Source organism: Deltaproteobacteria bacterium, from assembly GCA_040223695.1.
Lineage (GTDB): Bacteria > Desulfobacterota_D > UBA1144 > Nemesobacterales > UBA2774 > JAVKFU01.
Genome location: JAVKFU010000015.1, coordinates 230,687 through 461,372 on the forward strand (window position 1 = coordinate 230,687; position 230,686 = coordinate 461,372).

General features: G+C 49.2%; 208 protein-coding genes, 1 tRNA gene and 1 pseudogene (1 of these 210 only partly in view). 70 read left to right on the top strand and 140 right to left on the bottom strand.

What is annotated here, in order from left to right:
* Positions 1–95 precede the first annotated feature (95 nt).
* Positions 96–530, top strand: a complete 435-nt coding sequence (locus tag RIG61_05290) for an FKBP-type peptidyl-prolyl cis-trans isomerase (protein ID MEQ9618567.1) — start codon at positions 96–98, stop codon at positions 528–530.
* An 88-nt stretch (positions 531–618) separates the two neighbouring features.
* Entirely contained in the window at positions 619–1,200 is a 582-nt protein-coding gene (locus tag RIG61_05295; GenBank protein ID MEQ9618568.1) for a DUF4126 domain-containing protein, read from the top strand.
* A 30-nt stretch (positions 1,201–1,230) separates the two neighbouring features.
* Here the strand turns inward: RIG61_05295 and hemG are convergent, their stop codons facing one another.
* From hemG to RIG61_05320, 5 genes are all read right to left on the bottom strand, one after another.
* A complete protein-coding gene (gene hemG, locus RIG61_05300; protein ID MEQ9618569.1) occupies positions 1,231–2,655 on the bottom strand; it encodes a protoporphyrinogen oxidase in 1,425 nt (474 codons plus the stop codon).
* Between the two features lie 72 nt (positions 2,656–2,727).
* Positions 2,728–4,083, bottom strand: coding sequence for a sigma-54 dependent transcriptional regulator (locus RIG61_05305; protein MEQ9618570.1), 1,356 nt, complete (start codon positions 4,081–4,083; stop codon positions 2,728–2,730).
* Positions 4,061–5,566, bottom strand: coding sequence for an ATP-binding protein (locus RIG61_05310; protein MEQ9618571.1), 1,506 nt, complete (start codon positions 5,564–5,566; stop codon positions 4,061–4,063). Before RIG61_05310 ends, RIG61_05305 begins: the two co-directional genes overlap by 23 nt.
* 93 nt (positions 5,567–5,659) lie before the next feature.
* Positions 5,660–6,487 carry a prepilin peptidase gene (locus RIG61_05315; GenBank protein ID MEQ9618572.1) on the bottom strand — a complete coding sequence of 276 codons (828 nt, stop codon included), beginning with the start codon at positions 6,485–6,487 and terminating at the stop codon, positions 5,660–5,662.
* A gap of 10 nt (positions 6,488–6,497) precedes the next feature.
* Entirely contained in the window at positions 6,498–8,636 is a 2,139-nt protein-coding gene (locus RIG61_05320) for a CDC48 family AAA ATPase (GenBank protein ID MEQ9618573.1), read from the bottom strand.
* A gap of 129 nt (positions 8,637–8,765) precedes the next feature.
* Here RIG61_05320 and recF point away from each other — a divergent pair, with 129 nt between their 5' ends.
* The 5 genes from recF (at position 8,766) to RIG61_05345 (ending at position 13,921) form a co-directional block, all read left to right on the top strand.
* Positions 8,766–9,866 carry a DNA replication/repair protein RecF gene (recF, locus tag RIG61_05325; GenBank protein ID MEQ9618574.1) on the top strand — a complete coding sequence of 367 codons (1,101 nt, stop codon included), beginning with the start codon at positions 8,766–8,768 and terminating at the stop codon, positions 9,864–9,866.
* Between the two features lie 107 nt (positions 9,867–9,973).
* A complete protein-coding gene (locus RIG61_05330; protein MEQ9618575.1) occupies positions 9,974–10,441 on the top strand; it encodes a PaaI family thioesterase in 468 nt (155 codons plus the stop codon).
* A gap of 70 nt (positions 10,442–10,511) precedes the next feature.
* Positions 10,512–11,378: a protein-disulfide reductase DsbD family protein gene (locus RIG61_05335; GenBank protein MEQ9618576.1), complete on the top strand. Its 867-nt coding sequence runs from the start codon at positions 10,512–10,514 to the stop codon at positions 11,376–11,378.
* A 21-nt stretch (positions 11,379–11,399) separates the two neighbouring features.
* Positions 11,400–11,798 carry a DoxX family protein gene (locus tag RIG61_05340; GenBank protein MEQ9618577.1) on the top strand — a complete coding sequence of 133 codons (399 nt, stop codon included), beginning with the start codon at positions 11,400–11,402 and terminating at the stop codon, positions 11,796–11,798.
* 86 nt (positions 11,799–11,884) lie between these two features.
* Positions 11,885–13,921 carry an FAD-dependent oxidoreductase gene (locus tag RIG61_05345; protein ID MEQ9618578.1) on the top strand — a complete coding sequence of 679 codons (2,037 nt, stop codon included), beginning with the start codon at positions 11,885–11,887 and terminating at the stop codon, positions 13,919–13,921.
* Here the strand turns inward: RIG61_05345 and RIG61_05350 are convergent.
* A pseudogene (locus RIG61_05350) lies at positions 13,918–14,394 on the bottom strand (rubrerythrin). The gene RIG61_05345 and the pseudogene RIG61_05350 overlap by 4 nt on opposite strands.
* Before the next feature lie 191 nt (positions 14,395–14,585).
* On the opposite strand from RIG61_05350, the gene RIG61_05355 reads away from it, so the two are divergent.
* The 3 genes from RIG61_05355 to RIG61_05365 all read left to right on the top strand — a co-directional run bounded on the left by RIG61_05355 (position 14,586) and on the right by RIG61_05365 (position 16,831).
* Complete coding sequence (locus RIG61_05355) at positions 14,586–15,260, top strand: hypothetical protein (protein ID MEQ9618579.1); 675 nt, start codon at positions 14,586–14,588, stop codon at positions 15,258–15,260.
* A 62-nt stretch (positions 15,261–15,322) separates the two neighbouring features.
* On the top strand, positions 15,323–15,697 hold the full coding sequence (locus RIG61_05360; GenBank protein MEQ9618580.1) for a YMGG-like glycine zipper-containing protein: 375 nt from the start codon (positions 15,323–15,325) through the stop codon (positions 15,695–15,697).
* Between the two features lie 15 nt (positions 15,698–15,712).
* Entirely contained in the window at positions 15,713–16,831 is a 1,119-nt protein-coding gene (locus RIG61_05365; protein ID MEQ9618581.1) for a universal stress protein, read from the top strand.
* Between the two features lie 80 nt (positions 16,832–16,911).
* Here the strand turns inward: RIG61_05365 and RIG61_05370 are convergent, their stop codons facing one another.
* Positions 16,912–17,463: a hypothetical protein gene (locus RIG61_05370; GenBank protein MEQ9618582.1), complete on the bottom strand. Its 552-nt coding sequence runs from the start codon at positions 17,461–17,463 to the stop codon at positions 16,912–16,914.
* Between the two features lie 832 nt (positions 17,464–18,295).
* On the opposite strand from RIG61_05370, the gene RIG61_05375 reads away from it, so the two are divergent.
* Positions 18,296–18,667 carry a hypothetical protein gene (locus tag RIG61_05375; protein MEQ9618583.1) on the top strand — a complete coding sequence of 124 codons (372 nt, stop codon included), beginning with the start codon at positions 18,296–18,298 and terminating at the stop codon, positions 18,665–18,667.
* A gap of 14 nt (positions 18,668–18,681) precedes the next feature.
* On the opposite strand, the gene RIG61_05380 is transcribed toward RIG61_05375, so the two are convergent.
* The 3 genes from RIG61_05380 to RIG61_05390 all read right to left on the bottom strand — a co-directional run bounded on the left by RIG61_05380 (position 18,682) and on the right by RIG61_05390 (position 25,509).
* Entirely contained in the window at positions 18,682–21,867 is a 3,186-nt protein-coding gene (locus tag RIG61_05380) for an efflux RND transporter permease subunit (protein MEQ9618584.1), read from the bottom strand.
* 28 nt (positions 21,868–21,895) lie between these two features.
* Entirely contained in the window at positions 21,896–22,975 is a 1,080-nt protein-coding gene (locus RIG61_05385; GenBank protein ID MEQ9618585.1) for an efflux RND transporter periplasmic adaptor subunit, read from the bottom strand.
* Positions 22,976–23,064: 89 nt separating this feature from the next.
* Positions 23,065–25,509, bottom strand: a complete 2,445-nt coding sequence (locus RIG61_05390; protein MEQ9618586.1) for a TolC family protein — start codon at positions 25,507–25,509, stop codon at positions 23,065–23,067.
* 588 nt (positions 25,510–26,097) lie between these two features.
* Between RIG61_05390 and RIG61_05395 the strand changes: the two genes are divergently transcribed.
* Entirely contained in the window at positions 26,098–27,324 is a 1,227-nt protein-coding gene (locus RIG61_05395) for a multidrug effflux MFS transporter (protein ID MEQ9618587.1), read from the top strand.
* 139 nt (positions 27,325–27,463) lie between these two features.
* Here RIG61_05395 and RIG61_05400 read toward each other — a convergent pair whose 3' ends face one another.
* Entirely contained in the window at positions 27,464–28,219 is a 756-nt protein-coding gene (locus tag RIG61_05400) for an SDR family oxidoreductase (protein ID MEQ9618588.1), read from the bottom strand.
* Positions 28,220–28,699: 480 nt separating this feature from the next.
* Between RIG61_05400 and RIG61_05405 the strand changes: the two genes are divergently transcribed.
* Complete coding sequence (locus tag RIG61_05405; protein ID MEQ9618589.1) at positions 28,700–29,521, top strand: CVNH domain-containing protein; 822 nt, start codon at positions 28,700–28,702, stop codon at positions 29,519–29,521.
* Positions 29,522–29,569: 48 nt separating this feature from the next.
* On the opposite strand, the gene RIG61_05410 is transcribed toward RIG61_05405, so the two are convergent.
* From RIG61_05410 to RIG61_05420, 3 genes are all read right to left on the bottom strand, one after another.
* Positions 29,570–30,913 (bottom strand): YihY/virulence factor BrkB family protein, encoded by a 1,344-nt coding sequence (locus tag RIG61_05410; protein MEQ9618590.1) that lies wholly within the window; start codon positions 30,911–30,913, stop codon positions 29,570–29,572.
* A 197-nt stretch (positions 30,914–31,110) separates the two neighbouring features.
* Positions 31,111–32,037 (bottom strand): PD-(D/E)XK nuclease family protein, encoded by a 927-nt coding sequence (locus RIG61_05415; GenBank protein MEQ9618591.1) that lies wholly within the window; start codon positions 32,035–32,037, stop codon positions 31,111–31,113.
* A 12-nt stretch (positions 32,038–32,049) separates the two neighbouring features.
* Entirely contained in the window at positions 32,050–32,655 is a 606-nt protein-coding gene (locus RIG61_05420) for a GNAT family N-acetyltransferase (GenBank protein MEQ9618592.1), read from the bottom strand.
* A 92-nt stretch (positions 32,656–32,747) separates the two neighbouring features.
* Between RIG61_05420 and RIG61_05425 the strand changes: the two genes are divergently transcribed.
* The 4 genes from RIG61_05425 to RIG61_05440 all read left to right on the top strand — a co-directional run bounded on the left by RIG61_05425 (position 32,748) and on the right by RIG61_05440 (position 36,629).
* Positions 32,748–33,032, top strand: coding sequence for a hypothetical protein (locus tag RIG61_05425; protein ID MEQ9618593.1), 285 nt, complete (start codon positions 32,748–32,750; stop codon positions 33,030–33,032).
* A 47-nt stretch (positions 33,033–33,079) separates the two neighbouring features.
* Positions 33,080–34,429: a M23 family metallopeptidase gene (locus RIG61_05430; protein ID MEQ9618594.1), complete on the top strand. Its 1,350-nt coding sequence runs from the start codon at positions 33,080–33,082 to the stop codon at positions 34,427–34,429.
* 18 nt (positions 34,430–34,447) lie between these two features.
* Positions 34,448–35,194, top strand: coding sequence for a 23S rRNA (guanosine(2251)-2'-O)-methyltransferase RlmB (gene rlmB / locus RIG61_05435; protein MEQ9618595.1), 747 nt, complete (start codon positions 34,448–34,450; stop codon positions 35,192–35,194).
* 406 nt (positions 35,195–35,600) lie between these two features.
* Positions 35,601–36,629, top strand: coding sequence for a cupin domain-containing protein (locus RIG61_05440; GenBank protein ID MEQ9618596.1), 1,029 nt, complete (start codon positions 35,601–35,603; stop codon positions 36,627–36,629).
* Positions 36,630–37,009: 380 nt separating this feature from the next.
* On the opposite strand, the gene RIG61_05445 is transcribed toward RIG61_05440, so the two are convergent.
* The 5 genes from RIG61_05445 to polX all read right to left on the bottom strand — a co-directional run bounded on the left by RIG61_05445 (position 37,010) and on the right by polX (position 43,568).
* Positions 37,010–37,888, bottom strand: a complete 879-nt coding sequence (locus RIG61_05445; protein MEQ9618597.1) for an alpha/beta hydrolase — start codon at positions 37,886–37,888, stop codon at positions 37,010–37,012.
* A 63-nt stretch (positions 37,889–37,951) separates the two neighbouring features.
* On the bottom strand, positions 37,952–38,722 hold the full coding sequence (locus tag RIG61_05450) for an alpha/beta fold hydrolase (GenBank protein ID MEQ9618598.1): 771 nt from the start codon (positions 38,720–38,722) through the stop codon (positions 37,952–37,954).
* 85 nt (positions 38,723–38,807) lie between these two features.
* Positions 38,808–39,692 carry an MBL fold metallo-hydrolase gene (locus tag RIG61_05455; protein MEQ9618599.1) on the bottom strand — a complete coding sequence of 295 codons (885 nt, stop codon included), beginning with the start codon at positions 39,690–39,692 and terminating at the stop codon, positions 38,808–38,810.
* Positions 39,693–39,776: 84 nt separating this feature from the next.
* The gene (ligA, locus tag RIG61_05460) at positions 39,777–41,783 is read right to left on the bottom strand and encodes an NAD-dependent DNA ligase LigA (GenBank protein MEQ9618600.1); all 2,007 of its coding nucleotides are present in this window, start codon (positions 41,781–41,783) and stop codon (positions 39,777–39,779) included.
* 63 nt (positions 41,784–41,846) lie between these two features.
* Positions 41,847–43,568, bottom strand: coding sequence for a DNA polymerase/3'-5' exonuclease PolX (polX, locus tag RIG61_05465; protein ID MEQ9618601.1), 1,722 nt, complete (start codon positions 43,566–43,568; stop codon positions 41,847–41,849).
* A 197-nt stretch (positions 43,569–43,765) separates the two neighbouring features.
* On the opposite strand from polX, the gene RIG61_05470 reads away from it, so the two are divergent.
* Both RIG61_05470 and RIG61_05475 read left to right on the top strand, forming a co-directional pair.
* Positions 43,766–44,722 (top strand): ArsA-related P-loop ATPase, encoded by a 957-nt coding sequence (locus tag RIG61_05470; GenBank protein MEQ9618602.1) that lies wholly within the window; start codon positions 43,766–43,768, stop codon positions 44,720–44,722.
* Positions 44,719–45,807, top strand: a complete 1,089-nt coding sequence (locus RIG61_05475) for an ArsA-related P-loop ATPase (GenBank protein MEQ9618603.1) — start codon at positions 44,719–44,721, stop codon at positions 45,805–45,807. Before RIG61_05470 ends, RIG61_05475 begins: the two co-directional genes overlap by 4 nt.
* An 11-nt stretch (positions 45,808–45,818) precedes the next feature.
* Here RIG61_05475 and RIG61_05480 read toward each other — a convergent pair whose 3' ends face one another.
* Entirely contained in the window at positions 45,819–47,522 is a 1,704-nt protein-coding gene (locus RIG61_05480) for an N-acetylmuramoyl-L-alanine amidase (protein MEQ9618604.1), read from the bottom strand.
* Between the two features lie 137 nt (positions 47,523–47,659).
* Here RIG61_05480 and RIG61_05485 point away from each other — a divergent pair, with 137 nt between their 5' ends.
* The 5 genes from RIG61_05485 to RIG61_05505 all read left to right on the top strand — a co-directional run bounded on the left by RIG61_05485 (position 47,660) and on the right by RIG61_05505 (position 51,218).
* Entirely contained in the window at positions 47,660–48,424 is a 765-nt protein-coding gene (locus tag RIG61_05485; protein MEQ9618605.1) for an MBL fold metallo-hydrolase, read from the top strand.
* A 66-nt stretch (positions 48,425–48,490) separates the two neighbouring features.
* Complete coding sequence (locus RIG61_05490) at positions 48,491–49,714, top strand: 2,3-bisphosphoglycerate-independent phosphoglycerate mutase (GenBank protein ID MEQ9618606.1); 1,224 nt, start codon at positions 48,491–48,493, stop codon at positions 49,712–49,714.
* Positions 49,715–49,783: 69 nt separating this feature from the next.
* Positions 49,784–49,868 (top strand) — tRNA-Leu (locus RIG61_05495).
* 92 nt (positions 49,869–49,960) lie between these two features.
* On the top strand, positions 49,961–50,203 hold the full coding sequence (locus RIG61_05500) for a hypothetical protein (GenBank protein MEQ9618607.1): 243 nt from the start codon (positions 49,961–49,963) through the stop codon (positions 50,201–50,203).
* Positions 50,204–50,399: 196 nt separating this feature from the next.
* Positions 50,400–51,218: an ion transporter gene (locus RIG61_05505; protein MEQ9618608.1), complete on the top strand. Its 819-nt coding sequence runs from the start codon at positions 50,400–50,402 to the stop codon at positions 51,216–51,218.
* A 20-nt stretch (positions 51,219–51,238) separates the two neighbouring features.
* On the opposite strand, the gene RIG61_05510 is transcribed toward RIG61_05505, so the two are convergent.
* Both RIG61_05510 and RIG61_05515 read right to left on the bottom strand, forming a co-directional pair.
* Positions 51,239–52,234, bottom strand: coding sequence for a cytochrome d ubiquinol oxidase subunit II (locus tag RIG61_05510; protein ID MEQ9618609.1), 996 nt, complete (start codon positions 52,232–52,234; stop codon positions 51,239–51,241).
* On the bottom strand, positions 52,231–53,523 hold the full coding sequence (locus tag RIG61_05515; protein MEQ9618610.1) for a cytochrome ubiquinol oxidase subunit I: 1,293 nt from the start codon (positions 53,521–53,523) through the stop codon (positions 52,231–52,233). The genes RIG61_05510 and RIG61_05515 overlap by 4 nt, the downstream gene beginning before the upstream one ends.
* A gap of 676 nt (positions 53,524–54,199) precedes the next feature.
* Between RIG61_05515 and RIG61_05520 the strand changes: the two genes are divergently transcribed.
* Entirely contained in the window at positions 54,200–56,368 is a 2,169-nt protein-coding gene (locus RIG61_05520) for a nitrite/sulfite reductase (GenBank protein MEQ9618611.1), read from the top strand.
* Between the two features lie 161 nt (positions 56,369–56,529).
* Entirely contained in the window at positions 56,530–56,736 is a 207-nt protein-coding gene (locus RIG61_05525) for a hypothetical protein (protein MEQ9618612.1), read from the top strand.
* 123 nt (positions 56,737–56,859) lie between these two features.
* Here RIG61_05525 and RIG61_05530 read toward each other — a convergent pair whose 3' ends face one another.
* The gene (locus RIG61_05530; protein ID MEQ9618613.1) at positions 56,860–58,683 is read right to left on the bottom strand and encodes a L,D-transpeptidase family protein; all 1,824 of its coding nucleotides are present in this window, start codon (positions 58,681–58,683) and stop codon (positions 56,860–56,862) included.
* A gap of 384 nt (positions 58,684–59,067) precedes the next feature.
* On the opposite strand from RIG61_05530, the gene RIG61_05535 reads away from it, so the two are divergent.
* A complete protein-coding gene (locus tag RIG61_05535; protein ID MEQ9618614.1) occupies positions 59,068–60,513 on the top strand; it encodes a VWA domain-containing protein in 1,446 nt (481 codons plus the stop codon).
* 150 nt (positions 60,514–60,663) lie between these two features.
* On the opposite strand, the gene RIG61_05540 is transcribed toward RIG61_05535, so the two are convergent.
* From RIG61_05540 to RIG61_05580, 9 genes are all read right to left on the bottom strand, one after another.
* A complete protein-coding gene (locus RIG61_05540) occupies positions 60,664–61,410 on the bottom strand; it encodes an HAD family hydrolase (protein MEQ9618615.1) in 747 nt (248 codons plus the stop codon).
* A gap of 59 nt (positions 61,411–61,469) precedes the next feature.
* Complete coding sequence (locus RIG61_05545) at positions 61,470–61,850, bottom strand: CbiX/SirB N-terminal domain-containing protein (protein MEQ9618616.1); 381 nt, start codon at positions 61,848–61,850, stop codon at positions 61,470–61,472.
* A 65-nt stretch (positions 61,851–61,915) separates the two neighbouring features.
* On the bottom strand, positions 61,916–63,085 hold the full coding sequence (locus tag RIG61_05550) for a M20/M25/M40 family metallo-hydrolase (protein MEQ9618617.1): 1,170 nt from the start codon (positions 63,083–63,085) through the stop codon (positions 61,916–61,918).
* Between the two features lie 186 nt (positions 63,086–63,271).
* Complete coding sequence (locus tag RIG61_05555; protein ID MEQ9618618.1) at positions 63,272–63,532, bottom strand: metalloregulator ArsR/SmtB family transcription factor; 261 nt, start codon at positions 63,530–63,532, stop codon at positions 63,272–63,274.
* A gap of 95 nt (positions 63,533–63,627) precedes the next feature.
* Positions 63,628–64,344, bottom strand: coding sequence for an SDR family NAD(P)-dependent oxidoreductase (locus RIG61_05560; GenBank protein ID MEQ9618619.1), 717 nt, complete (start codon positions 64,342–64,344; stop codon positions 63,628–63,630).
* An 80-nt stretch (positions 64,345–64,424) separates the two neighbouring features.
* Positions 64,425–64,865 (bottom strand): DoxX family protein, encoded by a 441-nt coding sequence (locus RIG61_05565; protein MEQ9618620.1) that lies wholly within the window; start codon positions 64,863–64,865, stop codon positions 64,425–64,427.
* 716 nt (positions 64,866–65,581) lie between these two features.
* The gene (locus RIG61_05570) at positions 65,582–66,094 is read right to left on the bottom strand and encodes an isoprenylcysteine carboxylmethyltransferase family protein (GenBank protein ID MEQ9618621.1); all 513 of its coding nucleotides are present in this window, start codon (positions 66,092–66,094) and stop codon (positions 65,582–65,584) included.
* Positions 66,095–66,102: 8 nt separating this feature from the next.
* Positions 66,103–67,167, bottom strand: a complete 1,065-nt coding sequence (locus RIG61_05575; GenBank protein MEQ9618622.1) for a 3-oxoacyl-[acyl-carrier-protein] synthase III C-terminal domain-containing protein — start codon at positions 67,165–67,167, stop codon at positions 66,103–66,105.
* 167 nt (positions 67,168–67,334) lie between these two features.
* The gene (locus tag RIG61_05580; protein MEQ9618623.1) at positions 67,335–67,616 is read right to left on the bottom strand and encodes a metalloregulator ArsR/SmtB family transcription factor; all 282 of its coding nucleotides are present in this window, start codon (positions 67,614–67,616) and stop codon (positions 67,335–67,337) included.
* A 270-nt stretch (positions 67,617–67,886) separates the two neighbouring features.
* Between RIG61_05580 and RIG61_05585 the strand changes: the two genes are divergently transcribed.
* Both RIG61_05585 and sppA read left to right on the top strand, forming a co-directional pair.
* Positions 67,887–69,362, top strand: coding sequence for a leucyl aminopeptidase (locus tag RIG61_05585; GenBank protein MEQ9618624.1), 1,476 nt, complete (start codon positions 67,887–67,889; stop codon positions 69,360–69,362).
* A 49-nt stretch (positions 69,363–69,411) separates the two neighbouring features.
* Positions 69,412–71,064, top strand: a complete 1,653-nt coding sequence (gene sppA / locus RIG61_05590; protein MEQ9618625.1) for a signal peptide peptidase SppA — start codon at positions 69,412–69,414, stop codon at positions 71,062–71,064.
* 2 nt (positions 71,065–71,066) lie between these two features.
* Here sppA and RIG61_05595 read toward each other — a convergent pair whose 3' ends face one another.
* Positions 71,067–71,519: a metal-dependent hydrolase gene (locus tag RIG61_05595; GenBank protein MEQ9618626.1), complete on the bottom strand. Its 453-nt coding sequence runs from the start codon at positions 71,517–71,519 to the stop codon at positions 71,067–71,069.
* A complete protein-coding gene (locus RIG61_05600) occupies positions 71,506–72,462 on the bottom strand; it encodes a branched-chain amino acid transaminase (GenBank protein ID MEQ9618627.1) in 957 nt (318 codons plus the stop codon). The genes RIG61_05595 and RIG61_05600 overlap by 14 nt, the downstream gene beginning before the upstream one ends.
* Positions 72,463–72,592: 130 nt before the next feature.
* On the opposite strand from RIG61_05600, the gene RIG61_05605 reads away from it, so the two are divergent.
* On the top strand, positions 72,593–73,192 hold the full coding sequence (locus RIG61_05605; protein ID MEQ9618628.1) for a polyhydroxyalkanoate synthesis regulator DNA-binding domain-containing protein: 600 nt from the start codon (positions 72,593–72,595) through the stop codon (positions 73,190–73,192).
* 72 nt (positions 73,193–73,264) lie between these two features.
* Here RIG61_05605 and RIG61_05610 read toward each other — a convergent pair whose 3' ends face one another.
* Positions 73,265–73,936, bottom strand: a complete 672-nt coding sequence (locus RIG61_05610; protein MEQ9618629.1) for a hypothetical protein — start codon at positions 73,934–73,936, stop codon at positions 73,265–73,267.
* A gap of 148 nt (positions 73,937–74,084) precedes the next feature.
* On the opposite strand from RIG61_05610, the gene RIG61_05615 reads away from it, so the two are divergent.
* Positions 74,085–75,329: a glycosyltransferase family 4 protein gene (locus tag RIG61_05615; GenBank protein ID MEQ9618630.1), complete on the top strand. Its 1,245-nt coding sequence runs from the start codon at positions 74,085–74,087 to the stop codon at positions 75,327–75,329.
* A 33-nt stretch (positions 75,330–75,362) separates the two neighbouring features.
* Here RIG61_05615 and der read toward each other — a convergent pair whose 3' ends face one another.
* The 8 genes from der to metK form a co-directional block, all read right to left on the bottom strand.
* Positions 75,363–76,724, bottom strand: coding sequence for a ribosome biogenesis GTPase Der (gene der / locus RIG61_05620; GenBank protein MEQ9618631.1), 1,362 nt, complete (start codon positions 76,722–76,724; stop codon positions 75,363–75,365).
* 654 nt (positions 76,725–77,378) lie between these two features.
* A complete protein-coding gene (locus tag RIG61_05625) occupies positions 77,379–78,131 on the bottom strand; it encodes a hypothetical protein (protein ID MEQ9618632.1) in 753 nt (250 codons plus the stop codon).
* 42 nt (positions 78,132–78,173) lie between these two features.
* Positions 78,174–78,749, bottom strand: a complete 576-nt coding sequence (scpB, locus tag RIG61_05630; GenBank protein ID MEQ9618633.1) for an SMC-Scp complex subunit ScpB — start codon at positions 78,747–78,749, stop codon at positions 78,174–78,176.
* Entirely contained in the window at positions 78,736–79,509 is a 774-nt protein-coding gene (locus RIG61_05635) for a segregation/condensation protein A (GenBank protein MEQ9618634.1), read from the bottom strand. Before RIG61_05635 ends, scpB begins: the two co-directional genes overlap by 14 nt.
* Entirely contained in the window at positions 79,506–80,192 is a 687-nt protein-coding gene (locus RIG61_05640; GenBank protein MEQ9618635.1) for a site-2 protease family protein, read from the bottom strand. Before RIG61_05640 ends, RIG61_05635 begins: the two co-directional genes overlap by 4 nt.
* Positions 80,193–80,246: 54 nt before the next feature.
* Positions 80,247–81,134 carry a site-specific tyrosine recombinase XerD gene (xerD, locus tag RIG61_05645; protein MEQ9618636.1) on the bottom strand — a complete coding sequence of 296 codons (888 nt, stop codon included), beginning with the start codon at positions 81,132–81,134 and terminating at the stop codon, positions 80,247–80,249.
* Positions 81,135–81,153: 19 nt separating this feature from the next.
* Positions 81,154–82,410, bottom strand: a complete 1,257-nt coding sequence (gene ahcY, locus RIG61_05650; protein MEQ9618637.1) for an adenosylhomocysteinase — start codon at positions 82,408–82,410, stop codon at positions 81,154–81,156.
* A 43-nt stretch (positions 82,411–82,453) separates the two neighbouring features.
* Positions 82,454–83,614, bottom strand: coding sequence for a methionine adenosyltransferase (metK, locus tag RIG61_05655; GenBank protein ID MEQ9618638.1), 1,161 nt, complete (start codon positions 83,612–83,614; stop codon positions 82,454–82,456).
* 233 nt (positions 83,615–83,847) lie between these two features.
* Here metK and rpe point away from each other — a divergent pair, with 233 nt between their 5' ends.
* The 3 genes from rpe to RIG61_05670 all read left to right on the top strand — a co-directional run bounded on the left by rpe (position 83,848) and on the right by RIG61_05670 (position 86,097).
* Positions 83,848–84,519 carry a ribulose-phosphate 3-epimerase gene (gene rpe / locus RIG61_05660; GenBank protein ID MEQ9618639.1) on the top strand — a complete coding sequence of 224 codons (672 nt, stop codon included), beginning with the start codon at positions 83,848–83,850 and terminating at the stop codon, positions 84,517–84,519.
* An 89-nt stretch (positions 84,520–84,608) separates the two neighbouring features.
* Positions 84,609–85,259, top strand: coding sequence for a hypothetical protein (locus RIG61_05665; GenBank protein ID MEQ9618640.1), 651 nt, complete (start codon positions 84,609–84,611; stop codon positions 85,257–85,259).
* A 16-nt stretch (positions 85,260–85,275) separates the two neighbouring features.
* Positions 85,276–86,097 carry an ATP-binding protein gene (locus RIG61_05670; protein MEQ9618641.1) on the top strand — a complete coding sequence of 274 codons (822 nt, stop codon included), beginning with the start codon at positions 85,276–85,278 and terminating at the stop codon, positions 86,095–86,097.
* Here RIG61_05670 and RIG61_05675 read toward each other — a convergent pair.
* Positions 86,094–87,128 (bottom strand): histone deacetylase, encoded by a 1,035-nt coding sequence (locus RIG61_05675; GenBank protein ID MEQ9618642.1) that lies wholly within the window; start codon positions 87,126–87,128, stop codon positions 86,094–86,096. The two genes, RIG61_05670 and RIG61_05675, sit on opposite strands and share 4 nt — an antisense overlap.
* 67 nt (positions 87,129–87,195) lie before the next feature.
* The gene (locus RIG61_05680; GenBank protein MEQ9618643.1) at positions 87,196–88,449 is read right to left on the bottom strand and encodes a folylpolyglutamate synthase/dihydrofolate synthase family protein; all 1,254 of its coding nucleotides are present in this window, start codon (positions 88,447–88,449) and stop codon (positions 87,196–87,198) included.
* Between the two features lie 170 nt (positions 88,450–88,619).
* On the opposite strand from RIG61_05680, the gene RIG61_05685 reads away from it, so the two are divergent.
* On the top strand, positions 88,620–89,084 hold the full coding sequence (locus RIG61_05685) for a transcriptional repressor (protein ID MEQ9618644.1): 465 nt from the start codon (positions 88,620–88,622) through the stop codon (positions 89,082–89,084).
* A 64-nt stretch (positions 89,085–89,148) separates the two neighbouring features.
* Here RIG61_05685 and RIG61_05690 read toward each other — a convergent pair whose 3' ends face one another.
* The 8 genes from RIG61_05690 to RIG61_05725 all read right to left on the bottom strand — a co-directional run bounded on the left by RIG61_05690 (position 89,149) and on the right by RIG61_05725 (position 97,396).
* The gene (locus RIG61_05690; protein MEQ9618645.1) at positions 89,149–89,862 is read right to left on the bottom strand and encodes a pyridoxine 5'-phosphate synthase; all 714 of its coding nucleotides are present in this window, start codon (positions 89,860–89,862) and stop codon (positions 89,149–89,151) included.
* Complete coding sequence (gene glmM, locus RIG61_05695; GenBank protein MEQ9618646.1) at positions 89,862–91,241, bottom strand: phosphoglucosamine mutase; 1,380 nt, start codon at positions 91,239–91,241, stop codon at positions 89,862–89,864. Before glmM ends, RIG61_05690 begins: the two co-directional genes overlap by 1 nt.
* A 14-nt stretch (positions 91,242–91,255) precedes the next feature.
* On the bottom strand, positions 91,256–92,236 hold the full coding sequence (locus RIG61_05700; protein ID MEQ9618647.1) for a CdaR family protein: 981 nt from the start codon (positions 92,234–92,236) through the stop codon (positions 91,256–91,258).
* Between the two features lie 8 nt (positions 92,237–92,244).
* Positions 92,245–93,072, bottom strand: a complete 828-nt coding sequence (gene cdaA / locus RIG61_05705) for a diadenylate cyclase CdaA (GenBank protein MEQ9618648.1) — start codon at positions 93,070–93,072, stop codon at positions 92,245–92,247.
* Positions 93,073–93,124: 52 nt separating this feature from the next.
* Positions 93,125–94,045: a dihydropteroate synthase gene (gene folP / locus RIG61_05710; protein ID MEQ9618649.1), complete on the bottom strand. Its 921-nt coding sequence runs from the start codon at positions 94,043–94,045 to the stop codon at positions 93,125–93,127.
* A 129-nt stretch (positions 94,046–94,174) separates the two neighbouring features.
* A complete protein-coding gene (gene ftsH, locus RIG61_05715) occupies positions 94,175–96,043 on the bottom strand; it encodes an ATP-dependent zinc metalloprotease FtsH (protein ID MEQ9618650.1) in 1,869 nt (622 codons plus the stop codon).
* A gap of 152 nt (positions 96,044–96,195) precedes the next feature.
* On the bottom strand, positions 96,196–97,125 hold the full coding sequence (cysK, locus tag RIG61_05720) for a cysteine synthase A (GenBank protein MEQ9618651.1): 930 nt from the start codon (positions 97,123–97,125) through the stop codon (positions 96,196–96,198).
* Between the two features lie 61 nt (positions 97,126–97,186).
* Positions 97,187–97,396, bottom strand: coding sequence for a hypothetical protein (locus tag RIG61_05725; protein MEQ9618652.1), 210 nt, complete (start codon positions 97,394–97,396; stop codon positions 97,187–97,189).
* A 115-nt stretch (positions 97,397–97,511) separates the two neighbouring features.
* Between RIG61_05725 and RIG61_05730 the strand changes: the two genes are divergently transcribed.
* Positions 97,512–100,229, top strand: a complete 2,718-nt coding sequence (locus tag RIG61_05730; GenBank protein MEQ9618653.1) for a PBP1A family penicillin-binding protein — start codon at positions 97,512–97,514, stop codon at positions 100,227–100,229.
* Here the strand turns inward: RIG61_05730 and RIG61_05735 are convergent.
* The 5 genes from RIG61_05735 to RIG61_05755 form a co-directional block, all read right to left on the bottom strand.
* Positions 100,226–100,657 carry a helix-hairpin-helix domain-containing protein gene (locus tag RIG61_05735; protein ID MEQ9618654.1) on the bottom strand — a complete coding sequence of 144 codons (432 nt, stop codon included), beginning with the start codon at positions 100,655–100,657 and terminating at the stop codon, positions 100,226–100,228. The genes RIG61_05730 and RIG61_05735 overlap by 4 nt on opposite strands.
* Positions 100,658–100,773: 116 nt before the next feature.
* Positions 100,774–101,565: an SDR family oxidoreductase gene (locus RIG61_05740; GenBank protein ID MEQ9618655.1), complete on the bottom strand. Its 792-nt coding sequence runs from the start codon at positions 101,563–101,565 to the stop codon at positions 100,774–100,776.
* 82 nt (positions 101,566–101,647) lie between these two features.
* The gene (locus tag RIG61_05745) at positions 101,648–101,995 is read right to left on the bottom strand and encodes a zinc ribbon domain-containing protein (protein MEQ9618656.1); all 348 of its coding nucleotides are present in this window, start codon (positions 101,993–101,995) and stop codon (positions 101,648–101,650) included.
* A gap of 972 nt (positions 101,996–102,967) precedes the next feature.
* Positions 102,968–103,312, bottom strand: coding sequence for a plastocyanin/azurin family copper-binding protein (locus tag RIG61_05750; GenBank protein ID MEQ9618657.1), 345 nt, complete (start codon positions 103,310–103,312; stop codon positions 102,968–102,970).
* 18 nt (positions 103,313–103,330) lie between these two features.
* Positions 103,331–103,897 (bottom strand): DUF4142 domain-containing protein, encoded by a 567-nt coding sequence (locus RIG61_05755; GenBank protein MEQ9618658.1) that lies wholly within the window; start codon positions 103,895–103,897, stop codon positions 103,331–103,333.
* Positions 103,898–104,101: 204 nt separating this feature from the next.
* On the opposite strand from RIG61_05755, the gene RIG61_05760 reads away from it, so the two are divergent.
* Positions 104,102–104,821 (top strand): SDR family NAD(P)-dependent oxidoreductase, encoded by a 720-nt coding sequence (locus tag RIG61_05760; protein MEQ9618659.1) that lies wholly within the window; start codon positions 104,102–104,104, stop codon positions 104,819–104,821.
* A gap of 272 nt (positions 104,822–105,093) precedes the next feature.
* On the opposite strand, the gene RIG61_05765 is transcribed toward RIG61_05760, so the two are convergent.
* Genes RIG61_05765 through RIG61_05775 form a run of 3 tightly spaced genes read right to left on the bottom strand, consistent with a single transcriptional unit; the run spans position 105,094 to position 108,025 of the window.
* Positions 105,094–105,768 (bottom strand): lactate utilization protein, encoded by a 675-nt coding sequence (locus tag RIG61_05765; GenBank protein ID MEQ9618660.1) that lies wholly within the window; start codon positions 105,766–105,768, stop codon positions 105,094–105,096.
* Between the two features lie 53 nt (positions 105,769–105,821).
* Positions 105,822–107,258 carry a LutB/LldF family L-lactate oxidation iron-sulfur protein gene (locus RIG61_05770; protein MEQ9618661.1) on the bottom strand — a complete coding sequence of 479 codons (1,437 nt, stop codon included), beginning with the start codon at positions 107,256–107,258 and terminating at the stop codon, positions 105,822–105,824.
* Between the two features lie 11 nt (positions 107,259–107,269).
* On the bottom strand, positions 107,270–108,025 hold the full coding sequence (locus tag RIG61_05775) for a (Fe-S)-binding protein (GenBank protein MEQ9618662.1): 756 nt from the start codon (positions 108,023–108,025) through the stop codon (positions 107,270–107,272).
* Positions 108,026–108,178: 153 nt separating this feature from the next.
* Here RIG61_05775 and RIG61_05780 point away from each other — a divergent pair, with 153 nt between their 5' ends.
* Both RIG61_05780 and RIG61_05785 read left to right on the top strand, forming a co-directional pair.
* Positions 108,179–109,246 carry an isochorismatase gene (locus RIG61_05780; GenBank protein ID MEQ9618663.1) on the top strand — a complete coding sequence of 356 codons (1,068 nt, stop codon included), beginning with the start codon at positions 108,179–108,181 and terminating at the stop codon, positions 109,244–109,246.
* A 73-nt stretch (positions 109,247–109,319) separates the two neighbouring features.
* The gene (locus RIG61_05785) at positions 109,320–109,661 is read left to right on the top strand and encodes a histidine triad nucleotide-binding protein (protein ID MEQ9618664.1); all 342 of its coding nucleotides are present in this window, start codon (positions 109,320–109,322) and stop codon (positions 109,659–109,661) included.
* A 55-nt stretch (positions 109,662–109,716) separates the two neighbouring features.
* Here the strand turns inward: RIG61_05785 and ileS are convergent, their stop codons facing one another.
* Together ileS and RIG61_05795 are read right to left on the bottom strand one after the other, a co-directional pair.
* The gene (gene ileS, locus RIG61_05790) at positions 109,717–112,572 is read right to left on the bottom strand and encodes an isoleucine--tRNA ligase (protein ID MEQ9618665.1); all 2,856 of its coding nucleotides are present in this window, start codon (positions 112,570–112,572) and stop codon (positions 109,717–109,719) included.
* A 170-nt stretch (positions 112,573–112,742) separates the two neighbouring features.
* Entirely contained in the window at positions 112,743–113,081 is a 339-nt protein-coding gene (locus tag RIG61_05795) for a hypothetical protein (protein ID MEQ9618666.1), read from the bottom strand.
* Between the two features lie 148 nt (positions 113,082–113,229).
* Between RIG61_05795 and RIG61_05800 the strand changes: the two genes are divergently transcribed.
* On the top strand, positions 113,230–113,937 hold the full coding sequence (locus RIG61_05800; GenBank protein MEQ9618667.1) for an SDR family NAD(P)-dependent oxidoreductase: 708 nt from the start codon (positions 113,230–113,232) through the stop codon (positions 113,935–113,937).
* Positions 113,938–114,001: 64 nt separating this feature from the next.
* Here the strand turns inward: RIG61_05800 and RIG61_05805 are convergent, their stop codons facing one another.
* From RIG61_05805 to aceE, 4 genes are all read right to left on the bottom strand, one after another.
* On the bottom strand, positions 114,002–115,510 hold the full coding sequence (locus tag RIG61_05805) for a GNAT family N-acetyltransferase (GenBank protein MEQ9618668.1): 1,509 nt from the start codon (positions 115,508–115,510) through the stop codon (positions 114,002–114,004).
* 14 nt (positions 115,511–115,524) lie between these two features.
* Positions 115,525–116,952, bottom strand: coding sequence for a dihydrolipoyl dehydrogenase (lpdA, locus tag RIG61_05810; GenBank protein ID MEQ9618669.1), 1,428 nt, complete (start codon positions 116,950–116,952; stop codon positions 115,525–115,527).
* Between the two features lie 56 nt (positions 116,953–117,008).
* Positions 117,009–118,586 (bottom strand): dihydrolipoamide acetyltransferase family protein, encoded by a 1,578-nt coding sequence (locus RIG61_05815; protein MEQ9618670.1) that lies wholly within the window; start codon positions 118,584–118,586, stop codon positions 117,009–117,011.
* A gap of 87 nt (positions 118,587–118,673) precedes the next feature.
* Positions 118,674–121,358 (bottom strand): pyruvate dehydrogenase (acetyl-transferring), homodimeric type, encoded by a 2,685-nt coding sequence (gene aceE / locus RIG61_05820; protein MEQ9618671.1) that lies wholly within the window; start codon positions 121,356–121,358, stop codon positions 118,674–118,676.
* A gap of 259 nt (positions 121,359–121,617) precedes the next feature.
* Between aceE and lpdA (RIG61_05825) the strand changes: the two genes are divergently transcribed.
* From lpdA (RIG61_05825) to RIG61_05835, 3 genes are all read left to right on the top strand, one after another.
* The gene (gene lpdA / locus RIG61_05825; GenBank protein ID MEQ9618672.1) at positions 121,618–123,051 is read left to right on the top strand and encodes a dihydrolipoyl dehydrogenase; all 1,434 of its coding nucleotides are present in this window, start codon (positions 121,618–121,620) and stop codon (positions 123,049–123,051) included.
* Positions 123,052–123,127: 76 nt separating this feature from the next.
* Positions 123,128–123,856, top strand: coding sequence for a lipoyl(octanoyl) transferase LipB (lipB, locus tag RIG61_05830; GenBank protein ID MEQ9618673.1), 729 nt, complete (start codon positions 123,128–123,130; stop codon positions 123,854–123,856).
* A gap of 75 nt (positions 123,857–123,931) precedes the next feature.
* Entirely contained in the window at positions 123,932–125,035 is a 1,104-nt protein-coding gene (locus tag RIG61_05835; GenBank protein ID MEQ9618674.1) for a sorbosone dehydrogenase family protein, read from the top strand.
* A gap of 54 nt (positions 125,036–125,089) precedes the next feature.
* On the opposite strand, the gene RIG61_05840 is transcribed toward RIG61_05835, so the two are convergent.
* Together RIG61_05840 and RIG61_05845 are read right to left on the bottom strand one after the other, a co-directional pair.
* On the bottom strand, positions 125,090–125,980 hold the full coding sequence (locus RIG61_05840; protein MEQ9618675.1) for a hypothetical protein: 891 nt from the start codon (positions 125,978–125,980) through the stop codon (positions 125,090–125,092).
* 158 nt (positions 125,981–126,138) lie between these two features.
* On the bottom strand, positions 126,139–126,675 hold the full coding sequence (locus RIG61_05845; protein MEQ9618676.1) for a hypothetical protein: 537 nt from the start codon (positions 126,673–126,675) through the stop codon (positions 126,139–126,141).
* 260 nt (positions 126,676–126,935) lie between these two features.
* Here RIG61_05845 and RIG61_05850 point away from each other — a divergent pair, with 260 nt between their 5' ends.
* Together RIG61_05850 and RIG61_05855 are read left to right on the top strand one after the other, a co-directional pair.
* On the top strand, positions 126,936–127,253 hold the full coding sequence (locus RIG61_05850) for a tetratricopeptide repeat protein (GenBank protein MEQ9618677.1): 318 nt from the start codon (positions 126,936–126,938) through the stop codon (positions 127,251–127,253).
* An 89-nt stretch (positions 127,254–127,342) separates the two neighbouring features.
* Positions 127,343–127,651 carry a non-heme iron oxygenase ferredoxin subunit gene (locus RIG61_05855; protein MEQ9618678.1) on the top strand — a complete coding sequence of 103 codons (309 nt, stop codon included), beginning with the start codon at positions 127,343–127,345 and terminating at the stop codon, positions 127,649–127,651.
* Positions 127,652–127,667: 16 nt separating this feature from the next.
* Here the strand turns inward: RIG61_05855 and RIG61_05860 are convergent, their stop codons facing one another.
* Entirely contained in the window at positions 127,668–128,936 is a 1,269-nt protein-coding gene (locus RIG61_05860) for an FAD-binding oxidoreductase (GenBank protein MEQ9618679.1), read from the bottom strand.
* 73 nt (positions 128,937–129,009) lie between these two features.
* Between RIG61_05860 and RIG61_05865 the strand changes: the two genes are divergently transcribed.
* Positions 129,010–130,272 carry a DNA polymerase gene (locus RIG61_05865; GenBank protein MEQ9618680.1) on the top strand — a complete coding sequence of 421 codons (1,263 nt, stop codon included), beginning with the start codon at positions 129,010–129,012 and terminating at the stop codon, positions 130,270–130,272.
* A 135-nt stretch (positions 130,273–130,407) separates the two neighbouring features.
* On the opposite strand, the gene RIG61_05870 is transcribed toward RIG61_05865, so the two are convergent.
* The gene (locus RIG61_05870) at positions 130,408–130,911 is read right to left on the bottom strand and encodes a hypothetical protein (protein MEQ9618681.1); all 504 of its coding nucleotides are present in this window, start codon (positions 130,909–130,911) and stop codon (positions 130,408–130,410) included.
* A 136-nt stretch (positions 130,912–131,047) separates the two neighbouring features.
* On the opposite strand from RIG61_05870, the gene RIG61_05875 reads away from it, so the two are divergent.
* Positions 131,048–131,920, top strand: a complete 873-nt coding sequence (locus RIG61_05875) for an oxaloacetate decarboxylase (protein ID MEQ9618682.1) — start codon at positions 131,048–131,050, stop codon at positions 131,918–131,920.
* Between the two features lie 35 nt (positions 131,921–131,955).
* On the opposite strand, the gene RIG61_05880 is transcribed toward RIG61_05875, so the two are convergent.
* From RIG61_05880 to RIG61_05900, 5 genes are all read right to left on the bottom strand, one after another.
* A complete protein-coding gene (locus RIG61_05880; protein MEQ9618683.1) occupies positions 131,956–133,389 on the bottom strand; it encodes a YdgA family protein in 1,434 nt (477 codons plus the stop codon).
* A 167-nt stretch (positions 133,390–133,556) separates the two neighbouring features.
* Positions 133,557–134,099 (bottom strand): hypothetical protein, encoded by a 543-nt coding sequence (locus RIG61_05885; GenBank protein ID MEQ9618684.1) that lies wholly within the window; start codon positions 134,097–134,099, stop codon positions 133,557–133,559.
* Between the two features lie 101 nt (positions 134,100–134,200).
* Entirely contained in the window at positions 134,201–135,151 is a 951-nt protein-coding gene (locus RIG61_05890) for an MlaD family protein (GenBank protein MEQ9618685.1), read from the bottom strand.
* Between the two features lie 23 nt (positions 135,152–135,174).
* Complete coding sequence (locus RIG61_05895; protein ID MEQ9618686.1) at positions 135,175–135,951, bottom strand: ATP-binding cassette domain-containing protein; 777 nt, start codon at positions 135,949–135,951, stop codon at positions 135,175–135,177.
* A gap of 1 nt (position 135,952) precedes the next feature.
* Positions 135,953–137,101, bottom strand: a complete 1,149-nt coding sequence (locus RIG61_05900; protein ID MEQ9618687.1) for an ABC transporter permease — start codon at positions 137,099–137,101, stop codon at positions 135,953–135,955.
* Positions 137,102–137,200: 99 nt separating this feature from the next.
* On the opposite strand from RIG61_05900, the gene RIG61_05905 reads away from it, so the two are divergent.
* The gene (locus RIG61_05905; protein MEQ9618688.1) at positions 137,201–138,253 is read left to right on the top strand and encodes a hypothetical protein; all 1,053 of its coding nucleotides are present in this window, start codon (positions 137,201–137,203) and stop codon (positions 138,251–138,253) included.
* Between the two features lie 36 nt (positions 138,254–138,289).
* Here the strand turns inward: RIG61_05905 and RIG61_05910 are convergent, their stop codons facing one another.
* Positions 138,290–139,144 (bottom strand): phosphatidate cytidylyltransferase, encoded by an 855-nt coding sequence (locus RIG61_05910; GenBank protein MEQ9618689.1) that lies wholly within the window; start codon positions 139,142–139,144, stop codon positions 138,290–138,292.
* Between the two features lie 64 nt (positions 139,145–139,208).
* On the opposite strand from RIG61_05910, the gene RIG61_05915 reads away from it, so the two are divergent.
* Entirely contained in the window at positions 139,209–139,988 is a 780-nt protein-coding gene (locus RIG61_05915; GenBank protein MEQ9618690.1) for a formyltransferase family protein, read from the top strand.
* A gap of 36 nt (positions 139,989–140,024) precedes the next feature.
* On the opposite strand, the gene RIG61_05920 is transcribed toward RIG61_05915, so the two are convergent.
* Complete coding sequence (locus RIG61_05920; protein ID MEQ9618691.1) at positions 140,025–141,716, bottom strand: glutamine--tRNA ligase/YqeY domain fusion protein; 1,692 nt, start codon at positions 141,714–141,716, stop codon at positions 140,025–140,027.
* Between the two features lie 134 nt (positions 141,717–141,850).
* On the opposite strand from RIG61_05920, the gene hemB reads away from it, so the two are divergent.
* Both hemB and RIG61_05930 read left to right on the top strand, forming a co-directional pair.
* Positions 141,851–142,834 carry a porphobilinogen synthase gene (gene hemB, locus RIG61_05925; protein ID MEQ9618692.1) on the top strand — a complete coding sequence of 328 codons (984 nt, stop codon included), beginning with the start codon at positions 141,851–141,853 and terminating at the stop codon, positions 142,832–142,834.
* Positions 142,835–142,837: 3 nt separating this feature from the next.
* Positions 142,838–143,041 (top strand): DUF4177 domain-containing protein, encoded by a 204-nt coding sequence (locus tag RIG61_05930; GenBank protein ID MEQ9618693.1) that lies wholly within the window; start codon positions 142,838–142,840, stop codon positions 143,039–143,041.
* Here the strand turns inward: RIG61_05930 and RIG61_05935 are convergent.
* On the bottom strand, positions 143,038–143,475 hold the full coding sequence (locus RIG61_05935) for an EamA family transporter (GenBank protein ID MEQ9618694.1): 438 nt from the start codon (positions 143,473–143,475) through the stop codon (positions 143,038–143,040). The genes RIG61_05930 and RIG61_05935 overlap by 4 nt on opposite strands.
* A 47-nt stretch (positions 143,476–143,522) precedes the next feature.
* Positions 143,523–144,227: an HAD-IA family hydrolase gene (locus tag RIG61_05940; protein ID MEQ9618695.1), complete on the bottom strand. Its 705-nt coding sequence runs from the start codon at positions 144,225–144,227 to the stop codon at positions 143,523–143,525.
* A gap of 64 nt (positions 144,228–144,291) precedes the next feature.
* On the opposite strand from RIG61_05940, the gene RIG61_05945 reads away from it, so the two are divergent.
* Positions 144,292–144,675 (top strand): response regulator, encoded by a 384-nt coding sequence (locus RIG61_05945; GenBank protein ID MEQ9618696.1) that lies wholly within the window; start codon positions 144,292–144,294, stop codon positions 144,673–144,675.
* Between the two features lie 20 nt (positions 144,676–144,695).
* Here the strand turns inward: RIG61_05945 and metH are convergent, their stop codons facing one another.
* Together metH and gloB are read right to left on the bottom strand one after the other, a co-directional pair.
* The gene (metH, locus tag RIG61_05950) at positions 144,696–148,394 is read right to left on the bottom strand and encodes a methionine synthase (protein ID MEQ9618697.1); all 3,699 of its coding nucleotides are present in this window, start codon (positions 148,392–148,394) and stop codon (positions 144,696–144,698) included.
* A 66-nt stretch (positions 148,395–148,460) separates the two neighbouring features.
* On the bottom strand, positions 148,461–149,267 hold the full coding sequence (gloB, locus tag RIG61_05955; protein MEQ9618698.1) for a hydroxyacylglutathione hydrolase: 807 nt from the start codon (positions 149,265–149,267) through the stop codon (positions 148,461–148,463).
* Between the two features lie 159 nt (positions 149,268–149,426).
* On the opposite strand from gloB, the gene RIG61_05960 reads away from it, so the two are divergent.
* The 3 genes from RIG61_05960 (at position 149,427) to RIG61_05970 (ending at position 151,480) form a co-directional block, all read left to right on the top strand.
* Entirely contained in the window at positions 149,427–149,858 is a 432-nt protein-coding gene (locus tag RIG61_05960) for a hypothetical protein (protein MEQ9618699.1), read from the top strand.
* Positions 149,859–149,946: 88 nt separating this feature from the next.
* The gene (thrC, locus tag RIG61_05965) at positions 149,947–151,236 is read left to right on the top strand and encodes a threonine synthase (protein MEQ9618700.1); all 1,290 of its coding nucleotides are present in this window, start codon (positions 149,947–149,949) and stop codon (positions 151,234–151,236) included.
* Positions 151,205–151,480, top strand: a complete 276-nt coding sequence (locus RIG61_05970; protein MEQ9618701.1) for a MoaD/ThiS family protein — start codon at positions 151,205–151,207, stop codon at positions 151,478–151,480. Before thrC ends, RIG61_05970 begins: the two co-directional genes overlap by 32 nt.
* A gap of 47 nt (positions 151,481–151,527) precedes the next feature.
* On the opposite strand, the gene dnaJ is transcribed toward RIG61_05970, so the two are convergent.
* The 28 genes from dnaJ to RIG61_06110 all read right to left on the bottom strand — a co-directional run bounded on the left by dnaJ (position 151,528) and on the right by RIG61_06110 (position 184,241).
* A complete protein-coding gene (gene dnaJ / locus RIG61_05975; protein ID MEQ9618702.1) occupies positions 151,528–152,622 on the bottom strand; it encodes a molecular chaperone DnaJ in 1,095 nt (364 codons plus the stop codon).
* 23 nt (positions 152,623–152,645) lie between these two features.
* Positions 152,646–154,481 (bottom strand): molecular chaperone DnaK, encoded by a 1,836-nt coding sequence (gene dnaK / locus RIG61_05980; GenBank protein MEQ9618703.1) that lies wholly within the window; start codon positions 154,479–154,481, stop codon positions 152,646–152,648.
* Positions 154,482–154,503: 22 nt separating this feature from the next.
* Positions 154,504–155,166 carry a nucleotide exchange factor GrpE gene (grpE, locus tag RIG61_05985; protein MEQ9618704.1) on the bottom strand — a complete coding sequence of 221 codons (663 nt, stop codon included), beginning with the start codon at positions 155,164–155,166 and terminating at the stop codon, positions 154,504–154,506.
* Between the two features lie 217 nt (positions 155,167–155,383).
* Positions 155,384–156,316, bottom strand: a complete 933-nt coding sequence (locus tag RIG61_05990) for a Ppx/GppA phosphatase family protein (protein ID MEQ9618705.1) — start codon at positions 156,314–156,316, stop codon at positions 155,384–155,386.
* A gap of 228 nt (positions 156,317–156,544) precedes the next feature.
* Positions 156,545–158,626: an elongation factor G gene (gene fusA, locus RIG61_05995; protein ID MEQ9618706.1), complete on the bottom strand. Its 2,082-nt coding sequence runs from the start codon at positions 158,624–158,626 to the stop codon at positions 156,545–156,547.
* 120 nt (positions 158,627–158,746) lie between these two features.
* Positions 158,747–158,950 carry a 50S ribosomal protein L31 gene (gene rpmE / locus RIG61_06000; GenBank protein ID MEQ9618707.1) on the bottom strand — a complete coding sequence of 68 codons (204 nt, stop codon included), beginning with the start codon at positions 158,948–158,950 and terminating at the stop codon, positions 158,747–158,749.
* A gap of 205 nt (positions 158,951–159,155) precedes the next feature.
* Positions 159,156–161,108: a molecular chaperone DnaK gene (gene dnaK, locus RIG61_06005; GenBank protein ID MEQ9618708.1), complete on the bottom strand. Its 1,953-nt coding sequence runs from the start codon at positions 161,106–161,108 to the stop codon at positions 159,156–159,158.
* Between the two features lie 20 nt (positions 161,109–161,128).
* Positions 161,129–162,010, bottom strand: coding sequence for an RNA polymerase factor sigma-32 (locus RIG61_06010; protein MEQ9618709.1), 882 nt, complete (start codon positions 162,008–162,010; stop codon positions 161,129–161,131).
* Positions 162,011–162,212: 202 nt separating this feature from the next.
* Positions 162,213–163,376, bottom strand: a complete 1,164-nt coding sequence (gene sucC, locus RIG61_06015) for an ADP-forming succinate--CoA ligase subunit beta (protein MEQ9618710.1) — start codon at positions 163,374–163,376, stop codon at positions 162,213–162,215.
* 36 nt (positions 163,377–163,412) lie between these two features.
* A complete protein-coding gene (locus tag RIG61_06020; GenBank protein MEQ9618711.1) occupies positions 163,413–164,147 on the bottom strand; it encodes a succinate dehydrogenase/fumarate reductase iron-sulfur subunit in 735 nt (244 codons plus the stop codon).
* Complete coding sequence (locus tag RIG61_06025; GenBank protein MEQ9618712.1) at positions 164,148–165,875, bottom strand: succinate dehydrogenase flavoprotein subunit; 1,728 nt, start codon at positions 165,873–165,875, stop codon at positions 164,148–164,150.
* Entirely contained in the window at positions 165,876–166,607 is a 732-nt protein-coding gene (locus RIG61_06030; GenBank protein MEQ9618713.1) for a succinate dehydrogenase, read from the bottom strand.
* Positions 166,608–166,752: 145 nt separating this feature from the next.
* Positions 166,753–167,694: a malate dehydrogenase gene (gene mdh / locus RIG61_06035; GenBank protein MEQ9618714.1), complete on the bottom strand. Its 942-nt coding sequence runs from the start codon at positions 167,692–167,694 to the stop codon at positions 166,753–166,755.
* 85 nt (positions 167,695–167,779) lie between these two features.
* Positions 167,780–169,048: an isocitrate dehydrogenase (NADP(+)) gene (gene icd, locus RIG61_06040; protein MEQ9618715.1), complete on the bottom strand. Its 1,269-nt coding sequence runs from the start codon at positions 169,046–169,048 to the stop codon at positions 167,780–167,782.
* Between the two features lie 167 nt (positions 169,049–169,215).
* A complete protein-coding gene (acnA, locus tag RIG61_06045) occupies positions 169,216–171,912 on the bottom strand; it encodes an aconitate hydratase AcnA (GenBank protein ID MEQ9618716.1) in 2,697 nt (898 codons plus the stop codon).
* Between the two features lie 179 nt (positions 171,913–172,091).
* A complete protein-coding gene (gene fabF, locus RIG61_06050; protein MEQ9618717.1) occupies positions 172,092–173,324 on the bottom strand; it encodes a beta-ketoacyl-ACP synthase II in 1,233 nt (410 codons plus the stop codon).
* On the bottom strand, positions 173,324–173,569 hold the full coding sequence (gene acpP, locus RIG61_06055; protein ID MEQ9618718.1) for an acyl carrier protein: 246 nt from the start codon (positions 173,567–173,569) through the stop codon (positions 173,324–173,326). Before acpP ends, fabF begins: the two co-directional genes overlap by 1 nt.
* A 20-nt stretch (positions 173,570–173,589) precedes the next feature.
* Positions 173,590–174,336 carry a 3-oxoacyl-[acyl-carrier-protein] reductase gene (gene fabG / locus RIG61_06060; protein ID MEQ9618719.1) on the bottom strand — a complete coding sequence of 249 codons (747 nt, stop codon included), beginning with the start codon at positions 174,334–174,336 and terminating at the stop codon, positions 173,590–173,592.
* Positions 174,323–175,255 (bottom strand): ACP S-malonyltransferase, encoded by a 933-nt coding sequence (gene fabD / locus RIG61_06065; GenBank protein MEQ9618720.1) that lies wholly within the window; start codon positions 175,253–175,255, stop codon positions 174,323–174,325. Before fabD ends, fabG begins: the two co-directional genes overlap by 14 nt.
* A gap of 32 nt (positions 175,256–175,287) precedes the next feature.
* A complete protein-coding gene (gene rpmF, locus RIG61_06070) occupies positions 175,288–175,479 on the bottom strand; it encodes a 50S ribosomal protein L32 (protein ID MEQ9618721.1) in 192 nt (63 codons plus the stop codon).
* Positions 175,480–175,501: 22 nt separating this feature from the next.
* Positions 175,502–176,014, bottom strand: a complete 513-nt coding sequence (locus RIG61_06075; protein ID MEQ9618722.1) for a DUF177 domain-containing protein — start codon at positions 176,012–176,014, stop codon at positions 175,502–175,504.
* A gap of 93 nt (positions 176,015–176,107) precedes the next feature.
* Positions 176,108–177,070, bottom strand: a complete 963-nt coding sequence (locus RIG61_06080; GenBank protein ID MEQ9618723.1) for a dipeptide ABC transporter ATP-binding protein — start codon at positions 177,068–177,070, stop codon at positions 176,108–176,110.
* An 8-nt stretch (positions 177,071–177,078) separates the two neighbouring features.
* Positions 177,079–178,062 carry an ABC transporter ATP-binding protein gene (locus RIG61_06085; protein ID MEQ9618724.1) on the bottom strand — a complete coding sequence of 328 codons (984 nt, stop codon included), beginning with the start codon at positions 178,060–178,062 and terminating at the stop codon, positions 177,079–177,081.
* Positions 178,063–178,116: 54 nt separating this feature from the next.
* Entirely contained in the window at positions 178,117–179,121 is a 1,005-nt protein-coding gene (locus tag RIG61_06090) for an ABC transporter permease (GenBank protein MEQ9618725.1), read from the bottom strand.
* Positions 179,118–180,119, bottom strand: coding sequence for an ABC transporter permease (locus RIG61_06095; protein ID MEQ9618726.1), 1,002 nt, complete (start codon positions 180,117–180,119; stop codon positions 179,118–179,120). The genes RIG61_06090 and RIG61_06095 overlap by 4 nt, the downstream gene beginning before the upstream one ends.
* Positions 180,120–180,272: 153 nt before the next feature.
* Positions 180,273–181,949, bottom strand: coding sequence for a peptide-binding protein (locus RIG61_06100; protein ID MEQ9618727.1), 1,677 nt, complete (start codon positions 181,947–181,949; stop codon positions 180,273–180,275).
* A gap of 13 nt (positions 181,950–181,962) precedes the next feature.
* The gene (locus tag RIG61_06105; GenBank protein ID MEQ9618728.1) at positions 181,963–182,724 is read right to left on the bottom strand and encodes a slipin family protein; all 762 of its coding nucleotides are present in this window, start codon (positions 182,722–182,724) and stop codon (positions 181,963–181,965) included.
* 17 nt (positions 182,725–182,741) lie between these two features.
* On the bottom strand, positions 182,742–184,241 hold the full coding sequence (locus tag RIG61_06110) for a nodulation protein NfeD (GenBank protein ID MEQ9618729.1): 1,500 nt from the start codon (positions 184,239–184,241) through the stop codon (positions 182,742–182,744).
* 137 nt (positions 184,242–184,378) lie between these two features.
* Here RIG61_06110 and RIG61_06115 point away from each other — a divergent pair, with 137 nt between their 5' ends.
* Positions 184,379–185,059, top strand: coding sequence for a tetratricopeptide repeat protein (locus RIG61_06115; protein ID MEQ9618730.1), 681 nt, complete (start codon positions 184,379–184,381; stop codon positions 185,057–185,059).
* Positions 185,060–185,439: 380 nt separating this feature from the next.
* Here RIG61_06115 and RIG61_06120 read toward each other — a convergent pair whose 3' ends face one another.
* The 3 genes from RIG61_06120 to RIG61_06130 all read right to left on the bottom strand — a co-directional run bounded on the left by RIG61_06120 (position 185,440) and on the right by RIG61_06130 (position 187,825).
* A complete protein-coding gene (locus tag RIG61_06120) occupies positions 185,440–186,747 on the bottom strand; it encodes an SH3 domain-containing protein (GenBank protein ID MEQ9618731.1) in 1,308 nt (435 codons plus the stop codon).
* A gap of 162 nt (positions 186,748–186,909) precedes the next feature.
* Positions 186,910–187,170, bottom strand: coding sequence for a zf-HC2 domain-containing protein (locus tag RIG61_06125; GenBank protein ID MEQ9618732.1), 261 nt, complete (start codon positions 187,168–187,170; stop codon positions 186,910–186,912).
* Positions 187,154–187,825 carry a sigma-70 family RNA polymerase sigma factor gene (locus RIG61_06130; GenBank protein MEQ9618733.1) on the bottom strand — a complete coding sequence of 224 codons (672 nt, stop codon included), beginning with the start codon at positions 187,823–187,825 and terminating at the stop codon, positions 187,154–187,156. The genes RIG61_06125 and RIG61_06130 overlap by 17 nt, the downstream gene beginning before the upstream one ends.
* Before the next feature lie 353 nt (positions 187,826–188,178).
* Between RIG61_06130 and RIG61_06135 the strand changes: the two genes are divergently transcribed.
* Both RIG61_06135 and RIG61_06140 read left to right on the top strand, forming a co-directional pair.
* Positions 188,179–189,576 (top strand): magnesium chelatase, encoded by a 1,398-nt coding sequence (locus RIG61_06135; protein MEQ9618734.1) that lies wholly within the window; start codon positions 188,179–188,181, stop codon positions 189,574–189,576.
* Positions 189,573–191,177 (top strand): VWA domain-containing protein, encoded by a 1,605-nt coding sequence (locus RIG61_06140; protein MEQ9618735.1) that lies wholly within the window; start codon positions 189,573–189,575, stop codon positions 191,175–191,177. The genes RIG61_06135 and RIG61_06140 overlap by 4 nt, the downstream gene beginning before the upstream one ends.
* Before the next feature lie 15 nt (positions 191,178–191,192).
* Here the strand turns inward: RIG61_06140 and RIG61_06145 are convergent, their stop codons facing one another.
* From RIG61_06145 to RIG61_06195, 11 genes are all read right to left on the bottom strand, one after another.
* The gene (locus tag RIG61_06145) at positions 191,193–192,104 is read right to left on the bottom strand and encodes a metallophosphoesterase (protein ID MEQ9618736.1); all 912 of its coding nucleotides are present in this window, start codon (positions 192,102–192,104) and stop codon (positions 191,193–191,195) included.
* A 21-nt stretch (positions 192,105–192,125) separates the two neighbouring features.
* On the bottom strand, positions 192,126–193,424 hold the full coding sequence (gene mtaB, locus RIG61_06150; GenBank protein MEQ9618737.1) for a tRNA (N(6)-L-threonylcarbamoyladenosine(37)-C(2))-methylthiotransferase MtaB: 1,299 nt from the start codon (positions 193,422–193,424) through the stop codon (positions 192,126–192,128).
* The gene (gene mnmA, locus RIG61_06155; protein MEQ9618738.1) at positions 193,421–194,509 is read right to left on the bottom strand and encodes a tRNA 2-thiouridine(34) synthase MnmA; all 1,089 of its coding nucleotides are present in this window, start codon (positions 194,507–194,509) and stop codon (positions 193,421–193,423) included. The genes mtaB and mnmA overlap by 4 nt, the downstream gene beginning before the upstream one ends.
* Positions 194,510–194,775: 266 nt before the next feature.
* Positions 194,776–196,002, bottom strand: a complete 1,227-nt coding sequence (locus tag RIG61_06160; protein ID MEQ9618739.1) for a hypothetical protein — start codon at positions 196,000–196,002, stop codon at positions 194,776–194,778.
* Between the two features lie 275 nt (positions 196,003–196,277).
* On the bottom strand, positions 196,278–196,541 hold the full coding sequence (gene rpmA, locus RIG61_06165; protein ID MEQ9618740.1) for a 50S ribosomal protein L27: 264 nt from the start codon (positions 196,539–196,541) through the stop codon (positions 196,278–196,280).
* An 11-nt stretch (positions 196,542–196,552) separates the two neighbouring features.
* Positions 196,553–196,867 (bottom strand): 50S ribosomal protein L21, encoded by a 315-nt coding sequence (gene rplU, locus RIG61_06170; GenBank protein MEQ9618741.1) that lies wholly within the window; start codon positions 196,865–196,867, stop codon positions 196,553–196,555.
* 257 nt (positions 196,868–197,124) lie between these two features.
* Entirely contained in the window at positions 197,125–198,150 is a 1,026-nt protein-coding gene (locus RIG61_06175; protein MEQ9618742.1) for a methyltransferase, read from the bottom strand.
* Positions 198,151–198,308: 158 nt separating this feature from the next.
* Entirely contained in the window at positions 198,309–200,183 is a 1,875-nt protein-coding gene (locus RIG61_06180; protein ID MEQ9618743.1) for a radical SAM protein, read from the bottom strand.
* Between the two features lie 180 nt (positions 200,184–200,363).
* Complete coding sequence (gene rraA / locus RIG61_06185) at positions 200,364–200,852, bottom strand: ribonuclease E activity regulator RraA (GenBank protein MEQ9618744.1); 489 nt, start codon at positions 200,850–200,852, stop codon at positions 200,364–200,366.
* Positions 200,853–200,909: 57 nt separating this feature from the next.
* Positions 200,910–201,413 (bottom strand): histidine phosphatase family protein, encoded by a 504-nt coding sequence (locus RIG61_06190; GenBank protein MEQ9618745.1) that lies wholly within the window; start codon positions 201,411–201,413, stop codon positions 200,910–200,912.
* A gap of 61 nt (positions 201,414–201,474) precedes the next feature.
* The gene (locus RIG61_06195; GenBank protein ID MEQ9618746.1) at positions 201,475–201,963 is read right to left on the bottom strand and encodes a GNAT family N-acetyltransferase; all 489 of its coding nucleotides are present in this window, start codon (positions 201,961–201,963) and stop codon (positions 201,475–201,477) included.
* A 229-nt stretch (positions 201,964–202,192) separates the two neighbouring features.
* Between RIG61_06195 and RIG61_06200 the strand changes: the two genes are divergently transcribed.
* The 3 genes from RIG61_06200 to RIG61_06210 all read left to right on the top strand — a co-directional run bounded on the left by RIG61_06200 (position 202,193) and on the right by RIG61_06210 (position 204,620).
* Positions 202,193–203,026 carry a hypothetical protein gene (locus tag RIG61_06200; protein MEQ9618747.1) on the top strand — a complete coding sequence of 278 codons (834 nt, stop codon included), beginning with the start codon at positions 202,193–202,195 and terminating at the stop codon, positions 203,024–203,026.
* Positions 203,027–203,292: 266 nt separating this feature from the next.
* Positions 203,293–203,880, top strand: coding sequence for a hypothetical protein (locus RIG61_06205; protein MEQ9618748.1), 588 nt, complete (start codon positions 203,293–203,295; stop codon positions 203,878–203,880).
* A 125-nt stretch (positions 203,881–204,005) separates the two neighbouring features.
* Positions 204,006–204,620, top strand: a complete 615-nt coding sequence (locus tag RIG61_06210; protein ID MEQ9618749.1) for a YceI family protein — start codon at positions 204,006–204,008, stop codon at positions 204,618–204,620.
* 74 nt (positions 204,621–204,694) lie between these two features.
* Here the strand turns inward: RIG61_06210 and RIG61_06215 are convergent, their stop codons facing one another.
* The 4 genes from RIG61_06215 to RIG61_06230 all read right to left on the bottom strand — a co-directional run bounded on the left by RIG61_06215 (position 204,695) and on the right by RIG61_06230 (position 208,214).
* Complete coding sequence (locus RIG61_06215) at positions 204,695–205,297, bottom strand: hypothetical protein (protein ID MEQ9618750.1); 603 nt, start codon at positions 205,295–205,297, stop codon at positions 204,695–204,697.
* 132 nt (positions 205,298–205,429) lie between these two features.
* Positions 205,430–206,086 (bottom strand): metallophosphoesterase family protein, encoded by a 657-nt coding sequence (locus RIG61_06220; GenBank protein MEQ9618751.1) that lies wholly within the window; start codon positions 206,084–206,086, stop codon positions 205,430–205,432.
* Between the two features lie 26 nt (positions 206,087–206,112).
* Complete coding sequence (locus RIG61_06225; protein MEQ9618752.1) at positions 206,113–206,718, bottom strand: diadenylate cyclase; 606 nt, start codon at positions 206,716–206,718, stop codon at positions 206,113–206,115.
* 122 nt (positions 206,719–206,840) lie between these two features.
* Positions 206,841–208,214, bottom strand: a complete 1,374-nt coding sequence (locus RIG61_06230; protein ID MEQ9618753.1) for an FAD-containing oxidoreductase — start codon at positions 208,212–208,214, stop codon at positions 206,841–206,843.
* Positions 208,215–208,434: 220 nt separating this feature from the next.
* Here RIG61_06230 and RIG61_06235 point away from each other — a divergent pair, with 220 nt between their 5' ends.
* The 5 genes from RIG61_06235 (at position 208,435) to RIG61_06255 (ending at position 213,913) form a co-directional block, all read left to right on the top strand.
* Entirely contained in the window at positions 208,435–210,129 is a 1,695-nt protein-coding gene (locus RIG61_06235) for a thiamine pyrophosphate-binding protein (GenBank protein ID MEQ9618754.1), read from the top strand.
* Between the two features lie 673 nt (positions 210,130–210,802).
* Positions 210,803–211,537, top strand: coding sequence for an SDR family oxidoreductase (locus RIG61_06240; GenBank protein MEQ9618755.1), 735 nt, complete (start codon positions 210,803–210,805; stop codon positions 211,535–211,537).
* Between the two features lie 90 nt (positions 211,538–211,627).
* The gene (locus RIG61_06245) at positions 211,628–212,650 is read left to right on the top strand and encodes a M42 family peptidase (GenBank protein ID MEQ9618756.1); all 1,023 of its coding nucleotides are present in this window, start codon (positions 211,628–211,630) and stop codon (positions 212,648–212,650) included.
* Positions 212,651–212,674: 24 nt separating this feature from the next.
* A complete protein-coding gene (locus RIG61_06250) occupies positions 212,675–213,499 on the top strand; it encodes a hypothetical protein (GenBank protein ID MEQ9618757.1) in 825 nt (274 codons plus the stop codon).
* Between the two features lie 57 nt (positions 213,500–213,556).
* The gene (locus RIG61_06255; GenBank protein MEQ9618758.1) at positions 213,557–213,913 is read left to right on the top strand and encodes a hypothetical protein; all 357 of its coding nucleotides are present in this window, start codon (positions 213,557–213,559) and stop codon (positions 213,911–213,913) included.
* 45 nt (positions 213,914–213,958) lie between these two features.
* Here the strand turns inward: RIG61_06255 and RIG61_06260 are convergent, their stop codons facing one another.
* The 3 genes from RIG61_06260 to ptsP all read right to left on the bottom strand — a co-directional run bounded on the left by RIG61_06260 (position 213,959) and on the right by ptsP (position 218,778).
* Positions 213,959–215,266 carry a citrate synthase gene (locus tag RIG61_06260; protein ID MEQ9618759.1) on the bottom strand — a complete coding sequence of 436 codons (1,308 nt, stop codon included), beginning with the start codon at positions 215,264–215,266 and terminating at the stop codon, positions 213,959–213,961.
* A 242-nt stretch (positions 215,267–215,508) separates the two neighbouring features.
* Positions 215,509–216,411 (bottom strand): site-2 protease family protein, encoded by a 903-nt coding sequence (locus RIG61_06265; protein MEQ9618760.1) that lies wholly within the window; start codon positions 216,409–216,411, stop codon positions 215,509–215,511.
* Between the two features lie 63 nt (positions 216,412–216,474).
* Positions 216,475–218,778, bottom strand: a complete 2,304-nt coding sequence (gene ptsP / locus RIG61_06270; protein MEQ9618761.1) for a phosphoenolpyruvate--protein phosphotransferase — start codon at positions 218,776–218,778, stop codon at positions 216,475–216,477.
* A 334-nt stretch (positions 218,779–219,112) separates the two neighbouring features.
* Here ptsP and RIG61_06275 point away from each other — a divergent pair, with 334 nt between their 5' ends.
* Complete coding sequence (locus tag RIG61_06275) at positions 219,113–220,540, top strand: FAD-dependent oxidoreductase (protein ID MEQ9618762.1); 1,428 nt, start codon at positions 219,113–219,115, stop codon at positions 220,538–220,540.
* 11 nt (positions 220,541–220,551) lie between these two features.
* Here RIG61_06275 and RIG61_06280 read toward each other — a convergent pair whose 3' ends face one another.
* The 5 genes from RIG61_06280 to rph form a co-directional block, all read right to left on the bottom strand.
* Entirely contained in the window at positions 220,552–222,567 is a 2,016-nt protein-coding gene (locus RIG61_06280; protein MEQ9618763.1) for a ribonuclease catalytic domain-containing protein, read from the bottom strand.
* Between the two features lie 150 nt (positions 222,568–222,717).
* Positions 222,718–223,059 carry a DUF5329 family protein gene (locus tag RIG61_06285; protein MEQ9618764.1) on the bottom strand — a complete coding sequence of 114 codons (342 nt, stop codon included), beginning with the start codon at positions 223,057–223,059 and terminating at the stop codon, positions 222,718–222,720.
* 35 nt (positions 223,060–223,094) lie between these two features.
* Positions 223,095–224,708 (bottom strand): CTP synthase, encoded by a 1,614-nt coding sequence (locus tag RIG61_06290; protein ID MEQ9618765.1) that lies wholly within the window; start codon positions 224,706–224,708, stop codon positions 223,095–223,097.
* 170 nt (positions 224,709–224,878) lie between these two features.
* Positions 224,879–225,469 (bottom strand): XTP/dITP diphosphatase, encoded by a 591-nt coding sequence (locus tag RIG61_06295; protein ID MEQ9618766.1) that lies wholly within the window; start codon positions 225,467–225,469, stop codon positions 224,879–224,881.
* A 24-nt stretch (positions 225,470–225,493) separates the two neighbouring features.
* The gene (gene rph, locus RIG61_06300) at positions 225,494–226,210 is read right to left on the bottom strand and encodes a ribonuclease PH (GenBank protein MEQ9618767.1); all 717 of its coding nucleotides are present in this window, start codon (positions 226,208–226,210) and stop codon (positions 225,494–225,496) included.
* Positions 226,211–226,344: 134 nt separating this feature from the next.
* On the opposite strand from rph, the gene RIG61_06305 reads away from it, so the two are divergent.
* Positions 226,345–227,517 carry an NAD(P)-binding domain-containing protein gene (locus tag RIG61_06305; protein ID MEQ9618768.1) on the top strand — a complete coding sequence of 391 codons (1,173 nt, stop codon included), beginning with the start codon at positions 226,345–226,347 and terminating at the stop codon, positions 227,515–227,517.
* A gap of 190 nt (positions 227,518–227,707) precedes the next feature.
* Positions 227,708–228,049, top strand: coding sequence for a hypothetical protein (locus tag RIG61_06310; protein MEQ9618769.1), 342 nt, complete (start codon positions 227,708–227,710; stop codon positions 228,047–228,049).
* Between the two features lie 23 nt (positions 228,050–228,072).
* Here the strand turns inward: RIG61_06310 and RIG61_06315 are convergent, their stop codons facing one another.
* Together RIG61_06315 and RIG61_06320 are read right to left on the bottom strand one after the other, a co-directional pair.
* Positions 228,073–228,489: an SRPBCC domain-containing protein gene (locus tag RIG61_06315; protein MEQ9618770.1), complete on the bottom strand. Its 417-nt coding sequence runs from the start codon at positions 228,487–228,489 to the stop codon at positions 228,073–228,075.
* Complete coding sequence (locus tag RIG61_06320) at positions 228,486–228,815, bottom strand: metalloregulator ArsR/SmtB family transcription factor (protein MEQ9618771.1); 330 nt, start codon at positions 228,813–228,815, stop codon at positions 228,486–228,488. The genes RIG61_06315 and RIG61_06320 overlap by 4 nt, the downstream gene beginning before the upstream one ends.
* A gap of 112 nt (positions 228,816–228,927) precedes the next feature.
* Here RIG61_06320 and RIG61_06325 point away from each other — a divergent pair, with 112 nt between their 5' ends.
* On the top strand, positions 228,928–229,263 hold the full coding sequence (locus RIG61_06325; protein MEQ9618772.1) for a hypothetical protein: 336 nt from the start codon (positions 228,928–228,930) through the stop codon (positions 229,261–229,263).
* 123 nt (positions 229,264–229,386) lie between these two features.
* Here RIG61_06325 and RIG61_06330 read toward each other — a convergent pair whose 3' ends face one another.
* On the bottom strand, positions 229,387–230,337 hold the full coding sequence (locus tag RIG61_06330; GenBank protein ID MEQ9618773.1) for an aldo/keto reductase: 951 nt from the start codon (positions 230,335–230,337) through the stop codon (positions 229,387–229,389).
* A 130-nt stretch (positions 230,338–230,467) separates the two neighbouring features.
* Positions 230,468–230,686, bottom strand: partial view of a hypothetical protein gene (locus RIG61_06335; protein MEQ9618774.1) — the 3' end only. The gene runs 585 nt beyond the window's last position; 219 of the gene's 804 nt are visible here — the last part of the coding sequence; its start codon lies beyond the right edge, outside the window — the gene reads right to left on this strand; its stop codon occupies positions 230,468–230,470.

The following is a 230,686-nucleotide window of genomic DNA, read 5'->3' on the forward strand; positions in this document are numbered from 1 at the left end:
CGTTTGGGCAGCTTATCTAATCAAGATTTAAGTTAGATTCACCCTTTTCCGGGTAAATAACTTTAAGCAGGAATTATTTCATACGGAGGTTCCATATGAGTAAGGGAATCGAGACTGGCGATACCGTTACATTCAATTATGAGGGAAAAATTGAAGACGGCTCCACTTTTCGTACTTTCGATGAAGAGCCGTTTGCCGTCGAAATCGGCTCGGGAAGTCTGGTAAAGGGTCTGGAGGAAGGACTACTGGGGATGGAGGCGGATCAGGAAAAAGAATTCACGGTATCGCCTGAAAATGGATACGGAGTCGAGAATCCGGAGTTGGTGCATACCGTAGAGGCAAAATTGTTCGACGACACGGATATTACCCCTGAAGCGGGAATGATTCTCAAAACGCCTCACGGGAATTGTCACGTCGTTCAGGTGCAGGACGATAAGATTAAAATAAGCTACAACCATCCGCTCGCGGGGCACACGCTTCACTATAAAGTCAAAATAATAAATATAGAGAAAAATAAATCCGGTTCCTGAATCGAAAGCGAGCGGCCCGCCAGGGTTATAAAATAGTGCTTGCTAAGACGTAACCCGCTTCATATACTATAGTTTGGAGGTGCGGGACATGGAAACACTATTGAGCATCTTTGTCGGGGTGGGGCTGAGCGCGGCGTGCGGATTCAGGATTTTCGTTCCCCTTCTCGTAATGAGCATTGCGACACTTTCAGGACAACTTACGCTTGCGCCCGAGTTCGAGTGGATAGGCACTTATCCGGCCCTTGCGGCGTTCGCAATAGGCACCCTGTTCGAGATTGCGGCTTACTATATACCCATAGTGGATAATCTTCTGGACACGATCGCTATCCCTGCGGCTACTGTGGCGGGCACTATAGTTATGGCATCCGCCGTTTCGGAAATGAGCCCTTTCTTGCAGTGGGCGCTTGCGGTAATTGTAGGAGGAGGCGTGGCGGGTACTGTTCAGGGATTCACGAGCATTACGCGTATTGCGTCGACGGCGACAACGGGGGGACTCGGAAATCCCCTGGTTTCGACCGCAGAGGCCGGGGGCTCTCTGGTTATGTCGGTTCTGGCGATTGCCGTCCCGGTTCTTGCGGCTCTGCTGGTAGTTGCGATTCTCTTCTTCGCCGTAAGGAAAATCTACGTCTGGCTTTTCAAAAGAAACCGGCTTCACGCTCAGCATGAATGAGACCCGGAGCTGCCGAACCTGAATCGTTTTTCATAAGCCGGAGTCCCGTTGAATTGTCTCCAGCACTCTTTCAGCGGCGCGCTCCCCGGAGTTGACGCAGTCCGGTATTCCGATTCCTTCGTAAGCGTTGCCCGCTATCTCCAGTCCTCTGTGCTTCGCTAATTCTTCTTTTATGCGGTCGAGAAGCTCCAGATGCCCCACAAGGTATTGCGGCATGGCGTCCGGGTATCTCCTGACAATAGTAAATAAAGGCCTGGAATTTATTCCCAATATAACCCCTAACTCCCTTTCGACCATATCGATCATTTCCGAATCCGATAACAGGAGCTTTTCAGGATTGATCGCTCCTCCGACGAACGCGCGGAGAACAATGTATCCCTCGGGAGCCCGGCCTGAAAATTTCTCGCTGCTGAAAGAGCAGGCTATCAGGCCGCTCCTCTCTATCGTGGGCACCACGAATCCGAACCCGTGGGCGTAATTCGATAAATCCTCTTTCTTATAGGCCAGTATGACAACTGCGGACGAAGCGTATTCGATATCGGATAAGAGAGAGGCGCACGGCTCGTCGAACGCTTTAAGGAGCCGGGCCGCCGCGAAGGAAGGCGTGGCTAGGACTACCCCCGAGGCTTGATAGACCGTCTCTTCTGTCGAGACCTCCCAGCCGCCTTCGACGGGCCGGAGTGAATTAACCGTCTGATTTAACCTGACCGATCCGTCAGGCAGGCTCTTTCCGAGGGCGTCCACGAGAGTACGCATGCCTTCTCTGTAGGACAGAAACAGGCTGTAGCGCGCCCCGCTTTCCCTCTTAACGCCTTCCCCCCTCTTTTTGTAGCTGTGATACATCCCCTTTATAACGCTCCCGTACCTCTCCTCCATTTCAAGGAATTGGGGCATTGTCGCCCTCAGGCTCAGTTTCTCGGGATCAGCCGTATACACCCCGCTTATCATGGGCTGAGCTACGCGCTCTAGCGCCTCTCTGCCCAGACGTCTCCTTACAAAAGAAGCGAGGCTCTCGTCGCTTTGCTGCCTCCTTGCTATAAATAGGTCCATCAGCATACGCGCTTTACCCTTCCAGGAAAAAAGGGGTGTCGTCAGGAAAGGATAGATGCGGGTCGGTGCGAGCATGATGAACCCTTCGGGCAGAGGCGCTAATTTCCCGTCGAGAAGAACGAAGGTGCGTCTCTTCTCGTCGTTCGTTTCGATAATCTCTCCCGCCAGACCGAGCCGGTTGGACAAGTTGAGAGCCCACGGTTTTGTAGTGATGAACGAATCGGGTCCCTCTTCAATCAAAAAGCCGTCTCTCTCAATAGTCGATATAACGCCTCCGAGAACACCGGTCTTTTCAAGCAGCGCTACATCTAGGTCTAAATTTTTCTCGTTGCTTAATTCCGTAAGCCGGTGGGCGGCGCTCAGTCCGGTTATGCCTCCGCCTATGACAACGATACGTTTTTTCATAAGAGTATTTAACCATGATCGCTGTTGGATTTACAGTATGAGCGGTGATTACTCCGAAAGTTAAATCTTCCCTCACGATTCTTCCTTCTGCTTTAGCTTGTACAGGAGCGAGCGTCTGCTGATACCGAGGGTTTTAGCGGCCCTCGTGCGGTTGCCGCCGGTCTCGGAAAGCGCTCTGTCTATAAAGGCGTTTTCGACCATTTGCTTTGCCTCGTCGAATGAGAAATTATTCAGCAATCCCTGAAGCTCTGTGCTGTTTGGGGGTCTGCTTCCGGCCGGTTCGACCTTTTGTATTATATCCGAATCCGAGAGTATCATAGCCCTTTCAATTATGTTCTCCAGTTCCCTCACGTTTCCCGGCCACTCGTAACGGGTGAGCTCCGCCATGGCCTCGGGTGATACATGCCTGATACGGGGATTTATCTGGCGCCTGTATTTGTCTATGAAATGTCCTACCAGAAGTGGAATGTCCTCTTTCCTCTCCCTCAAAGGCGGTATAAAGATTGGAAATACGTTTAGCCTGTAGAAGAGGTCGTCTCTGAATCTTCCGCTTGTGACGTCCTGCCTCAGATCGCGTGAAGTTGCGGTTATAACCCTCACGTCTATATTTATTAATTTGTTATCTCCGAGCCTTCTGATTTCCTCTTCCTGAAGCACTCTCAAGAGCTTCGGCTGGAGGACCTGTGGGAACTCGCCTATCTCATCGAGGAACAACGTCCCCCCGTGCGCTTCCTCGATTAAACCCCTCTTCGAGCTGTTCGCCCCTGTAAAGGCCCCTTTGGCGTACCCGAAAAGCTCGCTTTCCATAAGGGGTTCCGGTATGGCCGCGCAATTTACGGCGACAAAATTAGCATCCTTTCTGTCGCTTTGGTTATGAATCGCCTTTGCGACCAGCTCCTTCCCGGTCCCGCTTTCGCCTGTAATCAAAACCGTTGTTTTGAAACGGGACGCCTTGCTCGAAAGCTCGATCACTTCGTCAATTGCCCTGCTTGAGTGTACGATGTCCGTGAAAGTATTTTCTGTTCCGAGCTCTTTTCTCAGATAGCTGTTTGCCGCCCTCAGCCGGTGTCTCTCCCGGGCCATGTGCATCCTCAGAATCAGTTCTTCGGAGTTAATCGGTTTGTTTATATAATCCGCGGCTCCCCTCTTTATGGCCTCGATGGAGCTTTCTATTGATCCGTAAGCCGAGATCATAATGACGATTGAGTCGATATCCCGGCACTCCGGCTGTTGCAGGAATTCTATTCCGCTCATTCCGGGAAGTTTTATATCGCAGATTATAAAGTCGTACAGTTTTCCCGAAGCGATAAGGTCGATGGCCGCCCTCGCGTCCTCTGCGCTGTCAACTCCATACCCCTCCATCTGAAGTATGAGCGTAAGCGATTCCCTTATTCCTCTCTCGTCGTCAATTACCAAAATTTTCTGCATTTTTATAATCCTTTGCCCTGGGAAAAATAATTTTAAAGGCGGAACCTTGCCCTTCTTTACTGTCTACACTGATTTTGCCGCCGTATGTCTCGACTATTCTCGCTGAAACCGACAGACCGAGACCCGTCCCGTGTCCCGGCTCCTTGGTTGTAAAAAACGGATCGAATATTTTGCTCCTGATCTCCTCCGCTATTCCCGCTCCGTTGTCCGTTATATTGATAAGCACAGTCGAGTCCGGGCGGCTTTGTGTGGAAATCGTTATTTCTCCCGAATCGGCTATAGCGTCCCTGGAGTTCAGAATTAGATTTATTATCACCTGAGACAGCTGATTGGGGTCGGCTTCGATGAGAGGGATATCCTCTTCAAGCTGAAACCTGACTGAAATCCTTTTCAAAACTCCCTGGCTGTTCAATATATCGACTGTGTCCCTTATTACCTGGTTTACGCTTAGCGTTTGAGGCGCCAGTTTCTTGGGACGCGAGTAGTCGAGCAGTGTTCTTATGATCCTGTCCACCCTGTCCACTTCCCTCTTGATCTCGTTCAGAAAATCGGTTTTTTTGTCCTCGTCTGTTCGTGACGACCTTTTCATCACGTCCACATATCCGTTTATGGCCGACAGGGGGTTTCCGATTTCATGCGCAACGCCGGCGGACAGCTGTCCCAGCGAAGCGAGTTTTTCCGCTTCGATAAGCTCTCTCTGGGTTGATCTCAGCTCCGCGTTCGCTTCTTCAAGCTCCTTGATCTTATTCCTGAGCTCTTTTTTCCCGCTCTCTATTTCGTCGTACATATTCCTGAGCGCGGAATGGAGCTGATTTATTTCCCTCACTCTGCCGACGTCGGCGCTCTCGGGGAACTTTCCGGCCCCGATCGACTCGGCGGTTCTGATGAGTTCATGAACCGGCCTGATAATCCTTCTCGAAAGTATGTAAAAACCGAAGAGCGCTATAATAATCAGGAACAGTATTATCCACAGAGCAATGAGCCTCTGCCCCAGAACTATACTCTCCCCGAGTGAGGAAAGAGGCTGGTATATGAGCAGGGCGCCGTCCTTTTTTCCGGATACTCGGATGGGTGCCGCGATTTTAATTCCCCGGTAACTGGAGAATGGAGGTATGTTAACGCCCTCTATATCGAAAACCGCGTGACCCGCTCTCCCGGCCTCAAGAATAAGCGGGTCGCTCCTGCTCTCTTTACCGGCGGCTTCTGATGTGCTGAAGGATAATCTCTCATCTCCGATTGCAACGGCGCCCCAGGCTCCGGGATCCAGCACCTTTTTCAGAAATCCTATTCCTCCGTCTATGTCATTTTTCTCGAGGTAGGAATTCTCTAGCGCCGTGACAATTGACTTGACGCTGTCTATCTTTCCCTGAAGCGCGAATCTTTCAGTCACTTTAAATGCGATTATGCCGATAAGAAACATGGCGACCGCCGTAATAAAAAGAATATTTACAAGTACTTCTGCTCTTAAGCCTGTCTGTCGCATTTTACCCGTATGATACTGCCGGATGTAGAATTAGGGGACGAAAGCGAGTCCGTCTCCTATGTAATTGTAGGTCTTTTTTTTGAGGAGTGGTAACTAAATCCTCAGACTGAAGCCGCCCGTGAAGACAAAAATTACGGCGGCCAGGGACAAAAAGGGGCCGAAGGGCAGGGCGTATCTCAGGTCCCCTTTCTTAAAGGCTATAACGGTCAGTCCGGAAACGGTCCCTATAATCGAGCTCACCAGCATTACGAATATTACGCCTTCCACGCCTAAAAATGCGCCGATCATCGCAAGAAGCTTAACATCGCCCATTCCCATTCCTTCCCTTTTTCTCAGAGCGAGATAGAGGAGGGCTATAATGTAGAGGAGGCCCCCTCCCAGAATTACACCGAATACCGAGTCCAGAAACGGCACTTCGTTCAGTATTCCGAAGAAGTCTCCGAGGTTAAACTCGATAATTTCCATGAGCTGCCGGCTCCTCCGCCAGTCCGTTATGAGACCGTTAAAAATGAGGCCAGCTATGATCCCCGGAATGGTGATAACGTTCGGTATAATCATGTGTTTAAGGTCTATGAAGGCGATCACGATAAGTGCGAATATGAAAATCAGATAGAAGAGGGTTTCGATGGAGATTCCGAATTTCCATAATACGGCAGGAAAAAGCAGTCCCGAGAGAATCTCTACGATCGGATACCGGATGGATATGCGGGATTCGCAGCAGGAGCATTTCCCGCCTAGAAATAAATAGCTCAGTATGGGAATGTTATGATAAAATTTGATCCTTTCACCGCAGGATGTGCAGTGAGACGGGGGGTACGCTATGGATTCCTCGCGCGGCAGTCTGTAAATGCAGACATTGAGAAAACTTCCTGTTACCGCACCCAGTATAAACGAAAAGATGTAGAGGACAGTTTGGTTCACAGGGAATTAGCTATTCCGCGCGCTCGTTTTTAAGTTCTACGTTCGCTATGATTTTGCTTTTTATTTCTTTAAGCGCCTCGGAAAAGTGCCGTTCGGTTATCTTTAATTTTTTCTTCCTGTTGCTCAGGTGTTCCCTTATCGCTATTATAGAGGCCCTCTGACAGAGGAGTTCTATGTCGGCTCCCGAAAGCCCGTCTGTTTCGGAGGCGACCCCCCTCAGCCTTGCGTCTCTTCCCATCGGTTTTCCGCGCGTATGAATCTTGAGTATCTCGTGGCGTTCTTCCTCGTCCGGATAGGGAATGTTGAGTATAAGGTCGAACCTGCCCGAGCGCAGAAGCGCATGGTCAACTATGTCTATCCTGTTCGTAGCCGCCAGCACGAGCACCTCCCTCAGGTCCTCCACTCCGTCCATCTCCGTCAGCAGCTGGCTTACTACCCTCTCCGAAACACGGGTCCCGTCGGTCTCTCTGCGGTGAGGGGCAAGGGCGTCTATTTCATCGAAGAATACTATGCAGGGGGCGACCTGTTTCGCTTTCTTGAACACCTCCCTGACCGCGTGCTCGGATTCACCGACATATTTTGAAAGCAGTTCGGCTCCCTTGACGGAGATAAAGTTCGCTCCGCTCTGGTTTGCGAGCGCCTTGGCCAGAAGTGTTTTCCCCGTGCCCGGCGGGCCGCAAAGAAGTATCCCCGTAGGCGCCTTCGTATCCGTTATCTCAAAAAGGTCCTTGTGAATAAACGGCCATATTACGGCCTCAATGAGCTTGTCCTTTATTTCCTTCAGCCCCCCGATATCATCCCAGGTAACCTTGGAGATCTCGACGAATATCTCCCTTATGGCCGAGGGCTCGACTTCCTTGAGCGCTTCCATGAAGTCGTTCATCTCCACCTTGATCGGTGCGAGGTTCCCGTTGTTTTCAAATATCTCCTCTTCTTCGTCCTCGTAATCGGGAAGGGATTTTCGGAGTGATTTCATGGCGGCTTCACGGCAGAGGTTCTCTATGTCCGCCCCCACGAACCCGTGGGTCAAATCCGCGAGCCGTTCGAGGTCGATGTCCTCTGAAAGAGGCATCCCCCTGCTATGGACCTCGAGTATCTGTAAACGTCCGTTACGGTCGGGCACGTCCAGGCTTACTTCCCTGTCGAACCTCCCCGGCCTTCTGAGCGCGGGGTCGAGCGCGGAGGGGAGATTTGTGGCTCCTATTACGACTATGTTCCCCCTGTGCCTCAGGCCGTCCATTAGCGAGAGCAGCTGGGCTACTATCCTCTTTTCGACATCGCCCGAGACCTTCTCCCGTTTTGGCGCGATAGCGTCGAGCTCATCGAGGAAAATTATAGAAGGCTGGTTTCTGGTCGCAATCTCAAAAATGTCCCTTAGCCTGGCTTCGCTTTCACCGTAAAATTTGTGCATTATCTCGGGGCCGTTTATCACCTGAAAATTCGCATTCGTTTCATGAGCTACGGCTTTAGCCAGAAGGGTTTTACCGCTGCCTGGCGGTCCCACGAGGAGTATACCTCTCGGAGGGTTAATTCCGAGCTTGTCGAACAGCTGAGGGTATCTGAGCGGCAATTCAACAATTTCCTTTACCTTGTTTATCTGGTCCCTCAAGCCGCCTATATCGTCGTAGCTTACCCTCGAGCTGTCGAACTTTCCCTTGGGCCTCTTTCTTATATCGAGCTTTGTTGAAGCCCGGATAATAACCGAGTTTGAGGGGATTACTCCAATGACATTGAAATCTTCGAGCCTCGAGCCCGGGAGCTTGATCCTGATTTTATCGCCTATTGTTATGGGAAATCCGTCCAGCCTGTCAAGCAGGTATTTATTTTCGTTTCCGTTGTAAAGAACGTCGTTGTTCCTGGGCGCCAGCACCACCTTCGTGGCTGATTTGTTGTCTATCTTTTTAACGAATATATGCTCGTCTATATCAACCCGGGCGTTTTCTCTTGTAATTCCGTCCATCTGTATTATGGACTTCTCGGAGAGTGATTTCTCAAGCGGCATAACCCGCACGACCGTTTTTCTCTTTCCGCCTACTTGCACCAAATCCCAGGAACCCACGCCTATCTCGCGCATGTCTTCCGGATTAAGCCTAGCAAAGCCTTTGCCCGAGTCCTTTTTTGCCAGTTCGCATATCTTAAGAGCTATCATATCAGTCCCTAGAAGAGGATACCGCTCACATATTTTTGGGTCAAGGATATTTTAAGTTCGCCGATTTGCGATTGAATAAACCTTTCTTCTTTATTATAATTTTTCAAATCCTTATTTTACAACGCTCTCGTGAAACTTAGATCCCTGACACTTATGAACTACAGGTCGTATACGGCCCAGAACTTTATCTTTCATGACAGAATGAATCTCGTTTACGGTGATAACGCTCAGGGCAAGACCAACCTGCTCGAAGCGATTCACTTTCTTTTGATGTTCAAGCCCTTCAAACAGGTGAGACACGAGGAAATAATCAACTTCGGCGCGGAGCTCTGCAGGATCAAGGGTGAAATCGAATCCGGCTCCGGTCTTGACGAGGTCCATATACTGCTGAGCGGCGAGCGGAAAACGGTAAAGCTGAACGGAAAAATCATTTACAGGACTTCCAGGATACTGGGCAGATACAATGTGGTTTCGTTCCTTCCGTCCGACCTCGAGCTCATAAAAGGAGGGCCGCAGGGGAGAAGAAGATACCTCGACGGCCTCGTCTGCACGCTCGAGCCCGTACACTTGAAGGACCTAAAGCTGTATCACAGATTACTTATGCAAAGAAATGCTATACTGGCGAAGACTTCCGGCCTCACTCCGCAGAAGCTCGAGATATGGGACGAGAAGCTGGCCGAGACGGGCGCGCGGGTTGTATCGAGGAGAATTAATTACATAAAGAAAATCGCCCCTCATTTGAAACGCATATATGCGTCTACTTCCGGTCAGGAATCGGATGTAGGTTTCCACTATGCGGGTTCTTTCGGCGCAGAGAGCGATCCGGAGCGGGAGTTCAGGGAGCAGCTCAGGTCGAGATTTGAAAGGGACAGAAAGCGCGGCCATACAACGGCAGGGCCTCACAGGGATATCCTTGGTTTCAGCATCGGCGGCAGGGACGCGTCTCTCTACGCGTCCCAGGGCGAGGCTAAAAATCTGGCCCTTGCGCTAAAGGCGTCCGAGATCGAGCTCACCAGGGATTCCCTGGGAAAGACACCGATTTTGCTTCTGGACGACGTGACCAGCGAGCTTGACGAAGGGCGGAGAAAGTTCCTGTTCAGGCTCCTTCAGGATTTCACCGGTCAGATTTTCATCACCGGCACAAGCCTGAATGAAATTCTTGGCGGTGGCGAGGCGCGGGTATTCCATATTGAAGGGGGAAAAGCCCGCCACAAACAAATTACCGGATAGATATGTTATTGTATTAATACCGGATTCAAATGGAGCAATACGGCTTGCATCCTGGTTTATATTATAAATAAAAATTTTTCGTAAGACCTACAGGGGAGGAACCGGGCTTGAGCGAAAAGGCGTTTCAGGATTATTGGGAGAAAAACAAATGCTGGGGGTGCGGAAGCTCAAACGAGCACGGACTTCATCTGAAGAGCTACTGGTCCGGGGACGAGTCGGTTTCCGGTTTTATACCGTCACGGCATCATAAGGCCGGTCCCGATCACTATCTGAACGGCGGAATAATAGCCACTGTTATAGATTGTCACTCCATATGCACGGCAATTGCAGACGCCTACCGGGAGGAGAAGAGAGAATTGAACAGCGAGCCGTTTATATGGTACGTCACGGCATCCATGAAAATCGACTATCACAAGCCGGCCCCGATAAACGAGGCTGTTACTCTGAAGGGCAAAATAGTAAACAGGGAGGGCAGGAAGACAGTCGTAGCCTGCGATCTCTATTCCGGAGAGCTCCTGTGCGCCCGGGCGGAGGTACTGGCGGTCCGGGTCTCGCCTGAGAAATGGTTCGATTGAGGGTTAAATCGGTTTTACCGGCCGCATTAAATTGATTCTGGTATTATTCTTTTGTTTTCAGAGGAGTTATATGAAAGATTCGTGCATTGTTTTGTTTTTTATTATCGCGTTCTCGGTTTTAATCTCTCCGCGGCTTTATGCCGGGGATATTCCTTCGCCGGTTGAAGCGAAGTTAATTTCCGATGCTTCCGCTATTAAGCCCGGTTCGTCATTTAGAATGGGTGTTTTACTCGACATCGATCCCCGATGGCACGTGTACTGGAAAAATTCAGGGGATTCGGGGCTGCCCACCAGGGTTAAATTCTCGCTACCGGAGGGGTTTCAGGCAGGCGAGTTAATGTGGCCGCTTCCGACCGTTTTCAGGGCGGAGGGCGGTATTGTCGACTACGGATACGAGGACTCCCTTCTCCTGTTCGCTTATGTAAGCGCCCCCCTTGAGATTTCACCTGACTCGGAGGTGAAACTGGCGGGTGAGGTGTCGTGGGTGAGCTGCAGGGAGATATGCATACCCGGCAGGGCCGAGCTTGAGCTTCTGCTACCCGTGTCACAGGATGTAAAAGAGGTGAATTCTGAATTGTTTAAAGAGTGGAAGGCAAAGTTACCCATCAATGAATTTGACGAAGATATACCTTTTAATATTGAGGTAAACACAGCTAAAAAGGAAAATAATTTAACCGCGGTGAATATTTTGCTGGATGCCGATACCGCGGTGACTGATATTGAGCTCTATCCCGTTCCGGGAAATACGCTCGTTGTCGACAATATCAAGATAACTCCACAGGCGCTTGATGAAAAAACCACGATAACCTTCGACGTTAAACAGTTGCCGGGGCGCGAGTCGTCTCAGACGGAGCTGGATACGCTCATAGTATTTACGGACGGCAGCGGTAAAAGATCGGGGGTGTCGCTCCCGGTGCTGCTGGAAAACACGAACTAGTAATTAAAGGAGGATGACACCTTGAGCTACCTGAACGACTTGGGGCTATTCGTACTGCGCGTCTCGATAAGCGCGACTATGATACTGGCGCACGGCCTGTCGAAGCTCCTGAACCCTGCCCCGTTTATCGAAGGACTTGCGGTAAAGGGTTATCCTGTTCCCGCTGTGCTTGGATACGCGGCAATATCGGCGGAGACTCTCTTTCCTCTGCTCATAATACTGGGCTTATTCACCCGTGTGTCCGCTCTTATTGCGGCCGGAAATATGCTCGTAGCCGGTCTCGTTCACCATGTGGTGCTGGGCGGCGATCCTTTCAACGTATGGGAAAGAGCCCTTCTGTATATGATTGTCTTCCTTACTATCCTGATCACGGGTCCGGGCGGCTGGTCGGTCGGAAGATTATTCGGCGGCAGGCCGTAATCGATAGATGCCCCCGTTCATTCTTGCTGTATCCTTAACGCTGTTTTAGTAATATTTTGATACCCTGTCCCACGGAGTATGCTCCAATGCCTAAAAAACAGATCATAATTGCCGGAGGCGGTTTTGCGGGTGTAAAATGCGCCGGGACGCTTCGCAGGAAGCTTAAACCTGAAGAGGCCGATGTAATTTTGTTTAACAGCGAGAATTATATGGTTTTTCAACCCCTGCTGGCAGAAGTAGTGGGGTCTTCGATCAGTCCGGAGCCTGTCGCCGTGCCGCTCAGGCAAATGCTGCCCGGCGTTTACTGCCGCACGGAGGATATAAGCGGCATCAACATGGATGACAACTATGTGGAATTTACCGGGGACCGGGGCCGTAAGGGCATGATGCACTACGACCACCTGGTAATCGCCTGCGGCTCGGATGTCAATCTGGGGCTGATACCCGGAATGGCCGATCATGCGTTTCCGCTCAAAACGGTCGGCGACGCCATTACGCTGCGCTACCATGTGCTGCAGCAGTTGGAAAACGCGGAAATAGCCGACAACGCGGACCTCAGACGCTGGTATCTCTCTTTTGTCGTTGTGGGAGGAGGGTTCAGCGGCGTAGAGGTGGCGGGCGAGATAAACGACCTTGTTCGGGATACGTATAAGTACTACAGAAATATTCCGAAGGAAGAAATCAGGGTTACGCTCATTCATTCACGCGACCAGATTTTGCCGGAGGTTACCCCGAAGCTCCGCGATTTCGCGAGAATAAAAATGGAGCAGGCGGGGATTAATGTGACGCTCAACCGGCGGGTGTCGTTTGTCAATCCTGAAGGGGTGGGTTTCGGCGACGGGAGCATGATAAACGGCGCCACTATTGTCTGTACGGTCGGCAACGCCCCTTGCGCAATGGTCGGGAAGCTCGATATCCCGATGGAAAAGGGCAGGCTGCTTACCGAGCCCGATATGAGGGTAAAGGGCAGGGATAATCTCTGGGCGATAGGGGACTGCGCCATTATTACAAACGATTACGACAAGGCTCAGAGCCCCCCTACGGGACAGTTTGCCGAGCGCCAGGGCACTCAGGCGGCGAACAATATAGCGCGCGTACTGACGGGAGAAGAGACCAGGCCTTTCAGGTTTAAACCCCTTGGGCAGTTATGCGCGATCGGGGGTCATAACGCAGTGGCGGAGTTTCTGGGCCTCCAGATATCGGGGTTCCTCGCCTGGGTTCTGTGGCGCTCGGTATATCTGTTCAAGCTGCCGACCCTGTCCCACCGCTTAAAGGTGGGATTCGACTGGGCATGGGAGATATTCTATTCACGGGACCTCGCGCACCCGAAAGGGGACACGACCGAAAGGATATCGAAGGCGCATTATCAGCCCGGGGACTATGTGTTCAAAGAAGGAGACCCTTCCAATAACTTCTATATCATCGAGTCGGGCGAAGTCGAGGTCGTTCGGAAGTCTCCCGATAACGGCGGGGAAAGTATCGTGGCCATACTCGGACCGGGGGATTTTTTCGGAGAGATAGCGCTTCTCGAAAACCGTAACCGAAGCTCCGCCGTGCGCGCCAGGTCCGATGTGGAGCTCACGGTCATGGGCAAAAAGGTCTTTCAGCAAATATCCGGCACGCTCGCCCCGTTCAGGGAATTCCTTGCCGATGCGGTGAAGAGGCGAAGCGGCAACTTGTGGCAAAGAATACCCGCTGCGTACGACATACTTCAGGGGCAGCCTCTCAGTACCTTTATAAAACCCCTGCCCGAGACCCTTTCCCCTCATGAAACATTCGAGGATGCTGTGGGGAAATTCAGCGACCTAGATCTCGATTTCTGCTGTGTCGTGGACAACGGCAATAAACTCAAGGGAATTCTGACCCGCACGGATGTATTCAGAGCGGTTGAAAGGGGGGTAAGGCTTGAGACGGAAGTGGCGGATTTTATGAATCAATCCCCGGTTGTAGCCACGCTCGGCGATTCGAGCACGATTGTGGCGTCCATGATGCGGGAGCACGACCTCAAATCGGTCCCCATAGTGGATGACCCGGACAACCTGCATGTGGAGGGATACGTCAGGCGGGACAGGATGATAGGGTTCGTTCTGAAAAAGCTCGGCAGGAAGGAGACCGGGAATTAAAGTTTTCCGATCAGTATTCCGGCTCCGAGCACGATGACTCCCCCTACTATCACCTGAAAGGTGGCCGACAAAAACGGGGTGTCCATATATCTGTTTCTGATGTAGGCGATGGCTATGAGCTCTATCGCTACCACAACGCTCGCGATGATGAGCGCTGTTTCGAATTTCTTTATCAGGAAGGGGAGGGCGTGCCCTATCGCTCCGAGAAATGTCATAAGCCCCTCGACTATTCCCCTTAGCCAGGGGCTTCCTCTCCCGCTGATTTTCCCGTCGTCCGAGAGCGCTTCCGAGAAAGCCATGCTTATACCCGCGCCGACGGCGGTCGCGAGGCCGACTATGAAGGCCGTTTTGCTGTCCTTCGTAGCGAGCGCCGCCGCAAATAGCGGGGCGAGGGACGATACGGTCCCGTCCATAAGTCCGGCGAGCCCCGGTTGAACAATCTGGAGAATGAATCTCCTTCGTTCATCGTCGTTCGGTGCGCCCCCGTCCGGATTCGGTACATTGAGTCCCTGCATTTCGTTTACTATTATACAGCCGTTTTTTCTTTGATCCTCCAAGTCGGTTTTGAGTATTACACTCTTGGAGTTTCGCTTGAATTGGTATATTTTTGTAGTTAGAATGGTTTTTGGGGGAGTGGATTATAAATAAATTTACGGAGGTTATGATGAGAAAGATAGCTCTTACTTTCAGTTTCCTTTTATTGGCGTTCTCCGCGGGCATAAGCCTGCAAGCCGCCGAGCACGGTATAACCATAGGCGAGTTCAGGCAGATGTACGACAGCCTTTTAGCGGGCAAGACGCTGGTCACCGAGACCGAAGAGGACGGGATGTCTGTAAGGACGGAAAGGAATTACGGACAGGCGATAAGCGTCGGAGGGGAAGATTTTGAAGTGCCTGTGCAAAGGGTTATAACCAAGACAAAAGACGGGCAAATGGTACAGAGAGTGACTGTAAGCATCCTGGACAGGGTTAATGACATAGGCGGTCAGCCTATCATATACGAGGAAGCCAGGAAATTGGTGGTTGAAAATCCGGAAGCGGCTCCTCTGGATACTGAGGAAATTGAATTTCTCGGGCTTTTCCGTGTGTCAAAAAATGACAAGGGCGGTTTTGATGTTCATAATTTCGGACTGATTCCAACTGTTATCGTAGAAAATAACACCAATAAAATCAGCGGATCGAACGTTTCATATTCCTGTTATCCGGAAAATAATGCCACAAAGTGCGTATTGACGGTTCGCGATTATCGTCTCGGAGACTACACGCCCCTTATGGGTTATCAGCTTATGGAGCCAATCGGAGGCGATTTCGTAGAGACTGCCGTTGAGGTAAAACAGTAAGATTCTCCACGCGTTCATTTTCGTTATCAACAAATTAAAAGTAAATCAGGGAGGCAAATAAATTGAAAAAAATACTCTTGATTATATCGACAATTGCCGTGCTTGGATGTCAGACTTACACGCCTGTAATAGACCCTGCGAGTGTGCGCAACGACGACGCGTATTACAGGGATCAGGCGGAATGCAGGGCGATTGCCCAGCAGGGAGCGCCTGGCTGGAAAGACACAGCCAAGGACACGGTGGTCGGAGGAGCGGTGGGAACGGGAGCCGGGGCGCTGATAGGCACAATAGCTGGAGATACCGTTAAAGGCCTTGCATACGGGGCTGTAGTCGGCGGGCTTGCGGGCGGAGCCAAGGGGGTATATGATTCCGAGAAGGGGTATGAGGACATTTACAGGAACTGCATGAGAGGCAGGGGCTATAATGTCCTTAACTGACGCTGAATTTCTGTTATGAGCAGACCCAATATCGGGAAATTACTGGAACTCTTTGACCTGGATAGGGATTTCACGGATGAAGAGCTGAGAGTCGCTTACAAAGACCTGGTTCAGGTCTGGCATCCCGATAAATACGCTCATAACGAAAGGTTAAAGACACGCGCGGAAAATAAGATCAAGGAATTAAATGAAGCCTATACCACTCTGCGCAAGGTTCTTAATAATAACCCGGGCTTGAACCCCCGACCGGCGGGCGCTCCGCAGGGCTCGCCGGGCAGCGGTTTTATCAACAGTATTTTTCACCCGACGGATTTCAAGGAAGCGAGTGATATTGCCTTTGCCCATGCGCTCAAGCTTTCGGTGGCCGCGAGGGCGAGACTCGATTTATTCCACGTATCCCCCGAGAGAAATAAGGAATTAATCTCCGAATTCCCCAAGATAAGGGATACGCTTGTCAAGTGGAACGTTCTGCCTGAAAACTCTTCTCAGGAGGACTTCCGGAACCTGGGTTTTTACTATCAGAAAATAATCGGTTTTCACAAGGATACCGTAAGCTCTATTCTTCAATATCTGGATCAGCATCCTTCCGACATGACGGTGCTCGCTACTCGCCAAAAGACCGGAGCCGGGAGTTTGCTCTTCAAATCCGTTGCGGAGAAGGTATCGAGAAAATCAGGGGGAATGACCCTTTTTCTGCAGGATAAGAAAGACGGCTTTGTTACGCTTGACGAGGGGAAGGTGACGCTCAAAAATATCCTGATTCCGGTAGACGACAAGCCCGACCCGATGCTTTCCGTAAACGCCGCTTTTAGAATCGCTCAGCTTCTCGAATGCGGCGAGTGCTATTTCACGCTTCTATACGTGGGCGATGCATCCGGAATGCCTGATTTTAATCCGCCTGCTCACGGTTCGTGGGAATGGAAAAAGCTGACGCTCGGCGGTAATGTAGTCGAAACGATCCTGGGTGTAGCCGGGGATATTTCAGCGGACTTGGTAGTAATGGGCACACAGGGACATCAGGGGTTTCTGGACGCCCTCAGGGGAAACACGACAGAACAGGTGTTAAGACGAGGCGCGAGCCCTCTCCTGGCCGTGCCGGAACGAAGAACTTTAAAAAGAAATGCCTGGAGGTAAAGATAATTAAATCGGTATTCGCAAATCAGGTATAGTCCCTGTCGTCTTGCCGCGGTATATGATTGGGGCAGACTTTAAGCTCAATATTCCGTTTTGTCCGGGGAGTTGTAATAATCCTGCTGATATTTTAAGGGTACATCCCCGATATTGTTTGTTATATGAAGGTTCCCTTCGTCGTCCACCCATTTATAGATCGGATTTCTCGAAGGCGGATTTGAGGCATAATCCGGGCCGTTTCCGGTCTCTTCATAAGGGGACGTAGTGGAAATGGATGGTTCAGGGCTTTCTTCTCCCTCTTCCGTGGTTCCCTCGTCTTTATCCTTCTCCGTCTCGGGCTCTCTACGGGGGTTGATCTCGAGGTTGCTCTTTCGTTCGCTGCTTCGGCCCAGTGTACTGCCGCCTTCCCCGCTCTCCATCGTGGAAAGTCCGAAGTTGTTGAGGTCTTCCTCCGGCCAGTAGTAATACTCGTACGGCTGCTCCTCTATGTTTACGATCGGCTCGGAGGGGTCCGTACCTGTTTGGCTCTCGGTCTGGTTATTGGAAGGCCTGGATTCTCCCGTTTGCGCGGAGGCTTCGTAAGTCAGGAATGTTATCGACATTATAATAAGACAAATAACCGGGACTATTCTCACTTCACTGCTCCTCTTTGTAGTTGTGATAATAATTATAACCCGAAACGCATCTGTAATAGTAAATCCTGGATTAAGACAAACGGTATTCTCCCCGGTTTGATCCATGCACACATTGCGCGCCTCTACGGTTACTGCGCAGAATCTGCGCTCATATTTAATTTCTCCGGACCCCCTGCTTCTCAACAACTGTAGGAGCGGCATCCGGACGCGACGCACACGTAGTGTGATTTTACGATTCCTACTCAACACGTCTGCTGTAGCGAGCATCCTCTCAAGCCGCTTCACTCCCTTATGCCGGCGGATGCCATCCGCCCGCTCATCCCGAGGCGCAGAATCTGCGCTCATATACGATTTTTTTCGGCGCCCACGCATGTCACCGGCATCGGATAAAGAACCCGCTCACCCTGAGCCCAGTCGAAGGGTGATAACCTCCCTCCGTGGCTCCAGCTAACTTGGGCATCGTCATTGCGAGGTTGCGAAGCAACCGCGGCAATCTCGCCTTTCAAACTTTGTCATGCTGAATTTATTTCAGCATCTCGTCTTTTATGCTGAATTCTGAATCATGCATCTTGCTTCGTTTAGCCCGCTCATCCTGAGACAAGTCGAAGGATATAATCTTTTAATTTCCTTCCCCCTTCTAGGGGGAAGGTTAGGATGGGGGTATACCCGACCGTGCTGAGCGCACACAGGATGCAGTCGAAGGAGTCTTTAGTCTAACCATCATTGCGAGCATGTAACGATTTCGAGCGTGTGAGGAATCGGGTCCATTGACAGAAAGCCTGTTTTATTTTGTGTTACATTTTATAGATAAAATCACGTCAGGAGGAAGTAAATGAGGAATACGGCGTTTGCACTAGTAATTGCGGTTCTGGCAGCGGGGCTAATTTCAATGGACGCCTACGCCAGGGAAGGTATAAAAATAGTAAGTGTCGAGTCGGAGCCCGTCGCTGCGGCATCGGGGAAAAGCATCTCGGCCAAAAGTGTATGCCCTGCGGGTACAAGACTCATAAGCGGCGGAGGAGAATGTTACGGGTTCCTCAATACTGAGGGAAGAGCCGCTCTTACGAGAAGCGCTCCTGTGTTGGACGAATCTATATGGGTTGTCGAGTGCACGAACATGAACCGCAATGCCGGGGAACTTCAGGCAAGGGCGTGGGCCATTTGCGCCGATCCCGAAATTCTGGAGATTAAAGGCGGAAAGTAGCTACATATCCCTTGCTATTTTTCGGAAGGGGTCGGTATCTTGAAAAATATGGTGTATAGAACTGGCACTACGACAAGTGTGAGTATGGTCGCGAAAAGGAGTCCGAACATTATCGTAACCGCCATGGATACGAAAAACGCGTCCTGAAGGAGCGGGACCATGCCGAGTATAGTGGTGGCGGCTGCCATCATGACAGGGTTTAAACGGCTTACCCCCGAATCGACTACCGACCTGTACCTGTCCTTACCGCTCCTGATCTCCGTGTCGATCTGGTCGATAAGAACTATCGCGTTTTTAATCAGCATTCCGGACAGGCTCAAGAGTCCGAGCAGCGCCATAAAACCGAATGGCTGCCTGAATAACAGAAGTCCTACCGTAACGCCTATTATAGATAGAGGTACGGTAAGCCATATTATGAGCGGCTGTCTCACGGAATTAAACAGGAATACGACAATAAGCACCATGAGTCCGAAGAATACCGGGAGCTTGGCTTTCAGTCCCGCCTGCGCGCGCGCCGAATCCTCGGCCTCTCCGCCCCAGGCGATATAATAACCCGGCATGTCTTTAATCGGCAGCTGATCGGCGTCACGTATGGGAATGACCTCATTATTGAAGTCCTTAAAAGGGTTATCCCCGGGGCCGAAGTCCTTACCGGTTATTGCGCCGACGTCCACGTTCAGCACTTTTTCTATCCGTGGCTTAACCCTGGCCAGAAGCTCGCTCGGCAGCTCCGTTCTCGGATCGGCGTGTATTTTAATCATCGTCACGCGGTCCCTTCTGCCGATATTCGCGTCCTCCGTTTCAGTGCTAAAACCGGATATAACCTGTCCTGCCGGGATCATCTTTCCCGCGGCCGTGCTCCATATAAGCAGGCTCTGAATGGTGTCAAGATTCTGTCTTTCATAATCGGGAGCTCTTGCGATAATGGGAAGCAGCTGGCCTTCAAAGCTGCTTTTGTCTCTGTACACTCCAGTTTGAGTCCCGGAAAACGACTCTTCAAACGCCCTTGCAACCTCCGGTCTGGAAACCCCTAAAAGGCTAGCCTGGGCTTCTTCGAGCTGGGGCCTTACGACCTTTATCTTCTCCTTCCATTCGTCCCTTACCGCCTTTGCCTGGGGATCGGACCTCAGCACTTCTTTTGCCCTTTCCGCAAGCTCTCTGAGCACCGTCCGGTCGGGCCCGCTTATGCGGAGCTGTACCTTGCCCCCTTCGCCCGGTCCGAGGAGAAATTTTCTTACATTCACGACCGCGTTCGGCAGAAGCCCTTCAAGATCGTTCTGCGTCTTTTGAAAAACCGGATCTATTACGCCGTAATCTTCGACCGAAGCCAGAATTACCCCGTAGCTGGACGAGCTTTTACCCGGCACATAAGTCAATAGAAATCTGGGATCGCCCCCTCCGACCTGCGTTATAACGTCCGTAACGCCTTGTATGTTCGAGAGATACTCTTCGGCCTCCGTCAGGTCTTCCGCCGTATTCTCTATGCGGTATCCCTCAGGGAAGTAGAATTCGACGAAGAACTGCGGCCTCGTGGAATTGGGAAAGAACATAGTCTTCACGAAGCCGAATCCGATTAGCGAGGCAACGAATATTCCGACAACAAGGCCGACCGTAACGTAACGGTTTTTTATCGCCGCTATGAGCAGCTTCTTGTACGCTTGAAAGAATTTCCCCGAGTAGGGTTCTTTTTCTTCGCGCCTGCCTTTACCGGATTTTGCCTTGCCGATCAGGAAATATTTACATAGAAGAGGGGTCACGGTCACGGCTGTGACCCAGCTCAGCATCAGGGAAATCAATATGACCTGAAACAATGATCTGGTGTACTCGCCGGTGCTGTCCTTTGAGGTCCCTATCGCGGCGAACGCGAGCACCGCAACGACTGTTGCGCCCAGGAGGGGGAGAGCAGTCTGTCCCACCACTTCGTTTGCGGCGCCGATTGCGTCCAACCCCTGCTCCATTCTGATTTTCATGCCGTCCACGACAACAATTGCGTTGTCCACGAGCATGCCGAGCGCTATTATGAGCGCGCCGAGCGAAATCCTCTCAAGTGTTATATTCCACATCCCCATAAACAGGAAAGTACCGCATATGGTAAGAAAGAGAATTCCGCCGATAATGAGTCCGCTCCTCAGACCCATGGCGAAAAGAAGCACGACAATCACAATCACAACGGCTTCAAGAAGGTTTATTATAAATCCGTTAATCGCTTTGGTTACCGATTCAGACTGCAGTGATATAACCTCAAGCTCCATCCCCAGAGGGGCGAGTGGCTCAAGCTCTTCGACCTTCTCGTCGATTCCCTCTCCCATGGTTACGACGTTTCCGCCGGGAACTGTTGAAATCGCGAGACCGATTGCGGGTTTGCCGTTATATTTCAGTATGTTTTTCGGAGGGTCTATATAACCGCGTCTTATATCCGCCACGTCCCTCAGATATACCAGGCTGCCGCTCCCGCGGCTGCTTATGAGTAGATTGCCGAACTGTTCCTCCGAGGTGAACTCCCCTGTAGGGCTTATCGGAATTATCTCCGGGCCGACATCGATCCTCCCTGCGTCCACCGGCAGGTTCTTTGCTCTGAGCGCGTTGTATATGTCCTCTTGTGATATTTCGAGCGCGGCCATTTTAGGGCGGGACATTTCGACGTAAATGGCTTCGGTCTGCGCTCCGTAGAGGATTATCTTCTTTACGTCCTTTACGAGGAGCAGTTCGCGTTTAAGCAAGTCGGCGTAATCCTTTAGCTCGGCGTACGTATAACCCTCGCCGGATATTGCCAGATACCCGCCGTAGACATCGCCGAAATCGTCGTTTACAAGTGAGGGACCCGCCCCGGGCGGTAATTGAGTCTGATAATCGTTTACCTTCCTCCTTAGCTCGTCCCAAACCTGGGGCAAGCCGTTCTTGTCGTATTCATCTTTTATTATGGCTTTCACGGTTGAAAGTCCGCGGGAGGACATTGATTCAACGCGCTTTAACTGCCCCAGCTCTTGGGCGGCTTTTTCAATTACGTTTGTAACTTCTTCCTCGACTTCCTCGGCGCTCGCGCCGGGATACGGGGTCAGTATTACGGCTTCCTTAATCGTAAATTCCGGGTCCTCCAGGCGTGGCAGGCTCTGAAAGGACTTTATTCCCACGAACAGCATAACCAGGGTAAGGCTAATCGTTATTACGTTTTTTCTTATGGAAAATTCGGCTATTTTCATCCGGGTCAGACCTTAAAAAGGAGAATTGTCAATCGAGCAGCGTGACTTCCATCCCCTCCTGAAGCTGAGTTATGCCGGCTATGACGACCATATCGCCGGTTTTGAGACCGCTTAGTATTTCAATGTCTTTTTCGCCCGTAACCGCGCCGACCGTTACTTTCCTTTTATGAACCGTTTGATTGTTCTGATCTACGACCCATACGTACTGGTCGGTTCCGGTTCCGGGTATTACGGCGATTGCGGGAATGACGAAGTAACTCCCGTCGTCATTTTGCTCTATCCTCCCCCGGTAATGCACCTGAGCGGTCATGCCCGGAAGAACCACAATCCCCTCGGGCTGATCCATGCTCAGTGTAGCGCGGTAGGTCTGCGTTTGAGGATCGGCCTGCGCGCTCACCTCTTTAACCTCGAGCGGGAACTCCTCTCCGGGCGCCGACTGGAACGTAGCGTAAAGCTTCAGCATCTCGCTCCTGTCTCTCGATCTCGCGATCACATTTTCGGGAAGGTCGATTACGATCTCAACCTCCGTTATGTCCTGGAGGCTCAATATATTGTCAAAGGGCCTCACTTCCTGGAAATTCTCGACGTATTTGGCGCCTATAAAGCCGTCGAACGGGGCTCTTAGGTACGTATAATCGAGGTTCGCCCTGGCGTAATCCAGCCGCGCCTTCGCGGTGTCGCGTTTCGCCCTTCTTACATCCAGATCGGCTACCGGAACCGCGTTTCTCTCGTACAGGTCCTCGTACCTGTTGTAATCCGCGACCGCTTCGATGTATTGAGCGTAAGCCTCGTCGTACGCGATCCTGTAATCCCTCTGGTCGAGCCTCGCGAGGAGATCCCCTTTATTTACCTCGTCTCCCTCGTTCACCGGAAACTCGACGAGAGGCCCCTGGACCCGGAACGATAAATTTACCCTTTGTGACGCCTGCACTTTTCCCGGAAAGCTCCTCCCGATTCCCTGCTCTCCCCCGAGAGTCATCGTCTTTACGGGTCTAATTACCTGCACCGAGGTTTCCTCGCCTTTATCCCCCTTGCACGAAGCGAAGATGAGTATGAAGGCGAATGAAGCGACGATTATCGTTGATAAAAGGTTTTTTAATCTTCTCATATTTTCCTCACTGCCTGGCTCAACAAGATTCTCTATTCTACTTTGTTATTGTTTTCTATTAAAAAAGAATGCAGTTCCGTCTGCCGGATTTATTGTCCGGGTAAGTCATTCGTATTTTTATTCTCGGCTTCTTTCTCCGATCCGCTGCCGGTTCTTTTATTGTAGAATTGATCCAGCTCTTCAAACCACCTGTCCCGATATTCCGGCGTTGTAAAGAAATCGAATTTGCCCGCCGCGCGCTGTACATCCATCAGATCGATAAGGAAATTGTATGTCGCGTTCGCCGCGTTTAGATCCGCCGAGAGAGCGGCGTTCTGCGCGTCGAGGAGATCGATGATTGATACCACTCCCCGCGAGTAGGAATCGGTCACAAGCTCCAGGTTCTTGTGCGCGGCGTCGGCGGCGTCAAGCGAAAACCTTATGCTCGGGTAAGACGCCCCCGCATCGTTTAAAGAGGTTCTTATCTCTTCCTCGACCCTCTCCGCGGTCGAGTCTCTTTCATAGCGCAGTCTGGATAGCTCCTTTCGCGCCTTCCTGTAATCGGCGATCTTACCTCCGCCCCTGAAAAGAGGGAATGAAGCCTGAAGCTGAACTACCCATTCCGTGTCGTCAGGGCTCGTAATATCAAACGGCAGCTGGTTCCCGAAGTCAACGTTGCTCCCCGCGCCGCCCTCATACAGGAAATGCCTTATTTCGCCGAACGCGAGAACGGTGGGGGACCAGAACGCCCTTTTCGTGGAGGTAAGAATTCTGTCCTGAGCCGCGATAAGTGAATCCACGTTCGATATCTCGGGCGACTGCTCCAGACCCTGACTGACCATGAACTCCATAAACAACTTGAATGATTCGGGGTTTTCCACGTATTTGTCGAGTCTGGGGTCGCTCACCAGAAGGGAAGGGTCGTCGAGGCCCGCCTCCACCGTGGTAAACTGCTCGCCCTGGGGTCTGTGAAGGAGCCTGTTGACGAGTATTTCGGTATTTTTTCTTGCGGCCTCCGCATTGACTACTTCTATCCTGTCTGAAGAAATTTCACTTTCCCACCTGAACACCTCGGCGGGGCTTGCCACTCCTATATCCCGTCTCACCTTGGCTATTTCCAGATTGGATTTTGACAGCTTGAGATTGTCTTTCTGTATGTTCTCGATTGTTTTTGCCCTGAGCACGTTCAAGTAGCCAATCGCCGTTGCGGCGATAATGTCGAGCCTGATCTCGTCCCGTGTGAATACCCGCGAGTCCTGTAGTCTCCGCTGTACAGTCACGTTCGACCATGCGGACTCGGAATATATAAGCTGGCTCAAGTTCCCTCCGGCGCTCAGCTCCCGCTGCGGCTGAGTCCCGAGGCTCGCCTCGGCCCTGTCCTTGTCTATATATGTGTTTTCCAGAAAAATATCTGACTGGGGAAGAAGCCGGGACATCGCGAGCTTAATGTCCTGTGCGCCCGCGGCGACGAACTCGTCAGCCGCGAGCAGGTCCAGGTTCGCCTCGACCGACTCCTCCACCGCGTGCTCCAGGGTCAGGATGCGACCTGTCTCGGGCGCGGCGTCGTTTATCAAATCGGCGTCCGTCAATACCTGCCAGGTGGGTGAGAATTTGATACTGCGCGCCGTAGCCATATTTATGATAAGCCTTTCTTCAATGTTGAACTCGACCGGGAAATTTCCGGCGTTATCGCCGAGCAGTATGCTCTGTACAACCAGAGCCGCCCGTCTGGCCTCTCTGGTCAGGTTTAACTCAGGAGTAAGACCCATGAGCGCGCCTTCATCCACTTCGCTTTTCCCCAGCATCGAAAAACTGGGGAGATTCTTTTCGATGATACCGTCGTACAGCTCCGCTTTCTCGGCTTCGGTATAATTCAGGATCGGCGATACATAGACCGCCTGCACGTCCCGGGGGATAGACGCGAGCGTATTCTGGACGCTCCTCGTTACGGGTATGAGCACTATTTCGATACCGTTTTCTCTCGCGATCCTGTTAACTGTATTTTCGATTCCGGGAATTAGGCGGGTTACTACCGGCATGTAGAGTAGCGCCATTCTTTGAAAGCCGGCTATTTCCTTAAATGTTTCTATATCCTTTCCGAGTCTCTGGGGCCTGGAAAGATAATAAAAATTCCTGACGCCGCTCCCCCCGTCCTCTGCTACAGTCAAACCGAGAAGAGAGGGCTCGATGACCCAGGGTGCGATTACCGGTTTCGGGAAGTCGGTTCTTCGGGCAGCCTCGGTTGATCCTATTATTCCGAGCGTGATCAGGATATCCACTCCGGGGTCCGACAGCTGTCTCTCTATAGCTTTACTCACACCTGCTTCGGTCCAGTCCGCCGTGATGACCTTGTCCGCCGGAAAACGTACCGTGAACTCGTCCTTGGTAAGGTCGGTAATCTCTTTCATGTAAGTGTCTAATGTCTTCGAATTTAGGTCGGAGGGTCCGTCGAATATTATACCGATATTGATACCGTATGAGACTTCCGTTGCCGCTGTTAAAAGGAATAAAATAATAGGAATGAGGAAAAGCAGTTTCTTGTCCCTCGACGTCATGAAAGAATCCGCCTGTTTATTGTGGATTTGTCATTATACATGACTGTCCGCCCATAAAAAAGAAATTAACGATTATTAATCATAAACAATGATATAAGACTGATCGGGAATGTGCTTTTTATAAATCCGGACTAAACGTAAGTATAGAGCAAATGTAATGAGGCTCAATAGAGAACGCAGTCGAGAGGGAGAAATTGGGCCTGCTGTCTATGTGGCAATACGGACGGTAACAGCATTAAGTCTGGAATAGTACGGTATTCCTTCCGAGTCCTACACACGTAGTGTGGCCTTACGATTTCCGCTCGACACGTCTGCTGTACCGAGCATTCTCTTAAGCCGCTTCACTCCCTTATGCCGGCGGATACCATCCGCCCGCTCATCCTGAGCCCGGTCGAAGGATGCCCCGTCTTTTTTCCGTAACGGTATCTGTGATAAACTCCTTCCAGCGCCTTATCAAGGGATATAAATTGTGAGTTAAGGCCATGTTTTGTTAAAAAAACCTTATATTGTGGAATACCGGCAACATAATGGGTTTATATGTAAAACGGCTTCTGCGGAACACAAAGCGTTTATTAGAGAATAATTTTTATGAGCAATAAATTTACGAAACGCGAGCAAAAGTGGGTTTTCGGACTCGCATTTGCGGTAATTATATTGAGCTGGATGTCTATTAAGATTTCCATGCCTGCATTGCCAAAGCTGTCGGAGGTTTTCCACAGCGCCCCCGGCGGTGTGAAACTATCGGTTACGATCTTTTTTATTTTCTTTGCCGTTTCTCAGCCGGTTTGGGGTGGAATTACGCAAAAAATAGGGTGCAGGCCGACGTTACTTATCGGCATACTGGTCAGCATAGCCGGTTCTTTGATAGCCATGCTGGCTTTTGATCTGCCGTCCTATATAATCGGACGAGGGTTAGAAGGGCTGGGAATGGGAAGCGCTTCTCCGGTTGCAAGGACTATGCTGACAGATGTTTTCGATCGGAAGTATCTGGCACGATCTATGGGCACGATCAGCGGCACCGCGTCCATCATGCCGGCTTTGGCCCCGATTATCGGAGGTTATCTGCTGACCTGGATCGATTGGCGCGCGATTTTCGGTTTTTTCTTGATTCTATCGGTTCTGTATTTCGCATTAGCCTACCGGGACTTACCCGAAACCCGGTTTCATTCGGATAAAGACCCGCGTCCGACAACTCCCGAATTGCTCGGCTATTATCTCTCAATTCTGAAAAATACGTCATTCTGGGGATATGCTCTTTGTTATGCCGTAATGACCGGCGGGCTGCTCGGGTACTATTCAGCCGCGCCTTACTGGTTTGTTTCTCAGCTGGGTATTGCCGCCAATCACTACGCGTTTCTCACTGTCCCCACGGTTGTGTTGTACATATTCGGTCTTTTTGTAAACCGCATGCTTTTGAAAAGATATGATCTGGAGAAACTTCTCTTTCTGGGAATATCGTCGGCGGTTTTGACGGCAATCCTAACCCTCGGTCTCGCTTTTGCAAATGCTTCAGGTCTGATCGTTATTATAGTCTTGCTCAGCTTGTTTGGATTTAGCGCGGGCCTGGTAATGCCGGCGGTTAACGCCGGGGCAATGGCTCGGTTTAAGAAGGTTGCGGGGCCCGCTTCCGCGCTACTGGTAATGACCGTATTCGGCATGTCCTCGATAACCGCGAGCTGGGCGATGAGAATTGATATAGGCACTCTGTGGCCGGTTGCATTATATCTGGGGGTTTTGTCATTGATCGGGTTGTTTGCTAATTTCTTTTGGGTATGGCTTCCATACAAAAATAATGTTAGAGAAGAAATACATTGATTACCGGTATATCGTTAACGGGCTCACGCCCGTATCTGCTTAAAAGAATATCAAGGTTGATACAATGTACACGCTTAAAGGATTGGAAGCGTTTACTGTATGTCCGTGTACGCCGCATTGTGCCTGTTGATAGTCCGGTTCATTGTGCCGAATAACCTCCGTCGATTGACAGGAATGACCCGGTTATAAATGAGGCGTCGTCGGAGCAAAGAAAGAGCACCGTACGGGCAATCTCTTCGGGCTCTCCCAAACGGCCGATAGGTATGGTGGCAGCCGATTGTTCTTCGGTTATTCCTTTAAAGTCCATAAAAATATCTTCCATGGTCCCTTTAATAAACGCGCCGCAAACGGCGTTCACACGAATCCCCGATTTTGCCGCCTCCAACGCTGTGGATCTGGTCAACCCTAATACCGCATGCTTACTGGCCGAATACAAGCTGTTCTCGCGGGAGCCTAAAATGCCCGCCAGAGAAGATGAATTGACAATTGCGCCCCCTCCCGTTTTTACCATTTGAGGTATCTCATGCTTGAGACAGAGGAATACGCCTTTAACGTTAACGTCCATGATCGACTTATAATTAGCCTCTGTCTGCTCGACAATGGGAGAGAGGTTAATTGTGCCGGCGTTATTAAATGCGCAGTCTATGCGCCCGTAAGCTGCAATTGTCTTTTCAACCAGGGCCTCTATATCGGACTCAACTGTTACGTCGGTTTTTACGAAGATGCCCTCGCCGCCCGCCTCATGTACCAGGCGAACGGTTTCCTCACCCTCGTTGTCCCGCCTTCCTGCGACGACAACCCTGGCGCCTTCCCGTGCGAATGCCACCGCGGTTGCTCGACCTATTCCCGAAGTCGCCCCCGTTACTAATGCTGTCTTATCTATGAACCTTTTCATATAACCCTCCTTAGTTTATAACGAGCTGCTTGATTATTTTAAAACAATTGTGACGGTCAACGAAAGTGCATTCCCCGTTTTGTTTAACGCCGATCTTTTTAAAATAGTCAATATTCTCAGCGCATGTCATTTGACCAACGGGAGAAATCTGTCTTTTCCCCCTCTAGTAAGGAGAGAGAGTTCGGAGATCAAGAGAAGGATGGTGCGCAGCTCATAGGAGATTTTTACGCAATACACGCCGAGCATACTATTTGGAAATCTAACGCGGGTACGTGAACTCTATCTCCTGAGAGAGTCTGGCTTCAGGGCGGGGCGGTAGCCCGCTCAGGTTTAGTACCTAAAAAATCAGTACGATAAGAGACAGAGTATTCTCATAAATGGCCGTTGATGTTGGCGGGCAATAAATTTCAACATTGGATTTATTTTAGTGTTATAATTGTTACCAGAAAAATACAGATTTTATCCAAATGGAGGAGCGAGATGGCTGGATTCCCGGGTTTCAATAGAACTGTTATATATTCATTCTTTTTTGTTTTCACACTTCTTTTTTACATCTCTCATGCGAGCGGGCAGGTCAGAGCTCCGAGCGGCAGCTATCAGGAGACCTGCAGGGGTATTCAGGTAGTCGGAAGCAACCTTATCGCGCAGTGCAAAAACATAGCGGGCGACTGGAAGAACTCAACGCTTGTGTACGCCACCTGCGAGGGAGATATCAGAAACGATAACGGACAGCTAAAGTGCAAGCAGAAGATAAAACCCGCCAAGGCGCTTCCCGCCGGATCTTATAAAAGGACATGCCAGAACATGAGGATCGACGGAGACTATCTGAGGGCGAAGTGCGAGAAAAAGAACGGGGTCTGGAACAACACAAAGATAAAATACAAGAAATGCTCCGGTGATATATGGAACGACAACGGTGAGCTTACATGCAAGGACTCGGGTTCAAAAAATACTCCGAGCGGGAGTTATAAAAAGAGCTGCAGGGACTACTATGTGGACGGCAACAGGCTCTACGCCAAATGTGAGAAGAAGAACGGAAGGTGGAATGACTCCTCCATCAATTATAAGAATTGCAACAAAGATATATGGAACGATAACGGAGTGCTCACCTGCGGCAACAAAGAAAATACGAATCTGCCGAAGGGAAGCTACAAGAAAACTTGCAAGGATCTTTATGTTGACGGCAACATACTGGAAGCCCGGTGCTTGAATAAAAACGACAAGTATTCCCATACGAGCATCAATTACAAGAAGTGCAATAAAGGTATTTGGAACGACAGCGGGAAGCTGAGGTGTAACTAATCACGGCTCTTTCCGAATTCATTTCAGCTTGCGCCGACTGGAGCCTTATCAATTATCCGTATTCTCACCGGCGAGGATAAGGTCTTTGAGGGTTAAATCTCCGAGCGCCTGGTTGATTGCGTTATCCACTTTTCCGCTTATCAGGTCTACTTCCGGCATGGAGAGGTACTTCTTTTCTACAACGTCGGTCTGGTAATTAGTTCTAGTGGAGTCGATAATTTCTTTGAGTGTTATCTTCTCTATGGCTCTCGCCGGAACCAGGCATGGCGGGTCATCCCCGGTCTCTATAATCAGTTTATTATTGGCAAGCTCATCTACCGCTTCTTCGACCGGGTCGTGAGGAAGGCGCAGATGCTCAGTCAGGGAGTCAAGACTCCAGCGCTGCAAGTCAAAGTAAAAATTGTAGCCCACCTGATGCATTATTATTAAGGACAGCTTTTCCTTGAGTTTCGTGCTCAGCGTGAACACTTCCTTTTTGACGGTCAGAAACTTTAGGTTTTGGTAGCAGAATGAAATCTGAGCCCCGATAAGTAGTATAAGCCAGTTTAGATAGAGCCAGATCATGAAAATTATAAGAACCGCCAGGCTCGAGTATATGGCCGCGTACTTTGTCGAGGACGCGACGGATATTGTAAATATCCAGCTCGCTGCGTGCCATGCCACAGCCGCTATTGCCCCGCCTATAGCGGCTGACTTATAATTCACCTTGGTGTTCGGGATAATCACATAGATGAAAGTGAACACCAGAAATATTATTACAAACGGCATTATTTTCCCGACTATAAAAACGATCGTGCCGAGCGGCTCTACGGCCAGAATTTTGTTAACCACGGTGTTGCTGGTCAACGATGCCGTGAGTCCCAGGGCCGCGAACATGAGAACAGGGCCTATCAGTAGTGTCGCTATGTAGTCGCTGAACCTTCGGGCAAGGCTTCTGCCTTTCTTGATTTTCCATATCACGTTCAGTGAATCCTCGATTTTTTTGATAACCGATATCGACGTATAGATGAGCATTATGAGGCCGACCACACCGAGGACGCCGAAATTTATCTTCCCGATGAATTCCATTATTCTGGTTGTTATCTCTATGCCTTTTTCGCCCAGGGGCTGGAGGAAGTTTGCGAGAAAGGGCTCTAGCTGATTGTCCACGACCCCGAACGCCTTAAGTATCGAGATACTGAACGCGAGAAGCGGAACAAGCGATAGAAGCGTAGTATATACGAGGCTCATCGCCCTTAACGTGAGCTCATTTTCGGTATATTCACGAAAGGTTACGTAAACCAGCCTTATGAAATTTACGAGCGTGGATCTGCTTCTGTTAAGTGAAGCCGTGTCGATTCGCCATAGCTGGCGGGAAAAAAAATAATTAATTTTTTTAACCAGTTCCGACATTTCTACCTTCAATTATACTATCATTTCTGGATGAAATTTAAAATCCGCTTGAACCGGCTGCGGGTTTTTAACTTTTAAAAAGCATACCTTATAAACGTAAGTATCAGGCGACTATTAATGTCCTTTTGTCTGTTAATAATGAATAGAGGCAGGGGCGCGGAGCTGTATTGAGGTGTAACATAAGCATTGCTGCTTAACTAGTCCAGATCAAAGCAGATTTTCTTAAAATTGCATGATTCGCAAATCCTGTCGTCGTCGGTTCTCGGGAAATCCGTCATAACGGCAACGTTTTCATTTGGCTCGGCGAGGTAGCTCTTCATCTCGGCTATGCTGTTATTTATGTAACCCATGCCGTCCCGGAGCTCATCAACACTGAACCGGTGCGTTAAAGGCCTGTCTCCGAGCAGGTTGTATTCGATGAGGGAGATTTGCTCAAGCGGTACTTCAAGCTCCTCGTTGGCGAAAATCGTGTACACCTGAAATTGGAGCTTTTCGCCCTCGCCCGAGCCGGTTTTCCAATCCACTATTTCTACTCGGTCCTCGATTTCATAAGCCAGGTCCAGTTTTACAAAGATTATTTCCGGACTGAACGAAAGTGAGGCCGCCGTCATGCTTTCCACTGATAATATTTTCTCTTTCGGCAGATTTTTTACTCGATCGAGTACTTCCGACCGGTAGAAGCTCTCCAGGCATAAGACCACTTCATCATGTATCTTTTTCCAAATCTCATCTGGAGTTTCGGTATTATACTCATGCTCGAACAGGGCTGTCTCGTTCCTGAGACTGCCGTCCTTCTGCCGGTAAAGTCCGTCTCTTGAGGACCTGAACCCCTTTCTCATAAGCTCCGTTGCTCTTTCTATCGATTTTGCAAGGGGGGCGAGATTGCCTGTACTGACAAGCTCCTTTAGTATTCTCTCGATTTCGTGATGGACCATGGAGCCTTTCCACTGCCACCTGTTCTGCAGGTTTTTTAATACGTAAAGTGTTCGGGTGACCCTATCCGCCTTATCCCTTTCCCACCCACCCCACGAGCCGTAGTAATTATAGTAGTACGCCCTTTTGCACTCTTTAAATAGAGCCTGGCGGGAGTTTGACCAGCTGAATTCATTTTTAAAGTCCGCCATATATTTCCCCCCTCAGGTCAGAGCCAGCTCCATAGTGAGCATTTCAGGGTGCTCTGTTGAAGGATTCAGGGCCGGATTCCGGCCGCGCAGTCTAAATCCGAATTTCCCGTATAAAGCGAGCGCCGACTCGTTATTGCCGTTCACATCGAGCAGGACGCTCTTGCAATTTCTCTTCTTTGCCGTGTTTACCGCCTTCCTCAGAAGTAAAGACCCTATGCCCTTGCCCCTGTGTTTTTCATCTACCGCGAGCACGCTCACGTAAAATTCATCTTCCTCCACGTCAGGTGTGTAGGCGCCGTGAAGTATATTTGACGTAAGGGTCATATAGCTCGCGAACTCGCTCAGACGAAGGGTAAACAGCAACTTGAGCAAAGTTTTAAACTCCCGTTTTCCTTTACCGGTATAGCCTATCATTAGACCCGTGATCCCCTCCTCCGATACGGAGACATAGATGTTCTCGTGTCCCAGAAAATTATTCCCCGCCTTAATGAGACCTCTGACTGTCTTCGCAGGGCCCGGCGAGCGGCCGGATTTTGCCGCCTCGGCGTCGGCGCTCAAAATCAGGTCGGTTATCCTGTCAATATCGTGTATAGTTAAATCGAATTTCCTTATTTCCATGCCGCTTAATTTATATTGTTAAATCCTGTTTCGTGACGTATTGAGTCTAGGTTATAATATTTCGTATTCAGAAGCAAAAACCGGGTAAATACATGGCGGATGTAGAAGTCAAAGAACTGAAATCTGATGAAGGCGGATGGGAATACGACGTACTCGTGCGTGAGGACGATACGGAGAGCGCTCACGCGGTGACTGTCGGCAGAGCTTATTATGAGAGCTTAACGGGCGCTGAAGTCCCCCCGGATAAACTGGTGAAAAAGTCTTTTGAGTTTCTGCTGGAAAGGGAGCCCAAGGAATCGATAATGAGCCGGTTCGACCTTACGGTTATTTCCAATTATTTCCCGGAGTACGAAAGCCGGATAAAAGATTATTTCTAAAACTTCAGTTTCTATAAAAAGAACCGGAGAGAGGATCAAGGTAAATCATGGGAAAGTTTTTCACACTGCTAATAATTATTTTGATTATCGGAGGGGTTTATTATATCTACCCCCAAATCGAATGGTCTTCACCCGAAGTCGATATAAAACTCGCTTCCGAAAATGTGGGCATGAAACCCTTTGACGTAGAGATACGAGAGAAAGGGAAGGGTATCAAGGAGGTTAAGGTCGTATTGATAAAGGACGGCGTGGAAAATGTGCTGGTCAATAAGGTCTACCCCGAGGGAGTTATGGGCGATACGGTTACAGTATCTATTAACCCCGGGAAGCTCGGCATCAAGGACGGCCCGGCGGAGCTCAGGGTCGAAGCCGAGGACAGGTCGCGAATCAAGGTTTTCTCCGGCAATAAAACGACCGAAAGCAGGAATTTGAAGCTCGACCTCGTGCCGCCCGCAGTCGATTTAATAAGCACCGAGCATTACATCAACCACGGAGGCTCGGGGCTCGTCGTTTACAAGACCTCGCCAGATGTTGAAATAAGCGGAGTGAGTGTAGGGGACTATTTCTTCCCGGGCTACAAGGGGAATTTCTCGGAAGACGACGTGTACCTCTCATTCTTTGCCTATCCCTATAATGTCGAGCCCGATACGAATATAGTTCTAATTGCCGAGGACGCCGCGGGAAACCGCAAAACCGCCGCGGTCCCCTACAGGCTGAAGAATATCAATTACAGGAGTAGTAATATAAACATCAGCGAAGATTTTATTGAAAATGTCATGGTTCCCCTTGCGGGCGAAAGCGGACAATCGGATCACAGGGAAATCTTCCTCAAGGTCAATAGCGAGCTTAGAAAGGCGAATGACGCCAAGATAAAAGAGGTAGGCTCGAATTCCACAGGAGAGATTATGTGGAAGGGGGCTTTTCATCAGCTTTCAAACTCTAAAGTCGAGGCTAACTTCGCCGACCACAGAACCTATATCTACAACGAAGAGCCTATCGATGAGCAGTATCATCTCGGTTACGATCTTGCTGTAACGAAAAGGTATCCCATAGAGGCCGCTAACAGCGGCGTTGTGACGCACGCGGGCGAGCTCGGTATATACGGAAACGCCGTCATAATCGACCACGGTATGGGTGTGGCGAGTCTTTACGGCCACATGAGCACGATAGATGTCAATGTAGGGGATAAGGTGAAGAAAAAGCAGGTTATCGGAAAAACCGGTCAGACCGGTCTTGCAGCCGGGGACCATTTACACTACGGCGTGTACGTAAACGGCGTAGCCGTCAGGCCTATCGAATGGTGGGATAACAAATGGATCAAGGATAACGTGCTTCTGAAGATCGATCAGGCCAGGGCCGAATTCGGCATGAAACCCGCGCAAAAGAAGCAGAATTAAAACGAGAGAACCTGAATTTTGCTCATCTACGGTAAGAATCCAGTAAAGGAGCTGCTCTCCGACTCAAACTCCAGGATTGAAGAAATCCTGATCTCGCAGGATTTGAGAAAGGACAAAAGCTCCGACATCTTCACTCTGGCCAAGAAGCGCGGAATAAAAGTTACCTTCCTTCCCCGGGACGCCATTTCAAGGCTTACGAATTCGACGTCTCATCAGGGCATAGCCGCCAGGATTCCCGAGTATGAGTACGCTCCGGTAGAGAGTATACTGGAGAAGGCCCGCGCGGGGGAAGAAAAACTACTCCTCGTAGTTCTTGATCATATTGAAGACCCTCAGAATCTGGGGGCGATTATAAGAACCGTGAATGCCCTCGGCGCTCACGGGGTCGTTATACCGAAGGACAGGGCGGCTTCGGTTACGCCTGCGGTGATAAAGGCCTCCTCCGGCGCAGCCAGCCACGTGCTCATTTCAAGAGTCGTAAACATCTCAACCGTAATCGACGATCTGAAAGGGAAGGGCGTCTGGATAGTGGGCGCGGACGCGTCGGCTCCGAAGCCGCTCTACGGCGAGGGTTTCGGAAATCTTGATCTGGCGGTCGTAATAGGCAATGAAAGCAAGGGGTTAGGTCGCAAAGTTAAAGAAAATTGCGACTTTCTCGTTTCTATCCCGCAGTCAGGACGGGTCTCTTCGCTCAATGCCTCCGTATCCGCCGGGATTCTCTTGTATGAGATTATCAGGCAGAGAAGAACTAATAAACCGGAATAGAATTAATTGAATATACGGCTATTTTTTCTGTCATTTCGAACTCTTCATCATTGCGAGTCCTTCGATAATCTCAGGATAAACTCTGCGAAAGATCTAGTCATTTACAATCCGCTCATCCTGAGCCTGTCGAAGGATGTATTAGTTAAACCGTCATTGCGAGCAAAGCGAAGCAATCTCCCTTCTCCCTTCAACCCGGCACGTGCGGCTGGGAAGAACTGGTCGCTCTTCATTGAACCCAAGATTCAAACTCTGACGTGAGAAATCTAAGTCCTTCATTCCTTCCCCCTTGAGGGGGGAAGGTCAGGATGGGGGTGTTATCATCCTTTCCTGCATAACCCCCGAATGGTGGCTAATTCATAAGCGGTTAATGTATAATACGTGGTAATTACAATTCAGGAGGTTTGTCATGGACTCCCCCCATGTATTCCACTTACTTTCGGCAAAACCCCAGGATATTACAAAAGGCGGCACACGCACCTACGTCGATATATCCAACTTTCCCGTTCTTAAAGGAATGGCGGTTTATCGGCTTTTGCTAAATCAAAAGGGGGTTCGGGAGCCGCACTGGCATCCGAACGCAAATGAGCTGGCCTATTGTTTAAAAGGAGACGCTCTAGTAACAGTTTTCGGCAACTTGAGTAAAAGAGAAACCTTTACCGTTTCCGAAGGGCAAATGTTTTATGTGCCGTCGGGATATTTGCATCATATTGAGAACATGGGCAGGAATAATTTGGAATTGATTTTAGCTTTTTCAGACGAGGAGCCGGAAGATTTCGGTCTCTCGGCGTCTCTGGGGTGTATGACAGACGCCGTTCTGGGCAATACGTGGGGTCTCAAAGGCAATCTGTTCTCGAAAATTAAAAGGTCCCCGAAAAAAATTCTTATCGGCAGGAAAAAATCTGTTAATAAAACGCCTGAATATGCGTCTTTCCCGAGCCAATATAAATTTGACGTGGAGGGATCAAACCCTCTTCTCGATAATGCGGGCGGTTCGGCAAAAGTGGCCAGGAAAAGCGCGTGGCCGGTACTGGAAAATCTGTCGATGTACTCTCTCCGCATAACTAATAAAGGCATGAGAGAGCCCCACTGGCACCCTGTAACGGCGGAGATGGGCTATGTAAATAAAGGTAAGGCAAGGATGACGCTTCTCAGTCCCCGTGGAGATGTCGACACCTATAAGCTGGAAGAAGGAGATGTGTATTTCATTCCCAGGGCATATCCTCACCATATTGAAAATATCGGCGGAGACGAGCTCCACTTTCTGGTTTTCTTTGATCAGAATACGCCCGGCGATATAGGGTTTTCCGCCGGAGTCAAGGCTTATTCCAACGAAGTATTAGGAGCGACATTCAACACCGATCCGGCAAGCTTTAAAATACTGCCGGATTATCACGAAGACCTGCTGATTGTTTCGCGAATAAATCGAAGAGACTGATTTTATACTGCTCCCCTTTTGTACAAATGGGGTTAAGTTGGATATTTGAAAAACCGAGTTCTTCCTTTCGAACCCTGACGTGAGGAATCTAAGTCCTTCATTCCTTCCCCCTTGAGGGGGAAGGTCAGGATGGGGGTGTTGTCATCCATCCTGCACAAAACTATTTTTCAACCTTAGGAAGGTTTGCCAAAAAACATATAGAGGATTTGGATGTTTAATTGCAAATTGTTTAAGCGTTTGCCTCACTATTAAGGCATTATCCCTGAAACCAGAGCCAATCCTGTCCCCCGGAACCTGCCGGAATGGCCGGAAAGTATCTCCGATTAGTCATTCTGAATTTATTTCAGAATCTAATTTCTGTCCTTCAGCCGGTGCAGCGCTCAAATCGAGGAAAAGAATTCCAGGAGCTCTTCGCATACGGCCTCGGGGCTCTCTTCGGGCAGGAAATGGCCGCAGTCAAGCGCCCTGCCGCGTACATTGACCGCTTTTTCCTTCCAGGTCTCTGGCACGTCGTAAGTGCGGTGCACGAATCCCCTGGTGCCCCATAAGACCAGAAGCGGGCACTCTATTTTCTTATCGAAATCTTCCTCGTCGTGCTCGAGATCGATACTTGCGGCTGCCCTGTAGTCCTCGCAGCTTGCGTAGATGGCCGCAGGGTCGCTGAAGCACCTGACATACTCCCTCACCGCCCTTTCGTCGAACTCCGCTCCCGGCGCGCTCCACCGTTTGAGCTTCTCTCTCAGGTAGTATTCCGGGTCGCACCCTATGAGCCTTTCGGGCAGACCTTCGGGCTGAATGAGAAAGAACCAGTGGTAGTAACCGGTCGCGAATTCCATATCCGCGAGCTTGAACATAGTGTGAGTCGGGGCTATGTCCATTACGCACGCGCCTTTTATCCTGTCCGGATAATCGAGAGCCATTCTGTGAGTGACTCTCCCGCCCCTGTCGTGCCCGGCAGCGAAAAAGTGCTCATACCCAAGGGACTCCATAACCTGAACGCAGTCTTTAGCCATCTCGCGTTTCGAGTATGTGTAGTGGTCAGGGGAGGATTCGGGCTTGCTGCTGTCTCCGTAACCTCTTAGGTCCATGCATATCACATGGAATCTCTCTGCGAGCCGGGGTGCTGTCCTGTGCCACATTAGATGCGTCTCCGGGTAGCCGTGAAGGAGGAGGAGGGGTTTTCCTTCCCCCGCGTGGACGAGGTTGATGACAGCGCCCGACGTCTCGATTCTGGCCTTCCGGAATTTATTGTCGAACATTGTTTTTTCAGCCCCCTGTACTTAGTTCATTTTGCGACTCTAAGTGGATCTGTCTCGGACTCTTCAGGCATGCACATTCACCCATTCGCGAACCCGCTGCACGAACCTGTCAGGCGCGTCCGCATGCACCCAGTGAGCCGCATCCTCTATAATCTCAAGCGTCATGGCGGGGAAGTGAGCCCTGAGCAGCGTCTCGTGCTCCCAGACCCGGTACTCGGATTTGCCTCCGGCGAGCACCAGAGTAGGTCCTTCGTAAATTGCCTGCTCCGCGAGCTCGAAGGAATCCTCCGCCGCAAAACGGCGTAGCTCGGGAAGGTTACAGCGCCATGCAGGCTCTCCCGTGTCCTTCCGTTTGAGATTCTGTAGCAGAAACTGCCTCACACCGGGATCGGGAATTTTCTTGGACAGGGCCTTGTCGGCGTCGGTTCGGGAGCTTATGGATTTCAGATTCAGCTCCGTCAGGGCATCGAGTATTTTCAGGATGCCCTCTGTTCTGCGCACCGGGGCCGCATCGACCACTATGAGGCTTGCGAGCGCCGCTGCATCTGAGGTCGCCACGGCCATGGCCGCCAGACCGCCCATCGAATGGCCGATTAAGTGAGGAGCTTCCCCGCAGGTAGTCTCTATGAGCCGGCTAATGTCGTCCCGCATCGCTGCGTAGCCGTGGGGGCCGTGCGGCGAGTCGCCGTGGTTGCGCAAATCAGGGACGATCACCCGGTGGTCCGTTGACAGCTCCCGCATGACGCGTTGCCAGTTCCGTGACGATCCCAACAAACCGTGCAGTATCACGACTTCAGGTCCGGAGGTGCCGGCTTTTCTCAGACTTAGCTCCATATCAATTCCTTACTCCGCTCAGACTCCGTTTTTGTTGTTCGTCACGGATCAGGCACTTCACCCGATAAACCTCCTGAAAACGGGCTCAGAGTCGAAACTTTTTCCAGTAGCGCACGAGTCCCGGTACATTCATCCAGAAAGGGTCTGCCAACTCGTAAGCTTTAATCAATTGACTGTCGGCTTCGGCTTTTACGAGTATCGTTCTGAACATGTCCTCAAAATCAGAGGTCATTTCATCTTCGGTTTTTCCTTCTTTCAATCTCTCTCCGATCCATTCGGTGGCTTCGAGGAGTCTGTCTTCCAGTTCTCTCAAATGATCTCTTACGTTGTCGGACCTGCCGTAATGAGTACAATACAAGGCCTCTGGATTCAAATCCAGTATCTTTCGTATGGATTCCTGCCAGAGCTCCACATTGATCTCGGGCGGAGGGGTGGGGGGCAATACCGGACCGTTCTCTATGCGGACACCGCCGACGTCCCCTGCAAATAAGATGTCATCTATGAGATATGAATGATGGTGGGACGCGTGCCCGGGAGTCTCAACAGCCTCTATATCAATGTTACCGATTTTTATCCTTTCCCCGTCCTGAATTTCGTGGATATTTTCCCTCGGTATAGGCCGGATTTCGCCCCATAGCGTGTCCATCTGTTCTTGATATATTCTTCTGGCCGACGCTATGAGCTTTTCAGGATCGGCCAGGTGCTTGGCTCCGAAAGGGTGGACATAAATTTTAGCGCCGGTTTTAGCGAAGTGCCAGGCTCCTCCTGAGTGATCCAGGTGTATGTGTGTAACAAAAACATTTCTTATGTCTTCGACGGAGTAACCGTGAGCATTGAGGCTGCTTTCGAGTTTGTTAAAAGTCGTATCAGGGCCGGTTTCGATTAAAATAGGCTCTCCCCCGTTTTCTATCAGATATGAAGCTATTACCTTCTCTTCAAAGAAGTTATGGTCTAAAACATGAATTTTCATAAAAAACTCCCTTTTGCTTCTGAGATATCTTCCTGAATGTATAAAACATAGACAGGACTGCAGTGAAGGTAAAGTTAAGTTGATTTACATACTAGCAATCAATCTTTTAAACCCTTCCTCATCCAGTATTTCTATTCCCAGAGACTCGGCTTTCGCGAGCTTCGATCCCGGATCGCTCCCGGCCACAACGTAATCGGTTTTTTTGGTAACCGATGAAGTCGCCCGCCCCCCGTGATCTTCTACCAGCCTCTGAGCCTCGTCCCTCGTCATCGATTCTAGCGCTCCGGTAAAGACGAACGTTTTTCCCTTGAGCTTGTCGCTGAGTCCTGTTTTTTCTCTGTATTGAATATCAACCCCTGATTCGAGCATCTTTTTGATAAGCGCTCTGTTCTGCTCAAGCTCGAAGAAGTGCACTATGCTTTTTGCTATCTCCGTTCCCACCGTATGTATGTCGGTCAGAGCCTCGACCGTGGTATTCATGAGCGAGTCGATGCTGTGATAGTTTTCGGCAAGTATCTGAGCCACGCGCTCCCCCACGTGGCGTATGCTGAGGGCGTTGATGAAACGGTCGAACGGGACTTTCTTGCTCTTTTCTATCTCCGCTTCCAGATTGGAGGCGGACTTTTCCGCGAATCTTTCAAGCGGCGCGAGGTTTTCTTTTTTGAGATAAAAAATATCGGCAGGGTCTTTCACGAGCCCTTCGGCCATAAGCTGCTCTACGATCTTCTCTCCGAGCCCCTCGATCTCAAAAGCCCTCCTCGATGCGAGGTGCGTTATCCTTCCCTTCAGCTGCGCCGGGCATGAGAGATTGGGGCAATAGTAATAAGCGCCTTCCTTCTCGACCTCCGTTCCGCAGGAGGGGCATTTTTCAGGCATTCTGAAGGCCTTTTCTTTCCCCGTCCTTTTATCCTCAATCGGCATGACCACTTCGGGGATCACGTCCCCAGCCCTCTGAACGAGCACCGTGTCGCCTATTCTTATGTCCTTTACCCTGATTATGTCGTCTGTATGGAGCGACGCCCTTTTAACGGTAATACCTCCGATACCGACAGGCTCAAGCTCGGCGACCGGGGTTAGTAGCCCGACCCGCCCTACCTGCACCGTAATATCTTTTATCTTAGTAGTCGCCTGCCTCGGTTTGAACTTATAGGCGATGCTCCACCGTGGGTGCTTCGCTGTCGCGCCGAGCTCCTTTTGGTAGTCCCTCCTGTTTACCTTGATTACTATTCCGTCCGCTTCATAGGGAAGGCTGTCTCTCGCGGGCTCAAGCTCGTTTTGATAAGATATGGCCTCATCTATACTGGCGCACAGCATGATATGTGCATCGACCTTGAACCCCCACTTGCGGAGGTCCCCGATGAGCTCCCACTCGGTCTCGATTTCAAACCCTCTGACCTCTCCGATCCCCCATGCGTAGAAGGTAAGCGGTCTCGATGCGGTGATGCTTGAGTCTAGCTGCCTTATCGCGCCCGAAGCCGCGTTTCTCGGGTTCGCGAAGAGCGGCTCGCCCGCCTCTGCCAGCTCCCCGTTCAGTTTCTTAAAAGCCTCTATGGGGTAGAGCACCTCTCCCCTTATTTCTATTAATTCAGGAACCCTGTTCTCCCCGTTTAACCTGAGCGGGATGGTGTTAATCGTTTTTAGATTATTCGTGACGTCCTCGCCCGTTCTGCCGTTGCCGCGTGTAGCCCCACGGGTCAGCAGTCCTTCCTCGAAGGTGAGAGATGCGGAGACCCCGTCGAACTTAGGCTCCGCCACGTATTCTATATCCCCCTCGGTGCCAATAAGTCTTTTGACTCGCTTATCGAATTCGTACGCCCCTTCAGCGGTGGAAACATTATCTATGCTCATCATCGGGACTATGTGGCTCACCGATTCAAAGCCTTCCGCCACCCATCCTCCCACCCGCTGAGCGGGGGAGTCGGGTTTGACCAGTTCGGGATATTCGGCCTCAAGCTCCTTTAATTCGTTAAGCAGGGTGTCGAATTCGTAGTCCGAGATTTCGGGGCTGTTTTTAACGTAATAGAGGTAGTTGTGATATTCGAGCTCCCTGGCGAGCTTCTCTATTCTTTTCCGGGCCTCTTTCTTTTTCATAGTCGTTTATACGTCTTATTTTTAGTATATATACTATATTAGATATATGCAGTATACTTCACTCTAATTCCTGTTCGTTTTAAGCCACTCGTCGAGTTCTTTAAATGGCAGCGCGTTCAGAACGTCTTTCTTCTCGACCCAGCCCCTTCTCGCTGTCCCCGCACCGTACCTCATAAATCCGAGCTGTCCCCGGCTGTGGGCGTCGGTCGAAATAATTATCTTCACACCCGCGTCGACCGCCTTCCTTACGTGTAGGTCGTTCAGGTCGAGCCTCGGGTAAGAGCCGTTCACTTCAAGAGCCTTCCCGTGCTCAAGCGCGGCCTGAATTACATCGTCGATATCGACGTCGTAAGGGTCCCGCTCTCCGATAAGCCTCCCCGTAGGATGCCCTATGGCGTGGACGTATGGGTTTTTTATCGCCTTTATAATGCGGTCGGTCATAGCTTCTCTTTCCATTTTGAAACCGCTGTGGACGGACGCTATAACAACGTCCAGCTCCTTAAGCACACCGTCCGGATAATCGAGGGAGCCGTCTGTTTTTATATCGACTTCTGTTCCCATTAGCACTTTTATTTTCTTGAATTTCCCGGCAACCGCCTCAAGCTCTTTTTTCTTTTTCATAAGCCTTTCGATTGAAAGTCCGTTCGCGATCGTTTGGGAAGGGGAGTGGTCCGTTATCGCTATGTACCCGTAGCCGAGCTCTGCCGCGCTTTCAGCCATTTCTTCAATTGACGCTTTGCCGTCGCTCCAGGTTGTATGGGTGTGGAGATCGCCTTTTATATCCTCAAGCTCGATGAGGTGAGGGAGCCTGCCCTCGGCTGCGGCCTCTATTTCGCCCCGGTCCTCTCTCAGCTCGGGCGGGATAACCGGCAGGCCGAGCGTTTTATAGACATCCTTTTCCGTCTCCCCTGCGACCATTTTCTCTCCTCTAAATACCCCGTACTCGTTAATTTTGAGCCCTTTTTTGGTGGCTAGTGTTCTGAGCTTCACGTTGTGAGCTTTTGATCCGGTGAAATACAAAAGCGCCGCCCCGTATGACTCGGGCGGCACCACCCTGAGGTCCACCTGTATTCCCTCCCCGGCAATAATACTTCCCTTCGTGCTTCCCGACGCGAGCACGTCTTTTACAAATTTCATTTCGGTAAACCCTTTGACTACTTTCTGTGTATTATCGGATATCGTCAGTATGTCTATATCCTTAGCTGTCTCCCTCATTCTCCTGATCGACCCCGCGACTTTGGTGCCTTCCGTTCCGGGAATATTTTCTATTTCCGCGACGATGCTCTCCGCCAGAGGGAGCGCTTTTCCCAGCAGATTTCTTTCCTTGCTCTCCTTGAATAACTGAACCCCTCTCTTGATGTCGTCTATTTTCTTTTGCCCCATTCCCCTGAACTCCAGAATTTTTTTCCCGCTAAGCGCCTTTTCCAGATCGGCGAGTTTTCTGACCTTCAGCTCCTTGTATAAGAGGGCAAGCGTTTTCGGGCCCAGGCCCTGAATCCGCAGCAGTTCGGTGAGCTCAAGGGGAACCTCGCTCTTAAGTTTTTCGTATTCCTTTATCTTTCCTGTCTTTATATATTCTTTTATTTTTTCCCCGAGGTCCTTCCCGACCCCGGGTATCCCTGTAAGCTCATCCCTGGCGGCCCTGTCCTCTACATCCTCATTCAGTTCCAGTATGTTCGTCGCCGCTTTCCGGTACGCCCTGATTTTAAAAGGGTTTTCATCCAGCACGCTCAACATGTCGGATATATGCTCGAATATTTCCGCTATCTCGCTATTTTTACTCATCTTCTGAGACCGCATCCCGTTCTATAAACGATGAATAATAACATGTTTGAAAACCGTTTTTTAGCGAATGTTTATTATGCGGGTGTTGATTGCGTGATTTAACAATCGGGTACTATAAACGGGGTAATTTGAGGCGCATATGAAGGTGATAATCCTGATTGCCCCGCCTTATCATCAATAAAGACCGGACGAAATAGATGAATCTGGATGAATTGTTCAACAAGAAACTGGTTGTGGTAACGGGAAAGGGCGGGGTCGGCAAAACAACCGTTTCCCTTGCGCTCTCTTATTTAAACTCTCGATTCGACCGCGATTCAATTTATGTAACCCTGAACGAGATTAAGAAAGATTCCTACTTTTTTGGATTTAACACCGGGATTAACAGCAGGGAAAAAGCGCTGGATAATAATTTGTGGTCGGTCGCTATTGACCCGAACACTGCGCTTAAAGAATATGTCCGTGAGAATTTTGTAAATCTATACCCCGTTTACGCGACAATCCTTAAATCAAAAACCCTTCAAAACTTTTTTGAGGCGGCTCCGGGGCTGATGGAGCTTATAACGATCGGTAAGGTGTGGCATCTGGGTAACAGGAACCCGCAGGGGAGGAAATCGCGGAAAGCGTACGATCAGGTTATATTCGATGCCCCCTCTACCGGCCACGCGATACCTATTCTAGACCTGCCGTCCAGGGTTCTCGATATGGTGAGGGGAGGGGCGTTTAAAAGCCACATAGGATGGGTTGAGAGTTTTCTGAAAGACCCGGATCAAGCCGCGGTCGTGGTTGTGGCAACTCCCGAGGAGATGGTGGTCAGAGAGACGATCGAGCTAATAGATTCGGTTAAGTCTCTCGGAATCAATGTTATCTTCACGGTTGTGAATAATGCATATGAAAAGATGTTCGATAAAAAGGAAGTGAGTATCATAAAGGAGCTTCTGACTGAAAATAAAGGCGCCGAAATAAGCCCTGCTGTTGAATTGGCTTTCAGCCATGCTGCGAGAACCCGTATGTCTGAAAAATACACAAAGAAACTGCGCAAGGAATTGAAAGAGCCTGTATTAATAATACATAAGAGGTATAAAAGAGACCTCGCGGTCCGGGATTTAAAGTCAATATCCTCCGAGCTGCGGAATCAGCTGGATAAGAGCCTGTGACGAAATTGAACCGTATTCTTGAAGAAAAGAGTGTAATTATATGTATCGGTGCCGGGGGCGTCGGAAAAACCACTATTTCCTCCCTCCTTGCGCTTGAAGCAGCCTCAAAGGGGAAACGCACCCTTGCATTGACCGTCGACCCGTCACGCAGGCTGGCCAAGTCTCTTGGAATATCCGAAGGATCGGAATTCGGCGTTATTTTGCCGAGACGCCTCGGTAACGCCGGCTACGCCGGGTCCTCCGGGCTTACGGTCAGGGTCCTGGATGTAAAAAACACATTTGACAGACTTATAGAAAGGGTTGCGGACTCGAGTGAAACCAGCGGCAGAATTCTGTCTAATAATTATTATAAAAGTGTTGCCGATTCTCTCGCGGGCGCTCATGAGTACATGGCGATGGAGGCGCTTCTCTCGTCATATGAAGAGGGCGAGTATGACATTATTATCGTTGATACTCCTCCTTCCGAGCATCTGTCGGGCTTTCTTTCGGCTCCCCTGAGACTCAGCTCCATACTCGACTCCGAGATTTTTAAATCCTTCCACTTTATAGACCGAATGAGCCTGGGTTTTACAAGATTATTCACGTTGATGTCGCTTAAATTTGCTGAGAGGATAGTTGGCATTGACGTTATCCATGATATGTGGGAGTTCTTTTCGGATTTTGAAGCGGTAAACGAGGGGATAAAGGCGCGCGCGGCCAAAACCTATAACCTGCTCAAATCAGATTCCAGTTCGTTTTTGATCGTCACAAATTTAAAAGAACGGTCGCTACAAAACACCTTCGACTGGCATAATGAGTTAACCTCAGACGGCTATGATGTGGATGCTGTAATTGTGAACCGGGCGGCGGTCGATAAGGACCTCTCTCAATTAAAGGAGCCGGATTACAAAGATATACCGGGCGGCCGCGAATTCAGGCAGAAGCTCCTCAGGAATTATGACAATTACAGGAGCTTGATATCAGCCGAGAAGGCGGCCCTGGAAAGGCTTCAGTCGAGGCTTACCTCTTACGCGATTCCCGACCTGGATACCGAGGTTATAACCTTAAAAGACCTGCGCGGAATAAGAGAGTATTTATTTGACTAACTCTTTGAATGCTACCTGAGTGACGCTGTTTGTACTTCTGAAGAAAATCGTTTGATACCGGCAAGGATGCCGTCTGCTAATTCGTCTATATAGGCGTCGCTTTTGAGTCTTTTCTCGTCTCTGGGATTGGTAATGAAGGCTGTTTCAACCAGTATGCTTGGAATATCCGCTCCGATAAGAACTACAAAGGGAGCTTTTTTGACGCCTTTATTTTTGACGGGCTGATAATTTGCGGACACGGTTTTAACGACCGAGTTCTGCACATAACCGGCAAACCGCTCGGATTCCTCGATCTTGGAGCTCAGTAAATATTGCTTCAGGACATTTGCCATTTCACTTCGTGATATGCTGGTCGTGGCGTTCTCCCGCGCCGCAACCGCAAGCGATCTCTGGTCGTTTGTGAAACTCAGGATATAGGTTTCTATTCCGTATGCGTTTTTGTTCCGTGCGGCGTTGCAGTGAATAGAGATGAAGAGATCGGCCCCGTGTTTCTTGGCGATTCCCGTTCTTTCTTCAAGGGGTATGAACCGGTCATTATTTCTGGTGAGGTAAACATTCGTAATTCCGAACTTCCTCCCCTCTTTATCCAGTTTCTGCTTTAACGCCTTGGCGATTTTTAAAGTGATATCTTTTTCCTTTAAGCCCGACGGTCCGATAGCGCCCGGGTCGTGGCCTCCGTGACCGGCGTCTATCACGACGGTTCTTATCTTCAGCCCCAGGGCTTGGGAAAGGCTTGCTACATTGTCATCCGGCAATCTTGTTTCGTACTCATAATCACCCGTACCTTTTTTTGCGTAGTAGTCTCCCGGTTTTGCTCCCGTGCCCTGTATGTCCATCACAATTCTGAACGGGTCCTGGAGCGCGAAAACCTTGTAATCGTCGAAGCTTTTTATGTAGAGTACTACCCTCACGCTGTCATGTGTATTCCGGGCGAACTTGATCTGTTCTAGGAGACCGTTGTTAACCGGCTCTACATAGAGGTTTTTATCTACGCTCGTCCCGTGGATATCCACAAAAAGCCGGGGCGGTATCCCGTTTTCGGGGTCGGCTTTGAGCAGTATGGGTTTAAACGGCACTTCCTTGTCGACATGAATTACGACCCTTGTGTACGTGTCCGTTGACCAGTGCCGGATCTGGCTCACCTTGATAAGGCTGCCCCCGGAGGACTTCACAGACTTCGAAACCCCGGATTTTTTTGACGGCTTAAACGGCGATAGGTCCGCTACTTTATTTTTGGCGATCATTTTCATGTCGCCGTCCGGGAACCCGGTAACCACTTTCTCGTATTCGAGATAAGCGTCTGATTTGCTTTTCTTCTCCACAATCCTCGCGACCCTCAATTGAGCGTCGTCGGCCAGGTTGCTCTCGGGGTATCTTCTCACGAATAATCTCGAATACTCAACCGCCATATTGAGGTCGGGCTGTGAATCGAACCTCTCCCCCATTTCCTCATACATTTTTCCCGAAAGAAAGAGAGAATTCGGCGCTTTCGAGCTTTCCGGATAGTTGATATATATACTGTAAAAAGCGCGCGCTATTGTATCCCAGATTTCCTTTTTGTTAACTTTGCTCGGATCCCCGGCGAGACTTTTGTAAAGCTGGAAGGTTTCTTTGTAGAGTACTTCCCCGCGATCCAGGGCGCGGCTGTCTTGCGCTAGTGAAAATACAGCGAGAAAAGAAACAATTATGACCGTGTACGCCGATTTTTTATTCACGAGATTGCATTAATTATATTATTTTGCTAGCCGCTTGTAAATGGTTTTTTATAAACTACTTTAACATTTTACCAGATAATTCATCGTTTTGAACAGTATATTTTTTGAAATGACCTTTACTTAATGCTAAATTTCTAATGATGAAGGCTATTATACTCGGTTGCGCCACCTCTACAGGTGTTCCAATTCTGGGGTGCGGCTGTAGTGTTTGCACCTCGAAAAACCCCAAAAACAAAAGAACACGGTGCTCTCTATTCATTGAGACCGGGGGTAAAAATCTTTTGATCGACACCTCCACCGACCTCAGATTTCAGGCTATGAGGCACGGTATTACGAAGATTGACGCCGTATTATATACCCACTCCCATGCCGACCATACACACGGAATCGACGAGCTCAGGGTATTCAACTTCGTTAATAAAATGGAAATTCCCTGTTACGGGAACCGCCAAACCCTTAAAAACATTGAGAAAAATTTCAAATATATATTTGATGGCACGAATTCCGCGGGCGGCAAGCCGAAGCTTCTTTTAAATACCGTCTCTCAGGAATTCAATATATACGGCGTCACGGTGACCCCGGTCGATATTTACCACGACAACTGGACAATACTCGGTTACAGAATAGGCAACCTGGCTTATCTCACCGACTGCAGCGGCATTCCCGATGAATCGTGGGACAAGCTCCGCAACCTCGACGTCCTCATACTGAGCGCTCTCAGATACAGGCCGCATAATGCACATTTTAATGTCGAGCAGGCGGTAAGGACAGCGGAGAGAATTAAACCCGGGCTTACGATATTCACCCACATGGGGCATGAGCTCGATTATGATACGCTTTTGAAAGAGCTACCCGACTCCATGGTCCCTGCGTATGACGGTATGGAAATAGAATTCGATTAACACCGACTTGATTACCTCTCAAACTGCGGGGAAAATGTTTATAGCTATTGCAGCAGAGGGGATAAAATGCAGGAAGTTATCAAAAAATTACTACAGCCCAATGATACTAAAATCGTACTCTGCGTGCTCGACGGCCTCGGGGGCCTTCCGCAGAACGGCAAAACCGAGCTTGAAGCTGCGTCCACGCCCAATCTTGACGCGCTTGCCGGAAAAGGGGCATGCGGTCAGCATATGCCGGTAGCATTCGGCATAACGCCCGGAAGCGGCGCGGCGCACCTGGGGTTGTTCGGCTATGACCCTCTTCAATATGAAATCGGGCGCGGCGTGCTCGAAGCGCTCGGGCTCGGGCTTGAGCTTACGCCCAGCGACCTTGCCATAAGGGGTAATTTCGCAACTGTTAAATACGAAGGCGATACGCCTGTAGTTACAGACAGAAGGGCGGGAAGGATTCCTACTGAAGAGAATATCAGGATCGTATCGAGGATTACCGGGGAGATTAAAAAAATAGACGGCGTGAAGGTGAACATGGTTTCCGGAATGGAGCACAGATCGGCAATTATTTTTACCTTCCCCGAGCCGATAGGGGAGGGCGGAGACCGGATTCACGACACTGATCCGCAGATGGAAGGGAAGAGCCCGATTCCCCCGACCGGGAATAATCCCGAAGCGGCAAAAGTTGCGGCAATAGTACAAAAGTTTCTTAGCCGGGTCGCGGAGATAATAAGAGACGAGGAGCGCGCGAATTACCTGTTAATGAGGGGCTTTGCGGTTCATCCGAACCTCGCTTCCTATAAAGACGCATACGGGTTGAGCGCGGCTTGTATCGCTACTTACCCTATGTATAGAGGGGTTGCGAAGCTGGTCGGCATGGATGTGCTGGAAGTGGGGGACATGACTATCAAGAGCGAGATCGAAACCCTGAAGAGGGATTACGATAAATACGACTTCTTTTACATGCACGTTAAGAAAACGGACAGTTACGGCGAGGACGGGAACTTCGGCGCCAAGGCGAAGGTCATAGAGGAATTCGACAGCTTTGTTCCGGAGATAATGGCGCTAGCCCCGGACGTATTTGTCGTGACCGGGGACCATTCCACGCCAGCCTCGATGAAGGCCCACAGCTGGCACCCGGTACCCATAATGATCAGCTCCGGGTACACGAGGGGCGCGGGCGCCGAGGGCTTCGGAGAAACGGAGTGCGCGCGAGGCGAGCTAGGCACTTTCAGGGCGGTTGATCTTATGACCATGCTACTAGCCCACGCCGGGCGGCTTCAAAAATACGGCGCCTGAATACCGGCTTTGAGGCTCTTGAATTTAGGCGTTCTTGTGATAATTTATTTCTTCCCTCTATTTATTCGTGCCGAAGTGGTGGAATTGGCAGACACGCAGTCTTGAGGGGGCTGTGCCTTCGGGCGTGCGGGTTCGACTCCCGCCTTCGGCACCACAAATTCTTCAGAAGTTCGATTTAACTTTCCCTTAACATTTCTTGTATATTATTTACGACAAAGTGTAATGTTTTAAGGCGGGAATAAATATATGAATCCAAAATCAGGCGCGAAGCGGTTGACGGGATATTCTTTTCTGGTAGTTTTTGCAAACGACGGCACAATCAGCGAAGAAGAGCTCAGGATGCTAGAAAAGATAGCTCTCGAAGACAGGGTAGTGGATGAGGACGAAAAAAGGATTCTGCAAAAGGTATTCTCACGTGTAACCAAAGATCAGGTGACCGACACTGTCTGGAAGGAAATTTCGGATTTCCGCGACAAGCACGGGATATGAAAATTTTCTGCGCCTCCCGTTTGTGAATTAATACTCTCTTTAATCCCCGTTTCACACAAGCCCGCTTTTCTATTACAGCCGCACTTTCCGTATTACATCATTTTGGCGCATTGCCTTATATTCCGGCGATTCTATAATGCTAAGCACAATGTTAATATAGATTGGTGCTTTTAATATTTCACATGGAGAAAATTTAATGCCGGAAAATAACAATAATGAGGGTTGGAGAGAAAGGGTTCATGAAATAATATTTGAGGCCGATACGCCTCTCGGCAAGCTGTTCGATGTGGTATTGATCGTCAGCATCATCGCGAGCGTCATTGCCGTAATGCTGGACAGCGTGGGTTCCATAAGCGCAAGATACGGCAATGTTCTCTACTCACTCGAGTGGTTTTTCACTATCCTGTTTACTATCGAGTACGTCTTGAGACTTGTCACGGTGCGGCGTCCCCTTAAATACGCTACGAGCTTTTTCGGAATCGTCGATCTGCTCACGGTTATTCCGACATATCTGGACTTGCTCCTCCCGGGCGCCAGGTTTTTGCTGGTTATAAGAGTCTTGAGGGTTCTCAGGATATTCCGGGTGCTCAAGCTCGCCAAGTATGTCGGGGAAGTCAATATGCTTGTAAGCGCTATCAAAGCAAGCAGCAGGAAAATAACCGTATTCCTCTTTGCTATCGTAACGATAGTCGTTGTTCTCGGCTCCCTCATGTACATGGTGGAAGGGGCTGAGAACGGCTTTACGAGTATTCCGCTAAGTGTTTACTGGGCTATAGTTACATTGACGACAGTGGGGTACGGCGATCTGTCTCCTCAGACAAGCCTCGGGCAGACGCTGGCTGTGGTGGTGATGATATCGGGTTACAGTATAATCGCGGTTCCCACAGGAATAGTTACCGCGGAGCTCTCGCAGTCTTATAAAAGAGGCGTTACGACGCGCTCATGTATGCACTGCAGCAGGGAAGGGCATGATTTAGACGCGAAACATTGTAAATATTGCGGAGAGGAGCTTTGATCATTGTAAAGTCGTTCTAATCATAGTTTCCTGAATACGCGTAAGAGGTAATAAAAAGAGGGGAGCAGTAAAAAGCCGCCGAGCACAAGCGTAGCGAGAAGTAATTTCAGTGTACTTTCCGGCGCCGCGGCATTGAAAATAGTTACATTCGGTTCTACGAGGTACGGGTATTGCGCAATCGCCCATCCCAGGATTATAAGCGACACCTGGCCTATCGCGCACATCCTCGCTAATCTAAATCTTCTTGTTATCAGCGCAACGAAAGCCGAGACAGCCAGGATAAATACTACAACTTGTATACCCCACGCCCACCAATTCTCACTCAGCTCCCGACTTATTGTAGGCGCGCCCGAGCCTGAAAGCACATAGACGGCGATCGCGAGTAAACCGGATATTACGGCTGATATTAATGCCCTGCCGCGGAAATCGTCCTGTAATTCCTCATCGTCCGTTTCAAGTGTTAAGTAGACGGCGGCCAGATAAGCGAAGAGAGCCAGCGTGAATAATCCCACAAAGAGCGCGAACAGTGAGAACCAGGGCTTAATGAAGCCGTCTCTGACAATCCCGTTCTCGACAATTACATTCCCGGATATGATCGCCCCTAGTATCACTCCCAGGAGTACGGGCGTTATCAGGCTTGATACGGAAAAGACCAGCCCCCAGCTCCTCGATTCCTCTTTCTTGGCGTCGTATGTGCGAAACGCGAAAGCCGAGCCTCTAAAAACTATGCCGATTAACATCAGCGTTAAAGGAATATGAAGAACGGTGCTGATGGTCGAAAAGCCCGCGGGAAAGGCTGTAAATAGAATTACGATAACCAGTATCAGCCACACGTGGTTTGCTTCCCAGACGGGCGATATAGCCTCGGCAATCACCTCTCTCTGCTTTCTGGCTCTTTTCCCGAATGCCAGTAGGTCCCACACGCCTCCGCCGTAATCCGCCCCCCCTTTCAAAGCGTAGAGGATTAGCGAAATCAGCATTATCACGGATATTATTACTTCAAACGAAAATATCATGGCTCGGAATTCCCCTTATCGACGTATTCGGGGCTTGCCCTGAACTGTCTCAGCAGGAGTAAAACCACGATTGCGGAAAGGAATATGTAGATCAGCGTAAAGGAACTGAAGGTCACGACCAGACCGGGCATGGGCGTTAGAGCGTCGGCTGTCTTCATGACCTCATAAATTATCCAGGGCTGCCTTCCGACCTCGGTGACCGTCCACCCCGCTTCAATGGCTATAAAACCGAGGGGAGAGCACAGCATCAAAATACGTAGGAGCCGTCTGGAATTATAAATTTTCTTTCTTCTAATCATTAGTATGAAGCAATAAATGGATATGGCTATCATGATTAATCCTGCCGCGACCATAATCTGAAAAGCGACGTGAACGATGGCCACGGGCGGCCAGAGATCGCGCGGGAAGCTTTGGAGTCCCTTAACTTCCGCCTTCGGATTGTTATAAGCCAGCAGACTCAGCCCGTAGGGGATCTCGAGCGCGTATTTTGTTCTCATCTCGTCGACATCGGGTATCCCGCCGATCTTAAGCGGAGCCCCTTTCTCGGTCTTGAACTGGCCCTCGAAAGCGGCGAGCTTGAGCGGCTGATTTTGCGCGACAGTCTTTGCAAGTATGTCTCCGCTCACGGGTTGTATTACAGCAGCTACACCCCCTATGGCCAGAGCGATATAAAGGGCTTTCTGGTGAAACTGATTTCTCGGATTTTTGAGCAAGAGAAAGGCGTGTATGCCTGCGACCGCAAAACCGGTTGCGGCATAAGCCGCGATAATCATATGCAGGCTCTGCGAAAAAGCCGCCGGATTGAGCATGGCTGAAATGGGGTCGATATTTACGGGCTTTCCGTCAATGAGATCAAACCCGGCAGGGGTGTTCATCCAGGCGTTGGCTATTGTAACAAATATTCCCGACGCGGCCCCGCTGACGGCGACTAAAGCTCCGGAAATTAAATGAACGGTCGGATTAACCTTGTTCCATCCGTAAAGATAAATACCGAGAAAGATCGCCTCTGTAAAAAAGGCAAATCCCTCGAGTGAGAACGGCATGCCTATTATAGAGCCCGCCCATTCCATAAAATTGGGCCACAGCAGCCCGAGCTCGAAAGACAGAACCGTACCCGAGACGGCTCCAACGGCGAAGAGGATCGCCGTTCCCTTCGCCCAATGCTTGGTTAGTGAGAGATAAACTTCTTTTTTTGTCCTGAGCCATTTCCATTCCGCGATAACCATCATAAGCGGCATAGCGATGCCCGCTACGGCAAAAATGATGTGAAAGCCTAAGGAAATGGCCATTTGAAGTCTGGCAGCCAGGAGAGAATCCATTGTTATCAGTTTCAGAAAACGATTATTTCAACCCTCGGAACCCTTTGAAAGCACCTGTTATGAATCTTTCATCTCACTTTTAATAGTCTAAAGGGTACTCTATCCAAATCAATCCTCTTAAACATAGTTTTTAAGACAACTGTTCCCGGAACTCTAACTAACCCTTTTCCGGTATATAAAGAATCGCTTCGATAGTTTCTTTGCGAGTGTCTAAAGATTCCGTACGCACTTGTTTAGGATAAATAAGTGATTACTTTTTATACACGATACTGCGATATTCTGTATATTTTTTGACCTTCAATGTAATTTCAATATATTTAAGTGAAGAAAATACCGAGAAACTTAACCGTATAATATCGGGCAGTTAGCCGCGGTAAATATACAGAAGCTGATACCTGGTATGCTTATTGCTTTGTTCTTTAGTGTTTGGTATTAACCTCTATATAATGGAACGGAATTCGGACAATGGAAAGGATATTACAGGCCCGAGCCCGGCGGTTTCTGAGTCACCGGGCATTTACTCCGCCGGAGTGAACGCAGATGCGCTGAAATTTGCGTAAAAGCTCATCGCTATATAAAATAATTTAGACTGGAATATAGATTTTTAAGGAGAACATATAAAGAATATCAACACAAGGGAGAAGTTATGGAGGTACAGGTAAAACAAAAATCGATGAAGGAAATAAAGGAAGGCTTGCCTGAGGAGGTCCGTGAGGAGCTCGATTTGTACGAGCGTCAGATACAGGACTATCTCGCCGGGCTCACGGGGGATATCAAGTTCCAGAAGATACGGCTCCAATTGGGCACTTACGCCCAGCGTCAGGACGGTGTACAGATGCAGCGTATCAAAATCCCGTTCGGAGGCCTAAATTCGCTGCAGTTAAGGCAGCTTGCGGATGTAGCGGACAAGTACGCGAGCGGGTTTATGCATCTAACTACCAGGCAGGACGTGCAACTTTATTACATCAGGATAGAGACCGTGCCAAATATGATGCGTGAGCTTGCGGACGTAGGAATTACGACCCGTGAGGCTTGCGGAAATACGGTGAGAAACGTAACCGCGTGCCATCAGTCCGGCGTTTCTCCTACCGAAACATTCGACGTAACCCCTTATGCGGAAGCGTTTAAAAATTTCATGCTCCGAAACCCTATTTGTCAGAATATGGGCAGAAAGTTCAAAGTATGCTTCGAGGGCTGTCAGGATGTGGATCATGCGGGAGTCAGAATTCACGATCTCGGTTTCAGGGCGCGTGTCAGGGATGTGGACGGCGAGCTGAGGCAGGGATTTCAGGTCCACGTGGGCGGCGGATTGGGTGCTTCTCCTTCACTCGGCGAACTGTGGACGGAGTTCATGCCAGTTGAGGATATGATTCCCTTCTCGGCGGCTGTTATCCGAATATTCGACCGCTACGGGGAGCGTAAAGTGCGCATGAAAGCGCGAATGAAGTTCCTGGTTAGAAAATTGGGATTTGAAGAGTTCCGTAAAAAGGTGGAGGAAGAATGGGCCGCACTGAAGGTCGATCCTTCCTGGAATGACTATTTGGCAGATATTAAGGAAGAAATAACTCCTCCTGAAATTAATGAAAATATTCCTTCCGCGCTTGAAGGCACGGAAACGGATCCCGCCTATCTGAAGTGGAAAGAGTCCTGCGTCAGGCCGCACGAGCTTGACGAATTTTGCATGGTCAACCTGAAGATACATAACGGGGATGTGGAATCTGAGACTGCCAGAAGACTGGCTGACATTACCGATATTTATTCGGCGTCCGATATAAGGATAAGCATCGGTCAGAATTTGATACTCCGCTGGATCCCGAAGACTGCGCTTCCGTCTCTTTATTCCGCGCTTAAGGAGATAGATATTGTCGGGCTCGGTCCGGATACATTTAATGATATTACTGCGTGCCCCGGGGCGGATACGTGCCGTTTGGGAATTACATCGGCCAAGGGACTCGCCGACACGCTGACCGAGGGGATGACAAACGGGCTCGGAGAATTCAAAGAGCTATCGAAAAACCTGAATATCAAGATTTCAGGCTGTCCGAACGCCTGTGCACAGCACGTGGTTGCGAGTATAGGGTTCCAGGGTGCTTCCTTGTCCAAAGACGGCAGGAATGTGCCGTCGGAGCAGGTTTTCGTCGGCGGCGGCTTGTACGGCGATGAAACCAGACTCGCAACATCTATAATCAAGGTGCCGACCAGAAATGCTCCAAAAGTGGTAAAAAGACTTCTGGAGGTTTACCGTGACGAAAGGGACGGCGAGGAGCATTTTGATCTTGTTATGGAGAGATTGGGCAGGGACCGTATAAAAGAAGAGATTTCACAGTTCACAGATATACCGTCTTTTGAGGAAGATCCGTCATTTTATCAGGACTGGGGACACGAAGAGGAAAAGTTCGAAATTCAGAAGGGCGTGAAAGGAGAATGCGCAGGGGCTACCGTTGAAGAAAAGGTGCCCAGTTTTGCGGACGCCCAAAAACGAGTTCAACAGGCGGAGGCCTTGCTGTCGCACGGTGAATACGAGACATCTATCATAGAGTCTTATCATTCTTGCGCCGCGAGCGCGCACGTTCCGCTCTACACTAAGCTCGTCGACCCCTTCACGTCCGAGCAGACCATGTGGGAATTCGAGAATCTTCTCGTGAGGACAGGGGAGGCCGGTGAGAAGTGGATGGACATTTCGGGAGTGCTGCAGGATATGCTCGACCAGGAAGCGTCCGAAGAGCTTGCCGTGGAGATGCTCGATATAGCGAAGGAGCTCTATGCGGAATGCGAAAGGGTGCAGATGAATCTCACGGAGCCGGCCAAGAATTAAGAGCACAGGCGGATCAAAATCACTTTGAGGGAAACACTTCCTTTATGAATCTGTCAGGCTTTTCTTCACGTGTATTAATGTTTCGTTCACAGAACTCAATTTCATTTCGATGAATCGGTTTGTATAATTTCCACTCGATTATAAACTAAGAGGCTGAATAGATGTATGTACCGGGAACCAAATTCAAAGTGGTGCTTAAAATTACTCTCGGGGATCAGGTTTTTGAGCCCGGTCTGGTAGGAGAAATAATTAGAGGTGTTAATAAGATGGTCGGCAAGGCATACAGCGTTAAATTTGATGACGGAAGAACCGCGGAGATTCATGTGGTGATTCTGAATAATCAGACAGAGGTCGTAAAAGATACCTGATCCGAGCTAATTCAATCCTGTGGCTCTCTCCTTATTCCGCTTGTGAAATTCCGGTAAAGGCGTATCCCAAAATAAACGGGTTTTTACGACTGGCTGCACGCTTGTGGCAGGGACTGCCGGACTTTAGTGTACATTTGTAGCCATCTCGGACTTTTTTGCTTTTGAATGGTGAAGGGCGTTTTGAAGGACGCGGTCGAGTCCATAGATATCCTCGTGGAAATTAACGGAACCGTCGTCATCAACCCATGCCGTGAAATAAAGTATGTAAACCGGGACAGGTTCAGATAAATTCACGGTTTGCGTTTTCCCTCTGTTGATGGTAGAGCGGACTTTCTCATGTGACCAGGCCGGGTCTGAATAAAGTACGAACTCCGCCAGTTCAACCGGTTTCTCCACGCGGATGCAGCCGTGGCTGAAATTCCTCTGAGCCCTCTCGAAGTAACCCCTGTTCGGCGTGTCGTGTAAATAAACCGAGTGTTTATTGGGGAAGAGGAATTTAATTCTTCCGAGCGGGTTTGAAGGGCCGGGATTTTGACGAAGCCTGTAATTACCCGAAAGTACCTTGGATATATATTCTTCCTTTGCTGCTTTTGCACCTGCATCTTCCACAGGGGTTGCGTTACCGTTACCGATTATTGAGGCTAGATCCCCTGAATTTACGTCGGCTTCCTTTTTCTCGGGCGGCTGGTATTTGAGGCCTACTGCCTGAATGTTTCTGCTGGTCATATAATCGGGGTCGGATTTGATCTTGGGAGCAATGTCATCCCTGAATATACTGTGCGGTATATTCCAGTAGGGATTTATAACAATGTGCGTCATCTGTTCACTGAAAATAGGGGTATTCCATTGGGGCTTGCCCACGACTATACGCATCGTAAGCGCATTATTGTTGTTTTCCACCGCATACAGGTGGAAGTTGGCAATGTTCACGAGTATATAACGGGTTCCCAGACTCTGAGGCAGTAACCGCCATCGCTCCATCGTGAGCTCAATCTGCCGTACACGCTCTTCAGCCGGAATATTTAGCGCCGCGAGCGTGGACTCCCCGACTACACCGTCCACATACAGTCCGTTTCGCTCCTGATATTTTCTTACCGCCTGATCGAGCGTACTGTCGAAAGCGTCGTTCCCGAGTGCGGAACTGTCTATTTCCCCCGTCACCAGAAGCCTTTCCTTAAGAGCAGTTACCCTAGGACCTCTCGCGCCTTTTTTAAATTTAGGCCCTTGTGGAATGGGCTCCCAGCCGCCGTCAGCAGCCAGCTTTCTGTATCTTTCAAGCGCCGTTCTGAGCTTATCGTAAACGGGATATTTCGGAAACAGGCCGTTGATCGTTTCCCTGACATTATTTTGGTTTACGGCTGTTACAAGAAGGTCCGACAAGTCTATTCTCCTTTCTCCGAATATGAGCTCTATATTAATCTGCTCGGGTGTGACCTGTCCGTATAATACGTCTTGGGCATAGCTCAGATACGAGTTCGAAAGCAGGAGGTCCAATTCCGCAAGCGACTCACTATTGACAGGGCCGCCGGAGTCCTTGTCGGCTTGAATCCTGTTTAGCTCGTAGTCGATTTCGGTAAGACAATAACTGTTAGGGTTTAATCCTTCTCTGTAGCTGTCTTTTATGACATCTATCATTTCGTATGCCTGCGGGCGCGGACCGTTTTCATCTATCCACAATGGCTGGTAATTACGGTTCCGGTAAATTAACGGAAGCGATGCATGAGCTTTTATAGCCTTGGAATCTATTATAAATTTCCCCGGGTATTGAGGGTTATTTATTTTGAGCCCTATTAAACTGCTTATTTGATTAAGCGTAATTTCTTTATTGTCAGGCGCCGGGTCTTGGATTTCATGTACGGAGCTTTCCTGATTGGCGGGCACGCAGCCCGAGATAATAGTACCGGTAATGGCCAGCATAATTGTGAAAACGGGTAGTAGATTTCTCATCAATGCGTTAATCGGATTAAGCATCTTTTATCTCGATTTACCTATAGTCACTATCCAGAATAAATATAACTGTCCGCAATGGATAGCCGAAATTTTAGATTATGTGAATAAAAAATATAACCCCTCGGTAACTATTATAATACTAAATTTATATTAAGGCTAGGGATTTATATCATATATGTATTGATACAGGGCTAAACCGTTTTTGAGTCGGATAACAGGCCAAGTGTAGTTTTGTCATCTTTTTCATCGATTGTATTGGGGCTGCGCCTGTATTGTTAATTTTTCTCATCTGTAAGTTGTGAGCTGTTGACTTTTTTAAGAAATAAAACTATACATCGTTATATAAAGTCTTATCGAAAGAGCAGCGGAGGTTAGATTATTATGGCTAAATTCAAGAGCGGATTCTCGATACGGGTATTTTTGGTGCTAGTTTCAGCCCTCATATTCTTGGGCGTAAGCGAAAGTATTACGGTACTGGCACAAACCGAAGAAGAAGGTTCGGGCTCCAATATATTACTGATTCTGGACGGTTCGGGGAGCATGGCCGGACAGATAGAAGGTAAGGCCAAGATGAATGTTGCGAAAGAGGTCATGACGGATTTGATCAATGATTTGCCCGATGATGTCAGTGTCGGCCTTGTTGTATACGGGCACAGGAGCAAGGGAGATTGTGACGATATTGAGATGATGGCTGAAATGGGGGAGATTGATAAAGCAACCTTAACCCGGAAAATTGAGTCGATAAGCCCGAGGGGAAAAACCCCGATTGCAAAATCTCTTGAGATGGCCGGAGAACAGCTGGAGGCTATGGAGGATCTGACGACTGTGGTCCTTGTCAGCGATGGAGAGGAGACTTGCGAGGGAGACCCGTGCGCCCTGGTAAAATCTTTAAAAGAAAAAGGTATTAACGTTAATGTGCATGTTGTTGGGTTTAACGTGGGAGAAAAAGAGAAAGTCCAGCTCAGCTGTATTGCGGATGCGGGGGGCGGCAGATATTTCACGGCTAATAATGCGGATCAGCTTAAAGAGGCTCTTTCCGAAGTAAGAGAAGAAGTTGTTGTAAAAAAAGATGTGCCGAAGATGAACCCGCTTCCAATGGGCGGTGACAGAAAGGAGACAGCTGTACCGATCTCTGCAGGGGATTACGGGACGGACCATGAGATAGCTAAAGGCCTTACGGAGTACTTTGCGGTTAAATTATCGCCCGGTCAAACCCTGAGTGTCGGATTTCGAACACCGGATACGACGAATCCCTATGCGGGAGCCTCGATTTACAATGAAGAGGGTAATCTCGTTATTAAAGAAACGATCATAGGCAGTCCCGGGACGCTTAAGTCTGTCAGCTGGAGCCCCGATTCAAACAAAGACGAAAGTATGCTCTACATCGGGGTAGGCAACGATTACGACGAGAATGCTATTGAGACGGCCTATTACATTACAATTGAAGATAACTTCGATATTGGCAGCGCGACAGACGCCGGGGAGATATTCGACAATGCGATTAATCTCGAGCCGGGGAAGAGTAGCGGCCACCTGTCCGGGAAACGGGGAGAGGACAAGAAGGATTTCTATGCGGTCAAAATGAATGCCGGACAAAAGGTGAGTGTTAAAATAACGCCTGAATCCGATACGGGATTTAAGCTGACTATCTTCGATCAGGACCGTGTAATTGTCAATAGCAAAGCTTCGGCCAATCCCGGAGCGATAACGCGGATTTCATGGACTGCGCCGGAGGATCAGGAAGTCGTATATATACTGATCGAGCCCCATAGATTCCCGGGTGAATCCTCGGCCATCAAGTATGATATGGATGTATCGCTCGACTGAGCCCTGAATGATTGAAGTGTGATAATTTTATATGAAGGATAAGCTTCGCTGAATGGTTAACTCAGGGAAGGTTTGAAACGGAGCACTTCCACCGCATTCTAAGGGTTCACTGAGGATTCGGTGGTTTGAAAAATCCAGCGATAGATCCTATCAGGCAAGAATTTCGTTCAATTGCGGCAATCCCTCAATCGTATAATCGGGCGGTGGTTCTGCTTGTAGTGAAGCGCGGTTTTTATTCAGCCAGACCGTTTTAATTCCCACGGCTTTCGCTCCTCTGACATCGGCACTGAAATTATCCCCTACGAAGAGAGCGTCTTCCGGTTCGATGTTTAGAAGCATCAGGGCGCGTCTGAATATAATATCTTTTGGTTTTCTCCATCCGACTTCCTCCGATATTACAATCTGCTCGAAAAATCTCCCTATATCATACTTATCGATCAGGGCGTGAGCGGTGGGGGCATAATCGAAGTTTGAAACTATTGCCGTAAGGTAGCCTTTCTCCTTAACTTTCTCCAGAGTGCGTTTGTTTTCTTCCGGGAATTCTATACACTGCGCGAGTCCGTCCATATGCGCGACTACCATTTCGTCTGCCAGCCTGTCGGTTTTTTCATTCGGAGTTAATTTCATATTCTGAAGCATCAATATAAACCTGTTACGGTTGGGAAACTCTCTGTATTCCGCAAGCTTCATCTCCTGAAACTGATGATAGCTCTCGATGAAGTAGGGATAGAAACCGCTGAAGCTTATTTCCGGATAATACCTCTCGAAAACCGAATAGACCTCTTTGCTGGTTGTTCTTGAACGTATTCCGTTCATTTCTACCGTCGGTAGCTGTCTGAAGTTGAAATTTATAATCGTGTCAAACAAGTCGAATAATATTGCTTTGTACTTGTGCATACTTTAAGGTCCTGTCGAAATCAGGATATCTTTTCGTGTAAGTTTTACAGGTCTGGTTTTTAGACCTGATTTGCGGCCCTGGATATTTCCAATACAACTTCTACAATCTTTTTATGTACTCCCAGGGGCTCCGTCACGGTATAAGTGACGCCATTGTGCTTCCCCGCTGCCGCCTTTACCATATTCGGAATATCCTGTGTAGAGTGCCTGCCCGGTGCAAGGAAGTACGGGTGTACCACGATGTGGCCGGCGCCTTCGGCGACGCATTCATCAAAAGCTTGAGAGATAGTGGGCTCTGCCAGCTCCATATGGCAGTGTTTGACTATATCGAAGCCGCAGCCAATGTCTGATCTGACGAGATCTGTAATTTTAACGAGCATATCATTGGCTTCGCTAACCGTGCTTCCATGATCGACTAATATGAGCGCCTTTTTATTCATAATAAATACAGAGTATATCCTGTGAACCAAGAATTATTAATGCGTATCAATATAGCTTTATTAAGCTACTCGGAATTGTACGCGTTCAATTTTATGGATTCGAGAACTATTTCCGCAGAGCGGTAGAACTCTTCCAATACTAGATACTCGTTAACGGTATGCAGCTCGTACATGCCGGTTCCGAGGTTGACGCATTCTATGCCCATCTTATTGAAGTAATTGGCGTCGCATCCTCCACCGCTCGTATGAAGCGCGATATTATGACCGAGGTTTTTAACGGCGGCTTGCACCAGCCTCGCAGGAAGCGACTCCGGGGGGACATCCATTTTGTCATAGCTTCTTTCGATCTTTTCTATGAGCTTGGCGACGTGGGTTGTGCCCTCGACCGCGAGATCGTCGTGTATTGTGACTTCGTATGTGGAAACCGTTTCGTGAAAGCAGCTCCTCATATGATCTACCTGGGATTCCAGCGTCTCTTCGTTATGGCTTCTTGCCTCTCCTACTACCCTGACAAGGTTCGGGACTATATTTGTTGCCCTGCCTCCCTCTATGAGCCCTATGTTTGCCGTTGTGATTTCGTCTATTCTTCCGAGCTTCATTTTCGATATCGCTTCACTCGCGATTTGGATCGCGCTGATCCCGTTTTCAGGACAGAGCCCCGCATGGGCTTCGAGTCCGTGTACATTGAATTCAAGCTTGACCGCGGAAGGGCATCTGAGCACCAGACGGGATGGTGTGCTGCTGTCGAGCACTACGCCGTGTCTTGATCTGAACCTGGATATATCGATATGCTTTGCTCCGAGCAGTCCTATCTCCTCACAGATTGTAAAGGCGACTTCAATATCTCCGTGCGGAATATTTTTTTCCTTTAGCGTCCTTAATACCTCCACTATTACCGCTACTCCGCTTTTGTCGTCGCTTCCCAGAATTGTCGAGCCGTCACTTTTCATGATACCGTTTTCGATTCTCGGGCTTATGCCTTCCCCGGGCCCGACCGTATCCATATGGGCCGAGAGAAAAAACGGGCGTGCGTCCGACCTGTTCCCCTTTAATCTTACGATAAGATTGCCGACATTTCCGTTTACCTTTTCACCCGCAAAATCGTAAAGGCATTCGGCCCCAAGCTCTTCCATCTCGCGCTCGAGCTTGGTTGCGACGTCTTTCTCCATTTTTGAAAGGCTGTCTATCCTTATCAGATCCATTGCGTGCTCTGTCATTCTTTCTCTTTCGATCATAAGGGCTCCGAGCTTGTATCTTGTATATAGTATGGATTATAAATGATAGATTGGTAAATTCGAGCTCACCAAAAAATGAGTATAACTTACGGGACTTCTTTTAGGAATTCAGTAATTGCTCGGGACAGAGAATAAATATTATCCTTTCAGGGGGCGTATTTAACTTTGATAAGACCAAACCTGCAGTTATGACTCGTGGAGAATCCCCTGGAGGATGTCGATTACTTTTAGAAGTTCGGGCCTGTTGAGTGAGTATATGCGGTTTTGTTTTACCTTCTTTTCGTTTATCAGATTTGCTTCTTTCAGTATTTTCAAATGATTCGATACAGTAGGTTGAGATATATTAAATTTGCCCGCTATTTCACCCGCGCTTGCATCATTCTTTCCGAGTATGTTGAGAATAGTCCTTCTGCGTTCATCGCTGATGGCTTTGAATTTACAACCCATATTCAGTCTCCGTGGGGATAGTTTTTATTTAGATAATTATGAAAATTAATTTTATATGAGAAATTTTGTAAAATCAAATACCGGGCTAAGAATTATTAAAATTTCTCAACAGATGGTCGTAGGTCAAGCTCGAGTGTCCAGGAAGTCTTGTCCTGGATATGTATCTGCCAGTATTGCTCGGATATTGCCTCGGGTGAGAGGAAGCTGCCGGGCTCTCTGTCCGGTTGGCTTTGATTGTTTTCCTTGCTTGCGATTTGTCCGTCTATTATCACGTGCGCTACATGTATTCCCTCAGGGCCCAGCTCCCTTGCCATTGACTGAGCGAGAGCGCGCAAACCGAATTTACCCACCGCGAGACGCGCGAAACCCGCACTGCCACGCATGGATGCGGTAGCGCCCGTGAATATAATAGTTCCTCGACTTAGTTCGAGCATGGATGGAATAGCTTGCTTCGCGCATAGAAACGCGCCGAAGCAGTTTGTTTCCCATGAGCTTTTAAAATTTTCGGGTTCAATATCTATGATGCTCTGGGTTTCAAAATCGCCCGCATTGTATACAAGAATGTTTATATTACCGAAAGTTTCAACTATGTGCTTGAAGGCGGTCTCTACTTGTTTTGCGTCTGTTACATCGCAGGGTAGGGCTACTGCACTGCCTCCTTCTTCTTCGATAACTCCCTTAATTTTTTCCAGGTTTTTAGGAGTTCTTGAAATGAGGAATACCGTGTAACCTTCTTTTGCGAATTTGCGTGAGAGGGCGGATCCCAGTCCCGGGCCTACTCCTACGATGACGGCTGTTTGATATTTATCCATGGGCGCTTCAGCTTGGACCTTGATTGCCTACAGTGTGATCTGTGAGCTTCCGATACTCATTGTCCGGGCAGTTGATTGTTTTAATTATTGACTATCGCTCTGTCAATCGACCAAATACCTCCGCCTTTAATCAATACAATCAAACCAAGCCCTACGGCAAGTATATGGTATTCATATCCCTCCCCCGCTTTACCGCCGAGCCAGTTCATGAAGAACCCGTTAGGGAGGTGTACCATGAATATCGCTCCCAGCATTATCAGGGTTATACCGAATGCGGCGATTCTGCTAAGGAAACCCAGTATCAGGCCGAGTGCGCCGAAAGATTCGCCGATAATTATTAAAATTGCGACAAAAGCAGGCATACCGCTGCTGACAAAAAAGTCCACTGTTCCGGAAAACCCGGCCCCTCCGAACATTCCCAAAAGTTTCTGAAGTCCGTGTGGAAGTATTACTATGCCCAAAGCGATCCTTGCTATAAATGCGCCTACGTCACCTTTTGTACCTAACAATGAGCTTATCATTCGGAACCTCCTTTCAGCTGTGATCGATCCTTAAGTATTTATTCTATCTCAAGAGAGCAGGGATTATCAAGGCTTAACCTGTGTCATTGGCTATTGATTTGTTATAAGGCTGATTCTAGCAGATTACTATTCTTTTAAACAGCAATAGCCAATCTTGGTGTTTCATTGCTCCTCAGTTTGGGTTATTTGATTTGTATAAGCTTCGGATATGGCTCTTCTCATTTCATCTGTTCTGAACAGGCAACGAGATTCTCATTTATCGGACCTCAAGCTGGTTTTCAAGTTCTGTTAAAACATAATAAATAGTTTGATATATATCTTCTAAGCTCCTGCTAATATACAATATAATACCTTGATAAACATTGTTAATTGTTGTTTCGTTTCTTTATCTTTGTATTTTTCAGCTGTTTTTCTTTAAAGGTGAAATATAAATATATATATTAACCGGCTGCACTCATTAATAATATGTCACCTAATGCAATATCTTAGTTGTAGGTTAAAACTTAAAGAAAAATTAGTGTAAGTGACGGATTTTATTGAAATCTTAAATATAGTGAGCATAGCAAGGCAATGATGGCATATATTTTATATGCTAATATATGATCAATTTGATATATATAATCTTTCCTCAAGCGATTCAAATGGAGCAAGGGCTGAGCGTATTACAATGAAAAATTTGTAAATTCAGGCCCTATATAATCCTTGAGGTTTGATTCCTAGTCGTCCTTATTCGCAGCAGAAGCCGTTGATAGCGCCCGCTCTTCAATCTTTATCCTTCTATGCAGTAAGGCTAGATTGAGCATGCTGAATAGTGCAGAAGTGAAATAGCAGGAAAAGACCAGGGGAATTACCGCTATTTCAATAGTAACGGCGGCATAATTTGGGTGTCTAATATATTTGTAAGGGCCCTTCCTGATTAACGGCGAGCCGGGAATTACCAAAATCTTGGTGTTCCAGAATTCTCCTAAACTGTAGATAGACCAGTACCTTAAGGCCTGAGCAAGCACGAAGAGCAATATAAAGATCGTCCAAAAACTATTTAAAGACTTTTTGAGAAGTAAGTACTCCAGGCAGAGGGAGATAAAAAAAGCCGCGTGCATCGCTACGATCACCAGGTACCCTTTGCTATCGTATTCGATTGCACCCTTTTTTCTTACTTTAGATTCATTTCTCCTCGCAACCAGGAGTTCGGCTATACGCTGTAACAGGACTATTGCTAGAAAGAGCAAAAATGGCTTCATTCTATTGTAAATAAGATAAGCTCGGAACTGAAACCCGGACCGAGCGCTGAAATGATGCCGTAGTCTTCTTCACTATAATTTTGCTCTTGCAAAAATTCTTTTAGTACATAGAGCACGGTAGGTGATGACATGTTGCCGTGCTCTCTCAGAACCTTTCTTGCATGCCTGAACGTTCCCTCCTTTAAACCCAGCGAGCTTTCGTATTCATTTAAGACTTTAGGTCCGCCGGGATGAACAACGTAGTGCTTGAGATCCGAAACGCTCAGACTGTAGTCCGTTAGCAATTCCTCAATGTTGGATCTGACCTTGTCTCTTACTATGGAGGGAATATCTTTACTGAATATGGCTTTAAAGCCGTCACTTAATATTTCCCACCCCATTACGTCGAGCGAATTATAGTAGGTGGTCGAGAGGGACTCTATAAGTTTAAGTTTTGAGGATTCGTACAGCTTATTTTCTTTTCCGGCCACAATTACGGCTGCGGCTCCGTCGGAAAATAAAGCGAGTGAGACTATATTGCTTTTGGAGTAATCTTCTCCGTGGAAAGCCAGACTGCATATTTCAAGAGCTACAAGCATGACGGCGCTTTCGGGATAGGCTTTCGTGTACTCCAGCGCCCGGCTAAGTCCAGCAGCCCCCCCTGCGCAGCCAAGCCCCCATATCGGCGTTCGCTTCACATGTGTGTCGAGCCTTAACTCATTCACCAGCAAGGCATCTATAGAAGGGCATGCGAGTCCGGTGCTGGAAACAAAAATAATATGATCGAAATCGCCAATATCTCCGTTATATCCGTTAAGGCAGTCATTTATAGCGGATTTTGACAAAGATATAGAGTTGCTCAGATATGACTCGGACCTTTCCTTAAAATTTTTGTCGCTTTCAAACCACTCCCGGGGATGGACGAATCTCCGGGAATCTATCATCGAATTGTCGAATACCCCGAGAATCCTCTCGATGTTGTCCCCGTTTTTAGAGAAAAGCGCTCGAGCAAAATTTTTCACTTCGTTTTGGTCGAACTCAAAGGGCACTTGCGCTGTTCCAACAGAAATTATTTTTGACATGCTTTATTTGCCGATTCAGCTTAATTATAGATCGGTTTAATTATAGTGGGCAAAAGTTGTAAGCCGCCTCCCATGCTCAGGCACCGGAAACGGCTTAGGCCTTTAGAGAGATTGATTGGTATTCTAACGGCATGATATATAAATCAAATCCTTCAAATCCACCCGGATCACTGAGCTCTCAAAGTTCGGCCCTCATTTTCAGTTAATGAATCGAGATAATACTTCATGCTCTCGATCATTTCGCTGTTCAGAGAGTAAAGTCGGTTTTGTCTGACCTTACGCTCGTTGACGATGTCGGCCTCTTTCAATATCTTGAGATGGTTCGAAATTGCAGGTTTGGATATCTCGAACTTGCTTGCTATATCTCCTGCCGCCGTCTCGCCCTGACTTAAAAATTCCAGAATTTTTCTTCTGGTATCATCTGCGATGGCTTTGTATGGGCAACCCATTGACGTTTCCTCCTTATATTTATTTGAAAATTCTTTGTTCAGTATTAATTTACCTAATTTCCGACAAGACATCTACTAAAAAAAAACGCAAATATATTATAAATAAATTGTTTTCAATATAGACATTTTGATGCCTATCACAAAAAGTTCTCCAGTGGATAAAAAAATATATTATTTTCCATCATCATTCAACTGAAGAATAGTTCAGTTACAATCTTTAGCATCTGTGCTAACATAGTCTTCAATATTTATAGCCAGGAGGTAACGTAATTGAATTTTACTCACAGTGACGAAAGCATTGTAAAATTGAAAACAGACGTACTTGTCGTCGGGAAATTCAAGGGAGAAAAATTATCCGGTCAAGCAAAGAAAATAAACGAGGCTCTCGGCGGTATTCTGAACCAGTTAGCTGTGGATGAAGAGTTTGAAGGCGATCCGGGCAGGGGTGTGATGGTAAACAGCACTTTCGGAAAAATCGGAGCCAAAAGGGTTCTCCTCCTCGGACTCGGTGATAAAGCGAAATTTACCTCCGATATAGTAAGAAAATCCGGTATATCGGCTGCGAAGAAGGTCAGGAATTTCTGTTCGACTATCGCTTTTGGTTCAGAGTTGTGTGACGGGAGAGGATTTGTGTCGGCACTCGCCGAAGGGCTTATGCTGGGCGTTTACGACTTTAATAAATACAAAAGCGAGAGCGTAGAACGAACCGGGATAGACAGAGTCGTGCTCCTGTCAGCCGGGATAAAGGATAAAGTTTTCGATAAGGAAGTCGGGTTCGCAAAGGCGGTATCGGAGTCGACTAATCTTGCGCGCGATCTTGTAAACGAGCCACCCGTGTATATGACGCCCGCTAAACTCGCGGAAGCGGCGGAAACAATAGCGGAAGAAGGGAAACTGGAATGCGAAATATTTAACCTCGAGGAGATCAGGAAACGAGGGATGGGGGGTCTCATGGCTGTCTCTAGCGGGAGCGATGAAGAGCCCAGGTTTATTCATTTGAAGTACGAGCCGTCTAGAAAGCCGAAAAAAAACCTCGCCATTGTGGGTAAGGGGATTACTTTTGATTCAGGCGGCCTGTGTCTTAAACCTGCCGACAGCATGAGAACGATGAAAATGGATATGGCGGGCGCGGCTGCGGTAATAGGCGTTATGAAGGCCATATCCGCTCTAAAACCCTCCGTGCGGGTTCACGGCCTGATTGCTTCGAGTGAGAACATGACAGGCCCGAAAGCCTACAAGCCCGATGACGTAATAAAGGCGTATAACGGTAAAACGATAGAGGTGATTAATACTGATGCCGAGGGGAGAATTGTTCTCTCCGACGCTCTGTCTTTTGCCGTTGAGCAGGTTAAAGCGGACGAGATTGTGGACCTCGCGACATTGACCGGAGCCTGCATGGTCGGGCTCGGCACTCATACCGCGGGACTCATGGGCAACAACCGGAAGTTGATAGACAGTCTGAAAAGGGCTTCTGAAAAGGCCGGTGAAAAAATCTGGGAGCTTCCGATGGATGATGAGTTGAGGACGGAGATTAAAAGCGAGGTTGCCGACATAAAAAATGCAGGTAGCAGATGGGGGGGCGCTATAACCGCGGCTATGTTTCTTGAAAATTTTGTGGGCGATACCCCCTGGGCGCACATTGATATCGCCGGCCCCGCATATACCGAGAAGGATAGCAGCTGGGAGCCGATAGGCGGCACGGGATTCGGCGTGAGAACTGTAATAAACTATATTCTGGGCGGATGAGCTTACTTTACGCGGGCAGGTGCCGGCCTCTTAATCTAAGGTAGCGGCTATGACTATATTAAATAGTATTTTTAAATCGTTCGGCGGATATGATTTTGTTGAAATAGAGCTGAGGGGAGAGATTCCCGAGGAAGAAAAAAAAGGGTTACTTCCTTTTTTGGGCGGCGATAAAACCCTTACAGTCGGAAATGTTGAAATTATACTTGCAACCGTGGAGGGCCTGGACAGCATTCGCGGCGTGGTAATAACGATAGGTGATCTCGGTATAGGTCCGGGACGGGCCAACTCGTTAAGAAGACGGCTCCGGGGATTAAGGAAAAAAGGGAAGAGCGTATTTATCTACCTCGAGAGCGGAGGCAACATCGAATATCTGATCGCCTCTGCGGGTGATTATATATTTGTTCCTCCGTGGGCTATGTTGAATCTTACGGGACTTAACGCCGAGGTTACCTTTTTCAAGGATACGCTTGATAAAATTGGAATTGAAGCGGAGCTGAAGGGATTCGGGGAGTATAAAAGCGCCGCGGAGACATTTACAAGGAGCTCAATGTCGGATCCCCACAGGGAAATGATTGATTCAATTATGGGAGATCTCGAAGCGCAGCTTGAGGATTATATTTCAGAGGGCAGGGGGATCGAGAAGAATGAGGTCAAAAGGATTATAGACCGCGGGCCTTTCGTTTCACAAAGCGCACTTGATGCAGGCTTGATAGACGGAGTTATTTACCCTTCTGAAATCGAAGAGAAACTTTTTGAAGTTGCCGGATGTAAAGTTCGCACGATTAACGCATACCGTTTCCTCAGAGTATTAAACCTGAAAAACAAGCTCAAATCATTTTTAGGCGTGCTTACGGGGAGGGGCGCTCTAATCGCCGTAGTCGCCGATTCCGGCATTGTCACATTAGGGGAGAGCAGGGGCGGTGGCGGAATGAAAACTATGGGTTCGATTTCGGTCATCAAGCTGCTCGATGAGGCTTCGAAAAATAGAAACGTAAAGGCTATAGTCCTCAGGATATTGACGCCCGGCGGTTCCGGCGTGGCATCCGACCTTGTCAGGAAAAAGGTCGAGTCGATTTCGGAAAAGACCCCTGTTGTCGTCTCGATGTCGGATGTGGCCGCTTCAGGCGGCTACATGATAGCTCTCGGGGCCGCTACGATCGTTGCCGACCCCATGTCGCTTACGGGCTCGATAGGGGTCGTGTCGGGAAAATTCAACCTCAAAGGATTGTATGATAGATTGGGCGTGAAAAAAGAAGGTATGTCGTATGGCCGGCATTCCGGTATGTTCAGTCTCAGCAAAGGATTTTCCGAGGAAGAAGAAAAGAAATTAGAGGACATAATGAAGTTTTACTACGACGGATTTGTTAAAACGGTTTCCGACGGAAGAGGAATGGATATGGAGGAGGCTCTAAAGGCGTCCAAGGGCAGGGTATGGACGGGAAGACAGGCGAAAGAGCTCGGTCTCGCCGACGAGCTTGGCGGGACATGGGATGCCGTAAATATTGCTTCAGGTAAAGCGGGATTGACTTACGGCGACGTTTCCGGCGTTAAATTCTACTCGGAAGATCGAGGATTTCAGCTGAGCTCCCTGTTTAAAACCTCATCCAATCTGGAGGTATTGGAAAGGTCGCTTTTGAGTCTAATTTCTCAGGGAAGAGAACGAATACTCGCCATGATGCCGTATAAGATAGATATTCGGTAACATTAGTAAAGCTTGAACTGTTTATCCAGTATCAAATGACTCAGATAACCTATTACGACAGGCGTGTAATATTCAAGTCCGCCCGCTTTGAGCTCGGGTTTTAGGATCGGCAGCACTATAAGAGGCGAGGGAACGATAAAGGCGGCGGATATCGAATGCGTCCATCCCCTGTGTTTGCCTATAATAGGCAGAAGGGCAAAGAAGCCGAGTATTGCCGCTTCTTTATATCTCTCGGAAAGAATAAATATCCCGTCCAGTACCAGAAAAAAACCGTAAAACAGTTTTTGCGCCAGGCTGTTGGTATCGATATCGGGCCAGATGGATCCCAGTATGCATAGTCCGAACCAGATAAGAACGTTCGATGTCGGTTTATAGGAAAAGAAAAAGACCAGAACTAAAATATAAATTACGAATGCCAGGGCGCCGCCTGCCAGATGCCCCTTATAAAGACTCATTCTTGACTTTGAGGGTTGCGACGACAGGGAAAAATTCGAGCCATTCTATAAAGTCGGGGTCCCTTCCTTCGACAATGTCAAAGAACCTGGATTGGAGCCTCTTGGTTATCGGGCCCGGTTTGCCTTTGCCTATCGTACGTTTGTCGACTTCTCTGATCGGGGTGATCTCAGCGGCGGTTCCGGTGAAGAACGCCTCGTCGGCTATATACAATTCATCCCGTGTAAATCTCTGGGTATCAAGCTCAATACCTTCGTCTTTGGCAAGCTTAATAACGGTGTCCCTCGTGATGCCCTCAAGTACGGATGTGAGGGGAGGAGTTTTTAAAATTCCGTTTCTGACTATGAAAATATTCTCGCCCGTTCCTTCGGCCACGTAGCCTTCGCTGTCAAGCAATATCGCCTCGTCGAATCCCATTGAGGTGGCTTCGAGCTTTGCCAAAACCGAGTTCGCATAATTGCCGGTTATCTTAGCTTTTGTCATGAAAGAATTTACGCCCATTCGGGTGTATGAAGATATCTTCGCGCTTATTCCTTTAGATAAAGCGCCCTCTCCCAAATATGTCCCCCAGGGATAGGCGGCAATAACCAGCTTGATGGGATTGTCTCCGGGATGCAGTCCGATTTTCCCTCCGCCTATATAGGCGATAGGCCTTATGTATGCTTCTTCCAGATCGTTCAGTGTAAGAATATCTATGATCGCATCACGCGTTTCTTCTTTAGTAAATGGTATTTTGATTTGAGCTATGTGCGCGGATGCATATAGACGGTCGATATGTTCGGTAAGCCTGAATATGGCGGATCTGTCGTCACCGCATTTATAAGCCCTGATTCCTTCGAATGCCGCCAGTCCATAATGAAGCGTATGGGTGAGCACATGTATGTTTGCTTCATCCCACGAAACAAAATCACCATTGAACCAGATTTTATAAGGCTTGCCGGTCATCCCCTATGCTCCTGTTTTCCGAAATTGGTATTTGTATAACCTGTAAAATATTCCTTTTTTTCAAATACATTGTCAAGTGTTGATTAATATTTTTCTTGACTCGTTATGGTTTCTTTGAATAATTATAGTGATGGCTAAAAAGGATAAACAAATTCCGGGACAGGTTATAATCAAAAAGTACAGCAACCGCAGACTGTATGACTCGACCAATAAAGGATACGTTACTCTCGACGATATAGCTGCGCTTATCAGGGAAGGCAATGAGGTTAAAGTCATTGATTCTCAAACCGGCGCCGATATTTCAAAGGTAATATTGATACAGGTCGTTCTGGAGAGCGAGAAAAACAAGGAAGATATATTGCCCGTATCTTTTTTGCATATGCTGATTAAATACGGCAACAAGGTCGCCAAGGATTTTTTTGAAAATTACTTCCTTATGATGTTTCAGCCATACTTTTCGGTGCAGGAGAATTTCAAGAAAAATATTAAATTATGGCAGGAAATGGGATGGTTTCCTCCGGGTGTTAATCTTCCGGCGAACTTCGAGAATTTTAATTCTTCAGAGTTAAAACCCGAGGACTTTTTTAAAACCGGCAAACTACCGGAAGCTTTGACACAGCCTGAAAAGAAGGAAAAACCCGAACCTCAAAACGCAAAAGAAGTTGAATTCCTGATTGAGAAAATAAAGGAACTCGAAGAAAAGGTCAAGTCTCTTGACGAAGAGAAATGACTGAACTTATTTCTCTTCTCTCTCTATCTTCACAGAACAACATAAAAGTGGATTTCCGGAGCCGCGGCTCTCTTAATTAACCTCGATACGCGTAGCGTCGACATTACTTCCATTGAGCAGCTCACCCTGGACTTCCACATCATCTCCTAAGAATATATCCGTGCAAGTTATGTCGTCCCCGTCATTAACCAGGTCAGTCGATTCGGATATCTGGACTATAACATTAACTTCATCCTCGTCATTTTTTGCGTTAACTTCCAGAGAACCCGAGTTTCCCGAACAATTATTCGAAGTGACTTCTGCATCGAATGTGACGTCAGTCTCGTCTTCGAATATTATGTTTCCGCTCTCGAGCCTGATATCCCCGAGCTCTACCTCAGCGGTCGGGAACACATCAAGGAATATCTCGCCGAGGGACTCAGATGCGCTATCGAGAAACTTGATTTTCGGTGATCCGGCAAAAGTGCCTTCTATTTCGAAAACACCCGAGCTGTTGGTCAAATCCGAGCCTTCAAGAAAATCGTTGAGTGTAATCTCCACCAGTATTCCCTCAATGTCCTGATCGGGAATTATATCTACTATTGTACCATTAACCGTTTCCTGCTTGGTCGAGCCGCCCCCTCCGCCTCCGCCGTTATTATCTCCGCCTCCGAAATCCACGTCGCATCCCCCGACTATGAAAAACCATAAAACCAGAAGCGAGATTATCGCTCCGGGTATAAACCTTCCTTTAAATTTATTCATTAATCCTCTTTTCTCCTCCTTCCTGACTTCCTGCTTCTCAATTTAATATTATACCCACGCTATCAGATTTTCATAAGACGGTCAACATTGGCCTCCTGACATTTATCATGGTACGATTGCCTGACTTAAAGTATTAGGGATATTGCTGATGAAATCGGTAAAACGGGTGCTTTTTATAAACCATTCGATACGGGACGGCGGGCCGGGTAAAAGTCTTTTTTATATACTTAAGTTCCTGGATAGAAAGAGGATTTCTCCATATGTGCTCATACCCAAGGACGATGTGTTTTCGGAAAGGCTTAAGGCTGAGGGAATATATGAAAATGTAATTACTGACAAACGGTTCCCTGAAAACTTGAAGAGGCCGCGGTTTGAACGGGATACCGGGAAAATAAAAAGCGGTGGACTTGGAAGGTTTTATACGATACTGCTTCATTTATTATCTGTTTTTTTGAACATACTTGATTTAGCGTCGCTTGTTATAACTTCACCGTTTCTGATTAAAGGGAAAAAGATAGATGTAATCTACTGTAACGGGACTCAGGCCAAAATTGCAGGGGCTCTCATGGGACTCGCGAACTGGTGTCCTGTAATCTGGCATGTGCGCAACATACAGCAAACGAAGCTGCTCGGATCGATGGTTTACACCCTTGCCGCGCTCCCGGTTGTAAAACGCATAGTATGTGTTTCAGGCGCCACTGCAGAGCAGTTCCCATATGCCAGGGGGAAGCTGGTCGTTATACATAACGGAATAGACCCGGAGGACTACAACCCGGAGACTACCGTAGGAGAGATTAGACGGGATTATGAATTATCCGACAAAACTATTGTTATAGGGAGCACGGGAAGAATAGTGCCCAGAAAGGGCTATGATTTGTTTATAAAATCTGCCGGGCAGGCGATAAAGAGGTCTGAGAACAAGAATGTGAAATTCGTTATAGTCGGCGACACTCCTTTTTTTTTCAGCGACAATCATCTGGTTTACTTGAAAAATCTGGTCTCTGAGCTCGGGCTCGAGGAATATTTCATATTCACAGGATTCAGGAAGGACGTGAGGCCGTGCCTCAAGGATTTTGACATTTTTGTAATACCTTCCAGCTATCCGGACCCTTTTCCCCGCTCGGTGATTGAGGCAATGTCGTTTGCACTGCCGGTTATAGGGTTCAGGGCTGGAGGTATTGTAGAGTCCGTCGAGGATGGGGTGACAGGAATACTGAGTGAGCCGGATAGCACGGAAGAGATGGAGAACGCTATCTTAAGACTAATAGCAAACAAAGGGCTCAGGAGAGAAATGGGCAAAGCGGGCAGGGAGAGGGTAAAACAAAACTTTTCCGCCGACCGAATTGCGGAGAGAATCCAGGAACAGATACTTCAAGTGACGGGGAAACCGTAAAAAGCCATAAATAAAGTAGATAGAGCGCGCCGTTTAATTCTTTTTCCTTTCCGCCCGGAATATTATTTTTATCGGCGTGCCTTCGAGTGGAAACTCTTCTCTCATTTTGTTCTGTAGAAACCTTCTGTAGTTCTCCGGTACGCCCTTTATCTCATTGGTAAAGATTACAAAGGTCGGCTGTCTGGTAAGGGGTTGGGAAATGTAATAGAACTTGATCTCCTTACCCTTATAAAATGGAGGGGGGGAGACACTGAGAATATTTCGGAGAAAATTGTTAAGTCTTTTCGTGGGTATTCTTTGTGAAAAATTTTGATACACCTGGTTGATTTTATCGAAAATCTTGTCGATTCCTCTTCCGGTGAGCGCAGAGATTATCAATACCGGCGCATAATCCACCGCCAGGAGCCTGTCTTTCAATATGCCTTCAATATTGGGGGTTTCCGCAATTTCCCTTGGTACCAGGTCCCACTTGTTGAGTAAAATAATGCACGCCCTGCCTTTGTCCGATATGAGCTGCGCCAGACGCGCGTCCTGATGCGTAGGCCCATCTTCGGCCTCTATCATAAGCAGTATGATTTCCGCGCGTTCCATCGCCCTTATCGCTCTGAATACGCTGTGCTTCTCAACTGAAAGGCTGATTTTCGACTTCCTTCTTATTCCGGCAGTATCAATGAGGAGGTAGGTTTTACCGTCTTTTTCGACATACGTGTCTATCGAGTCTCTGGTCGTGCCGGGTACGGGGCTTGTTATGAGCCTTTCATGGCCGAGGAACTTATTGACCAGAGTTGACTTGCCGACGTTCGGTTTTCCGAGGACGGCTAATCTTATGAGATCTTCATCATCCTCGGTAAATTCGGATTCTTCCTGAGGGGGGAGGTGTTCAATGACAGTGTCCAGAAGTTCGTTAATTTTCCTTCCCTGAAGAGCGGATACATCGACATAGTCTTCAATGCCTAGGCTGTGGAATTCCACTGCCGCAGGCTCGTGTTTCTCGTGGTCTATCTTGTTTACTACATACAGGACCGGCTTCCGGGTTTTTCGCAATATGTTGACGACGTCCAGGTCGTGAGGCATAACGCCTTCTTTCCCGTCGAGAACGAACAGAATAAGGTCTGCTTCCTCGATCGCGATTTGTATCTGATTCTTAATCAGCGAGGGGTATATCTCATCCCCCTCTGGGTCGAATCCTCCCGTGTCAACGAGGCTGAATTCCACACCGTCCCATTCGGTATCGGCATATATTCTGTCTCTTGTGACCCCGGGAATGTCTTCTACAATGGATTTTCGTTCTCTAATAAGTCTGTTAAAAAGTGTGGATTTGCCTACGTTCGGCCTTCCGACGATAGCAACAAGCGGTTTTCTCGTCGATGATCTATACTCAGGGATTTCATTCATAAACTTTCCGGATTGAGGGCGTTTTTCTAGTTCCGCTATTGCATATCTGTCTTTACCTAATCTAATGTCAATAACTATAGTACCGTAACACTCACTAAAATCTATGCTTGTGAATCTTCATTGTCCGTCTCTTTTCCGGGACCGCGCGTTTAATACGTCACAATTGACACTTAGACCTCTATAACTGCTCTTGTAGTTTCCGTCGGGCGGATAGCTGTGATGATGGCACCTGCGGGATTCGAGTCTGCCATTTTGGCAGCCAGCGTTGCAGGTGAGGTTCAGCTCTCATTTATAATAAGTCCGCTGCAATATTTGTAGCAAAGGATTGAGTGCTGCAATGTGCTGTCTCTGATTCTGCGAGGTGCTCAAGTATGTGTAAGATAACGATTATGCTCTTGCAAGCTTCCTTATAACTGCCGGAAGGGTGTTGGCCGGCGTGGGAAATAGTCCATGATAGAAGTATGGCAGTTAAGGTGGACAAAGGCAAAGTAATTACCGGTATTGGTCTTTTTATTGCATTCGTTTCGTTGAGAAAGGGAGAAATAAGGATTTTCTAATTCCGCTATTGCATGCTCAAACATCACTTATCCACACAATAAAAATCAAAGAAAGACGAAGTCATAACGAAAAACTCTCAGCCAAACCAAAAACACCTCACCCTTTACCACTATAGTATCTCTTTACACTTTTAATCACAAAACCATGATGATAAAGGATCTGCTCATCGGTGTAACGCTGCTTATCGCCGTAAGGACAAGCAAGTCTCGACGCGCAATTAGCCGAACATACATCGGTATCCAGTCTAAACCTCATACAGGCTTCCCAGTCCCAGCCGTTCTGGGAGATAGTACGAGCGGGGCATGCAGTAATACAGGGCTTCGGGCAGGAAGGGCAGGGGTCGAACGACGATAGCTCCGTGTCATAACAGCCGAATTCCATGTTTGTCAGAATCGCGCCCCGGAGGGATATCCACGTGCCGTATTCAGGATGTAACAACATTCCCAGAAGACTCGGAACGCCGATTCCTCCCAGTTTCCCCAGCTTTACGAAATCGAGATCGAGCGCTTCACTACCGAATGGGAACACGGTCTTGAAATCCAAATTCTTTTCACGGCTCAGCATTCGCGATACATGCTCGAATTGAAGGACGGTGTAGTTATCAATGAGGTCCTCATGTTTCTCTCTGAAGTCGGGGTTTTCCTCGAGAAAAGACCTGAATGTGCCCCAGAAGTAACTGCCTCCGAAGCCCGCCAGTATGATGGACTTCGCTCCCTTTAATAAAAGTCCGGATTCTTTTTTCGGAGATGATATCTTGTCGTACTCGGAAGATTGTATCTTTACTACTAGGTTAAAGCCCGAACCGGATAGATATTCTTTTATTTCCTCGAAAATTTCTTCTGTTTTCATTGAACCTTGAGACTATTGTAAGCATGTGCGGCGGAAAGTGAGCTAATCGGTTAATTCTTCGGATAAGCTGGATATGCCCGGATCGAGGTTCTTGCTTATTTCGTCTATTTCTTTCAGTGTCGGAAGGTCGTTTAAACTCTTAAGGCCGAAAACCTCTAAAAACTCGCTCGTAGTTCCGTAGAGGAAAGGCTTTCCTATTACTTCTTTTCTGCCCTTTATCTCGAGTATTCGTCTTTCCAGGAGAGCGTTTATTACGCCTGAAGAATCAACACCCCTTATGCTTTCCACTTCGACCCTGGTGACGGGCTGTTTGTAGGCTATTATGGCTATCACTTCAAGAGCCGCCCTGCTCAGTCTGAACTTTTTTACTCTCTTGTTGAAATTTGAAATGTGCTCGCCGTAAGCGGAGTCGGTCCTGAACTGATGACCCCCCGCAACCTCTTCAAGAATTATTCCTCTACCTAGTTCCGCCCAGTCGTGAATTAATTCCTTTAAATACTTTTTTATGTCGGCTCTTTCCACTTCCGTGAATACCTGCTGTAATTTGTCGACTGAAACGGGCTGATCGGAAATGAAAATTATGCATTCGATAGCTTTTTTTATATCAGTAGATTCCAACGCCGTTTTCTCCTGAATATGAAATAAGAATTGTGGAGTCGGGATTCTCCTGGGCGACGAGAACGTTTTCCATTCTCGCAAGCTCGAGCAGGGCAAGGAACGTTATCACCATCTCGAACCTCGAAGAGCAGTCGTCGAACAGCTCCTCGAATTTCAGCATTGATTTTTCCTTCAGTCTCTCGAGCATCTGGCCTATTTTTTCTTCAATCGTTACGCCCTCCACTTCGTAAACGATCTCTTCAGCCCAGAGATAGCTTCTCCGTTGATAAAATTCCTGGAAGGTTTCTATAAGGGCCCAGAGGTCCACGGGTACAAGCTCTATTTCTTCCTCTATTTCAAATTCCGGGCTTTCAAAGTCCCTCTTGAATACGTCCCTTCCGAGAATTTCCCTGCTGATAAGATCCTGGGCGGCGTCCTTGTATTTCTGATACTCGATCAGTCTCCTTACGAGCTCCGCTCTCGGGTCTTCCTCTTCTTCCTCTATAACGGGTTTGGGGAGCAGCATCCTCGATTTTATAAGGCTCAGCTCAGCCGCTATGACCAGGTATTCCCCCACCACTTCCAGGTTCATCACTTTCATTAATTCCAGATATTCTATGTACTGGTGCGTGATTACCGCAATTGGGATGTCGTATATATCCACTTCGTTTTTCTTTATAAGATGGAGCAGTAGGTCAAGAGGCCCCTCGAAAAGCTGAAGCTTTATCAGGCAGGGCTCTTTTACCTGCAGGGATTCCGCCGTTTGGCCCGTGTCGTTCATCGTAACAATGCTTCTATAATACCCCAAAGTGTGCCGTAACTGTAACCCGAAAGTGAGATAGTAATAAAAGATACGGGGTACAGAAGATATTTGAATATGCCCCCGCCGAAAATAAACAGAGCGAAGAGGAATATGACCCCGTAGGGTTCGAACCTGCTGTATGCGTATGCGTAATTGTCCGGAAGCACTCCGTATAGTATTCTCGATCCGTCAAGAGGCGGTATCGGGATCATGTTGAATACCGCGAGCGCGATACCGTAAATCAGGGTCAGAATAAGCATAATAGTTAATATGGAATAGATGCCCTCCGAGCCGACCTCGCCCGTGATCATTTTAGGCACGATGTATCTTAGAAGCAGTCCCGCGCCTATAGCCATCGCCAGGTTCGACAGGGGACCCGCTACGGCTACGAGAATAGTATCCTTTTTGGGGTCTTTGAAATTCCTCGGGTTAATGGGTACGGGTTTGGCCCATCCGAACCCGACCAGGAACATGAGTATGGTGCCGAATATATCGAGGTGGGCGATGGGGTTGAGAGTGAGCCTTCCCTGCATCTTGGCAGTCGGGTCTCCGAGCTTGTTCGCTGTCCAGCCGTGGAAATACTCGTGCACGGTGAGTGACAGGAGTATTACAGGGGCCTGGATCAGAATCAGGTCTATATTTTTCAGAAAGTCAAAATTCATTTCAGGTGTGATTAAAGACTATTTCCAGAATAATATACTTGAATTATGAGAGTTTTACGATCTCGGGTGGTATTTTTTATGAATCTCCTTAAGCCTCTCGCTCTCCACATGGGTATATATCTGGGTGGTCGAAATATCCGAGTGTCCGAGCATTACCTGTATTGTCCTCAGGTCGGCTCCGCGCTCGAGCAGGTGCGTGGCGAAAGAGTGTCTCAGTGTATGGGGACTGATTTTCTTTGAGATGCCGGCAGTTAAAGCGCGGTGTTTTATTATCTTCCAGAAGCCCTGGCGGGTCATCCCCTTTCCCCTGCGGGTTACAAAGAGGGCTTTCGCCTCTCTTGATTTTAGCAGCGCCGGTCTCGAATCCCGGAGATAGTCGAGTAATTTGTTCCTGGCCTTGTCCCCCATGGGGACGATTCTTTCTTTTGAGCCCTTTCCGTAAACCACGACGAAACCGTGTTCGAAATTTACGTCGTTTAGTTTGAGCCCTATGAGCTCGGATACGCGTATGCCGGTCGCGTATAAAACCTCGAGCATCGCCGCGTCTCTCAGACCTTCCGGCAAAGATTCATCAGGGGCGGCAAGGATCCTCTCAACCTCATTTAGTGATATCACGCCCGGAATGCTCTTTTTCATTCTGGGCGTGCGAATGTGGGCCGTCGGGTCTTCCGTTAGAATTTTCTCCATCCTGAGATACTTGAAGAACTGCTTTATGGATACGATGCTTCTTACTATGGTGGTTGCGCTGAAACCCTGCTCCTTACTGTAAGAGAGAAAATCCAGAATGTTATTGTACTTTATCGCTTCTACGGATTCGATGTCATTCTTCTTTACGAAATCGGCAAATTTTCTTACATCTCTTCCGTAGGATTCAAGCGTGTTTTCCGAGAGTCCCTTTTCAACCACCAGGTATGTGAGAAAAGAGTCCAAGAGTGCGTCCATACCCTAACATTCTACAACATCATGTGCCCATTTCCCATGAGCTCAGATACTTTTTCTGCTCCGGGGTTAGTGTGTCTATCTTTATGCCTTTGGCCTTGAGCTTCATCCTGGCCACAGCCTGATCGACTTCCCTCGGCACGTCATATACTTTATTCTCAAGGCTTTTCGCGTTTTTGACAACATACTCGGCGCAAAGGGCCTGGTTGGCGAAGCTCATATCCATAACGCTCGATGGATGCCCCTCGGCGGCGGCCAGATTTATGAGTCTTCCGTCTCCAAGCACGTTAATCCGTTTTCCGTCCTTGAGATTGTACTCCTCCACGTATTCCCTGACCTGGCGCTTCCCAGTGGATATTTCGGCCAGTCCGGGCAGGTCGAGCTCGACATTGAAATGACCGGAATTGGATATTATGGCTCCATCCTTCATCTTGGGGAAGTGTTCTTTTCTTATGACGTTTAAATTTCCCGTTACGGTGCAGAAGAAGTCACCTATCTTTGCGGCTTCGGCGATGGGCATTACCCTGAACCCGTCCATTACGGCTTCGAGCGCCGCAAGCTCGTCTATCTCGGTAACCACTACGTTCGCTCCCATTCCGCGGGCTCTCATCGCGAGTCCCTTGCCGCACCACCCGTAACCGCAGACTACGAAAGTGGTGCCCGAAATGAGTCTGTTCGTGGCCCTTATGATTCCGTCCAGGGTGCTCTGGCCCGTTCCGTACCTGTTGTCGAAAAAGTGCTTCGTATCGGCGTCGTTTACAGCTACGATAGGATATTCAAGCACGCCGTTTTCCGCCATGCTCCTCAACCGGATTACGCCCGTAGTCGTTTCCTCGGTGCCCCCGATCACGTCAACGAGCTTCTCCCTTCTGTCCTTGTGGAGTATCGATACGAGGTCGGCTCCGTCATCCATAGTAATGTGCGGCGCCATATCTAGCGCGCTGTTAATATGATTGTAATATGTTTTGGTGTCCTCACCCTTTATTGCGAATACGGAAATGTTGTGCTCTTTTACGAGATAAGACGCTGAATCGTCCTGGGTGCTGAGCGGGTTGGACGCGCATACGGCTACAGTCGCGCCTCCCTCTTTAAGCGTGATAGCCAGATTCGCTGTTTCTGTTGTCACATGCAGACAGGCCGCTATTGTCATTCCCTTGAGCGGCTTTTCTTTCTTGAATCTTTCCTGAATCAGAGCCAGTACGGGCATTTCCTCAGCCGCCCACTGGACTCTAAGCTTTCCTTCATTAGAGAGTTTTAAATCTTTCACGTCGTAATCCATATTAGCCTCCGTTTAGTTTAATTGAGAATGAAACGAATAGAAATCAGCCGACTGCCCTTTCCAGGTCATGTATCTTGTCGGTTTTTTCCCATGTGAATCCGGAACCGCTCCTGCCGAAATGACCGTACGCCGCCGTTTCCCGGTATACAGGTTTTAGGAGGTCGAGCGTCCTGATTATTCCTGAAGGGCTCAGATCGAATACTTCTCTTACAGCCTCTGAAATTCTTTCCTCCGGAACCGTATTAGTGCCGAATGTCTCTACCATTACGGAGACAGGCTCCGCGATACCGATGGCGTAGGCGAGCTGAACCTCGCACTCCCTGGCGAAACCCGAGGCTACGACATTTTTAGCCACATAGCGCGCCATATACGCAGCGCTCCTGTCCACTTTTGAAGGGTCTTTTCCGGAGAACGCCCCCCCTCCGTGCCGCGCCCATCCTCCGTACGTGTCTATGATTATCTTTCTTCCCGTTAGCCCGGCATCGCCCATCGGGCCCCCCGTGACGAATCTGCCGGTGGGATTTATATATATTTTGGTTTTCTCGTTGATTAGCTCCTCGTCTATACAGGGTTTTATAACTTCCTCCCTGATTCCCTCGCTAATCGTTTTGTTATCCGCGTCAGCCGAGTGCTGGGAAGAGACCACTATCGCGTCAATACCTACAGGGACATTATTTTCGTAACGAACCGTGACCTGTGTTTTCCCGTCGGGTCTCAGGAATGGAAGGACGCCCTGTTTTCTCTTCTCGGAAAGCTTTTCGGCAAGCTTGTGCGCATATATTATCGGGGAAGGCATAAGCTCGGGGGTCTCAGCCGTAGCGTAACCGAACATCAAACCCTGGTCTCCCGCGCCCTGTTCCTTTTCCCCGCTCGAATTCACGCCTATCGCTATATCCTGAGACTGCTTGTCCACGGCTATCATGAGCCCGCACGTGCTCGCGTCGAATCCCATCGAGCTGTCCGTGTAACCGATTTCGGTTATTGTGTCTCTTACGATGTTGGAAATATCAACTATGGTGTTGGCTGTAATTTCCCCTGCCACTATTACAAGCCCCGTGGTGATAAGGGTTTCACAGGCGACCCTGCTGTGAGGGTCCCCGCCGATCATTGCGTCCAGGACGGCGTCCGATATCTGATCCGCCATCTTGTCCGGATGTCCCTCGGTTACAGATTCCGAGGTGAAAATAAAGTTTTTATTCGACATAGCTATTGTCCTTGTAATTGTCCTTCTTCAGGAATGAGAATTGGTCAACAAAAGCGAGTAGCGTAATTAATTTTAGGGGGTCTGTCAAGGCGGGCATAGGAAGAGACATGTGCCAATTCAATAAATAACTAGCGGTACATAACTCCCTTTTAAAACCGCCCGGTGTCATGGTATAATGCCTTCCCTGAAAGTATCCGCTTATTAACCATAGTCCGAATCGGGAAAAAGAAATTATGAGCAAACTGATAGCGCCATCTATACTATCGGCAGACTTTGTGAGACTGGGAGAGGAGGTAAGGGCTCTCAAGAAAGCGAAGGCCGACTGGATACATGTGGACGTGATGGACGGGCACTTCGTACCCAATATAACTATCGGGCTTCCGATAGTGGAAGCGCTCGGCAAGACCGATCCTCCGCCGATGGATATCCACCTCCAGATAGAGCACCCTGAGGAGTTCGCGGAGAAATTCATCGATGCCGGAGGGGACGCGGTCGTTGGAATTACGCTCCAGATAGAAACATGCAGACATCTTTACAGCGCCGTATCGGGAATAAAATCCCGCGGCGTGGGCGCGGGAGTAGCGCTCAGCCCCGCGACCCCTCTGTCCGTAATCGAGGAAATATTCGATTATGTGGATCTGATTCTCGTGATGACTGTAGAGCCGGGATTTCCGGGTCAGAAGTTCATAAGCTCTATGGTTCCCAAGGTTAAAAGGCTGCGTGAGATTATCGACAAGTCCGAACACAAGCCTCTCATACAAGTCGACGGCGGGATTAAGCTGGACAATGTCAAGCTCATCGCAGAGGCGGGCGCCGATGTCATTGTATCGGGCTCAGGGATATTTAATACGGGGGACTACGGGGAGACCATATCCCGGATGAAAGAAGAGATTGGAGCGGTTTGATTTGTTTCCCGGGCAGTCGCCGGAAAGAGTGAGCGGGTACCGCGCTTCTTTGGATTTTGACGCTATTGGTTTAGAATAGATATATCCTTATGATAAGCGGCCCCGATTACATAAAAGATGTGGAAAAATACTTCCTTTCTCTGGCGGGGGAGGGAATAATGCTCTCCTCAATGGACTATAGTCTCATCAGTGCGTGGAAGCAGAGGGGAGTGCCGAAAGAGCTGGTTTTAAGGGGAATAAACAGGGCGTTCGCCGAAGCGGGCGGAAAGAACAAACCGGATGCGGGAGTCCCTAAAAGTATCAGGCATTGCGCGGAGCATGTAGAAAGGTGCGTAGAGGGATACGGGCCCCAAACCCTCGAAAACAGTCCGGGTAACGTAAGGGATGTGAAATTTGACGGGGTTTTGAACGAGACTGCGGAAAAGCTGAGCGGTATTATAGACGCCGAGAAGAGGGAAGAGCTCAGGAATTATTATATAGACCTGAGAATAAGGATTCTGAGACTACGTGATTCGGAGAAAGAGAACCTACTAAAGCGGATAAACGGTGTTGAGGAAGAGTGTATGGAAGAGTTTTTCAGCGGCCTTTCGGAAGGTGAAAAAGAAAGAATAGTTTCTGACGCCGAGTCTCTTTTAAAAGATCGCGCCCGTTATATGACGGAGGATGCGTACAGGGAAAGCATGATTTCGTTCAGGAACGAGATTCTGGCGAACAGGCACGGAATAAAATCGGTGAGCTGATATATCTGTGATGAAAATGGCAAAGAATGATAAACGGCCCGGATGTGACGATTGTCACTGGTCGGGATTCATAGTAAACAGCAGGGGAAGCTACGCTACGGCTGAGCTGTGCGGGTGCGTGCTCAACTGCGGGGAGTGCGGGGGCGAGGGAAATATACTGTCTACGAACGAGAAAGGCTATTCCTATATCTCGTCCTGCGCGGTGTGCGGTGTCGTGAGAAGGAACGTAAGGCTCTACAATCTGGCTCGCATCCCGGCCAAATACTCGCACGTGCTGCAGGTGGACGCGGGGCTTTCGAGCCAGAGAGAAAGATCCTTTGAGAAAGCTCTTAAATACGCCAAGGAGGATTTTGTAAAGAAGTATCCGACAAAAAGGGGGTTTTTGCTTATGGGGCCGTCCGGGCTCGGAAAGACTCACCTCGCGATAGGAACTATTTCCGAGCTTACGCTGTATCACGGAGTCAGGTGCATGTTCAAGGACTTTTTCTATCTCCTCTCGGAGCTGAAGCAGGCGTATTCCGAAGGCACTCCCGAGAATACAATCATACAGCCGCTTACGGAAACCGATGTGCTCGTTATTGACGAGCTCGGAAAGGGGAGAAGCAACGAGTGGGAGCTTAATATTCTCGATCAGCTTATCTCTAAGCGCTACAACGCGTCTAAGAAAACACTAATCACTACAAACTATGTGTCGAGGGAAATTGCCAGAGAGAAGGGCGATACGGATGAAATCCTCGAAAAGAGGGTAGGGGAGCGGATCGCTTCGAGGCTCTTTGAGATGTGCGAGTTCCTGCATCTTGAAGGACGGGATTACAGGAAAGAAAAAAAGAAGGCCTAAAAGTTCCAGTATCCGGAATATTCCTTTTTTACTTTGTTTATTATTAAATCGGCTTCGGAGTTGCTTTCTGACGGCTCGTAACCGGAGTGTTTCTTGTCGAGGAGCTCTTCTGTTACCTCTTTTGTCGATATCCAGAGCCCGTCCAGGTTATAGCCGCCTTCGAGAATGAAGACAATTTTGCCTCCCGAGTATTTATCGGCAGCGTCCGTGAGAAATCTGGTCATCTTGGAGAACCCTTCGGGCGTTACCTTCATGCCCCCCAGGGGATCTTCATAATACGTATCGAAACCGGCGGATACGAGTATGAACTCCGGCCTGTACTGCTCGATTACCGGACCCAGTATCTCTCCGAATATTTTTAGATATTCATTGTCGCCCATGCCCGCGGGAAGCGGGACGTTTACGGTATAGCCTGCCCCTTCTCCCGCGCCGGTTTCGGACATACCTCCCGTGCCGGGGTAGTAGGGATACTGATGAGTGGAAAAATATAGCACATTGGATTTGTCGTAGAACATATGCTGCGTCCCGTTTCCGTGATGGAGATCCCAGTCGACGATAAGCACGCGGTCAAGCCCTTTTATTTCCGTCAAATATGCCCCTCCCACGGCTACATGGTTGAATAGACAGAAACCCATAGCCCTGTCCGCCTCCGCGTGGTGTCCGGGCGGGCGCACGAGGGGGAAAGCCCTGTCTACGTAGCCTTCGAGGACGCCGTCTATTGCCGAGAGCATTCCGCCCGAGGCCCTTACGGCGGCGTCGAACGAGACCGGGCAGGTAGAGGTATCGGCGTCGAGGAATACCTTCGGTTTTCCTCTGGTAAATGCGATTTTGTCGAAGTATTCAGGGGTATGGACGAGTGTTATCTCTTCTTTTGTCGCGTCCCTGGGCTCGATCCTTACGACCTCGTCCATGAGCTTAGTGAATTTAAGCATGTCCACGATCGCGAGTATCCTCTCCCGGGATTCCGGATGCCCCATTCCGTTGTCGTGATCCACATATAACCTGTCAAGTACGATTCCGACTCTGGACATGTTGTTGACCCCCTCGGGGAATTAAATCCTAGCACAGTATATGGACTTACTCAAAGCTCAAGTGAAATTACCTGTGAAGAGCTTTTACCGCTCCTGTCAGATATATGGACCCCGCAATACAGGAGTGCCCGTTCATCCTCATTATTTCTTCGAATGATTTTCGGTAATCCTCTATTACGCGAATATTGCAGGAGAGATATTTGGACGCGATCTTTGACAGCTTACCCGCTTCCATGCGCCTCTCGGAGGGCACATCCGTAATTAAAAGCTCGTTTGCTATCTGAGAAATCTCCCTGAAAAAAGATGCGTGGTTTTTGTCGCTCAGCATTCCCACCAGGAAAGTGAACTTTGTTCCGGGAAACATTTGTTCGAGGGATTTGACCAGGGCTTTCGCGCCTCCCTCGTTGTGCGCGCTGTCCAGTACTATCAGGGGGTCTTTTCTCAATATTTCCAGCCGCCCATTCCAGCTGATCCCGGAAAGCCCTCTTCTGAGAGCTTTCTCATCGATCTGAATCCCGCTGTGTTGAGAGAGGGCTTCGAGAGCCGAGAGCGCGACCGAGAGGTTTTCAATCTGGTAAAGCCCGGTCAGATTGGATTTAATACGTGTTAGCTCCCACAAGGGGCCTCTGTAGGTAAAGTTGCCGGGGCTTTCTCCCGCAGATATGAAATCCCTGCCGTAGACGCTCACGGGCGAGGAGTTATCGGCTGCGGTTTTAAGGATCACGTGAAGGGCCCTGCCTTTTGCCGCGGTGATAACAGGGACTTGTTTTTTTATTATGCATGCTTTCTCTTTCGCGATATCGCTTATCGTGTTGCCGAGGAATTCGGTATGATCTTTCGTGATATTGGTTATCACGGATACGAGGGGAGTTATCACGTTTGTCGCATCCCACCTGCCGCCCATACCGACCTCGAGCACATTGTAATCAACCCCTTTTTCTGCGAAATAGAGGAAAGCCGAAGCGGTCAGTACCTCAAAGTAGCTGGGGTCTTCGCCCAGGGACGATTCAGCGGCCTCTTTTACTCTTATAATGATTTCATCGAGTTCGGGCGGACTGATCTCTTTGCCGTTTATTTGTATCCGTTCCGTGATGTTGATAAGATGAGGGGAGGTGTACAATCCGGTGGAGTAACCCTGTGCGCTCAATACTGATGAAATCGCCGACGCGACAGACCCCTTGCCGTTTGTCCCGGCTATTATGACGCCCGGGACTTTTCCCTCCGGGCTGCCCAGTCTTTTGAGCAGTTTGTTTATACGGCCGAGTCCGGGCTTTATTTTGTTGAGACCGAGAGAATTCAGATAATCGGTAGCATAGGACATTTTATTCGTACCGGTAAAACAACAATTCTATCATAATATTTCCAGGGGCTTCGGACCGCAGCAAATCTTTAATGGTAATTATTTCCATTTAACAGTGTTCACCTCTTGATATTACTTTCATTCTAGTTTATTATTGATATTAAATATCAAAATCGCAAAGGAGCTTCAAAATGACTCCTATAGCTAAAAGGAAAATGGACAGAAGAAAGACTTTTAACGAATTCATTGTCAAGAAGCGGCTCAAATCAACCAAACAAAGGGATATTATCTTCGATGAATTCTTTACTCATTATCTCGGCAAGCACGTAACCGTCGAGGAACTCTATGAGGATATCAAACAGAAATATCCTTTTATAGGATTTGCGACCGTTTACAGAACCCTCAAGCTGTTCAGAGAATCAGGTATTGCGTTCGAGAGGAACTTCGGGGACGGCAAGGCGAGGTACGAGCCCATTCGGTCTGAAAAGGAGCACCATCACCATATGATTTGCAACGAATGCGGCAAGATCTATGAATTCGCCAATAATCAGGTCGAATCCTGCCTGAATCAGATAGCGAAATTGAACGAGTTCAAATTAACCAACCACAAGCTCGAAATCTACGGGCTTTGCTCGGAATGCAGGAATTCGAAATAACGAGTTTTTCCCCTTGAGACGTACGGGAGGGTAGGGGGAAAGACGGCTTCTGGCTCGCGGCGGACTATTCCAAAAGCTCGCTCATCTCTCTGACCGCGCGCTCCACCCCGACGATTACAGACCTCGATATTATACTGTGTCCTATATTCAGCTCCTCTATTTCTTTTATCCCGGCTACTGGCCCGACGTTTATGTAATCGAGACCGTGTCCGGCCGCGACCCTCAAGCCCAGGGCTGAGGCTTTTTTCGCGGCTTTCTCTATTTTTTTTAACTCCCGCGCCCTCTGAGATTCATGAACGGCCTCGGCGTAGGCGCCTGTGTGAATTTCGACCATTTGTGCTTCTGTTTTTTTTGAAGCCTTTATCTGAGCCGGGTCGGGATCGATGAAAAGGCTCACGAAAAGCCCGTTCTTTCTGAGCGCTTTGACGTATTGTGTTAAGGCTTTCAGGTTTTTCTCAACATCGAGACCGCCTTCGGTGGTCAGCTCCTCCCTTTTCTCGGGCACCAGAGTTACCATGTCCGGCTTTACATCACACGCGATTTCAAGCATCTCGTCCGTGGGAGCCATTTCCATATTCAGTTTCGACTTGACGGTTTGCCTGAGTATTCTGATGTCTCTTTCCTGTACGTGCCTTCTGTCCTCTCTCAGATGCGCCACTATGCCGCGGGCTCCCGCGAGCTCGGAGAGATACGCGGCTAAAACGGGATCTGGCTCATTGCCGCCTCGGGCCTGACGCACGGTAGCCACGTGATCGATATTCACATTTAATTCCGGCATTAAGGGCTCGCTCCTATATCCCTCTCAATAGTGTCCGCGAGCTCGGTGGCGATCTCTTTTATAAGCGCCGGGTTTTCTCCCTCGACCATTACTCTCGATATGGGTTCGGTGCCCGAATACCGGATGTTTATGCGGCCTTTGCCGTTAAGCCTTTCCTCGTTCAGGGTCATGAGTTCAGGAAGACCCCTGATTTCTTTTAAATCCTTTCTTTGCCGTATCCTCACATTAACTAGCAGTTGCGGATAGAGTTCTATGATTTTTGCGAGATCGGATAATTTCTTCTCCTTTTTTCTCATTATCGCGAGCACCTGGAGCGCGGCCAGGGTTCCGTCCCCTGTAGTGGTGTGGTCGAGAAAAATGATATGGCCCGACTGCTCTCCACCGAGATTACAGTTCATTTGTCTCATGGCCTCAACCACATATCTGTCGCCTACCTCGGTTCTGATAAAATCGATGCCCTTTCCGCGAATGAAGTTTTCAAGCGCCATATTGCTCATAAGGGTCGTGATTACCGCTTTGCCCCTCAGCTTTCCGTTATTAATCATTTCATCGGCGCATATAGCTATGATCTTATCCCCGTCTACGATGTCGCCGTTCTCATCGCAGAATATTACCCTGTCGGCATCCCCGTCGAGAGCTATCCCCAGGTCGGCCCCCATCTCTATAACTTTTTTCCTCAGCAGTTCCGGTTTGAGCGAGCCGCAGTCCGTGTTTATATTCTTTCCGTCGGGGTGAACGCCTATACTTGTAACGTCCGCTCCCAACTCCTGAAATATGGTAGGCGATACCTTGTACGCGGCCCCGTTTGCACAGTCGAGGACGATTTTTATTCCTTCCAGTGAAAGGGTGTCCGGAAAAGAGTTCTTGGCAAACACTACATATCTTCCCGGAGCGTCGTCTATCCTGAATGCTTTTCCTATATCGTCGGGGGATGCTTTAAAATGGTTCCCCCCGATTTTTTCCATCAGGTTCTCTATCTCCAGCTCTTCTTCATCGGGAAGCTTGAAACCGTGTCTGTCGAATATTTTGATTCCGTTATCCTCGTAGGGATTGTGCGAGGCCGATATGACTATGCCCGCATCGGCTCTCATGCTTGAGGTGATGAACGCGATTGCGGGAGTGGGAAGAGGACCAACAAGCAGTACGTCTGCGCCCATTGAGGCGATACCGGAGGAGAGGGCCTGCTCGAAGATATAGCCGGAAAGCCTGGTGTCCTTCCCTATTACAATTTTGGGTTTATGAGAATCGGGCTTGCCTTGCTTTAAAATATACGTTAAAGCTTTCCCGAGCCTGAGACTCATCTCAGGCGTCATAGGGTCCTGATTGGCCAGGCCCCTTATACCGTCCGTTCCGAAAAGTCTTTTTCCGGTCTTCTTCAATTCCATTCTCCGCGTTAGTTTACCCTGACTAAAATGGTTTTCGGCGTCTGCTTGGTGAGTTTAAGAACATCCTTGTGCGGGTAGTTCACGCTCACCTCGAGGCTGTGAGTCGCGTTGCCGTTGGACTCCTTGATTTCGCTTCCGTCCACATATAATTCTATATCCTTACTGTTCAGTTCGTTAATAATGCTGAAAGGTCCCTCAAACGCGAGTTCAGCCACCATGTTATTGTCCGTCACATAATCCAAGTTATCGAAGTTTACGAAGTTTATGTTGAGATTGTTGAATTCCTTTTCCAGGATTTTTTCTTCGAGGTCTATCGTAACCCTTACCGTGTTGTTGCCGATTATATCGACTAGAGAGTAGGGTGTGCGTACGGGGACCTCTATCGTGAACTTCGACTTTTCTCCCTTGAGTGAAACGGGATCCGTGCCGACGGTCTTGATTTTCTGAAGCAATGTCTCAGGCCCTCTGATGCTGACCCTGGTCGGGGTTACAACGGGCTCGCCTGAAATTTCAAATCCCGTATCGGGCGGGTCTATCGAGGGAGCTACCGCAACTTCTTTCTGTCCGAGTTTGTCCAGGTCTATATTGATCTCGGAGGGGCTTATTCCCGTGACCTGGACTTCACGCGGGGGAATAATCTGGTCGGTAGTAATCTCGAACATGGACGTACCGGTGGCGACGTTTGAAAGATCGACGGTGAAGAACATGTCCTGTGGCGAGACTGATGAAAGCTGGCTTCTGGGACCCCTGGCCCTTACGTTAAGTTTCTTCGGCGGGTTATTCGTGATGACGAGGCCCGGGGGGAGATTGGCATAATTCACATCTATCTGTACGTTTTTTTCGATATCGTGCTGGAGATTCGCGACAACCCAGAGTGTAATGGCGATTACGAGAGCGAGAATCTTTTTCCCGACATCCCTCAGGAAAGGTTCCCGTGTTTTTTCTTTTTCACTCCATGATCCAAAAGGTCTTCTCAGCCAGTCTACCATCGGATAAATCAGGTGTTCCCCTCTTCACCTTCCTCCTTTTTTAGTATACGGCCGATTTTATCGGGTTTCCTGTTCGCTTTTTGTATGCCGAGTGAATCGAGCAGCTGATTGTTAAGCGAAGTCGCGTCAAGGCCTCTTTTAATTTCTCCTCCGATGGCTAGTGAGATCGTTCCCGTTTCTTCTGAAACCACTATGATTACAGCGTCCGTCTCCGTGGAGAGGCCGATTGCGGCTCTGTGCCTCGTGCCGAGCTCCCTCTCGAGATCGGGATCGGTGACTAGGGGGAAAAATGAGCCTGCCGACAGTATTCTGTTGCCTACGATAATTATACCGCCGTCATGGAGAGGAGAGGAAGGGTTGAATATGCTTATAATAAGCTCCCTTGAAACGAGCGCGTCTATTCTCATTCCTATCTCGATGAAGTCGGCTAGGCTGTTATTTCTCTCAATTGCTATAAGCGCCCCGATGTGACGGTTGGCCATATAGCTCGCCGCTTTCACTATTTCTTCCGAAAACAGCTCTTTTGATTTGCCGGGTGAGATTTTTAAGAGAAAGGGCCTTCTTCCCAGGGCTGCCAGACCTCTTCTTATATCATTCTGAAACAAGATTACGACGATCAGTATTATGGAGCCGAGAAACTGGCCCAATATCCAGTTGAGCGTAAAGAGGCCCTTCTGGGAAAAGTAGTAAAGTACGATAAGAAGTACGAATCCGAAAAGGACCTGGAGCGCGCGCGTGCCTTCGAGCATCCTGAGGGCGTAGTAAATGATAAAAGCGACCAGAACTATATCCACCGTATCCCATACGTATCTGAAATGTAGCATTGTATCCAACATGATCAGTTCCCGAATTTTTCTCTCAGGCTTTTATGCGACCTCCCAGGAAAAGTTAATTTGCCTTCGATACCGCGTCCGCCATGCGGCTTACCCGTTTCATATAGGCGACATCGTGTACTCTGATGACGGATGCTCCGTTCAGGATAGCTATGGCTACCGTGGCGGCGGTTCCCTCTGTCCTGTCGTTAACCGGTGTGCCCAGCGTGTGTCCTATAAAGGATTTATTCGAGGTGCCTATTAAGACGGGTTTGCCTAATTCTCCGAGCCTATTTAAATGTTTGAGGAGAATCAGATTCTGTTCCGCCGTTTTGCCGAATCCGATACCCGGGTCAACGAGTATGCTGTCTTCACCAACCCCTTTCTCGATCGCCTTGTTGACGGAAATCTGGAGGGATTCCATTACGTCGTCGATCAGGGAAGCGTATTGGGTTTTTTTTTGCATGTCCCTGGGCCTGGACGTCGTATGCATAAGCACCAGCGCCGCTCCGTATCTTGAGGCGAGTTCGGCGATTTCATCGTCGAATTTTAATCCGCTTATATCGTTTATGACGGAGACGCCCTCATCAAGCGCCTCGCGGGCGACGCGGGGCTTGGTCGTGTCGACTGACATCACAATATCAAATCTTTTATATATTTCCCTGATAACCGGGATGACCCTTGTGATCTCTTCCTCTTCCGATATTCCTTCGGAGCCCGGTCTTGTCGATTCGCCGCCTATATCTACAATGTCGGCTCCTTCTTCTATCATTTTTTCGGCCCGCTTTAACGCAAGGTCAACCTCGAAATACCGGCCGCCGTCATAGAAGGAGTCGGGCGTAAGGTTTAACACGCCCATTATGTGGGTTCTTTCGTGGAGGGGTAGTTCTCTGTCTCTACATTTGAGTATGGTATGAGGTGATGCCGCTAACGTTCTATACTTAATGGACATATCATCATTGTCTATATTGTTTTTGGGCTCGCTTTGCCGCCTCAATACCATCACTCCTGATAACTTTTTTGCTCAAAACGGATCCGCTGATTCAAAATAGTCCTGGTACCGGGACTTTCTGTCTATTTTGAAGATTAAATTGCAATAGCCGAGTCAGGTCCATTCCAGCGGGTTTCATGTGTCTTTGGAGCTGTTGCTGTTTCTGAGAGCCATTGATCCTTCGGAACCTGCCGGGTTTTCCCAAGGGGATGGGTAATCTTTTGACTTGAAGGTCGTCACGAGTTCGTCAAGCTCCTTTCCGTCAATTACCTCCTTGTCCAAGAGAACTTCCGCCAGCTTGTGGAGAAGCTCAATGTTCTCTTCGAGGGCCGTTTTTGCTTTGGTATAATTATTGTGCACAATAGCCCTGATCTCCTTATCTATTTCAATCGCCGTCTCTTCACTGTAATCCTTTGGTCGTGAAATTTCTTTCCCTAAAAAGATCTGTTCTTCGCCCTTGCCGAAAGTAATTGGCCCGACAGCTTCGCTCATTCCCCACTCGCATACCATTTTGCGGGCAATTTCCGTTACCCGCTCGAGGTCGTTTCCCGCACCGCTTGTCCTTTCCCCGAATACTATTTCTTCAGCTGCTCTACCGCCCAGCAGCACCATAATGGTTGCGTTCAGGCTTGTTCGTGACAGAGTGTATTTGTCCTCTATCGGAAGCTGCTGCGTTACGCCGAGCGCCATACCCCGCGGAATAATCGTCACCTTATGTATCGGGTCCGTGCTCGGAGTGAGCTTCGCCACAAGCGCATGGCCCGCCTCGTGATAAGCCGTTATCTTCTTCTCGGCGTCGCTTATTATAAGACTTTTCCTTTCCACGCCCATTATCACCTTGTCTTTCGCATACTCGAAGTCCTCCATGGAAATCTTAGCCCTTCCGAACCGCGCTGCGTGGAGAGCCGATTCGTTTACGAGGTTTTCAAGGTCGGCACCCGAAAAGCCCGGGGTGGAGCGGGCAATAACGGAAAGCTCCACGTCTTCAGCTATCGGAGTATTTTTGGAATGCACTTTCAGTATTTCTTCTCTTCCTCTGACATCGGGTCTCGGTACGACGACCTGCCTGTCGAACCTGCCGGGTCTCAGAAGGGCCGGGTCGAGCACGTCGGGGCGGTTCGTCGCCGCCATAACTATGATGCCTTCGTTGGATTCGAACCCGTCCATCTCGACAAGCAGCTGGTTAAGGGTCTGCTCTCTTTCGTCATGTCCCCCGCCCAGTCCCGCCCCGCGGTGTCTGCCCACTGCGTCCAGTTCATCCACGAATATAATGCACGGCGCGTGGCGCTTAGCCTGTACGAACAAGTCCCTGACCCTGGAGGCGCCCACGCCCACGAACATCTCTACAAAATCGCTGCCGCTGATTATGAAAAACGGCACACCGGCTTCGCCCGCTATAGCCTTCGCAAGCAGCGTCTTACCGGTTCCGGGGGGCCCTACGAGAAGTATTCCCTTGGGGATTCTTCCCCCGAGCTTTGTGAACTTTTTGGGACTCTTCAGGAATTCAACTATTTCCTGAACCTCTTCCTTTGCCTCGTCTATTCCCGCTACATCCTTAAAGGTGATCTTGTTCTGATTTTCACTTAGCATCCTCGCCCGGTTCTTGCCGAAAGACATGGCCTTGGTGCCTCCCGCCTGCAGCTGCCTCATGAAGATCACCATGATGACTATAAGCAAAACGAGCGGGGCCCAGTTGAGAAGCATATGTGTGAGGGAGCCTTCCTTATCGGCGTCGAATTTAAAAGTGATGCTTTTCTCCTCAAGTTTTTTTATCAGTTCGTCACTGGCGGGCCCTACCGTTTTAAATCCCTCAATGGTCTGATCTGCCGGGGGATTGGTATACTGGCCTTTTATCTCCTCCCCCTTGAATTCGAGGTCTTTTACCTCACCCTTGTCTACAATCGTGAGAAATTCGCTATAGGGGATTTCCTGATAATTGCTTCTGGGCGTATGTACCAATTGGTACAGTGCTATGATTGCTACAAAAATAACCAACCATAACACCAAATTTTTAAATAATTGGCTATTCACTTTTACCTCATTTTATCTGAAATTAATAATAGAATATCATCTAATAGAATATCACACGCGTTATTGGTTTTCAACTTAATTTCCTTAATTATAAAGCCCAATTACATAGTTTACAGCGTTCGTTCTTACGTATCGAAAAGTCCGGTGCTCAGGTACCTTTCACCGGTGTCGCAAAAAATTGTAACGACTTTCTTTCCTTTTCCGAGTCTTTTGGCAATCTTAAGCGCGCCGAATCCGGCAGCGCCCGCGGAGATTCCCGTCAGAAGACCTTCCTTAAGAGCCAGCTCTCTGGTAAAATTTCCGGCCTCTTTTGCCGATACCTGTATTACCTCATCGTAAATACACGTGTCCAGTATTTCAGGCACAAATCCTGCTCCTATACCCTGAATCTCATGCACATGCGATTCCCCGCCCGATAAAACGGGTGATTCCCTGGGCTCTACTGCCGCCAGATAAATATCGGGATATTCTTCGCGGAGGGCTTTTCCCGCGCCCGTAATTGTACCCCCTGTTCCCACGCCCGTAACAAAGGCGTCTATGCCCTCGGGCATTTGCTCTATGATCTCGGGCCCGGTTGTAACCCTGTGCATCTCCGGGTTCGCCGGGTTTTTGAACTGCTGCGGCATAAAAGAGTCGGTGTGCTCGTTCATGATTTCTTCCGCTTTTTTAACTGCGCCTTCCATCTGCAGCGAGGCGGGAGTAAGTATCAGCTCAGCTCCGTACGCCGTGAGCAGCTGCCTTCGCTCAAGACTCATATCGTCGGGCATCGTGAGGATTAGCCTGTAACCCTTTACGGCGCAGACGAGCGCAAGCCCTATGCCGGTGTTGCCGCTTGTAGGCTCAACAATCACTGTGCTGCCGGGAGTTAAAATTCCTTTTTTCTCCGCCGCCTCGATCATGCCCAGGCAGATTCTTTCCTTGACGCTTCCCGCGGGGTTGAGGTTCTCCAACTTGGCCCATACCTCTGCCGACCCCTCGGGAACTACATTGTTCAATTTAATAATCGGCGTGCTTCCAATGAGATCGAGTATGTTATCGACTATTCTGTTGCTCATGACCTGTTCAAAACGCAGGGGCTTATTCCGAAGATTGCGCTTTACCCGTATTTATCTCCGCTCACTTTTTAATCAGCGAGGTTACGTCATCAAAAACCTCACTGTCTTTCCGGCGAATAGACGAAAGCAGATTCGTTATCGTGTCCCGGGCGACATCCGGTTTCCTGAGCTCGTTTTTAAGTTTAAGGAGCAAGCCTTTTAGCTCCTGATCTCCGATTTTCCTGACATATGTATCGAGGGTTTCGTCTTCTTTTTCCACGGACTTTTTCATTATTACGTCCACCCTTTAAATTCGCCTTATTTAATAGTTGTGTCTCAGGTATAATTATCCTCGTTTATTGAATTGTCAAACCATTTATTATATATCAAGGATAAAAGTTAGCTGAATGGCAAGAAGAAAGAAGGTTAAATTTAAATCGAAATCAGGAAAAAGCAAATTTCTCGCCTTTATTCTCATTACACTGCTTTTCCTGACCGCGGTGGGCGTTATCGCGGTCTACTCGGGTTATCTCTATTACACTCGTGACCTGCCGGACCTGAGGGCCATAACCGGCTACAAGCCAAAACTGATAACCGAAGTCTATTCCTCGGACGGGACACTCATAGCCGAATTTGCCGCGGAGCGGAGGAAGCTGATAGCGTATGAAGAGATACCCCCCCATGTTCTGGAGGCCTTTATAGCCGTTGAGGACAGGCGTTTTTTTGAACATGAAGGTGTCGATATAAAAAGCATAATCGGCGCAATGTTCGAAAATATACAGGAAGGCGACTGGGTACGCGGCGCCAGCACTATTACACAGCAAGTGATAAAGAATATTATTCTCACTCCCGAGAGGAAGATGTCCAGAAAGATAAAGGAGGCCATTCTCGCGCACAGGATCGAAAACAACCTCTCAAAGGAGGAAATACTCTATCTATACCTTAACCATATTTATCTGGCCGACGGTACATACGGAATTGAGGCCGCTAGTCAGAACTATTTTGGCAAATCCGCCAAGGATATAAATGTAGCAGAGGCGGCTCTGCTTGCCGGCCTTCCGAAAAAACCCGAGTATTACTCCCCCCGAAAGCATCCAGGCAGGTCGCTTGAAAGGCAAAGGCTCGTGCTCGGTAAAATGGAGGAAGCGGGATTTATTACCGAAGATGAGAGATTAGACGCTATAGATCGCAAGATAGAGATAGTGCCGAAGCGCAGGGTGAATAGTGATATCGCTCCTTATTTCGTAGAGCATGTAAGGAGATACCTGCAGGACAAGGTAGGGGTTAAGAATTTTGTGAACGGCGGATACGCGGTTTTTACTACACTTGACCTCGATCTCAATTTTGAGGCCCAGTGGGCACTCAAAAGGGGTTTGCATAACCTGGAAGCCAGGCACGGACGTAAAGTCGTTTTGAAGCATCTCGGGAGCGATAAAGAAATAAAGAAATTCAGACAAGCCCAGAATATAAACACTATAGAAATTGGAAATACCTATGAGGCGGTAATTACGAAGGTAGAAACGACGAACGAATCCGAGGACTCGAATAATGAGGACTCAGATACCAAGGGTTCGGATAACAAGGTTTTTACGGCCCGGATAGGCGTGGGAGATATTGATGGTAAGCTGAAATTCGCGGTCAGCTCGCCTCTCGGCACGGCAATTCCCGGATTATTAAGCCCATACTCGGATAAGCTCGTTCCGGCTGACGGTTATGAAGGTGTTAGTTTAACCGCTACGGAGCTGAAGGTCGGGGACATGGTCAAAGTAAAGGCCGAAGAAAACGAGGACGACAGGTATAACTTTTCACTTCATTTTATTCCTAAATCTCAAGCAGCGCTCCTGTCCATGGAGACAGACGGCAAGATCAGGGCTCTCGTCGGAGGGTACGATTTCAGGTTTTCCCAGTTCAACAGGACGACTCAGGCCCTCAGGCAGCCCGGCTCTTCGTTTAAGCCCATTGTTTATTCCGCCGCTATCGATAAGGGTTATACGGAGACCTCCGTACTGTATGATATGCCCGTAGCCGTCAAGGACTGGGCCCCCCAGAACTATGACGGCAGTTTTGAGGGAGCAATGGTTTTAAGAAGGGCTCTTGCGAAGTCAAGGAACCTTGCGAGCGTGAGGCTCATAATGGATATAGACCCCAAATACGTCGCGACATATTCCAAGAATTTCGGATTCAGCTCGAAGCTTCAGCCTTATCCGTCTCTTGCCCTCGGCGGCTCGGATGTCAGGGTTATTGAAATGGCGCGGGCGTTCAACGTATTCGCGTCAGGCGGGAAGCTGGTAGAGCCGCAGTTCATTCTGCGCATATATGACCGTAACGGCAAGATCGTCGAGGACAATACCGGCGGAAAATTCTTGTCCAGAGAAGAAAGTCTTAAAGCCGAGCGCGAGGAGGCTAGGTTGCGGGTCATAAATGAACTGGCGGAGAAGAAGGGCAGGGGCCCTGTTCAGGATAGGGAATATATAAAGGAAGAGGTTCTTACGGAAAAAGATAACATCGCCTCAGGCGCCGACCAGTACACTTTCTTAACTCCTGTGGAGTTCCTCGAGTTAATAAAGAGCCAGACGGTTGATTTCTCGTCATCGGGGAAATCGAAACAGACTATAACTCCGGAAACCGCTTTCATAATGAGCGATCTACTTCAGGCTGTAGTGAAGGAAGGGACGGGGAGAAAGGCTCTCAGGCTCACTTCACTCGCTCCGCTGGGAGGGAAGACAGGCACCACGAACGACTTTACGGATGCCTGGTTCGTGGGATTCAGTCCTAAAATAACTACAGCAGTCTGGGTGGGGATGGACAATCATACGCCGCTCGGCAGAAAAGAAGCGGGTTCGACAGCGGCTCTTCCAATATGGATAGATTACATGGAAGACGCTCTTCAGAAGTATAAAGGCGGATCATTCAAGCAGCCTTCCGGCATTAAGATTGTAGGCACGCCTTACGGCAACATACCCTACAGTCTCGGTTCACTCAGGGATAACGTGATAGACTCGATACGTGATAGCGTGACGATTAACAGTCAGGAGATGGATAATTCGGGAATGTATTATCCGAATGACTACGGCACATCGACGGATGAAACGGAAACGGAGATCGATTTCCTTTTAAGGCATTAGTCGAGACTGATCAGATTTTTTATAGCCGCCAATTTTCTACGCCCTACTCCTTCAACGTTCAGAAGATCGCTTGGATACTCAATCCGCCCGTTCGCGGTTCTGTATTGAACGATTCTCCGGGCCAGTGTATCGCCTATTCCGGGGAGGGCTTTTAAGTCCTCTATGCCGGCTGAGTTAATACCGATCGGAACCCCGAGAGACATGCTCTTGATACCGGTTATCCTGCCCGAAACAGCGCCGTGCTTACCTTTAAGTGTTACTTTATGACCGTTGTTTAACTCACTATTAATATTATGTTCTTTGGCAAAATCGTTGAGTTCATTGATGGTGTTGATTTTGATGACGGTGGAAAAAGATTCCTCCACGATTTCGATGTATATTTCCCCCTCAAGATTAGGAGTATCGAAAGGTTTGGCGGTTAAATTCACGGGGTAGTATGATAATAAAAAATATAGAAGACAAAGGAGGGCCAGGTATAGGACAGAATTCTTAGCGGAGTTGTTCCCGTCTTGTCTGTACATGCTGTTTACAGGCTATGCCTGAATTAGAAAAGACCTTTGATAATACCCCCGTCGACCTGAATAGTAGTGCCTGTAATATAGCTTGCCTTCTCGGAAGATAAAAACGCCACGAGGCTTGCTAACTCCTCAGGTCTTCCTATGCGTCCCACTGGTATGTCTTCTTCCATAGCCGATATAACCTCTTCAAAGCTCTTGCCGCTTTTCCGGGCCCTTTCGTTCGCGAGGTGCGTAATCCTGTCGGTAAGTATCCTGCCCGGACACACACTGTTAACGGTGATGTTATAAGGAGCGAATTCATTTGAGACGGTTTTTGCGAGTCCAATAACCCCGGCTCTTGCGGTATTGGAGAGGATGAGTCCGTCAATCGGCTGTTTAACGGCGACGGATGTAATGTTTATAATACGCCCCCAGTTTTGCTCTTTCATATAGGGGATTATTTCTTTACTGAATGTGATCGTACTGAAAAGGTTGAGCTCAATTGCCTTTTGCCAGTCCTCGAGCGAGAAGTCGAGAAATGTGCCGAGGGGAGGGCCGCCCGCGTTATTGACCAGTATGTCGACTCTGGAATACTTGTTTATAGTCGCGGAGACGACTTTTTTAATGTCAGCGGTTTTGGATACGTCACTCTCCAGCGCCAGGACTTCGGAGGATGTCTCCCTAAGTATCTCCTGCGCGGTTTTATCGAGTTCTTCCTTGCCCCTCGCGCAAATCGTAACTTTAGCGCCTTCGCGGGCGAGCTCCAGGGCCACGGCTTTTCCCAGTCCCTTGCTGGACGCCGCTACTATTGCTACCTTGTCTTTGAGTCCGAGATCCATACGCGAGATTCCTTTATGAGTACAGTTAATAAATTAGTGAAACACAAACAGGGCAGGGCCGCTATTTTTCCGTAGTGGATGATTACGTGCTTTTACCTTTGTTCTTTGCTTTAGAGGTGTCTTTATTTATTGAATCGTAGGTTGAGGAATCGGATGACGTTTTGGTCTCAGTTGTTGTTTCGCTTGTTTTGTTATCCTTATTATCATTTCCGGAGTTGCCCAGGTCGTTTGCGTGGGGCGGAATTCCGGGTCCCTTGTTATAATCGGTAGCATACCAGCCGGTTCCCTGCAGTTGAAAAGACGAGAGGGAAATCAGCTTCTCCAGCTTGCCTTTACAGTGCGGGCACTTCTTGAGGGGCGGGTCATTAAAACCCTGCAGAGCCTCGGTTATCTTTCCGCATTTTTTGCATTCGTACTCGTAGATAGGCATTTCCGTTACCTCATAATCTAAAATAGGTTTTACTAAAATGAATGTAATATAATTGTTCCGGTCAATTTTTCAAGGTTTATATTAGATTAGATGCGCATTGAAACAATTGGTTTTACCTGCGGCCCGATGACTTGAATCTTAGAGGGGGGTCTAGCAAGAATACTAAATTCCATGTGGATTTCTAAAGAAAGAAGTTATGTGTAGTGGAAATAGTGGAAGGGGAAGTCTCGGAGCCATATGGTTTTGCAGACGATAATTAGGGCTAAATCTATAAGTTAACATAATATATCTTATCGGACACTATGATTTATCATGTAATTTAGTAATTTAAGCCCTGGCTTTCAAAACCTCGTTCCACTAGCGCCATTAAGTTGATTTTCCAGAAGAGAATGCATTACAATAATATTAGTAAATCTATAATAACATAATAGAGAATAACTATAATCAAGTACTTTAAATATATTTTTTTCGGCTTGCGAAAAAACCAAAGCACTAGCTTTGTTGGAATAGTAATTTGTTTAATTGTTATCGGCGCTTTTTTTATCGCATGTGATGATAACAACAACCGTGAATGCGTAGAGCTTTCGAGCAATCAGGGCTTCCTTGAGCAGTTTGAGGGATGTCCCACTGATGGACTTGTTCAGGTCTGCAACTCATATAGTTGTGGGTATTTTACCAATCCAATGGAACCTAATGTTTTCGTATTTATGCGACCTTCTCAATGCAAGCCACTCGATTGCTTCACTCTGGAATGCGAGTTTAATCAACAAGAACCTGCGGATAGGCTTGTAACAGGAACAATTTCTGATTTAACCATACCTGTTATAACGGGGGCTCTGGAGTTTGAAGGGGAAATATTTCCGGACGTCGAATGCATAGTCATAGTTCCGTAAATGGGCTTTTCCTCTTGTGGTTGGGGTTGGAAAACGTTTATTTAGAGTCTATCTCGGATAAAAAATTGGTGAAACTATGCTAGTGCTGTTTTATGCGAAGCGCCGCTGTCATGGATGGATGAAAACTGCAGAAATAAGCTTCGTGCATATCCGCTTTGACAACTGTCTGCCATTGTCCTTCCGCTTTGATGAGGCCCGAGTCCCAGCTTTCATCATCCGCTGTGACTGTATGTGGAACAAAATCGTAGTTTACCCACGTGATTGTATCTCCGGGCGCCACAGACAGCTCCTTGGGAGTGAATTCGAGATTACGTATCTCGACCACATGCTCCTTGCTTGTGGAATCACCAGCCTCAACAGGGTTCAACGAAGCACATACCAGGACTGCGGCTGCGATAACAGCCACAGTCCTAAGTGACGTCATTAGTAAGCCCATTCAATATTATCCCTCTAGAGAATTGACCATATTTTGGGCATGCTGCTCATGATTCTTGAAGATCACAAGGGCCTGCTCGAAAAGCTGTTTCATTTCAGGATTTTGAATGTTAGGTATGAACGTGCCTCCGACTAAGGCATTAACACTCTGATGGTATGCAAGCTCATTTTCCGCGTAGCGTTTGTCGAAAGCCTCCCCGCTCAAACCACTCATTTCCTCAACGAGCTTATCGGCCTGCTGATTAAGCTGCTGGCTAAGGAAATTGTCCTGCGGCTGGGCATTGAGCTTCTCGAGAAGAGCCAGGGCTTGCTCGTTGACCGCTGTGTGGTCCCGAATCATGGTTTCGGCGAATTCAATGACAGCAGGATTTTTAGATTTCGCGAACGCCAGGTGCGCATAGCGAATGTCAATCAAATCTGCCGTATAGGCGACATGCGCTATCTCCAAATCATTAAGGTCGGCGGGAGACGGAGCCTTTTCAGCCTTTACTACTGGGACTGAGAAGGCCGCAAAAAGCATCGTTAACATCAATACACTTGCGATTACTGATCTTACAACAGTTGTGTTACTCATGGTAGTGTTTACCTCCTAAATTTATTGGGTTTAATCAGATGTTCTCTATTCTTATAGATACATCACGCCGCACGAAAGATGCATCGTAGTGCCCGAACACTTTTAGATTCTAGAATAATCGGCACTTTTATCTCTTAACTATTTTCCGACTGTCTTGTTATTAAGACTTAGTTTTAAAAAGCAAACCGGGTAGAATTGATTGTCATGAAACTGGAAGGAAAAACGGCGGTTATTACAGGCGGTAGTAAAGGAATCGGAAAAGGAGTAGCCGAGGCTTATTTAAAGGAAGGAGCTTCGGTCTTGATTTGCGGGCGCAATGAACTGAATCTGAAATCCGCCTGTAATAAATTGGCTGAATTTGGAGATATAGACTACATAGTGGCGGATATTGCCGATAAGGAAGATGTCGCGCGCCTCGCTAAAGAGACCGGCCAAAAATGGAAGACGCTAAATATTCTCGTAAATAACGCCAGCATTCTGGGCGTGAGGTCGCCGATAATGGAATACCCTGAAGATGTCTGGGAGGAAGTCGTACATGTAAACCTGAACGCTCAGTTTTTCGTGACAAAGGCTCTTCTCCCTTTATTAAAAAAATCTAAAAATTGCTCTGTTATAAATGTGAGCTCAAGCGTAGGAAGAAAGGGAAAAAAGGAATGGGGAGCGTATGCAGCGTCCAAATTCGGGGTCGAAGCGCTTACACAGGTGCTGGCGGCTGAAATGGAATCTACAGGTCTCAGAGTGAACTCGGTGAATCCGGGCGGAACGAGGACCGATATGAGATCCGACGCCTATCCTGATGAAGACCCTCAGACACTGCCCACGCCTGAAGACATATCCCCCGTTTTTGTATATCTGGCTTCGGATGAATCGATTGGAGTTTCGGGTAAGGAATTTAATGCCCGTGAATGGATCGGGGCTGATTAAATTCGCTTTTTATTTTTTTATCACCCCCTACATTTATAATAATAGTAACTTTAGTCAGTTTTTGAGTAGAAATAAAAATCTAGAATATACATTATATGTGTATTGCAACCTATTATATAGACAGAAGATATTGTAGAGTTGTGTGTCAGGCGACAATATTCATATTTTACATTAAGTATATTCATGTATTAAATGTAAAATAAAGTGTAACAAGCCAATAATACTGATTAATATTTATAGGATTTTTGGTAAGGGGGCGGTATTAAAAGGAATCAGGCAGTCAGTACTACGTATAGCTCTTTGGGGCCGTGTACGCCGAGTGTCAAATTAAGCTCTATATCTGCCGTTCTGCTCGGACCTGTGATGAAAGTCATACAGCTTGTAATGCCTTTATCAGTATCAAGTTTATGTTTAAGTATAACGAATAACTCATTGATATTACGTACTATATTCTCTTTCCTCAGGACCGCAATGTGTATGGGAGGGAGAAGAGATACGCTCCGGGGCTTATTTTTGTCCGTTAAAAGGACGAGTGTCCCCGTATCGGCTATCGCGTAGTCAGCTTCGGTTATGCCGATACCCCCTTTTGCTATCCTGTTCTTACTCTTAGCCGTCACTGTTTTGAGTCCTTTATCCCTGAGATGCTTTTTCACTCCCAATTTTTTTAGAAAATCGGACTCCCATACGGCAAATGACGATATTCTTTTCCTGGCTACAAGATCAATGAGAAAGCCGTTTATATCATCCTGGTCTGCCGTATCGTAAATCTGACTGTTTACATTAATTGCCTCTCTTATAAATTGTTCTGCCAGCTCTTCTTTATTTTGTCCGTTTTTAACTAAGATTTCCTCCGCTTCCTTCTTGAAATCCCGCTCCTTGTGGAAATAAGCTTCTTCATCTTCTTTAAGGTCTGAGGAGCCGTACAGCCCCTTTCTGATCTTATACAATATTTCCTCTCGTGATCCGTTTTTCATTTTGTTCTTTACAGCGGGCAGGCCCCCTACCCTGTTTCCTGTTTAATTTTTTTCCATCTTTCTCTGAATGAGGTTTTAGCGATAGCGGGAAAGTCCCTCTCGTCGGTCCACTTTGAAAAAGGGAACGGTAGAGAACGCAGGGATCCGTTGCCGCTTCTCCAGGGCAATTGCAGGTAATATGAGATTTTTGAAGTGAGATTGTAGAAGTTTTTACTGGTTACGATATATCTCCATAACCTGACAGAAATTTTCTCAATCATCGCCCCCCCTGCCCCGTAATTCTCTTTTTTCGATTCCACGACTTTATGCCTGAGCTCGAGCAGTACCCTGGGGAAATCTATTTTTACCGGGCACACGTCACGGCACGCTCCGCAGAGGGAGGACGCGAAGGGAAGCTCGGGGGCACTGTCGATTCCCATAAGCTGAGGGTTAATTATCGCTCCTATCGGCCCTGAATAGACCCAGCCGTACGAATGCCCGCCTACCTGCCTGTAAACGGGGCAGTTATTGAGACAGGCGCCGCACCTTATGCAGTAAAGAGACTCTCTCGTCTCTTCAGACGCCAGTATGCGTGATCTGCCGTTATCCAGAAGGACCAGATGAAACTCCTCGGGCCCGTCGATATCCGTTTCTCTTCTTGGGCCTGTAATGAAGGAGACGTAGGTGGAGGATTTCTGTCCTGTGGCGCTTCTGGCCAAAAGCGTGAGGAAAAGCGACAGGTCCTCGTAGCGGGGAATTGTCTTCTCTATACCCATGAGGGCGACATGAACTGGCGGCACGGTCGTAGTCAAGCGGGCATTCCCCTCGTTCTCCACTATCACGATTGTGCCCGTATCGGCGACCCCGAAGTTCGCTCCGGATATGCCCATACCCGCGTTGAGGAATTCACCTCTAAGCTTCTCCCGCGCTACCTTTGTAAGCTCCTCGGGCTCGCTTAAATAGGGAATGCCGAATTTTTCGGAGAACAGCTTCGATATGTCGTCTTTGGTCTTGTGTATAGCCGGAGCGATTATATGGGACGGATGTTCTCCGGCAAGCTGGATGATGTACTCTCCAAGGTCGGTCTCTACGGCCCTTATGCCGGCGCGCTCGAGATTCGCGTTAAGCTCGATCTCCTCTGTCGCCATCGATTTACTCTTTACAGCGGACTTTACGTCGTTTCGTATAGCGATATCGACTATTATACGGCAGGCTTCATCCGCGTCCCCGGCCCAATGGACATGACCCCCTGCCCTTCTTACGCTCTCTTCAAGCTCGCACAGGTACTTGTCGAGGTTTGCGATTGTCTCTTTTTTTATATCCCTTCCGCGCGCCCTCAGGGTCTCCCAGTCGGCGACCTCTCCACTCGCCTTGTTTCTGGCGGACCTGAATCGGTTCGTTACATTTACGAGCGCGTGCTGCAGCTTTTTATCCTCAAGCGCTCTGGCCGAATCTTTTTCAAATCTTACTTTTTCAAATCCCATAATGTTTCTCTTTATTCGCTCTCGTTATTCCGGCTCGCAAGGAGCTCGGCAATATGCATTACCCTTACGGGGATTTTGCGCCTGCTGAGCGCCCCTCCGATATTCATCAGGCAGCCCATATCGGAAGAAACGACTGTATCGGCACCGCTGTTTAAGATGCATTCTATTTTTTCATCCAGCATGGAGACCGAAACCCTGGGAAACTTTATTGAGAATGTGCCGCCGAATCCGCAGCAGGAGTCATGCATCTCCATCTCCCTTAACTCCGTACCCTCTACACCCTCTATGAGTTTTCTCGGCTCGTCCCTTACCCCAAGCTCCCTCAACAGGTGGCACGAGTCGTGGTACGTCACGACCCCTTTATACCGGGCCCCCACATCGGTTTTTTTCAGAATCTTTACAAGAAATTCCGTAAATTCATATGTTCGTCCAGATATATTATGCGCTTTATCCAATAATACCGGTGTATTATGAAATAGTTCCTTATAAAACACTTTAAGCATGGTAGCACACGACCCGGAGGGGCAAACTATATACGAATCTTCCCCGGAGCCGTCGAGAGCCTTGTCGAAGACGGACAGGAAACGCTCGGCGACAGCCCTGGCGTCCTCGCGGTGTCCGCTGTTGAACGCAGGCTGACCGCAGCATGTCTGATCCTCGGGAAATTCCACATCAACGCCCAGTCTTCTGAGCACGGTGACCATATTTTCACCTACTTGAGGGAAAAAAGTATCTACGAGGCAGGTTATGAATAGATATGCTTTCATGTCGCACTTGTCGCGTCTTTATATAGCCGACTCTTTCATTATCATCGATGAAATCGAGTATTTCAATTATGAGAGATGATTTCAATCTGTTATTTTATGGGCATACAGCTAAAATTATTGCTAGAGCCGATTGTAGGCAAGAGGATTTAAATAATGAAGACAAATGAGCTACCTCTTCCGCCGCACTACAAGCCCGGCAAGACGGGGGAGGTATGGAGAGTAGAATATCAAAAATTATCCGGGCTCGCCGCCGAGTGGGCCTCTGCTCACAGCCTGCGCTCCGCGTCGGAGGATACATATAAGATCGTTTTAATAATCGTGGACGCTCAGAATACCTTTTGCATTCCGGGATTCGAGCTCTATGTGGGCGGACGCTCCGGGACGGGCGCCGTGGATGATAACGTCAGGCTCGCTCAGTTCATTTACAAAAACCTCCACAGGATTACCGAGATCGTTCCCACCCTGGATACTCATCAGGCGATGCAGGTCTTTCACCCCGTATTTTTCGTAGACGAACGCGGCCGACATCCTGAGCCCTATACGTTTATCTCGGTTCAGGATATTGAGGAAGGAAGATGGAAATTCAACAGGAGGCTCAGCCGAAATCTCGATTACGACGACAAATTCATAGAGCAGCACCTGCTCCACTACGTAAGGGAGCTTAAAGAGTCGGGGAAATACGAACTGACAGTGTGGCCGTACCACGCAATGCTCGGCGGTATAGGACACGCGCTCGTTTCCTCAATCGAAGAGGCTCTGTTTTTCCACACCATAGCCAGGGACAGCCAGCCTGATATTCATGTTAAGGGCGACCATCCCTTAACGGAGCACTATTCCGTGCTCGGTCCCGAAGTGTCGGCGGGGCCCGAGGGGAAACCTCTCTCACTCAGGAAGGAGTCCCTCTTTCAGAAACCCGCCGCGTCCGAAGCTGTCTTCGGGAAGCTCGAATATTTCGATGCGGTGATAATAGCGGGTCAGGCGAAGAGCCACTGTGTAGCCTGGACCGTAAGCGATCTGCTGAAAAAGCTCAAGACACAGGATAGAAGCCTTATGGAGAGGATATATCTCCTTGAAGACTGCACTTCGCCTGTTGTCGTTCCCGGAGGTATCGACTATACCGGGGAGGCGGAGAGGGCGTTCGATGATTTTTCAAAGGCCGGGATGAATATAGTCCGCTCGACCGACCCTGTTGAAAGCTGGCCGGGGATAAAATTCCGATAGAGCATCCGCGCCCTTATGTTATATTTAAACTGACGGTTCATATAACGTAATACCCTGATACCGGGAGGCAGATATGAGTTCCATATTCACCAAGATAATCGATAAGGATATCCCGGCTGCAATTGTGTATGAAGACGATAAGTGTATCGCGTTCAGGGATATTGATCCCAAGGCCCCCGTGCATATACTCATCGTCACCAAAAAGGAGATCCGCTCCATGGCCGAAGTGACCGATCAGGATAAAGAGCTTCTCGGTCATATGATGATAAAGGCCGCTCAGATAGCCAGAGAGCAGGGAATTTCGGACTCGGGTTACCGGCTGGTCATAAATACGAACAAGGAAGGCGGCCAGGAGGTTTACCACGTCCACATGCATATCCTGGGCGGCAGACAGATGGAATGGCCTCCGGGATAAACTGCTGTGAATTGCTACGGGATAACGGGTTTTGAAACCGGATAATCAAGCGGGGCTAATTCAGGCCGAGGGCCTCGGCGTCCCGGTCGGATAGGAACACCCCCCCCGAGCGCTCTCTTACCGTGCCGTCCCTCTTCCATGAACGCTCGCACTTGGGTTCATCCGAAAGGTCGATCACCTTGATTTTAAAATTCTTCCCGTCGAGGACTGAAAACCTGCTGACTCCGCAAAGGTCCGCAAGCTCGCTCTCAAACGGTTTAATTCGTTCGTACATCTCTGAATCAAGGTACGCCTCCACACCTGCGTCAAGAGGGTTTGTAATACCGTCCGAGTCCTTTGACTCTTCGAGTGCCTTGAGCGTCTTAATCCTTAAATCCATAACACTGTCCCAATCGGGGTCCGTATCAAATTCAAATTCTTCAGGCATGCCCTCGAGATGAACACTGTCGGGGGAGTCCGTTGATTCGCCCTTCAGGCTCAGATACGCCTCGTCGGCTGTATGCACAAGCAGGGGCGCAAGGAGTTTAATTAGGGAATCGGCGATACGGTGCATCACAGTCTGACTCCTTCTCCTTTTTCTGCTGTCGTTCCTTTCACAGTACAGTCTGTCTTTCGTCGCAGCCAGATATACTGCGCTCAGCGTCTCATAGCAGAAATGGAAAATAAGCTCGCTCGCCCTCTTGTACTGAAAATAACTGTACGCATCATTGGTCTCGCTTATAAACTTTGAAAGCTCGCCCATGGCCCAGGCGTCAAGCGAATACCTGTCCTGTTCGGAGAATTCCACGCTGTCTTTTTCGGGGTCGAAATCGGAAATATTTCCGAGCAGGAACCTGATCGTGTTCCTGACCTTTCTGTACTCATCCCCCGCGACCTTAAAGAACTCCCAATCGACCTTTATGTCGTTCGTGTACTTGAGGGAGCTTACCCACCACCTGCATATATCTGCCCCGTGCTGTTTTAGTAGCTCGTCCACGTCGAGCGCGTTTCCTCCCGATTTACTCATCTTTTTCCCCTGAGCGTCAACCATAAACCCGTGGGTAAGAAGCGCTTTGAACGGGGGTATTCCGGTGGCTCCTAACGCGGGAAGAAGTGAAAGCTGAAACCAGCCCCTGTGCTGGTCCGAGCCTTCGAGATAGAGATCGGCCGGGTATCCTATCTCCCGCGCCTCCAGTACGGAGTGCCATGACGAGCCCGACTCGAACCATACGTCGAATATATCCATGCCGCGTCTGAGAGTCTCAAGCGCCCCTTCTTCTTTAGCCCAGTCGGGAGCGTTTTCGTCCGCTCGAGGGTCGTAGCCCTCCAGGATTTCCTCCACCGTCCCCTGAAACCAGTAGTTTGCTCCCTTCTGTCTGATCTTCTGAATTACGGTCTTCACAGATTCGGGTGTTAAAAGAACTTCGCCCTTGTCGCTGATGAAGGCGGGGATAGGAAGTCCCCAGGCCCTCTGACGGCTGATACACCAGTCGGGTCTTGACTCAAGCATTCCGCGGAGCCTGTTCCTCCCCCATTCGGGGTAAAAGTCGATTCCGCTTCGGGTGAATTCAAGAGCAAGCTCCCTCAATGACGCTCCGTATTCGTCGATTTTTTTATCGACGCCCACGAACCACTGCTCGGTCGCCCTGAATATGGTCGGGGATTTGCTTCGCCAGTCATGGGGGTAGCTATGGAGATACTCCTCATCGTAAAAGAGATTCCCCGACTCCCTCAAGCGTTCGGTTATTGTCCCGTTTGCCTTCCAGACGTTCAGGCCCCGGAGCCAATCCGGAACGGAATCGTCGAAAGTGCCGTCCTCGAGAACCGGGCAGTAGATATCGAGGCCTTCCCTGAGTCCTGTCTGATAGTCCTCGACCCCGTGACCGGGCGCGGTATGAACCAGACCGGTGCCTTCGTCAAACGTTACATAGTCCGCCGTGACCACCCTGCCCTCTCTTTCTATGAAGGGATGTTTGTAGGCGATGCCTTTTTCATAAAGCTCCCTCCCGGCGCAGCTTCCCAGCTTTTCGTATTCCTTCGCCCCTGATTTCTTGAACACGCTCTCCGAAAGGTTATCTACAATTATCGAATATAATTTCCTGCCGTTTATCTCGACCCGGTAGAGACCGTAGTTTGCTTCGGGGGATACGGCCACGGCCAGGTTTGCGGGAAGGGTCCAGGGGGTTGTCGTCCAGATCATGAGCGACGGAGAGGCTCCGGCAGGGAGATTGAGGCTCCCCGGAAGAGCCTCAGGGTTTTCTATCTCGAACAGCACGAAAATACTCCTGTCTTTCCGCTCGTAGTATTCGAGCTCCGCGTCCGCCAGCGCGGTGCGGTTCTCGATCGACCAGTGGACGGGCTTCAGGTCTCTGTATATGAGACCCCTTTCGAGGAGCCGGGAAAAGACCTCCAGCACCCCGACCTCAAAATCGGGAGTCATGGTAAGGTAGGGATTATCATAGTCCCCTATCGTGCCCAGTCTCTGCATCTGTCCCGACTGAAGCTTCACGTATTTCTCGGCATAGGACTGGCATTTATATCTAATCTTGAGCTTGGATAAATCCTTTGCTTCGTCCCCCAGCTCCTTTAAAACCTTGTGCTCGATGGGAAGCCCGTGGCAGTCCCACCCGGGAACGAAATCGACATCGTTTCCGAGCATGGTCTTTGATCTGACTACTATGTCCTTAAGCACCTTATTCAGCAGGTGGCCCAGGTGTATAGGACCGTTCGCGTAAGGGGGGCCGTCGTGGAATATGAATTTCTCTTTTCCCCGAGAGTTTTCCCTCATCCTTTCGTAGAGCTTGATCTTCTTCCATCTTTTCTGGTACTCGGGCTCTTTCTGGCTGAGGTTAGCCTTCATCGGGAAATTCGTCCGGGGAAGGTTAAGTGTGTCTTTATAGTTTATTTTCTTCGCCTCTGACATCGGATGCATTCTCTCCTTCTGGAATTAAAAACTATACTATCAGGGATAATATTCAATTGATTCGGTAAGATAGACAATGAAATTTTACTTTGAGTTGAAGAAAAATATTAGCTTAGACGTGGCGAAAAGCAAGTTGCGGTGGCTTTGTTTAGCAAAGATATTATGAGATGAGTTATTTATTATTCCTCAACGAACTCTTTTAATTCCCTTAGCAGATTCCGTGCGAATTTAACCCATCTCTCCCACGCTTCCATATATTCGACACCCTCTTCCACCTTTTTATAAAGCTTGAACCCCAGGCTTGTGGGCTCCAGAAAATATTCCTTATCGCCTTTCAATTTCTTTTGCAGTATATCGACATATCTATTGAGGAGCTTGAGTTTAGTTTCATCTCCCTCCCTGAATTCGGCGACGAAATATCCCTGAGACTGAGCGGTGGGCATCTGCATTATATTACTTTCGGAAAAATAAATACCCTTGTTAATGGTTTCGGCTTTCATCGAAATAAATAACTCCATCTCTCCCTCTTCATATACTGAGAAGTAAATCTATTTTATTTCCTTGAAGGTCTGAATGTCAAGACCGATGGTTTTCGGAGCGGATATTGATTTCAGGATTCAGCGAGACGATAATTAAGAGCATCTTGAAGGGGGGATAAATATTCAAATGCTAAATAATAAGGTCGCAATTATAACAGGCGGGACGGGCGCTCTCGGAAAAGGAGTGCTTTCGGTATTCCTCGAACTCGGCGCAAATGTTTTCAGCACTTACAGGAGCGATAAAGAATTAGCCGAGTGCGCGGATTTGAAGGAAAAACACGGGGACAGGGTCCAGTTCTTTAAAGCCGACGTGACCAGTGCGGCGGACGTATCTCAACTGGTCACAAAAACCCTGGAGACATTCTCGCGTATAGACGCCCTTGTTAACATAGTTGGCGGTTTTTCGCAGGCTCCGATTTCGGAGACGGATGAGGAGGCGTGGGATAAGATGATGAACTTGAACCTGAAGACGGCTTTTCTCTGCTCGAAAGCTGTCCTGTCTCGGATGATGGAGAGCGGAGGGGGCAGGATAGTAAATATCGCCTCGCGCCCCGCGCTCAAAGGATCGGCCGGGATGGGTGCGTACGGAGCCTCAAAAGCGGGTGTTTTAAACCTGACTCAGTCGATGGCCGATGAGCTCAGGGAGCACAACATAAACGTGAACGCCATAGTTCCGGGCACCATAGACACCCCCGCAAACAGGAAAAGTATGCCGGACGCCGACCATTCGAAATGGGTCGCTCCCGAAGATATAGGCAGGGTAATCGCATTTCTTTGCTCGGACGGCGCAAGGGCCGTGAGCGGCGCCGCTGTGCCTGTTTACGGGAGGTCCTGAATTGGGCAGGGGTCGGGCGGAATCCGGCGAGATATACAGTTAACGAGCCACCGTATCAGGCAGATTACAGACTAGCCGATGGCATTTCTTCAAATATCGTGTCAAGTAAACGCCTGCCTGGCTCAGAGGCGGTCTTGATGTCATCCCGGGATATCTCGACGTTGTTTAGATACTGAAGCCTCAGTACGTCACCGTCTCTGTATTCGGGAATGACGCAACCGTAAAAGAATCCCAGCTTCCGCGCCCGGGACGCCACATGACCTGCTCCCTTTTGACTGAGGGGGAGATCGATGTATATGCAGTCGAACCTCTCGAGTGTTAAGTGCTTTAGCTGGAATCTGATTTCGTCCAGGGTTTTTCCGCCGATCTTCTCGATCTGAATAAGCGCCTGGTTGTGGTCGTGGCGTATAGAGACTGTGGTGCGCCCCTTCTGTCTGCTCCTCAGAACGGAATCTTCGTCTTCGGTAAATATATTTCTTTTAAAACCGATTCTTTCGTAAATTGTCTCGATTGACTCCTTATATGCTTCGGGTATGTATGCATTCGCGGGCCTACTCGAGGAAACCGGTGTGAACATGAGCGCGACCGACTGCCGCCTCGGTTTTTCATTATCAGTTATATTCTGAAAAGTAACACTGCCCGGACTGTATCCAAGAAGAAATCCGGTTTCTCTCCCTCCGAGCTCGATACTGCCCTTCTGGCTGTAAGGATGAACTGTTACGTCTTCGGCGTAAATACCGACCAAGTTTTTTTGTGACACATAGTCAATCAAATAGTTTTTCATCTTCTGGAATACGCCTCTTCCCCTGTAGCGCGGGTCAACAACGGCTTCCCCCGACTCGGCCACTTTGGCGCCCGCCTTGCTGAAGACGAACCCCACATGGCCTATGAGTTCATTCTTGCTGTTGTATGCGGCGCACGAAGTCATAATTCCGGACCTAAGGCGAGCTTCAATCCTTTCAGGATAGTACATAAACTCGTTGGCGTATGTGTAGCCGTAGCATTTATAGACCAGGCGGACAAGCTCGTTGATCTTCGCCGGGTCGAACATTCCTATCGCTATTTTTTCGTCGGCGCGGGCTTTCTTTGCTCTAAGATGCCCGTGATGCTCCGAGATGTCCATTTCCTCCCGGATGTCTGATGCAGGAAGGTTTTTTACAATCTCCGTTCTGTTACCCCCGGGCCCGAGACTGTAAAAATGGACTTCATCGGCGTAGTGTTTCGACATAAATGATTTGAACCGTTTCTCTTCACCGCGCTCAAGCTTCTCATAGTCAAACGGCAGCCCCTTGTCTTCGACTGCGACTACGAGCGAGTGTAGGCGCTTTGAGATGGATACGTCGATCGGCCTCGACGTATCCCCGTCGAAGCCGTGTTTTACTATATTATGGAAAATATCGTCCAGTACCTTATCCAGATTAAGGGCATCCTTTCTTGCTATTCCGCTTGCCCGGGTGATATCGGTTACCATGCCGATAAGAGCGTTCAGGTTGCTCTTTTCCGGAAGTATCCGGACGCGCGCTATTTCCAGGTCATGCTGATTTTCAAGGCGGGCTTCGATTTTCCTGTTCATCCGTGATTTATTTCCTATTTCTTTTTTCCTGGTTTGTACATATGGGTGCTCTGGCCGTAGAACGCCTCGGCTGCCTCCATCACGGTCTCGGACAGTGTGGGATGGGGGTGTATGCTGAGCTCGAGGTCTGAAGCCAGCGCCGCCATCTCCACTGCGAGGACGCCTTCTGAAATCAGCTCTCCTGCCCCCGCTCCGACTATACCCATGCCGAGCACGCGGTCCGTATCAGGCTCAATGACGAGCTTAGTGACGCCGTCATTCCTGTCCAGGGTAGTCGCCCTTCCGGAAGCGCCCCAGGGGAACCTGGCGACATTTACTTTGATATTCTTTTCCCCGGCCTCTGTTTCCGTGAGTCCGCACCAGGCTATTTCAGGGTCCGTAAAAACGACCGCCGGGATCGCGCCCGGCTCGAACGCGGCCTTTTTGCCCGCGAGAATTTCCGCGACCACGCGACCCTCATGCGTCGCCTTGTGGGCGAGCATCGGTTCGCCCGCGACATCGCCTATAGCGAAAATATCGGGGTCTGAAGTACGCCTCTGCGCGTCTACTTCGATAAATCCTCCGGAATCGGTATTGACCTTCGTGTTCTCAAGCCCGAGGTCTTCACTGTTGGGCTTTCTGCCCACTGAAACAAGCACCTTATCGAATACCTTTTCTTTAAAATCGAGTCCCTCTCCCTCGAACTCGACCTTAATACCTTTTTCCGTTTCATCCATGCCGGTGACCTTCGTGTCGAGCATGATAGCGGAGAAGATTTTTTCGCACCTCTTTTGCAGAACCCGCACAAGGTCCCTGTCCACTCCCGGCATAAGACCCGAAGTCATTTCTACAACCGAGACCTCTGTTCCGAGGGCGGCATAGACCGTTCCAAGCTCAAGCCCGATGTATCCTCCGCCCACTATCAGCATGGTATCGGGTGCTTCCGGAAGATCGAGACCCGATGTGGAATCGAGTACATTGGGGGAGTCAGGGACGCCGGGCATCTTTACGGGACTCGAGCCCGTCGCTATGACCGCTTTCTCGAAGCTCAGACTGCGGGTTTTGCCATCATTTAATTTTATTTCGAGTTTGCCCGAATCAGTGAACTTCGCCCTGCCTCTGACGTAATTTATCTTCCGCTTCTTCGATAGCTGTCCGAGGCCGCCTACGAGTTTCTGCACAACGCCGTTTTTCCATTCCCTGAGCTTGTCGATATCAATCTCGGGCTTCTTATACTCTATCCCCCAGTTTGAAGCATGCTCAGCTTCCGTAATTACTTTCGCTACATGGAGAAGCGCCTTCGAGGGTATACATCCCCTGTAGAGGCAAACGCCCCCGGGATTTTCTTCCGGATCGATTAAAGTTACCTCAAGCCCGAGATCGGCCGCGAGGAAAGCAGCCGGATAACCGCCCGGCCCCGCCCCAATCACAGCTACCTGTGTCGATTTATTTTCTTCCGTCATAGTATTCTCTGTCCAATCCAGACATATATTAGGTTTTTACGTTAATATTGCGCGGCTCATCCTTCGAGGGAGAGCTTGAACGGCTCTTCGAGCGCTTCGACTACCCAGCGCAGGAACCTGACCGCGTCCGCGCCGTCTATGAGACGGTGGTCATACGAGAGCGAGAGCGGCAGCTGGAGGCGCGGCAGAAACGCCCCCTCAATGTAGACTGCCTCGATTGAGGAACGCGATATTCCCAGAATCGCCACTTGGGGCGCGTAGAGCACGGGAGTGAAATATGTACCGCCCAGCCCGCCGAGGTTGCTTATGGTGAAAGTCCCGCCCTGAAGCTCCTCGACTGATATTTTTTTTGTTCTCGCCTTCTCGGATAATTCGCTCAGATCGACCGAGAGTTCTTCGATATTCTTCTTGTCCGCATCTCTGATTACAGGCACGAGAAGCCCCCTGTCCGTATCGACTGCGACGCCTATGTTGATGTACTTCTTGTATATTATTTCCTCGTTTTCCATATCGACGGTGGCGTTAAACTGGGGGAAGACCTTTAAGGCCGAAGCTATGACTTTGAGTATAATGGAAGTCATGGTGAGCTTGCCTCCGGCTTCCGCCACTTCGCTGCCGTAATGCTTCCTGAGTTTCTCAAGCTCGGTGATATCGGCCTTGTCGTGCTGGGTGACGTGGGGCGCTTTCCATGCTTCCGTTAAACGCTCCGCTGTGAGCCTCCTTACCCTGGACATGGCGATTCTTTCCACATCCCCCCATTTATCCTTGTCTGCGGAAGCCTTTTGTTTCTGGGATTCTTCTTCTCCCGTTTCAGTTTCGGGCTCTTCCTTTTCAGGTTCTTTTCCTCCGGTGTAATTCTTAATATCCTCTTCGGTAATCCTGCCACCGGCTCCCGTACCCTTGAGCTTTGTAATATCCACTCCCCGCTCCCGCGCCAGTCTTCTCACGGTGGGGGAAGCGGGCACTGCTTTTTGAGACTCTTCCCCGGTTTCGCGTTCGGGCTTGTCGTCGGGTTTTTGCTTTTTTTCTTCTTCCGCCGCTTCATCTTCTTTTTTGGATTTCTTTTTCGATTGCTTTTTAGTATCTTTATCGGGGGCTTTTTCCTGTTCTTCTTCGTCTTTTTCTCGAGGCTTCTCCTCAGCGTCCCCTTTAGCGGTTTCTTCCTCTTTTTCTTCTTCAGGCTCTTCCTTTTTTTGTTTTTTTGGTTCTTCTTCCTTTTCTTCCTTGGCTCTCTCTTCGGGCTCTCCCTCGGCCTCTCCCTCCCGATCTTCTTCTTCCTCTTCTTTTTCTCCGGCGCTTTCTTTTTCGGTTTCCGGTTTTTCTTTTTTCTTTTCTTTTGACTCGGCTTTTTTCTCTTCCGTTTTGTCCGTGGTTTCCTCTTCTCCTCCTCCGTTCTCCCCGTCGTCTATCGTTACCAGGAGCTGCCCCACTTCAATGGTGTCACCCTCTTTTACGTGGACTTCTTTAATAACGCCCCCCGCGGGAGAGGGTATCTCAAGCGCGGCCTTGTCCGTTTCGATCTCCATGAGCGCCTGCTCCTCGGAAACCTCGTCTCCTGAGGATACGTACACGTTTATCACCTCGCCTGTTTCTATATCCTCGCCCAGGTCGGGAAGTTTGAATTCGATTGCCATGCTGCTTTCGCCCCTTAAAATGTATTTATCTTATTGTTATACCATACGGAAATTGAAATGCTCGATGTAATACGGATTCTTCCGCAATTATGACAACATCGGATTTGCCTTTCCCGGATTAATGTCGAGGTCTTTAATCGCTTTTTCCACGACGTCTGTACTGATTTTCTTTTCCCACGTAAGCGACGCTAGCACCGCGAGTGTAATAAACCTCCAGTCGACTTCAAAAAATTCTCTCAGCGCCTCCCGGCTGCCGCTCCTGCCGTACCCGTCCGTACCGAGGGATACGAGCGGCCGTGGGAGCCACTGCGATATGGAGTCCGGCAGCGCCATCACATAATCCGACGCCGCGACGAATACGCCCGGAGCGTCCTTGAAGCATTCGGTTATGTAAGGTGTTCTCTTGAGCTCGGAAGGGTGAAGCATGTTCCACCGCTCTTTCTCGAGGCCGTCCCTGTAAAGCTCCTTGTAGCTTGTTACGCTCCATACGTCGGCCGCGATCCCGTAGTTTTTCTCAAGCTCTTTCTGTGCCTTGATCGCCTCGTTCAGTATGGTGCCGCTCCCCATTATCTGGGCGTGAAGATCGGCGTCTTTAAGCCCGGATTCTCTGAGTTTATAGATACCCTTCAGTATGCCCTCTTTCGCCCCTTCGGGCATCTGAGGCTGCTTGTAGGTTTCGTTCATGACGGTTATGTAGTAAAAGAGGTCTTCCTGCTCGACATACATGCGTCTGATCCCGTCCTGAACTATGACTGCGATCTCGTACGCGAATGCCGGGTCGTATGCCTTCAGGTTGGGGACCGGATAAGCCAGCAGGTGGCTGTGGCCGTCCTGGTGCTGAAGACCCTCCCCCGCTAGCGTTGTCCTTCCCGCGGTGCCTCCTATCATGAACCCCTTTGCCCTCGAGTCTCCCGCCGCCCATACGAGGTCACCTATTCTCTGGAACCCGAACATGGAGTAAAAAATAAAAAACGGAATTGTATTAATGCCGTGGGTCGCATAGGCCGTTCCGGCTGCGATGAATGAGGACATCGATCCCGCTTCGGTTATGCCTTCCTCCAGAATCTGACCGTCTTTCGCCTCTTTGTAGAAGAGAAGCGTTTCCGCATCCACCGGCTCGTAGAGCTGTCCTACGTGGGAATATATTCCTACCTGTCTGAACAGTGTCTCCATGCCGAATGTGCGGGCTTCGTCAGGGACAATAGGAACGATTAGCTTGCCGATGTTTTTATCCTTAAGCATTTTCGAGAGCATTCTGACGATCGCCATTGTGGTCGCCACTTCCCTGTCTCCCGAGCCTTTGTAAAACTCTTGGAATATTTTTTCCGAAGGCGGGTCTATCGGCTCACAATCGACTACGCGTTTCGGAGTAAACCCTCCGAGTTCGTGTCTCCGCTCTTTGATGTATTTTATTTCCGGGCTGTCCTCAGGGGGCCTGTAAAACGGGGCTCTTGCGACATCTTCGTCCGATATAGGTATGCTGAACCGTGTTCTGAACTCTTTAAGCTCGTCCTCGTTCAGTTTCTTCTGCTGGTGCGTGACGTTTCTGCCTTCCCCCGATTCACCCAGGCCGTAGCCCTTGATCGTTTTAGCGAGTATTACTGTGGGCGAGCCTTTGTTTTCTATTGCCGCTTTAAAAGCGGGGTATATCTTTTCAGGATCGTGCCCACCTCGCCTCAGTTTCTGAAGCTCCTGGTCGGTGAGGTCTTTTACCATTTCCAGGAGCCGCGGGTCGGTTCCGAAAAAGTGCTCGCGTATATACTCACCGGTTTCCACCGTGTATTTTTGATATTCCCCGTCCAGCGCCTCGCCCATCCTTTTGACCAGTACGCCGTCCTTGTCTTTAGCGAGGAGAGGGTCCCAGTTGCTTCCCCATATGACTTTTATCACGTTCCATCCGGCGCCGCGGAATATTGCTTCCAGCTCCTGTATTATTTTTCCGTTTCCCCTTACCGGGCCGTCGAGACGCTGCAGGTTGCAGTTGACGACGAATATGAGATTGTCGAGCCTCTCTCTTGCGGCCAGTGTTATCGCCCCGAGGGTTTCGGGCTCATCGGTCTCCCCGTCTCCCAGGAACGCCCAGACTCTTGAGTCCGTGGGTTCCTTAAGACCTCTGTCCTCGAGATAGCGGTTAAACCTGGCCTGGTATATCGCCATTATAGGGCTCAAGCCCATCGATACCGTCGGGAACTGCCAGAAGTCGGGCATAAGCCACGGGTGAGGATAGGAGGGAAGACCGCCGTCGGGCTGGAGCTCTCTCCTGAAGTTCCGCAATTTTTCTATGCTGATGCGGCCTTCGAGAAACGCCCTCGCGTAAATCCCGGGCGCCGCGTGCCCCTGAAAATAAACGATGTCTCCCTCGTGGCTTCCGTTAGGAGCTCTGAGGAAGTGGTTAAAAGCGACTTCGTAAAGGGCGGCCGCCGAGGCGTAGGTTGAAATATGTCCCCCTATTCCCTGCTCAACCCTGTTTGCCCTCACTACCATGGCCATTGCGTTCCAGCGGATGATGCTCCTGATACGCCACTCAATCTCCTGGTTGCCGGGGTATGGAGGCTGCTGCTCCAGCGGGGTGGTATTGATATAAGGGGTGTTGGCTGTAAAAGGAATTTTCACGCCCTTTTTCTGAGCGTGGATTTCGAGAATTTTAAGAAGCTCGCTCACCCTTTCCGGCCCGCCTGTTTCAATCACGTAATCCAGGGATTCGAGCCATTCGCTGTTTTCGATTTCCTCTATTTCGTTCTCTTTTTTCTTTCTATCGGTTTTTTTCTGCATTGAAAAGATCCTTGCGAATAGTACTTGAGACCGGGAGCAGGCGAACAATTTAGAATAATAAAGCAGACGGCCCGTTTTAGTCAATAATTCTTAATTGTTTATTAACCTGTGAACTACGCCGGGTCGTATATGTTTATATGATATTAATATACCAGTTTCCGATTCATTTTCGTCAACTGAGGCAAGATATTTTAGTTCATAATTTATGGCCGGCTAAAAAATTGACGGTCATGGAATTAAATATATAATAGTGCCTACTATGGAAAAATACGACTTAACAGTTATAGGATCGGGACCGGGAGGATATATTGCCGCCATAAGGGCGGCACAGCTGGGAATGAATGTCGCCGTCGTTGAGAGGGACAAGCCGGGAGGGGTATGTCTCAACTGGGGCTGCATTCCCTCCAAGGCAATACTAAAATGCGCCGAAGTATATGAATATTTTAAGTATTCCAGCGAGTTCGGAATAGAATATAAAGGGCTTTCTTATGATTTTTCCAAGGTTATAGATAAGAGCCGTAAGGCCTCAAGCACCCTCACCAAGGGGGTTGAGTTCCTTTTCAAGAAAAACAAAATCACGCTATTTAACGGAACCGGCAAATTAATCGCAAAAAATAAGATCGGAGTGAGCGGGGAAAAGGACGAAGTGGAGCTGGAATCGGAAAAGATTCTGATCGCGACAGGCTCCGTTCCGGTGACGCTTCCGGGACTCGATATTGATGAAAAGCTGATTATGACGAGCGACGAGGCTATTTTTCACAGGGAGGTTCCTGAATCCGTCGTGGTTATAGGAGGAGGATACATAGGGGCTGAGTTCGCTTATGTCTATAACTCCTTCGGGAGCAAGGTTACGATTGTGGAAATGATGGATAACCTTATCCCTGGAGCGGACGAGGACGTATCCAAAGAGCTTGAGAAAATTTTCAAAAAGAGCGGAATGGAGATTCTTACAGGGACGAAGTTTAAAGAGGTCAAGAAGAAAAGAAAAAATGTCGATGTTATTTTGGAGAAGCTCGGCGACAAAAGTGAGCACAAGGTAACGGCGTCCATGGTCCTTGTGGCTGTCGGAAGGCGGCCAGTAGCGAACGATGCCCCGACTTCACTGAGCTATTACAAGAAATCCGGCGACATCGGGCTTAGCGATCTGCGTATAGAGCTCGATGAGAGGGGGTTCATTAAAACGGACGACTCGTACATGACCACGTGCGAGAACGTTTACGCAATCGGCGACGTTATAGGCCCTCCCCTCCTGGCCCACAAGGCGTCTGAAGAAGGAGTGGCTGCGGTGGAAAAAATGGCGGGACTCAAGAGCAAGGTTCATTATAATAATATCCCCGGTTGTGTTTATTGTCAGCCGGAGGTGTCCATGTTAGGCATGACTGAGAAAGAAGTCAAGGACAAAGGCTACAGCTACAGCGTGGGGAAGTTTCCCTTCAAGGCTGCGGGAAAGGCGGTCGGCACGGGGGAAACGGACGGATTCGTGAAGATTATCTCCGATAAGGCGACCGGGGAGATACTGGGAACGCACATAATCGGGCACGGGGCTACGGAGCTTATAGCTGAAGTGGCTGTCGGAAGGACACTTGAAACAACGCCGCTCGAAATAGCGATTACGTCTCACGCGCACCCTACCCTGTCCGAGGCCGTAATGGAAGCCGCTCTGGCTGCGCTAGGCAGAGCAAGGAATATGTAGAAACATGCCTGCCTGTGACCTGACCTAACGAATTTAATATATCAAAGCGCCGCATCGTTCCTGCTATAATTAACCTATGAGAACTTTCAAGGTATATAAACTGGGGCTTGTCCCTTACGCGGAAGCCCTTCGGTTCCAGATGACGCTTCTTGAGAAGAGGAGAAATGGGGAGATTGAAGACACGCTTTTACTCCTTGAGCACCCGCCCACTTTTACGACCGGCAGGGGCGGGGATATGAAAAACCTGCTCGCCGCCGAGAGTTATCTGAAAAAGGCCGGGATTCATTTCGAGGTAATAAGCAGGGGCGGCGATATAACCTTTCACGGTCCGGGACAGCTTGTCGGGTATCCTGTCATGGACCTTAACGATATGGGAAGGGATATACATAAATACCTGAGAAATCTTGAGGAAGTGATTATCTTAACCCTTAGGAATTACGGGATAGAATCAAGGCGGATTGAAGGAGTGACGGGAGTATGGGTGAAGTGGCACAAGATTGCGTCCATAGGCGTGGGGGTTAAGAGGTGGATCACCTACCACGGTTTCGCGCTTAACGTGAATACAGACCTCTCGTATTTCGATATGATCGTGCCGTGTGGAATTCAGGATGTGAAAATGACTACGATTCAGAGGTGGCTCGCCTCTAAAGTGGAGATAGACATGGCTCAAGTCGAGGAAAATATAGTTCAAGCATTTTCTCAGGTATTCAACCTAACCCATTCTGAAACAATCAGCATATCGGCCAAAAATCCTAATGACGAAAGCAGTCTGGATATTCTTCTCCGTTCTGAGACAATTATTTAATCGTAAAATAACTTTCAACATCTATCGATTATTTATGCTGTGTTTCCCGCCCTTTAACAGCTACAATATTTACTTATGAATAATCACAGAATCCGGAGAATAGTATTTTCCCTTTTTATTATGCTCGTTCCTGTACAGGCCTTTCCCGACGTTCTCGATGAGATAAAACTGCCGGAGGGGTTTAAAATAGAAGAATTCGCGGGCTCGCTCGATAAGCCGAGGTTTATGGCTATGAGCCCTGACGGCGTGCTGTTCGTTTCCTCTATGGGAAACGGAGAAATAAGAGCCCTTCCCGATACCGACAAAGACGGGACGGCAGACAAGGCTATTACAGTTATGGACGGTCTTAACAGGCCCAACAGCATCGCTTTCCATGACGGGTACCTCTACGTGGGAGAGACTGACAAGGTTTCCAGGCTTAAGTACGACGGTTACGATAAAGAACCGGGGAAAAAAGAAGTACTGGTTTCCGGGCTTCCGAATAAAGGACATTTTACTAAAACGGTCGGCTTCGGCCCTGATGGAACGTTATATGTTTCGATGGGCTCGTCCTGTAACGTGTGCGTGGAAAAGGACGATAGACGCGCGACAATACTCAGATACGATCCGAAGGAAAAGGACCTTGAGGTATTCGCCTCCGGCTTGAGGAACTCGGTCGGAATGACCTGGCACCCGGAGACGGGGGAGCTGTGGGCAACTGACAACGGAAGGGATTGGCTCGGGGATAACCTACCCCCGGAGGAGGTTAACGTCATCAAGAAAGGCGAGAACTACGGCTGGCCCTACTGTTATGGGGACAAGATTCCCGACCCTGATTTTAATGAGCCGGAAAAATGCGTAAACACCGTTTCCCCTGCTGTCGAAATGCAGGCGCATTCAGCCCCTCTGGGGCTTACCTTTTATGACGCGGAGATGTTTCCGGACGAGTACGAGGGGGATTTATTCGTGGCCTTCCACGGTTCCTGGAACCGCTCTAAGCCAACCGGGTACAAGGTTGTGAGGATAAAGATGAAGAACGGTAAACCCGAGGGGATAGAGGATTTCGCCCGGGGCTGGCTTAAAGGAGAAAAACGCCTCGGAAGACCCGTCGATGTCCTGGTCGGTTCCAATGGTGAGCTATTCGTATCCGACGACATGCGCGGGGTGATTTACAGGATTACATACGAATCCAAAAACTAGAGGCCTTTCCCGAAAGGCTCTACCGGCGCGCGTTCGGAATTAATTCCTCAGGTGCTAGATTATCCTGGCCTCCTGGACGAGGGTTGAAATCCTGATTAGAAATTCCTTCATCTCCGCCTGGAATACCGGGTCGTTGAAATGCGGGTTCGGAAGCTCGGAACGCTCGTAAATCTTGTGGTATGATTCTTTAACCGCGTTAAGCGAATCATTATAATTACTCAATAATTCCTGTTTCCTGTCGAGGCTCTTGCTCTGATTTATAACGAATGTCCTCTTAACGGCGTCTCTCGATTCGGTCTCATACAAAAGGGTGTCGAGCAGCTTTATGTTTCTCCCGTAATTGTCGAGCTGAACCTGGTAAATGTCGGAGAAGACATTTAAGAGGGCGAATGTGGCCTCCATCCTCGGCTGATTTTCCAGTATTACTTCCTGAGGGCTCTTTTGAACGTAAAACGATCCGAAATAATCCTTCCATTGATTGACCGTGATTACTTCCTGTCTGTGAGCTCTGAGCTCGTGGACCGTATCAGCAATATTTTCATCGATACCCGAGAACTGCGGCACGAACTGAGCCTTATCGAACGCTCCGCTCAGCTCCGTCCTTTTTATAACGAGCCTGAGGGCCTCGCTGAAATCCAGAAGGGCGAGTGAAGTCTGGCTGAATGCCTCGGCTTCGGCTTTATAAGGCGCGCATATCTGCTTGTCGCTTCCGTATTGCGTTAAAGGAGATTTTGAAGGCGTCTCTCCCAAATCGAGGATAATGTTTTTTAATTCGTTGGTAGAAAGACACGTCTCGTAGCTGCCTGTGAATACGTTGTCATATGAGCCGGCGAACTCACCGGTCCCCGCGCCGAAATCCTGCACCGCCTGGTAGTTTACACAGCCTGAAGCGAGCCCGACTATAAAAGCCGTTACCAATAGACTCAGACATTTGTTTAGTCTCATCACGCCAACCTCCATTAATTACGGGATTTGATTAAAGGTGTTATCCCAAGTTTATTGCTATTTCTGATTTAAAACAATACTTACTCTGGAAAATGAAGAAAGACAACTGTTCCTTAACAAAACAGAAATATTATGAATTCCACTCAGGTTTTATAAGATTATCTCTTCCCTTTAGCGGCATGAAATAAATAATAGATAATCAGCCCTATAGATGCGGCAAGCAGGAGAAATTTCAGGAGCGCTGCGGTCGAGGCCGTGAAAATTACTATTCCGCTCAGATTCTCCGGGGAAGAGAGCTGGGTCAGTATGAGCGTATTTTCGATTATATCCAGGAATCCGGCGAGAACGGGAAGAGAGAAAATGGCAATGGCATGCCCGCGCTCTATCCCTCTTACAAGAGAACCCAGCAGATTGGCGAGAAATCCCGTATAGGCGAATATGAATATATAGTCTATCCATATGAGTATGATGTGCGAGCGGACGCCCGTGGCACCGCATGCGCTGACAATGTTATTGAACGCCGTCTTTGTAAATGAAAGCTCAAGGGGTATTATTCCGGGGCAGCCCGCGGGCCTTACAAGATTATCGGTAGCGATCATGATAAAGCCGCTGAGCGCGAAAAAACTTGCGGAAAAAAGCAGATATTGTTTGACCGCGAGAGCTTCGAACAGGAAGCTCATTATTTTACGGAACATTTTAATACGCCCCCCTCGGTATGAGCTAATGATTATGCAGTATTGACGGGAACAATCAATACCCAATATATAGTTTGCGCTCTCCGGTAACCTATTAGTACCGCCGGGCTCTCAATCTTATTCTGACGGGGCTATTTAATTTATATATAGGGGATTAAATTCTTTCTATATTAGATGTATTATTCTAATTAAATTAGCTTTTATTTTCGTGGCTGTGTTAAATTCTGACAGCTATACATAGTAGAAAACGGAGTAATTGCATGAGTAACTCGAGGATCGATACATTCAAGGAGATTTTGAAAAAGGACCCGGACAATCCTCTCGGCAGGTACGGACTCGCTCATGAATACTACAAACTCGAAATGTACAATGAGGCCATAAAAGAGATTGAAGAGTACGTCAAAATAGCGGATGACGAGGGGGCGGTGTACAGGATGCTCGCCGAATGCTACGTGAATACGGGGCAGCCCGAGAAGGCCAGGGAGTCGTACGTAAAGGGTATTGAGGCCGCCAACAGTCACGGGCACCCCGGCATGGCCGAGGAGTTTGAGGAAGCGCTCGAGTTCCTCGATGATTGAATTGAAATATTTGAGGATCAGGCTTCTCGCGTGATCCATAATCGTCCAAATAAAATACTATTAAATTAACGGAGTTGAGGTGAACAGGTATGGGAAATCCCGTAGAAGTAGCCAAGGTGGGAGAAATCAAGCCGGGGAGTGCGAAGCTTGTCGAGGTGAACGGTAAGGAGATCGCGGTATTTAACTGTGACGGGGAGTATTACGCGATAGGTAACGAATGTACCCATATTGGAGGACCGTTATGCGATGGGGACATAGAAGGAGAAACCGTGAGTTGCCCCTGGCACGGAGCGGAGTTCAATATAAAAACCGGGGAGGTCCTTGGTCCTCCAGCCGAGGAAAATATCGCGAGTTATAAGGTGTCTGTTGAAGGAGAAGCCATAAAAATTGAAATTTAAAGAAGATTGATTCGGACTATAAATGAAGTCCTTCATATAAAGGGCCCGCCGTCCTTTCCCTTGAAAGGTCCCCGGCGCTTGAGAGCTCTTCCCTGAATTCTTTGTCCAGAATCAGATCCGAGAGAGCCGTTGCCGCGCCGCATGATATCATAAGCCCCCTGCCCGTGTGCCCCGCGCATTCATAGACGTTTTCCAGACCGGGCGCCCTTCCAAGGAATCCGGACCGGTCCGGGGTCTCGGCGTATATCCCCGCCCATCCCCTTATGAACTTTACTTTCTCGAACCTGCTTATTCTATTCCAGAGCGGCTGCCATATGTGTTTCACGAACGGGCTGTCTTCCGACAATCCGCCAAAGCTGAATTCGAGGTTGTATCCGTAAGGCTCGTCCATGTTCGAATAACCGGCGAGTATGTTTCCTGACTCTTGATGGAAATAGATGTCCGATATGTCTATGACCATGCCGTATTTTGAGAGATCGACTTCAGGGCAGTTGAGGACTACCATCTGGCGCCTTCGGGGCTTGATTTTGTCGTCGTTAAATCCGTAGAGCTCGGAAACCCTGGGCGCCCAGGCTCCGGCAGTATTAATAAGAACCCCGGTTTCAAACGAAATTTCCGGATTTTCCACTTCGACATTATCGCCCGTAAGTATGGTTCTGGCGGTTTCATCGAAGTCCCCGGACCCCTTATCCCGCCCTTTGAGATCGTAGGCGATTATTCTTTCGGCCCTTTTCCCCTCGAGCTTGATTTCAGTGACGTAACACCTGTCGATAAACCTAACTCCTCTCTTTCGCGCCTCGCCGCGGTAGTATTCCCTCAGCGAGTAATGGTCTATCAGTCCGGCTTCTCTCGATACGGAAAGACCTTTAATGCCTTCCAGATTATCAACGAATGGAAGTATCCCCGGCACGGCGGCGGGAGGATGAAGCTCGACCGGCAGGCCGTATTCCTTATAAAGCGGATAATTCTCCTGTATTTCGTCCCAGCTTTCGCTGTCGTGCATCCAGAAGTATCCGAGCTTACGGAACTGTATTATTTCGGAAATGGTTTCGAAGAAATTGATCGAGTATTTACATAGCTCTATATTCGCGCGGTTTCTCCAGGTAGCCCGGACGCCCCCCGCGTTCTTGAGTGTGGAGGAAAGGCCGCCCTCGAGGTCGAGGTCAATAACGCCCACGCTTGCTGTCTTTCCTTGTTCATCCAGCTTCTTCGACAGCGCATAGGCGCCCGCCGACCCCATAATACCGGCGCCGATGAAAAGGTAATCGAAACCGTAATCACTCATATGAATATTCTAGCACAGGTGACTGAACTTCGTCCGGCTTTTCCGGCGGAAATTATGTTATCATTCTTGAGTTATGAAAGAGTCTCGACTTTCCTGGCTTTTCCTGGATATGAACTCCTATTTCGCGTCCGTGGAGCAGGAGCTGAGGCCTGAATTGAGGGGACTCCCGACGGTAGTAGTCCCCGTCCTGGCTGACAGCACCTGCTGTATAGCCTCAAGCTATGAGGCGAAGAAATACGGAATAAAAACCGGTACGAAGGTTGCCGCAGCGCGGAAACTCTGCCGTAATCTCCGGATAATCGAGTCGAGACCCGAAAAATACATAGAGATGCATCATGAAATAGTATCAGCCGTGAAAAGCGTCCTTCCGGTCGACAAGGTACATTCGATAGACGAGATGTCCTGCCGCCTTACGGGGAGGCAAACGAACCTCGATAATGCCGTCGCGATAGGCCACGAGTTGAAGAGGGTAATCAGAGAGCGGGTCGGTGAGCATGTCAGATGCTCGGTGGGCATCTCCACCAACCGTTTTCTGGCCAAGGTGGCAAGCGGAATGGAGAAGCCCGACGGTTTTACTGTTATCAAAAAAGAGGACCTTCCGCGGGTACTCTATTCCCTTTCGCTCACCGATCTGCCGGGCATCGGCAGAAAAATGCACGCGCGTCTCAAGAAGTACGGAGTCCATACGGTGAAAGAGCTCTGTATTTTGTCCGAGGAGCGTATTACGGATATATGGCAGAGCGTGATCGGTAAACGCTGGTGGCTTTTGCTGAGAGGTGAGGATATCTCCGAAGCCGAAACCCGCAGGAGCACGGTCGGTCATTCCCATGTATTACCCCCGCACCTAAGGTCGGATGACGGAACGTATGCAGTTTTCATAAGGCTGATTCATAAAGCTGCATTCAGGCTCAGGAGGCTAAAATATATCGCAGGGCGCATGATAATCAGGATTGATTATCTGGGCGGCGAAGACAGCTGGAAGAGTGCCGTGAAAATCGGCAAAAGGAACGATACCCAGACGATGATCGAGGCGTTCTCTTCCATATGGGGAGAGAGGCCCCGCCGGAGGAAGCCGCTTCGTGTGTCGGTTACCTTTTCGGAGCTTACGCCGTCGAGTGAAACTAGTCTGTCATTGTTTCCCGCGGAGCTCAAACGGGACAGGGTTGCCACGGCTCTGGATAAAATAAACGAGCGTTACGGGACGAACAGCATATATTACGGCTCCATGCACGGAGCTTCCGAGTCCGCCCCCCTCAGGATTGCTTTTACGTCCATTCCCGACGTTGTGGCGGAGGGTACGAAAATAAAAACAGCCGATGAAGACTCCACTAAATAAGCCGGCGGATTTTTGTCACTCTTTTTATAAAGGACAAGATTCTTATTAGCTGTATCAAGCGCAGATGGAAGTGGAAGTTGATGAGGTTGATGCGGAAGTATCTCAGGAACAATAATGCGTTACTGCTCGGTAATTCTATTTCTTCTTTTCGAGTTTTCTGACCGCTTTTTTACTTTCTACCGCCACCTTCCCGATCGGGAAGAAGAAAAGGTACTGTCCGGTATCCTTAAGCACATCGAGTGTTCGTGAGGAGACCTTATCGAAAAACTGTACGGATTTTCCGTCCGTGATCAGGGCCCAGTTCTGAGGCTTATCGAGAACCTCAGGCATTTTTTCTTTGAGAAACTGGAGCACTTCACGAAAGCGGCTTACGGGTAGTCCGTTTTTCTGAAGGGAAATAAGCCAGCGGAGCATTATGAAATCCTCTGTGGAATAGAGCTTGGGGACCCCCCTCCCCTGCGCTTTTCTCACGCTAGGTACTATCAGCCCCGTGTGCTCGTAGTAGTAAAGATGGTCGAAATCGAGCTTGACGCCCTCCAGGGCCTCGATAAGCTGGATCACGTCTCTGCTCTTTAATCCTGCCTGAAGCCTGACGGAATTATCTTTTTTCTCCCTGATTTTTTTCGCCCTGTCTTTCACCCCGCGCTGCTCCTAAAGCTATTTCCTGTCCGAGCGATATAATTTCAAAATATCATAAACCCCCGCCGAGCGCAATTCACCTTGACACCCCCGGGAGTCCTATCTATGTTTTAATATTTGAAATCGGAGACGAGATATGACAAAAGGACAAAAATTAAGGGAGATTATATCCGGACCGGGGATACTCCTGCTGCCGGGTGTTTATGACTGTGTGAGCGCAAAGCTTGCAGAGCGCGCGGGTTTCGAGGTCGCGTTCACTAGTGGTTTCGGCATCTCGGGCGCAACTCTGGGAAGGCCTGATTACGGTTTTCTGACGGCGACCGAAATGCTGTGGAGCGTCAGTCGCCTCGTAAAATCGGTCGATATTCCCGTCGTGGCCGATATTGATACGGGCTACGGGAATCCGCTGAATGTTATGCGCACCGTCGAGGATGTCGTTGCCTCGGGTGCGGCGGGGATAATACTTGAGGATCAGGAATGGCCGAAGAAATGCGGACATTTCGAGGGGAAGCGCGTAATACCGATGGGGGAGCATGTTGAAAAAATCCGCGCCGCTGTGGAGGCGCGGAGGGATAGCGGCCTTGTGATAATCGGGCGTACGGACGCACGCGCTCCTTACGGACTCGGAGAAGCGATAAAGAGGGGAAGGGCTTATTATGAGGCGGGTGCCGATGTGGTTTTCATAGAGGCTCCGCAGTCGGTTGAAGAGCTTAAGGAGATCGCCGCCGCTTTCCCGGACGCCCCGCTCTTCGCGAATATGGTCGAAGGCGGGAAGACTCCTCTCCTGAGAGCGGAGGAGCTTGAGGAATCGGGATATAAAATAGTCGTGTTCCCCCTTGCCGCGCTATTCGCCGCTACAAAAGCCATCGAAAATTGTTTTCGGTATTTGAAGGCTAACGGCACGACGAAAGGATATGAAGATATGATCATGTTCGGGGATTTTGAAGAAATCATAGACATCCGAAGCTACAGAGAGCTTGAGACCAGATTCCGTGGAAACAGCGAGTAATATTGATTCCCTATGTTGGTAATCGTCTTACGAATTTACTGCTTCATAAAGGAGTCGAGTCCAAGAGGGCTCCCGTTTAGCATGACCTGCCCCATTTCATAACTTGCCCGAAGCTCATAGCTTTCGCCCTCTATAACTATGAAATTCTTATTCAGAAGTTCTTTAATTTTCTCTTCAGCCGCTTTTTCAGCCATCTCCTCGAGTTCATTTGCTGAAGGCATGGGGTTCCCCAGATTTTTATAATCGTCTGAAATTTCATCCATTTCATAGTCCGTTAACATTGATTTTAAGAGGGTTTTCGAGATCGAGAGTTCGGCTGACGCCTTAATAGAGGTAATTAAAAACAGCGGGTTGGCCGCCAGTTCCGGATTTTCCAGGTTAGACCCGTCTACTGATATTAGAGCATATCCCTGAAGGACGCCCTTGTCGGTTTCAATGCTGAGTTTCGTAAGCTCTATTTCGGGGGATTTTCTCACCAGGTCAGGAAGAATTAATGTAAGCTCCGTCATAAACTGTTCTTTCGATTGCTCCGTATCCCGAGTTCTCTCGTTTTCATTGATTAACTTCTGTATTTTTCTCCAGGATGCTATGTCGATGTTTCTTATAGCCAGGTCGTATCCGCCGGGTCCGTATTTCCTGCCCGCTATCTCTATTTCCTCGAATCCCGCGCTGTGGGCGCTGCTCAGGGTGCCCGTCTCTTCTTCGGTAGAGCCGGAAATCCGGATTCCGTTTATTCTGACATAATCTTCTTCCCCGGTTTCATCATCCGTGCTCTTTACAAATAATTCTTTGACAGAGACGGAAGCTTCACCCGTCGGGTAATTATGACCTTTATCCTTATATATTAAATTCGATTCCCCCTCTATATCCGTAATAGACAGCTCCGTATCCTTTCCGTCTATCTCAAGCCCGGGGGACTTGAGCCTTGTATCCAGACTTTCTAATTGCGGGCCGAAGTCGATAACGCCTTCAAGACCGTTCCACACCAGTTTCTCTCCCTGTTTCCCGGATTCGGTATTTAGGCCCCGCATCGTAATCTGTGTTGTTCCGTGGCCGTCTAGTGAAAGGGTTGTAAAAAGTTCAAGGGGAGGAATATTCTTGATTATCTCCGAGTAGTCGGACTCCTTAACCGGTATTACGCGCACCTCGGAATCTATAACGGCCATAACTGGTCTCAGGACAGCTTGTTCTCCGAATAACAGCTGAAGCGGAATCGGACCGTGGTAAATCGTATCGATCTCTTCCAGTTTGAGAATCCCGGAGTCTCCGTTTATGAGCAGGAAGGTAGTTTTTGCCTTCGAATTAAGCCATCCTTTCTGATAGCTTTGATCCGTAATCTCTAAATGTTCCGACTCGGAATAGTCTTTTGTAATGTTTTTGTAATCTTTCTCGGTCTGAATCCCGAACCAGTAAGGAAGCCCTAACAAAGCAATCAGTATTACTATTAATATTATCAGTATGACACGCATACGGCTCTCCTGTCAGTTATTGACGTCGTATAATTATATTGCCAGTATAGTTGTAAATGCAAATTTGCCCGGAGAAAGATATACACTGAATTACGACAGTATCGTTTCAGATTATTACTGCTTTAGCCGGGCGTGTTTAGCAGGACGCTGCCAATTAGCCAGTATGATTAAATTCCCGGTTTTTGATTTACTTTCCCGCTCAGGTCGGCCAGGAATTCGTTCAGTATTTCCTCAAGGGCTAGGTTCCATCCCCTCATAAGGTCCTGTGCCGAAGCGGATGCAATAGGTTTTTCAGAGCTATAGGTTTTACCGAAGACGATATTTGATATACCTCCGTCGGTGATATCGGATTCGTATTTCAGCAGAAAGAGCTGAATCTCCATTACAGCTTTTGGCTGGGTTCTATAATCTCCGTAAAGCCTTACTATATTGCCTTCTATGTAATAATTGGTGTTCCCACCCTGGCTGGTAGGGCTCAGGACGTCCATAAAAAGGCCTGAACCGGCCAGGTATCTTGTCGTTACATCTGTTAGAAGCGCGGTCGGAGGTCTGAAGAATTGGTTGTAAAAGTCCGATTTATATTCCAAATCGCTTATACGGTAGATAAATTCCTTTCCATCGCTTCCCGGAGCAATATCAAAACGCCAGACTTCGAGTATAGCGTCTTTAACCGATACGTATTTCTCCGTATTCGGCGGAACCTCAAACATGTAAAAACTACGCTCGGGGTAACTTTTATTTATGCTTGCACATCCTGTAATGAAAAAAAGTGTCAGTAATATATAAGAGATGTAAATTGCGTTTCTTGAAATCATTCTGCTTTTTCCTCCTCTCCGAAGTGTGGAGGCGGATTTCCAAAAAGCACCCAGGAAGGATATTTTTTAACCGTCTCCATGAATTCCCTTACGTCCTCCGAAATACGTTCCACGTTCTCCATTGTAGTTTTGATATTATGTTCCCTGCTTGATAACAATCGGTCGGCGCGTCTCAAGGCGAATTTGAGGTCGGTTGAGATCTGCGAGATGTTAGCGACGGTTTCCTTTGTTTCCTTACTTTTCAAAATGGAGTCGATTTCGTTCGTAGTCTTATCAAGGGTAGTTACAAGCTGTTGCAAATCCTTGCTCAGCTCTCCTATCTCCGCCTGCTCAACCGCCTCGTTCAGGGAATTTACCAACTTTTCAATATCCTCGGAAATTTCTTGAAAATTAATTTTCTCTATAGCCGTGGTAAGCTTTTCAATAGTCTGCGTGATCATTGTGATCGTTCCCGGCGCAGAGGGTATATACTGGTATTCGGGCGTCCAGTTTATCTCCAGAGGCGGATAACGCTCAGGCGGGAAATATACCGCGTTCAGGAACGCTATACCGGTCACGCCCTGAGAGGCGAGTTGCAGCCTCAGTCCTTTTCGTATCATTTCCCGAATACTGCTTTTCCTGTCGAAATCACCTTGATATACTCGTTCGTTTCCCTTCCCGTGCACTTTATTCGGGAATATTTCCGCCCTTATAAGAACATACTGATAGTCCGTCTTGTATTCATTAAAAACGAAGCCTATGTGGCTTACATTGCCTATCTGTACCCCCTGGAATTTAAGCGCGGCTCCGACGTCCAGACCCTGAACCGACTGGTCGAAATACGTTTCAACGGTGTATTTTTCCTCCAGGAACTTGCCTCCGCCGAAAAGTATTATCGCCCCCGCGAGGAGCAGGAACGCCAGTATGACAAACAAGCCTGTTTTGAAGTAGTTAGCTTTCTGACTCATATCTATTTATACCCGCCTCTGTATTATTCGATTCCGAGTTGTTCATCGGTCTGTCTCCTGAAAAATTTCTGCACAACCGAAATGGTTGAATTATCGCGCAGATACTCGGGCTTGCCGGTTGCGATAATGCCCTTTGTGCTCTTATCAAGCATAATAACTCTGTCGGCTATGTTGTAAATACTGTTAAGCTCGTGCGTAACGATAACGAATGTAACTCCAAGGGTGTGCGAAAGCTGTATGATAAGCTCATCAAGCTCCGCTGATGTTATGGGGTCCAGCCCGGCGGACGGCTCGTCGAGAAACAGTATGTCGGGATCGAGCGCCATAGCCCTCGCGAGCGCGGCGCGCTTGATCATCCCCCCGCTAAGCTCGGAAGGCATTTTATTCTCGGACCCCGTAAGGCCCACCAGATTGAGCTTCATTCTTCCTACCAGTTCCATGGCTTCACTGTCCAGGTCCGTATATTCTTCAAGAGGGAGCATTACATTTTCAAGCACCGTCATAGAGCCGAATAGCGCCCCCGACTGGTACGCTACCCCTATTCTTTTCAATATATCGATTCTCTCGCTGCCCTCCGCCTGCGTAATGTCGTCGCCTTCTATGACGACGCTGCCGTGAGCGGGCCTGATCAAACCTATCATATGTTTGAGCAGAGTGCTCTTACCGCAGCCCGAGCCTCCCAATATTATGAACTTTTCGCCCTTATAAACATTGAATGAAATGTCATCAATAATTACCGTGTCCCCGTAGGCCGCGGTAAAATCACTGACTTCGATTATTATTTCTTCATGTTCCGTCATTTTATATGCCCAGCACGTAATAGAGGACTCCGAAAATTCCGTCCACGATAATCATAAGTATAATGCCTGTTACGACCGCCCTTGTGGCGGCGTCTCCCACCGCCGAGGGACCCCTCGAAGCCCTCATACCTGCAAGACACCCTACCCCCGCTATGATTACTGCGAAAAAGAGGGTCTTGAAAAGGCCCGCGAGCAGCATTACGTAAGTGCCCGACGCGGTGATCTGATTTATATATGTCGAGAAGGTATAGCCCAGAGACATAATCACTACAAGCCCCCCTATGAGTCCGAATAGATTGCCGAAAACGGTGAGCAGGGGCAGCATAAAAAGAGCCGCGATTACCTTGGGGAGTACCAGAAATTTTACGGGATCGAGCCCCATCGTATTAAGGGCGTCGAGCTCTTCATTTACCTTCATAGTGCCGAGCTCGGCGGCAAACGCGGAGCCGCTCCTGCCGTTCACCACAAAAGCCGTCATTAACGGGCCCAGCTCCTTGAAATAGGCTATTACTATCAGATCGGCCACAAAAACGTCGGCGCCGTATGTTTTCATCGGTATGGCGGATTGAAACGCTATTACGAGCCCAACCAGAAAATTTACAAGAGCAATAATAAAAAACGAATTGGCGCCGAATTTCTCCGATGTAAGAAGCACTTCGCTCCATCTGACTTTGAAGGGGTTGAGGAGGGCTCCCGCAAGCGCCGCTGTGATTTGTCCGGTAAATATGATATGTATCTTGATCTCTTCCCATACTTCATATGATTTTTCCCCTATCCTTACTATCGGATTTTTCGTTGATTCTGCGTCCGGTTGTGCAGTTTCTGAAAAATCCTCGGGCTTAAACAGCTCGTATAATTTGAGCAGGTCCTCCCGCAACCCCTCTATTTTGTAACTCCCCCCTCTTTGTCTCTGATGAAGGCCCAGCTCCATTAAAAGAGCAATACCGGAGGCATCACAGTACTCTATACCTTCGGCTTCGATTATAAGCTTGTTCGGTTTGGATTTTTCCACTGCGCTCAGGGCGGCTTTCCAGACCTCTCCCGTCGTATAAACGTCGAGGCGGCCCATAATTTTTAGTCTGAGAGTGTTACTGTCGTCTGCAACCGCTTCGAGCGTAGGAAGCGAAGAGCCGGAGCCTGAATTGTTCATATTTTTTGTTTTCGGTTAGTCTTTGAATGCTGAAATTATGCCATCAAAACGGTGGATTTGTTATCTGAGATTAACATAGATTATTAAGCGGAGTCAATTATGAAAGCCGATGCGCCTTTTGTACGGAATCTGGATGCCGTTTATCACGTCGAGATATTTCTCGTTTGCGCGGTAGCGGCGATACTATCAATCCGCCTGTTTCTTCATATGACCGGATACCCCCAAATCGGCAACAGCACTCTCCACATCGCGCATATGCTGTGGGGGGGACTCCTTATGCTGGTCGCCATAGTTATGCTGTTTTCATTTATCGGCGAGCGTATCGAGCTCTGGGCGGCAATACTGGGGGGAGCGGGCTTCGGGACTTTTATAGACGAGGTCGGGAAGTTCGTAACGAGCGATAATAACTACTTCTTCGAGCCCTCGGTCTCGATTATGTACATAGTTTTTATTCTGATAGTGCTTTCGATACATATGATCAGGTCAGGATGGACATTCACGGAAAAAGAATTTCTCGTGAACGCGCTCAGGGGACTTGAGGAAATAGCGCTCAGGGACCTCGACGAGGACGAGAAAAATAAAGTGATGCGCTATCTGGAAAAAAGCGAACCCGGTAATCCTCTGACAAAGGCGCTCACGGATATAGTAACAAGCTCCGCACTCGTGCCCGCACCCGAGCCCGGCTTATATACAAGGGTCAAGAAGGCTTTTAGAGGTTATTATGAGAGGATTGCGGGTTATCGTTATTTCAAAACAGCTATCGTTATTTTCTTCTTGCTCCAATTGATCATAACGTTATCTTACGTGGCCATTTTTACAGTTTTTATAGGTCTCGGCCCGGATAAATTTCTGAATATAAAAATCTTCGAAACTGTTGCCGACAGGCTTACCGGCCTTACGTTCATAGGCAAAGCTCAGATTTTCTCTTCCGCGTTATCGGGCTTGTTCGTATTCCTGGGGGTATATTACATAAGGAAATCCAGGCTCACCGCTTACAGGATGTTCGAGCGCTCGGTGCTCGTTTCGATATTGCTTACCTACGTATTTATATTCTACAGGGAGCAGTTTGCGGCCCTGGCCGGACTAGCGTTTAATATGTTTATATTGATCGGACTCAGGATAATGATAAAGAGGGAAGAGCAAAGGTCATAAAAAACGCAGGATTACGGACTGGATGCTTTTGCCGAATTATCCTAATGAAACGCCCCGGGACATGTAATAAATCAGAATAAAATAATACGATACAGGGAACACGAAGATAAGGCTGTCGAACCTGTCCAGCACGCCTCCGTGGCCGGGTACGATAGCGCCCGAGTCCTTGATACCCGCCCCCCTCTTGATGGAGGACTCTACCAGGTCTCCGAATACAGCCGCAGCCGCGATTATAATGGAAAACAGTATCGTCCAGTCCGAATTTAGCGGCGAGCCGAAACCGTAGTTGACCACGAGCCCCGTAAGTATGCACGCTGCCACCCCTCCGATCGTGCCTTCGACGGTTTTGCCGGGACTAATCCTCGGAGAGAGTTTATGTCTGCCTGTATAGAGTCCCGTAAAATACGCTCCGGTGTCGTTCAAAAAGGTGCACGCGACGGTGAAGAATATGTAGAAGAACCCCGGATCGGAAAGCCCTTCCCGGGTGAGGCTGAATAATTTTATCCCCTCCATGTCACTTATGTTCCTGACTAGCACGGCATGGCCGAGAAGCCAGCCGAGATAGATAATACCCAAGAGCGTAGCTCCGGCCCTCGTAATCGTGCTGCCTTCGCTTGTTTTCCTCAGCCCAAGTATGAGAACCAGGGCAACCGATAGTGTAAAGAAGAGTGAGAAATAGATGAATCCAATATAGGAAGATACGGCCAGGAGCAGCGACAGCACTATTCCCGAGTATTTGCCGTGCGGTATTTTTCTGGACTCGAGCAGATTACCGTATTCGATCTGACCGACTAGAACCAGAGCCATGATGAAGACCAGATAAACTATGCCCCCCAGCCTGAAAATCACGTACAGTATGGGTACCGCTACGGCAGCTGTTAGTATTCTCATCCATAAGTTGCTCATAATTTACAAGTAGATATAATTTCCCTGACCTGAATTATATTGCAAATATATGAATAAACCACAACATAGCACCGAAGATATTGAAGTGATTTTTAAGCCTGAGCAGAGGCCGATGAGCGTTGCCGTATTAGTTTCCGGCTCCGGGACCAATTTCACCGCGATTTACGAGGCGGAGAAGAGGCTTGAGGAGGCGGGTGAGAAGCAGTACGGGAGAATAGAAGCCGTATTCACCAATGTACCTCGTTGTAAAGGCGCCCTCAAGGCACGAGAATACGGCATTCCGGTTATAGGCCTGTCCTCGAAAATCTACTTCGACACGCTCGGCAGGAGCGCCGATGACGAGGAGGCGAGAGATTACTATGACTCGGCTGTAATCACCCTTCTAGAGCAGGTATGCGCTCCCGATATCATTGTGCTTGCCGGTTACAGAAGAAGGCTCGGAAATGTGTTTCTCTCCAGATATAAAAACCGTATCGTGAACCTGTACCCGGGGGATATCATAAAAGATTATCTTGTGAGAGGGGTGGACGCTCCGGTGCAGGCAATCAGGGCCGGAGAGAGCAGCATTAAATGCACCGTGTATCTCGAGAAGGCGGGTGAGCGCTTCGGTCCCGCCATAATGCAGTCGCGGCCCATATCGCTTGAAGGCTTCAGGGAGGACGACGCGCATCGGATGAACGAGCGCATACGCCGTGAGGGGGAATGGAAAATATTCCCTTACGCTGTGCATGAGATTATCGCCAGGGGCAGGCTCGGCATAGACGGGAATGATAATCTCTACCTCGACGGTAAAAGGCTCGGAAAAGGCGGTTTTCAGCCGGGCGGTTAAAATTTGCCGGTAAATATTCCGGCGGCGCTTAATATATTACCCCTGTTTCCCTTTTTCCCTTGCCCAGGTATCTCTCAGGGTTACGGTTCTGTTGAATACGGGCGACCCCGCTTTCGAATCCACGCAGTCGGGGGTGAAATAGCCGAGCCTCTCGAACTGATAATTAACTCCGGGCTTCGCGGCGGCGAGGCCGGGCTCCAGATAACAATCATCGAGCACAATGAACGATTCGGGGTTCAGAAAATCGGTATAATCTCCGCCGTCTTCTTTGCTCCCGGGCTCGGGGACTGTGAATAGCGGTTCGTAGAGCCTTACTTCGGCTTTGATCGCGTGTTTCGCGGATACCCAGTGGATTGTGGCTTTGACCTTCCTCCCGTCGGGAGAGTCCCCTCCCCTGGTCTCGGGATCATACGTGCAGTGTACTTCTTTGAGTTCCTCCCTTTCGTCTTTTACGACGTCCGTGCATGTTACGAAGTAGCCGTACCTCAGCCTCACTTCCCTGCCGGGGGAAAGCCGGTAGAATTTTTTTGGCGGGTCTTCCATAAAATCGTCGCGCTCTATGTATAATTCCCTTGAAAATGGAATCTTCCTGTTGCCCATGCTCTCGTCCTCGGGGTTATTCACAGCGTCCATCTCCTCGCTGAGGTCTTCGGGGTAGTTTGTAATTACTACCTTGAGTGGGTTTAAAACCCCCATCACCCTGAGCGCTCTCTTGTTGAGGTCTTCCCTGACGCTGTGCTCGAGAAGCGATATGTCGATTACGCTCTCCTGTTTTGTCACCCCTATCCTGCTGCAGAAATTTCTTATCGCCGCTGATGTGTAACCCCTCCTCCTGAGCCCCGATACGGTAGGCATCCTGGGATCGTCCCAGCCGGATACGTATCCTTTTTGAACGAGCTCAATGAGTTTTCTTTTGCTTAAAACGGTGTAGGTCAGGTTCAGTCTGGAGAATTCTATCTGCTGCGGGTGGTATATGCCGAGCTCATCCAGAAACCAGTCGTAGAGGGGGCGGTGATCCTCGAATTCGAGCGTGCAGAGTGAATGGGTTATCCCCTCAATCGAGTCGGATATGCAGTGGGCGTAATCGTACATGGGATATATAAACCACTTGTTCCCCGTTCTGTAGTGGGGCTCCGTCAAAATCCTGTACATGACAGGGTCCCGCATATTGATATTGCCCGAAGCCATATCTATTTTCGCCCTGAGCACGTGAGCGCCTTCCTCATATTCGCCGTTTTTCATACCCTCGAAAAGGTCCAGATTTTCTTCAACCGGCCTGTTCCTGTAGGGACTCTCTTTTCCAGGCTCGCTGAGTGTCCCCCTGTACTCCCTTATTTCATCGGGCGTGAGGCTGTCCACGTACGCCTTCCCATCCTCAATTAGCTCGACGGCGTAATCGTAGAGCTTCTGGAAATAGTCTGAAGCGTAATAGAGTCTGTCGTCCCACCCGTAGCCGAGCCATTTGACGTCGCTCTTTATGGCTTCCACGAACTCCGTCTCTTCCCTGGTCGGGTTCGTATCGTCGAACCTGAGGTTGCACGTGCCGCCGTACTCCTCCGCTATGCCGAAGTTAAGGCATATGGATTTCGCGTGTCCTATATGGAGGTATCCGTTAGGCTCCGGGGGGAATCTCGTGGCTACCCTGCCTCCGTACTTGCCGCTCGCATTGTCCTCTTCGACAATTGTCCTTATGAAATCGAGGCTCTTTTTTTCCGTATTCTGATCCATCTTACCTATCCGCACGGGAAATTTTCCGGAATTAATATTATACGATTGCCCGAAAACATCAAAAATAAAGTCCCGCGAAAAAATTGAAATATTTTATTGACTTATCCGTTCTTGAACCATTAAAATAATCCATAATGTATTTTCCCTCGTACAGACCCAGAAGATTAAGAAAGAACGCCCGACTGAGAGAAATGATAGCCGAGACCCGGATATCCCTCAGTGACCTCATATACCCCATGTTCGTAAGACCCGGGAGAGGCAAAAGGGAAGAAGTCGCGTCCATGCCCGGCATCTACAAGCAGTCGATCGACAATCTGGTAAAGGAAGCGAAAGAGGTCAGAAAGCTCGGCGTGAGGTCCATACTGCTGTTCGGTATTCCCGACCACAAGGATGAAGCAGGCTCCGAAGGGTACGACGAGAACGGGATTATTCAAAAAGCGCTCCGGGAACTAAAGAAGAAGGTCAAGGAACTCACTCTCATCACGGATGTCTGTATGTGCGAATATACGAGCCACGGCCACTGCGGGATAATAAAGGACGGGGACGTCGATAACGACGAGACAATTGAATATTTGGCCAGGATGTCGCTTTCGCATGTCAGGGCGGGCGCCGATATGGTAGCGCCTTCGGATATGATGGACGGAAGGGTCGGTGTAATAAGGGATGTACTCGATGAGAACGGATACGAGAATATTCCGATAATGGCCTATTCCGCGAAATACGCATCCGCATTTTACGGACCTTTCAGGGACGCGGCCGAGTCGCCCCCCCAGTTCGGGGACAGGCGCAGTTATCAGATGGACCCTCCCAACGTGAGGGAGGCTCTGAGGGAAATTGCGCTCGATATAGAGGAAGGGGCTGACATAGTGATGGTAAAGCCCGCGCTCTCCTATCTGGATGTAATCAGGGCGGCCAGGGAAGAGTTCAGTCATCCCGTAGCGGCCTATAACGTTAGCGGCGAGTATTCTATGGTAAAGGCCGCCGGCAGGCTCGGATGGATAGACGCAGAGCTTGTCATGATGGAGATACTGACCAGCATTAAGAGGGCCGGGGCCGATATGATTCTTACTTATCACGCGAAGGACGCGGCCAGGTTGATTAATAAAGCAAAGAAATAAACTATGGAATACCCTGCCTACAAAGTCGTCGAAGTGTCTCAGGTAACCGATGAAGAGCTCGAAAGGGTGATTAACAAATGGGTCGGAGAAGGATGGCTCCTCGACGGAATCCATTTCGCTATGAGGGAGTCATCAAAAAGGCCGTCCATGGCCTTCGTGGTTTTTACCTGTTTCTCCGGGCCTCGAAATCCGGATAAAGCCACTTAATCGGGGACTATGCTATTCCAGTTTATAAGCACCAGACCCGTGACAACCAGTATTATTCCTGCCAGCCTGAGTGACGTAATCTGCTCTTTCAGCAAAAAATACGCGTAAATCGTAGTGAATAGCGGGAACGTGGCCACTATAGGGATTATGTGGCTCGTGAGGTGTTCCTTGAGGACGGTGAAGTAGAGAAGGAGGCCCAGAATACCTCCTATAAAGCCGGCGATGCATATCCAGAGAAGCGAGGCGCCGTCCACATTCTTTATTTCCCCGAACCTGCCCGTGACGAAGGTTATTATTAACAACAGGCTGGTCGTGAAAATAAACCTGATCGTAAGCGCCGTCAAAGGCGCCGTCTTCACCAGACTCATCTTTTCGAAGATTGGAGCTACGCCCCAGATTGCCGCTACCAGTAAGGCCAAAGCTGCTCCTGTCATTTTTGCCTCCGGTTATATTATTATCGAGTAAGAAAATTATTCTCTTTTTAAAGATGCTTTTCTAGTTCCCTCAGATTTTCAATTCTGTCCACTCCGCCGTCCGATTTGAATTGCCCTTCCCTGTCCAGAAGAAGCGTCTTTATTCCGAGCGCCCTTGGTCCGTGAAAATCGTTTTCAAGGTCGTCTCCGATGTGCATGGACTCGCGTGGATCTGAGCCTGTTCTCTCAAGGGCGAGAGAATAAATCCCGTGCGCGGGTTTGGCGTGACCGGCTTCGCTCGATATGACGAACGTATCGAAGAATTGGTATATCTCGAGCCTTTCCATGACGTCATATACCCTTGAGTCGAAGTTTGAAATTATGCCGAGATTATATCCGCGCGACCTGAGCGTCGAAAGCACTTCTATCGTTTCCGGGAAGAGCGCCCATGCGTCGCTCCTGAAGACTTCGAACAGCTCATCGAAATGAGCGTCGAATTCATCGAACATCCCGACCTCGTTATATACATCCTCGACTACCGTGCGCCACCACTGTTTTTCGAGCCCCTTTCTTTCCTCTTTCGATACATTGCCGAAGGCCAGAGGCGGGGCCGAGCCGAACGCCCGGGAGAACGCCTTTTTTATACGCTCGGGACCGGCGTCAGAGCCGTATTTTCTCGCTACACCCGCGTAAGTATGGCCGAGACCCTCCCTGATATAAAAAAGGGTGTCCGCGGCGTCGAAAAATACGGTTTTTATCCTTCCGTTCTTCATCTTTTTTCCTTTTTGTGGGAATCGAGTGTTTAATATACACTCTATTTCGGAAAGGAGTAAGGTTATGAATAGCCGAGATGATAATGGGTATGCTGTCGCGGTGAGTGGCGATCTGTTTTTTTCATCAAAAATAAGACAGGCGGCTAAAATAAATAACGTAGTCGTTGATTTTGTCAAAAACCCGGACGGTCTGATAGATAAACTGGCTTCGCGTCCCCCTTCCCTTCTCGTCGTGGATCTGAACTATAAAAAAATCGAGCCTCTGGAGCTTATAAAGGTGCTTAAAATTACCCCCGGGCTTAAAGATATTCCGGTTATAGGGTATTTGCCTCATGTGGAAAAGGATTTAAAAAATAAAGCTGTCGAAGCCGGATACGATATCGTCCTGCCCAGGTCGAGATTCTCACGTGAAGTCGGGGATATACTGAAACGGTACACAGGAATCTAGAAGCGGCATTGCTGCGGGCTTCAGTAACCGAGATTTGGTCTGAGCCACTTCTCTACTTCCGGCAGCGGAATTTTCTTGCGCCCGGCGTAGTCCTCCGCCTGGTCTTTATCTATTTCGCTCACGGGGAAGTATTTTGATTCCGGATGCGCGAAATATAGCCCGGCCACGGAGCTTGGCGGGTATATGGCAAAATTCTCCGTAAGCCTGACTCCAATTTTCTCTTCGGCTTCGAGAAGTTTCCAGAGGGTTGCCTTCTCCGTATGATCGGGGCACGCAGGATATCCAGCGGCGGGCCTTATGCCCCTGTATTTTTCCTTTATCAGGTCCTCGAAGGACAGGTTCTCGTCTTTTCCGTATCCCCAGTTCTCCCTGGCTTTTTTGTGCATCATCTCGGCAAGGGCTTCGGCGATGCGGTCGCCGAGGGCCTGTATCATTATCGCGGTGTAATCGTCGTTTTTGGCTTTAAAGGAGTCGGCGAATTCTTCCACCTCCTCGCCCGCCGTGACTACGAATCCCCCAATATAGTCCTCTCTTCCGGAGTCTGACGGGGCGACAAAATCCGCGAGACAGAAATAAGTCTGATTTTCTCCCTTGTCTTTCTGCTGACGGAGGAAATGGAACGTATCAAGTATTTTATCCCGATTGTTATCCGTATATACTTCAACGTCGTCGCCCTTGCTGTTAGCGGGCCAGAATGACAGAACCGCTCTAGGCCTGAAACGCTTTTCAGCCCCGATCTGTTTAAGCAGTCTCTCGGCGTCATCGTAGAGGCTCTTTGCCTGTTTCCCCCATTTCTTGTGCTCGAAGATTTTCGGATATATGCCCTTGAGCTCCCATACCCAGAAGAAGGGAGACCAGTCGATGTAGGGAATGATATCCTCAATGGGTATATCATCCATTACTTCCGGCCCCAGGTTCTGAGGCGTATCTATTGGGGTGTTCCGCCAGTCGTCCGTAAATCTGCGGTCCCTGGCCTCTGCAATTGAGAGGTATTCCGTCTTGCTTTTTTTTGAGGAATGCAGTTCTCTCAACTCCTCGTGTTTTTCCTCCAGCTCCCTTGCGTATTTATCGTACTTTTCGGGGTTCAGGAGGTCGTTGCACACGTTTACCACAAGTGAGGCGTCCTGAACGTGGCTCACTACACCGCTGTACTGGGGCGCGATTTTTATCGCCGTATGCGCCCTGCTAGTAGTCGCGCCTCCGATAAGGAGCGGCGTTTTGAACCCCTGCCTTTCCATTTCAGAAGCGTTGTGAACCATTTCGTCAAGCGAAGGGGTTATAAGCCCGCTCAGGCCGATTATATTGGCGTCCATTTCCCTCGCCGTTTTTAGTATGTTTTCGCACGGCACCATGACTCCGAGATCAATTACCTCATAGTTGTTGCATCCCAGAACCACAGACACTATGTTCTTTCCTATATCGTGAACATCTCCCTTGACAGTCGCGATAACGAACTTACCTTTCGGTCTGCCGGCGCCCGATTTGGCTTTCTCGGCTTCCATGAAGGGCTCGAGATACGCCACGGCCTTTTTCATAACGCGCGCGCTCTTTACAACCTGGGGCAGAAACATTTTCCCTTCCCCGAAGAGTTTCCCGACAACTTTCATCCCCTCCATAAGTGGGCCCTCTATTACTTCAAGCGGCTTTTCGAATTTCCGGCGCGCCTCCTCTGTATCGTCCTCTATGTAATCCACAATCCCCTTGACAAGCGCGTGCGAAAGACGCTCCTCGACACTCCCCTCTCTCCATTTTTCGGTTTCTTTTTCTCTGACCTTTCCGGTGTCTTTAATCTTCTCCGCGTAATCTACGAGTATTTCGGTTGCGTCCAGTCTTCTGTTAAGGAGGACGTCTTCCACCTTTTCCAGGAGCTCTGGATCTATATTTTCATAGACCTCAAGCATTCCGGCATTGACGATAGCCATATCGAGCCCCGCGTTAATGGCGTGGTAGAGGAAAGCGCTGTGCATCGCCTCCCTGACTACATTATTGCCTCGGAACGAGAACGATATATTGCTTATGCCGCCGCTTGTTTTGGCTCCGGGACATACTGCTTTTATCTCTTTCACCGCCTCTATGAAGTCAAGCGCATAGTTGTTGTGCTCTTCTATGCCCGTCGCGACGGTGAGAACGTTGGGGTCGAAGATAATATCGTCAGGGTCCATGCCGACTCTTTCGGTCAGAAGCTCGTATACCCTCCGGCATATCCTGACTTTATCCTCTTTTGTCGCGGCCTGTCCCTTTTCGTCAAACGCCATTACGACCGCCGCAGCGCCGTAATGCATCACCTTCCAGGCCTGCTCGAGGAACTTATCCTCTCCTTCTTTCAGGCTTATTGAGTTGACAATCCCCTTGCCCTGAATACATTTAAGCCCCTCTTCAATTACGGTAAATTTCGAGCTGTCGATCATTATAGGGACGCGTGATATGTCGGGCTCGGACGCTATCAGGTTTAAAAAGCGCGTCATACAGGCCTCGCCATCCAGGAGCGCTTCATCGAAATTAACGTCTATGATATTCGCTCCGTTTTCCACCTGCTGCTTAGCCACGCTCAAAGCGCTCTCGAAATCGTCCTCCTTTATGAGCCGGGCGAACCTCGGGGAGCCTGTCACGTTCGTCCGCTCGCCTATCATTATAAAGGGGGCGTTTTCTCCTATATTAAGGGCTTCAAGGCCGCTCAGCCGGGTAGCAGGGCTGATTTCAGGTATTTTCCGGGGCGGGAATTTCCGTACCTTGTCCGCTATGGCCTTTATATGGTCGGGGGTTGTCCCGCAGCAGCCGCCTACAATGTTGACGAATCCGCTTTCTGCGAAATCCTCGAGATAGCTCGACGTATCCTCCGGGGTCTGATCATACCCTGTCTCGCTAAGCGGGTTCGGCAGTCCCGCGTTCGGGTAGCAGCTTATGTAGCAGTCCGCGATTCTGGAGAGCTCCTCTATGTAGGGCCGCATTTCCTGAGCGCCGAGTGCGCAGTTTATTCCCACGCTTAAGGGCTCTGCGTGCCTGACCGAGTTCCAGAACGCCTCTACGGTCTGACCGGAAAGCGTCCGGCCCGATGCGTCTGTAATCGTGACCGAGAGCATGAACGGAAGGCGAACCGCGTGCTCGTCGAAAAACCTGTATACGGCATATATAGCCGCTTTAAGGTTCAGGGTGTCAAAAGTGGTCTCCGCGAGGATTATATCGGTCCCGCCGTCTACAAGGCCGGTTACCTGTTCATAATACGCGTCCACCAGCTCATCAAAAGTTACGCCTCTCAGTGCCGGGTTGTTAACGTCGGGGGAGATTGACGCGGTTTTGGTCGTAGGGCCGAGCGCGCCTGCCACGAAGCATTTACGCTCCGGGTCTTCCTTCATGAATTCCTCGACAGACTCTTTGGCGAGCTCCGCCGCTTTTTTGTTGAGCTCGTAAACGATGTGCTCAAGTTTGTAATCGGCCTGTGAGATACGGTTTGCGTTAAAGGTGTTCGTCTCAATAATATCGGCTCCGGCCTCGAGGTAAAGACGATGTATTTCAGATATGATTTCCGGTCTCGTAAGGCATAGAAGGTCGTTATCTCCTTTGAGATCGTGCGGGTGCTCTTTAAATATATCTCCCCTGAAATCCTCTTCTTCGAGTTTATAGCGCTGTACCATAGTTCCCATAGCGCCGTCCATGAAGAGGATTCTCTCGTTCAGAAGCAGGCGTAGCGATTTGTAAGATTCATGTTCCGGTTTATTCATTTGACAGTATTATACCGAATTATATCAAAAGGCCCTTTTTGAAATGATTTCGATACGGGTTCTTTCTCAGCTCCAGTCGTCCCGCATTTTTCTCAATTTCTTGAAAACGGACACGGGCGAAGTGTCGAGTTCGGGATTTCTTTTCTTGAGCTCTTCTATTACTCCGGGCGCGTCATATCTGAGAAAAGGGTTATATTTCTTCTCTTCCCCTATTGTCGTGGGAGCAGGTTCTTCTCCCTGTGAGCGGCTTTCGAGCACTTGTTCGAGCTTATTTTTTGCCTCTGCGTTGTCAGGCTCTATATCGAGCGCGAATTTGAGGTTCGCCTCGGAATATTCATGGCCGACCAGAATTTTGTAATCCTCGGGCAGTGTCCTGAGCTTCGTATCAATGCTTTTGAACAGCTGCTCCCCGTCCCCTCTGTGCCGGAGGTTCCCGCAGCCGGCTAAAAAGAGCGTATCCCCTACGAACGCGTGGTCCCCCACGATAAGAGTCAGGTGCTCGGGACAGTGTCCCGGGGTGTGAAGCACCTCGAGCCCGATATTTCCCACCTCTATTACGTCGCCTTCGTCGATTGGCCCGCTTCTGGGGGAAACCAGATCCCGTCCCAGAGGATGGACGAGTATTTTAGACATCGTTACTTTCAGGATGGGGTCGTTTCCCCTGATATGATCGGGGTGGCAGTGCGTGTTGATAATGTGTCTGACACTGAGGCCGTTATCCCTGATGAAGTTCAGGACCTCGACCGGGTCGTAAGGGTCTATCACCGCGCATTCGGAAGTGTCGGTGCTCCAGATTATGTAATTATAGTTGCTGTCGCTTTCTTCCGTTCTTATTCTCGCGATCCCGTATCCGGGGCCGTTGAAAGTGTCCATATCCTTATCTCCGTTAATCCGTTTTGCGGTCCCTCAAATAAACAGGATAGTTATTATGCCATAAAATATTAATATTATTGATTGTTTTAGGTAAAATATATACTTAAGAACGAGGAATTTTAAAAGTATTAGCCTCGGTAGTCTCAAAAAGGTGACTATTTGAATATTACAAGATACCAGATAATTTTGGCTTTATTGTTTTTCTCTCTGTCTGCCGGATGCAATAAGGAACCGAAATACATACCGGGGATGAGCGTACAGGGATACAGGGCGTCCATTTCAAAGATACTGTTCTCCCCTATAGCCTTTGACGGCGCAACGGTTGCGGTCGAAGGCATAGTAAAGGATATAAACGAGGATTCCTCTGAGACCGAGAATGGGGTCATAACCTATTTCAAGCTGGCCGATCTGAATGGGAATTATGTAAATGTAAATATGCCCGGCTCCTGGGATATTGTTGACGACGACTATATGATCGTGGGCGGTGTGTACAGGAAGAACAGTAATGAAATTGAGGCCAGCCAGTTCGAGAAGATAGTATTAGAGGATAAGAACAAGACCGAGGAAATTGAAAAGCGGGACGAATGGTAAGACCTTTAACACGCATTCATTTTCTTTGACAACCCGGTAGTTAAAGGGTAATTTGATAGATTTATCCATCATATCCGCGGGGTATTTTATGAGTTTTGTGAAGGGACTTAAGTGTAAAGAATGCGGCGAGGAATACCCGAAGGAGCCACTTCATGTTTGTGAAACATGTTTTGGTCCCCTGGAGGCAGTTTACAACTATGACGAGATAAAGAAGGTGATTTCACGGGAGGTAATTGAAAAACGGGACCGCAATATATGGCGATACAAAGAGTTACTGCCCGTTGATCAGGAACCGACCGTGGGAGTCAAAGTAGGATATACCCCGCTCGTAAAGGCGGATAATCTGGGCCGCGCTCTGGGCCTGAAAGAAATATATGTAAAGAATGACGCTGTTTGTTTCCCGACCCTCTCATTTAAGGACAGAGTTGTTTCGGTAGCCCTTTCAAAAGCAAAAGAGTTCGGATTCAAGACGGCGGCCTGCGCCTCTACGGGCAATCTGGCAAATGCGGTCGCGGCGCTCACTACAGCCGGGAATCTGGAAAACTTTATTTTTATTCCCCACAATCTGGAAGAGGCAAAGATAATAGGCACTACAGTATACGGCTCTAATCTTATAGGAGTTAAAGGCGCTTACGATGATGTAAACAGGTTGTGCAGCGAAGTAGCAGGCAAGTTCGGCTGGGCGTTCGTGAATATCAACATGCGTCCATACTATGCGGAGGGCTCTAAATCCTTTGCCTTTGAAATGATGGAACAGCTCGGATGGCGCACACCCAAACATATAGTAGTGCCGATGGCGAGCGGATCGCTGCTGACCAAGGTATGGAAGGCGATAAAAGAGTTTGAAATGATGGGGCTTGTCGAGGAAAACGGCACAAAAATTTACGGCGCGCAGGCTACCGGATGCTCGCCCATAACAACGGCTCTCAAGAACGAATGGGAGATATTCAAGCCGGTCAAGCCCGATACCATAGCCAAGTCGCTTGCCATAGGCACCCCGGCGGACGGATTTTACGCCATGTGTGTAATGAGAGAGAGCGGCGGATGGGGAGAGGATGTGACGGATCGGGAGATAGTAAACGGAATAAAGCTTCTTGCCGAAACCGAGGGTATATTCACCGAGACGGCGGGCGGTGTTACTATGGCTGTAACTAAAAAGCTGATCGAGCAGGGAGTGATACCGAAAAACGAGTCCATAGTAGTATCCATAACGGGAAACGGGCTCAAGACTCAGGATGCCATCGTAAACGATGTCTCTCAGCCGCATATTATAGACGCTAATCTTGAAGAGTTCGAAGAGTTATATTCAAAATTAAAGGAACAAGAAGAAAAAGGAGGTTTGCAAGATGCCCTCTGTTCGCATTCCAACACCGCTTAGGAAGCTCACGTCCGAAAAGGACGAGGTTTCGATAAGCGCGGCAAATGTCGGAGAATTGATAGAAGAAATGGAAAGTCAGTATCCCGGGATTAAAGACAGGCTCTGTGATGAATCCGGAAATGTAAGAAGATTCATAAACCTGTACGTCAACAACGAAGATATAAGATTTTTAAGCGGGAAGGAAACCGCTTTAAAAGAAGATGACGTCGTATCCATAATACCTGCAATTGCGGGCGGGATCTGAATTCTAACACCTCTCCCCGGCACTAATCCGGGGACTCCGGGGCAGGATTACTTGTTGAAGAGTTCCTGAAGCCTGGACACAAACCGCTTCGTCATGGGAATGTTTTTCCCTTCGCTTGCCCTGGCAAACTCCTCCAGCAGGGCCTGCTGCTTTTTGTTGAGCTTGACCGGAACTTCAACTTGCACCTCTATGTAGAGATCCCCTACTCCCCTGCCCCCGAGTCTCGGAACCCCTTTCCCCTTTATTCTGAAAGTCTGACCGGACTGCGTGCCGGGAGGGATTTTGATAGTGCTTTTTCCCCGTGGGGTCGGTATCTCCACTTCATCCCCCAGAGCCGCCTGGACGAACGCGACAGGGACCCTGCAGTAGAGATCCTCGCCGTCGCGTCTGAAGAGAGGGTGTTCCTCTACGTGTATTTCTATATAGAGGTCGCCGTTAGGGCCGCCCATATGTCCTGTGTCTCCCTCGCCCCGGATCCGGAGTCTGGCTCCATTCGAGATTCCGGGAGGCACGTTTACCCTGACACTATGATCTGCCATAACATATCTGTCCCCGCCGCAGTTAACACAGGTTCTGGTAATCCTAGTGCCGGTTCCCCCACACGCGGAGCAACTCCTTTTTATAGCGAAAAATCCCTGTGAGTATTGGAACTCTCCTCTTCCCCCGCAGCTTGAGCATATTGTCTCTCCACCTCTCGCAGCCCCGCTTCCGCCGCACTCCGGGCACACTACGCTTCTGGGTATTGTGAGCTCTCTTTCGGCGCCCCCTACAGCCTCTTCAAACGAAAGTTCAAGGGAGTATTTGAGGTCTTTTCCCCTTTGGGCCCTCTCACGCGCACCCGCTTTAAAAACCTCTTCGAAAAGATTCCCGAAAATATCATTGAATCCGGCCTCGAAATCCAGATCGGAGAATATTCCTTCCGCTGATATATGGCCGAAACTATCGTATCGGGCCCTCTTATCGGGGTCTTTTAGTATCTGATATGCTTCGTTTATCCGCTTGAATCTTTCCTCAGCTTCCCTGTTTCCGGGGTTTCTGTCCGGGTGGTATTCAAAAGCGAGTCTCTTGTATGATCTTTTTATTTCTTCGGAGCTTGCGTTTCGTTCGATCCGCAAAACTTCGTAGTAATCAAAACTTGTCATCAAAAAGCATCCGTAAACTGTAATTATTCACTATCGCCGCGGGTCTCGCTATTTTCCTCCTGCCTGGTGTAAATTACCTCGGCAAATTTGTACGATGCTTCCTTAAGATGCTCAAGCACGTCCTTTACGTAGCTATAGTCCTCACTCTCAAGAGCCTCATTCATGCTCTTCATGGAGTCCTCTATGTTATCCTTCATCTCGGCGTCGATTTTATCCCCGTATGATTCGAGCGTTCTTTTGACGGAGTAAATTAGCCCCTCGGCCTCGTTTTTGAGCACCGCGAGGTCCCTTCGTTTCTGGTCGGTCTCCGAGCTGGTTTTGCTCTCTTCGATTATCTTGTTCATTTCATCTTCCGATAACCCGCCCGAGGTTACTACCTGTATAGCCTGTTTTTTCCCCGTGCCCAGATCTTTTGCCGATACATGGAGTATGCCGTCTGAATCCACTTCAAACGATACTTCTATCTGCGGCATTCCCCTCGGCGCGGGAGGTATGCCGATAAGGTTGAAGTTCGCAAGCGATATATTATCATCCACCATTTCCCTCTCTCCCTGAAGCACGTGTATTCCCACAAATTCCTGATTGTCGAAGGCTGTTGTAAATATTCTGCTCCTCTTCGTGGGAATTGTGGTGTTCCTTTCGATAATTTTTGTAAAGAGTCCGCCCCTTGTTTCAACACCCAGGGAAAGAGGCACTACATCTAACAGCAACACTTCCTCTACTTTACCCTCGAGTACTCCGCCCTGAATAGAAGCCCCTATAGCGACCACTTCCTCCGGGTTGATCCTGGTCTGAGGCTCTTTCTTGAATATCTCCTTAACCTTTTCCTCAATTTTCGGCATTCTGGTCATTCCGCCCACAAGAACGACTTCATCTATATCGGAAGGCTCGAGTTTTGCGTCCTGAAGCGCCTGGTTGCAGGGAATTTCCAGCCTGTCTATCAAATCCGATACGAGCTCCTCGAACTCCTGACGCGTTATTTTGTAATTAAGATGCTTGGGTCCGGACTGATCCACTGCGATGAACGGCAGGTTTATACTGGTATCCATGATTGAAGATAGTTCGTGCTTGGCCTTCTCGGAGGCTTCCCTTATTCTCTGAAGGGCCATCTTGTCTTCCCTGAGATCTATTTCATGCTGGCTGCTGAAGTCCTCGAGCGCAAGCTCGATGAGTTTCTGGTCGAAATCGTCCCCACCCAGAAAGGTGTCGCCGCTCGTGGATTTGACCTCGAAAACGCCGTTTGCCATTTCCAAAATCGTAATGTCGAAAGTACCCCCGCCCAGATCAAATACCGCTATCCTCTTATTTTCCGCTTTATCGAATCCATAGGCGAGAGCCGCCGCCGTAGGCTCGTTTATTATCCTTCTCACGTTCAAGCCCGCTATTTTGCCGGCGTCTTTGGTAGCCTGTCTCTGAAGGTCGTTAAAATGGGCCGGTACGGTGATCACCGCGTCAGTCACTTCGTAACCCAGATACTCCTCGGCAACCTGCTTCATTTTGGAAAGCACTATGGAAGAGATCTCCTGGGGGCTGTATGTCTTTGAGTTCGATTCGATCCATGCGTCGCCGGACTCGTTGGTCACAATATTGTAAGGAGCGAATCCAAGCGCTTTTTGCACTTCCGGCGAGTCAAAGCGTCTCCCTATCAGTCTCTTGACGCCGAATATAGTCGTGGTCGGGTTTACTACCGCCTGCCTTTTCGCCACTGCGCCGGCAAACCTGCTGTTGTCCTCGGTGAATGCGACTACCGAAGGTGTGACCCTGCTCCCCTCCTCATTCGGGATTACGACAGGGCTTCCGCCTTCAATTAAAGCGACGCATGAATTAGTTGTGCCGAGATCTATGCCTACTATAGCCATAAGATTTTTCCGTTAATACGTTTTAGGATTCCTCATCAGTTAAATTAAAGATATCCGAAGCCTCTTTTTCCTGACCTTCGGGCTCCTCACCGCCAGTATCGTAACTCCCCGGTTCGCCCGTGCCCTCGGGGCCCTTCGATACGGCCACCAGTGCCGGCCTGAGCAGCCTGTCTTTCAGCATGTACCCCCTGAGCATTTCGGATATTACCATTCCCGGCGTAATATCCGGGGACACAACGCGTTCGATTGCCTGGTGCAGCCGGGGGTCGAATTCCGTGCCGCGGGAAGCGTCTATAAACTGTACTCCGAATTTCTCGAGACAACTCAGGAACTGCTTGTGGACAAGCTTCACTCCCTCAAGAAGGGGTTTGGGGTCTTCCTGTACGTCGGAGTGCTCAAGGGCGCGTTCCAGGTTGTCCAGAACGTTAAGCAGGGCCTTTATCAATTCTTCATTTCCATATGCGATTATATCCGATTTTTCTTTCGCAAGCCTTTTTTTGTAATTCTCGAAATCAGCCGCGAGCCTCAAATATTTTTGGTAGAGCTCCTGGTAATCCTTGTCATCTCCTCTATCAACCTGGGTGTCGTTTTCTCCTTGCGTACTTCCGTTATCTTCGTCGATATTTTCAGTATCTTCGCTCAAATCGATTGGACCGTTTTTTTCATCACTATCGTTTGGATTCATTCTTGCCTCCTAATTCAATACATTACGCCGCCCTGAAATCTTTACTTTAAATGTAATTATAGCGCATTTCCTTTTGTTTTATTTTTACATGATTACAATTTACCGGTATCAGGGGAAAAATATTAAATTCCTTAAGAAAATATAATAATTGCGGTATGATTTGTCAACGCCGGGCGTCCGGGAAATCTGTTTTTTACATATATTCCCAAAGGCCGTCTCAATTTATTAAATTGTAGGCCACTCCTTCCAGTAACCCGGCGTCGCTTACAAGCATGCTATCGCACGAGAAGCGTTCAAGAGTTTCAAGCGTTATCATGATACCTGGGATTATGAGGTCTTCCCTTCCTGCTTCAAGCCCGGGTATTTTTATACGCTCCGGCTTGGGAAGCTCGGCAAGTGAGTTCAGTATTTCGGTAATCATGTGCCTCGTGAGGTTAAAGTTGTTTACAAGAGCCGGGTCGTAGGGGTCGAGACGCATTTCTATAGCGGCGAGCGTAGTGGGCGTTCCCGCAGTGCCTATAATAGTCAGATTGCCTGTATTTTCGGCTGGGGAAAGGAAATCGGAGAGCCCCTCTTCAAGCACAAGCTTAATACGGTTATCAAGCTGAAGGAGGTCTGATTCGGTGTCGATTTCATTCTTCAGATACTGCTCCGTAAGGCTTACTACCCCGAGATTAATGCTGTTAACATTCTTAATTGTTCCCTCGCTTACATAAACGTATTCGGTACTCCCGCCGCCTATATCGAATATCAAACAATCGGGTGTGCTGAAGGTTACGGAGTTCATAACTCCCGCGACCGTGAGTCTCGCTTCTTCCTCTCCCGTTATTATCTCGACGGGCAAACCCGTATCCCTGATTATTCTTTCCACAAACTCGGTCCCGTTCAGGGATTCCCGTACTGCGCTGGTTGCGACCGCTCTCACCTGATCTACGTTGTGTTTCTCAATTATTTTGGCGAAGTTTGAAAGAACACTCACGGACCTGTCAATCGCATTCTTATTTATGATTTTAAACTCATCGGAAAATCCTTCTCCGAGACGGGTGATTTCGCGTCCGATATAGAGCCTCTCATTCCTGTCGGCCAGTTTTGCCTCGAGTATGAGAAGCCTGAGGGTATTGGTGCCTATATCTATCGATGCTACTCGCAATTTTTTTCGGTTGATTTTATCGGTTTTCCGCGTCCGTAAAGCCCCATAATCCAGATCAATCGGTATCCTTATTCTACCGGGTTTTAAAAACATTTGTACTCTGTGAAAAGGATGAACGGTATCGAATATCGGGTGACGGCTTTTATGCACGCAAGGCCCGGAATCGTTTTCGGGCCCTGGCGGTTTATATGATATTCGATGGCAGGACCTGATTATCCGCCCCGGTTTTTAATGTTCCTCATCCGCCTTCGAGACCGAGGCTTCCTCTATAATTTTGGAAGCGAGATGGTCGGGAACCTCTTCATAGTGTGAAAAATCCATGCTGAAGGAACCCCGGCCGCTTGTGATCGATCTGAGCTCGGGGGCGTAGTGGAGGACTTCGGACATGGGAATCAGCGCCTTTACCAGATGCGTTCCGGCTATCGAATCGACTCCCGACACCTTTCCTCTCCTGGAGTTGACGTCCCCTATGACGTCACCCATGCATTCGTCCGGTATTGTTATTTCCATTTTCATCACCGGCTCTAGCAAAAGAGGCCTGGCATTTTTCATGGCCTTCCTGAATCCCATCGACCCCGCTATCTGAAAAGCTATGTCCGAGGAGTCCACTGGATGGTATTTGCCGTCGAAAAGCCTGACCTTTACATCCACTATAGGATACCCCGCTGCGACCCCTTTCTTCATCACTTCGAGCACCCCTTTCTCTACCGATGGTATGAAATTCCTGGGTATCGCCCCGCCTACTATATTGTTGACAAATTCGTATCCGGCCCCTCTGGGCAGCGGCTCTATCTCAAGCCACGCGTCTCCGTACTGACCTCTGCCGCCGGTCTGCTTGATGTATTTGCCCTCCGCTTTGGCCTTACCCCTTATAGTTTCCTTATAAGGAACTCTCGGGGTTTTAAGCTCAACATTGACCCCGTAAATATCCCTGAGCTTGTTTACTATTACCTCCACGTGGGACTGTCCCGTTCCGGAAAGCAGGAATTCCTTCGTCTCCTCGTCGAGGCGATACTGAAAGGTCGGGTCTTCTTCCTGGATCCTGGCCAGCGAGGGATTGAGCTTGTCTTCGTCGTTACGCGTTTTAGGCTCGATTGCGTACGACAGAACCGCCGGGGGGAGCGGAGCCGCTTTAATTACGACCGGATTCGACTCATCAGTAAGCGTATCCCCCGTTTCCGCGTCCTTGAGTTTATTGACAGCGACAATATCACCGCACGCTGCAGTGCCCAGGGCGGTCTCTTTTTTCCCTACCAGCCGGTGCAGATGCCCTAATTTTTCTTTAACCCCTTTCGTAGAATTATAAATGCCGGAATCTCCGTTGAAGGATCCCGAATATACTCTGAATATACTTATTTTGCCCGCATAAGGGTCGGAAATGGTTTTAAATATATATGCGGAAAAGGGCTCGTTTTCAGCAGGCTTAATTTCGACCTTTTCTCCGTCAGTACCGATTCCCTCTACCGGCTTTCTTTCCACGGGTGAAGGGAGGTACTTGGTAATAGCGTCTCCCAGTACTTTAACGCCCACCATATTGGTGGCCGATCCCGGGAAGACAGGAAATATTTTTGCGTCGAATATGCCTTCATGAAGCATCCTTATTATAGTATCCTCTTCTATCGTTTCTCCGTCGAGATACTTCACAAGAAGGTCGTCATCAAGTTCGGCTACGGCTTCTACGATCCTTTCTCTCGCCGCTCCGGCCGCTTCTTCCATCTCGGAGGGAATAGGCCCCTCTTCCACATTTCCGGAACCGTCGTACGTATACGCCTTCATTTCTATCAGGTGAATTACGCCCTTTAAATCATGATGCTGTCCTATGGGAAGGGCCAGAGGCAGTACCTTCAGGTTGATTTCCTTTGATATGCTGCTTATTGTGTCTTCGAAGCTTGTATTTTCCCTGTCGAGCTTGTTAATGAAAATAATCTTGGGTATTTCCCCGGTCATCTCCCAGTATTTTCTTATCTGAACGCCCGTGTCGGCCCCGACCGCGCCTACGACGACAACCGCGCCATCAACTACTTTAATCGCGTTTTCCGCTTCGTACAGAAAGTTTAAAAAGCCGGGTGTATCGATGAGATTTACTAGATTGTTTTTGGTTTCGTAGAAGGCTACATGGGCATTGATCGACATCTTACGGTGCTTTTCTTCGGACTCGTAATCCAATACTGAGCTGCTGTCGTCAACCTTGCCCAATTTTTCGGTGGCGCCGTGTATATAAAGGATAGCTTCAGCCAGAGAAGTCTTGCCGGCGCCATGGGGAGCGACGAGAGCAACATTCCTGATACTTTCTCTACTGTACTCCTTCATGGAAGGGTCACCTCCGTATTCTTTTATTGACAAAAATCCTAATCACAGCCTTTCTGCTCTCCTCTTGCATGCAATTAACATTTACAAATTTGTCTTATGTGATTTACGGAGAGTAGAGATTTAGTTCTTGGAGTATTTTCTCCTGAATCTCTCCACCCTGCCTTTAGCTTCCGCTGCCCTTTCTTTTCCTGTGTAGAAAGGATGACAGTTGGAGCAAACCTCTACCGTGAAATCTTCAAATCGTGTTGATTTGGTTTTATATTCGGCCCCGCAGGAACAGCTTACGGTGACTTCTTTGTATTCGGGGTGAATTTCCGGTTTCATTCTTAATACCTCCTGGTTCGCGGCAAAAATTACCTTCTCGATCTTAAAAAATTCCTGAATTGTTAATACTAAATTAACATTTAATTGTTTAGTGAGCAATAGTTTGGACTCGTATCATGAACTTTGAGAGAAAAATAAAGGCGGCACGCGGCCGCCTTTATTGTGTTGATTAAACCTGCCCGTCCTGTATTTACATCTTACGATTTTATTTTTCGGTAAATTCGGCGTCTATAACGTCGTCGCCGTCTTTATCATCGCTGCCTGATTCGGTTTCTTCACCGGAGGCTCCTTGTTCGGAGCCGTCAGTTTCCGGCTGCGCCTCGGCCTCGCTCTCTCCGGCTGCGCTTTCGGCCTGCTGTTTGTACATAAGCTCCGCAAGCTTGTGAGAGGCCTGTGTTATCTTTTCTGTTGCGGCCTTTATCGACTCGGGGTCATCGCCTTTAATGGCGTTTCTACCCTCTTCGAGAGCTTCTTCGAGTTCCTTCCTCTCTGTATCGGACAGTTTGCCCTCAAATTCCTTAAAGCTCTTGTCGGTTCTGTAGACAAGCTCGTCGAGTTTGTTTCTGGTCTCGATAAGCTCGTGCCGCTTTTTGTCTTCCTCCGATTTTTCTTCCGCATCGGTTACCATTTTTTCAACCTCTTCCTTGCTCAGACCGCTCGAAGCCTCAACCCTGACTTTCTGCTCTTTCTGAGTGGCAAGGTCCTTGGCCGAGACGTGAAGAATGCCGTCGGCGTCTATGTCGAAAGTTACTTCTACCTGAGGTATGCCCCTTGAGGCAGGAGGGATGCCGTCAAGTATAAATCTCGCAAGTGTTCTGTTGTCGGTCGAAATCTGCCGCTCACCCTGGAGAACATGTATCTCTACTGATGTCTGGTTATCCTCCGCCGTTGTGAATACCTGGCTTTTCTTGGTGGGAATAGTTGTGTTTCTCTCGATTATCTTTGTCATAACTCCGCCCAGTGTCTCGATTCCGAGTGAGAGCGGGGTGACATCGAGAAGAAGAACATCTCTTACCTCGCCGCCGAGAACAGCTCCCTGAATCGCGGCTCCCATGGCCACTACCTCGTCGGGATTTATTCCCTTATGCGGCTCTTTGCCGAAGAAATCTGTTACCACCTTCTGAACCATCGGGATTCGGATCGAGCCACCGACCAAAATAATCTCATTAATATCACTTGCTTTTAAACCGGCGTCTTTAAGCGCCTGGCGGCACGGCTCGAGTGTGCCCTTTACCTTGTCTTCGATTAGCTGCTCGAATTTCGATCTGGTTATCTTCATAACCAGGTGTTTCGGGCCTGCGGAGTCCGCTGTTATGAACGGCAGGTTTATTTCGGTTTCAAGGGTGTTCGAGAGCTCGATTTTCGCCTTCTCCGACTCCTGTCTCAATCTCTGAAGCGCCATCTTGTCGTTTCCGAGATCGATACCCGATTCTTTCTTGAATTCATCTATTATGTATTCCATCACCAGTCTATCGAAGTCGTCACCCCCGAGATGGGTATCTCCGTTTGTGGATTTAACCTCAATTACGTTGTCTCCGACTTCCAGGATGGAAATATCGAATGTGCCGCCCCCCAGGTCATATACCGCTATAGTGCCTTCGTTCTTTTTATCAAACCCGTAGGAGAGCGCGGCTGCGGTGGGCTCGTTTATAATCCTTTTTACTTCCAGGCCCGCAATTTTTCCGGCGTCCTTGGTAGCCTGTCTCTGACTGTCGTTAAAATAGGCCGGAACGGTTATCACCGCCTCTTTGATCTCGTCGCCGATATAGTTTTCCGCGGCTTTCTTGAGTTTCATAAGCACATGAGAGGAAATCTGGGGGGGTGAATAATCCTTGCCCATTACCTCCACCCACGCGTCATCATTCTTTGATTTCACAATTTTATAGGGGAGTGATTTAGCCTCGTCTTCTACCTCCTCAAAACGTCTTCCCATTAGTCTCTTTACAGAAAATATGGTGTTTTCGGGGTTTACGACCGCCTGCCTTTTAGCGGGGCCGCCTACGAGAGTTTCTCCCTCTTTTGTAAAAGCCACGACTGAAGGGGTTACCCGGGCGCCCTCCTCGTTAATGATTACTTTCGGCTCACCGCCTTCGACTATCGCAACCACAGAGTTTGTCGTACCCAGGTCAATACCTATAATCTTTCCGCTTTTTGCCATTTATTTCGCCTCCTGATTTTTTATATTCTTGTTTCAGTGTCCGATGAGTAACCTTCGTCTACGGTTGTCTCCACTTCGCCCCTCAGTTTTTTCAGGGCCCGGACCTCTATCTGTCTCACTCTTTCCTTGGATATTCCCAGCTCGTCGCCGAGTTCTCTCAATTTACTCTGCGGGTCCGTTAGATACCTGCTCTCTATTATTCTTTTTTCCCGCGGGGAAAGTTTTTTTAATCCGGACCTGAGCCCTTCACGGGCAAGCTCTCTGTCTTCAATCGATTCGATCAATTCTTCCTGACTTGATCCGTCATCGGAAAGAGCATCGAGATACGTAATGGAATTATCCTCCGTAGAAGCCGAGTCGAGCGAAAAATCCCTTGAAGCCACTCTGAGCTCCATGTCAATTACGTCTTTATCTTTCACTCCGAACAATTCGGCTACTTTCCTGACATCTGTTTCAGTCATTTCCCCGTTGTTTATATCCAGCTGCTTCTTTGCCCTGCCTATTTTGTGGAAGAGCTTTCTCTGGGCCTGCGTTGTTCCTATCTTAACATGGCTCCAGAATTTCATTATGTGGTTCTGAATTTTAGCCCTTATCCACCAGACAGCATAGGATATAAGCCTGTATCCCTTGTAGGGATTGAACTTTTTAACAGCTTTCATTAACCCTATTGTTCCTTCCTGTATAAGGTCAGTAAGGGGAAAGCCGTACGAAATGTATTCAGAAGCGATCTTTATCACAAACCTGAGGTTGGATACAACAAGCTTGTTCGCAGCTTCCAGATCGTCATTATCCTCATAATACCTTACGGCCAGCTTATATTCCTCTTTTTTGCTTAAAACCGGGTATTTTTCGATTTCCTGAAGAAAAATACCGAGCGGTTCCCTTACTGCTAGTGCTTTCATAGCTTTAAAACCTCCTTTTTCAAAACTAATCATCATTAGGGAAATGTCAAGGGGATAAAAAGCTGAAAACGTAAATAGGTTAATCGTTTATTATCAGGTAGTTAGATATTAATAATTTATGTATTTTGTTCAGTTTCGGCGACCCCGTTGCTCAAAAGGGTTACCGGTTCAAAGTATTCGGAAAAAGGACCCGGGCGCTATTTCAGTCTTTAGAAGCTTCGACTACCCTTGCGGCAGCCTCTTTCATGTCGGCGCCTGTAATGATATTAAGTCCTGATTCCGACAGCATTTTTCTGCCGAGCTCGACATTTGTCCCCTCGAGTCTTACCACAAGCGGGACTTCAATCCCTACTTCCTTGGCGGCTGCGATGATACCTTCGGCGATGGTGTCGCACTTCATGATACCGCCGAAAATATTAACGAATATGGCTTTCACATTAGAGTCGCTCAGGATCATTTTAAAAGCCTGTGTGACCTGTTCCGTGGTTGCTCCGCCCCCTACATCCAGGAAATTGGCTGGCTCTCCGCCGTGGTGCTTGATTATATCCATAGTGGACATCGCAAGACCGGCTCCGTTCACGAGACACCCTATATTACCGTCGAGCTTTACGTAGCTTATTCCCCATTCCTTGGCCTCGAGCTCCGTCGGGTCTTCTTCGTCGGGGTCGTGGAGCTTTTCGATATCGGGATGCCTGAAAATCGCGTTGTCGTCAAAATTCATCTTGGCATCAAGCGCCATTATATCACCCGATTTCGTTAAAATAAGAGGATTTATCTCGGCAAGCGAGCAGTCCTTATCCGTAAAAAGCTCGTACAGGCCCGTTATAAACTTAACGGCTTTATTTACCGCCTTTCCTTCGAGACCCAGGAAATAAGCTATTTTCCTGCACTGAAAGGGTAGAAGCCCCACTCCGGGGTCCACGTATTCCTTGATTATTTTTTCAGGGTTTTCCGCGGCGACCTTTTCTATTTCCACCCCGCCCTCGGGACTGGCCATCACCACTATCCCCTCTTGCGCCCTGTCAATTACCATTCCCAGGTAGAATTCTTTCTCTATGCCGGAGGCCTCTTCAACCATTACCTTTCTTACCAGCTTCCCCTCGGGGCCCGTCTGATGGGTTACCAGATTCATACCCAATATTTCAGAGGCGAGCTGAACCACTTCGTCAAGCGTGCTCGCAAGCTTCACACCGCCCCCCTTTCCTCTTCCTCCGGCATGGATCTGTGCCTTTACGACAAATCTTTCTACACCAAGATCCTTTGCTATCTGATGGGCTTCCTCTGAATGAAACGCGACTTTTCCAAGCGGAACCGGTACTCCGTACTGGGATAGAAGCTCCTTTGCCTGATACTCATGAATATTCAATGTAAATCCTCCTTGAAGAGACGGGAATAATTGCTGTCAGTCAGCCGCTTTGAACTTGCTGAAGATCCACAGCAGGGGATCGAAATAAGTGTCCGCCACCCTTTCCTTAAGCGGAATAATCGCATTATCGGTAATATGTATATGCTCGGGGCAAACCTCGGTACAGCATTTGGTAATATTGCAGTAACCCACTCCGGCCTGTTCCCTTAGAAATTCTTTTCTGTCCTCCGTGTCAAGCGGATGCATTTCGAGCTCAGCTATTTTTATCAACATACGAGGACCGAAGAATTCATTCTTCTCATCGTGATTTCGGAGAATATGGCACACGTTCTGGCACAAGAAGCATTCGATGCATTTGCGGAATTCCTGGCTCCTTTCCACGTCCTCCTGATACATTATCCATTCGGTATCTTTTGCGGGCGTGAATGGCGGTATTTTCTTCCTGACCTCATAGTTCCAGGAAACGTCGGTTACAAGGTCCTTGATTATGGGGAACGTTTTTACCGGATAGACGGTTACCGGCTTATCGAGCGGCAGGCTGTCCATGCGGGTCTTGCACGTAAGCGCGGGCATGCCGTTCACTTCGGCGCTGCATGAGCCGCATTTTGCCGCTTTACAATTCCATCTTACCGCAAGGTCGCCGTCGTAGTTGGCCTGAATGAAATGAATGGCGTCCAAAACCACCATTCCCTCCTCCAGAGGCACCTCATACTCCATTTCCTCTCCGCCGTTCTTGTCACCCCGGTACACTCTCACTTTGGCAACTGACATTTATTTGTAACCTCCGTCTACTATCTTCTTAAGCTCCTCCGGCATTTGAGAAAGCGGAGATGTCCCGATTTTCATATCCCCGTTGTCTTTTGAAATTACCGAGTTTACCTTTCCCCATTTTTCGTTGTCGGCGTCGGGGAAATCGACTCTGCTGTGAGCGCCCCTGCTCTCTTCTCTCTGGTAAGCGCATTTGGCGAGCGCCTCGGAGACGATAAGCATTGAGTGTAAATCCTTGCAGAGGTGCCAGCCCGGGTTGAACATTCGCGAACCTTCTATTCTTAGCTGTGAAGCCCTCTCCTTAAGGACTCCGAGCTCCTCGATTCCCTCGTTGATTTTTTCCCTGGTTCTGAAGACACCGACATAAGAACCCATAATTTCCTGAAGCTCCTGATGCACCGTATAGGGATTCTCCCCTTCGGCGTTTTCAAAGGGCTGCAGCATCTCCTCGGTGGCCTTTTCAAGATCCACGTCGTCTATTTTTAATGTGTTGTCCCTAATCTCGTTAGCGTACTGCGCGGCCCCCAGGCCCGCCCTTCTTCCGAACACGAGCAAGTCCGAAAGGGAGTTGCCGCCGAGTCTGTTCGCTCCGTGCATACCTCCCGCCACTTCACCGGCCGCGAAGAGTCCGGGCACGGTGCTTCCCGTGGTGTCCGCATCAACGCGTACGCCTCCCATCACGTAATGGGTCGTGGGGAATACTTCCATCGGTTCCTTGGTGATGTCGATTTCGGCGAATTCCATAAACTGATGGTACATACTGGGTAGTTTCTTTTTGACGTACTCGCCCCCTCTGTGCGAGATGTCGAGAAACGCCCCGCCGTGGGGTGATCCTCTTCCTTCCTGGACTTCCGTGTAGATAGATCTCGCTACGATGTCCCTCGTGGACAGCTCCATCCGCTCGGGGTCGTATTTTTCCATAAACCTTTCACCTTCCCGGTTCCGCAGTATGCCTCCCTCGCCCCTTACGGCTTCGGTAACGAGAATCCCCTTTACGCTCGGCGGCCAGACCATGCCCGTCGGATGGAACTGTACGAATTCCATATCGATAAGCTCCGCCCCCGCCTCGTACGCGAGCGCATGCCCGTCGCCTGTATATTCCCAGGAGTTCGAGGTTACCTTGTATGCCTTTCCTATGCCTCCCGTGGCCAGGATGACGGCTTTAGCCTTGAAAAGTATGAATCTTCCGCTCTCGCGCCAGTAACCGAACGCGCCCGAAATCCTCTCCCCGTCTTTAAGCAAATGAGTAATTGTGCATTCCATATACACGTCCATTCCGGAGTGTATTCCCCTGTCTTGGAGGGTTCGGATCATTTCAAGCCCTGTTCTGTCTCCGACGTGGGCAAGCCTTTTCCAGGTGTGCCCTCCGAAGGCCCTCTGCATTATCTTTCCGTTTTTTGTCCTGTCGAAAAGCGCTCCCCAGTGTTCGAGCTCTTTTACACGTTCCGGGGCTTCCTGGGCGTGGAGCTGAGCCATGCGCCAGTTATTAAGCATTTTCCCTCCGTGCATGGTGTCGTGGAAGTGTGTTTTCCAGTCGTCCTTCTCGTCTACATTCGCAAGAGCAGCCGCTACTCCCCCTTCAGCCATAACTGTATGAGCCTTTCCCAGAAGCGACTTGCATACAAGCCCTACCGAGGCACCCTGAGCGGAGGCCTCTATTGCGGCCCTGAGCCCGGCCCCTCCCGCGCCGATTACGATCACGTCATGTGTATGTGTCTCATACTTCTCCATTTATATTAACCTCACGTCTGTTATAACGCCTCTGGCGAGCAGGAAAACGTACAGATCGGCGAGTGCTACGCCGAAAAGGCTTATCCATGCCCACATCATATGGTGCTCGTTAAAAGCGCTTGCTTTACCCCACAGCTTAAAGCGCGTGGGGCATTTGGAAAATACATTTAAATTCCCTCCGATAAGATGGCGGAAGGAATGGCATCCCATTGAATAGAAACTCAGGAGTATGGCGTTCGCCAAAAGAACCAGTGTGCCTACCCCCACCCCGAAGCCGTCTTCGAATTTAAACGCCTTGAAAGCGTCCACCCAGAGAAAAAAGAGAACTACAGTTGCAGCATAGAAAAAGTAACGGTGCAAGTTCTGAAGTATGAAGGGAAATCTCGTTTCCCCCTTGTAAGAGCCTTCTTTGGCCAGGGGGCGTACCGCGCAGCCGGGGGGTGAAAGGAAAAACGACCGGTAGTATGCTTTGCGGTAATAGTAGCAGGTGGCCCTGAAGCCGAGGGGGGCCCATAGAATCAATAGCGCGGGTGAGAAAGGCCACCACGAAGCGAGTATATAGGGCGAATAAAAAGGAGAAAGATAAGGTTCTACGAGGAAATCGGCATTTGCGACCGCGCGCCAGGTTGAATAAATACCGAATGCGCCCAGAACGACCGCTGTAATAAGGGGAGCTACCCACCACGTATCCCGCCTCAAAGTCATTGCACCCTGCGCGCTTCCGTTTGACATCTCAGTCCCTCCCTAACTCGTCTCGTTTTTTATTTATTATCAAGGGTTTTTTCTCAGCTTGCCGGGAAAATCGGTCTGTAATATTATATTAATACCCCGGGGGAGTCAAGCCGAACGGGACCCCGTCCGGGGATAGATTTATTTCTTAAATTTCACCTGTCTTTTCGATGTGCTCGCAGAGCTCCTTAACATGACTCGCGGATACATGAAGCTCTTCCCTTTCCTCCTCGGAAAGCTTGATTTCAAAAATTTCCTCGACTCCTTTACTTCCGAGCTTAACAGGGAGCCCCACAAAGATGTTGTCTATGCCGTACTCTCCCTTTGCGAGCACGCAGCAAGGGAGAATCTTCTTTTTGTCCTTGAGTATGGCCTCCACCATTTCGACTGCCGATACCGCCGGCGCATAGAAAGCGCTTCCAGTTTTGAGGAGCTGCACTATCTCGCCGCCCCCTCCGCGTGTCCTCTTGATTATGGCTTCGAGCCTGTCCTGGGGAATAAGCTCCGTAACGGGCACCCCGGCGACTGTCGTAAACCTCCCGAGCGGCACCATATCATCCCCGTGACCGCCAAGTACGAAGGCGTTTATATTCTCAACCGAGACCCCGAGCTCCATTCCTATGAATGCTCTGAATCTCGCGGAGTCGAGCACGCCCGCCATGCCCATCACCCTTTCCCTGGGAAAACCGCTTATCTTGTGCGCAACATAAACCATTGCGTCCAGAGGGTTGGTAACAAGAATCAGTATTGCGTTAGGCGATTTTTTCGCGACATTTTCGGTAACTTCCTTAACAATGCTGGTATTCTTGGCTATTAGGTCATCCCTGCTCATCCCGGGTTTTCTGGGGAGCCCCGAGGTAATTACGACGACGTCCGAGTTTTCCGTCTCTTCGTAACTGTTTGTGCCCGTTATGTTTACGTCGTATCCGTACACGGGATTCATCTCCATCATGTCCAGAGCCTTGCCCTGAGGCATACCCTCGACGATGTCAACCAGAACCACATCGCCCAGTTCCATCTGGGAAAGCATTAAAGCCGTTGACGCGCCTACGTTTCCCGCGCCTATTACTGAAATTTTTGATCTGCTCATTTGACTGCTCCTTAATGAATGTCTTTAGCTTAATTTTGAGGAAATAATATTTTATTCAGGCTATTATCTGTCGTATGAACGGAGTTCAAACCGTAACCCTGTCCATATTGGCCGCGATTGCCTCTCCGAATTCGGAACATTTAAGCAGCTTCGCGTTATCCAGCTGGCGTTCTAGGTCGTAAGTAACCGTTTTATCCAGAATCGTAATTTCCATGGCCTTGAGAATGAGATCGGAAACTTCGTCCCATCCCAGATATTCGAACATCATCACCCCTGAGAGTATTACAGAGCTGGGGTTCACCTTGTCCTGACCGGCGTACTTCGGGGCCGTTCCGTGCGTCGCCTCGAATAGAGCCAGATAGTCGCCGATATTCCCTCCGGGGGCCATTCCGAGGCCTCCTACCTGCGCGGCGCAGGCGTCCGACAGATAGTCGCCGTTGAGGTTGGATGTCGCTAATACCTGATACTCCCTGGTCCTCGTCAGAATCTGCTGAAGCATGTTGTCGGCTATCCTGTCGTTAATTACAACCTTCCCGTCGGGTCTTTTGCCTTTATAAACATCCCATAGCTCGTCTTCGGTAATCGAGTCGTTCGGGAATTCATCCTTGGCAAGCTCATATCCCCAATCCCTGAAAGCGCCCTCGGTGAACTTCATTATGTTCCCTTTGTGAACCAACGTAACGCTGTCTCTCTTTTTATCAGTAGCGTATTTGATAGCTTTTCTGACCAGTCTTTTAGTTCCGAACGGGCTTATAGGTTTTATCCCTATTCCGGAGCCTTCGCGTATATTCACGCCGTACTTCTCAACCAGATAGTCTCTGATTTCCTTAGCCTCTTTGGACCCGCTCTGCCATTCTATTCCGGAATACACGTCTTCGGTATTTTCCCTGAAGATAATCATGTCCATATCTTCCGGCCTTTTTATGGGGGACGGGGTGCCCTTTATATACTTCACCGGACGCACGCAAGCGTAGAGATCGAGTATCTGCCTGAGAGCGACGTTTAAACTCCTTATGCCTCCTCCTATAGGTGTAGTAAGAGGGCCTTTAATAGAGACTATATATTCTTTCAGGTCATCCAGCGTCTCATCCGGAAGCCATTCTCCGGTAAGCTCGAATGCTTTTTCTCCCGTCATTACCTCGCGCCAGATTATTTGCCTCCTGCCGCCGTAAGCCTTTTCAACTGCGGCATCGAATACAATCTGGGATGCCCGCCATATATCGGGCCCCGTACCGTCGCCTTCTATGAATGGAATGATAGGATTGTCGGGTACTATCAGACAGTCGTTATCTTTATCGATTTCAATTTTCTGACCCACACTGGGTTTTGCGGATGACATTGTTTGTACTCCCATTTAAAAAATTTGGACTGAAATATAAATAATAAAAACCGAAAATTCAAATAAACGCGGCTCCAGGCCTGAATATCGAATTAGTGTGTGAGACTTGGCCCTGACGCGGCGTTTTGCCGTGTCATGATGAATTCGGATTCTTTATCGGATGTAAGCCCGGGATATCGTCCTTATTTCATCATTTGTCGTAAAACCGTTTGCAATATCCCGCTGTTTTTATAATATTCGACTTCTACAGGACTGTCGAGACGGCATACGGCGTTAAAACTAAAATTATCCCCGTCTTCTCTCGTTACGGTGACAGGGATTTCCTTTCCGGGCCTGAGCCCTTCGGATATTCCGCCGATATCGTACTTTTCAAAACCGGTGAGTCCGTATGTTTCCTGGCTCTCCCCGTCTTTGAACTGAAGCGGCAGCACTCCCATACCTACAAGGTTGCTCCTGTGAATCCTCTCGTAGCTTTCGGCTATAACGGCCTTTACGCCGAGAAGTATCGTGCCTTTAGCCGCCCAGTCACGGGAGCTTCCTGTGCCGTACTCCTTGCCGCCAATGACGATGAGAGGAGTACCCTCGGACTGGTATTTCATCGATGCGTCGAATATCGACATTTCCTCATCAGTAGGAACGTATTTTGTTACCCCGCCCTCGACTCCGGGCACCATTTTATTCCTGATACGTATATTCGCGAAAGTGCCTCTTATCATAACCTCGTGGTTTCCTCTCCGGGAGCCGAAGCTGTTAAAGTCCCGCTGCGCGACGCCGCGGGAAATGAGGTACCTGCCCGCGGGGCCGTCTTTGGGAATCGAGCCTGCGGGCGAAATGTGATCGGTAGTGATGGAGTCGCCGAGAAGGGCAAGGACGCGCGCGCCTTTGATGTCCGATGTCTCGGGAAAATCGAGAGAGAAATCCGTAAAGAACGTCGGGTTTTGAATATACGTCGAGTTCTCGTCCCATTTATAGAGGTTCCCCTCAGGCGTTGAGAGCTCTTTCCATCTTTCGTCCCCGTCGAATACATGAGTGTACTGGGCTCTGAACATTTCGGGATTCAGAACGTTATTTACGGTATCGGTTATTTCCTTCTGGGCGGGCCATATATCTTTGAGATACACCTGCTCGCCGTCCGACCCGGTGCCTATGGGTTCATTGTATATATCGATATCCACTGTTCCCGCCAGAGCGAACGCTACCACGAGCGGGGGCGAAGCGAGATAGGAGAATTTAACATAGGGGTGAATGCGCCCCTCGAAATTCCTGTTTCCGCTCAATACTGCCGCGCATGTAAGATCGTTTTCTCTTATCGCTTTTTCGACCGGCTCCGGCAGAGGACCGCTGTTGCCTATACACGTGGTGCAGCCGTAACCCACAAGATCGAAGCCCAGCTTATCCAGGTAGGTCGTGAGCCCCGAGGCGTCGAGGTAATCGGTCACTACTTTTGAGCCGGGCGCGAGGCTGGTTTTCACAGTGGGCTTTACGGTCAGGCCCTTTTCAACCGCCTTTTTGGCCACAAGACCCGAACCCACCATGACGGAGGGATTTGAAGTGTTGGTGCAGCTCGTGATGGCTGCTATCACAACCGAGCCGTTTCCCAGCTGCTCCGAGTCTCCATTGAATTTTACATCCGTTTTTTTCTTTAAATTTTCCTCGCTTTCGTCGCCGGTTTTATGCTTGAGGTCTTTCTCGAAGGTCTGCTTCAGGTTTTTTAAAGACACCCTGTCCTGGGGACGACTGGGCCCGGCCATGGAGGGCTCAACGGTGGAAATATCGAGCTCCAGAGTATCGTTATATACCGGGTCCGGGGTTTCGTCCGTTCTGAACAACCCCTGCTCCTTCGTATAGGTTTCGACGAGTTCCACGAGTTTTCGGTCCCTTCCTGTAATTTTCAGGTAGCGCAGGTTTTCTTCGTCAACTGGGAAAAACCCCATGGTTGCGCCGTACTCCGGCGACATATTCGCTATTGTTGCCTTATCTGAAAGAGCAAGCTGGCTCAGGCCCGGGCCGTAAAATTCTACGAACTTGCCCACCACTCCCTTTTTCCTCAGCATTTCCGTTACGGTGAGCACAAGATCGGTGGCAGTTACCCCTTCGGCAAGCTGGCCGGACAGTTTGAACCCTATTACGTCCGGGACCAGCATATAGAGCGGCTGTCCCAGCATGCAGGCCTCGGCCTCGATCCCTCCGACTCCCCATCCAAGCACGCTCAGGGCGTTTATCATTGTCGTGTGTGAGTCGGTTCCTACCAGTGTGTCCGGGTACGCGACCGTTTCTCCGTCCACCTCGCGTGAGGCGACGACGCTCGCAAGGCATTCAAGATTAACCTGATGCACTATTCCCGTTCCCGGCGGGACTACTCTGAAATTATCGAAAGCCTTCTGCGCCCACCTTAAGAATGCGTATCTCTCTCCATTACGCTCGTACTCCCTTTCGACATTCAACTGGAAGGCTTTATCATTGGCGAAATAATCGACCTGGACGGAGTGATCTATAACAAGATCCACAGGCACTATCGGATTTATTTTCTCAGGGTCTCCTCCGAGACGGTTTACAACCGACCTCATCGCCGCAAGGTCGACCACGCAGGGGACGCCCGTGAAATCCTGAAGTATTACGCGGGCCGGGCAATAGGGAATTTCTTTAGCCTCTTTGTTTTCCGGATCCCATCCGGCAAGAGCCTTTACGTGCTCATCGTTGATCGTACTCCCGTCATAGTTTCTTATAACATTTTCCAGAAGGATCCTGATAGATACGGGGAGTCGGGAGATGTCCTTTCCGAGTGTGTCCCCTAGGGCCTTGAGCGAATAATATTTCACTTCACCCGAGCTTGTTTTAAGCGTAGAAATGGGATTGAGGCCGTTTTTTTGTTCACTCATTGTATTCTCCTTAGCTGGTAATTAATAGGAAAGTTACCATAAGCATTGTACAATTTTATGATAACAAATCAAGCCGGGGCAAGGATTTAATTATGTCTTCGCGGCTCTATCGTGAAAATACGGGCTATGGCGATATTTTCTGGCCCCTCGGGTCTGTTCAGGCGAGTTTATCTTTCAAATCAATCTAATTTTCTGAATATCAGGGAGGCGTTTGTCCCGCCGAAGCCGAAAGAGTTACTGAGCGCGGTTTTGATCGATTCCTTTCTGGCCTCGTTGGGGACATAGTCTAGGTCGCATTCGGGATCGGGATTGTCATAGTTTATCGTGGGCGGGAGAACCCCTTCGTCAAGGGCTTTGACCGTGAATGCAGCCTCGACTCCCCCCGCGGCGCCGAGGAGGTGTCCCGTCATTGATTTTGTCGAGCTTACGGGGATTTTATAAGCCCTGTCCTTGAAAACTTCCTTTATGGCATTAGTCTCGTTTGCGTCGTTAAGTGGAGTCGATGTCCCGTGAGCGTTAATGTAATCTATCTCGTCGGGATTTATGCCGCCCGCATTGAGCGCGGCCTTCATGCATCTCTCGGGGCCGTCAAGTGAGGGCGCCGTAATGTGGCTTGCGTCGCCGCTCATCCCGTAACCCGCTAATTCCGCATATATTCTCGCGCCCCGCTTTTTCGCGAACTCCATCTCCTCGAGTATGAGCATACCGGAGCCTTCTCCGATAATGAACCCGTCCCTTTCCCTGTCGAACGGGCGGGATGCCCTTTCCGGTTCGTCGTTTCTGGTAGACAGCGCCCTCATTGCGTTGAATCCCGCGAATGTCAGGGGTATGACAGGCGCCTCGGAGCCGCCCGCGAACATGATAAGCGCGTCTCCCTTTTGAATTGCCTGCGCTGCGTAACCTACGGCGTGCGCGCTCGCGGCGCAAGCGGTGGTGGTGCAGCAATTGGGGCCTTTTGCGTTGAAGAATATCGAAATATAACCAGCAGCCATGTTATTGATGATATTAGTGATGAAAAATGGCGATAGACGGCCGGGTCCCTTTTCCTCCATAGTGAGGACCGTATTTACATAGGTTTCCATTCCTCCGATGCCCGAGCCTACTATAGCGCCGGTCAGAGGGGAAAGCTCGTCTGTAATTTCGAGTCCCGCGTCTTGAAGGGCGAGCTTTGCGGAAGCTACGGCGTACTGAATAAAGGTGTCGGTCTTCCTCGCTTCTTTGGGATTCATAAAAAGCTCGGGATTAAAATCGTTAATTTCAGCCGCGAACTGCGTCTTGTGCTCCGAGGGGTCGAACTTTGTTGTCCTGTGCACTCCTCCGCGCCCTTCGCATATTGCGTCCCAGGTCTCTTTATTGCCTATCCCCAGAGGGGTTACAAGACCTATACCTGTAACCGCTACCCTTTTATTCATTACTTTTTACGCTCCATGATAAAGTTAACGGCGTCCTGTACCGTAATGATCGATTCAGCGTCTTCATCGGAAATCTCAAGTCCGAACTCGTCTTCCATAGACATAATTAACTCTACCAGATCGAGTGAATCCGCACCCAGGTCTTCTATAAAAGAAGATTCGGGTGTAATCTCATCCTCCGACTTGCCCAACTGACTCGCGACCATATCTTTTACTTTGCCTAGAATTTCCTTTTCCTGAGCCATTTTTACTACCTCCTTACGGTTTAAGTATATATTCCGCCGTTCACCCTGACCACCTCACCCGTTATATATGATGCTTCCTCGGAGGTCAGAAAAGCAACGACCCCTGCCACGTCCTCGGGTGAACCGAACCTGCCCAGCGGTATTTTTTCAATATATTGATTTCTTATTTCTTCCGGCAGATTGTTCGTAATATCAGTCTCTATAAAGCCGGGGCTTACCGCGTTTACCGTGATAGACCTGGGAGCCATTTCCCTCGCGGCTGCCTTGGTGAACCCGATAATACCCGCCTTCGAGGCCGCATAGTTCGTCTGTCCCGAATTGCCCATCTCTCCCACTACCGAGGTGATATTGACAATCCTGCCGTACCTCTGTTTGATCATAATGCGAGTTACTGCCTTGGTGCAGTTAAATACACCGTTGAGATTGGTGGTGATTACATTTTCCCAATCCTCGAATTTCATCCTCAAGAGTAGCGTGTCCTGCGTAATGCCCGCATTGTTGACAAGTATATGAAGTCCACCCTGCTCAGTGACAATTTTTTCCACCTCTTCCTGTACCGACTCAAAGTCGGAAACACTGAAACAGGCTATTTTGCCCTTTCCCCCGGCCTTTTCAATCTCCGACAGCACTTTTTTTGCCGCATCCTGGTTTTTCTGGTAATTAATAACCACAAAAGCGCCGTCTCCGGCAAGCCTGAGCGCGATTGATTTTCCTATTCCTCTCGAACCCCCCGTGATAAGCGCTACCTTTTGCTCAATTTCTCCCATTTTTCAATGACTCCAATTGTGCCGTATTTTCAAAATTGCCGACTGATACATCCGATAGCGTTCTTCTAATCAAACCCGTAAGGACATTCCTGGGGCCTATCTCTATAAACCTGCTTACCCCTTCCCTTCGGAGGCTCTCTACCGACTCGTACCATCTAACCGGGCTTGTTACCTGTTTAATAAGAAGGTCCGCCGTTCTAGAAGAGTCGTTGTTAATCGTCGCGTCACAATTAGTTACTATAGGCACGCTCATTTCACTAAACTCCACACCGTTCAGAACACCGGCCAGTTTATCGGCGGCGGGTTTCATGAGTGCGCAATGAAAGGGCGCACTCACGTCAAGCGGCACTACCCTCTTGGCACCTCTCGTTTTGGCCATTTCCGACGCCTCAATGACAGCTTCTTTATTGCCTGAGATAACGGTCTGTCCCGGCGCATTAAGATTGGCCGGGCTTGCCACGAGCGAGTTTCTTGATACATCGCTGCATATTTGCTCTATAATTTCTATTTCCAGTCCCAGTACCGCGGTCATTGCCCCTGCTCCGACCGGGACCGCTTCCTGCATGAACTCCCCTCTTTTTCTTACCGTATGCACGGCGTCTTTAAAAGTCATGGATCCGTTCGCGACAAGGGCGGAATATTCCCCCAGGCTGTGTCCCGCCACAAAATCGGGCGTTATGTCCAACTGGGAATTTAGCACCCTGAGAGAAACTGTGCTGACCGTTAGTATCGCAGGTTGCGCATTTGCCGTAAGAGAAAGCTCACCGGGACCGCCTTCAAAACAAAGCTTCGCCATGTTGACTCCGAGAACCTCGCTCGCCTCGTCGAAAGTATCTCTTGCGACACCGAACTCATCATAAAGCTCCTTGCCCATTCCCACATACTGGGAACCCTGACCGGGAAATACGAATGCAATCATTGAACTTTAATCCTTGAAAACTTGAGAATACCTTATGAAAGTTCTTCTTGCTGTTCCTTAATGAATGTTCTTCCCTTGTAAAACCCGCAGCCCGGGCATGCCCTGTGAGGCGGCTTATGCTCTCCGCAATTCTGGCAGACCGACAAACCGGGGGCACTCATCTTATAGTGGGTTCTTCTTTTTCTGGATCTGGATTTAGAGTGTTTTCTTTTTGGAAGTGCCATTTTTCATTCTCCCTCTAATTTTTCATATTTTCAATTTCTTAAGCGCTGCGAATCTCGGGTCTATCCATTCCTTGTCACAGCCGCACAGTTCTTGGTTAAGATTGATTCCGCAATTCGTGCATAGCCCCTTGCAATCATCACTGCATATTACCTTAACCGGAAGTGTAATGGCAATCTGCTCTCTCAAATAATTGCCGAGATCGACTTCATCGCCGCTGTAAGTCTCGTGATCCAAATCTTCCTCATCGCGAATTTTATCAGAAGGCGAGATGAGAAGCTTTATTTCCGGCATAAAATCCAGCCTGACCGCTTCAAGGCATCTGGAGCACGGGGCCTCGATGGAGAAACTGATCTTCCCGAGCACCGAAACTTCCCTGAGGACTCTCGTAACCTCTAAATCAATGTCAAAGTCCGATATGAGACGGGTATTTTCCGTTCCCGAGCAAAGCTCCGGTATATTATCGAGCCACCGGGGATCCATATGCGTTTCGATACGTAATCCCTCGTCCTTTATATCCGATACCCTTATTCTCATCGCCCCGGACTCTTGTCAAATAGCCGTCACAAAAATAACGGATTTTAATAATAATACAATATAAACCATTTTCAAGTATTTGGAATCGGGTCTTCACGCAAGGTGGCAGGAAACGAAATGCCCGCCTCCGACGTCCCGCAATTCCGGCTCTACCGACGAGCACTTCTCAACCGCTATGGGGCAGCGGGGGTGGAAGCTGCACCCCGGAGGTGGATTAATCGGGCTCGGGACGTCCCCCTTGAGCACGGTCATCTTCCTCTTTTTCTCGGGATCAGCGATAGGGACTGAGGAGATTAGTATTCGCGTGTAGGGGTGCAGGGGGTTCTTGTAGAGCTCCCTGCTCGCTGCGAACTCCACTATCTTCCCGAGATACATCACCGCAACCCTGTCGCTTATGTGCCTGACAACGCGCAGATCGTGAGATATAAAAAGGTAGGTAAGACTGAATTTCTCCTGTAGCTCTATAAAGAGGTTTATGATCTGGGCCTGAACCGATACATCGAGAGCGGAGATAGGCTCGTCGCACACGATAAAATCGGGATTCAGCGCGAGGGCTCTCGCGATCGCTATTCTTTGACGCTGTCCTCCGCTGAATTCATGCGGGTATCGGGAGAGCGCGTCCTCCCTGAGCCCTACCGTTCTCAGAAGCTCCCTGACCAGGGTCTTTCTCTCGTTTGCGGAGGATATGTTGTGGATTATAAGTCCCTCCGATACTATGCTTTCCACTTTCATCCTGGGGTTGAGGGAGCCGTATGGGTCCTGGAACACTATCTGCATCTTTTTTCTAAACGCCCTCATCCGAGAGGAGCTAAGGCGGGTTATGTTTTTTTCCTCGAAGAATATATCGCCTCCCGTAGGTTCAAGGAGCTTGATTATAGTCTTTCCGAGAGTCGTCTTGCCGCATCCGCTCTCGCCCACCAGCCCGACCGTCTCGCCTTTGGACACGGTCATGTCCACTCCGTCTACCGCCTTCACGAAATTCGAAACCCGCGACAGCACTCCCGACTTGACCGGAAAATATTTTTTTAGTCCTTTTATTTTTAGTAGTTCCTTCATAGACGTTATCAGATTCCTTTAGTGACTTCGTGCGCCCTCCAGCATGCCGAGTAATGACCCGGCGCGTGCTCATCGAGCGGGGGCTCCTCGGTTCTGCATTTTTCTATTACAAGCGGGCAACGGTCCTGAAATCTGCATCCCGGCGGATAATCTCCCGGACTCGGCACTACTCCGGGAATCGCGTTCAGCTTCTCCTTACTCTCGCGAAGATCGGGAATAGAGTTAAGAAGCCCGACCGTGTAGGGGTGCTTGGGCTCCCTGAACAGGTTCTCTGTTACGGCATGCTCAGCTATCTTGCCCGCGTACATTACATATACCTCGTCCGCGACCTCGGCTATTATTCCCAGGTCGTGGGTAATCAGCAGCACCGCCATTCCCATTTTTTCCCTGATGTCGTTTATCAATTCGAGTATGCCCGCCTGGATTGTTACATCGAGCGCAGTCGTGGGCTCGTCCGCGATCAGCACTTCGGGGCTACAGGCAAGCGCCATGGCTATCATCACTCTCTGCGACATTCCCCCGCTCATCTCGTGAGGATAGTTATTCATTCTCCTTTCGGGCGCGGGTATTCCGACGAGCTTTAGAAGCTCGATAACCCTCCCCTTTTCTTCTTTCCTCGATATGTTGAGATGTGTTCTGAGCGCCTCCCCTATCTGGTCTCCGACGGTGAAGACCGGGTTAAGAGAGCTTATAGGCTCCTGAAAAATCATGGATATCCTGTTCCCCCTGACAGAGCGCATATCCCTGTCGCCGAGACTGAGCAAATCGGCTCCGTCGAAAATTATCCTCCCGGTGTCTATACTGCCGGGAGGCTCCGGAATCAGGCGCATGACCGAAAGCGCGGTCACGGTCTTGCCGCATCCGCTCTCGCCCACGACGCCCACGATCTTGCCCGTGGGAACGGAGATGGACACGCCGCTTACCACCTCTACCCTTTTACCTTCCGAGGAAAAAGAAACTCTCAAATCATTTATTTCCAGCGCGTTATTCATATTCAATCACACTTTGACGACCGCGTATTCAGCTTAACACCTCGTTTATCCGCTTCACGTGCCCCCCCTGAACTTGGGGTCGATAGCGTTTCTGAACCCCTCTCCGACGAGGTTAAACGAAGTTACCGTTACAAATATAGCCGCGCCGGGGAATAGGACAAGCCACCAGGCGAAATCCACATATCTCTGGGACTGCGAGAGCACGTCTCCCCAGCTAGGGTCGGGGGGCGGCACGCCGAATCCCAGGAAACTCAGGGCGGATTCGACCAGAATGGCCCCCGCGATTCCGAATGTCGCGTCCACGAGGACCGGGGCGAGGGCGTTCGGGAGCATGTGTTTCATCATCACCCTGAAGTCGTTTCCGCCGAGCGCGACCGCGGCCTCGACATATTCGTATTTTCTCAGTTTCAGAAATTCCCCCCTTATGAGGCGCGCGATTCCCGTCCATCCGGTGGCGCCTATCACAATCATTATGTTGTAGATGCTGGGGTCTCTGAACGCGAGTATTGTCAGAATCAGGAAGAATACCGGGAAAGTCATCATAACCTCGAAAAGCCTAGAGACGATAAAATCCGTTTTCCCCCCGTAGTAGCCCGCGATGCCGCCGAGTAAAATGCCGATTACGGCTGAGATGCCCACGGCCACAAATCCGATCGAGAGCGATATTCTGGCCCCGTAGATCATACGGCTGAGAACGTCCCTCCCCCTGTCGTCCGTTCCGAATAGGTGTTTCGATGACGGGGGCTCGAGTATGGACAGGAGGTCGTTTTCGGTGGGGCTGTAAGGCACGGGCGGGAATACGGCGAAGTCGCCATTTTTCAGATTCTTGTCGAGCTGCTTGAAATCGGTGCCGAAAAATTCATTGTACCTTATAAGCACGGGGAAATAGTATTCTCCTTCGTACTTAAGAATTATCGGTTTGTTTCCAGCGAGAAAATTTTGACACAGTGCTACTCCGAAAAGAAGCAGTATCACTACAAAGGCTCCCATGGCGAGCCTGTCCCTCTTGAACTTTTTCCATACGCTCCCCCAGAATCCCGTACTCCTGGTTTCCGTCACCTTTTACCCTCGAAGCTTATTCGGGGATCGACGAGCACATAGATGAGGTCTGATATAAGTATTCCTATCAGTGTCAGGAAAGCGGATATAGTCGCAATCGCCATTATCATCGGATAGTCCCGTGCGAGAACGGACTCGAACCCCAGCTGGCCGATCCCGGGAATGGAAAATATGGTTTCGATTATAACGCTGCCCCCGATCATGGCGGGAAGTATTCCGGCTATTATGGTAATTATAGGTATGAGCGCGTTTCTGAGCGCGTGCTTGAGGAGGACCTTTGATTTCGGGAGACCCTTTGCGGTTGCGGTTCTGACAAAGTCTTCCCTAAGCACCTCGAGCAGACTCCCCTTCTGGAACCTGGAAAGGTAGGCCAGGCTCCCGTACGTAAGGCAGAACACGGGAAGCACTATATGCCATAGAAAATCAAGCGCCTTTTTGAAAAAGGGGTAGTTCTCCGCCCCCGGAGAGAGTATCCCGTAAACGGGGAATATATCCCAGTACTCCCCTCCCCCGAGGAGGAATATCAGAATCATCGCCATCCAGAAGCTCGGGATTGAATAAAGTATGAACAGAAAGAAGGTATTGGTCCTCTCGAAGAAGCTGCCGTCTCTGACCGCTGAGTAGATTCCGACAGGTATCGAGATAATATAAATCAGTATTATGGAAATTATATTCAGAGTGAGCGTGATGGGAATCCGCTCCGCTATCTTGTCGATTACCGGGCGGTGGTCCTTGTATGAGCGGCCGAAATCGAGCGTCCCTATCTGCTTTACCCATATCCAGTAGCGCTCGTAGATGGGTTTATCCAGGCCGTATAGCTTCTTCGTTTCCTCTACTATCTGCTGTGTTATCGCTTCTGATTTGATTCCCTCGTCCAGCTGAAGCTTCCTTTCCACAGGGTTTCCGGGCGCGAGCTGGATTATGAAGAACGTGATTACGGTTATCCCGAAGAGCGTGGGTATCAGGAGAAGCAGCCGTTTTATTATGTAGTCTCTCATGTACGGTGTGAGAAATTATCTTTATATATTGAGAAAAGATTAAGGGGTATCCGGGATAAAAATATTTCCGGTTCTTTACCTCAATCCTTAAATTATACGGAATATAACATAAATAATTCCGGGATTACGGATTTTTTTTCAGCGGAATCGGGTCTACTCGCTGTATTTCTGCAGCGGAAGAGGCACGTACCATTCCGTAGGCTCAAGCCCGAGCGGGTGAACGACGACGTTCTCAAACCTCTTGTTCACCGCTACGGTCGCCTTACGGCAGAAAAGGAACGTATAAGGCTGCTCCTCATGAACAATCTCGGAGAACTTCCTGTACATCTCTATCCTCTTTTCCCTATCGAATTCCTTTCTGGCGGCTTCGATCAGCCTGTCGGCCTCGGCGTTTTTAAAACCTATGAAGTTTGACCCGCTCTCGGCCTGTGTGGAGCTCCATATCTGATAGGGGTCGGACTCAACACCCATCGACCACGCAAGCGTCACAGCGTCAAAATTCCTCTCGTTGAGCCTCGTCGTGAATACGGCCCACTCGGTCTTGCGTATGTCCATTGCGATTCCCATATTGTCGAGCTCCTCTTTAAGAATTGTGGCGATTTTCTCCCCTGTCTCGGACCCGCCGGGTATCAGGAACTCAAAAGCGAATTTGACCCCGTTCTTGTCTCTGATTCCGTCCCCGTCATGGTCTATCCAGTCCGCCTCTTCCAGAAGCTCTACGGCCTTCTTCGGGTCATACGGGTATGGCTCTATGGACTTATCGTACTCCGGGCTGTTTATATAAAACGGGTTTGTAACGACTGCGCCCAGGTCGAACATTATCTTGTCTAGAATGAGCTCTCTGTTTACAAGGTGCGTCATGGCGGTTCTGACACGTTTATCGGAAAAGAACGGCCTTCTCGAATTCCACCCTATGTAGCTGTAGTTTGGCGTGAAGTAGCTGAACTTGTCGAAGTTGCTTTCGAAATCCTTCGAGTTTGTCTGCCGGGACCACTGTATGGGAGTGAGACTCGATACGTCGAGCTCTTCGCGCTTGAGCACCTGAAGCGTTACCGAGGTGTCGGTTATGATTCTGAAAACGATCCTGTTGAGATGAGGCTTCTCTCCCCAGTAGTCGGGATTTTTCTCGAGAACAATTTCCCTCCCCGTAGTCCACTTCTCAAATTTATATGGGCCGGTGCCTACGGGTTTTCTGCCGGCGGGGTTGGTATTGAAATCCCCCTCTCCGAAAATGTGCCTGGGGACAATAGGCATTCCGCCGCAGAACTCGAGCGCGAGGAAGTAAGGCCTCGCGTACGTAAACTTTACAGTGTGCTCGTCAATAGCCCGGACGTCCCTTATTTCCTGATAGTAGCTTCTCAACTGCGGGGCGTCCACCTTGGGGTTCATAATGGTCTCGTACGAGAATACGACGTCTTCCGAGGTAAATGGCACTCCGTCCTGCCATTTTATGCCTTCCCTGATTTTAAAAGTAAAAGTGAGCTTGTCGTCTGAAATCTCCCACGATTCGGCCAAAAGAGGTTTTAACTCGAGCGTTTCAGTATCCCTTTCTATGAGCGTCTCGTAGACGTTTCCGTTGTTGATTATGCTCTCGTATGCGTCCGTAGCCGTGACAGGGTTCAGCGTGCCGGGCTCGGCGCTCAGGTGATAGATAAGCCAGTCACCCTCTACGGGACCTGAACCGGCTGTGTCTTTGTCTGTCCGGGGAGCGGGTTCCGAGGATTTACTCTCCGTGCCCTTCTCCGAATTCCGGTCGGAGGAGGAACCGCATGAAACCAGAGCGGATAGTAAAGCTATGTTGAGGATCGTGAGCAGGAACAGTCTTTTCAAATTTCTCTCCTTCTTATTCGTTTTCTGTATTACCGAGCTTCTTGAGAAGAGGCGTAATCAGATCGATCGGGAGCGGAAAAACTATAGTCGAGCTTTTCTCGGACGCCATCTCGGCGAGCGTCTGCAGGTATCTGAGCTGTAGAGACATAGGATTTGTCGAAAGAATGTCCGACGCCTCAGCGAGCCTTGTCGCGGCCTGATACTCACCCTCGGCGGCTATGACCTTGGCCCTTCTCTCCCTCTCGGCCTCTGCCTGGCGGGCTATCACGCGCTGCATCTCCTGAGGGAGATCCACGTACTTTACCTCGACCAGAGTTACCTTGATGCCCCAGGGGTCGGTCTGTTTATCCAGCACTTCCTGGAGCTTAAGGTTGAGTTTGTCCCTTTCGGCCAGAAGCTCGTCGAGCTCTACCTGGCCCAGAATGCTTCTAAGGGTGGTCTGGGCAAGCTGCGAGGTGGCGTAGAGATAATTTTCAACCTGTATTACGGCCTTTATGGGGTCGATGACGCGGAAATATAATACGGCGTTCACCTTAACCGATACGTTGTCTCTTGTGATTATGTCCTGAGGGGGCACGTCCATCGTGATAATCCTCAGGCTTATCTTTATCATTTTATCCACTACCGGGATAATCCATTTAAATCCCGGCCCCTTCGGATCCACTATCCTCCCGAGCCTGAACACGACTCCTCTTTCGTACTCGTTAAGAATTCTGACCCCGGAGAGAATCAGAATTAATATAATCGCTATAAATATTACAAGTGGTGAAAACATGATTTGCCTCCTCTTTACTAATTATCCAGTTTTTTTACCTTGAGCTTAAATCCCTTTAGAAATTCTACCACTATTACCCTGTCGCCTTTAGCTATCGGCTCGTCGCTTTCAGCGTCCCAGTACTCACCCTGAACGAACGCTTTTCCCGTATCCGCTATATCGGATATAGCGTCCCCTTCCTCCCCTATCAGCCCTTCATAACCGAGCTTGGGCTGAAGCTTCTGCGCCTTGATAAGATAAAACACCACGTAGCCGAAGAAAAGCGCGAAAGCAAGGGTCGACGCTATGACCACGTCGAACCCGACTCTCAGGTCCGATTCCGGCGTGTCGAAAAGGAGCAGGGCGCCCAGGCCGAAGCTTATAATCCCCCCCAGGCTGAGGAGCCCGTAACTCGTGATGTAAACCTCCGTTACGAAAAGTCCGATCCCGAGCAGTAGAAGCACGATGCCCGCGTAGTTAAACGGAAGTATCTGAAACGAAACAAACCCCATGAGCAGACACACGACGCCCGCCACGCCCGGGAATATCAGGCCCGGGTTGTAAAATTCGAGCAGCAGGCCGAGCGAACCCAGAGAGAGCAGAAGAAACGCTATATCGGGGGTGCTCAATACGTCTATCAATTTTTGCTTGGCGCTCATCTCGATTCTGGAAATCGACGCCCCTCTTGTATTTAAGGTTCTTTCCCCCTTAGGGAGCTTTACTTCCCACCCGTCGATATCGTCTATAAGCTCGGTCAGATTGGGCGCGATCAGGTCTATCACCTTTATTTCAAGAGCCTCTGTCGAGGTGATGGACGAGCTCTTTCTTACGGCTTCGATCGCCCATTCCACATTTCTTCCCCTCTCCTCGGCAATGCTTTCTATGAACGAGGAAGCGTAGTTCTCGATTTTTTCGTTCATCACGTCCTGATTCGACTTTCCCGTGCCTTCGGGTTCTTCCGCCCCGTCTTTCCCCTCCCCCTCTTTGCTATCCTTCGCCAGGTCTTGGTTCGAGTCTTTTTCTATATCCTTATCTTTCTCCTCGGGCTTTTTACCGCCTGGGGTGAGCGAGACGGGATGGGCCGCTCCTATGCTTGTTCCGGGGGCCATTGCGGCGATGTTGGCGGAAAGAGTAATAAATACCCCGGCCGATGTTGCCGAAGCGCCTTTGGGTGAGACGTATACGACGACCGGCGTCGGGGAATTTAGTATGAGCTTTACTATTTCCTTGGTAGAGGTCAGCAGTCCTCCCGGTGTATCGAGGAGGATAATCAGCGCTTCCGCGGATTTTGCCTCCGCTTCCTCAAGACTTACACGGATATAATCGAAGGTCGCCGGGTTTATGGTGCCGTTTATCTCTATTACGACAATCTCTCCCGGAGCCCCGTTTGTAGAGTTCTCGGCCGGTTTATTTTCCTGTCTCCCCTCGCTTTCGGAGCTTGCGTCCGTGTTTTGTGATTTACTCTCGGTTTCGCCGTAGCTCAGAATGAAGCTGGAGAGCGAAAGGATTATCAATAGTGCGGAAATTGTTCTAATCATAGAGTTTAACCTGAAATTAGTTTAGCTCTCCCTCCGTCAAACCGCAAGACGGATGTCCCGTTTAAGCCCCGAAGCGGTTATATTTGGGCGGCTATGACTGTCTTGTAATTCTAACGCCTCCGATTATAATTCTCCCCATGGCAAAGAAAATTAAATATACTCAGAAAGAGCTCAAGGGGCCCGATAAGTTTACGACCGCGGTTATAAGCGGGTTCGAGTATTTCCAGGATCACACTACTAAAATCCTGATTATCGTAGTTAGCGTAATAGTAGTACTGGTCGGGGCCTACGCGATAAACGTTTATACGGCAAAGAAACACGAGGAGGCAAGCGTAATGTTCGATCAGGCCGTTCAGAAGTACGATTCGGGCAGCTATGCGGAAGCCCTTGACGAGTTTAAGACGGTTCAGAGGGAATTCCCCGATAAGAATATCTCCGGTATCGCGCTCTACTACACCGGTCTTATCAATTACAAACAGGGAAATTATGAGGAATCGATAAGAACCCTGGACGACTTTATCAACTCCGGAATAGACGAGAATATGCTCATCCAGTCGGCGATATTGACTCAGGGGCTAGCCAGTTTTGAGGAAGCCAAATGGCAGCAGGCGATCGATTATCTGACGAAACTGGAGAGCGAGCCTCTCGGAGCTTACAGCGACAGGGCGAAATTATATATGGCGCTTTCTTATGAGAAGCTCGGACAACCGGAAAAAGCCGAGACATTATACAGGGAGCTCGACAGGCCGGAGACGGGTTTCAGTTCCGGCATGTCGCCTGTATCCGTTAACCCTTCCGCGCAAAGTGAAGTAAATTGACCTGAGATATGCTGGAAAACGGTTCCTGGCGGGGAGAAGAACCGGACGACGTCGTTTAAAAACAGATAAGCCCGGTAACTTCGAGCAAACCAAAATAAAATAACCTAAATAAACTCCACGATCCCTTATACAACCGCGCCGGGACGATCTTCAGTTTCGATGATTTCAAGCTAAATTGTTTTCTCCCTTTTGGAAAAAGGAGGGAACTGATGCGAGCGAGTGGGCATTAGGACTATCTTTCTTAAAGCCTAATCAAGTTCGTGAACTTGAGAGAGCTGAGCTCCTGAAACTAAAACAAGGGGGATTTAATATCTCAAGAAAGAAAAAGCATTTTCCCGCTTAGAAAAGTGGGAAGAGTAAAAGACAGGGTTTAACGATACTTACTTTACTTCCCTGATTATCTTCCCGGATATCCAGCCCTCTTTTCCGTCAGGCGCGATAATTTTATACCACCTACCCTGTCGCTTTCCCGTTCCCTTGAACTCCTGACCGCGCTTTACTACGGTAACTATACTGTGATTCATACCCGGGCCGCTTCTAACATTGGCTCCTGCGCCTTGAACGGTATATGATTTATAGTCGGGTGCCGGTGGCTCTGTCGCCGTTTCTTCATCCGCCTCGGAACTCTGAACTACCTTTTCAGCTTCATTATCAATAGCATCGCTCTCCGCGCCTCCCGGAATTTTGCCGGACTCTGCCCACTCCTCAAGTAAAGCGCTGGCATCGGGTGTATCTATACCGTCCGGCTGCACCGTGTCGGGCGCTTCTTCAGCGAGCCGGTCCGTCGTGCCGTCCGTTTCCGGGACCGGGGCACCACCATTCGCAGTAATCTCTCCGGAACCCAGGACGTCGATCATCTCTTGCTCCGTGTATTCCAGGACGCCCCATCTCCTCATTAGCAAATCATAAAACAGCACTCCGATAATAACGCCGAAGATCAAAAGACCGGCCCCTATCACATAGGTGCTTTTTAGTGCAGAATTCTTGTCCTCATCTTCGGTTGGCTTACTATCGGAACTTGAGAAAGAGGGTTTGGTCTTTGCGCTTGCCGTGTCAGGAGTGACCGCCTTTTTGGCGGTCTCCGGCTTTGTGCCGGGAGGCGCGATTATATCCTTTTTATTCTCGTCAATTTCTTTAGAATCCGTCTTTTCAGCGGTCCTTCCGTTTTGCTCTTTTTTTTGCTCCGCTCCGTAAATCCCGGAGGCGGCCAGACGCGTTAACTCGTTCTGAAGTCCGAGCAGTTTCGCGTCGAGGTCTGTCTGCGAGGCGCCCAATTCAAGGTTATATACGGAATAAACCGAGTCCAGCTTGTCCAGATGCTCCTTCTTTAATTTCTCGATTTCCGTGCCTATATCGTCGAGGTATCCTCTCAGTTCATCTATTATGCCTGTAAACGATTGGACTTGAGAGAGGGGTTCTCCGGGAGGCGAATAGGGGTCTCCCAAGCTTGGCGAAGAAGGTGAGGAGGACTTCCTCTCGGCGTCCAGGAGCTTGACTGTAAAGACGTTAAGTCCGGATTTATACTTTTCGGTCAGAGTCTCTATCCGATCGATTTGATTTTTATACAGCTCTCTTGACTGGGAGATCAGATTAAGCGTCTTTATGAGACGCAGTAGATCCAGTTCGAAGTTTGTAGAAATTCTTCTCAGATTCTCTCTGGCGAGATCTTTGTCTATATCCCCTTTCATCTGGCCCAACCTTAGAAGTTATTATAGTATAACCAATATAATATGTAAAAAATGGGGGGAAATAATTTAATTTAAAAGCGATAGTCAAATATCAAAGAGGTTGAATACAGAACATTTAAAGTGCTTTCGGCATACGTCCGGTGGATTGATGCCTTAATTTTTTCAGTTGGGTTTTATCTTGGAATTAAGAAGGATTTTGAGCCTGCTTCTTATCTCCGGAGTGACGAACGACCTTTCCCTGAGCTTGCCAGCGAGTTCGAGCATTCTTTTGTAGGTGTCCACGAAAGCCTTGCATTCGGGACACATTCCGGTGTGTTTCTCGAGCTCCTCGAGTGTTCGCAGGTCAAGTTCCTGATCGATATAGCCCATAATATTCTCTACGACGTCCTTGCACATGAACATGTTATCACCTTCTCCATTCATTGAAATATTCCGACAGTCTGTCTCTCAGAAACAGCCTTGCCCTGTGGAGTCTCGACTTTACGGCCGGAACGCTAATATCGAGAACTTCCGAAACTTCCTCATTCGTCATTCCCTCTATATCCCTTAGATGAAATACAGTACGGTAAGACTCAGGAAGCTCGTCAACGGCATTTTCTATTATATCCAGAGCTTCCTTTCTGAAAATAGCTATGTCGGGTCTATCGCTGAAATCCTTGTTCTTGATCTTCCCCATCAAGGTTCCGTTTTCATCATACGGGGCATAGTTTTCGAGGCTCAGGTTTTTTTCAAACTTCTTTCGCGCCCTCAAATGCATATAACTGGTGTTCAAACTCACCCTGTAGAGCCAGCTCGAGAATTTGGATTCCCCCCTGAACGTATCGATCTTTTTCGTCAGGGTTAAAAACACTTCCTGGAAAACTTCCTCGGCGCTGCCCGTATCTCGCGTGATCCTGAGCGCAAATCCGTAAATTTTGTCCGCATATCTACCCACAATGGCCTCAAAAGCCGCTTCGTCCCCTGTTTCAATGTACATTCTTACAAGGTCCTCATCAGATACTTTCGAGAACTTTCCGCCCGCTCCTCCATGCCTGCCCGTTATAGCGTTTATCAGTTGTTTTAGAAAACCGGTTCCCATCTTTATATCTCATCAAACCTATTAAGTATAATTATAACAATACCGGATTACATCCGTTTCTCGCGACAAAGCACCTTCGCCTTATGTCCATGGTCTGGACTTTCCGAATCCCGGTTCCCGCGGCCCCGCTCATCTTATTAGTATGATAAAACTGCAAAAAGGCTTCAAATTGATGTTAATAACCTTTATAATCTTCAGTGTGAAACGATTGGCGAAATCCGCTTCGTAAATCCTGCCTTCACGCGAAACGATTATACTTAAGTATTGAGTTTGTTGATAAATCCTGCGGCAGCAGTCGGCCAATCGACTGAATGAATTTCACAATTCCCGAATTCTCTGGAGGAATCCTCGGTATGCATGAAAAACCCGGAACGATTGGAGAATTAAAAGCGAGCGAGTACAGAGTGCTTTCGGTGAAAGACGAGATGAGAAAAAACCTGATAGCCAAGCTCCGGAACGGCGAGGAGATATTCCCGGGGATTGTCGGATACGAGGATACCGTAGTGCCTCAGGTAGAGACCGCGATACTAGCGGGGCACGACCTTATATTTATCGGAGAGAGGGGGCAGGCCAAGTCCCGTCTGATAAGGTCGCTCATAAACCTTCTCGACGAGGAAGTACCCGTTATCAAGGGCAGCGAGCTGAATGAGAGCCCCTACAACCCGGTGACGAAAAGCTCTCGTGAACTGGTCTATAAGTACGGGGATGATACCGGGATAGACTGGATCGGACGCGAAGAGAGGTACAGTGAAAAACTTGCCACTCCGGATGTATCCGTCGCGGACCTGATCGGCGAAGTCGATCCGATAAAGGTAGCCGAGGGCAGGTATCTTTCGGACGAGCTTACTATTCACTTCGGCCTGATTCCGAGGACGAATAGAGGAATATTCGCTATCAACGAGCTGCCGGATCTCGTAGAAAAGGTTCAGGTCGGACTGTTTAACGTAATGGAAGAAAAGGACATCCAAATCAAGGGCTATAAAATCAGGCTGCCGCTCGACATCTGCGTAGTCGCCACCGCCAACCCGGAGGACTACACAAACAGGGGGAGGATAATCACACCGCTGAAGGACCGTTTTCAGTCCCAGATCAGCACGCATTATCCGCGATCGAAGGATGTGGAGATACGAATAATGGAGCAGGAAGCGTATGTGCCTGAGATTAACGGATGTGCGATCAAAATTCCTCATTTCATAAAGGAGATCATAGCGGAGATTTCAATTCAGGCGAGAAACTCGGCTGACGTTAATCAGCGCTCCGGAGTGAGCGTAAGGACGACCATCGCCAACTACGAAAGCATTATCGCCGCCGCCGAGAAAAGGGGTATCAGGCTCGGAGAAAGGGAAGTCGCTCCGAGGATTACTGATTTCCCCGCATTGGTGCCTTCAACCACAGGTAAGATTGAGCTCGAGTACCTGGGAGAGGACACATCCGAGTCGGGAGTGGTGGAGAAGCTTATAAAACGCTCGATCAAGTCGGTTTTCGATTCTTATTTTCCTACGCTCGACATCATGAACGAGCTGATAGAGAGCTTTGAGCACGGCTACGTGGAGGTAGCCGATGTAATGCCTTCCGAGGAATACTTGCACGGGGTGAAGGAGATTAAGGGACTCAAAAAGTGTATAGACGCGCTCGGAATAGGGGATTCCGCCGCTCAGATAGCCTCCGCCGTCGAGTTCACCCTCGAAGGTCTTCACCTGAACAATAAATTGAACAAAGAGACCGTCAGGGGAAAAACAACTTACAGATGACCAAGAGATATAAATATTCGAAGTGGGACGGAACTCAATCGGAATGGGACGTGAACGCCCGGGAATTCTTCAGTGAGCTATCCGATTACCTCATGGAGGGCTGGACGCCGGAAGAAGCCTACGAGTGGATACTGAAGCAGGGATTGCGCGGCGCGGAAACGAGAGTAATAGGGATTGATGACCTGCGTTCCGAGCTCAGCGGATACAGACACAATGCTTACGATTCATATAACGTCAAGGACTCGCTTTCTGAGCTAAAGAGCAGGCTCCGGGATATAATTGACCGGGAGCTGACGCGTCTCGGGGATTCCGCCGAAGGGGATTCGCGGGAGTTGAGAGAGAGGCGGAGCCTTCTGGAAAACCTTCCCGGAAAGCTGAGCTCCGCTATTGAGAGCTTGAGGGAATATGATTTCATCGACGAGGAGGCGGGAGAAGAATTTAAGGAGCTGCTCCTCGATCTCGAGAGAATCAAGAAAGCGGAGAAATTCATAAAACGCTACGGGGAGAAGTTCACCGGGGATACTTCGCTGGATTTTGAGCGGCTCCTTGAGCTTGTGGATCTCATGGAAGACCTCGAGAAATTTGAAAAAAGCCTTATAGCCGGGGATTTCGACGAAATAGATCCTGAATCCCTGAGGGGTGTGCTCAGCGACGACGCGCAAAATTCCCTGTTGCTACTGAAGGGGCTTAAATCCGCTCTTGAGGAATCCGGCCTTGTCAAAACAAAAGGGGAGCGCACTGAGCTCACCCCCAGAGGCATCCGGAAGCTCGGGGAGATGGCACTTACCGATATTTTCTCTTCCTTAAAACGCCAGAAGCTCGCAGAGCATGAAACGGGGCAGAGGGGCTCGGGCACTGTAAAGCCGGAAGAATCAAAGGAGTACGAGTTCGGAGACCCCTTTAATCTCAATATCGTAAACACGCTCAAGAAATCCCTTGTGAGGGATTCCACCGGTCATTCCATAAAAATAGAGCCTCAGGATTTTGAGGTCTATGACATGGAGTATCATACTCAGGCGACTACGGCTCTGCTGCTGGACCTCAGCTGGTCGATGAGTTTTCAGGGGAGATTCCCCGCCGCAAAGCGGGTGGCGCTCGCGCTCGACCACCTTATACGCACCAAATATCCGAAGGACGAGTTTCATATCATCGGTTTCTCGACCGGGGCAAGAACGCTCACTACAAAAGAGCTCGCGGTTACGACATGGGACTCAAACGACCCGTTTACGAATATTCAGGAGGCCCTGTCCGTCGCCTCAAAGACGATTTCGAGGCACAGGAATTCCAACAAGCAGATTATACTCATCACCGACGGCCAGCCTACGGCTTATTACCTGGACGGGTACCTTCAGGTTGAGCTGCCTATGTTCTTCGGCGGGCTCAGTCCACGCGCCACGTTCGAGACCCTTAAAGAGGTAAAACGCGTCACGAGCATGGGAATAAGGATAAACATCTTTATGCTCGACGACAGTCCTTCGTTGAGACGCTTTGTCGAGGAGATGACGCGGATCAACAAGGGGCGCGCCTTCTTCACCACGCCCGACAAGCTGGGCAAGTATCTGCTCGTGGATTATCTAAAGAGAAAGAAAAAATTGCTTTGACGCTTTGTATTCCCTTCAATCGCACTCATAGGGCTTTGAGAGAGTGAAGACTTCATCGAGGGCGGGCGAGTAATCCCTGTCCTTATGGTTACGCGACCTGACGAGCACTTTGTTTGAGCCGCAGGCGAATACGAGCACGCGGGATTCGGGTTCCTTTATTCCCAGAATTTCAGGGCGGATGGAGGAGATGTGAATAAAATCTGTGCCGCCGTACTCGTCTTTTGTGACGGTGTTGTTCATGATCCCGTTTGGGAGATGCAGGTGCCCGGACAGCCAGAGATCGACATTGTAATTTTTCATAACATCCGTGAATCGTTCCGAATCAATTACCTGTCTCTCCCTAATAGAAGAAAAAGGGATGCCGCTTCCCTCAAGCGGCGCGTGTGTCGTGACTACGATTATCTTGTCCTGATTCTCGATAACAAGCTCTTTCCACCACTCGAATACTTCGTCCGGTATCTCTGTCGCCTTCCCCCTTTCCGAGTCCGACATAAAGATGAACAGTATGTTTCCCTTGAGAACGGCGTAGTTGACGTTCTCCCTGAGCTTCTCCCTGAACAGCTTTCCCCTGTCCGTCTTCAGGTCGTGGTTGCCGATAATCTCGTACCATTCCGTGACGTATGACTTGTCTCTAGTGCTTATGTACCAGTCGAAAACCTCTTCCTTCGTTACATGCACAATATCCCCCGCCACTATCGCCATGTCGACCCCCGGCACGTTATCGTTTATGTCCTCCACGGCAATCTCGAAGGCTTCCCTGTGTGAACCGTTCCTGGGCTGTATATCGGCGAGTGCCCAGACTGTGAGCGTGTTTTCCGGGTCGTACCAGTCGGCCTCCAGAAGCTCCCTGCCGGATGAATAGCCTATTCGGCACGAATTAAACGCCAGAAAGAGGAGCGATACACAGAGTACAATCTTGGTGCTCATGTTCATAAGATGGATACGAGATCAGTCGCCGGTTCGGATGGGCGCGCCAATGGCCTCCTCCCCTATCACGTCCTTTATGGTCGTCTCGACCTCGTCGCCTGCAGCGTGGCCGTTATGCTCTAGGCGCACTGAAATATAGTTAGGGGTAGTGCCTTTGGAACGGTTTTCAACCAGAACAGAAAGGTTTCTCCCGATAAACCTCCTGTAGAACTCGGCCTTCTTTTTGCTGCCGAGCCCTCTCAGGGTTTTGCTCCTTTGCTTGATTGTCTCCGGGTGTACCTGACGGGGCATTACGGCGGCAGGGGTTGTCTTTCTTTTAGAGTATGAGAATACGTGGAAGTATGTTAGAGGGGATTCCTCCGCGACTTTGTACGTATTGTGAAACTCTTCCTCCGTTTCGCCCGGGAATCCGACCATTATATCCGAGCCTATGGCCGCATCAGGGATTTTCTTTCTGATCAGGCCGGCCAGGTCTAAAAACCTTTCCGGCGCATAGCGTCTTCTCATTCTCTTGAGCACGTCTCTGTCCCCGCTCTGAAGGGCCACGTGGAACTGGGGGCAGATTGTTTGCGAATCCGCGATAAACTCAATGAGCTCCTCGTCGAAATCAGCGGGGTCGAGCGATGTAAGACGCACGCGGTTTACGATTTTCTCTTTATCTATCTTTCTCAGAAGCTCAAAAAAGTCGGTGCCTATGTCCCTTCCGTAACTGGCTATGTGAATGCCCGTAAGAACGATCTCCCTGTATCCGGCCTCCGCCAGTTTTTCCATTCGGATCAATATTTCATCTACCGTGAGGCTCCTCGACCTCCCCCGGGCCCTCGGAATTATGCAGAATGTGCATGCGTAGTTGCATCCGTCCTGCACCTTTAAAAACGCCCTCGTCCTTCCCGGGAAGTGCTCTATATCCGGGGTTTCGAAACTCTTCTTCTTTTCCTTGAAAATGTCCGATATGAAGACTTTCGGCTCGCTCTGGGTTTCCCCTTCCCTTATTACCCTTATAAGGGAGGAGAACTTATGCGAGTTTCCTATAACGTAATCAACGCCTTTTACGTCCTTGAGCTCCTCGGGCGAAACCTGGGCGTAGCACCCCGTTACGACCACCACGCCGTCCGGGTTGGCGCGTTTGGCGCGGTATATATAGTTCCTTGCCTCGGCATCGGCTTTATGCGTTACGGTGCACGTGTCTATGACGTAAACATCCGCTTTCTCGGAAAAAGGCACTCTTTTGTATTTAGTTCTGGGGAGCCTGTTCAGTATTACCGCCGTATCGTACTGATTAACCTTGCATCCCAGTGTGACTACGGAAATGCTCTTCATGATTTCAGCACCTCTTTTATCCAGCCGCCGCCCAGGACCTCATCCTCGTCGTAAAATACCACGGCCTGCCCCGGCGTTATCGCCCTCTGCGGGTTCTCGAATTCAACCAGGGCGCCCGTCTCTTTGTTTATAGTCACAAATGCGTCGCTTGCACTATGCCTGTATCTGATCTTAGCCTTTACTTTAACTTTGTTTTCTAACCTACCCGCAATATATGTACTATTTATCCATGTAAGGTTCTCGGCGAGGAGTTTGGTCCCGTATATCTTATCTTCCTCACCCACGATCACCCGGTTCGTGTCCGGCTCTATCTCCGTTACATACATCGGCCTGCCCGTGGCAATGCCGAGCCCCCTTCTCTGTCCCAGCGTGAACGAAAAAACGCCCTTATGTGACCCGAGTACTACTCCTTCCGTGTTTATTATCTCCCCTTCCCGCTCTGTAAACGCCCCTCGTGAGACGAGAAAGTCCCTGTAATTACCGGTCGGGACGAAACACACCCCGGTGCTGTCGGGTTTGTCGGCCTGCCTCAGGTTCATCTCTCTGGCCAGCTCCCTGACTTCGTCCTTTGTCAGCGCGCCGAGAGGGAACATCAGGCGTCCGAGCTCTTTTTGAGTGAGCGTATAGAGGAAATAGGTCTGATCCTTTGACTCGTCGCACGCTCTCTTCAACGTAAGCGCGTTCCCGTTTCCCTTCTCTATTCTGGCATAGTGTCCAGTGGCCAGGTATTCCGCGCCCAGCTCGAGGGCGCGCTTCATCAGCAGGTCGAACTTCACATGCTGGTTGCACAGGACGCACGGAATAGGCGTCTTCCCGGACCTGTACTTTTCGACATAATCGGTCAGAACAAGATTCTCGAATTCCTCCGTGAAATTGACTACGTAGTGCGGAATGCCTATTTGATCGGCCCCCCTTCTGGCATCCACCACCTGGTCCAGCGAACAACAGCCCCCTTCCGCGTCCCCGTAGTCGAGAATCTGCATTGTAATGCCTATAACCTCGTGGCCCTCCTTTTTCAGGAGCGCCGCGACTGTCGTACTGTCAACGCCGCCGCTCATGGCGACGACTATCCTTTTCTTGTTCATGATTAATCGGAAGATGTTACCCAAAGTTTAAATTCGAAACAACTCGGGGTGCGGTTTGGAGGGTGACGAGACCGGATTTCCGACAGAGTTTATCCCGAGTTTATGAAGGACTCGAAACGGCGAAGGGGAGAAGAGATCCTAGAGGCGCACAGTGTGCGCATACTTCGACAGGGTGCTTGATGCGCCCGCCGTGATCGGTCACACAGTATGTGATTGTACGAGAAAAGAATGAAGGACAGGGATCTGAGATGAATTCGGGCTGACCCTTAAACCACGCCCTCTTCCACGCCGACTATGGAGTAATAAGAATCGTCACCGAGTCTTAGCTCTCTTGACTCCACATAGTCGCTTACTTCGTGGTATACGTCCGTAGATACTATTACTCTCCAAATCGGCGCTACGTTGCTTATGTTTCTTGCCATATCGGTTATTTCCTTTATTCCGTGCGGCACTCCAGAGTCGTCATAAACCGGTATGGATTTAAGGGCTATTCCGATTTTGCCGCTTATCGCGGTTTTGCCCTCCATTTTTCGCTCCCTGGTTATGCTTGCCAGGAGTTGAAGCACTTCCACAGCCGAGCATATGGCTTTCAGCTCAGCATTGGTCTGTTCCTCAGGGGCGTTAAAGAAAGCCACTATTTCATCTTTAAGGAGCGCCTCGATTATGCCGCCGTAATTGGATATGACGGCGGAAGCGGCTTTTCTGTAATCCGCCAGAAAGGAATTGAATTCCGCCGGGTCCAGCGTATTCGACAGCTCCTGAAAGTCGGCGATCTTGGCTACGAAAACGATTACATTTCTGTGTTTGGCGGTAATATCCTCGTCTTTGGACGCTATCAGCGTAGGCTGGAATACAGGCTCATCGTCTTCGATGTCCTCTCTTTTGCGCAAACGGTCGATCATTTGATTAAAAGTCTCATAGGCCCTTATCATGGCCACGTCGTCCGTCGATTCCGAAGGATCGAGCCGCGCCGCGTTCAGATCCCCCCGGCTTACGTTCTTCATGGCGTTAATCAGTTTCTCGATTGCGTCGTTCTTAGCAGGGGTAAATAAAGAGAATATCAAAAGGAGTATTACGGAAAAACCTATCCCTATAAGAGCGCTCCAGAGGGCTCCCGACAGCACGAGACTCTTGTAGTCCCTTGCAATAAGACCTATCAATATCGTGTTATTCTCGGATGTAGCCAGAGGGAGGATTTCTATATTGTCCCCGTCTCCGTTGCCGTAGCTCTCCTGAAGAACCCCGTCAGGGTCGAGGAGTTTTACATATACTATGTCCTGCTGAGAGTCCAGAATATCTTTGGCGGTATCGGAGAAATTTTTGTTGGACGTATTGAAATATCTGGCGAGTTCCTGCGTTCTCTGCTCGGAAAGCGTGGAAGTTAAATAGTAGGAATTAAAAAGTGATACGAGAACCGAGAGAAGGATAAACAGCACAGCCAGAATTATCGCATGTCCCGTGTAAAAGTTGCCTATTCTGGCCATTAGTCCCATCTAGTCGGCTTCTCCGCTATTTATGCTAGTTCTTTTGTCAAAATTCAGAAAAACTTAAGAAATTCTTCTTTCATAATACTAAGTAAATTTGAACTAGTAAAGATAAAATTTCATACAGTCTTAACAAAAAACTATTTAATTCTCAATTAAGATGAAAACTCAGATGTTGCCGGAAAATAAATCACTAAAAAACAAGCAGGGATTAAATTAACAGGGCGCACCTGCGTAGCAGACTAACAAACGCCCAATTCGGACTCAACTGAAAACACTAAATATTACTGCCCCGACGCCGGCTGGATGTTAATTTTAGTTCTGTTTTTTCTGAATCTCTGAAACTGAACCACACCGTCCTTAAGCGCGAACAAGGTATGGTCTCTCCCTACACCGACGTTTTCCCCGGCATGATATTTAGTGCCCCTTTGTCTTGCCAGTATATTGCCGGCTTTTACGATTTCTCCGCCGAACTTTTTGAGTCCAAGCCTTTTGCCTTCTGTGTCTCTTCCGTTTTTAGTACTGCCGCCGCCTTTTTTAGTTGCCATCTTTTTATCTCCTAACTTAAAATATCGGTTATTTCCACCGACGTATACATCTGCCTGTGCCCGTTTTTCCTTCTGGAATCCTTCCTTCTCCTGAATTTAAAAACAGTTATTTTCTTCCCTTTAGTTTCTCCGAGGATTTTTGCCTTTACAACAGCTTTTTCCAAAAGCGGGGCTCCGACATCCACTCCGCCCTTGCCGTCGGACACCATAAGGACTTCCTTGAATTCTATCTCGTCGCCCGGATTTCCGGTCAGTTTTTCGACTTCTATTACGTCGCCAGCGTTAACGCTGTACTGCTTTCCGCCTGTTTTTATTACCGCCTGCATGATAAAGCCCTCCCGTGTCTCTAAACGACCTATATTATTCCCTTATTGAAGGCGTCTTGTCAAATACTTTCGCAAATATGTTTATACGCGGTTATGTGACAGGGCCCATTGGCTTAGATTTAACGGATCCGCCATTCATTCTGCAAAAACACCACTGCGCAAGCGCGCATGCTCTATAAAACCGCGGAGTATCGCCGACTCAAGACCTGACACCGGCGACAGTGGTGATTTAATGCGGCCGTATGCCGACTCGAGTTCTACTTGTATGCGATAGCCGCGCTGCACGGGCCCGCCAGGTGCAATACATCGAACTTCCTGAATCCCGCTTTGCCGCACCATTTACGGAAATCGGCCCCCGTAAAGTCAAACGCGTCTCCAAACTCGATTAGCATATTAAGCGACATGAGCATTCCGAACGTATTCACTCGCCTTTCGTCGTCTATAAGATTTTCTACCGCAATCAACGCCCCGTTTTCGGGTAGAGCCTCGTAGGCAGACCTTATCAGGTGCATTTTGTTCTCCAGGTTCCAGTCATGGAGGATCATACCCATCGTAATTACGTCGGCTTTCGGCAGGGGGTCTTCGAAGAAATTGCCTGATACGGGTGTGACCCTCTCCGATAACCGGCTCTGCTCTATGTTCTTCCTCGCTATGGGCTCGACCGCGGGGAGGTCGAACGAGATACACCTCAGCTCCGGGTGCTTCTTCGCAACGACAATAGAAAGTAGCCCGGTCGCCCCGCCCACATCGCAGAGAGTTTTGTAAGGGGAGAAATCGAACTTGTCGGCCAGGGCCTCGAAATTGGCGCGAGATAGGCCGCTCATCGCGCCCATGAACTGCTCGAGACGGGGCAGGTCGCTGTACAGGTCTTCGAACAGCGGCTTGTTGCTGTGCTTGATCTCGTTCTGGGGCTTTCCTGTCTTGAGAGCTTCTCCGAGGTCGTCCCAGTACCTATAAAGTCGCTCGTTCAGCATTTCGAGTATACCCCCTATATATGACGGGCTGTTTTTATCGAGGAAATGTCTTGATTGCTCCGAATTTCTATAAAGGGCCTCAGGCCCGTCGCCTGCCCTGTCGAGATAGCCGAGGGAAACGAGAGTATCGAAGAAATCCCATATGCCCCTCGGATGAATGCCCAGTTTTTCCCCGAGCTCCGGGCCTGTCATTGCTTTATCCGCGAGCACTGTAAAGAGATCGAATTCGACTGCTGTGAGGAGGACTTTTGATTCCCAGAATCCGAACCCGGTGCTCAGTATTGAGGAAGGGTCTTTTGCGTTTGTCATTCTATACTCCCTGTTTAGTGGAATCGGACCGGTACTGTATTACAGATATTGTATACGGGAGCGAACGGGATTTCATTCGAATTTTTCTGTAACGAATAAGTCCTGACCGTTTTGGCCGCGGGGGGGATGGCGAAGCATATTTGACCTCTGCTCCTGCTCTAACTCGCCAGCACGAGATTGAATACGGAAGAGTCTATCTGCACCTTATCCCGCCATTTTTCGTGTACGGCTATGTATACCCTGTCGCCGTAACGGGAGAGCCTTTTGAATAGACGGTGCAGATGCTGACGCTGTGTCTCGTGGAATTCCTCTATATTAAGCGTTATGGATGAGGGCGTGTTCTTTAGCACGTTCTCAAGGTGTGGAGCCGCGCGCTCGAAAAATTCCCCGTCCAGCATGCCCTTTATCGAAATCGACATATTGGCAGCCGTATTCTTTACCCTGTTAAGTGATACCTCCACAACTCCGTCGCTTAAATATCTCTGGAACGATCTTTCAAATGTTTCAAGGTGGTTCCTCGCAAGGCTGTGCTTCTCATCGCTCTCTTTAATGAAATGGCGGTCCACATAGTTCTTCATCGAAATGCCGACTGTCCAGTCCTGTATCACGAGCGGAATCAGTCCGGGTCTCGTGAAGGGGAAAGTCCTCATGAAATGATAGACCCTAGAAGGACCACCCGGGAAAATGCCCTTGAAGAAGAATTTCTTTAACGCCCTCAACTGATCGCCTATAGAGTACGTGCTCCTGAAAAGAGGATTATTCATAAACCTTGACTTGTTATTTATCCTGTCTGCGATAGTTCTGTCGTCAAGCAGCCTGTAGTACAGCTCACGATAGCCCTCCACCATTTCTTCGTAAGACATCTGTTTGGGTACGAGGTTCGTGCCGAGTTTCGTATTATCGGTCCCGCTTGCCGTTTTGATGAGCCTGCCGTCTTTTTCGAGACGCTCGTAGAGAGGAGTTTTCGGCACCGCTGTCAGGAGCCCTATCATCGCGGCCTGTATCCCTGAATTCTGAATAAAGTTGTACTGAAGATCGAAAGTTCTTACCGTATCGTTGTCAAAACCTATTATAAATCCGGCTAGCACCTCTATTCCGTAGCTGTACACGTGCCTGATTGAATCGAGTATATTAGCCCTGGTATTCTGGAATTTAAGTGTCTCCTTCAGGCTGTCCTCATCGGGCGACTCAATTCCTATAAACACCCACCCGAAGTTCGCCTCCTTAAAAAGCTGAAGGAGTTCGTCGTCCTGCGCGAGATTGAGCGACGCTTCCGTGCCGAAGAGGAATTTATAGTTATGCTCCTTCTGATAATCCCTTAGATAAGACATCAGTTTTTTGGCGACAGGTTTATTCCCGATCAGATTGTCGTCCACGAAAAATACGTTCGTTATGTTTAATTTTCGAAGCTCGTCCAGCTCCCTTCCAACCTGGTCGAATGATTTCACCCTCGGTTTCCGCCCGAACATGACGATAATATCGCAGAACTCACAGCGGTAGGGGCAGCCTCTTGAAAACTGAAGACTCACGGCCTGATACCTGTCGAGTTTCAAGAGGTCAAACCTGGGCGTGGGAGAATCCTCGAGCGATACTTCTTCCGTCTCCTGGTATAGCTTTCCGGGTGCGCCTTTTTCAAAGTCGTCGCAGAATTTCTTCCATATATACTCGGCCTCTCCGGCGATCACCGTATCGGCCAGTTCTTCGAAATATTCCGGGCAAAGGGACGCGTAGCTCCCCCCGGCGACGACGTAGTGTCCGTGGTTTTTGTAAAATTTGAGCAGCTCTTTTTGCCTTTTGAACTGAACACCCATGCCGCAGATGCCGATAATATCAGCTTTTGGGTCGAGGGGGATGGATTCTATATTTTCGTCTATAATCTCCACTTCCCAGCCGGGGGGACAGAGTGCTGCGAGAGTGGCGAGTCCCAGAGGCGGGTTGATCGTCCTCACGTCAGCGGGCATAACATTCTCAACAGCCCATTTAAAGCTCCAGAAGCTTTCGGGAAATCTCGGGTTTATCAGAATTATTTTCATACGTCCTCCCCTCGGACAATGCAGTTTTTAGATAACAATTCAAAGTAATCCTATGATACTATGATCATAGTCCATTTTAGATTATTTTGGAATGATTATCAATAATTAATAAGGGTGACGGGCGTCGAATCAGGGGGAATATCCCCGGCTGATCAGTTTTAGCTTCTTTCGGCAGGGGGTCTATTCAGGCATTCTCAGGAGCTCGGGCGAGACGATTATTCCGGTGCTGTCCGCGTAGGCATATTCTCCGGGATTAAATGTTACACCCCCGAAAGTCACCGGTACGTTTAAATCCCCTACCCCTTTCCTTTCCGTCTTCAGAGGAATCGCTCCAAGGGCCATTACTCCTATATTCATGCTGCCGATGGGATCAACGTCACGTATTGCGCCGTAAATTATAAATCCCTCCCATCCGTTTCCGAGGGCGTTTTCGGCGATGAGGTCTCCGAGCAGCGCTTTCCGCAGGGAACCTTCCCCGTCAACGACGAGGACCTTGCCGTGTCCCGGTTTTCCGGCTGCTTCCTTTACGATAGAGTTGTCTTCAAAGCATTTAGCGGTAACTATCTCCCCTCCGAATGAGCTTTTGCCCCCGAAGCTTCTGAAAACAGGGTCTACCACTTTGATAAGGCCGGGGTATGCGTCGCAAAGATCGGGTGTCGAATATTTCACGTAAATCGGTCTCCGTGAGTATTGGGTTTTTTATACCAAAGGGGTCTCTTCGGTTCGCTACCATAGCTTCTTCGGGTAGTCGAAATTAAGAAGCTCTCCCGTTCCTTTTTTTATGCCGGACCATTTTTTAACATTAAATCGAAGCAGAGCCACTCCGCAAGTAGGCACGTTATCGATACTTGACCCGCTCAGCTCGTTTACGAGTCGGGTGATTGCGGGATTGTGCCCGACGAGCATTATGGTTTGGTATACGTCATCGAAGCCTCTTATTACCTCGATAATATCGGACGAATCGAACGAGTACAGGTCTTCGTCTATTTTCACCTCGGATTTCTTAAAACCGAGCTCGGCGGCTATTTCCCGCGCCGTTTTATAAGCGCGTACGGCGGGACTCGATATTATCACTTCGGGACGCGCTTCATAGCCCGCGAGATGTTTTCCCATTCTGGGAGCGTCCGCTTTCCCCCGCTTGTTAAGCGGTCTTTCTATGTCTTCGATATTAGCGTCGTCCCAGCTCGACTTTGCGTGCCGCACCAGAAAAAGTGTTTTCGTATCCGCCATGAGAATTATATCTTCCTTAAACTTTCACCCGCCGCGCGTAAGACAAAACATAAAGAACGGCTCAGGACCAGGGCTCTCTGTAGTAATAGACGAAGTTGGCGACCTTCGGACGCTCTGTCCACCCCATTTTCTTATAGAACCCGAATTTGTATGAAGGTTTTTCCTTTCCGTTAGTCAGCATGAGCCTCATGCACCCCCTCTCTTCCCCTTCTTTCATTACGTGCTCGATAAGCGCCCTCCCTGTTCCCTTGCCGCCGGCCGAAGGGCTTACGAATACGTCTGAGACATATCCTTCCCAGCTTCCCAGCATAACGAACGGGACCCAATGGACGGTTGTAAAGCCGACTACGTTTTCTTCTTCGTCGACCGCGACGAGCATCGAATGTCCTTCTTTGTCTCTGTCGCAATGCTCTATCAGCCCCTCGATCGGCTGTGATACTTCCTCCAGAGGAAGGGAGTTCCTCTTCTCCGACCACCCGATCTCCCTCAGTATTTCCGCCATGCGTGCCGCGTCCCCTGTTTTTGCTTTCCGTATCGTTATTTCAGACATCCGGCGCTCCCTCGAATTGAAAGTATTTACCAGAGTAGAATATCAAAATAAACGCAGAAGTGAATAAACGAATTGATTGATAAATAGATTTGCTCCCCGGATTTAATGTTGTAAGGACTCGCCAAGTCTGATAATGTGTGTGCAGTTATCAGTTTATTATTCTAACGCCTTCTCCAGCCTGCAAGCTTTATATGGCGTACTTGAGAAATGTTTGATGGAGGATGAATATATGCGCGCATCAAGTTACAAACTAAAAAACTTCGGTCTGGATTCTTTCCTGTTTTATTTTTTCTGCTTTTCCGCCCTGGCTTTCATGACATATCAGTCAAACGCGCTTGGAATTGAGTTTGAGGTTAACAGCGCGTCCGGGCCTTTCATCTCCGCGGAGCAAGAGGTACTCTGGGACCAGACTGACAACGTATCGGGATTTGCCATACCGTCTCAGAATTTTACGGACCCGGGCGGAGTCAATGATGCGTTTGACAGTCTCGCGGCCGACGATTTTCTGATCCCGGGCCCTTTATCCTGGAGCGTTCAAACCGTCACCGCGCTTGGTTTTTATAACTGCCCCTGTCAGGCGGATTCGGTAAATATAATTTTTTTTGCTGATGACGGAGGGCTGCCCGGAGAAGACGTTCCCGGCTGCAATTATCAGGGAATCCAGCCTGCGGACGCGAGCAATCCTAATTTAACTACTGACCTTCCGGAGCCCTGCTTGCTGGAGCCGGGCGTTTATTGGGTTACCGTACAGGTAAATATGCCCGCTGACGGTACGGACCAGTGGTTTTTCAGCGAGAGAACGGTTCAGACTCTCAGCCCTTTTGCGTTCGAGAATCCGGGAGACGGGTTCTCTACAGGGTGCGTTACGTTCTCACCCGCTCAGGCGGAATGCGGCGCTACTTCTCCGGACCTGAACTTCCGGATTATCGGAGATGAGGTTCAACCGCAGGTTATCACCAATATTCCCTCGCTCCGCGAATGGGGAATGATTATAATGGCCGCGGTCTTGGGACTGATGGCAACTGCGGCTATTGCTGTGAGAAAAAGGGGAATCAAAGTATAACTCTCTCAATATCTCTAACGAGAAAAAGTAGTGAACAGAAGGACGGAGAGCTTTAGGTTTTCCGCGCGGTTCCCGTTTTCGAATTACATTTTAAGAGCTATTTCTGTATAACGGCATAAACCCGAGGGTATGGGACTTATTACGACGCTTTAAAGAAGATGTTTTTCAAAAGCTTCCCGACCTGCAAATCACATACTTATGCGAAGAGACAGCTTGACACTCGAATAGTAATGTTTCTAAAATTGATATATTTATCGGAGGCTCTTATGAAAAAAGTTCTTTTTGTATACGTTATGGTTGTGATTTCAGGACTACCGTTTAGCTCCGATACATCGGCGGAGTCTAAAAGCGGTAGCGAAAGCGGAAAGGTATGCAACAATGAATACGTACTTTGCACATCGGCGCCCTGTATTCCGGATCCAAGCAGTCCTGACTCAAAGGCAATTTGCAGCTGTGAAGTAAACAGAGGCCCGAACTTCGGAATGTCGGATTGCGAAGCTCGTAAACCATCGACTGATTCAAACGGGGTTAAAAAAGCACTCTCGACATACTCGTTTGCTCAGGCTCCTGCAAAGCCCGTACTCTCGTGTCCCGAGGGAAAGCCCTGGACCGATTGCCTCGATCAACCCTGCATCGTGGATCCGATAAACCCGCTAAAGGCTATATGTACGTGCAGGATAGTACGTGACCGGCCCTTTGTTACATATGGAGGGGAATGTAATACGTTTACGTGCGATAACGCTTATTGGTCGGCTGCGACTCTTGCATCATTTATGGAGGGTAGTTCGATGCTGGCCGAGGCAATGGGGCTTGAGAGCATTCCGGCTGCATTTTGTCCCGGCATGAAGCCATAGAATAAACTCAATAGTGTTTCCGTATATTGCATGCGTTAATTACTCATGATTTTTTGAATCTCGGAAACCTTTCTCTCATCATAAAGTTTAAATATTTAATAATCATTCAGACAGGAGGTAGTATCATGAAATTACTCAAGGGATTTGTTTCGGTCCTGCTTATAGCAGGCGCTCTCGCTTTCTCAGGAGCATCAGAGCCACGTGCGGAAGTCGTCGAGTACGTAATCGACCCCGCCCATTCGCAGGTTATATTCAAGGTGAAGCATATGGGCATCAGCACGGTAACGGGAAGGTTCGACGAGTTTGAGGGTTCTTATGCTTTCGATGAGGAGAACCCGGGCGATTCGAAGGTTGATGCCGTTATCACGACTTCCAGCATAGATACTAATGAGGATGACAGGGACGATCACCTGAAGTCACCCGATTTCCTCGACGTGGAGAAAAACCCGACCATTACGTTTAAGAGTAAAGAGGTGAAGAAAGGAGAGGGAAAAGAATTTACGATTGTCGGCGATCTTACTATTAACGGCGTCACAAAAGAGGTTGAGCTCGACGCCGAATACGGCGGAAGCGCTACCGACCCGAGGGGTAACGAACGCACCGCTTTCACTGCCGAGACGACGATAGACAGAAAGGATTACGGAATTACGTGGAACAAAACGCTTGACGCGGGAGGGCTGGTCGTAGGAAACGATGTCAAGATTATTCTCGAAGTTGAAGGCATTAAAAAGAAGAGCTGACGACCGATAATAAGGTTAGTATAAGCCGGGGAGGTGTCCTGAAACGCCTCCCCGGCTGTCTTTACACTCGATAATCAGGGCTGGTTTTGCTTCATTAATTCTCTCATATCGGTTTCTGTAATTTTTGCGTTGCCGATTTTACAAATGTCCCCCGGCTCGGATGCGTTTCTCTTTACCTCAACGGCGGTTTCCTTTATCGATACGCCCGCCGTATCCACGGAAGACTCTACAGTTATCAGGTCTTCCGTAACACAGGCCCTGGCCCCTCCCTTCAATTCCCATTCTTTACACTTTTCCCCGTTCACGACCGTTTCACCTGTAACCTTGCCTCCCATCCCGGTCATAAACTCTTCGCTGAACTCTTTAGGGTCTCTGCCCTGCATGCTCTTATATATCTCTCCGAACATGGGGTTTTTCATCTTGGTGCCCGTATTATCGTCCAGGTTGATAGTGTATATCCACTGCTCGCCGTTATCGATAAGGGTTATGATTTTTTCGTTCTTTTTGATGCTCCCCACATTGGCCATCGTAATTTCGGATACCTCTTTCCAGCAGATTGTTCTTCCCCAGTCCTTGGAGTACTGGATCTTCTCTCCTTCGACGTTCCCCTCGATCTTGTACTTGGCGCTGTAGGTTTTAAGGGGATGAAGCTTCTGCTCTTGCGCATGCGAGTCCAATATCGGCCCTCCGAGAAATAACAGAGCAATTGACAATGAGAATACATATATCATGCAGTACTTCATATATGATGTATTACCGACTGTCAACATTGAAATACCTCCGGTTTCCTTTAATTAGAGATGAAGTTCTCAGAATTTTCTTATCTCCAGTGTGTTTATTTTATCCGTAACGTCCAGATATGCGTACGAGCGCGTACCCAGAGGCCCCGGGTTCACTATTTTTGTAGCCCCGATCTCGTCAATTCCCGGCGCCTCGTGTATATGGCCGGTAAAACATACGAGAGGCTGTATTTTTTCGATGAATTCCCTTACGCTTGAGCTCCCTACGTGGACTCCGCTTGAAAGTTTGTCGCTGGACGTGTTCAGAGGCGGCTGGTGTGAAACTAGAATCACGGGAACGCCCGTATCGGAATCCCAGACGGATTTCTCGAGAATATCGGTCAGTTCCTCTTCGGAATACTCATTGGGTGTCTTGGTCGGACAGGGGAGCGACCCGCCCGCCCCTATGACAGATAAACCGTCGAGCTTCACGCTCTGCCCGTGTAGATTCATATTCCGTGCGAACAGGTAATCGTCTATTTCCTTCGTATCACAGTTCCCGGTAACCGCCAGAATTTCCCCGTTATAGGTCTTTATTAATTCTATGATCTCCTCTGCGTCTTTCTCGCCTCCGAATTGCGTCAGGTCTCCTCCGATGATTACGAGATCCGAGTTTGAAAGCACTTCGCCCAACTCGTTGATAGGTTCAGCATTGCCGTGAATATCCACTATGTATGTTATAATCATGATTTATTTCCCCGGGGAATGAATAGTTAACTGGTACCTACGACTGAGATTTCTTCTTCGGACTTGGCTTCAAAAGACTCCCGCAGCTCCGAGGTATATTGTCTCAGCATCCAGACTTCAGGGATAAACTCCCCAATTATCTCGCCGTTATCGAATACCCTTACCATCGAGCTTTCGGACACCACAACCGCGACCGCGTTTGTCTTTTTCGTAATTGACGCCGCCGCCACGTGCCTGCTGCCGAGCCCGAGGGGAAGACTGATTCCCCTTGTGGTGGCGTTGATATACCTGCACGCAGAAATCACCACTCCCTCGTCGGACACTATGAACGCGCCGTCGAGCTGCGCCAGTTCCTTCACCGTCTCCCTCATATTCGGGTCATCGATCTTCTTTTTGCTGTCGGGATGCCCGTAAAGCGGGTCCAGTATAAGGGGGCGGGAATTTCGGAGAGTCTCCTTGGTATCGGAGACAACGAACATAGTCCCGATCTTCTTCCCCTCCCTTCCCTCGCGTGCAATTTCCATCGCCAGCCTCAGAACCCTTTCAAGCGTGTCTATATTAACCTTGCGCTCCGGGCAGCAAATATCCGAGAGCAGCCTTCTGTGGGCTTCAATTCTTTTTTCCAGGTCCATTTATCAACGTTCCGTTATTGATCTTTACTTCTATAGATTAATATAACTGATAATTGATTCATATTCCCGTGAGAAAGCACTTTATAAGGGGCGTCGAGCATATACAACAATATACACTTAATCTACTCAAGCGGTTTCAACTCCCCAAGCATTGTGGGAATAAGCTCAGACACTGTGGGGTGAATATGCATAGCCCTCTTGATTACGGTGTAGGGCTGTTTCGCGTACATAACGTCCAGTATCGAGTGTATCACCTCGTCGCCCTCGACTCCCAGTATTGCGGCGCCCAGTATTTCGTCCGTATCAGCGTCAACGACGATTTTCATGAAACCGTCCGTCTCCCCCTTTTCCACTGCCCTCGACACACGGGTCATCATTCTCTTTCCCACGAGGGCTTTTCTGCCCGATTTTCTGACCTGGCTCTCGGTCATTCCCGCCCTCCCGAGGGGAGGGTCTACGAAGAGGGCATAGGTCATTATCCTGTCGCTAACTCGTCTCGGGTCATTGTCCAGAATATTCGCCGCCGCTATCTCGAAGTCGTTATATGAGGTATGGGTGAACGCGCCCTCTCCGTTACAGTCGCCGAGAGCCCATATTCCCTCGACGTTGGTTCTCAACTGGTCGTCCACCTTGATGTACCCCCTTTCGTCCGTCTCGACCCCGGCGTTTTCAAGCCCCAGGTCGCCCGTATTCGGAATTCGCCCGACCGCCCACAGGAGGTGAGTCCCTGAAACATTTCTGTCCCCGCTCTCGCAGTCAACTATAACCTCAACGCCTTCGGGATGTTTCCCGGCGTTAATACAGTGGGCATCCAGCCTGATGTTGATCCCTTCTTTCTCCATAATCTCCTTTACGGCGTCCGAGACGTCCTCGTCCTCGTGCCCTATGAGTCTCGGTCCCTTCTCTATTATCGTGACCTCGCTCCCGAACCTCCTGTACATCTGTCCGAACTCAAGCCCGATATAGCTGCCTCCGATTATAAGCAGGTGCTCCGGCAGAAAATCGACTCCCATCATCCCTGTATTCGTAAAATAGGGGACATCCTGCTCCATGGCGGGGACACGCGCCCTACCCCCGACGTTTATAAAAATTTTATCCGCTTCCAGCAGTTCCCCGTTAACGCTAACCGTCCTCGGCGATTCGAACCGGCCGTGGCCTTCATAGACTGTAACGTTCTTCATCCCCTTTACCCACTCCTCGACTCCCTTGTTCGAGCTTCCCGCCACCGCGTCCTTTCTCTCCTTTACCTTCTTCATATCCGTCTTAACTTCGCCCTCTATCGTTACCCCGTATTTCGAGGCGGTCCTGGCGACATGAGCGGCCCTCGCGCTTGCGACGAGAGTCTTCGTGGGAATGCAGCCTGTGTTCACGCAGGTGCCTCCGAAGAGTTTTCTCTCCAGTATTGCCACCTTCATTCCCGCCTGAGAGAAGCGCTCCGCAAGCGGGGGACCCGCCTGCCCGGTGCCTATTATTATCGCGTCATAATTCTTCGCCATTTTATTTCTCCTGTGATGATATGTGAATTTAAGCAAATACGCCGCATACAGAAGCCATTATACAATCTTGAATGTACTGCCGACAAATATATTTTATTTGTTTTGAGAATCTGCTTTAATAGGTATATGATGTTATGTTAATAAAATCGGTTCCAACTTTACGGAACGTCTAAAACGTAGTACTTGAAAGTTTATTTCTAAATTGTGAGGATATTTAAACATGAGCGGAACTAATCAGGTGTCGATCGGGTCGTACCTGGCCTCTAGGCTCGAGGAAGCAGGTGTGCGCCACTACTTTGCAGTGCCGGGTGATTATAACCTGGCTCTGTTGGACGAGCTCTTAAAGAACCCGCGTCTCAAAATGATAGGCTGCTGTAACGAGCTCAACGCCGGCTACGCCGCGGACGGGTACGCGAGGGCCAACGGTATCGCGGCTCAGGTGGTCACTTTTTCCGTAGGGGGTCTGAGCGCGCTTAACGCGATTGCGGGGGCTTATGCGGAGGACCTGCCGGTGATATTAATCTCGGGCGGCCCCAATACGAATTCTGAAGTAGAGAACCAGCTTCTCCACCATACGACCGGAGAGGTCCATTACGGCTATCAGAGGGATATTTTCTCTCACGTAACTGCCTCGTCCGTAATAATCAAGCACCTGGACGATGCGCCCTATCTGATAGACAGGGCTATCAAGACCTGCATCGCGGAGCGTAAGCCCGTATATATAGAGATACCGTGCAACGTCGCCGGTTTAAAAATACCCCCGCCTGAGTACAAGAGTTTTAACGAAGAGAGAACAGGAGACCCCGATGTGCTGGCCGAGGCGGTAAATAAGACCGTGGAATTACTCGGCCCGGTCCCCAAGCCGGTTCTCGTGGCCGGGGCCAGGCTCAAGACGCACGGCGGGGTCGACGCGTTCAGGAAGCTTATGGACGCCTCCGATTATGCCGTTGCCTCCATGGCTGACGCGAAGGGCGTTGTCCCCGAGGATCACCCCAACTATATCGGCACCTACTGGGGACCGGTGAGCAGTACGGGGACGAACGAGATAGTGGAGTCGGCGAATATGTATCTCTTCGCGGGCCCCAGATTTACGGATTATACGACTTGCGGTTTTTCGGCGCTCATAGATCAAAAAAAGCTTATCCAGGCAGGGCCCAATTTCGTCAAGGTCCCCGGCTTCACGTACAACGGCGTCATGCTGGGGGAATATCTCGAACAACTGGCCGGGAAGATAAAGCCCAACAACGCCTCCCTTCAGGCATTTAACCGCGTACGCCGGGACTTCGCGCCCGAGCCTGCCTTGAAGAAGAACGCTCCCGTTACCACGAGACGGCTGTTCGCGCAGGTGCAGGAGATGCTGGACGCCGACAAGACCGTAATAGCCGAGACGGGAGATTCATGGTTTAACACGATGAAGCTCGATCTTCCCCCGGGGTGCGGCTTCGAGATACAGATGCAGTACGGCTCGATAGGATGGTCCGTAGGGGCTACTCTCGGCTGCGCGCTAGGGAGCCCCGAGGGAAAACGGGTCGTCTCTTTTGTGGGTGACGGCTCTTTTCAGCTCACCGCGCAGGAAATTTCGACAATAATACGCTACGGACTGAATCCGATTATATTTCTCATTAACAACGGCGGATACACGATAGAGGTCGAGATACACGACGGCCCCTATAACAATATCAAGAACTGGGACTATGCCGGGCTCGTCGATGTATTCAACGCCGGTGAGGGTAACGGATGGTCCGCGAGGGTAAAGACTGAGGGCGAGCTTGCGGACGCCATCAAGCACGCCTCATCTCACGACGGGTTTTGCCTGATAGAGGTTATTATAGACCGGGACGACTGCAGCAAGGAGCTTTTAGAGTGGGGAAGCAGGGTCTCGTCAAACAACGGCCGCCCCCCGAGGGTTTTGTAGAAGGGTCGGACTGATCGCTCGTCATTGCGAGAACGGTTTCGAGCAAGTGAGGAACCGGACGCCGTTGGCTAATTGCAGACAAGTGTATATCATGAGTTCTGGTTAATAAAAACAAAGTGACGAGGCAATCTATAATTTATCTTGAGGTTGCCCCCCCTTCCTGGTTAAATTCTCCGCTGTATTGAATATTTCGAGTTTCACCGCGACCACCAACCCTATACCCTGTCGGAATGTCGGAAAGTGTCTCATATCAGTCATTCTGAATTTATTTCAGAATCTCGTTTTTAAATCCGCTCATCCTGAGCGCACACATAGTGTGCAGTCGAAGGATGTCATTTCGAACAACGATTGTGATGAATAAGAACAATCGGATATCCCGGCACATATTGTGTCATTTTGAAGCGAAGCTGAGAAATCTAGTGTTTATCCCTTTTATGCTCCCTGACAAAAACAAATGATAGATTTCTCAAGGAGTTTATCCTGAGTTTATCGACGGGCCCGAAATGACACCTCCCATCCTGACCTTCCCCCTCCTAAGGGGAAGGAAATAATAAAAGAAGGGGTTTGCAGGAATATCGCAGAATCACGCTACTTCCGAAGAAAGTCCAATTAGCAATATCTCCCGCTATATTCTATTATCTTATTCACAAGATTCGAATACGGGAGAAACAAGATGCTTGGAAAAGTCGCCTTAATTACAGGGGGGGCGAGAGGCATAGGCAGGGAAATAGCCTACGCCCTCGCTGACAGGGGATGGTCGGTCGCCGTTTGCTACAGGACCAGCGAGAAGGACGCAGAATACACGGCAGGGGAAATAGAAAGGCGCGGGGGCAGAGGGCTTCATCACAAGTGCGACGTATCCGACCCCCAGGCAGCGGAGGGTCTTATAAAAAAAGTAGAGAAGGAATGGGGCAGGATAGACGCGCTCATTAACTGCGCCGGGCCCTATCACCGTGTAAATCTCTTAAAAGAAACAGTCGAGGGGTGGAACGATATGTTCGACAATAACCTCCATCCGGTCTTTTATCTGAGCCGCGCCGTGTCAGAAGGCATGATCGAGCGGGGCCGGGGAAGGATTATAAACTTCGGCATGGCGAACGCGGACAGGATGAACGCACAGACCGAGATAACCGCCCATTACATCGCAAAAGCCGGGGTCCTGATACTGACCCGCTCCCTCGCCCGCCTTCTTGCCCCTCACGGTATTACCGTGAACGCGATTTCCCCCGGTTTTATAGATTCGGGAAGCGCCCCAGGAGAGGAGCTTCAAAGTATGGTAAAGAGAATACCGGCGGGTTATGTGGGAACTACTGGCGACGCCGTCGGGACGGCTTTATTCCTGCTCTCGGAAGAGGCGAGGTACGTAAACGGGACGAATATTCACCTGAGCGGCGGCTGGGGGCTATAGAAAACCACGTACCATAAAACTCCGGCAGTAGCTCCGCGCTCAAACTGGACTTCATTCAAACGTTGGTTATAATCAATTCCCGCTATGGATATGGAACTTCTAAAATCGCTCTGCGAAGCCCCCGGTCTTCCGGGCTCGGAAGAGCCGGTCAAGAAAATCATATCGAAAACATTCTCCGAGTTCACGGACGAAATTACTGAGGATGCTCTAGGCAACATAATAGCGCACATCCCCGGCAAAGGGCCCAGGCTCGTCGTAGACGCCCACACGGACGAAGTTGGGTTTATGGTCAATCATATAGACGAGAAGGGATTTTTGCGCGTAACGCCGCTCGGCGGAATAGACCCGAGGGTTTTCTACGCGCAGAGGATTACCGTTTGGGGCAAGAGGCCGCTTACGGGAATCGTCGCCGCCATACCGCCCCACATAAGCCGCGACACCAACAACAAGGAAGTTCCCGAAGTGGAGGACTGCGTCGTTGACCTGGGGTTATCGGCGGATAAGGTAAAGGGGCTTGTAAAGGTCGGGGATGTAGCCTCGTTTTGTTATCCGTTCGAGGAGACCGAGGACGCGGTGCTATCCAAAGCCCTTGACGACAGGGTCGCGCTTTTTGTTATGATTGAAGCTATCAGGAAAAAACCTAAACTCGGCTGCGACCTCTATCTCACAGCTACAGTTCAGGAGGAGGTTGGCCTCAGAGGAGCGAGGGTAATAGTTCCCGTGTACGAGCCCGATTTTGCGATCGCCCTTGAGGGCACTGTCGCGATGGACGTCCCGGGCATTCCGGACTATAAAACTCTCGCTAACACGGAAAAGGGCCCTGAAATCAGGCTCTCGGACAGATTCCTGGTCGCTCACAGGCCTTTCAGCCAGTTCATTATGGACACCGCCAAGAGTAAAAGTATACCCTATCAGGTGACCGTAAAGAAAGCGGGAAGCACAAACGCCACCGCCATGCAGGTAACGGGCAAGGGCAGCCGCGCCGCAGCGGTTTCCGTTCCCGTAAGATACCTTCACAGCCCGAGTAACCTAGCCTATAAATCGGATATTCGGCATACTATCAACCTCGTTTTTTCCGTTATAGAGAATATTAAGAATTTTGGGAAGAAGTAACTGTTAGGATAAACTTTTCCTGTAATGGCGATTAAGTTTAATCCCGGGTTAATAATAATCGTGGCGCTTTTGATATCCTTCCATTCCGCGGAATCCTTTTCGGAGAGCGTGAAACATCAGGCAGCCGGGGAGGCAGCCGGTCTTGATGAGGCTTGGGAGGTTCTATCCGGCTACCATAAAGACCCTCATAAGATAAAAAAGTCTATCGATATGACGGAGGGGATTCTAAGAAAAGACCCCCGAAATGTTGAAGCCCTTCTTTTTCTCTCCCGCTTATGGCTCACTCAGGGCTACGTCATGACCCAAAGCAGGGAGGAGCTCATACGCGCCTTCGAGGAAGGGAAGAACACGGCGGAAAAAGCTCTGGAGATAGAGCCCGAGAACGCGGACGCCCATTTCTTCTACGTCGCCAATCTGGCGTCTCTCGGGGACGCGAAGGGATTATTCAATTCTCTTTTCATGCTTCCGGAGGTCAGAAGGGAGCTCGACATGATACTCGAACTCGATCCCGGCCACCCAGAGGGACTGGCGATGAACGGGGCGCTTTACTATTATCTTCCGGGAATTCTCGGAGGAGACCTGTATATTTCAGAGGTGTATCTGAGGAGGGCGCTTTCAGTAAACCCTCACCTCTCATCAGCAAGGATTTACCTTGCGATGAATCTCTACAAACAAAAGAAGTACGATGAGACGAAAAAAGTTCTGCTCGAACTAATAAATGATAAAGAGCCGAGTTTTTATCCCGACTGGTATCTGAACAGGAGATACGCGCTAAAAATTCTCAGGCAGATAAATAAAGAAATGAGGAAGCAAACTGCTAAAGGGTCGGGGAATGAAATTCTAAATTGATTCCCGGTCAGCAGTTTGTGAAAGAGAAACGGTTAATCTGGTATATTGGAGAATGACATGTATCTGGAAGAGCTCGTCGCATTATTCGAATCCGCCTCGGACTGCTTTCCCCAGCTAAAGAACGAAAGGACGAGGGAAGAGCTGAGACTGGCTATACGCGGAAAGAAATACGACCTTCAGGACAAGGCTCTCATAGAGGCCATAATCAGGGACGACAGCGAGGAAATCACCGATTCCTTTTTAAGCGGGCTTGAGAAGATAAGAGGAAATCTGGATAAGGATAGAAATATGGATGATTATCTGAAAAGTACGGAAGGGACAAGGGAAGCGATTAATATCTACATCGCCTCCCTCGAACATTTGATTAATTTCTATTATAACAATCTGGTGGGCAAGCACTTCTCCAGCACGTAGGGGGCCTTCAAAAGAAGGTCCACCCGTTCCGCGCGTTTTGACCGCTTACTTTTTCTTCTTTTTCTTGCCTCTTTCCACCATCGGCACGTATTCCCGGTTCATCTCACCCAGGTAAACCTGCCTCGGGCGCGCGATCCTTCTTTCAGGGTCGTTCAGAAGCTCTATCCACTGAGCGAGCCACCCGGAAGTACGCGCTATCGCGAACAGAACTGTAAACATCTCAACCGGTATTCCCATGCTCTGATAAATCAGGCCTGAATAGAAATCCACGTTCGGATACAGTTTCCGCTGCACGAAATAATCGTCCTCAAGCGCGATTCTCTCGAGCTCCAGAGCGATGTCCAGGAGCGGGTTCTTGCCCTTGACCTCGAAAACGTCGTATGCGACTTCTTTTATTATCTTGGCCCTCGGATCGTAGGATTTATAGACACGGTGACCGAATCCCATAAGCCTGAATTCACCGGCTTTCGCCCTCTTTATATATTCGGGGATTCTATCGACCGAGCCTATCTCCCTGAGCATCTGTAAAACGCCCTCGTTGGCTCCGCCGTGAAGCGGCCCGTAAAGCGCAGCGATAGCTGCTGCGGTCGCAGAATACGGGTCGGGATGCGAGCTCCCTACGTTACGCATGGCGCTTGCGCTGCAGTTCTGCTCGTGGTCGGCATGGAGTATGAACAATACATCAACGGCCCTTTCAATTACAGGGTCCGGCTTGTACTTGAGCTCGGTCATTTTAAAGAGCATATTGAGGAAGTTCCCCGCGTAGCTCAGATCATTATCGGGATACGCGTAGGGCATCCCCTTTGTGTGACGGTACGCGAACGCCGCCATGGTAGGCATCTTCGCTATTAATCTGTGAACCTGAATGTCGCGAACTTCCTCGTTGAAAATATCCTTGGCTTCCGGATAAAAAGTCGAAAGAGCGCCCACGGTTCCGAGCAGCATACCCATCGGGTGGGCGTCGTAGCGGAACCCGTCCATAAATTTCTTTATATTTTCGTGTATGATCGTATGGTGCAGTATGTTGTACATCCACTCGTCGTATTGTGATTTCGTAGGCAGCTCTCCGAATAGAAGCAGATAAGCCACTTCAAGGTAATTGCTCTTCTCGGCAAGCTCTTCGATAGGATAGCCCCTGTACATGAGAACGCCGTTATCTCCGTCTATGTACGTGACGCGGCTCGTACACGCGGCGGTGTTACTCATGGCCGGGTCATAGCTCATCATCCCGAAATCGTCATCCTTAACCTTAATCTGACGCAGATCCATAGCCTTGATCGTATCGTTTTCTATCGGAACTTCGTAAGACTTCCCAGTCCTGTTGTCAGTAATGCTTAATGTATCCTTTGCCACTTCAATTCCTCCTTGTACGCTGTTGTTTCACACAAATTGTTTTAAATTTGCCTTATTGTCAATTCAATTTTAACGGAGTTTTGCTCGAACTGCGAAGCGTCTGCGAACAAGTAAATTTACCTTAACACGAAAATTTTTCAATATTAACAAAAAATTTCGGGTAACCCCGGATAAGGCTTTGTTTCCCGGTTAATGAAAAAATCGTTGACAGGCGCGGAGCCCCCTATCGTAAACCGGAAAGGCTATGCCAATTTGATCGGCACGGGTGTGATGCATCCGACAAATATCAAAAGTGAAATGAACCCCAGCAGCCTTCTTCTGCCGCCGAGTTCAGCCTCTTCATGTATTGTAGGCGGGTGTTTGGTTCCCATCAGTGTTAGGAGAACCGCCCAGAGAATCCAGCCGGGCCAGCCTTCAAACGCAGGAACCTGGCTCATGAATGACGGGGCACCGCTTCCGGCATATCTGTCCGCGAGTATTATCAGCGGCTCGGTTCCAATCCCGAATACTACTAATAACGTGATCATGGATATAGAGATTATTCGGTGGTATTTCCTGGAAAAAAGCGCATAGACTATATGGCCTCCGTCCAGCTGTCCGGACGGTATCAGGTTAAGAGCGGTAACGAATAAACCGACCCAGCCCGCAAACGCGACAGGGTGAAGGAACAAATCCTTGCCCTCGGGGAGCTTCCCGAAAAGCATATCCGAGAAAAATGTAAATATAAGCGGAGAACCGAGTAACAACCCCTCTCCTCCCTCCCCGCTCAGATCCACTACACTGGAGAGTTTAATACCCAGTATAAGGACGGGGATACTGGCCGCGATGCCCGCCAGCGGTCCGGCGATTCCTATATCGAACAGAGCTTTTTTGCTTGAGATCGGAGACTTTATCTTGATGAAAGCCCCGAAAGTGCCTATGGGAGAGATAAACGGCGGCGCGGGAATGAAATAGGGCGGCGTGATTTGAACTCCGTACTTTCTCCCGTACATATAGTGCCCCATTTCATGGGCTCCTAATATGAAAAGGAGGGACGCGGAAAAAGAGACGGCGCTTACTATAGTTCCCCCGAAAGAGAGCCCCGTAATAAACGTCGTACCTACAGTCAACAGGAATAGAATTATGTGGATTTTTTTAAATCTCATCGGCAGGGTCTTAAAAATACACTAGTGCGTGAAAAATAAAAGTATTCCACTAACGGGCTTTTTCTACTCTATCTCTATCAGAGCGGGATCCACGGATTCAAGCACCTCTATCAAATATCTCTCTATTTCGTTCTTTTTTCTGAATGTCAGGATGTCTCGCCTAACGGCGCTGAGCGTATGTTTGTCAATTTTCCTGCATAAATGTCTTATGTACGGCACATGAGAAGGCGACACGCTCAGCTGCCTGTACCCGAGCGCAATCAGGCCGAGCGCCCCGGACGCCGTACCGGCAAGCTCCCCGCAAACAGATACATCCATTCCTGAGTAGCGGGTTTTATAATATATGTCGTCGAGCACTCGGATAACAGCGGGGTGGAAGCCCGAGTAAAGGTGTCCCACTACGTTCGAGTTTCTGTCGACCGCGAGAAGGTACTGGATAAGATCGTTCGTTCCGACTGATATAAAATCTATTATATCCTTGAAATCGTCGAGCTGGTAAAGGATAGCCGGCACCTCCATCATAATACCGAGCGGGGGCATATCCTCACGGTTAATACCGATTTGCTTCGCGCTCTGCTCGATCATTTCCCTTGCCGTCTCCACTTCCCACAGGTTCGTTATCATGGGCAGCAGTATTCTGAACCTGTGTCCCTTTTTCTGCGCCAGCAGCACAGATCTCACCTGGTCTCTGAATAGTTCTAGGTACTCCATCGAAAATCTTATCGCTCTCAAACCCAGGAGCGGATTGTCCTCTCTCGGAAAGTCGAAATACGGAAGCAGCTTGTCGGCTCCTATATCAAGGGTCCTTACCGTAACATATCCCTCGAAATCCTTCGCCAGATCCTTATACATCCTTATCTGCTCCCTTACTCCGGGCCATTTGGCGTACTGGCTGAAAGCGAATTCGGTTCGGAACAGCCCTACGTTCTTTACACCGTACTGCTTCGCCATCTGTATATCTACGGGAAAACCGATATTTGCGGAGATTTTTACCGAAAGTCCGTTTTCGTCGTTACCGTCCCTGGCCGCCTCCTCTATATCCTGCCTGATCTTCGCGAACCTGCTGTACGTATTCTCGTATTCTGCAATGAGGCTTTCATCGGGATTTGAGAATATAAATCCCGTCTTGCCGTCAACGATTACCTTTTCCCCGGGTTTCAAATGGCTTGTAATTTTATCGACTCCGGCAACCGCCGGTATTCCCAGTGATTTGGCTATAATCACGGCATGAGATGTTTCGCCTCCCCTTTCGATTATCACCGCGGATACCTTGTTTCTGAAAAGCATGGATATGAAGGACGGACCGATATCGTAAGCTACGAGTACAGAGCCTTCCGTAGGTTCCGACTGTACGCCGCGGCCCTTTTTTAATTTCATCAGCTCTTGAAGTATTCTTTCCCCGATATCTCTGAAATCATCCGCCTTTTCCCTGAGATAACGGTCGGTCAGGTTATCGAACTGCTGCGCGATTGACTCAATTCCCTCAATCACGGCAAGCTCGGCGGGTATATTCTCCTCCTTGAGTTTTTTCTCTATCGTGCTCTTGAAAGTGGAGCCTTGGAGTATCAACAGGTGCGCCCTGAATATGTCTATCTCCGCCTTTGATAACATGGCTTCCGTGCCGAGCGTCTCGATAAGCTGGCTAAGGTCGTCTTCCACGTTTTTGAGCGCTTTGCCGAGTCTCTCTTTTTCTATCTTGGGGCTGGCCGGGAGCAGATCGTCGGCGTTTATCTGACGAAACAGGCCCCGGAAGATATAGACGTTGCCGATAGCGACTCCTGTTGACACCCCTTTTCCCTGATAGGTCCTGGTTTCATGCTTGACTATGGACGGGGTTTTGAGCCTCTCAAGCCTGTCCGCTACCTCGAGCAGACCCGCCAGTCTCGACGCTATAATCTGAAACAGGGTTTCTTCCGCCGGATTTATAAGTCTCCTGTCCTTGGTCTGGCCGACGAGAACGCCGATGCACTTGTTCTGAAGCAGTATGGGCATACCGATATAACTCTCGTACTCCTCCTCCCCTATCTCTGGAAAGTACCTGTAGCGAGGATGCTCCGAGGCAGGCATAACTGTGACGGGCCTGGATGTCTCGAATACGAGTCCCGTAAGACCTTCGTCAGGACTTAGCGCAATGGGGTGTCTTGCGGGATCGACGGTAAGCCCCTTCGTCGCCTTGAGCGTTAAAACATTTTTTTCGCCGTCCCATAGGTACACCGAGACCACATCGAAGTGAAGAGAGCTTGCTATTTTATTGACGACCCTTTTTAAAATAGTATTGAGGCCTGTCGACTTATTGACGAGATCACTTATTTCCTGGACGATTTTCAGATGAAAATCCGCTCTCTCGATTGTTTTTTTTGTGGTCATATCAGGATAAAGTCCCCGGTTGATTGCGACCGCTTAGTGATTATTATTTATACATTCTCAGGCTCTAATGTATATTTATTAACAATCAATTTGAATCCGCTCTATCACCGACACGTCAATATCGGGATTCGATCATGTAACGACAATGACTTAGCTGCAATATGTACATACAAAGTCAGCATTTGGTATATTTATTGCTTAATTTATAATACTCGGTAATAAACCCCGTGCATACTTCATGAAAAAGATAAGCACGCTTAACGCTTAGTCAATATATCCGGTCATAGAGGTTTCAGAACGGAGCAGAACGCAAAAATTTAAAAGGATATTCATAATGGAACAAAGTTTGGAAGAAAACAGAATTATACGAATAGCTATAATCGGCTCCGGTCCGGCGGGTTTTTACGCCGCCGAGCATCTATTCAAACAGAGTGAATTCGACTGCGAAATAGACGTGTTCGACAGGCTCCCAACCCCTCACGGACTCGTTCGCTCGGGCGTTGCGCCCGATCACCAGAAAATCAAATCGGTTACCAGGGTGTACGATAAAATAGCGTCTCATCCGAAATTCCGCTTTTTCGGTAACGTTGAGTACGGCAAGCACATTAAGCTCAAAGACCTCAAGGAACATTACCACATCATTGTGTTCGCCACAGGCGCTCAGACGGACAGAAGGCTGAATATACCGGGCGAGGAGCTTACGGGAAGCCACACCGCTACCGAATTCGTAGCCTGGTATAACGGACATCCCGATTACCGGCACCTGAGTTTCGACCTCTCGAAGGAAAGCGTGGCGATAATAGGGGTCGGAAATGTCGCGGTAGATGTGGCGAGGATACTCTGCCGCTCCAAGGAGGAGCTTACGGAAACGGATATTGCGGACTACGCGCTCGAAGCGCTTGAAAAGAGCCGGGTAAGGGACGTGTACATGCTCGGGCGGAGAGGACCGCTTCAGGCCGCTTTTACAAATCCGGAAATCAGGGAGCTGGGCAAGCTTGCGGACGCCCATGCCCTGACGTATTCCGAAGAGATAGTGGTTGACGAATCCACGCTGGAGGCGCTTGAGGCGAATAAGGATCTGTCGGCGATAAAGAAGATGGAGATACTGAAGTCTTACTCCGAGCGTAAAAGCAACCCGAAAGCCAGGAGGCTTCATATAAGGTTTCTGGTCTCACCCGTGGAAATAGTCGGGGACGAGGACGGAAATGTTGCCGCCCTTAAAATTGTAAGGAACGAGCTCTATCAAGCGGAAGACGGGAGCATGCGCTCAAGGCCCACCGATACTTTTGAGGAGCTTGAAGCGGGTCTGGTATTCCGTTCGGTAGGTTATCAGGGTGTTCCCCTTCCGGACGTTCCCTTTCACGAAAAGTGGGGTGTCATAAATAACGAAAAAGGACGGGTAACAGACGTTGAGACGGGTGAGCATATACAGGGTCTCTATGCCACGGGGTGGATAAAGAGGGGACCGACCGGGGTAATAGGAACCAACAAACAGGATTCGGGCGAGACCGTGCAGTGTATTATGGAGGATGTAAGGGACGGGAAAATAAATGACCCTGTAAAACATAAGCCGGACAGGATAGAGGAGATGATAAGAAAGGTCCAGCCCGAATATATAACCTACGAGGACTGGCTCAGGCTTAACGAGCTTGAGGTAGAGAGGGGAAAATCGCTCGGACGCCCACGCCTGAAGTACACAAGCGTGGAGGAGATGCTCGAGGCTCTCAAAAACAAGGATAAGGCGGCAAACGATGAGTCATAAAATTCACTCCTTTAACTCGGCACCACCGCCAGTCTCAGGGTTCTCCTGAGCGGGTCAACCTTCTGCACAAGAAGCTTTACACTCTTTCCTTCTTCCAGCGCCGCGTCCGAGCCGGGGTTTACGGTAGTTTCGAAAAGATAGTCCGGCAGATACACGCTCGCTCTCGTGTCGGGTACGGAGCTGATGATCCCCTCGATTACACCGCCCTCAAGGGTTTTAAGATATTTATAAAGCCAGTATTTCTCCCTCTGTCTCTGAACCGTTTTCTTGTCCCTTACACCTATCTCTACTCTGGGATAGAGGTTCTCGAGCTCGTCCTCGGTATAGGCCGTATCGCCATAAAGAAGGTCAGACACGATTTGTCTCTGGATGATCAGGTCCGTGTATCTTCTTATAGGCGAAGTTGCCTGTGTATAGACGTCGAGACCGAGTGATTTATGGGGTTCGGGATTAAGCCCGACTCTCGGAGCGCGCATGAACCTTACTATGCGCACCGGATAAAGCGGGTCCGTTGCGTCGTAAGACCGGGCCTCTTCGGACACTGCCTCCGGCTGAGAGCGGTAAATCCCCGGTATCTCTCTTTCTCTGAGGTAATTTCCCGCCATTCGGTTCATGAGTATCATCATTTCCGCAACCACAACATGGGCTTCGGAGTTCATATAGTTCTTCCAAACCGTTATCTCTCCGTCTTCCGTGATTCCTATTTTTAACTGTGGAAGCTGCACTATAAGAGCGCCCGCTTCGAGTCTTCGCCGCCTCAGCTCAAGCGCTATCTCTCTTAATTTGATACCCTCCGGGTCACTCAGGAAGTAATCCGTACCCTCCGGATAGCTCAGGTTTCCGCGTACCCGTATAATAGAGTTCGTAAAGCGGTGGCTTTTGATGTTTAGCTCCTCGTCGAACAGAATAAGAAGGGAAAGTGAAGCCCTTTGTGTTTTCTGAGTGAGGCTCAGCTTCCCGGTTATCAGCCGCGGCGGGAACATATGAATGCGCTTTTCGGGCAGATAGATAGTCTCTCCGCGCCTCGCCGCCTCTTCATCCGTGTCGCTCCACTTGGGGACGAACGCCGCTACGTTTGCTATATGAATCCCGACAAGCAGTCCCTCCGGAGTGGAGGTCACAGACAGCGCATCGTCTATATCCTCGGTGTTCTCGTCGTCTATGGAGAATATTTCGAGGTCCCTCAAATCCTCAAAACCCTCTCGGGGGAGAGGCTCATCCATAATTCTATCCGTCTCGGATTCAACCGAATCAGGGAAATCCTCGCGTATAGATAATCTTTTAAGGACAGGGTCTTCGTCCTCTTCCCAACCGCCCGCTCTAATGAGGAACTCTACCGCCCCTTCCACGTCCCTGACGCCGACCTCCGAGAGGAGGGATTTAACCTCGCCCGCGCGGTTGTACTTATCGAGGTGAATTATGTACTCCCTGATCATATTAATGCACTCCGCGGGATCAAAACCGTCATATTGCTTTTGCGTTGTTCCGCTTATGACCCCCTTCGCCCAGTAAAGCGCCTGCTCGCGCTGCTCCTTCCTTTTTTCCTCGGCCTCTTTTTTGCGGATTATATCTTCCGCTTCCTCGCGCGTCCTGGGCTCGTAACCGGACTCGCCTCTCCTGAAATACTCCTCGTTTTTATCCACCGCCCAGAATAAAACGAGCGCGTCGTCGTCCTTTACCTCTTTATCCCCGAAATAAAGCTCTTTCATATCCTCGAACATTATTTCGTCTTCGGTATCCTGAATGCACTCCCATATTATGACGAGATCAACCTCGTCCTTTTTTTCTTCGAGGTGCCTTCTCATTTCTCTTAATTTAAGTTTTTTTTCAGACTGCGTGTGCTCGCCCTCTATCTTTATTCCGCTGGAGAAGGCGATTTTTTGCAGATCGATACTTATCTCCTTCCCCTCTTCGGAAAACACGGACACCTTATCGTTTACAGCGCCCGCGAATATCCCTAAAGAGGGCTCCTTACGTTTTCTGAAGAGGATTAATTCGTTTTGAGAAGGAAGCTTCGATACAGTCATGAACTATCTATTCTAATTCCGGCGTGAGTGTTTTACAAAATGAAGCGCTATATTATAGCAGAAAGGGCATAATTTTCATCGTAAATTATCATATTCCGGTCTGGCGATATTTATTGCGCGCGCCATCGGTGGTTCAACCGCACGGTTATCTCACCGGTTCGATTTACTTTGCCCTCTAAAATTTATCAGCTCCCGAAGGAGCCAGTCTCCCGACTTAACCGGCTCTGAGTCAGCGCAATGAACGAAGTAAAATTTCCCGCTCATAGTGCTCTTTGTGGCCGAATATTCAATAAAGGTTTCTGTTGACGTAATCTCATCCCTGAAATAACCATACTTCTTATTAATATGGCTGTAAGCCCTCCCGCCGTCATACATAGTGCCGTTCCTCTCGAATTTACAGTCCGTATTCCTGACGAACGTGAGAAGATGCTCTACCTCGGGCTTTTGCGAATCCGGCACGTCGGCAAAAGAGGGGACTGCTGACAGAACCATATAGAGGAATACTGCGACAAAAATGTACCCGGGTTTCATGAGGCGGAAAGGGAGGATTTGTACTCCATCGCCACTTTTATGAAGTCTCTGAAAAGGGGGTGAGGATTGCGGGGGGTCGATTTGAACTCCGGATGGAACTGACAGCCCAGGAACCAGGGGTGGTTTGAAAGCTCTATAATCTCGACGAGCCTATTGTCAGGCGATACGCCGCTAAGCGTAAGGCCGTGCTCTGTCAGAGTATCGCGGTAGGAATTACTCACTTCGTATCTGTGCCTGTGGCGCTCGGAAATTTTCTCCACTTTATACGCGGCGTACGCGAGTGTGTCTTTTATGAGCTTGCACGGATAGGCTCCAAGTCTCATCGTTCCTCCGAGGTCGCTTACGTCTCTTTGATCTTCCATAAGATCAATCACCGCGTTTTCCACATCTTCGCCGCACTCCCTCGAATGGGCGTACTTTATTCCGCAGACGTTTCTCGAGAACTCGACTACCGCCATCTGCATACCGAGACAGATACCGAAAAAGGGCACCTTGTTTTCCCTGGCGAATCTGACCGCCTGAACCTTGCCCTCGAATCCCCGTTTCCCGAATCCTCCCGGCACAAGCACCCCGTGGACGTCGCTCAGTAGTGACTCCACTCCCTCGGCTTCTATGTCCTCCGAGTCCACGTACTTAATTTCAACATGGGAAGCGTTCGCCATTCCTCCGTGCGCGAGCGCCTCGTGAAGGCTCTTGTAGGAATCTTTCAGGCTCACGTATTTCCCAACCACCCCTATTGTGACTTCAGTCGCGGGGTGGGCGAATTTATACGCGATTTCCTCCCAGGCGGAAATATCGGGTTTTCTGGTCCACATCTTCAGGTACTCGATAATTGTTTCGTCGAGTTTTTCACGGTAAAAGTTAATCGGCACCTCATAGATCGAATCCACGTCCACGGCTGTGATAACGGCTTCTTTTTTTACATTACAGAAGAGAGCAACCTTGTCTTTTATATCCCGGGGAAGGAACCTGTCCGTCCTGCAGAGAAGAATATCCGGCTGGATACCTATCTGGAGCAAATCCTTTACGCTGTGCTGTGTGGGTTTCGATTTAAGCTCCCCGGCCGCGGCCAGGTACGGAACATAAGTGAGATGGATGAATAACGTGTTCTCCCTTCCGAGCTCGGTCCTCAACTGTCTGACCGCTTCCAGAAACGGGAGGCTCTCGATGTCGCCCACCGTTCCGCCTATCTCGACTATTACGACGTCGTTGTCCTCGGCCACAGCCAATACACGCTCTTTAATCTCGTCCGTTATATGGGGTATCACCTGCACGGTTTTGCCCAGATACTGCCCTTCCCTTTCCTTTGTTATCACCGAATCGTAAACCTTGCCGGTAGTAAAATTATTCTTTTTAGAGAGCCTCGCGTTCGTGAACCGCTGGTAGTGTCCGAGGTCGAGGTCGGTTTCGGCGCCGTCGTCCGTTACATAGACCTCTCCGTGCTGGAATGGATTCATAGTGCCGGGATCAACGTTAATGTAGGGGTCGAGCTTCTGAAGGGTTACCTGAAGTCCCCTGCTTTCAAGGAGCGTGCCAATCGACGCGGCGGCGAGACCCTTCCCCAGGGACGACATAACACCACCTGTTATGAATATAAACTTAGTCTTCAATTAGCAATTCCCTCAGTGAAAAAGATCGAATTATTCGGGGGGACCGTTCAGGTCTTTACTAATATATTCCAAAGAGCAGAATCTTGCAATACTGAAATAATAAAAAATTAATAATAATAAATCTTGTGTGACCTAATTCGAAGCCTGCAAGATCTGCGGCGAGGAGCGGACTAAAGGGTTTTACTGCGGAGATTATTTATTAACAACTGAGCCGCCCGCGCCCTGTGGCTGATCTCATTCTTCAGCCCGGGAGGAATCTCGGCCATTGCTTTACCGTACTCCGGAAGAAAAAAGACAGGGTCGTAACCGAAACCGCCCTCTCCCCTGGGCTCGGTTAGAATGACGCCCTCGCAGGTGCCTTCGACAACCGTTTCCCCGCCTTCCGGGGTGACCAGAGCGAGGCAGCAGACAAACCTGGCTTTCCTGTCGTCGATGCCGTTTAACTCGCGAAGGAGCTTAAGTATATTGTCCTCGTCGGAAGCGTTTTCACCCGCGTATCTCGCCGAATACACCCCCGGCTCTCCGCCCAGCGCGTCCACTTCCAGCCCCGAATCATCCGCAAGCGCGGCTCTTCCCGAGAACTGCGCGATAGCCCGCGCCTTTTTAAGGGCGTTTTCCCGGAAGGTCGCGCCGTCCTCTGTCACCTCGGGAGGAGAATCCAGATCGCTGAGTGAAATGACTTTGGCGAAAATCCCCTGGAGTAGCCCTGAGAATTCCCTGACTTTTCCACTGTTACGCGTTGCGAGCACAACTTCTTTTATCATATCCGTTGGAGGTTACAAAGGTTATTCCGCCAGAACCTCTTTCTGCTTCTCGATTAAATTCATAATTCCCTTCTCGCCCAGTTTCACGAGCCAGTTGAGCCTGTTTTTACTGAAGGGTTTTCCCTCCGCCGTGCCCTGTACCTCCACCAGAAGCCCGGAGCCCGTCATAACGACGTTCATATCCACATCCGCCCTCGAATCTTCCTCATAATTCAGGTCGAGCGCGAGCTTGCCGTCCACTATTCCCACGCTGACCGCAGCCAGGAAGTCCAGAATGGGGTTTTCCCTGATGATCCCCTGTTTTATCATATTCATCACAGCGTCCGTGAGAGCGACAAACGCCCCGGTTATAGACGCGGTCCTCGTGCCGCCATCCGCCTGTATGACATCGCAATCCACCGTAACCGACCTCTCCCCCAGCTTATCGAGATCTATGATCGACCTGAGAGAGCGCCCTATAATTCTCTGAATCTCGTGCGATCTCCCGCCGATCCGCCCCCTCACGCTCTCCCGCGTAATCCTTTCCTTCGTCGAGCGGGGCAGCATCGAGTATTCCGCCGTCACCCACCCATGGCCCGTATCGCGGAGAAACGGCGGGACTCTGTCCTCAAGTGTAGCCGTGCACAGAACCCTGGTCTCCCCCGCTTCTATAAGGGCCGAACCCTCGGCGTATTTCATTATGCCTCTCGTTATTTTTACAGGTCTCAGCTCATCCCACTCCCTTCCGTCAGGGCGCATTTATCGTTACCTCGCTATAAAAGATTACGAAATAATACCATACATCGGTCAGATGAACCGGCTTGATGCATTGTTCAGGCGGTTTTGTTATAATGTGTCGGGACTATCAATTTTTGTTAAGGCTAGTGCCTCAAATGGTGGTTAGGCTCAACACAAAACATGTAGATTTGCTTATAATAGGAGCGGGACCTTTTGGGCTGTCAATGGCATCCTATGGTGAGCACCACGGTATCGACTATCTTGTCGTGGGAAAGCCAATGAGCTTCTGGAAGGAGAATATGCCCGAGGGTATGTACCTGCGCTCAGGCTGTGAATGGCACCTCGACCCCCAGGGGGTGCACACCATCGATAAGTATCTGGAAGCTCGTAACCTGGAACGTAAAGACGTGGAGCCGCTCTCGCTTGATTTCTACCTGGGTTATGCAGAGTGGTTTCAAGAACGCATAAACGCCGATATTTTGAACACAATGGTTAAGCGCCTCGACAGCCTGGACGATGAAAAACAAAGGTTCAGCGCGACGCTCGATAACGGCAATACTCTAACAGCGAAGAACGTATTGCTTGCGGTAGGTTTTAAGAATTTCCGTAACCTGCCGCCTGAGCTTACTGAAATCATCCCTGATGACAGATATACGCATACGTGTGACTTGGTGGAATTCGATTATCTCAGAGGCAAGAGGTGCCTGGTCATAGGGGGGCGGCAGAGCGCTTATGAGTGGGCCGCGCTTGTGAATGAAAACGGGGCTTCCGAGGTACACGTGTCCCACCGCCACGAAACGCCGGACTTTACCCGGTCGGAATGGAACTGGGTATATACCCATTTGGATGCTATGACCGCGGATCCCGAAGGACACATCAACATGCCTGCCCATAAGAGACAGGCCCTGGACAAAAGATTCTGGACAGAAGGCAGGCTTAAGCTTGAGCCATGGCTTAAGAAAAGGGTCGATGTTGAATCCGTTAAGATTTGGCCCGAGTCCGAGATCAAAGCGTGTGAGAAATTGCCGGATGGTGAGCTCGAAGTTGAATTCGACAGCGGGGACAGGATTGCGGTTGACCACGTTATCCTCGCCACGGGATATAAGGTGAATATTGAAAACGTACCTTTTCTGAAAGCTGGTAACGTCCTCGAAAGACTGCGTATTCAGGAGGGATATCCGGTACTAGACGCGCACCTTCAGACCAGTGTGCCTGGGCTCTTCGCTACGAGCATGATGGCTACGAGAGACTTCGGACTTTTCTTTGCCTTTACGGTCAGTGTACACGCCTCAGCAGAAATTATCGGTTCCTTCATTAAAAATTCTTGAACCCGTCAAAATAAGCGGATCGTTCCGGTATATCCGCCGTTAGTGTTGTTTCCCCTGAAATTATTTATAATATGAAAACACGGAGTTCTATACTAATCCCGCGATTTCATAAGGTATGATAACGATCCAGAACAGTCTGCTGCTTATTACGTACAGAAAAATGATTCCCGGAATATGGATAAAGATATAAATGCTTACCAACCGTGAAGTGGCCGTGAAATATATAGAGGGCTTTTGCGCCCGGGACCTGGAAGGGCTTTCGGATATACTCGCGCCTGATCTCAAATTCAGGGGCACTCTCTACAGTTATGATTCCAGCTCTGACTATATGGAAAGCCTGAAAAATAGCCCCGCTGAGAAATGCAGCTACCGGATTTTAAGTGTGACGGAAGGAAGGGGCTCAGTATCTATATTCTACGAATATATAAAACCGGGCGAGGTTATCACAATCGCCCAGCTGTTTAAAATCAACGACAGGAAAATAATTGAAACCCTCGTAGTATTCGACGGCAGAGGCTTTGAGTCTCAATAACCAACCTGCACTGTTGCTCTCATCTAAGTTTCTAACGCGGCTTTTAGTTCATCCATAATAAATCCTTCCCAGCCGCCGTCGTACTCGTCCCTGATGATTCTCTCTTCCGGCCCCAGCTTATCCCAGCCCGAGTGAATTAACGTGACTTTTGTTTTCTCCCCCAGCTTCTGGATTTCAATCGTTACAAGGGTTTCGATCTCGAATTGATCCGTGTTCCATGTATAAACCAGCTTTTCGTAAGGGATAATTTCTCTGATTTCACAGCGTATAGTATCGACGCCGCAGTCATGCCCCTCACATGTGAACGTAAATTTTTTATTCGGCTTAAGCTCGAAATCATTCGGCATGAGCCACTTGGCTAACTTTTCCGAATCCGTAATGAAATCCCACACTTTTTCTATAGACGCGTTTACTATTATTTCTTTCCTGATCGGATTCATAGCTCGCCCTCAATATGGTTCTTTAGATTATTTAATTTTTCGTCCCAGAAATTCTCCAATTCGTCCAGATATCGTCTCAGGCTGCCGAGCGGCTCCGGGTCAAAACGGCAGTATTTCTCACGGCCCGACCTTCTCTCTTTGATAAGCCCCGATTTAGAGAGAATTTTTAACTGCTTCGAGACTGCCTGCTTCGAAATATCGTTTCTGTCCGCGAGGCTTTGAACGGTGAGTTCCCTGTTAGCCAGTTGCGTCAGTATCTTCCTCCTCGTATCGGACGCTAAGGCGTGAAACACCTCTTCTAAATCCCGCGTTTGAGTATCGATCATACAATATAATTTACATTTATCTGCAATAATAGTCAACCATATAGTTGACAGTAATCGAATGATATGATAGAAAGTATGGAAAGAAGTCCTTAAAAATTAACGGGGGTGAGTTATGAGTGTAACAGTTGTGAACGAGTGGTGGTTTAAAGGCGACGCGAATATAGACGAAGGCAAAGCTGCGGCGCTTGAGCTGGTGGAATACATGAGGGCCAATGAACCCTCGGTTCAATTGTCGCTCTGGATTCAGGACCGTGACGACCCTCTTCATCACTTTCATATCACGGTTTTCGACGATCACGAATCTTTAATGAAGCTCCGTGAATCGGAGGCTATTCAAAGTTTCATTGAAAAATTCTGGCCGCTGATCGTAAGGGATGAAACATACAAGTCACCCGCTTGTGATACATGGCTCTGTAGCGTCGGGAATATGCAAGAAGTCGAATTGTGACAGTTCTTGTTCGTATAGAAGCAATTTTAAACAGGAGGCGGTAATGGCCGGCAAATTGCAGATACCAACTTATTATTGAGCCGTGGAAGTCAGCTCCCCTGCCTGTATTTACATTTCTGCAAATCAATATGCCGAAGCCCGGTCCAGCCCCTCCATATCTTCTACGCTCAACTTAACCCTCACGGCTTCGGTGAAAGTTTGCAAATGCTCTACCTTGGTGGCGCTGGCAATGGGAGCGGTTATAACCGGCTTCGCTATCAGCCAGGCGAGAGAAACCGCGGCTTGCGTTGTATTGTGTTTTTCAGCCGTCTCATCCAGAGCCTCCAAAATGCGCCTGCCCCGGTCGTTAAGATACTTTTTCACCATCCTTCCGCGCGCGCTTTTGCTCAAATCCTCTTCGCTTCTGTATTTCCCGGTGAGAAAACCGGAGGCGAGGGAGAAATAGCTGATGACGCCGAGTCCGTAATCCTCACAAAGCTGTGCGATGCCTTCCTCAAAACCCTGCCGCTCGTACAGGTTGTACTCCGGCTGGCATACCTCATACCGCGGAAGTCCGTTCTTCTCGCTTGCTTCAAGCGAGGCTTTAAGCCTTTCCGGGGACAGGTTAGAAGCGCCTATCCACCTTACTTTCCCGGCTTTTATCAGTTTGTCGTAGGCCTCCAGTGTTTCCTCGACCCCGGTTTTGTCGTCATCCCTGTGGGTAAAATAAAGGTCGATATAATCCGTTTGCAGCCTCCTCAACGATTCGTCCACCGCGCTGAGAATGTAGCTCTTGCTGATGTCTTCTTGTCCCTGACCCATGTCGTAGCCCACTTTGGTAATCAGTACGGTCTTATCCCTGCTGCCCCGGTCTTTCATCCATTTACCGATAATTCTCTCGGACTCGCCGCCTTCGTTGCCGTCCGCCCAGCGGGAGTAAACATCAGCGGTATCGACCGTATTGAACCCTGAATCGAAAAATTCATCCAGTATCGCGAATGACTGTTTTTCGTCAATCGTCCAGTCAAACACATTTCCCCCCAATACTACGGGAGCCGTATGTAAATCGGTATTGCCTAATTTTCTCTTTTCCATATTTAAACTCCGCCGCCTGTACTAAAGACGCACCTGGTAACTGGTTCAACATGCGGCGCTATTCTACGTACTTAGACTTTGCCCGTATGCAAGCCGGCGCAAGACCCAAAACGTTCACTAACCCTCCTGACTAGTTTGCGAGGATATTTATCGTGATCGTTCCTCCGGTCGGCTGTGAGGCCTGGCAGGGTATATCGGGGTCGTCCGGTGTCCCCCCCTGATGGCACTGCGAGGTATCGGAGCAGTCAATACCGCACGGGCATCCGCCGCGGTTCAAACAGTTGGTGCAGCCTACCGGGAAGACGCCGAATACGCTCTGATTCCCCGTGGCCCCCACCGTCGGGCCGAG

Excerpts from the sequence above, each read along its gene's own strand:
- RIG61_06325 (MEQ9618772.1), top strand. The coding sequence starts at position 228,928 with ATGAGTGTAACAGTTGTGAACGAGTGGTGGTTTAAAGGCGACGCGAAT.
- ligA (MEQ9618600.1), bottom strand. The coding sequence starts at position 41,783 with ATGAAAAAGAAAGAGGCCCGGAAAAGAATAGAGAAGCTCGCCAGGGAG.
- acnA (MEQ9618716.1), bottom strand. The coding sequence starts at position 171,912 with ATGAGTGAACAAAAAAACGGCCTCAATCCCATTTCTACGCTTAAAACA.
- RIG61_05575 (MEQ9618622.1), bottom strand. The coding sequence starts at position 67,167 with ATGTCAAAAATAATTTCTGTTGGAACAGCGCAAGTGCCCTTTGAGTTC.
- RIG61_05910 (MEQ9618689.1), bottom strand. The coding sequence starts at position 139,144 with ATGAGAATACTAACAGCTGCCGTAGCGGTACCCATACTGTACGTGATT.
- RIG61_05500 (MEQ9618607.1), top strand. The coding sequence starts at position 49,961 with ATGAATCCAAAATCAGGCGCGAAGCGGTTGACGGGATATTCTTTTCTG.
- RIG61_05355 (MEQ9618579.1), top strand. The coding sequence starts at position 14,586 with ATGAGAAAGATAGCTCTTACTTTCAGTTTCCTTTTATTGGCGTTCTCC.
- fabD (MEQ9618720.1), bottom strand. The coding sequence starts at position 175,255 with ATGATTGCATTCGTATTTCCCGGTCAGGGTTCCCAGTATGTGGGAATG.
- cdaA (MEQ9618648.1), bottom strand. The coding sequence starts at position 93,072 with ATGTTGGATACAATGCTACATTTCAGATACGTATGGGATACGGTGGAT.
- RIG61_05455 (MEQ9618599.1), bottom strand. The coding sequence starts at position 39,692 with ATGAAAATTCATGTTTTAGACCATAACTTCTTTGAAGAGAAGGTAATA.
- RIG61_05490 (MEQ9618606.1), top strand. The coding sequence starts at position 48,491 with ATGCAGGAAGTTATCAAAAAATTACTACAGCCCAATGATACTAAAATC.
- RIG61_05640 (MEQ9618635.1), bottom strand. The coding sequence starts at position 80,192 with ATGAATTTTGACTTTCTGAAAAATATAGACCTGATTCTGATCCAGGCC.
- RIG61_06175 (MEQ9618742.1), bottom strand. The coding sequence starts at position 198,150 with ATGACAAACGCAAAAGACCCTTCCTCAATACTGAGCACCGGGTTCGGA.
- RIG61_06115 (MEQ9618730.1), top strand. The coding sequence starts at position 184,379 with ATGGCAAAGAAAATTAAATATACTCAGAAAGAGCTCAAGGGGCCCGAT.
- RIG61_05930 (MEQ9618693.1), top strand. The coding sequence starts at position 142,838 with ATGGAATACCCTGCCTACAAAGTCGTCGAAGTGTCTCAGGTAACCGAT.
- RIG61_05305 (MEQ9618570.1), bottom strand. The coding sequence starts at position 4,083 with ATGCAGAAAATTTTGGTAATTGACGACGAGAGAGGAATAAGGGAATCG.
- xerD (MEQ9618636.1), bottom strand. The coding sequence starts at position 81,134 with ATGGACGCACTCTTGGACTCTTTTCTCACATACCTGGTGGTTGAAAAG.
- RIG61_05915 (MEQ9618690.1), top strand. The coding sequence starts at position 139,209 with ATGAATAAACCACAACATAGCACCGAAGATATTGAAGTGATTTTTAAG.
- grpE (MEQ9618704.1), bottom strand. The coding sequence starts at position 155,166 with ATGAATCCAAACGATAGTGATGAAAAAAACGGTCCAATCGATTTGAGC.
- acpP (MEQ9618718.1), bottom strand. The coding sequence starts at position 173,569 with ATGGCTCAGGAAAAGGAAATTCTAGGCAAAGTAAAAGATATGGTCGCG.
- RIG61_06310 (MEQ9618769.1), top strand. The coding sequence starts at position 227,708 with ATGCTTACCAACCGTGAAGTGGCCGTGAAATATATAGAGGGCTTTTGC.
- RIG61_05900 (MEQ9618687.1), bottom strand. The coding sequence starts at position 137,101 with ATGAACAATTCAGGCTCCGGCTCTTCGCTTCCTACGCTCGAAGCGGTT.
- RIG61_05665 (MEQ9618640.1), top strand. The coding sequence starts at position 84,609 with ATGATAAGCGGCCCCGATTACATAAAAGATGTGGAAAAATACTTCCTT.
- RIG61_05380 (MEQ9618584.1), bottom strand. The coding sequence starts at position 21,867 with ATGAAAATAGCCGAATTTTCCATAAGAAAAAACGTAATAACGATTAGC.
- RIG61_06240 (MEQ9618755.1), top strand. The coding sequence starts at position 210,803 with ATGCTTGGAAAAGTCGCCTTAATTACAGGGGGGGCGAGAGGCATAGGC.
- rph (MEQ9618767.1), bottom strand. The coding sequence starts at position 226,210 with ATGCGCCCTGACGGAAGGGAGTGGGATGAGCTGAGACCTGTAAAAATA.
- fabF (MEQ9618717.1), bottom strand. The coding sequence starts at position 173,324 with ATGAATAAAAGGGTAGCGGTTACAGGTATAGGTCTTGTAACCCCTCTG.
- RIG61_06095 (MEQ9618726.1), bottom strand. The coding sequence starts at position 180,119 with ATGAGAGACTACATAATAAAACGGCTGCTTCTCCTGATACCCACGCTC.
- RIG61_05730 (MEQ9618653.1), top strand. The coding sequence starts at position 97,512 with ATGGCAAGAAGAAAGAAGGTTAAATTTAAATCGAAATCAGGAAAAAGC.
- RIG61_06140 (MEQ9618735.1), top strand. The coding sequence starts at position 189,573 with ATGACCAAGAGATATAAATATTCGAAGTGGGACGGAACTCAATCGGAA.
- RIG61_05840 (MEQ9618675.1), bottom strand. The coding sequence starts at position 125,980 with ATGAGACTAAACAAATGTCTGAGTCTATTGGTAACGGCTTTTATAGTC.
- RIG61_06195 (MEQ9618746.1), bottom strand. The coding sequence starts at position 201,963 with ATGTCTGAAATAACGATACGGAAAGCAAAAACAGGGGACGCGGCACGC.
- RIG61_05855 (MEQ9618678.1), top strand. The coding sequence starts at position 127,343 with ATGGGAAATCCCGTAGAAGTAGCCAAGGTGGGAGAAATCAAGCCGGGG.
- RIG61_05805 (MEQ9618668.1), bottom strand. The coding sequence starts at position 115,510 with ATGAACAGGAAAATCGAAGCCCGCCTTGAAAATCAGCATGACCTGGAA.
- RIG61_05420 (MEQ9618592.1), bottom strand. The coding sequence starts at position 32,655 with ATGGAAATAAGGAAATTCGATTTAACTATACACGATATTGACAGGATA.
- lipB (MEQ9618673.1), top strand. The coding sequence starts at position 123,128 with ATGAGAACTTTCAAGGTATATAAACTGGGGCTTGTCCCTTACGCGGAA.
- RIG61_05880 (MEQ9618683.1), bottom strand. The coding sequence starts at position 133,389 with ATGCGTGTCATACTGATAATATTAATAGTAATACTGATTGCTTTGTTA.
- RIG61_05890 (MEQ9618685.1), bottom strand. The coding sequence starts at position 135,151 with ATGAGTCAGAAAGCTAACTACTTCAAAACAGGCTTGTTTGTCATACTG.
- RIG61_05945 (MEQ9618696.1), top strand. The coding sequence starts at position 144,292 with ATGAATAGCCGAGATGATAATGGGTATGCTGTCGCGGTGAGTGGCGAT.
- RIG61_05405 (MEQ9618589.1), top strand. The coding sequence starts at position 28,700 with ATGGCTGGATTCCCGGGTTTCAATAGAACTGTTATATATTCATTCTTT.
- dnaK (MEQ9618703.1), bottom strand. The coding sequence starts at position 154,481 with ATGGCTATAGTAGGCATAGATCTCGGCACAACTAATTCATGCGTCGCT.
- RIG61_05400 (MEQ9618588.1), bottom strand. The coding sequence starts at position 28,219 with ATGAAAAGGTTCATAGATAAGACAGCATTAGTAACGGGGGCGACTTCG.
- RIG61_06130 (MEQ9618733.1), bottom strand. The coding sequence starts at position 187,825 with ATGGGAACCGGTTTTCTAAAACAACTGATAAACGCTATAACGGGCAGG.
- RIG61_05815 (MEQ9618670.1), bottom strand. The coding sequence starts at position 118,586 with ATGGCAATCGAATTCAAACTTCCCGACCTGGGCGAGGATATAGAAACA.
- RIG61_06085 (MEQ9618724.1), bottom strand. The coding sequence starts at position 178,062 with ATGAATAACGCGCTGGAAATAAATGATTTGAGAGTTTCTTTTTCCTCG.
- RIG61_06135 (MEQ9618734.1), top strand. The coding sequence starts at position 188,179 with ATGCATGAAAAACCCGGAACGATTGGAGAATTAAAAGCGAGCGAGTAC.
- RIG61_06105 (MEQ9618728.1), bottom strand. The coding sequence starts at position 182,724 with ATGTTTTCACCACTTGTAATATTTATAGCGATTATATTAATTCTGATT.
- rpe (MEQ9618639.1), top strand. The coding sequence starts at position 83,848 with ATGAGCAAACTGATAGCGCCATCTATACTATCGGCAGACTTTGTGAGA.
- mnmA (MEQ9618738.1), bottom strand. The coding sequence starts at position 194,509 with ATGAACAAGAAAAGGATAGTCGTCGCCATGAGCGGCGGCGTTGACAGT.
- RIG61_06315 (MEQ9618770.1), bottom strand. The coding sequence starts at position 228,489 with ATGAATCCGATCAGGAAAGAAATAATAGTAAACGCGTCTATAGAAAAA.
- RIG61_05920 (MEQ9618691.1), bottom strand. The coding sequence starts at position 141,716 with ATGGATCAGAATACGGAAAAAAAGAGCCTCGATTTCATAAGGACAATT.
- RIG61_06160 (MEQ9618739.1), bottom strand. The coding sequence starts at position 196,002 with ATGGGACTAATGGCCAGAATAGGCAACTTTTACACGGGACATGCGATA.
- RIG61_05610 (MEQ9618629.1), bottom strand. The coding sequence starts at position 73,936 with ATGAATAAATTTAAAGGAAGGTTTATACCCGGAGCGATAATCTCGCTT.
- RIG61_05600 (MEQ9618627.1), bottom strand. The coding sequence starts at position 72,462 with ATGACCGGCAAGCCTTATAAAATCTGGTTCAATGGTGATTTTGTTTCG.
- RIG61_06285 (MEQ9618764.1), bottom strand. The coding sequence starts at position 223,059 with ATGGTTCTGTCAGCAGTCCCCTCTTTTGCCGACGTGCCGGATTCGCAA.
- RIG61_05875 (MEQ9618682.1), top strand. The coding sequence starts at position 131,048 with ATGACAAAAGGACAAAAATTAAGGGAGATTATATCCGGACCGGGGATA.
- RIG61_06250 (MEQ9618757.1), top strand. The coding sequence starts at position 212,675 with ATGGCGATTAAGTTTAATCCCGGGTTAATAATAATCGTGGCGCTTTTG.
- RIG61_05740 (MEQ9618655.1), bottom strand. The coding sequence starts at position 101,565 with ATGGATCTCGGACTCAAAGACAAGGTAGCAATAGTAGCGGCGTCCAGC.
- RIG61_05555 (MEQ9618618.1), bottom strand. The coding sequence starts at position 63,532 with ATGGGTTGTAAATTCAAAGCCATCAGCGATGAACGCAGAAGGACTATT.
- ptsP (MEQ9618761.1), bottom strand. The coding sequence starts at position 218,778 with ATGACCACAAAAAAAACAATCGAGAGAGCGGATTTTCATCTGAAAATC.
- RIG61_05560 (MEQ9618619.1), bottom strand. The coding sequence starts at position 64,344 with ATGGATAAATATCAAACAGCCGTCATCGTAGGAGTAGGCCCGGGACTG.
- RIG61_05605 (MEQ9618628.1), top strand. The coding sequence starts at position 72,593 with ATGGCTAAAAAGGATAAACAAATTCCGGGACAGGTTATAATCAAAAAG.
- RIG61_06225 (MEQ9618752.1), bottom strand. The coding sequence starts at position 206,718 with ATGGACCTGGAAAAAAGAATTGAAGCCCACAGAAGGCTGCTCTCGGAT.
- RIG61_05545 (MEQ9618616.1), bottom strand. The coding sequence starts at position 61,850 with ATGAATAAAAAGGCGCTCATATTAGTCGATCATGGAAGCACGGTTAGC.
- RIG61_05785 (MEQ9618664.1), top strand. The coding sequence starts at position 109,320 with ATGAGTTCCATATTCACCAAGATAATCGATAAGGATATCCCGGCTGCA.
- RIG61_05565 (MEQ9618620.1), bottom strand. The coding sequence starts at position 64,865 with ATGATAAGCTCATTGTTAGGTACAAAAGGTGACGTAGGCGCATTTATA.
- RIG61_05320 (MEQ9618573.1), bottom strand. The coding sequence starts at position 8,636 with ATGATAGCTCTTAAGATATGCGAACTGGCAAAAAAGGACTCGGGCAAA.
- RIG61_05290 (MEQ9618567.1), top strand. The coding sequence starts at position 96 with ATGAGTAAGGGAATCGAGACTGGCGATACCGTTACATTCAATTATGAG.
- RIG61_06080 (MEQ9618723.1), bottom strand. The coding sequence starts at position 177,070 with ATGAAGGAACTACTAAAAATAAAAGGACTAAAAAAATATTTTCCGGTC.
- RIG61_05670 (MEQ9618641.1), top strand. The coding sequence starts at position 85,276 with ATGGCAAAGAATGATAAACGGCCCGGATGTGACGATTGTCACTGGTCG.
- RIG61_05365 (MEQ9618581.1), top strand. The coding sequence starts at position 15,713 with ATGAGCAGACCCAATATCGGGAAATTACTGGAACTCTTTGACCTGGAT.
- rpmF (MEQ9618721.1), bottom strand. The coding sequence starts at position 175,479 with ATGGCACTTCCAAAAAGAAAACACTCTAAATCCAGATCCAGAAAAAGA.
- RIG61_05450 (MEQ9618598.1), bottom strand. The coding sequence starts at position 38,722 with ATGGAGCTAAGTCTGAGAAAAGCCGGCACCTCCGGACCTGAAGTCGTG.
- RIG61_06220 (MEQ9618751.1), bottom strand. The coding sequence starts at position 206,086 with ATGATTATAACATACATAGTGGATATTCACGGCAATGCTGAACCTATC.
- RIG61_05685 (MEQ9618644.1), top strand. The coding sequence starts at position 88,620 with ATGACTCCTATAGCTAAAAGGAAAATGGACAGAAGAAAGACTTTTAAC.
- RIG61_05775 (MEQ9618662.1), bottom strand. The coding sequence starts at position 108,025 with ATGAAAGCATATCTATTCATAACCTGCCTCGTAGATACTTTTTTCCCT.
- dnaK (MEQ9618708.1), bottom strand. The coding sequence starts at position 161,108 with ATGGCAAAAAGCGGAAAGATTATAGGTATTGACCTGGGTACGACAAAC.
- RIG61_06200 (MEQ9618747.1), top strand. The coding sequence starts at position 202,193 with ATGCGCGCATCAAGTTACAAACTAAAAAACTTCGGTCTGGATTCTTTC.
- RIG61_05895 (MEQ9618686.1), bottom strand. The coding sequence starts at position 135,951 with ATGACGGAACATGAAGAAATAATAATCGAAGTCAGTGATTTTACCGCG.
- RIG61_05970 (MEQ9618701.1), top strand. The coding sequence starts at position 151,205 with ATGCCCTCTGTTCGCATTCCAACACCGCTTAGGAAGCTCACGTCCGAA.
- RIG61_05430 (MEQ9618594.1), top strand. The coding sequence starts at position 33,080 with ATGGGAAAGTTTTTCACACTGCTAATAATTATTTTGATTATCGGAGGG.
- RIG61_05770 (MEQ9618661.1), bottom strand. The coding sequence starts at position 107,258 with ATGGGATTTGAAAAAGTAAGATTTGAAAAAGATTCGGCCAGAGCGCTT.
- RIG61_05690 (MEQ9618645.1), bottom strand. The coding sequence starts at position 89,862 with ATGCCGGAATTAAATGTGAATATCGATCACGTGGCTACCGTGCGTCAG.
- RIG61_05835 (MEQ9618674.1), top strand. The coding sequence starts at position 123,932 with ATGAATAATCACAGAATCCGGAGAATAGTATTTTCCCTTTTTATTATG.
- RIG61_05580 (MEQ9618623.1), bottom strand. The coding sequence starts at position 67,616 with ATGGGTTGCCCATACAAAGCCATCGCAGATGATACCAGAAGAAAAATT.
- RIG61_05410 (MEQ9618590.1), bottom strand. The coding sequence starts at position 30,913 with ATGTCGGAACTGGTTAAAAAAATTAATTATTTTTTTTCCCGCCAGCTA.
- RIG61_05445 (MEQ9618597.1), bottom strand. The coding sequence starts at position 37,888 with ATGTTCGACAATAAATTCCGGAAGGCCAGAATCGAGACGTCGGGCGCT.
- RIG61_06075 (MEQ9618722.1), bottom strand. The coding sequence starts at position 176,014 with ATGAGAATAAGGGTATCGGATATAAAGGACGAGGGATTACGTATCGAA.
- RIG61_06255 (MEQ9618758.1), top strand. The coding sequence starts at position 213,557 with ATGTATCTGGAAGAGCTCGTCGCATTATTCGAATCCGCCTCGGACTGC.
- mdh (MEQ9618714.1), bottom strand. The coding sequence starts at position 167,694 with ATGAGCAGATCAAAAATTTCAGTAATAGGCGCGGGAAACGTAGGCGCG.
- fusA (MEQ9618706.1), bottom strand. The coding sequence starts at position 158,626 with ATGAAGGAGTACAGTAGAGAAAGTATCAGGAATGTTGCTCTCGTCGCT.
- RIG61_05675 (MEQ9618642.1), bottom strand. The coding sequence starts at position 87,128 with ATGTCCAGAGTCGGAATCGTACTTGACAGGTTATATGTGGATCACGAC.
- icd (MEQ9618715.1), bottom strand. The coding sequence starts at position 169,048 with ATGGGAGTACAAACAATGTCATCCGCAAAACCCAGTGTGGGTCAGAAA.
- RIG61_05335 (MEQ9618576.1), top strand. The coding sequence starts at position 10,512 with ATGAAAGATTCGTGCATTGTTTTGTTTTTTATTATCGCGTTCTCGGTT.
- RIG61_05505 (MEQ9618608.1), top strand. The coding sequence starts at position 50,400 with ATGCCGGAAAATAACAATAATGAGGGTTGGAGAGAAAGGGTTCATGAA.
- RIG61_05395 (MEQ9618587.1), top strand. The coding sequence starts at position 26,098 with ATGAGCAATAAATTTACGAAACGCGAGCAAAAGTGGGTTTTCGGACTC.
- RIG61_05295 (MEQ9618568.1), top strand. The coding sequence starts at position 619 with ATGGAAACACTATTGAGCATCTTTGTCGGGGTGGGGCTGAGCGCGGCG.
- RIG61_05535 (MEQ9618614.1), top strand. The coding sequence starts at position 59,068 with ATGGCTAAATTCAAGAGCGGATTCTCGATACGGGTATTTTTGGTGCTA.
- RIG61_06230 (MEQ9618753.1), bottom strand. The coding sequence starts at position 208,214 with ATGGCGAAGAATTATGACGCGATAATAATAGGCACCGGGCAGGCGGGT.
- RIG61_05780 (MEQ9618663.1), top strand. The coding sequence starts at position 108,179 with ATGAAGACAAATGAGCTACCTCTTCCGCCGCACTACAAGCCCGGCAAG.
- RIG61_05470 (MEQ9618602.1), top strand. The coding sequence starts at position 43,766 with ATGAATCTGGATGAATTGTTCAACAAGAAACTGGTTGTGGTAACGGGA.
- RIG61_05530 (MEQ9618613.1), bottom strand. The coding sequence starts at position 58,683 with ATGAGAAATCTACTACCCGTTTTCACAATTATGCTGGCCATTACCGGT.
- RIG61_05310 (MEQ9618571.1), bottom strand. The coding sequence starts at position 5,566 with ATGCGACAGACAGGCTTAAGAGCAGAAGTACTTGTAAATATTCTTTTT.
- RIG61_05860 (MEQ9618679.1), bottom strand. The coding sequence starts at position 128,936 with ATGAGTGATTACGGTTTCGATTACCTTTTCATCGGCGCCGGTATTATG.
- RIG61_06320 (MEQ9618771.1), bottom strand. The coding sequence starts at position 228,815 with ATGATCGATACTCAAACGCGGGATTTAGAAGAGGTGTTTCACGCCTTA.
- RIG61_06010 (MEQ9618709.1), bottom strand. The coding sequence starts at position 162,010 with ATGAAAGCACTAGCAGTAAGGGAACCGCTCGGTATTTTTCTTCAGGAA.
- RIG61_05725 (MEQ9618652.1), bottom strand. The coding sequence starts at position 97,396 with ATGAAAAAGTCCGTGGAAAAAGAAGACGAAACCCTCGATACATATGTC.
- ahcY (MEQ9618637.1), bottom strand. The coding sequence starts at position 82,410 with ATGGATTACGACGTGAAAGATTTAAAACTCTCTAATGAAGGAAAGCTT.
- RIG61_05750 (MEQ9618657.1), bottom strand. The coding sequence starts at position 103,312 with ATGACGTCACTTAGGACTGTGGCTGTTATCGCAGCCGCAGTCCTGGTA.
- rpmE (MEQ9618707.1), bottom strand. The coding sequence starts at position 158,950 with ATGAAACCGGAAATTCACCCCGAATACAAAGAAGTCACCGTAAGCTGT.
- RIG61_05390 (MEQ9618586.1), bottom strand. The coding sequence starts at position 25,509 with ATGACGTCGAGGGACAAGAAACTGCTTTTCCTCATTCCTATTATTTTA.
- aceE (MEQ9618671.1), bottom strand. The coding sequence starts at position 121,358 with ATGCAGAAAAAAACCGATAGAAAGAAAAAAGAGAACGAAATAGAGGAA.
- hemG (MEQ9618569.1), bottom strand. The coding sequence starts at position 2,655 with ATGAAAAAACGTATCGTTGTCATAGGCGGAGGCATAACCGGACTGAGC.
- RIG61_05385 (MEQ9618585.1), bottom strand. The coding sequence starts at position 22,975 with ATGAGAAGATTAAAAAACCTTTTATCAACGATAATCGTCGCTTCATTC.
- RIG61_06025 (MEQ9618712.1), bottom strand. The coding sequence starts at position 165,875 with ATGGAGAAGTATGAGACACATACACATGACGTGATCGTAATCGGCGCG.
- RIG61_05940 (MEQ9618695.1), bottom strand. The coding sequence starts at position 144,227 with ATGAAGAACGGAAGGATAAAAACCGTATTTTTCGACGCCGCGGACACC.
- RIG61_05375 (MEQ9618583.1), top strand. The coding sequence starts at position 18,296 with ATGAGGAATACGGCGTTTGCACTAGTAATTGCGGTTCTGGCAGCGGGG.
- RIG61_05905 (MEQ9618688.1), top strand. The coding sequence starts at position 137,201 with ATGAAAGCCGATGCGCCTTTTGTACGGAATCTGGATGCCGTTTATCAC.
- lpdA (MEQ9618672.1), top strand. The coding sequence starts at position 121,618 with ATGGAAAAATACGACTTAACAGTTATAGGATCGGGACCGGGAGGATAT.
- RIG61_05845 (MEQ9618676.1), bottom strand. The coding sequence starts at position 126,675 with ATGTTCCGTAAAATAATGAGCTTCCTGTTCGAAGCTCTCGCGGTCAAA.
- RIG61_06265 (MEQ9618760.1), bottom strand. The coding sequence starts at position 216,411 with ATGAGATTTAAAAAAATCCACATAATTCTATTCCTGTTGACTGTAGGT.
- RIG61_06030 (MEQ9618713.1), bottom strand. The coding sequence starts at position 166,607 with ATGTCAAACGGAAGCGCGCAGGGTGCAATGACTTTGAGGCGGGATACG.
- RIG61_06180 (MEQ9618743.1), bottom strand. The coding sequence starts at position 200,183 with ATGAAAATAATTCTGATAAACCCGAGATTTCCCGAAAGCTTCTGGAGC.
- RIG61_05415 (MEQ9618591.1), bottom strand. The coding sequence starts at position 32,037 with ATGGCGGACTTTAAAAATGAATTCAGCTGGTCAAACTCCCGCCAGGCT.
- RIG61_05595 (MEQ9618626.1), bottom strand. The coding sequence starts at position 71,519 with ATGAGTCTTTATAAGGGGCATCTGGCAGGCGGCGCCCTGGCATTCGTA.
- RIG61_05520 (MEQ9618611.1), top strand. The coding sequence starts at position 54,200 with ATGGAGGTACAGGTAAAACAAAAATCGATGAAGGAAATAAAGGAAGGC.
- cysK (MEQ9618651.1), bottom strand. The coding sequence starts at position 97,125 with ATGAGCAACAGAATAGTCGATAACATACTCGATCTCATTGGAAGCACG.
- RIG61_05700 (MEQ9618647.1), bottom strand. The coding sequence starts at position 92,236 with ATGGTAGACTGGCTGAGAAGACCTTTTGGATCATGGAGTGAAAAAGAA.
- RIG61_05625 (MEQ9618632.1), bottom strand. The coding sequence starts at position 78,131 with ATGAAAACAGAAGAAATTTTCGAGGAAATAAAAGAATATCTATCCGGT.
- RIG61_05540 (MEQ9618615.1), bottom strand. The coding sequence starts at position 61,410 with ATGCACAAGTACAAAGCAATATTATTCGACTTGTTTGACACGATTATA.
- RIG61_05755 (MEQ9618658.1), bottom strand. The coding sequence starts at position 103,897 with ATGAGTAACACAACTGTTGTAAGATCAGTAATCGCAAGTGTATTGATG.
- RIG61_05345 (MEQ9618578.1), top strand. The coding sequence starts at position 11,885 with ATGCCTAAAAAACAGATCATAATTGCCGGAGGCGGTTTTGCGGGTGTA.
- ileS (MEQ9618665.1), bottom strand. The coding sequence starts at position 112,572 with ATGCATCCGATGTCAGAGGCGAAGAAAATAAACTATAAAGACACACTT.
- metK (MEQ9618638.1), bottom strand. The coding sequence starts at position 83,614 with ATGTCGAATAAAAACTTTATTTTCACCTCGGAATCTGTAACCGAGGGA.
- RIG61_06145 (MEQ9618736.1), bottom strand. The coding sequence starts at position 192,104 with ATGAGCACCAAGATTGTACTCTGTGTATCGCTCCTCTTTCTGGCGTTT.
- RIG61_06305 (MEQ9618768.1), top strand. The coding sequence starts at position 226,345 with ATGGTGGTTAGGCTCAACACAAAACATGTAGATTTGCTTATAATAGGA.
- RIG61_05885 (MEQ9618684.1), bottom strand. The coding sequence starts at position 134,099 with ATGTTTGAGGTTCCGCCGAATACGGAGAAATACGTATCGGTTAAAGAC.
- gloB (MEQ9618698.1), bottom strand. The coding sequence starts at position 149,267 with ATGGACACTTTCAACGGCCCCGGATACGGGATCGCGAGAATAAGAACG.
- RIG61_05635 (MEQ9618634.1), bottom strand. The coding sequence starts at position 79,509 with ATGAACGACACGGGCCAAACGGCGGAATCCCTGCAGGTAAAAGAGCCC.
- RIG61_06210 (MEQ9618749.1), top strand. The coding sequence starts at position 204,006 with ATGAAATTACTCAAGGGATTTGTTTCGGTCCTGCTTATAGCAGGCGCT.
- RIG61_05425 (MEQ9618593.1), top strand. The coding sequence starts at position 32,748 with ATGGCGGATGTAGAAGTCAAAGAACTGAAATCTGATGAAGGCGGATGG.
- RIG61_06235 (MEQ9618754.1), top strand. The coding sequence starts at position 208,435 with ATGAGCGGAACTAATCAGGTGTCGATCGGGTCGTACCTGGCCTCTAGG.
- RIG61_05795 (MEQ9618666.1), bottom strand. The coding sequence starts at position 113,081 with ATGGAGTTATTTATTTCGATGAAAGCCGAAACCATTAACAAGGGTATT.
- RIG61_06120 (MEQ9618731.1), bottom strand. The coding sequence starts at position 186,747 with ATGAAAGGGGATATAGACAAAGATCTCGCCAGAGAGAATCTGAGAAGA.
- thrC (MEQ9618700.1), top strand. The coding sequence starts at position 149,947 with ATGAGTTTTGTGAAGGGACTTAAGTGTAAAGAATGCGGCGAGGAATAC.
- der (MEQ9618631.1), bottom strand. The coding sequence starts at position 76,724 with ATGAATGAAATCCCTGAGTATAGATCATCGACGAGAAAACCGCTTGTT.
- RIG61_05800 (MEQ9618667.1), top strand. The coding sequence starts at position 113,230 with ATGCTAAATAATAAGGTCGCAATTATAACAGGCGGGACGGGCGCTCTC.
- mtaB (MEQ9618737.1), bottom strand. The coding sequence starts at position 193,424 with ATGAAGAGCATTTCCGTAGTCACACTGGGATGCAAGGTTAATCAGTAC.
- RIG61_05485 (MEQ9618605.1), top strand. The coding sequence starts at position 47,660 with ATGATGAAGGCTATTATACTCGGTTGCGCCACCTCTACAGGTGTTCCA.
- RIG61_05510 (MEQ9618609.1), bottom strand. The coding sequence starts at position 52,234 with ATGATATTTTCGTTTGAAGTAATAATATCCGTGATAATGCTGATTTCG.
- RIG61_05550 (MEQ9618617.1), bottom strand. The coding sequence starts at position 63,085 with ATGATCGAAAGAGAAAGAATGACAGAGCACGCAATGGATCTGATAAGG.
- fabG (MEQ9618719.1), bottom strand. The coding sequence starts at position 174,336 with ATGGGAGAAATTGAGCAAAAGGTAGCGCTTATCACGGGGGGTTCGAGA.
- RIG61_05680 (MEQ9618643.1), bottom strand. The coding sequence starts at position 88,449 with ATGTCCTATGCTACCGATTATCTGAATTCTCTCGGTCTCAACAAAATA.
- RIG61_06125 (MEQ9618732.1), bottom strand. The coding sequence starts at position 187,170 with ATGAATGGAGAAGGTGATAACATGTTCATGTGCAAGGACGTCGTAGAG.
- RIG61_05760 (MEQ9618659.1), top strand. The coding sequence starts at position 104,102 with ATGAAACTGGAAGGAAAAACGGCGGTTATTACAGGCGGTAGTAAAGGA.
- lpdA (MEQ9618669.1), bottom strand. The coding sequence starts at position 116,952 with ATGACGGAAGAAAATAAATCGACACAGGTAGCTGTGATTGGGGCGGGG.
- RIG61_05615 (MEQ9618630.1), top strand. The coding sequence starts at position 74,085 with ATGAAATCGGTAAAACGGGTGCTTTTTATAAACCATTCGATACGGGAC.
- sppA (MEQ9618625.1), top strand. The coding sequence starts at position 69,412 with ATGACTATATTAAATAGTATTTTTAAATCGTTCGGCGGATATGATTTT.
- RIG61_05745 (MEQ9618656.1), bottom strand. The coding sequence starts at position 101,995 with ATGCCTATCTACGAGTACGAATGCAAAAAATGCGGAAAGATAACCGAG.
- RIG61_06020 (MEQ9618711.1), bottom strand. The coding sequence starts at position 164,147 with ATGTCAGTTGCCAAAGTGAGAGTGTACCGGGGTGACAAGAACGGCGGA.
- RIG61_05935 (MEQ9618694.1), bottom strand. The coding sequence starts at position 143,475 with ATGACAGGAGCAGCTTTGGCCTTACTGGTAGCGGCAATCTGGGGCGTA.
- RIG61_06330 (MEQ9618773.1), bottom strand. The coding sequence starts at position 230,337 with ATGGAAAAGAGAAAATTAGGCAATACCGATTTACATACGGCTCCCGTA.
- RIG61_05440 (MEQ9618596.1), top strand. The coding sequence starts at position 35,601 with ATGGACTCCCCCCATGTATTCCACTTACTTTCGGCAAAACCCCAGGAT.
- RIG61_06190 (MEQ9618745.1), bottom strand. The coding sequence starts at position 201,413 with ATGGCGGATACGAAAACACTTTTTCTGGTGCGGCACGCAAAGTCGAGC.
- metH (MEQ9618697.1), bottom strand. The coding sequence starts at position 148,394 with ATGAATAAACCGGAACATGAATCTTACAAATCGCTACGCCTGCTTCTG.
- RIG61_05525 (MEQ9618612.1), top strand. The coding sequence starts at position 56,530 with ATGTATGTACCGGGAACCAAATTCAAAGTGGTGCTTAAAATTACTCTC.
- RIG61_06110 (MEQ9618729.1), bottom strand. The coding sequence starts at position 184,241 with ATGATTAGAACAATTTCCGCACTATTGATAATCCTTTCGCTCTCCAGC.
- RIG61_05515 (MEQ9618610.1), bottom strand. The coding sequence starts at position 53,523 with ATGGCCATTTCCTTAGGCTTTCACATCATTTTTGCCGTAGCGGGCATC.
- dnaJ (MEQ9618702.1), bottom strand. The coding sequence starts at position 152,622 with ATGACAAGTTTTGATTACTACGAAGTTTTGCGGATCGAACGAAACGCA.
- RIG61_06275 (MEQ9618762.1), top strand. The coding sequence starts at position 219,113 with ATGGAACAAAGTTTGGAAGAAAACAGAATTATACGAATAGCTATAATC.
- RIG61_06205 (MEQ9618748.1), top strand. The coding sequence starts at position 203,293 with ATGAAAAAAGTTCTTTTTGTATACGTTATGGTTGTGATTTCAGGACTA.
- rpmA (MEQ9618740.1), bottom strand. The coding sequence starts at position 196,541 with ATGGCAACTAAAAAAGGCGGCGGCAGTACTAAAAACGGAAGAGACACA.
- RIG61_06245 (MEQ9618756.1), top strand. The coding sequence starts at position 211,628 with ATGGAACTTCTAAAATCGCTCTGCGAAGCCCCCGGTCTTCCGGGCTCG.
- RIG61_06280 (MEQ9618763.1), bottom strand. The coding sequence starts at position 222,567 with ATGACTGTATCGAAGCTTCCTTCTCAAAACGAATTAATCCTCTTCAGA.
- RIG61_05865 (MEQ9618680.1), top strand. The coding sequence starts at position 129,010 with ATGAAAGAGTCTCGACTTTCCTGGCTTTTCCTGGATATGAACTCCTAT.
- rplU (MEQ9618741.1), bottom strand. The coding sequence starts at position 196,867 with ATGCAGGCGGTAATAAAAACAGGCGGAAAGCAGTACAGCGTTAACGCT.
- hemB (MEQ9618692.1), top strand. The coding sequence starts at position 141,851 with ATGTATTTTCCCTCGTACAGACCCAGAAGATTAAGAAAGAACGCCCGA.
- polX (MEQ9618601.1), bottom strand. The coding sequence starts at position 43,568 with ATGAGTAAAAATAGCGAGATAGCGGAAATATTCGAGCATATATCCGAC.
- RIG61_05850 (MEQ9618677.1), top strand. The coding sequence starts at position 126,936 with ATGAGTAACTCGAGGATCGATACATTCAAGGAGATTTTGAAAAAGGAC.